General features: G+C 58.9%; 212 protein-coding genes and 5 tRNA genes (1 of these 217 running past the window's edge). 123 read left to right on the plus strand and 94 right to left on the minus strand.

All coding sequences use genetic code 11. From position 1 onward, the window contains the following. Positions 1 to 30: 30 nt before the first annotated feature. Complete coding sequence (locus tag Z945_RS0113455) at positions 31 to 681, plus strand: recombinase family protein (RefSeq protein ID WP_025052630.1); 651 nt, start codon at positions 31 to 33, stop codon at positions 679 to 681. A gap of 54 nt (positions 682 to 735) precedes the next feature. Then, on the plus strand, positions 736 to 2097 hold the full coding sequence (locus Z945_RS0113460; protein ID WP_152541129.1) for a hypothetical protein: 1362 nt from the start codon (positions 736 to 738) through the stop codon (positions 2095 to 2097). 87 nt (positions 2098 to 2184) lie between these two features. Here Z945_RS0113460 and Z945_RS0113465 read toward each other — a convergent pair whose 3' ends face one another. After that, complete coding sequence (locus Z945_RS0113465; RefSeq protein WP_081781004.1) at positions 2185 to 3273, minus strand: restriction endonuclease, SacI family; 1089 nt, start codon at positions 3271 to 3273, stop codon at positions 2185 to 2187. Positions 3274 to 3503: 230 nt separating this feature from the next. Here Z945_RS0113465 and Z945_RS0113470 point away from each other — a divergent pair, with 230 nt between their 5' ends. Then, positions 3504 to 4619 carry a DNA cytosine methyltransferase gene (locus Z945_RS0113470; RefSeq protein ID WP_152541130.1) on the plus strand — a complete coding sequence of 372 codons (1116 nt, stop codon included), beginning with the start codon at positions 3504 to 3506 and terminating at the stop codon, positions 4617 to 4619. Between the two features lie 130 nt (positions 4620 to 4749). Here Z945_RS0113470 and Z945_RS0113475 read toward each other — a convergent pair. Continuing rightward, positions 4750 to 4825, minus strand: a tRNA-Thr gene (locus Z945_RS0113475). A 219-nt stretch (positions 4826 to 5044) separates the two neighbouring features. Here Z945_RS0113475 and Z945_RS0113480 point away from each other — a divergent pair. Continuing rightward, on the plus strand, positions 5045 to 5920 hold the full coding sequence (locus Z945_RS0113480; protein WP_025052634.1) for a hypothetical protein: 876 nt from the start codon (positions 5045 to 5047) through the stop codon (positions 5918 to 5920). Between the two features lie 22 nt (positions 5921 to 5942). Here the strand turns inward: Z945_RS0113480 and Z945_RS0113485 are convergent, their stop codons facing one another. The 3 genes from Z945_RS0113485 to Z945_RS0113495 form a co-directional block, all read right to left on the minus strand. Further along, positions 5943 to 7355, minus strand: coding sequence for a pyridoxal phosphate-dependent decarboxylase family protein (locus Z945_RS0113485; RefSeq protein WP_025052635.1), 1413 nt, complete (start codon positions 7353 to 7355; stop codon positions 5943 to 5945). Between the two features lie 74 nt (positions 7356 to 7429). Continuing rightward, positions 7430 to 8290 (minus strand): SMP-30/gluconolactonase/LRE family protein, encoded by an 861-nt coding sequence (locus tag Z945_RS0113490; RefSeq protein ID WP_025052636.1) that lies wholly within the window; start codon positions 8288 to 8290, stop codon positions 7430 to 7432. A 25-nt stretch (positions 8291 to 8315) separates the two neighbouring features. After that, positions 8316 to 9197, minus strand: coding sequence for a 2-dehydro-3-deoxygalactonokinase (locus tag Z945_RS0113495; protein WP_025052637.1), 882 nt, complete (start codon positions 9195 to 9197; stop codon positions 8316 to 8318). A 219-nt stretch (positions 9198 to 9416) separates the two neighbouring features. On the opposite strand from Z945_RS0113495, the gene Z945_RS0113500 reads away from it, so the two are divergent. The 8 genes from Z945_RS0113500 (at position 9417) to kynU (ending at position 18548) form a co-directional block, all read left to right on the plus strand. Continuing rightward, positions 9417 to 11705, plus strand: a complete 2289-nt coding sequence (locus Z945_RS0113500) for a bifunctional salicylyl-CoA 5-hydroxylase/oxidoreductase (protein WP_025052638.1) — start codon at positions 9417 to 9419, stop codon at positions 11703 to 11705. After that, entirely contained in the window at positions 11702 to 12421 is a 720-nt protein-coding gene (locus Z945_RS0113505; protein ID WP_025052639.1) for an SDR family NAD(P)-dependent oxidoreductase, read from the plus strand. The genes Z945_RS0113500 and Z945_RS0113505 overlap by 4 nt, the downstream gene beginning before the upstream one ends. Beyond that, on the plus strand, positions 12418 to 12888 hold the full coding sequence (locus Z945_RS0113510) for a MarR family winged helix-turn-helix transcriptional regulator (protein ID WP_025052640.1): 471 nt from the start codon (positions 12418 to 12420) through the stop codon (positions 12886 to 12888). The genes Z945_RS0113505 and Z945_RS0113510 overlap by 4 nt, the downstream gene beginning before the upstream one ends. Beyond that, the gene (locus Z945_RS0113515) at positions 12878 to 13678 is read left to right on the plus strand and encodes an enoyl-CoA hydratase family protein (protein WP_025052641.1); all 801 of its coding nucleotides are present in this window, start codon (positions 12878 to 12880) and stop codon (positions 13676 to 13678) included. The genes Z945_RS0113510 and Z945_RS0113515 overlap by 11 nt, the downstream gene beginning before the upstream one ends. A gap of 86 nt (positions 13679 to 13764) precedes the next feature. Beyond that, complete coding sequence (locus Z945_RS0113520) at positions 13765 to 14913, plus strand: acyl-CoA dehydrogenase family protein (protein WP_025052642.1); 1149 nt, start codon at positions 13765 to 13767, stop codon at positions 14911 to 14913. After that, positions 14914 to 16533 carry an AMP-binding protein gene (locus tag Z945_RS0113525; RefSeq protein WP_025052643.1) on the plus strand — a complete coding sequence of 540 codons (1620 nt, stop codon included), beginning with the start codon at positions 14914 to 14916 and terminating at the stop codon, positions 16531 to 16533. It abuts the gene before it with no gap. Then, positions 16530 to 17357 (plus strand): tryptophan 2,3-dioxygenase, encoded by an 828-nt coding sequence (locus Z945_RS0113530; RefSeq protein ID WP_025052644.1) that lies wholly within the window; start codon positions 16530 to 16532, stop codon positions 17355 to 17357. The genes Z945_RS0113525 and Z945_RS0113530 overlap by 4 nt, the downstream gene beginning before the upstream one ends. Further along, positions 17358 to 18548 (plus strand): kynureninase, encoded by a 1191-nt coding sequence (gene kynU, locus Z945_RS0113535; protein WP_025052645.1) that lies wholly within the window; start codon positions 17358 to 17360, stop codon positions 18546 to 18548. 50 nt (positions 18549 to 18598) lie between these two features. On the opposite strand, the gene Z945_RS0113540 is transcribed toward kynU, so the two are convergent. Together Z945_RS0113540 and Z945_RS0113545 are read right to left on the minus strand one after the other, a co-directional pair. Further along, positions 18599 to 20623 carry a PhoX family protein gene (locus tag Z945_RS0113540; RefSeq protein WP_025052646.1) on the minus strand — a complete coding sequence of 675 codons (2025 nt, stop codon included), beginning with the start codon at positions 20621 to 20623 and terminating at the stop codon, positions 18599 to 18601. Positions 20624 to 20746: 123 nt separating this feature from the next. Beyond that, positions 20747 to 21961 (minus strand): FAD-binding domain-containing protein, encoded by a 1215-nt coding sequence (locus tag Z945_RS0113545; RefSeq protein WP_025052647.1) that lies wholly within the window; start codon positions 21959 to 21961, stop codon positions 20747 to 20749. A 132-nt stretch (positions 21962 to 22093) separates the two neighbouring features. Here Z945_RS0113545 and Z945_RS0113550 point away from each other — a divergent pair, with 132 nt between their 5' ends. From Z945_RS0113550 to Z945_RS0113560, 3 genes are all read left to right on the plus strand, one after another. Beyond that, entirely contained in the window at positions 22094 to 22759 is a 666-nt protein-coding gene (locus Z945_RS0113550; RefSeq protein WP_025052648.1) for an ATP-dependent Clp protease proteolytic subunit, read from the plus strand. Positions 22760 to 22879: 120 nt separating this feature from the next. Beyond that, positions 22880 to 24148, plus strand: coding sequence for an ATP-dependent Clp protease ATP-binding subunit ClpX (gene clpX, locus Z945_RS0113555; RefSeq protein ID WP_025052649.1), 1269 nt, complete (start codon positions 22880 to 22882; stop codon positions 24146 to 24148). 287 nt (positions 24149 to 24435) lie between these two features. Then, positions 24436 to 24798, plus strand: coding sequence for a RidA family protein (locus Z945_RS0113560; protein WP_025052650.1), 363 nt, complete (start codon positions 24436 to 24438; stop codon positions 24796 to 24798). Here the strand turns inward: Z945_RS0113560 and Z945_RS19705 are convergent. Beyond that, entirely contained in the window at positions 24795 to 26561 is a 1767-nt protein-coding gene (locus tag Z945_RS19705; protein ID WP_037971064.1) for an FkbM family methyltransferase, read from the minus strand. The genes Z945_RS0113560 and Z945_RS19705 overlap by 4 nt on opposite strands. Before the next feature lie 172 nt (positions 26562 to 26733). Here Z945_RS19705 and Z945_RS0113575 point away from each other — a divergent pair, with 172 nt between their 5' ends. Next, on the plus strand, positions 26734 to 27117 hold the full coding sequence (locus Z945_RS0113575) for an NADH:ubiquinone oxidoreductase subunit NDUFA12 (RefSeq protein ID WP_025052651.1): 384 nt from the start codon (positions 26734 to 26736) through the stop codon (positions 27115 to 27117). Positions 27118 to 27199: 82 nt separating this feature from the next. Then, positions 27200 to 27496 (plus strand): DUF2155 domain-containing protein, encoded by a 297-nt coding sequence (locus Z945_RS0113580; RefSeq protein WP_338152106.1) that lies wholly within the window; start codon positions 27200 to 27202, stop codon positions 27494 to 27496. On the opposite strand, the gene aat is transcribed toward Z945_RS0113580, so the two are convergent. Genes aat through accB form a run of 3 tightly spaced genes read right to left on the minus strand, consistent with a single transcriptional unit; the run spans position 27460 to position 29970 of the window. Further along, on the minus strand, positions 27460 to 28095 hold the full coding sequence (gene aat, locus Z945_RS0113585; RefSeq protein WP_025052653.1) for a leucyl/phenylalanyl-tRNA--protein transferase: 636 nt from the start codon (positions 28093 to 28095) through the stop codon (positions 27460 to 27462). The two genes, Z945_RS0113580 and aat, sit on opposite strands and share 37 nt — an antisense overlap. 6 nt (positions 28096 to 28101) lie before the next feature. After that, complete coding sequence (gene accC, locus Z945_RS0113590) at positions 28102 to 29454, minus strand: acetyl-CoA carboxylase biotin carboxylase subunit (RefSeq protein ID WP_025052654.1); 1353 nt, start codon at positions 29452 to 29454, stop codon at positions 28102 to 28104. Positions 29455 to 29466: 12 nt separating this feature from the next. After that, on the minus strand, positions 29467 to 29970 hold the full coding sequence (accB, locus tag Z945_RS0113595) for an acetyl-CoA carboxylase biotin carboxyl carrier protein (protein ID WP_025052655.1): 504 nt from the start codon (positions 29968 to 29970) through the stop codon (positions 29467 to 29469). 157 nt (positions 29971 to 30127) lie between these two features. On the opposite strand from accB, the gene Z945_RS0113600 reads away from it, so the two are divergent. Beyond that, positions 30128 to 31612: a class I adenylate-forming enzyme family protein gene (locus tag Z945_RS0113600; RefSeq protein WP_025052656.1), complete on the plus strand. Its 1485-nt coding sequence runs from the start codon at positions 30128 to 30130 to the stop codon at positions 31610 to 31612. Positions 31613 to 31712: 100 nt separating this feature from the next. Here the strand turns inward: Z945_RS0113600 and Z945_RS0113605 are convergent, their stop codons facing one another. From Z945_RS0113605 to Z945_RS0113625, 5 genes are all read right to left on the minus strand, one after another. Next, complete coding sequence (locus tag Z945_RS0113605) at positions 31713 to 32465, minus strand: ABC transporter ATP-binding protein (protein WP_025052657.1); 753 nt, start codon at positions 32463 to 32465, stop codon at positions 31713 to 31715. 43 nt (positions 32466 to 32508) lie between these two features. Further along, complete coding sequence (locus Z945_RS0113610) at positions 32509 to 33273, minus strand: ABC transporter ATP-binding protein (RefSeq protein WP_025052658.1); 765 nt, start codon at positions 33271 to 33273, stop codon at positions 32509 to 32511. 11 nt (positions 33274 to 33284) lie between these two features. After that, positions 33285 to 34499, minus strand: coding sequence for a branched-chain amino acid ABC transporter permease (locus Z945_RS0113615; protein ID WP_025052659.1), 1215 nt, complete (start codon positions 34497 to 34499; stop codon positions 33285 to 33287). 4 nt (positions 34500 to 34503) lie between these two features. Further along, on the minus strand, positions 34504 to 35535 hold the full coding sequence (locus Z945_RS0113620) for a branched-chain amino acid ABC transporter permease (protein WP_025052660.1): 1032 nt from the start codon (positions 35533 to 35535) through the stop codon (positions 34504 to 34506). Between the two features lie 90 nt (positions 35536 to 35625). After that, on the minus strand, positions 35626 to 36990 hold the full coding sequence (locus tag Z945_RS0113625) for a substrate-binding protein (RefSeq protein WP_025052661.1): 1365 nt from the start codon (positions 36988 to 36990) through the stop codon (positions 35626 to 35628). Positions 36991 to 37212: 222 nt separating this feature from the next. Between Z945_RS0113625 and Z945_RS0113630 the strand changes: the two genes are divergently transcribed. The 5 genes from Z945_RS0113630 to Z945_RS0113650 all read left to right on the plus strand — a co-directional run bounded on the left by Z945_RS0113630 (position 37213) and on the right by Z945_RS0113650 (position 43369). Continuing rightward, a complete protein-coding gene (locus Z945_RS0113630; RefSeq protein ID WP_025052662.1) occupies positions 37213 to 38508 on the plus strand; it encodes a helix-turn-helix transcriptional regulator in 1296 nt (431 codons plus the stop codon). Between the two features lie 117 nt (positions 38509 to 38625). Next, positions 38626 to 38991 carry a response regulator transcription factor gene (locus Z945_RS19710; protein ID WP_037971313.1) on the plus strand — a complete coding sequence of 122 codons (366 nt, stop codon included), beginning with the start codon at positions 38626 to 38628 and terminating at the stop codon, positions 38989 to 38991. 30 nt (positions 38992 to 39021) lie between these two features. After that, positions 39022 to 39324 (plus strand): hypothetical protein, encoded by a 303-nt coding sequence (locus Z945_RS19715; RefSeq protein ID WP_037971065.1) that lies wholly within the window; start codon positions 39022 to 39024, stop codon positions 39322 to 39324. Then, positions 39324 to 42065 carry a sensor histidine kinase gene (locus Z945_RS0113645; protein ID WP_025052663.1) on the plus strand — a complete coding sequence of 914 codons (2742 nt, stop codon included), beginning with the start codon at positions 39324 to 39326 and terminating at the stop codon, positions 42063 to 42065. Before Z945_RS19715 ends, Z945_RS0113645 begins: the two co-directional genes overlap by 1 nt. Before the next feature lie 95 nt (positions 42066 to 42160). Beyond that, positions 42161 to 43369, plus strand: a complete 1209-nt coding sequence (locus Z945_RS0113650; RefSeq protein WP_025052664.1) for a FliM/FliN family flagellar motor C-terminal domain-containing protein — start codon at positions 42161 to 42163, stop codon at positions 43367 to 43369. A 27-nt stretch (positions 43370 to 43396) separates the two neighbouring features. On the opposite strand, the gene Z945_RS0113655 is transcribed toward Z945_RS0113650, so the two are convergent. Both Z945_RS0113655 and Z945_RS0113660 read right to left on the minus strand, forming a co-directional pair. Beyond that, positions 43397 to 43819: a protein tyrosine phosphatase family protein gene (locus tag Z945_RS0113655; protein ID WP_025052665.1), complete on the minus strand. Its 423-nt coding sequence runs from the start codon at positions 43817 to 43819 to the stop codon at positions 43397 to 43399. Between the two features lie 58 nt (positions 43820 to 43877). Beyond that, positions 43878 to 44117, minus strand: a complete 240-nt coding sequence (locus Z945_RS0113660) for a hypothetical protein (protein WP_025052666.1) — start codon at positions 44115 to 44117, stop codon at positions 43878 to 43880. A 106-nt stretch (positions 44118 to 44223) separates the two neighbouring features. On the opposite strand from Z945_RS0113660, the gene Z945_RS0113665 reads away from it, so the two are divergent. After that, positions 44224 to 44508: a DUF2312 domain-containing protein gene (locus Z945_RS0113665; protein WP_025052667.1), complete on the plus strand. Its 285-nt coding sequence runs from the start codon at positions 44224 to 44226 to the stop codon at positions 44506 to 44508. A 145-nt stretch (positions 44509 to 44653) separates the two neighbouring features. Then, positions 44654 to 45988 (plus strand): trigger factor, encoded by a 1335-nt coding sequence (gene tig, locus Z945_RS0113670; protein WP_025052668.1) that lies wholly within the window; start codon positions 44654 to 44656, stop codon positions 45986 to 45988. A gap of 118 nt (positions 45989 to 46106) precedes the next feature. On the opposite strand, the gene Z945_RS0113675 is transcribed toward tig, so the two are convergent. Beyond that, positions 46107 to 46586: a lytic transglycosylase domain-containing protein gene (locus Z945_RS0113675; RefSeq protein WP_025052669.1), complete on the minus strand. Its 480-nt coding sequence runs from the start codon at positions 46584 to 46586 to the stop codon at positions 46107 to 46109. A 210-nt stretch (positions 46587 to 46796) separates the two neighbouring features. On the opposite strand from Z945_RS0113675, the gene Z945_RS0113680 reads away from it, so the two are divergent. Continuing rightward, positions 46797 to 47156 (plus strand): hypothetical protein, encoded by a 360-nt coding sequence (locus Z945_RS0113680; protein WP_025052670.1) that lies wholly within the window; start codon positions 46797 to 46799, stop codon positions 47154 to 47156. A 96-nt stretch (positions 47157 to 47252) separates the two neighbouring features. Here Z945_RS0113680 and rplI read toward each other — a convergent pair whose 3' ends face one another. The 3 genes from rplI to rpsF are packed head-to-tail and all read right to left on the minus strand — an operon-like array spanning position 47253 to position 48516. Continuing rightward, the gene (gene rplI / locus Z945_RS0113685) at positions 47253 to 47894 is read right to left on the minus strand and encodes a 50S ribosomal protein L9 (RefSeq protein WP_025052671.1); all 642 of its coding nucleotides are present in this window, start codon (positions 47892 to 47894) and stop codon (positions 47253 to 47255) included. Between the two features lie 11 nt (positions 47895 to 47905). After that, positions 47906 to 48133: a 30S ribosomal protein S18 gene (gene rpsR / locus Z945_RS0113690; protein ID WP_005852865.1), complete on the minus strand. Its 228-nt coding sequence runs from the start codon at positions 48131 to 48133 to the stop codon at positions 47906 to 47908. A 29-nt stretch (positions 48134 to 48162) separates the two neighbouring features. After that, entirely contained in the window at positions 48163 to 48516 is a 354-nt protein-coding gene (gene rpsF, locus Z945_RS0113695) for a 30S ribosomal protein S6 (protein ID WP_025052672.1), read from the minus strand. Positions 48517 to 48822: 306 nt separating this feature from the next. Between rpsF and Z945_RS0113700 the strand changes: the two genes are divergently transcribed. Both Z945_RS0113700 and Z945_RS0113705 read left to right on the plus strand, forming a co-directional pair. Beyond that, positions 48823 to 49317, plus strand: coding sequence for a hypothetical protein (locus Z945_RS0113700; protein WP_025052673.1), 495 nt, complete (start codon positions 48823 to 48825; stop codon positions 49315 to 49317). A 179-nt stretch (positions 49318 to 49496) separates the two neighbouring features. Then, the gene (locus Z945_RS0113705) at positions 49497 to 50066 is read left to right on the plus strand and encodes a YceI family protein (protein ID WP_025052674.1); all 570 of its coding nucleotides are present in this window, start codon (positions 49497 to 49499) and stop codon (positions 50064 to 50066) included. A gap of 85 nt (positions 50067 to 50151) precedes the next feature. Here the strand turns inward: Z945_RS0113705 and Z945_RS0113710 are convergent, their stop codons facing one another. Continuing rightward, complete coding sequence (locus tag Z945_RS0113710; protein WP_025052675.1) at positions 50152 to 51351, minus strand: cytochrome b/b6 domain-containing protein; 1200 nt, start codon at positions 51349 to 51351, stop codon at positions 50152 to 50154. A gap of 144 nt (positions 51352 to 51495) precedes the next feature. Here Z945_RS0113710 and fabD point away from each other — a divergent pair, with 144 nt between their 5' ends. From fabD to cysE, 24 genes are all read left to right on the plus strand, one after another. After that, entirely contained in the window at positions 51496 to 52428 is a 933-nt protein-coding gene (gene fabD, locus Z945_RS0113715) for an ACP S-malonyltransferase (RefSeq protein WP_025052676.1), read from the plus strand. 44 nt (positions 52429 to 52472) lie between these two features. Next, a complete protein-coding gene (gene fabG, locus Z945_RS0113720; RefSeq protein ID WP_025052677.1) occupies positions 52473 to 53210 on the plus strand; it encodes a 3-oxoacyl-[acyl-carrier-protein] reductase in 738 nt (245 codons plus the stop codon). 195 nt (positions 53211 to 53405) lie between these two features. Next, positions 53406 to 53639, plus strand: coding sequence for an acyl carrier protein (locus tag Z945_RS0113725; RefSeq protein WP_025052678.1), 234 nt, complete (start codon positions 53406 to 53408; stop codon positions 53637 to 53639). Between the two features lie 162 nt (positions 53640 to 53801). After that, on the plus strand, positions 53802 to 54335 hold the full coding sequence (locus Z945_RS0113730) for a GNAT family N-acetyltransferase (RefSeq protein ID WP_025052679.1): 534 nt from the start codon (positions 53802 to 53804) through the stop codon (positions 54333 to 54335). Between the two features lie 248 nt (positions 54336 to 54583). After that, positions 54584 to 55840, plus strand: a complete 1257-nt coding sequence (fabF, locus tag Z945_RS0113735; RefSeq protein WP_025052680.1) for a beta-ketoacyl-ACP synthase II — start codon at positions 54584 to 54586, stop codon at positions 55838 to 55840. Between the two features lie 3 nt (positions 55841 to 55843). Then, entirely contained in the window at positions 55844 to 57031 is a 1188-nt protein-coding gene (gene mltG, locus Z945_RS0113740; protein ID WP_025052681.1) for an endolytic transglycosylase MltG, read from the plus strand. A gap of 524 nt (positions 57032 to 57555) precedes the next feature. Then, entirely contained in the window at positions 57556 to 58899 is a 1344-nt protein-coding gene (locus Z945_RS0113745; protein ID WP_479665253.1) for a DNA-packaging protein, read from the plus strand. 184 nt (positions 58900 to 59083) lie between these two features. Then, positions 59084 to 60256 (plus strand): phage portal protein, encoded by a 1173-nt coding sequence (locus Z945_RS0113750; protein ID WP_025052683.1) that lies wholly within the window; start codon positions 59084 to 59086, stop codon positions 60254 to 60256. Next, positions 60249 to 60473, plus strand: coding sequence for a GTA head formation protein, RCAP_rcc01685 family (locus Z945_RS0113755; protein WP_025052684.1), 225 nt, complete (start codon positions 60249 to 60251; stop codon positions 60471 to 60473). Before Z945_RS0113750 ends, Z945_RS0113755 begins: the two co-directional genes overlap by 8 nt. Positions 60474 to 60562: 89 nt before the next feature. Beyond that, positions 60563 to 61126 carry an HK97 family phage prohead protease gene (locus Z945_RS0113760; protein ID WP_037971315.1) on the plus strand — a complete coding sequence of 188 codons (564 nt, stop codon included), beginning with the start codon at positions 60563 to 60565 and terminating at the stop codon, positions 61124 to 61126. A 23-nt stretch (positions 61127 to 61149) separates the two neighbouring features. Then, positions 61150 to 62313, plus strand: a complete 1164-nt coding sequence (locus Z945_RS0113765; RefSeq protein ID WP_025052686.1) for a phage major capsid protein — start codon at positions 61150 to 61152, stop codon at positions 62311 to 62313. Between the two features lie 158 nt (positions 62314 to 62471). After that, positions 62472 to 63071 (plus strand): head-tail connector protein, encoded by a 600-nt coding sequence (locus Z945_RS0113770; protein WP_025052687.1) that lies wholly within the window; start codon positions 62472 to 62474, stop codon positions 63069 to 63071. Continuing rightward, a complete protein-coding gene (locus Z945_RS0113775) occupies positions 63068 to 63406 on the plus strand; it encodes a phage head closure protein (RefSeq protein ID WP_025052688.1) in 339 nt (112 codons plus the stop codon). The genes Z945_RS0113770 and Z945_RS0113775 overlap by 4 nt, the downstream gene beginning before the upstream one ends. Further along, positions 63403 to 63813, plus strand: a complete 411-nt coding sequence (locus tag Z945_RS0113780; protein ID WP_025052689.1) for a DUF3168 domain-containing protein — start codon at positions 63403 to 63405, stop codon at positions 63811 to 63813. Before Z945_RS0113775 ends, Z945_RS0113780 begins: the two co-directional genes overlap by 4 nt. A gap of 27 nt (positions 63814 to 63840) precedes the next feature. Further along, the gene (locus Z945_RS0113785) at positions 63841 to 64263 is read left to right on the plus strand and encodes a phage major tail protein, TP901-1 family (RefSeq protein WP_025052690.1); all 423 of its coding nucleotides are present in this window, start codon (positions 63841 to 63843) and stop codon (positions 64261 to 64263) included. 2 nt (positions 64264 to 64265) lie between these two features. After that, positions 64266 to 64580 (plus strand): gene transfer agent family protein, encoded by a 315-nt coding sequence (locus Z945_RS0113790; RefSeq protein ID WP_025052691.1) that lies wholly within the window; start codon positions 64266 to 64268, stop codon positions 64578 to 64580. Continuing rightward, positions 64577 to 64780 carry a rcc01693 family protein gene (locus Z945_RS0113795; protein WP_025052692.1) on the plus strand — a complete coding sequence of 68 codons (204 nt, stop codon included), beginning with the start codon at positions 64577 to 64579 and terminating at the stop codon, positions 64778 to 64780. Before Z945_RS0113790 ends, Z945_RS0113795 begins: the two co-directional genes overlap by 4 nt. After that, positions 64773 to 65435, plus strand: a complete 663-nt coding sequence (locus tag Z945_RS0113800; RefSeq protein WP_025052693.1) for a phage tail tape measure protein — start codon at positions 64773 to 64775, stop codon at positions 65433 to 65435. Before Z945_RS0113795 ends, Z945_RS0113800 begins: the two co-directional genes overlap by 8 nt. Before the next feature lie 27 nt (positions 65436 to 65462). Continuing rightward, positions 65463 to 66095, plus strand: coding sequence for a DUF2460 domain-containing protein (locus Z945_RS0113805; protein WP_025052694.1), 633 nt, complete (start codon positions 65463 to 65465; stop codon positions 66093 to 66095). Then, positions 66095 to 66982 (plus strand): DUF2163 domain-containing protein, encoded by an 888-nt coding sequence (locus Z945_RS0113810; protein ID WP_025052695.1) that lies wholly within the window; start codon positions 66095 to 66097, stop codon positions 66980 to 66982. The genes Z945_RS0113805 and Z945_RS0113810 overlap by 1 nt, the downstream gene beginning before the upstream one ends. Next, on the plus strand, positions 66979 to 67416 hold the full coding sequence (locus tag Z945_RS0113815) for an NlpC/P60 family protein (protein ID WP_152541132.1): 438 nt from the start codon (positions 66979 to 66981) through the stop codon (positions 67414 to 67416). Before Z945_RS0113810 ends, Z945_RS0113815 begins: the two co-directional genes overlap by 4 nt. A 3-nt stretch (positions 67417 to 67419) precedes the next feature. Next, positions 67420 to 71466 carry a baseplate multidomain protein megatron gene (locus Z945_RS20880; RefSeq protein ID WP_025052697.1) on the plus strand — a complete coding sequence of 1349 codons (4047 nt, stop codon included), beginning with the start codon at positions 67420 to 67422 and terminating at the stop codon, positions 71464 to 71466. Then, positions 71466 to 71756 carry a DUF7742 family protein gene (locus tag Z945_RS0113825; protein ID WP_025052698.1) on the plus strand — a complete coding sequence of 97 codons (291 nt, stop codon included), beginning with the start codon at positions 71466 to 71468 and terminating at the stop codon, positions 71754 to 71756. The genes Z945_RS20880 and Z945_RS0113825 overlap by 1 nt, the downstream gene beginning before the upstream one ends. A gap of 101 nt (positions 71757 to 71857) precedes the next feature. Next, positions 71858 to 72673, plus strand: coding sequence for a serine O-acetyltransferase (cysE, locus tag Z945_RS0113830; protein ID WP_025052699.1), 816 nt, complete (start codon positions 71858 to 71860; stop codon positions 72671 to 72673). 66 nt (positions 72674 to 72739) lie between these two features. Here the strand turns inward: cysE and Z945_RS0113835 are convergent, their stop codons facing one another. The 5 genes from Z945_RS0113835 to Z945_RS0113855 form a co-directional block, all read right to left on the minus strand. After that, complete coding sequence (locus tag Z945_RS0113835) at positions 72740 to 74080, minus strand: pyruvate dehydrogenase complex dihydrolipoamide acetyltransferase (protein WP_025052700.1); 1341 nt, start codon at positions 74078 to 74080, stop codon at positions 72740 to 72742. Positions 74081 to 74092: 12 nt separating this feature from the next. Then, positions 74093 to 75466 (minus strand): pyruvate dehydrogenase complex E1 component subunit beta, encoded by a 1374-nt coding sequence (locus tag Z945_RS0113840; protein WP_025052701.1) that lies wholly within the window; start codon positions 75464 to 75466, stop codon positions 74093 to 74095. Positions 75467 to 75469: 3 nt separating this feature from the next. Continuing rightward, a complete protein-coding gene (gene pdhA / locus Z945_RS0113845; RefSeq protein ID WP_025052702.1) occupies positions 75470 to 76480 on the minus strand; it encodes a pyruvate dehydrogenase (acetyl-transferring) E1 component subunit alpha in 1011 nt (336 codons plus the stop codon). A 301-nt stretch (positions 76481 to 76781) separates the two neighbouring features. Beyond that, a complete protein-coding gene (locus tag Z945_RS0113850; RefSeq protein WP_025052703.1) occupies positions 76782 to 77075 on the minus strand; it encodes an FtsB family cell division protein in 294 nt (97 codons plus the stop codon). 120 nt (positions 77076 to 77195) lie between these two features. Next, positions 77196 to 78398 (minus strand): phosphoglycerate kinase, encoded by a 1203-nt coding sequence (locus tag Z945_RS0113855; protein WP_025052704.1) that lies wholly within the window; start codon positions 78396 to 78398, stop codon positions 77196 to 77198. A gap of 123 nt (positions 78399 to 78521) precedes the next feature. Between Z945_RS0113855 and Z945_RS0113860 the strand changes: the two genes are divergently transcribed. Together Z945_RS0113860 and Z945_RS0113865 are read left to right on the plus strand one after the other, a co-directional pair. Beyond that, positions 78522 to 79028, plus strand: a complete 507-nt coding sequence (locus tag Z945_RS0113860; RefSeq protein WP_025052705.1) for a peptidylprolyl isomerase — start codon at positions 78522 to 78524, stop codon at positions 79026 to 79028. Continuing rightward, complete coding sequence (locus tag Z945_RS0113865; protein WP_025052706.1) at positions 79021 to 79578, plus strand: peptidylprolyl isomerase; 558 nt, start codon at positions 79021 to 79023, stop codon at positions 79576 to 79578. Before Z945_RS0113860 ends, Z945_RS0113865 begins: the two co-directional genes overlap by 8 nt. 156 nt (positions 79579 to 79734) lie before the next feature. Here Z945_RS0113865 and Z945_RS0113870 read toward each other — a convergent pair whose 3' ends face one another. The 4 genes from Z945_RS0113870 to Z945_RS0113885 all read right to left on the minus strand — a co-directional run bounded on the left by Z945_RS0113870 (position 79735) and on the right by Z945_RS0113885 (position 83038). After that, the gene (locus Z945_RS0113870) at positions 79735 to 80253 is read right to left on the minus strand and encodes a bactofilin family protein (RefSeq protein WP_025052707.1); all 519 of its coding nucleotides are present in this window, start codon (positions 80251 to 80253) and stop codon (positions 79735 to 79737) included. Beyond that, on the minus strand, positions 80243 to 81571 hold the full coding sequence (locus tag Z945_RS0113875) for a M23 family metallopeptidase (protein WP_025052708.1): 1329 nt from the start codon (positions 81569 to 81571) through the stop codon (positions 80243 to 80245). Before Z945_RS0113875 ends, Z945_RS0113870 begins: the two co-directional genes overlap by 11 nt. A 205-nt stretch (positions 81572 to 81776) precedes the next feature. Next, on the minus strand, positions 81777 to 82580 hold the full coding sequence (locus Z945_RS0113880; protein WP_025052709.1) for a ferritin-like domain-containing protein: 804 nt from the start codon (positions 82578 to 82580) through the stop codon (positions 81777 to 81779). Next, positions 82577 to 83038, minus strand: coding sequence for a peroxiredoxin (locus tag Z945_RS0113885; RefSeq protein WP_025052710.1), 462 nt, complete (start codon positions 83036 to 83038; stop codon positions 82577 to 82579). Before Z945_RS0113885 ends, Z945_RS0113880 begins: the two co-directional genes overlap by 4 nt. A gap of 93 nt (positions 83039 to 83131) precedes the next feature. Between Z945_RS0113885 and Z945_RS0113890 the strand changes: the two genes are divergently transcribed. The 8 genes from Z945_RS0113890 to uvrA all read left to right on the plus strand — a co-directional run bounded on the left by Z945_RS0113890 (position 83132) and on the right by uvrA (position 96122). Next, positions 83132 to 86515, plus strand: a complete 3384-nt coding sequence (locus tag Z945_RS0113890) for a YhdP family protein (protein ID WP_161634098.1) — start codon at positions 83132 to 83134, stop codon at positions 86513 to 86515. A 9-nt stretch (positions 86516 to 86524) separates the two neighbouring features. Then, positions 86525 to 87589: a tRNA preQ1(34) S-adenosylmethionine ribosyltransferase-isomerase QueA gene (gene queA, locus Z945_RS0113895; RefSeq protein WP_025052712.1), complete on the plus strand. Its 1065-nt coding sequence runs from the start codon at positions 86525 to 86527 to the stop codon at positions 87587 to 87589. Positions 87590 to 87669: 80 nt separating this feature from the next. Further along, a complete protein-coding gene (locus tag Z945_RS0113900) occupies positions 87670 to 88959 on the plus strand; it encodes an MFS transporter (RefSeq protein WP_025052713.1) in 1290 nt (429 codons plus the stop codon). An 88-nt stretch (positions 88960 to 89047) separates the two neighbouring features. Beyond that, positions 89048 to 89635, plus strand: a complete 588-nt coding sequence (locus Z945_RS0113905) for a DUF924 family protein (RefSeq protein ID WP_025052714.1) — start codon at positions 89048 to 89050, stop codon at positions 89633 to 89635. Positions 89636 to 89754: 119 nt separating this feature from the next. Further along, positions 89755 to 91149: a dihydrolipoyl dehydrogenase gene (gene lpdA, locus Z945_RS0113910; RefSeq protein ID WP_025052715.1), complete on the plus strand. Its 1395-nt coding sequence runs from the start codon at positions 89755 to 89757 to the stop codon at positions 91147 to 91149. Positions 91150 to 91446: 297 nt separating this feature from the next. Beyond that, positions 91447 to 92010 (plus strand): methyltransferase, encoded by a 564-nt coding sequence (locus Z945_RS0113915; RefSeq protein ID WP_025052716.1) that lies wholly within the window; start codon positions 91447 to 91449, stop codon positions 92008 to 92010. A 5-nt stretch (positions 92011 to 92015) separates the two neighbouring features. Then, entirely contained in the window at positions 92016 to 93164 is a 1149-nt protein-coding gene (locus Z945_RS19720; RefSeq protein ID WP_037971075.1) for an MFS transporter, read from the plus strand. An 84-nt stretch (positions 93165 to 93248) separates the two neighbouring features. Next, on the plus strand, positions 93249 to 96122 hold the full coding sequence (uvrA, locus tag Z945_RS0113925) for an excinuclease ABC subunit UvrA (protein ID WP_025053694.1): 2874 nt from the start codon (positions 93249 to 93251) through the stop codon (positions 96120 to 96122). A gap of 11 nt (positions 96123 to 96133) precedes the next feature. Here the strand turns inward: uvrA and Z945_RS0113930 are convergent, their stop codons facing one another. From Z945_RS0113930 to Z945_RS0113950, 5 genes are all read right to left on the minus strand, one after another. Further along, positions 96134 to 97471: an MmgE/PrpD family protein gene (locus Z945_RS0113930; RefSeq protein WP_025052717.1), complete on the minus strand. Its 1338-nt coding sequence runs from the start codon at positions 97469 to 97471 to the stop codon at positions 96134 to 96136. 69 nt (positions 97472 to 97540) lie between these two features. Beyond that, on the minus strand, positions 97541 to 99469 hold the full coding sequence (gene mmsB / locus Z945_RS0113935) for a 3-hydroxyisobutyrate dehydrogenase (RefSeq protein WP_025052718.1): 1929 nt from the start codon (positions 99467 to 99469) through the stop codon (positions 97541 to 97543). Then, entirely contained in the window at positions 99466 to 100608 is a 1143-nt protein-coding gene (locus Z945_RS0113940) for an acyl-CoA dehydrogenase family protein (protein ID WP_025052719.1), read from the minus strand. The genes mmsB and Z945_RS0113940 overlap by 4 nt, the downstream gene beginning before the upstream one ends. Positions 100609 to 100685: 77 nt before the next feature. After that, positions 100686 to 101783 (minus strand): carboxylate-amine ligase, encoded by a 1098-nt coding sequence (locus tag Z945_RS0113945; protein WP_025052720.1) that lies wholly within the window; start codon positions 101781 to 101783, stop codon positions 100686 to 100688. Positions 101784 to 101834: 51 nt separating this feature from the next. Beyond that, positions 101835 to 103334, minus strand: a complete 1500-nt coding sequence (locus Z945_RS0113950) for a CoA-acylating methylmalonate-semialdehyde dehydrogenase (RefSeq protein WP_025052721.1) — start codon at positions 103332 to 103334, stop codon at positions 101835 to 101837. 135 nt (positions 103335 to 103469) lie between these two features. Here Z945_RS0113950 and Z945_RS0113955 point away from each other — a divergent pair, with 135 nt between their 5' ends. The 3 genes from Z945_RS0113955 (at position 103470) to coaD (ending at position 105433) form a co-directional block, all read left to right on the plus strand. Continuing rightward, positions 103470 to 104366: a LysR family transcriptional regulator gene (locus tag Z945_RS0113955; RefSeq protein WP_025052722.1), complete on the plus strand. Its 897-nt coding sequence runs from the start codon at positions 103470 to 103472 to the stop codon at positions 104364 to 104366. A 63-nt stretch (positions 104367 to 104429) separates the two neighbouring features. After that, positions 104430 to 104864: a CBS domain-containing protein gene (locus Z945_RS0113960; RefSeq protein WP_025052723.1), complete on the plus strand. Its 435-nt coding sequence runs from the start codon at positions 104430 to 104432 to the stop codon at positions 104862 to 104864. A gap of 74 nt (positions 104865 to 104938) precedes the next feature. Then, positions 104939 to 105433, plus strand: coding sequence for a pantetheine-phosphate adenylyltransferase (gene coaD / locus Z945_RS0113965; protein WP_025052724.1), 495 nt, complete (start codon positions 104939 to 104941; stop codon positions 105431 to 105433). Here coaD and gap (Z945_RS0113970) read toward each other — a convergent pair. From gap (Z945_RS0113970) to gap (Z945_RS0113980), 3 genes are all read right to left on the minus strand, one after another. Next, positions 105430 to 106434, minus strand: coding sequence for a type I glyceraldehyde-3-phosphate dehydrogenase (gene gap / locus Z945_RS0113970; protein ID WP_025052725.1), 1005 nt, complete (start codon positions 106432 to 106434; stop codon positions 105430 to 105432). The two genes, coaD and gap (Z945_RS0113970), sit on opposite strands and share 4 nt — an antisense overlap. A 133-nt stretch (positions 106435 to 106567) precedes the next feature. Further along, positions 106568 to 106711: a hypothetical protein gene (locus tag Z945_RS20705; protein WP_025052726.1), complete on the minus strand. Its 144-nt coding sequence runs from the start codon at positions 106709 to 106711 to the stop codon at positions 106568 to 106570. A gap of 87 nt (positions 106712 to 106798) precedes the next feature. Then, complete coding sequence (gap, locus tag Z945_RS0113980; protein WP_025052727.1) at positions 106799 to 107800, minus strand: type I glyceraldehyde-3-phosphate dehydrogenase; 1002 nt, start codon at positions 107798 to 107800, stop codon at positions 106799 to 106801. 187 nt (positions 107801 to 107987) lie between these two features. Between gap (Z945_RS0113980) and Z945_RS0113985 the strand changes: the two genes are divergently transcribed. Continuing rightward, positions 107988 to 108968, plus strand: coding sequence for a DUF808 domain-containing protein (locus tag Z945_RS0113985; RefSeq protein WP_025052728.1), 981 nt, complete (start codon positions 107988 to 107990; stop codon positions 108966 to 108968). 186 nt (positions 108969 to 109154) lie between these two features. Here Z945_RS0113985 and Z945_RS0113990 read toward each other — a convergent pair whose 3' ends face one another. After that, entirely contained in the window at positions 109155 to 109343 is a 189-nt protein-coding gene (locus tag Z945_RS0113990; RefSeq protein ID WP_025052729.1) for a hypothetical protein, read from the minus strand. Positions 109344 to 109578: 235 nt separating this feature from the next. Next, positions 109579 to 111594 (minus strand): transketolase, encoded by a 2016-nt coding sequence (gene tkt / locus Z945_RS0113995; protein ID WP_025052730.1) that lies wholly within the window; start codon positions 111592 to 111594, stop codon positions 109579 to 109581. 299 nt (positions 111595 to 111893) lie between these two features. On the opposite strand from tkt, the gene Z945_RS0114000 reads away from it, so the two are divergent. Together Z945_RS0114000 and Z945_RS0114005 are read left to right on the plus strand one after the other, a co-directional pair. After that, a complete protein-coding gene (locus tag Z945_RS0114000; RefSeq protein ID WP_025052731.1) occupies positions 111894 to 112391 on the plus strand; it encodes a hypothetical protein in 498 nt (165 codons plus the stop codon). After that, complete coding sequence (locus Z945_RS0114005; RefSeq protein ID WP_025052732.1) at positions 112391 to 112780, plus strand: cell division protein ZapA; 390 nt, start codon at positions 112391 to 112393, stop codon at positions 112778 to 112780. The genes Z945_RS0114000 and Z945_RS0114005 overlap by 1 nt, the downstream gene beginning before the upstream one ends. 504 nt (positions 112781 to 113284) lie before the next feature. Here the strand turns inward: Z945_RS0114005 and grxD are convergent. Genes grxD through Z945_RS0114025 form a run of 3 tightly spaced genes read right to left on the minus strand, consistent with a single transcriptional unit; the run spans position 113285 to position 114224 of the window. Then, entirely contained in the window at positions 113285 to 113647 is a 363-nt protein-coding gene (grxD, locus tag Z945_RS0114015; RefSeq protein WP_025052733.1) for a Grx4 family monothiol glutaredoxin, read from the minus strand. Positions 113648 to 113651: 4 nt separating this feature from the next. Further along, positions 113652 to 113984 carry a hypothetical protein gene (locus Z945_RS0114020; protein WP_025052734.1) on the minus strand — a complete coding sequence of 111 codons (333 nt, stop codon included), beginning with the start codon at positions 113982 to 113984 and terminating at the stop codon, positions 113652 to 113654. 3 nt (positions 113985 to 113987) lie between these two features. Further along, on the minus strand, positions 113988 to 114224 hold the full coding sequence (locus tag Z945_RS0114025; protein ID WP_025052735.1) for a BolA family protein: 237 nt from the start codon (positions 114222 to 114224) through the stop codon (positions 113988 to 113990). A gap of 201 nt (positions 114225 to 114425) precedes the next feature. Here Z945_RS0114025 and Z945_RS0114030 point away from each other — a divergent pair, with 201 nt between their 5' ends. The 6 genes from Z945_RS0114030 to Z945_RS0114055 all read left to right on the plus strand — a co-directional run bounded on the left by Z945_RS0114030 (position 114426) and on the right by Z945_RS0114055 (position 122370). Continuing rightward, on the plus strand, positions 114426 to 115394 hold the full coding sequence (locus Z945_RS0114030) for an XdhC family protein (RefSeq protein WP_025052736.1): 969 nt from the start codon (positions 114426 to 114428) through the stop codon (positions 115392 to 115394). Next, on the plus strand, positions 115391 to 116392 hold the full coding sequence (locus tag Z945_RS0114035; RefSeq protein WP_025052737.1) for a molybdopterin-binding protein: 1002 nt from the start codon (positions 115391 to 115393) through the stop codon (positions 116390 to 116392). The genes Z945_RS0114030 and Z945_RS0114035 overlap by 4 nt, the downstream gene beginning before the upstream one ends. Positions 116393 to 116621: 229 nt before the next feature. Next, entirely contained in the window at positions 116622 to 117107 is a 486-nt protein-coding gene (locus Z945_RS0114040) for a (2Fe-2S)-binding protein (RefSeq protein ID WP_025052738.1), read from the plus strand. A 104-nt stretch (positions 117108 to 117211) separates the two neighbouring features. Beyond that, positions 117212 to 119632, plus strand: coding sequence for a xanthine dehydrogenase family protein molybdopterin-binding subunit (locus Z945_RS0114045; RefSeq protein ID WP_025052739.1), 2421 nt, complete (start codon positions 117212 to 117214; stop codon positions 119630 to 119632). 16 nt (positions 119633 to 119648) lie between these two features. Next, a complete protein-coding gene (locus Z945_RS0114050; RefSeq protein WP_025052740.1) occupies positions 119649 to 120440 on the plus strand; it encodes an FAD binding domain-containing protein in 792 nt (263 codons plus the stop codon). Positions 120441 to 120597: 157 nt separating this feature from the next. Continuing rightward, positions 120598 to 122370, plus strand: a complete 1773-nt coding sequence (locus tag Z945_RS0114055; RefSeq protein WP_241434508.1) for an OmpA family protein — start codon at positions 120598 to 120600, stop codon at positions 122368 to 122370. Positions 122371 to 122432: 62 nt separating this feature from the next. Here Z945_RS0114055 and infC read toward each other — a convergent pair whose 3' ends face one another. Further along, a complete protein-coding gene (infC, locus tag Z945_RS0114060; protein WP_081781005.1) occupies positions 122433 to 123005 on the minus strand; it encodes a translation initiation factor IF-3 in 573 nt (190 codons plus the stop codon). Between the two features lie 182 nt (positions 123006 to 123187). Here infC and Z945_RS20630 point away from each other — a divergent pair, with 182 nt between their 5' ends. Further along, entirely contained in the window at positions 123188 to 124327 is a 1140-nt protein-coding gene (locus Z945_RS20630; protein ID WP_025052743.1) for a hypothetical protein, read from the plus strand. Between the two features lie 73 nt (positions 124328 to 124400). On the opposite strand, the gene Z945_RS0114070 is transcribed toward Z945_RS20630, so the two are convergent. From Z945_RS0114070 to cysG, 6 genes are all read right to left on the minus strand, one after another. Then, complete coding sequence (locus Z945_RS0114070; protein WP_025052744.1) at positions 124401 to 125249, minus strand: ferredoxin--NADP reductase; 849 nt, start codon at positions 125247 to 125249, stop codon at positions 124401 to 124403. Positions 125250 to 125323: 74 nt separating this feature from the next. Then, complete coding sequence (locus Z945_RS0114075) at positions 125324 to 125737, minus strand: DUF934 domain-containing protein (protein WP_025052745.1); 414 nt, start codon at positions 125735 to 125737, stop codon at positions 125324 to 125326. After that, positions 125734 to 126525, minus strand: a complete 792-nt coding sequence (locus Z945_RS0114080; protein WP_025052746.1) for a phosphoadenylyl-sulfate reductase — start codon at positions 126523 to 126525, stop codon at positions 125734 to 125736. Before Z945_RS0114080 ends, Z945_RS0114075 begins: the two co-directional genes overlap by 4 nt. Further along, complete coding sequence (locus tag Z945_RS0114085; RefSeq protein ID WP_025052747.1) at positions 126515 to 128179, minus strand: nitrite/sulfite reductase; 1665 nt, start codon at positions 128177 to 128179, stop codon at positions 126515 to 126517. Before Z945_RS0114085 ends, Z945_RS0114080 begins: the two co-directional genes overlap by 11 nt. Beyond that, positions 128179 to 128490 (minus strand): DUF2849 domain-containing protein, encoded by a 312-nt coding sequence (locus Z945_RS0114090; protein ID WP_025052748.1) that lies wholly within the window; start codon positions 128488 to 128490, stop codon positions 128179 to 128181. Before Z945_RS0114090 ends, Z945_RS0114085 begins: the two co-directional genes overlap by 1 nt. Beyond that, positions 128490 to 129884 (minus strand): siroheme synthase CysG, encoded by a 1395-nt coding sequence (cysG, locus tag Z945_RS0114095; RefSeq protein WP_025052749.1) that lies wholly within the window; start codon positions 129882 to 129884, stop codon positions 128490 to 128492. Before cysG ends, Z945_RS0114090 begins: the two co-directional genes overlap by 1 nt. Positions 129885 to 130025: 141 nt before the next feature. Here cysG and Z945_RS0114100 point away from each other — a divergent pair, with 141 nt between their 5' ends. Continuing rightward, entirely contained in the window at positions 130026 to 130487 is a 462-nt protein-coding gene (locus Z945_RS0114100; protein WP_025052750.1) for an Lrp/AsnC family transcriptional regulator, read from the plus strand. 20 nt (positions 130488 to 130507) lie between these two features. Here Z945_RS0114100 and Z945_RS0114105 read toward each other — a convergent pair whose 3' ends face one another. Next, positions 130508 to 131701 carry a cytochrome P450 gene (locus Z945_RS0114105; protein WP_025052751.1) on the minus strand — a complete coding sequence of 398 codons (1194 nt, stop codon included), beginning with the start codon at positions 131699 to 131701 and terminating at the stop codon, positions 130508 to 130510. 28 nt (positions 131702 to 131729) lie between these two features. Between Z945_RS0114105 and Z945_RS0114110 the strand changes: the two genes are divergently transcribed. The 5 genes from Z945_RS0114110 to Z945_RS0114130 all read left to right on the plus strand — a co-directional run bounded on the left by Z945_RS0114110 (position 131730) and on the right by Z945_RS0114130 (position 138171). Beyond that, a complete protein-coding gene (locus tag Z945_RS0114110) occupies positions 131730 to 133526 on the plus strand; it encodes a sensor histidine kinase (protein WP_174412341.1) in 1797 nt (598 codons plus the stop codon). Beyond that, complete coding sequence (locus Z945_RS0114115; RefSeq protein ID WP_025052753.1) at positions 133523 to 134749, plus strand: sigma-54-dependent transcriptional regulator; 1227 nt, start codon at positions 133523 to 133525, stop codon at positions 134747 to 134749. Before Z945_RS0114110 ends, Z945_RS0114115 begins: the two co-directional genes overlap by 4 nt. A gap of 271 nt (positions 134750 to 135020) precedes the next feature. Further along, positions 135021 to 136016, plus strand: coding sequence for a DctP family TRAP transporter solute-binding subunit (locus tag Z945_RS0114120; protein ID WP_025052754.1), 996 nt, complete (start codon positions 135021 to 135023; stop codon positions 136014 to 136016). 93 nt (positions 136017 to 136109) lie between these two features. Beyond that, a complete protein-coding gene (locus Z945_RS0114125) occupies positions 136110 to 136790 on the plus strand; it encodes a TRAP transporter small permease (RefSeq protein ID WP_025052755.1) in 681 nt (226 codons plus the stop codon). Between the two features lie 4 nt (positions 136791 to 136794). Next, a complete protein-coding gene (locus tag Z945_RS0114130; protein ID WP_025052756.1) occupies positions 136795 to 138171 on the plus strand; it encodes a TRAP transporter large permease in 1377 nt (458 codons plus the stop codon). Between the two features lie 104 nt (positions 138172 to 138275). Here the strand turns inward: Z945_RS0114130 and tpiA are convergent, their stop codons facing one another. The 7 genes from tpiA to Z945_RS0114165 form a co-directional block, all read right to left on the minus strand. Further along, the gene (tpiA, locus tag Z945_RS0114135) at positions 138276 to 139028 is read right to left on the minus strand and encodes a triose-phosphate isomerase (protein ID WP_025052757.1); all 753 of its coding nucleotides are present in this window, start codon (positions 139026 to 139028) and stop codon (positions 138276 to 138278) included. Between the two features lie 165 nt (positions 139029 to 139193). Beyond that, positions 139194 to 139556: a HesB/IscA family protein gene (locus Z945_RS0114140; protein WP_025052758.1), complete on the minus strand. Its 363-nt coding sequence runs from the start codon at positions 139554 to 139556 to the stop codon at positions 139194 to 139196. 135 nt (positions 139557 to 139691) lie between these two features. Next, positions 139692 to 140924 carry a glycerophosphodiester phosphodiesterase family protein gene (locus Z945_RS0114145; RefSeq protein ID WP_025052759.1) on the minus strand — a complete coding sequence of 411 codons (1233 nt, stop codon included), beginning with the start codon at positions 140922 to 140924 and terminating at the stop codon, positions 139692 to 139694. A 124-nt stretch (positions 140925 to 141048) separates the two neighbouring features. Then, on the minus strand, positions 141049 to 141411 hold the full coding sequence (locus tag Z945_RS0114150) for an SUF system Fe-S cluster assembly protein (protein ID WP_025052760.1): 363 nt from the start codon (positions 141409 to 141411) through the stop codon (positions 141049 to 141051). Positions 141412 to 141517: 106 nt separating this feature from the next. Next, entirely contained in the window at positions 141518 to 142897 is a 1380-nt protein-coding gene (gene rimK / locus Z945_RS0114155; protein WP_025052761.1) for a 30S ribosomal protein S6--L-glutamate ligase, read from the minus strand. A gap of 89 nt (positions 142898 to 142986) precedes the next feature. Further along, complete coding sequence (locus Z945_RS0114160; protein WP_025052762.1) at positions 142987 to 143262, minus strand: NfeD family protein; 276 nt, start codon at positions 143260 to 143262, stop codon at positions 142987 to 142989. Continuing rightward, on the minus strand, positions 143262 to 144155 hold the full coding sequence (locus Z945_RS0114165) for an SPFH domain-containing protein (RefSeq protein WP_025052763.1): 894 nt from the start codon (positions 144153 to 144155) through the stop codon (positions 143262 to 143264). The genes Z945_RS0114160 and Z945_RS0114165 overlap by 1 nt, the downstream gene beginning before the upstream one ends. Before the next feature lie 112 nt (positions 144156 to 144267). On the opposite strand from Z945_RS0114165, the gene tgt reads away from it, so the two are divergent. The 3 genes from tgt to lon all read left to right on the plus strand — a co-directional run bounded on the left by tgt (position 144268) and on the right by lon (position 149393). Next, the gene (gene tgt, locus Z945_RS0114170) at positions 144268 to 145395 is read left to right on the plus strand and encodes a tRNA guanosine(34) transglycosylase Tgt (RefSeq protein WP_025052764.1); all 1128 of its coding nucleotides are present in this window, start codon (positions 144268 to 144270) and stop codon (positions 145393 to 145395) included. 268 nt (positions 145396 to 145663) lie between these two features. Further along, complete coding sequence (locus Z945_RS0114175; RefSeq protein WP_025052765.1) at positions 145664 to 146749, plus strand: alkene reductase; 1086 nt, start codon at positions 145664 to 145666, stop codon at positions 146747 to 146749. Between the two features lie 232 nt (positions 146750 to 146981). Then, on the plus strand, positions 146982 to 149393 hold the full coding sequence (lon, locus tag Z945_RS0114180) for an endopeptidase La (protein ID WP_025052766.1): 2412 nt from the start codon (positions 146982 to 146984) through the stop codon (positions 149391 to 149393). Positions 149394 to 149417: 24 nt separating this feature from the next. On the opposite strand, the gene Z945_RS20530 is transcribed toward lon, so the two are convergent. Beyond that, positions 149418 to 149687: a hypothetical protein gene (locus tag Z945_RS20530; protein ID WP_152541133.1), complete on the minus strand. Its 270-nt coding sequence runs from the start codon at positions 149685 to 149687 to the stop codon at positions 149418 to 149420. Here Z945_RS20530 and Z945_RS0114190 point away from each other — a divergent pair. From Z945_RS0114190 to Z945_RS19730, 6 genes are all read left to right on the plus strand, one after another. Further along, positions 149680 to 150081: an HU family DNA-binding protein gene (locus Z945_RS0114190; protein WP_081781035.1), complete on the plus strand. Its 402-nt coding sequence runs from the start codon at positions 149680 to 149682 to the stop codon at positions 150079 to 150081. The two genes, Z945_RS20530 and Z945_RS0114190, sit on opposite strands and share 8 nt — an antisense overlap. A 70-nt stretch (positions 150082 to 150151) precedes the next feature. After that, positions 150152 to 150226: transfer RNA gene (locus tag Z945_RS0114195), tRNA-Val, on the plus strand. 159 nt (positions 150227 to 150385) lie between these two features. Beyond that, positions 150386 to 150958 carry a histidine phosphatase family protein gene (locus Z945_RS0114200; protein ID WP_025052769.1) on the plus strand — a complete coding sequence of 191 codons (573 nt, stop codon included), beginning with the start codon at positions 150386 to 150388 and terminating at the stop codon, positions 150956 to 150958. 36 nt (positions 150959 to 150994) lie between these two features. After that, positions 150995 to 151070 (plus strand) — tRNA-Val (locus Z945_RS0114205). 284 nt (positions 151071 to 151354) lie between these two features. Next, a tRNA-Asp gene (locus Z945_RS0114210) sits at positions 151355 to 151431 on the plus strand. A 292-nt stretch (positions 151432 to 151723) separates the two neighbouring features. Then, entirely contained in the window at positions 151724 to 152674 is a 951-nt protein-coding gene (locus Z945_RS19730) for a DMT family transporter (RefSeq protein WP_037971087.1), read from the plus strand. Here Z945_RS19730 and Z945_RS19735 read toward each other — a convergent pair. Genes Z945_RS19735 through Z945_RS0114230 form a run of 3 tightly spaced genes read right to left on the minus strand, consistent with a single transcriptional unit; the run spans position 152671 to position 155268 of the window. Continuing rightward, on the minus strand, positions 152671 to 153405 hold the full coding sequence (locus Z945_RS19735) for a gamma-glutamylcyclotransferase (protein WP_037971088.1): 735 nt from the start codon (positions 153403 to 153405) through the stop codon (positions 152671 to 152673). The genes Z945_RS19730 and Z945_RS19735 overlap by 4 nt on opposite strands. Before the next feature lie 53 nt (positions 153406 to 153458). Continuing rightward, complete coding sequence (locus Z945_RS0114225; protein WP_025052770.1) at positions 153459 to 153875, minus strand: VOC family protein; 417 nt, start codon at positions 153873 to 153875, stop codon at positions 153459 to 153461. Positions 153876 to 153897: 22 nt separating this feature from the next. Next, entirely contained in the window at positions 153898 to 155268 is a 1371-nt protein-coding gene (locus Z945_RS0114230; protein ID WP_025052771.1) for a M20/M25/M40 family metallo-hydrolase, read from the minus strand. A gap of 265 nt (positions 155269 to 155533) precedes the next feature. On the opposite strand from Z945_RS0114230, the gene hemA reads away from it, so the two are divergent. From hemA to Z945_RS0114255, 5 genes are all read left to right on the plus strand, one after another. Further along, positions 155534 to 156757: a 5-aminolevulinate synthase gene (hemA, locus tag Z945_RS0114235; protein ID WP_025052772.1), complete on the plus strand. Its 1224-nt coding sequence runs from the start codon at positions 155534 to 155536 to the stop codon at positions 156755 to 156757. Positions 156758 to 156877: 120 nt separating this feature from the next. Next, positions 156878 to 158131 carry a helix-turn-helix domain-containing protein gene (locus Z945_RS0114240; RefSeq protein WP_025052773.1) on the plus strand — a complete coding sequence of 418 codons (1254 nt, stop codon included), beginning with the start codon at positions 156878 to 156880 and terminating at the stop codon, positions 158129 to 158131. 68 nt (positions 158132 to 158199) lie between these two features. Then, positions 158200 to 159345: a flavodoxin-dependent (E)-4-hydroxy-3-methylbut-2-enyl-diphosphate synthase gene (gene ispG, locus Z945_RS0114245; protein ID WP_025052774.1), complete on the plus strand. Its 1146-nt coding sequence runs from the start codon at positions 158200 to 158202 to the stop codon at positions 159343 to 159345. A 51-nt stretch (positions 159346 to 159396) separates the two neighbouring features. Next, positions 159397 to 160551, plus strand: coding sequence for a DNA cytosine methyltransferase (locus Z945_RS0114250; RefSeq protein ID WP_025052775.1), 1155 nt, complete (start codon positions 159397 to 159399; stop codon positions 160549 to 160551). Continuing rightward, positions 160548 to 161087 (plus strand): GIY-YIG nuclease family protein, encoded by a 540-nt coding sequence (locus Z945_RS0114255; protein ID WP_025052776.1) that lies wholly within the window; start codon positions 160548 to 160550, stop codon positions 161085 to 161087. Before Z945_RS0114250 ends, Z945_RS0114255 begins: the two co-directional genes overlap by 4 nt. 2 nt (positions 161088 to 161089) lie before the next feature. Here Z945_RS0114255 and Z945_RS0114260 read toward each other — a convergent pair whose 3' ends face one another. After that, positions 161090 to 161833, minus strand: a complete 744-nt coding sequence (locus Z945_RS0114260; protein ID WP_025052777.1) for a DsbA family protein — start codon at positions 161831 to 161833, stop codon at positions 161090 to 161092. An 86-nt stretch (positions 161834 to 161919) separates the two neighbouring features. On the opposite strand from Z945_RS0114260, the gene Z945_RS0114265 reads away from it, so the two are divergent. The 5 genes from Z945_RS0114265 to Z945_RS0114285 all read left to right on the plus strand — a co-directional run bounded on the left by Z945_RS0114265 (position 161920) and on the right by Z945_RS0114285 (position 169726). Further along, positions 161920 to 163062 (plus strand): pyridoxal phosphate-dependent aminotransferase, encoded by a 1143-nt coding sequence (locus Z945_RS0114265; protein ID WP_025052778.1) that lies wholly within the window; start codon positions 161920 to 161922, stop codon positions 163060 to 163062. A gap of 63 nt (positions 163063 to 163125) precedes the next feature. Then, positions 163126 to 164346: an N-acetylmuramoyl-L-alanine amidase gene (locus Z945_RS0114270; RefSeq protein ID WP_025052779.1), complete on the plus strand. Its 1221-nt coding sequence runs from the start codon at positions 163126 to 163128 to the stop codon at positions 164344 to 164346. A 122-nt stretch (positions 164347 to 164468) separates the two neighbouring features. Continuing rightward, positions 164469 to 167021, plus strand: a complete 2553-nt coding sequence (locus tag Z945_RS0114275; protein WP_025052780.1) for a penicillin-binding protein 1A — start codon at positions 164469 to 164471, stop codon at positions 167019 to 167021. Positions 167022 to 167116: 95 nt separating this feature from the next. Then, the gene (prfB, locus tag Z945_RS0114280; protein WP_025052781.1) at positions 167117 to 168241 is read left to right on the plus strand and encodes a peptide chain release factor 2; all 1125 of its coding nucleotides are present in this window, start codon (positions 167117 to 167119) and stop codon (positions 168239 to 168241) included. Positions 168242 to 168316: 75 nt separating this feature from the next. Next, the gene (locus tag Z945_RS0114285) at positions 168317 to 169726 is read left to right on the plus strand and encodes an amidase (RefSeq protein WP_025052782.1); all 1410 of its coding nucleotides are present in this window, start codon (positions 168317 to 168319) and stop codon (positions 169724 to 169726) included. 3 nt (positions 169727 to 169729) lie between these two features. Here the strand turns inward: Z945_RS0114285 and Z945_RS0114290 are convergent, their stop codons facing one another. From Z945_RS0114290 to Z945_RS0114300, 3 genes are all read right to left on the minus strand, one after another. Next, positions 169730 to 169969 (minus strand): hypothetical protein, encoded by a 240-nt coding sequence (locus Z945_RS0114290; protein ID WP_025052783.1) that lies wholly within the window; start codon positions 169967 to 169969, stop codon positions 169730 to 169732. Continuing rightward, positions 169966 to 171126: an aromatic ring-hydroxylating oxygenase subunit alpha gene (locus Z945_RS0114295; RefSeq protein ID WP_025052784.1), complete on the minus strand. Its 1161-nt coding sequence runs from the start codon at positions 171124 to 171126 to the stop codon at positions 169966 to 169968. Before Z945_RS0114295 ends, Z945_RS0114290 begins: the two co-directional genes overlap by 4 nt. 121 nt (positions 171127 to 171247) lie before the next feature. Next, positions 171248 to 172039 carry a helix-turn-helix domain-containing protein gene (locus tag Z945_RS0114300; RefSeq protein WP_241434510.1) on the minus strand — a complete coding sequence of 264 codons (792 nt, stop codon included), beginning with the start codon at positions 172037 to 172039 and terminating at the stop codon, positions 171248 to 171250. 198 nt (positions 172040 to 172237) lie between these two features. On the opposite strand from Z945_RS0114300, the gene Z945_RS0114305 reads away from it, so the two are divergent. Continuing rightward, positions 172238 to 172588: a hypothetical protein gene (locus tag Z945_RS0114305; protein ID WP_025052786.1), complete on the plus strand. Its 351-nt coding sequence runs from the start codon at positions 172238 to 172240 to the stop codon at positions 172586 to 172588. A gap of 52 nt (positions 172589 to 172640) precedes the next feature. On the opposite strand, the gene ilvN is transcribed toward Z945_RS0114305, so the two are convergent. After that, positions 172641 to 173201 (minus strand): acetolactate synthase small subunit, encoded by a 561-nt coding sequence (gene ilvN, locus Z945_RS0114310; RefSeq protein ID WP_025052787.1) that lies wholly within the window; start codon positions 173199 to 173201, stop codon positions 172641 to 172643. A gap of 69 nt (positions 173202 to 173270) precedes the next feature. Then, on the minus strand, positions 173271 to 175025 hold the full coding sequence (locus tag Z945_RS0114315; RefSeq protein ID WP_025052788.1) for an acetolactate synthase 3 large subunit: 1755 nt from the start codon (positions 175023 to 175025) through the stop codon (positions 173271 to 173273). A 604-nt stretch (positions 175026 to 175629) separates the two neighbouring features. On the opposite strand from Z945_RS0114315, the gene Z945_RS0114320 reads away from it, so the two are divergent. Continuing rightward, complete coding sequence (locus Z945_RS0114320; RefSeq protein ID WP_081781008.1) at positions 175630 to 176136, plus strand: nuclear transport factor 2 family protein; 507 nt, start codon at positions 175630 to 175632, stop codon at positions 176134 to 176136. After that, positions 176118 to 176489, plus strand: a complete 372-nt coding sequence (locus Z945_RS0114325) for an adenylate/guanylate cyclase domain-containing protein (protein ID WP_025052790.1) — start codon at positions 176118 to 176120, stop codon at positions 176487 to 176489. The genes Z945_RS0114320 and Z945_RS0114325 overlap by 19 nt, the downstream gene beginning before the upstream one ends. A 176-nt stretch (positions 176490 to 176665) precedes the next feature. Here the strand turns inward: Z945_RS0114325 and Z945_RS0114330 are convergent, their stop codons facing one another. Both Z945_RS0114330 and Z945_RS0114335 read right to left on the minus strand, forming a co-directional pair. Then, on the minus strand, positions 176666 to 177310 hold the full coding sequence (locus Z945_RS0114330; RefSeq protein WP_025052791.1) for a response regulator transcription factor: 645 nt from the start codon (positions 177308 to 177310) through the stop codon (positions 176666 to 176668). After that, the gene (locus Z945_RS0114335) at positions 177307 to 178728 is read right to left on the minus strand and encodes a cache domain-containing protein (RefSeq protein WP_025052792.1); all 1422 of its coding nucleotides are present in this window, start codon (positions 178726 to 178728) and stop codon (positions 177307 to 177309) included. Before Z945_RS0114335 ends, Z945_RS0114330 begins: the two co-directional genes overlap by 4 nt. A 252-nt stretch (positions 178729 to 178980) precedes the next feature. On the opposite strand from Z945_RS0114335, the gene Z945_RS0114340 reads away from it, so the two are divergent. The 3 genes from Z945_RS0114340 (at position 178981) to Z945_RS0114350 (ending at position 183525) form a co-directional block, all read left to right on the plus strand. Beyond that, entirely contained in the window at positions 178981 to 180069 is a 1089-nt protein-coding gene (locus Z945_RS0114340) for a TRAP transporter substrate-binding protein (RefSeq protein ID WP_025052793.1), read from the plus strand. Between the two features lie 133 nt (positions 180070 to 180202). Further along, positions 180203 to 181171 (plus strand): TRAP transporter small permease subunit, encoded by a 969-nt coding sequence (locus tag Z945_RS0114345; RefSeq protein WP_025052794.1) that lies wholly within the window; start codon positions 180203 to 180205, stop codon positions 181169 to 181171. Continuing rightward, a complete protein-coding gene (locus tag Z945_RS0114350) occupies positions 181171 to 183525 on the plus strand; it encodes a TRAP transporter large permease subunit (RefSeq protein WP_025052795.1) in 2355 nt (784 codons plus the stop codon). Before Z945_RS0114345 ends, Z945_RS0114350 begins: the two co-directional genes overlap by 1 nt. A gap of 154 nt (positions 183526 to 183679) precedes the next feature. Here the strand turns inward: Z945_RS0114350 and Z945_RS0114355 are convergent, their stop codons facing one another. The 4 genes from Z945_RS0114355 to Z945_RS0114370 all read right to left on the minus strand — a co-directional run bounded on the left by Z945_RS0114355 (position 183680) and on the right by Z945_RS0114370 (position 186104). Beyond that, entirely contained in the window at positions 183680 to 184501 is an 822-nt protein-coding gene (locus Z945_RS0114355; RefSeq protein ID WP_025052796.1) for an arginyltransferase, read from the minus strand. Between the two features lie 96 nt (positions 184502 to 184597). Beyond that, the gene (locus Z945_RS0114360; protein WP_025052797.1) at positions 184598 to 185023 is read right to left on the minus strand and encodes an RDD family protein; all 426 of its coding nucleotides are present in this window, start codon (positions 185021 to 185023) and stop codon (positions 184598 to 184600) included. Between the two features lie 61 nt (positions 185024 to 185084). Then, complete coding sequence (locus Z945_RS0114365; RefSeq protein ID WP_025052798.1) at positions 185085 to 185495, minus strand: DUF2852 domain-containing protein; 411 nt, start codon at positions 185493 to 185495, stop codon at positions 185085 to 185087. Between the two features lie 126 nt (positions 185496 to 185621). Continuing rightward, positions 185622 to 186104, minus strand: a complete 483-nt coding sequence (locus Z945_RS0114370) for a YbaK/EbsC family protein (protein ID WP_025052799.1) — start codon at positions 186102 to 186104, stop codon at positions 185622 to 185624. Between the two features lie 28 nt (positions 186105 to 186132). On the opposite strand from Z945_RS0114370, the gene Z945_RS0114375 reads away from it, so the two are divergent. The 5 genes from Z945_RS0114375 (at position 186133) to Z945_RS0114395 (ending at position 191783) form a co-directional block, all read left to right on the plus strand. Further along, positions 186133 to 188931 carry a bifunctional [glutamine synthetase] adenylyltransferase/[glutamine synthetase]-adenylyl-L-tyrosine phosphorylase gene (locus Z945_RS0114375; protein WP_025052800.1) on the plus strand — a complete coding sequence of 933 codons (2799 nt, stop codon included), beginning with the start codon at positions 186133 to 186135 and terminating at the stop codon, positions 188929 to 188931. Further along, complete coding sequence (locus tag Z945_RS0114380) at positions 188928 to 189197, plus strand: hypothetical protein (protein ID WP_025052801.1); 270 nt, start codon at positions 188928 to 188930, stop codon at positions 189195 to 189197. The genes Z945_RS0114375 and Z945_RS0114380 overlap by 4 nt, the downstream gene beginning before the upstream one ends. A 120-nt stretch (positions 189198 to 189317) precedes the next feature. Continuing rightward, on the plus strand, positions 189318 to 189962 hold the full coding sequence (locus Z945_RS0114385; RefSeq protein ID WP_025052802.1) for a DUF6778 family protein: 645 nt from the start codon (positions 189318 to 189320) through the stop codon (positions 189960 to 189962). A 58-nt stretch (positions 189963 to 190020) separates the two neighbouring features. Next, complete coding sequence (locus Z945_RS0114390; protein ID WP_025052803.1) at positions 190021 to 191238, plus strand: RSP_2647 family RNA methyltransferase; 1218 nt, start codon at positions 190021 to 190023, stop codon at positions 191236 to 191238. Continuing rightward, positions 191238 to 191783, plus strand: a complete 546-nt coding sequence (locus Z945_RS0114395; protein WP_025052804.1) for an RSP_2648 family PIN domain-containing protein — start codon at positions 191238 to 191240, stop codon at positions 191781 to 191783. The genes Z945_RS0114390 and Z945_RS0114395 overlap by 1 nt, the downstream gene beginning before the upstream one ends. Positions 191784 to 191791: 8 nt before the next feature. Here Z945_RS0114395 and Z945_RS0114400 read toward each other — a convergent pair whose 3' ends face one another. From Z945_RS0114400 to Z945_RS0114420, 5 genes are all read right to left on the minus strand, one after another. Beyond that, positions 191792 to 192481: a M48 family metalloprotease gene (locus Z945_RS0114400; RefSeq protein ID WP_025052805.1), complete on the minus strand. Its 690-nt coding sequence runs from the start codon at positions 192479 to 192481 to the stop codon at positions 191792 to 191794. 208 nt (positions 192482 to 192689) lie between these two features. Continuing rightward, positions 192690 to 193877 (minus strand): vWA domain-containing protein, encoded by a 1188-nt coding sequence (locus tag Z945_RS0114405; RefSeq protein WP_025052806.1) that lies wholly within the window; start codon positions 193875 to 193877, stop codon positions 192690 to 192692. Positions 193878 to 193886: 9 nt separating this feature from the next. Then, positions 193887 to 194060, minus strand: a complete 174-nt coding sequence (locus Z945_RS0114410; RefSeq protein WP_025052807.1) for a hypothetical protein — start codon at positions 194058 to 194060, stop codon at positions 193887 to 193889. A 20-nt stretch (positions 194061 to 194080) separates the two neighbouring features. Then, positions 194081 to 195439 carry a DUF2927 domain-containing protein gene (locus Z945_RS0114415; protein ID WP_025052808.1) on the minus strand — a complete coding sequence of 453 codons (1359 nt, stop codon included), beginning with the start codon at positions 195437 to 195439 and terminating at the stop codon, positions 194081 to 194083. A 404-nt stretch (positions 195440 to 195843) separates the two neighbouring features. Beyond that, positions 195844 to 196683 carry an AAA family ATPase gene (locus tag Z945_RS0114420; RefSeq protein WP_025052809.1) on the minus strand — a complete coding sequence of 280 codons (840 nt, stop codon included), beginning with the start codon at positions 196681 to 196683 and terminating at the stop codon, positions 195844 to 195846. 145 nt (positions 196684 to 196828) lie between these two features. Between Z945_RS0114420 and dksA the strand changes: the two genes are divergently transcribed. Next, entirely contained in the window at positions 196829 to 197284 is a 456-nt protein-coding gene (gene dksA, locus Z945_RS0114425) for an RNA polymerase-binding protein DksA (RefSeq protein ID WP_025052810.1), read from the plus strand. Positions 197285 to 197361: 77 nt separating this feature from the next. Further along, the gene (locus tag Z945_RS0114430) at positions 197362 to 198546 is read left to right on the plus strand and encodes an FAD-dependent monooxygenase (RefSeq protein WP_025052811.1); all 1185 of its coding nucleotides are present in this window, start codon (positions 197362 to 197364) and stop codon (positions 198544 to 198546) included. 27 nt (positions 198547 to 198573) lie between these two features. On the opposite strand, the gene Z945_RS0114435 is transcribed toward Z945_RS0114430, so the two are convergent. Together Z945_RS0114435 and rocF are read right to left on the minus strand one after the other, a co-directional pair. After that, positions 198574 to 199626 (minus strand): ornithine cyclodeaminase, encoded by a 1053-nt coding sequence (locus tag Z945_RS0114435; RefSeq protein ID WP_025052812.1) that lies wholly within the window; start codon positions 199624 to 199626, stop codon positions 198574 to 198576. 12 nt (positions 199627 to 199638) lie between these two features. Then, positions 199639 to 200574 (minus strand): arginase, encoded by a 936-nt coding sequence (rocF, locus tag Z945_RS0114440; RefSeq protein WP_025052813.1) that lies wholly within the window; start codon positions 200572 to 200574, stop codon positions 199639 to 199641. A 110-nt stretch (positions 200575 to 200684) separates the two neighbouring features. Here rocF and Z945_RS0114445 point away from each other — a divergent pair, with 110 nt between their 5' ends. Then, the gene (locus Z945_RS0114445; protein ID WP_025052814.1) at positions 200685 to 201110 is read left to right on the plus strand and encodes an Lrp/AsnC family transcriptional regulator; all 426 of its coding nucleotides are present in this window, start codon (positions 200685 to 200687) and stop codon (positions 201108 to 201110) included. 10 nt (positions 201111 to 201120) lie between these two features. Here the strand turns inward: Z945_RS0114445 and Z945_RS0114450 are convergent, their stop codons facing one another. Next, positions 201121 to 201585 carry a disulfide bond formation protein B gene (locus tag Z945_RS0114450; protein WP_025052815.1) on the minus strand — a complete coding sequence of 155 codons (465 nt, stop codon included), beginning with the start codon at positions 201583 to 201585 and terminating at the stop codon, positions 201121 to 201123. Then, on the minus strand, positions 201582 to 202160 hold the full coding sequence (locus tag Z945_RS0114455) for a YqaA family protein (protein WP_025052816.1): 579 nt from the start codon (positions 202158 to 202160) through the stop codon (positions 201582 to 201584). Before Z945_RS0114455 ends, Z945_RS0114450 begins: the two co-directional genes overlap by 4 nt. A 143-nt stretch (positions 202161 to 202303) precedes the next feature. On the opposite strand from Z945_RS0114455, the gene Z945_RS0114460 reads away from it, so the two are divergent. The 3 genes from Z945_RS0114460 (at position 202304) to Z945_RS0114475 (ending at position 209054) form a co-directional block, all read left to right on the plus strand. Next, positions 202304 to 202387: transfer RNA gene (locus Z945_RS0114460), tRNA-Leu, on the plus strand. A 914-nt stretch (positions 202388 to 203301) separates the two neighbouring features. Further along, complete coding sequence (locus Z945_RS20365; RefSeq protein ID WP_025052817.1) at positions 203302 to 206838, plus strand: cadherin-like domain-containing protein; 3537 nt, start codon at positions 203302 to 203304, stop codon at positions 206836 to 206838. A 314-nt stretch (positions 206839 to 207152) separates the two neighbouring features. Continuing rightward, a complete protein-coding gene (locus tag Z945_RS0114475) occupies positions 207153 to 209054 on the plus strand; it encodes a Hint domain-containing protein (RefSeq protein ID WP_241434511.1) in 1902 nt (633 codons plus the stop codon). 24 nt (positions 209055 to 209078) lie between these two features. On the opposite strand, the gene Z945_RS0114480 is transcribed toward Z945_RS0114475, so the two are convergent. Together Z945_RS0114480 and Z945_RS0114485 are read right to left on the minus strand one after the other, a co-directional pair. Continuing rightward, positions 209079 to 209690: a nucleotidyltransferase family protein gene (locus Z945_RS0114480; protein WP_025052820.1), complete on the minus strand. Its 612-nt coding sequence runs from the start codon at positions 209688 to 209690 to the stop codon at positions 209079 to 209081. A gap of 40 nt (positions 209691 to 209730) precedes the next feature. Then, positions 209731 to 212148 carry a GcvT family protein gene (locus Z945_RS0114485; RefSeq protein WP_025052821.1) on the minus strand — a complete coding sequence of 806 codons (2418 nt, stop codon included), beginning with the start codon at positions 212146 to 212148 and terminating at the stop codon, positions 209731 to 209733. A 166-nt stretch (positions 212149 to 212314) separates the two neighbouring features. On the opposite strand from Z945_RS0114485, the gene Z945_RS0114490 reads away from it, so the two are divergent. Then, on the plus strand, positions 212315 to 213733 hold the full coding sequence (locus Z945_RS0114490; protein WP_241434512.1) for a DUF2254 domain-containing protein: 1419 nt from the start codon (positions 212315 to 212317) through the stop codon (positions 213731 to 213733). Between the two features lie 125 nt (positions 213734 to 213858). Beyond that, positions 213859 to 216282 (plus strand): GcvT family protein, encoded by a 2424-nt coding sequence (locus tag Z945_RS0114495; protein WP_025052823.1) that lies wholly within the window; start codon positions 213859 to 213861, stop codon positions 216280 to 216282. Between the two features lie 3 nt (positions 216283 to 216285). Here the strand turns inward: Z945_RS0114495 and Z945_RS0114500 are convergent, their stop codons facing one another. The 4 genes from Z945_RS0114500 to Z945_RS0114515 form a co-directional block, all read right to left on the minus strand. Further along, positions 216286 to 217245: a hypothetical protein gene (locus tag Z945_RS0114500; protein WP_025052824.1), complete on the minus strand. Its 960-nt coding sequence runs from the start codon at positions 217243 to 217245 to the stop codon at positions 216286 to 216288. A gap of 167 nt (positions 217246 to 217412) precedes the next feature. Then, positions 217413 to 218720 carry an HlyC/CorC family transporter gene (locus Z945_RS0114505; protein WP_025052825.1) on the minus strand — a complete coding sequence of 436 codons (1308 nt, stop codon included), beginning with the start codon at positions 218718 to 218720 and terminating at the stop codon, positions 217413 to 217415. 163 nt (positions 218721 to 218883) lie between these two features. Next, a complete protein-coding gene (locus Z945_RS0114510; protein ID WP_025052826.1) occupies positions 218884 to 219858 on the minus strand; it encodes a site-specific tyrosine recombinase XerD in 975 nt (324 codons plus the stop codon). Then, entirely contained in the window at positions 219858 to 221408 is a 1551-nt protein-coding gene (locus Z945_RS0114515; protein ID WP_025052827.1) for a hypothetical protein, read from the minus strand. The genes Z945_RS0114510 and Z945_RS0114515 overlap by 1 nt, the downstream gene beginning before the upstream one ends. A 230-nt stretch (positions 221409 to 221638) precedes the next feature. On the opposite strand from Z945_RS0114515, the gene Z945_RS0114525 reads away from it, so the two are divergent. Together Z945_RS0114525 and aroB are read left to right on the plus strand one after the other, a co-directional pair. Continuing rightward, positions 221639 to 222235 (plus strand): shikimate kinase, encoded by a 597-nt coding sequence (locus Z945_RS0114525; RefSeq protein WP_025052828.1) that lies wholly within the window; start codon positions 221639 to 221641, stop codon positions 222233 to 222235. Next, positions 222210 to 223340, plus strand: a complete 1131-nt coding sequence (gene aroB / locus Z945_RS0114530) for a 3-dehydroquinate synthase (RefSeq protein WP_420911461.1) — start codon at positions 222210 to 222212, stop codon at positions 223338 to 223340. Before Z945_RS0114525 ends, aroB begins: the two co-directional genes overlap by 26 nt. Before the next feature lie 31 nt (positions 223341 to 223371). Here the strand turns inward: aroB and Z945_RS0114535 are convergent, their stop codons facing one another. Both Z945_RS0114535 and ssb read right to left on the minus strand, forming a co-directional pair. Then, positions 223372 to 223806, minus strand: a complete 435-nt coding sequence (locus Z945_RS0114535; protein ID WP_025052830.1) for a GNAT family N-acetyltransferase — start codon at positions 223804 to 223806, stop codon at positions 223372 to 223374. Further along, positions 223806 to 224321 (minus strand): single-stranded DNA-binding protein, encoded by a 516-nt coding sequence (gene ssb / locus Z945_RS0114540; RefSeq protein WP_025052831.1) that lies wholly within the window; start codon positions 224319 to 224321, stop codon positions 223806 to 223808. The genes Z945_RS0114535 and ssb overlap by 1 nt, the downstream gene beginning before the upstream one ends. A gap of 225 nt (positions 224322 to 224546) precedes the next feature. On the opposite strand from ssb, the gene Z945_RS0114545 reads away from it, so the two are divergent. Both Z945_RS0114545 and Z945_RS0114550 read left to right on the plus strand, forming a co-directional pair. Further along, positions 224547 to 225143, plus strand: a complete 597-nt coding sequence (locus tag Z945_RS0114545; RefSeq protein WP_025052832.1) for a lytic transglycosylase domain-containing protein — start codon at positions 224547 to 224549, stop codon at positions 225141 to 225143. A gap of 167 nt (positions 225144 to 225310) precedes the next feature. Further along, positions 225311 to 225835 carry a hypothetical protein gene (locus Z945_RS0114550; protein WP_025052833.1) on the plus strand — a complete coding sequence of 175 codons (525 nt, stop codon included), beginning with the start codon at positions 225311 to 225313 and terminating at the stop codon, positions 225833 to 225835. Between the two features lie 52 nt (positions 225836 to 225887). Here the strand turns inward: Z945_RS0114550 and Z945_RS0114555 are convergent, their stop codons facing one another. Then, a protein-coding gene (locus tag Z945_RS0114555; RefSeq protein ID WP_025052834.1) for a dipeptide ABC transporter ATP-binding protein crosses the window boundary here: on the minus strand, positions 225888 to 227590 show its 3' portion. It continues 388 nt past the right edge of the window; only the last 1703 of its 2091 coding nucleotides appear in the window; its start codon lies off the right edge, out of view; it ends in the stop codon at positions 225888 to 225890.

Here is a 227590-nt window from a genome sequence, read left to right on the forward strand (position 1 = left end):
CGACGTTACTTGTGAAGGGAACCAAAAAGTATGGGCAAAGACTTCGTAACTTATTTTCGTGTTTCGACTGCACGACAGGGAGAAAGCAAATTAGGGTTAGACGCTCAAAAATCCGCGACAGATCGGTTTGTGGCTCGTTCAAACGGCAAGGTTGTCCGCGAATTCATTGAAGTTGAGAGTGGAAAGAGAAATCACAGGCCAAAACTTGAGGAAGCACTATCACTCTGCATCGAAAGTGGTGCCACACTTCTCATCGCGAAACTCGACCGGTTGGCACGAAATGTACATTTTATTTCGGGCCTTCTTGAAAGCAAGGTTCGCTTTGTTGCGGTAGACATGCCAAATGCAGACCGGTTTATGCTCCACGTATATGCTGCGATGGCCGAGGAAGAGGCGCGACGCATTAGCGAGAGGACTATTTCTGCTCTTCAAGCCGCAAAGGCGCGGGGAGTAAGGCTTGGAGAAAATGCAAAAAGCGTCGAGAAAAGAAACTCAAGCTTTGCAAATGATTTCTCCCTTCAAGTCGGGCCTTTGATCGAAGATCTTCGGAACGAGAAAGGACTGAGTTTTCGAGAAGTTGCCGAAGAACTTAACCGACGGGGTATCCGGGCGTTCAGAGGTGGGGATTGGCATCCGACGACCACACATAGGACATACAAAAGATTTATTCACCGAGTTTAGCTAGGTGGGGGAGTTACGTATCCCTAGTATAGACCGTATTAGGGAACATAACAGATGAGCCTGCGTCTGCGATTTGCCCCAACAATCTCCTCGGGACAACGCGTTTCAACCGAAAATGTGATGATTGATCGATTTCAGCTCACTGTGGGTGAGTGGCGTGCCGAAGGTACAAGGAACTCAATCTCTGTAGCCTTAAGCAACATGTCAGAGTTTTCCGTTGGCTCGACAACGAGACGTACAATCAATCTGTTCAATCGACGGGATGCTTCTCCTGAAAGAAGCAAAGTCTATCTCACAATGAGGAAATCCGGCCAAGGTCCAAGTCAGCTGACGTTGAAACCACTTATTTCGGGTCAATTGGTAGCCACATTTCTAGGGGCTGGTGGTAGCTACAGTCCTGACGCGCCCACAAGGTGCCAAATCACGTTAGATTGTAACTGGAACTTGACGAGGTTTTTGCAAGCCCACGAATTTCAACCGAGAACAAACGTCTATCGCCCACAAGTAAGATACGGCTTCCCGATGACAATAGCGCCGCAAAGAGACTGGTGGCGGAGTGAATTGCCACTCATCGGCGATGACAACGTTATTATTGGAAAAAGGGCAAGGTTTGGTTTTGCATTGAGCCGCAGCATCGAGGAACACTTTAGAAATTATGTGGCGGGAACACTCACAATTATTTCTGATGCGATGATCGAATATGGGGTTTTAGCTCCGCCCGAACTGAATTCTGAAGAAGCACTTCTCGCAGTTGATCCAGAGGAGTATAGGCTAGGAGACATTGAGTTTTATTGGGAGTTTGACCATAGCTGCCCTGTCGCTTTTGTGGACACTCTGACCCACTATTTGCCTCGCGTGGCTAAAAAGATGCGGGTTACCAAAAAGAAACTTGATATGTTTGAAAGGGTGGTTTCCCGGCAAAGCCAGAGTGCAACGGTTTACCTAACAAGAAAGCGCCAGCTTAGGGTATATGCGAAGACTACTAGACGAATAAGACTAGAAGTAACATTCGTGGATGGTTATCGCAGTGGATCACATACAACTAGCACTTTTCCAAGCCTCGCGGAAGTTGTTGACGCGGTTTCTGGACTAAAGCAAGAGGCAGCCAATACCGTTAACGAAGTGCTAGCTCACTTGAGCAGGTGGGTGGAACCTCACTTCACTGATCCTACGCCAGAGCAGTTACGTGCTGCAGTGGTCGCAGCAGCGGAAGACCCCTTCGTCGCTACCACCATAATCTACAATCTAGCAAGGCATGGTAGGATCGTATTGCAGGCTGGCGATCCCATGCTTGCGACAGTTCGGAGGCTGTCTACCGGAAGCTTCCCCGTCTTAAGGACGAAGCGGCAAAATCGTCAAATCTACGAAGTAGAACCGCGATACGAGTATGCCCGCCGTAACCTTCGACAAGTGTGAAGTGCCGCAGCCGATTGCGTGGGCGCAGAACTCACCTCAGCTTTGAAGTCTTGCCTAATTCAAGGCGGAACATTGCCGGGGAGAGTATCAAAGTTCTCTAAGAGTATTTGCTAACGCAACTCTGTCCGCTAGCTCTCCGTGCTGGTCCAACTCTTTCGTCAAGCTTGAGAGGAAATCAGGTAAACTCTCATCATCAGTATCAAGCAAAGCTAACCAGTAAATCAAAGCTTCGTCGACACTGACAATCTCAATCCGCAATCCAAGAACTGCCCTGTCTTGAATATACTTTTCGATTTCCTTCCGGTCTTGGGCTTCTGGTAGCCATCGCGCCCGTGTAAGCAACATACCTCTACTGGCCCCTGCCTCAACCATCTGGTCAGCCAAGTTGGTAACAAAATCTTTCGTTAGAGGTTGGTCCTTCACTTCGACCAGCGTATGCGCTTTGCTCTTTCGCATACACATAGCGTCGTATGGAGTTGGATCATTGACGTGATGGCTTATCACCTCGCTCCACTTGTCGCCGAGGGTTGTACCAACGTACCTCAACAGAGCCACAGAGGCACTCTCAAGGCGCTTACCGCCGGTACCGTCATTCAGCCACGCTGATAACATCCTTCCGAGTACCGGGACGGTGAGTTTGGGTGGAATTCTATATGTGATTTTTGCCGACTGTAGTCGCTTGATTTCTAGACCAAACAGCTCAATCAGCACGGCAAATGCAAGGTCTGGCTCCCGCCTTACCGAACTGACTATTTGATGCAGAGAGTTAGCGCCGGGCAACTTGTTGCCTCGCCTTGCGACCCAATCTTCATCGATCTGGTGTTCTCGATATGGATTAGAGACGTATGGATCAGCCGAAGGCGTCCATTTCACCTCGGCCTTTTCCGCTAGGTCGATGAGTGTTGGACGCGTGGATTTTTTGTACAGTGATCTAAAGTCAACTCCACCAGCCTGAGCTTGCAGCAAGTCTGGCCGAATTTCTGGATTAACCGAACATCCGGCCACATTCGTGATCGCCACAAGTCTTGCTGTCTCCTTGCCGCCGCTGACTAGCTCCTCGCAGGCAGTGCGAAGTGAGACTGGCAGATTGTACTCCTTTGATGAGGATGGGCTTAACCGAGACAACGCGTTTTTCATATGCTCGGTCATTTTCGCGGCAAGTGCTTGTGGCGTCATTTGAGAGTACTAATCCAACCTGATTTTGAGTTTTCGCCTTCGTCATATTAAAACTCAAATCTAAACTCAAGCCCCTTACGCTTGCCAATATCCACGCAATTAGGAAACTGTTGATCAGCGGCAACTATGGTGTCTACGTCGACGTTTGGCATTTACTGGAACGCCGAACCGGCCTAGATTTAGGTGGGTACCCGCTAGATGGTACCATTTCTTGTTGGCTAGGGTGTATGATGGCAGCGAACAGTCTTTCTGCGGTTTCTCTCTTCTCGGGCGCGGGCGGTATGGACGTCGGTTTTCAAGCTGCTGGATTTCGAGTTGAAATAGCGAACGACATAGACCCAGACGCGTGCGAGACATACCGTCGGAACCACGGGTCGCGGATTGTCGAGGGAGACTTGCGGGAACACTGGGGGGAGTTAAAGCACTTTGAAGGCGTAGATATTCTCTTTGGAGGGCCTCCATGCCAAGGTTTTTCAGTTGCAGGAAAAATGGACCCGCAGGATGCGAGGAGTGAGCTGCTTGGCTCCTTTTTTGATGCGGTAGAAGCGCTTAGGCCAAGAGCGTTTGTTTGTGAGAATGTTAAGGCGCTTGCTGTGCTCCAAAAATGGGAGGGCGTTAGGGAAGGGATTATTGCCCGGATTGCGAAGGACTATCTCGTTTCTATGGTAGTGCTGGATGCAAGCGACTTTGGAGTACCTCAAAGGCGAGAGCGTGTCTTTATCATTGGGATGCGAAAGGCCGGAAATTCACTCACTGATGGGCAGTTCCAGCGGATCGTCGAAGAGTTGCTTAAATCGCAGTATTGCGATGCGCCTACAGTAAAGTCTGTTGTCACAAAGCTGGGTAGAGCTGGGAGCATAGCGAACCCGCGTGAATGCAAGGCGCGCATAACCTTTGCGCGAGCGCCAGTGCTTAGAAAGTCTCCATACGCGGGCATGCTCTTTAACGGTGCTGGAAGGCCTCTCAAAAGCGACGGATTTGCTTCTACCCTTCCTGCATCAATGGGGGGGAACAAGACGCCAATAGTTGATGAGGCGGAGATTTTTGAGGGCGCTCCAAGTTTCGTTGAGGCTTATCACAAGCGACTTTTGGAAGGTAAGGACCCAAGGATTGGCCAAGCACCGAAGAGACTGCGTCGTCTCACCATCGACGAGTGCCTAGTGTTCCAGACCTTTCCGTCCAACTACTGTCTCGCCGGACGGAGCAGCTCCATCTTCAGGCAGATAGGCAATGCGGTGCCATGTAATTTGGCTCAAGCTGTTGGTAACGTTGTGAGAAAACTGCTGGCGGAAAGCGACTTAAGCCTGCTGTACACAGACGTTTCTCGGTTTGATCGCGCTGCCTAACGCTGAAAATCAATTAGGAAAAACCGACTAGATGGTCAAAATTACGTGCGTCCTATGCGCGTCCTAGCTGCTCGCTACAATCGATTGCAAGCCTTGCCGCCATCTAAGTGTTTGATTTTTATCGAAAAAATGGTGCCCCCACACGGACTTGAACCGCGGACCTACTGATTACAAATCAGTTGCTCTACCAGCTGAGCTATAGGGGCAGGCACCCGAGGGTGACTTTCGCTGAGCAGGCGATACCAAGCTGCAGCGTGGGCGTTCTTTAGTAGATGCAGATTGAGGATGCAAGCACTGTCGGCGCAGAATTTGCATGATTTTTGCTGTCTTCCGATCCGCTGCCACATTGCCATGTTTTTGGCGTTTTACACGAGGTCCGCTTGCCTATATCCAATGGCCCATCCGCAATCTATCGAGTATCCCTCATGCAACTGGTTCTGCACACTGGCGTCCATTACACAGAGCAAGAGCGTTTGATCAAATCGGTCCTACGCAACAAAGATGATTTTGCCCAGCGCGGGATCATCGTGCCGGGGCCGAACAGTTACCGGGGGCTGATGCGCGATACGTTGAACGCGATGAGCCGTGCGGCGGCTTCGCCTGATGCGCGTGACGTGCTTTTGGACGTGATCCTTGACGGCAGCCCGGCGGATCGGGTGATCCTGTCTGATGCGAATTTCTTTCGTACCGCAGGGACGGCCGTTCAACGAGGTATACTCTATCCTGCAGCAGCGCAGCGGATGGCCTCGATGGTATCTCTTTTCCCCGATGACGAGATCGAAATCTTCATGGGTATCCGTAATCCCGCTACGCTGGTGCCGTTGCTTTATGCCACGTCAATCGACCAGTCACCCGAAGCCTTCTGGGAAGGCCGCCGCCCGCAGGACCTGCTGTGGTCCGAGCTGATTGCAGGTATCCGCGAAGCTGCACCCAGCGTGCCCATCACGGTTTGGTGCAACGAGGATACGCCTGTGATCTGGTCGCAGGTCATCCGGGACATGGCAGGGATCGAGCATCACGAAAAGATCGTTGGCGGTTTTGATCTTCTCAGCAGCATCATGTCGAAAGAGGGGATGGAGCGGCTGCGCAGCTATATGCATTCGCATCAGGAAATGACCGAGATCCAAAAGCGCCGGGTCATTGCGGCTTTCCTCGACAAATTTGCCCTTGAGGACGAGATTGAAGAAGAACTCGACATGCCTGGCTGGACCGAAGAACTGGTCGAAGAGCTGACCGATATTTACGACGAAGACCTGTTGCAGGTGCAGCGCATTCAGGGCGTGACGGTCATCACGCCCTGAAATCCGCTCCTGTAAGGGGGGACTAGGCCAGCGTACCAGCCACTTCGCAGATCACGTCATAGGCCATGTCCACGTCTTCTGCCGTGCACGTAAAGGCACCTGCCTGGAACCGGATCACGAAATCGCCGTCGATGCGGGTTTGCGTCAGGTAGATGCGGCCATCGTCGTTGATCGCTTGCACCAACCGCTGGTTCAGCGATTCAAGATCGCCTGCGCCATCCGGGACAAAGCGGAACGTGAACAGGGACAGCATGGGCGGTGTGACCACCTCGAACCCCGGCGCGTCGTCCAGGCGGGTCGCGAGGTTTTCGGCCCAGTTCACATGGTTGCGGATCATCTGGCGCAGGCCGTCCAGCCCGTGTGCGCGCAACAGGAACCATAGCTTCAGTGCGCGGAACCGGCGGCCAAGGGGCACGGACCATTCGGAATAGTTCACGATTCCATCCGCGCCTTCGGTCTTGAGGTATTCGGGCTGGATGGCGAGCGTTTTGACCAAGGTCGCGGGATCGCGCAGAAAATGTGTGGTGCAGTCAAACTGTGCGCCCAGCCACTTGTGCGGATTCAGCACCATACTGTCGGCGCGTTCCACACCGCGCCAAATCGTCTGATACTCTGGACAGATCATCGCCGCCCCGGCCCAGGCCGCATCGACATGGGTATAAAGCCCCTCGGCCTCTGCCACGTCCATCACTGCGTTCAGATCGTCAGAGGCACCCGCGCTGGTGCCTCCGATACAGGCAATGATACCCGCAGGCGCGTAACCTGCCGCCCGGTCCGCGGCGATGGCGTCGCGCAACGCGTCTGCGTCCATTGCGCGGCTCTCACCGGAGGTGGGTATCCGCACGAGGTTCTCTTCACCTATGCCCGCGATCCAGATGGCGCGGTCGATCGAGGTATGCACCTCTGCACTGCAATAGATGCGCAGGCGCGGCTGGCCGCTGAGACCCTCGCGGTTGCCCGCCCAGTCCAGCGTCCGTTCGCGCATCGACAAAACAGCGCAAAGCGTTGCGGTGCTGGCGCTGTCCTGAATGACCCCGGTGAAGCCGTCGGGCAGGCCCACCGCCTGACGCATCCAATCGCAGACCCGCGTTTCAAGCTCGGTCGCGGCAGGGGAGGTTTGCCACAACATGCATTGGGCGGCGATGGCCGAAACATAGGTCTCCGCCAGCACGGAAACGGGGGCGGCGTTCGCGGGGAAATAGGCAAAGAACCGGGGGTGCTGCCAATGGGTCATACCGGGCATAATCTTGTGTTCAAGATCGCTCAGGATATCGTCCAGTGGTTCAGCGCCTTCGGGGGCGCTGGCGGGCAGGGTAGCGATGACCTCGCCCGGTTGGGTCTGCGCCCGCACAGGGCGATCCCGCAGGCCCGCGTGATAGTCAGCCGCCCATTCCGCCGCATCCGCGCCGCGCTTTCTGAAGTCTTCCCATTCCATGCGCTGTCCTTTGTCGTGTTCCGCAGCTACGGCTGCATTCTTCCATGATATCCGTGCCTTGCAAGGCGTTCCTGTCACAGTGTCACCCGAGGCTCGGGTCGTCCTTGTGCCACGTCCCGCTGCACAAAAGTTGCGCCGTTCATCGGGCGTTTGGTCAGTTCCTCTTCCCGTACACCCGTGGTGGCCGATGTGACATAGAGATCGCGCAGATCCGGCCCGCCAAAGGCCGGGCAACTGGGCTGGCGGGCGGGGACGGCAATGCGGTCAACCTCGCGGCCCGTGGGATCAAAGCACACCACACAATACCCGCCCCACATGGCGACCCATAAGTTGCCCGCCGCATCCGTCACCGCGCCGTCGGGATATAGCCGTGCTTCCGTCAGATCGACAAAGACCTCCGCCGGTCCCTCCGGCCAGCCATCAGCCGCAGTCAGGGGTTGCCGCATGATCCGGTGCGTTGGCGTATCGGTGTAATAGGCACAGTTTTGGTCGGGGGCAAAGGAGATGGTATTGCTGACCGTGACGCCCTCAACAAGCTGACGCAATTCGCCTTTGTAATAGCGGTAGATCGCCGCGATGCCCGGCTCGGTCTCTTTCCCCATGGTCCCGACCCAGAACCCGCCCCAAGGGTCAGCGCGGCCATCGTTGGACCGCGTGAGCGGGTTCTCTGCATCAAAGGCACAGAGCCGCTCGCGTTCGCCATTGCCAATGTCAAAGGTCCAGAAGGCGGTTTCAGACGTGAGGAAAAGCCGCTCTGCGTCGATAATGCCAGCGGCCGAGAAACTTTCATCGAACTGCCATTCCTGCGTCTGCCCGTCTTCGCCCTGCGCCAACATGCGTTGGCCCAGAATGTCGAACCAGTAGAGTGTTTGGCGGTCTGGATGCCACAACGGCCCCTCGCCCAAGCTGCATAGGCGTGTGTCGAATGGGGTCATCGGTCTGTCCTGTTTTGCAAAAGGGTCATTGGGCTTTGGTCGGTTCTTGCAACAGACGGTAGGCGGCAGTCAGTCCGGCAATCAACATGCGGTCCGCATCTGCGAGGGTGGCCGGTGCCCCTTGGGTCTGCAAAGCGCGCACATAGGGGGCAACGGCGCTTTGCGCCCCAATCAGGGCAATATTCATGCCCAACCAGTAGGGCCGTGCGGCTGCCATTTCTGCACCAATCAGCAAGCCCTTCAGGCGGGCTTTGCCTAGGGCCGGCGCGGTCTCCTCCAACAGATGATCGGCATGGATGGCAAAGAGCCGCGCTGCGAGCTTTTCCGGGCGGCTCAGCGCGTCCTCGACCGTGCGGTCAAAAGTGGCCTTGTCCCAGTCGGACCCTGTCAGCGCCGTTTGATAAAGCGGATGCCCGGTGATCAGTTCAGCCAGCGTGCCGCTGAGATAGGTCTGGAAGCTGACCACTTCGCCCGCTGAAATCTGCACCCAGAGGGTTGTATCACCGGGCAGACAAATCACGCCGTCCCAGCCGGGGTTCAGTGCCTGAAATCCCGCAATTGCCGCCGGGGCGGACTGAGTGACATCCGATGGCGTGCTTTGCCGCAAACCGGGAAGGATATGGAGGGTGCGACCGGCCATATGCACCGGGATCAACTTGTCGGGCAGGGGCGTGCAGGGCACGGCCCGCAATGCAGGCTCAAACCATGCACCGCAGGCGATGATCGCAGTGGTGGGAAGGGCCTCGAGAGCATTCAGAAGGGATGATACCGTGGCGTCCGGCTCCGATGTGTCATCAAGTTCGATCTGTGTTGAGGCCTTCACGGTGCCACCGCTGATCGACCAGCCTCGCAAGGTACCGCTGTCCGCCGATAGGCCGATCCAGTCTGGCGCTGCTTGGTTGGTCATCTCAACCCCACCGCGTCTTGCGTTGCATCGGTCAAAAGCATGGTCCGCCCTTTCGTGTGAATCCTGTGAAGGCCAGATTAACACTTCGTCCCAAGATAACGATAGGCGATGGGCGTGTTTTTATTTTATACATAAAATGTTTTGACCTGAAGGATAATCTGATTACATTTGGCCGCAAGACATCGACTCGATGACAACAACCTGAGATTTGGGGGCGACATGCGTGCAATTTGTCTGGGCGGCGGGCCGGCTGGCCTATACTTCGGCATCTCTTTGAAACTGCGTGATCCGCAAGCTGAAGTGACTGTGCTGGAACGTAACCGCCCCGACGACACCTTTGGATGGGGCGTGGTTCTCTCGGACGAGACGCTGTCGAATCTCGAAGCCAACGATCCCGTCTCAGCCGCAGAGATTCGCAAGAATTTTGCCTATTGGGACGACATGGCGCTGGTCTATAAAGGCCAGAAGACGGTCAGCTCCGGCCACGGGTTCTGCGGGATCGGACGGATGCGTTTGTTGCAAATTTTGCAGAACCGCGCCCGCGATCTGGGCGTCGATCTGCAATTCGAGACCGAGGTCAAATCAGCATCGGCCTATATGGACGACTACGACATGGTGGTGGCCTGCGACGGGCTGAACTCCAAAACGCGTATGGAATTTCAGGACACCTTTCAGCCCGATGTAGATGTGCGCAAATGCCAGTTTGTCTGGCTCGGCACGCACCAGAAATTCGACGACGCCTTCACCTTTATCTTCGAGAAGACAGATAAGGGGTGGCTTTGGGTCCATGCCTATCAATTTGATGAGGATACGGCGACTTTCATTGTGGAATGTTCGCAGCAGACCTTTGACAACTACGGCTTTGGCGAGATGTCGCAGCAGGACACCATTGCGATCTGCGAAGAGGTGTTCGAGAAGCATCTGGGCGGTCATGCGCTGATGACCAATGCCAACCACATTCGCGGGTCGGCCTGGATCAGATTCCCCCGTGTGCTCTGCGAAAAATGGCATCACGAGAATGTCGTGCTGCTGGGCGATGCGGCGGCGACGGCGCATTTCTCCATCGGGTCGGGGACCAAGCTAGCGCTGGAATCCGCCATTTCGCTGGCCGATCATGTCCATGCCGAAGGCGAGATCGACGTGGCCTTCGCGAAATACGAGGACGCGCGGCGGCTTGAAGTGCTGCGCTTGCAGTCGGCGGCGCGTAACTCACTGGAATGGTTCGAGGATGTGGAGCGGTATCTTGATCTTGATCCGGTGCAGCTGAACTACTCGATGCTGACCCGCTCGCAACGGATAAGCCATGAAAACCTGCGCGCCCGCGACCCTGAATGGCTGGCGGGTGCCGAGAAGTGGTTCATGGAACAGGCCGGTGCCGGGTCCAATGGCCCCGCACGCGCGCCCATGTTTGCGCCGTTCCAAATGCGCGATCTGAAGCTCGAGAACCGCGTCGTCGTCTCGCCGATGGCGCAGTACAAAGCGGTCGATGGCTGTCCGACCGACTGGCACCTCATTCACTACGGTGAACGGGCCAAGGGCGGGGCAGGGTTGGTCTATACCGAGATGACCTGCGTGAGTGCTGATGGGCGGATTACGCCTGGCTGTCCGGGGCTTTACGCGCCTGAACACGAGGCTGCATGGAAGCGGCTGACTGATTTCGTACACACCGAAACCGACGCAAAAATCTGTTGCCAGATCGGCCACGCGGGGCGCAAGGGGGCGACACGGATCGGTTGGGAAGGGATGGACAAGCCGCTATCCGAGGGGGCGTGGGACATTTATTCGGCCTCCGCGATCCCGTGGTCAGAGGAAAACGCCACTCCAATCGAAGCCAGCCGCGCCGACATGGACCGGATCCGCAATGATTTTGTGGCGGCGGCCCAGATGGCAGAGCGTGCGGGCTTTGACATGATCGAGCTACACGCCGCCCACGGGTATTTCATTTCGTCCTTTATCTCGCCGCTGTCCAACACACGCAGCGATGAATACGGCGGCTCGCTTGAGAACCGCATGCGCTATCCTTTGGAAGTCTTCGAGGCCATGCGCGTGGTCTGGCCCAAGGGCAAGCCGATGTCCGTGCGTATTTCGGCCAATGACTGGCACGCAGACGGCGTGACGCCCGAAGAGGCAGTGCAAATTGCCGGCATGTTCGAGGCGGCAGGCGCTGACATCATCGACGTCTCCGCCGGTCAGACCTCGACAGAGGCGCAACCGGTCTATGGCCGCATGTTCCAGACGCCATTCTCGGACCGCATTCGCAACGAAGGCGGGATCAAGACGATGGCCGTGGGCAACATATTCGAGGCGGATCATGTCAATTCGATTTTGATGGCGGGACGGGCGGATCTGGTCTGCCTTGCACGGCCCCATCTGACCGATCCCTATTGGACGTTACGTGAAGGGGCGGCAATCGGCGACCGGCACGCCAAGTGGCCCTTGCCCTACGAAGCAGGGCGCGATCAGATGTGGCGGCTGGCCGACAAGGCCGCGGAAATGGAGAAAGTATGAGACAGATTTTGGTAACAGGCGGCGGATCGGGCATTGGCCGCGACGTGGCGCAGGACTTTTTGGCGCGCGGCGACGAGGTGACCATCGCAGGGCGCCGCATGGACGCGCTTGAGGAAACCTCAGGCGGCAAGATGCGCTGTGTGCAGGTGGACATCACCGATGAGGACGGGGTCAAATCCATGTTCGATCGTCCCTATGATGTGGTCGTTGCCAACGCAGGCTATGGCCACGGAATGCCGGTCAAGGACATGCCGCTGCAGCTTTTCAATGATACATTGGCCGTGAACCTCACCGGCACCTTTCTGACCTTCCGCGAAACATTGCAGGCCGGAATGCAGCCCGGTGGGCGATTGATCGCCATGGCGTCGATTGCCAGCCTCAAGGGCGGTGGCGGTCTGGCGGCCTATGCGGCGGCCAAGCATGGTGTGCTGGGGCTGGTGCGGTCCCTTGCTATCGAGGTGGCCAAATCGGGCATCACCTGCAACGCGGTCTGCCCCGGTTTCGTGGACACCGACATGGCAGCGGGTGCGGTCAAGAACGTCATGAAACGCATGGAAGTCGACCAAGCGGCCGCCGAGAAAATGCTGGTGACCAATAACCCGATGCGCCGGATGATCACAGTGGATGAAGTCACCGCCGCTGTGCGGTTCCTGGCATCGCCAGAAGCTTCGATGATCAACGGTCATGATCTGGTGGTCTCGGGCGGCGAAATATGACAGCGGCCAAAGACCGCGTGCGACTGTGGCTTCGGCTGCTGAAAGTCGTGCGCGGCATTGAGCACGAGTTGCGCGATAACCTGCGGCGGGGTCACAACACGACCCTGCCGCGATTTGATGTGATGTCGGCTCTGTCGCGCCACCCCGAGGGGCTGAAAATGAGCCAGTTGTCCGGCGTGTTGCGCGTCTCGAACGGTAATGTGACAGGCATCGCCGACCGGCTGGGCGAAGAGGGGCTGGTTGAACGGATCGCCGTCCCCGACGACCGCCGCGCCATCTTGCTGAAATTAACACCTGCGGGAGAGCGGGAATTTGCGGTCCAGGCCCGCGCCCATGAGAATTGGATCAACGAGATGTTGAGCGGCGTCAGCCCCGAAGATGCCCGCGCGATGGCGGAACGCTTGCAGGCCTTTGCGGCCGCCGCAGACGCCGATACCCAAAAGAAGGAAAGCGTACATGCGCAGTGATGTGAAACATTTTATTTGTGAAATCGAGAACGGGATCGCCACTGTCCGGCTGGATCGGCCTGATCGTAAAAACCCGCTCACATTCGACAGCTATGCCGAGATGCGCGACTGGTTCCGCGATCTGGTCTATGCCGATGACGTTGATGTGGTGGTCTTTGGATCCAATGGGGGCAACTTTAGCTCTGGCGGCGATGTGCATGATATCATTGGGCCTTTGACCCGGATGAACATGAAAGAACTGCTGCGGTTCACCCGCATGACCGGCGATTTGGTCAAGGCGATTGTGAACTGCGGCAAGCCTGTGGTTGCGGCTGTGGACGGCATCTGCGTGGGCGCGGGGGCGATCATTGCGATGGCATCGGACCTGCGGGTTGCAACACCCGAGGCGAAAACCGCATTTTTGTTCACCCGCGTCGGGCTGGCGGGCTGCGACATGGGGGCCTGTGCAATCCTGCCGCGTGTGATTGGCCAGACCCGCGCGGCAGAACTGCTTTACACGGGCCGGTCGATGTCGGCGGAGGAAGGCGAACGCTGGGGCTTCTTCAATCGCTTGGTTTCATCAGATGCACTGGACGCGGAGGCTTTGGCGCTGGCGCAGCAAATACAGGCCGGGCCGAACTTTGCGCATATGATGACCAAGACCATGCTGGCGCAGGAATGGTCGATGTCGATCGAGCAAGCGATCGAGGCCGAAGCGCAGGCGCAGGCAATTTGCATGCAAACGGGCGATTTCGAGCGGGCGTATAAAGCGTTCGTGGCCAAGGAGCGCCCTGTTTTCGAGGGGGACTGACGTGGGGCCGTCGACTGGGGCTCTGCCCCAGACCCCGCGGGATATAAGGCCAAAAAGAGAAAGCAAGAAAGAAGGGATGTGGCGCGATGAGTGACCGGAGTTTTCTGACCTGGCCGTTTTTTGAAGAGCGGCATCGGGAGTTGGCGGATGCGCTGGACGGTTGGGCCACGCAGCATTTGAGTGCTGTGGATCACAGCGATACCGATGCGGCCTGCCGGTCGATTGTCACCTTGCTGGGCGAGGGGGGATGGTTGCGCCATTCAGGCGCTCAGGCGGGGGAGCGCCTTGACGTGCGCAGCCTGTGTCTGATCCGGGAAACTCTGGCGCGGCATGATGGCCTGGCTGACTTTGCCTTTGCCATGCAGGGATTGGGGACTGGCGCGATATCGCTTTTCGGGACAGAGGAGCAGCAGAGCGAATGGCTGCCGAAAACCCGCAGCGGTGCCGCGATTTCCGCCTTTGCGCTGACAGAACCGCAGTCGGGGTCTGATGTGGCAAGCTCGACCATGACGGCAACGGCTGACGGAAATGGTTTTGTGCTGGATGGGCGCAAGACCTGGATTTCCAATGGAGGGATTGCAGATGTCTACACCGTCTTTGCTAGGACGGGTGAGGCACCGGGGGCAAAGGGCCTGTCGGCTTTTGTCGTGCCTGCCGACACCCCCGGATTGAAGGTGGAAGAGCGGCTTGAGGTGATCGCACCGCATCCGCTGGCCACGTTGCATTTTGATGGGGTGAAAGTGCCCGGATCGGCTTTGATCGGCGAGAGTGGCCGCGGTTTCGGCATCGCCATGTCGGTGCTGGATGTGTTCCGCTCTACCGTGGCGGCGGCCGCATTGGGCTTTGCCCGGCGTGCGCTGGATGAGGCGATCGAGCGGGTCACCAGCCGCAAGGTGCAGGGTGCGCCGCTATCGGATTTGCAAATAGTGCAAGGGCATATCGCGGATATGGCGGTGGATGTGGATGCTTCCGCTTTGTTGATCTACCGTGCTGCCTGGGCCAAGGACAGTGGTGCGCCACGGGTCACGCGCGAGGCGGCGATGGCCAAATTGTTCGCCACGGATCATGCGCAGACCGTTATCGACAAGGCCGTGCAATTGCACGGGGGCGACGGTGTGCGTCACGGTCAAATGGTTGAAAGTCTGTACCGCGAAATCCGCGCTCTGCGCATTTACGAAGGGGCATCCGATGTGCAGCGTGTGGTGATTGCCCGCCAAACTCTGGGGAGCAGATAGATGCTGGGACCGTCAGCGCATAGTGACACCTTCACCCGCGACAACCTGCCGGATATGGGGCAGTGGCCTGACCTGCTGCTGGAGGCTTTCGACTATCCCGATCAACTGAACGTCGGCGTGGAACTGACGGATGAGATGGTCGAAAAAGGATTTGGCGATCATACCGCGCTGATCGGCAACGGGCGCAGACGCACCTACAAGGAACTGACGGATTGGACCAACAAGCTGGCCAATGCGATGGTGGATCATCTGGGGCTGAAGCCGGGCAACCGGGTGCTGATCCGGTCTGCGAATAACCCCGCGATGGTGGCGTGTTGGTTGGCTGCGACCAAGGCAGGGGCGGTTGTGGTCAATACCATGCCGATGTTGCGGGCGGGTGAACTGGCCGCGATCGTGGACAAGGCCCAGATCTCACATGCGCTTTGTGACACGCGGTTGATGGACGAGATGACGGCCTGTGCGAAAACCTCTGACTTTCTGACCAGTGTTGTGGGTTTCGACGGGACCAGCAATCATGACGCCGAACTGGACCGACTGGCACTGGAAAAACCTGTACAGTTTCAGGCTGTGGAAACGGCGCAGGATGATGTGGCGCTGCTGGGCTTTACCTCGGGCACTACGGGCGAGCCGAAGGCGACGATGCATTTTCACCGCGATCTGCTGATCATCGCGGATGGGTATGCCCGCGAAGTCTTGCAAGTGACCCCTGATGACGTCTTTGTCGGCTCGCCGCCTTTGGCCTTTACCTTCGGGCTGGGGGGGCTGGCGGTTTTCCCGTTGCGTTTTGGTGCGGCAGCGACACTGCTGGAGACAGCAAGCCCGCCCAATATGATCGAGATCATCGAGAAATTTAAAGCGACGGTGTGTTTTACCGCGCCCACTGCTTACCGCGCCATGTTGCAGGCGATGGAAGAGGGGGCGGACCTGTCCTCGCTGCGGGCGGCCGTCAGCGCGGGGGAGACCTTGCCCGCACCCGTCTATCATGACTGGAAAGAAAAGACCGGCAAGCCGATGCTGGACGGGATCGGCGCGACCGAAATGCTGCATATCTTTATCTCGAACCGCTTTGATGATCACAGGGCGGCTTGTACCGGTAAACCTGTCACCGGCTATGAGGCCAGGATCATTGATGAGAACGGCGATGAAGTGCCGCGCGGAGAGGTCGGGCGTCTGGCCGTGCGCGGGCCTACGGGGTGCCGTTATCTCGCGGATGCGCGGCAGCAGGCCTATGTGAAGGACGGATGGAACATCACCGGTGACAGTTTCAGCATGGATGCGGACGGTTATCTGCATTTTGCGGCCCGCAACGACGATATGATCATCAGCGCAGGCTATAACATCGCCGGCCCGGAAGTGGAGGCCGCCTTGCTGTCGCATCCTGCGGTCAGCGAATGTGGCGTTGTGGCCGCCGCAGACGAAACGCGAGGTGCCATCGTGCAGGCGCATATCGTGCTGGTGGCCGGCGTCAAAGGAGATGATGCGCTGATTAAGGAACTGCAGAACCATGTGAAAAGCACCATCGCCCCTTACAAGTACCCGCGTGATATCCGGTTCATCGACGCGCTGCCCAAGACGGCTACGGGCAAGATCCAGCGCTTCGCGTTGAGAGAGCAGTCATGAGCGATTTCGACGATGCCTCGACGGGGGCGAAAATGGATTTTGCCAAGGATATGTCCTATGGCGACTATCTGGGCCTTGATGCGATCCTGACTGCGCAACACCCGTTGTCTGATGCCCATGACGAGATGCTGTTCATCGTGCAGCATCAGACATCCGAGCTTTGGATGCGGCTGGCCATTCACGAGCTTCAGGCGGCGCGAGCGGTGATGATGGAAGGCAAGCTGAAACCGGCGTTCAAGATGTTGACCCGCGTGGCACGCATATTTGAGCAGCTGAACTCGGCCTGGGACGTGTTGCGCACCATGACGCCCAGTGAATACACGGCGTTTCGCCCTTCACTGGGAAATTCATCTGGGTTCCAGTCGCATCAATACCGCTTGGTTGAATATCTGCTGGGCAACCGCATCGGGGCGCTGATGAAGCTCCACGCGCACAAGCCGGATGCCTATGAAGCGCTGAGCGCGGAACTGGCGTTGCCGAGCCTGTATCAGGTGGCCATCGACGTCACCTGCTCGCGGATGGGGGTGGCCTCCTTGGCCGGACAACCCAGCACCGAAGACTGGAAGGCCGACCCGGCCATTCAGGAACTGTGGCAGAAGGTGTACGAAGACCCCGGCACCTATTGGGAGCTGTACGAATTGGCCGAGAAACTGGTCGATCTTGAGGATTATTTCCGCCGTTGGCGGTTCAACCATGTCACCACCGTTGAGCGGATCATCGGCTTCAAACGCGGCACCGGCGGCACCAGTGGTGTGGCCTATCTGCGCAAGATGCTAGAGGTCGAGCTGTTTCCGGAGTTATGGCATGTCAGAGGAGCATTATAAGTGGCGAACGTGTTGAACAAAGAGGCTTTTATCATCCCCGAAGGTGTCGTCTATCTGGATGGCAACTCGCTGGGACCGATGCCCAAAACTGTGCCTGAACGGGTGGCAGGCACGATGAATGACGAATGGGCCCAAATGCTGATCGGCGGCTGGAACAAGGCAGGCTGGATGGCTATGCCATCGGATGTGGGCGATGCGGTGGGCCAATTGATAGGCGCGGCATCGGGGTCTGTGGTGATGGGCGACACGTTGTCGGTCAAGGTTTATCAGGCACTGGCCGCAGGATTGAAAATGCGCCCGGACCGGCGGGTGATCCTGTCTGATACCGGCAATTTCCCGAGCGATCTCTATATGGCTGAAGGGTTGGTCGGGCTGCTACAGCAGGGTTATGAGCTGCGCACCGTTGCGCCTGACGAAGTGGCGGATGCCATCGGTGATGATGTCGCCGTCGTGATGCTGACAGAGGTCGATTACCGCACCGGCCGCATGCACGACATGAAGACGATCACCGAAATGACCCATGCAGCGGGCGCGGTGATGGTCTGGGATCTGGCCCATTCTGCGGGTGCCATCCCTGTCGATCTGGCCGCAGCAAACTGCGAATTTGCGGTGGGCTGCACCTATAAATATCTTAATGGCGGGCCGGGTGCCCCTGCGTTCATCTATGTGCGCCCCGATCTGGCCGATAGTGCTGAGCCGGCGCTTAGCGGATGGTTGGGCCATCACAGCCCGTTCGATTTCGATCTGCACTACAAACCCGCCAAAGGGATCGAGCGGATGCGCGTGGGCACGCCGCCGGTGCTGCAACTGGCGGCACTTCAGTCAGCGATGGCAGTCTGGGAAGGCGTGTCGATGCAGGATGTCCGCGCAGCTTCCATCGAACTGCAAGAGCAATTTATCGAGGAAGTCGAGCGGGACGTGCCGCAGCTGACCCTTGCCAGCCCCCGTGACAGCACCGTGCGCGGCTCGCAAGTCTCGTTCCGGTTCGAGCATGGCTATGCTGCGATGCAGGCGCTCATCGACCGGGGGGTGATCGGCGATTTCCGTGCGCCTGAAATCATGCGCTTTGGCTTTACGCCGCTTTATCTGGATGCGGGCGATGTGAGTGCTGCGGTGCGGGTGATCAAGGATGTGATGGAGAACGCCTTGTGGGACGATGAAAACTACAAGGTTCGCAGCCGCGTGACCTAGTCCCGCCGGTTAAACGGCGGGGCCACATCGGCGGTCAACCAATCTGATAATCAGACGGCGATTTTGCCGCCACCTTTTTTGGTCACCACAACCACCGAAGGGCGCGGCGGCATGGCGGGGTCAAAGTCTGGCCAGCGCGTCGCGGGGTCTTCGAAGGTCGAGGCGCGTTCAAACCCTTTGAGGTCTTTTGTGCCGTCGGTACCGGGATGCTGGACCGCCAGAAACAAAGTCTTTCCGTCGTCGGTGAAATAGGGGCCGCACATCTCGCCGCCGACGGGACACCGGAAAAACAGCTTTGAAGTGCCGCGCGCGGTGCCTTCAGTCTCCACCGCATAAAGCCCGTCAGATTTGCCGGTCCTTCCCCAGTTCGATCCCTGATCGGTAGACACCCACAACCGCCCGTCCGCGTCGATGGCGCAATTGTCGGGCGATCCGAACCAGCCGTTCTCGGATGTTTCCGGGTTCCATTGGGCACCGACTTCGGCCAGTGATGGATCGCCACATTTCACGAGGATCGACCATGTGCCGAAGGTCGCCGCGTGGTTGCCGCCATCTTCCTTGATCTCGATGATATGGCCAAAACGGCTTTTGGAACGGGGGTTTGCGGGGTTTACTTCATCCGGTTCTCTGCGTGAGTTGTTGGTCAGCATGATATAGGCGGTGCCGTCGCCGCGCGGCTGCGCATCCTCGGGACGGTCCATCGGCGTGGCCCCCAGCGCGTCGGCGGCGAGGCGCGTGTCAATCAGCACATCGGCCTGAGAGGCAAAGCCGTTCACGGTCGTCAGTGGCCCGGTCCCATGCACCAGTGGCATCCATGTGACGGTGCCATCGGCGTCAAACCGCGCCACATAAAGCGTGCCTTCGTCCAAGAGCTTGCCGTTCTCGGAGGCGACATCGGAAACTGTACCGTCGGAGACATATTTATACTGATAATCAAAGCGGTTGTCGTCGCCCATATAGACCACGAGCTTGCCATCGCTGCTGACTGTGGTCTCGGCCCCCTCATGACGAAACCGGCCCAAAGCGGTGCGCTTGATCGGGGTTGAGGTCGGGTCCATCGGATCCACTTCGACCACCCAGCCGAATTTGTTGGGCGCGTTTGGTTCGCGGTCGATGTTAAAGCGGTCGTGCCGGGTTCCCCAGTTGTACCACATGCCCGGCACGCCATAACGTTTCTTGGAGGCTGCATCGCTGTGCGCGGAAAGATCGGGCTTTCCCTCGGCATCCAGCACATCGGTCCAGTAGTAGCCGTGAAAGTTTTCCTCGGCCATCAACCAAGTGCCCCAGGGGGTCATGCCGCCTGCACAATTGTTCAGCGTGCCGATGACGTTGACACCATCGGGATCGTCGCTCGTTTTCATGCGCTCGTGACCCGCGGCAGGTCCGCTCAACACCATGGCGGTATCAAGCGGCGTGATGCGGCGGTTCATCTTCCCATCCCGCACGACCTGCCATGTGCCTGCATTGTCCTTGGTGATCTCGACAATAGACCCGCCGTGGGCGGCCATCTCGATGTCGATCAGCTCTGGCGTCATACCGGCAAAGCCATCGCGGTCCTGACGGCCCAGACCGGGGAACATCACCTCTTCGTTGGTGTATTCGTGGTTCACACAAAGCAACCCACGCGTGCCAGCCTCATTCAGCGGCACAAATCCGATATAGTCGTTGTTATAGCCGAATTGCTTCAACTGGGCCGCAGCGGTCTGGTCCATCACGTCGAATTCCGGCGCATCGGCGGTGATCGGATCGCCCCAGCGCAGGAGCACCTTGGCGTCATACCCGTCGGCTACGTGGTGCATCTCATCATTGCCGGCGATCAATTCTTCGAACCTGTACCGGCTCGCAGTGCCTGCCTGTGCCGGGGCAGGGGCAACGAGGGCGGAGGTGCTGAAAAGCGCAGTTGAGGCCGACACGCCAAGCATACCGCGCAAGACATCGCGGCGGCCATAGCGGGTGTTGATCACATCCCCGATGGTACGGCCGAGATTGGGGTTGGTCGGGATGTCGTCAAAGGCCTCATAGGCTTCGGACTTGTTGCCGATAGAGGGGTCGTTGATGATGTCACTGCGTTTCATGGCGTCGCTCTCACGATTGAATTCACTCTGCGGTGATTTGCCCCGCGTTTGTTTCTGCAATGTGACAGCTTTGAAGGTATTCTGCCACGCCCGCGTCGGGGCGGGACAGTTTCTTGTCCCCGATCAATCCCGCGCAAAGCGGGCGATCAGATCAGGTATATGTTTGCGAAACGGGAAGAACCCCTTGGTAGCAAGCGGCCAAGCCGTGCTGTCCAACGGACGCCGCATCAGGTTGATAGGGGGCACACCGTCGATGGCGCGGTAGGCGGCGAACATCTGCTGTACGGGACCAACGGGAGCATAGCCTGCGACGATCTGCTCCAAGGCATTTTCTCGCGCCCAATCTGCTATGGCCTGCGCCGTTGCGAGTGTATCCATCTGCTGACCCTCGGGCAGGGTGCTTTGCGCGGTGGCCTGCCTGAAAGCCGCGACATGAGGGGCAATATGCCACGGGCTGTGTCCTTCGCTGGCATCGGCATAGGCGACTGCGACAGCGTCGGGGGCTGCCGCGCGCATCCGTTCCGCGTTCACATCATCGTCATGCAGCAGAAGGCCATAGCGTGATGCGAGCGGCACCGTGTCGCAGGGCGGCAGGGCCATCGGATCGGGGTTCGGCGGTGCCTCTTGGGGATGGGCCGTACTGACCAGACCGCGCACACCGACAAACCTGCCACCGGTGAACCGCGCGATGTTGCCGGGATCCGCAAGATAGCTCTTGCCCCGCGTCTGGATGCCCGCGACCCAGCGCCAGCTGAGCGTATTGACCGCTGCATCGCCATCCAGCAAATGCCGGAGGAAGAAATCTGCGCCCAATTGCCACGGCAATTCCAGCGTAAAGATCCAGATCGATGCGAACCACATTCGTGCGTGATTGTGCAGATAGCCGGTTTGCACCAGTTCCTGCGCCCAAGCGTCAAAAGGCGCAATCCCGGTCTGGCCGCTGCAGGCGTCTTCCCAACGGGCGCGCAAGCCCGACTGGGTCTGAACGTCGTCGCGCAACTGATTGAGATCGCTTAGGTATTGCTCCCAGACGCCCGGACGCATCTCCATCCAGCCTTTCCAATAGGTACGCCAGAACACCTCTGTCAGGTACTTGTCTGCAGCCTCTGCGCTATGATGGGCGAGCACGGCGCGGGTCACGTCGATTTCGTCCAAGGCACGCAGTTTCAGATAGGGCGAGAGGGTCGAGACAGCATCATGCCGCCCCGGCCCGTGATCGAAATTGCGCCCTTCCGCATAGGCGCTGCCGGCATGGGGCGCGAAGCCGGCCAATCGGGCGCGGGCGTCCGTAAGGCCGGGGGCTGCGATCAGATCGTCATGTGCTGTTTCTTGGGTCATGTGCGGCACCTAGGGCGCGCTTGCGCAAGGGCAACATGCCCGGCCCCCCTTGAAGGTCCGTCTGCCCGCGACTAATCTGATGCTAACGGTTTGGCAGGTATGGTCCTGCGAACACAAATACAGGCAGACATTATGAACCATCCCCATGAAACTTACAGCAACCTCGTCCCGATGGTGGTCGAGCAGACCAGCCGGGGCGAACGCGCCTACGACATTTTCTCGCGTCTGCTGAAAGAACGGATCATTTTCATCAACGGCCCGATCCACAGCGGTATGAGCCATCTTGTGGTGGCGCAGCTTTTGCATCTTGAGGCGGAAAACCCCTCCAAGGAAATTTCAATGTACATCAACTCGCCCGGTGGCGAGGTGTCGGCCGGTCTGTCGATCTATGACACGATGCAGTACATCCGCCCCAAAGTGTCCACGTTGATCTGCGGCATGGCGGCTTCGATGGGCTCTGTCATTGCGATCGGCGGCGAGAAGGGCATGCGCTTTGCGCTGCCCAATGCCGAAGTCATGATTCACCAGCCCTCCGGCGGCAGTCAGGGCGTTGCCGAAGATATCCTGATTTCTGCACGTCACATCGAACGCACCCGCGAGCGGATGTACCAACTTTATATGCATCACTCCGGTCAGGACTATGAGACTGTGCAAAAGGCACTGGACCGTGATCTGTGGATGACGCCGGATGAAGCGCTGGAATGGGGTCACATCGACGAAATCGTTGCCAACCGTGGCAAGGAAGACGACAGCGATGCGCCCAAGGCCAAGGCGAAAAAGCCCAAAGGCGACAAGTAACCAAGACCTCAGGTGCTGCGATTTTACGATTGTAGCGCCTGTGGCACTGCCCTAGTGTTTGGGCAAGGACCGCACCCTGTTCGGGGGTGCAAAATTCACGACAGACCTGAAAGGGCTGACATGGCGAATACTTCTGGCGGTGATAGCAAAAACACATTGTACTGCAGCTTCTGCGGCAAGAGCCAGCATGAGGTGCGTAAGCTGATTGCGGGACCGACCGTTTTCATCTGCGACGAATGTGTCGAACTTTGCATGGATATCATCCGCGAAGAGACAAAGGCGAGTGGCCTGAAGGCGACGGACGGCGTACCCACGCCGAAAGACATCTGTGAGGTTCTGGACGATTATGTAATCGGTCAGGCGATGGCCAAACGTGTGCTGTCGGTGGCGGTGCACAACCATTACAAGCGATTGAATCACGCCCAGAAGGGCGGCGACATCGAACTGGCGAAATCCAACATTCTGCTGATTGGCCCCACCGGTTGCGGCAAGACGTTGCTGGCGCAAACACTGGCCCGCATCCTTGATGTACCATTCACGATGGCCGATGCAACGACGTTGACCGAAGCTGGCTATGTGGGTGAGGACGTCGAAAACATCATCCTCAAGCTGCTGCAATCGTCAGAGTACAACGTAGAGCGTGCACAGCGTGGTATTGTCTATATCGATGAAGTCGATAAAATTACGCGAAAGTCGGAAAATCCTTCGATCACACGCGATGTATCGGGTGAGGGGGTGCAGCAGGCGCTTCTGAAGCTGATGGAAGGCACTGTGGCTTCCGTACCGCCGCAGGGCGGGCGCAAGCATCCGCAACAGGAATTCCTGCAAGTGGACACCACGAATATCCTCTTCATCTGCGGCGGTGCTTTCGCTGGTCTCGACAAGATCATCGCGGCACGGGGCAAAGGCTCAGCCATGGGCTTCGGCGCGGATGTGCGCGACAACGATGCGCGCGGCATCGGCGAGATTTTCACCGATCTGGAGCCGGAAGACCTGTTGAAGTTCGGTCTGATCCCGGAATTCGTCGGTCGTTTGCCGGTTCTGGCCACGCTGGAAGATCTGGACGAAGATGCTTTGGTCACCATCCTGACACAGCCCAAGAATGCGCTTGTGAAGCAATACCAGCGCCTGTTCGAGTTGGAAGACACGCAGCTGACCTTCACCGATGATGCGTTGTCAGCTATCGCCAAGCGCGCGATCGAGCGCAAGACAGGTGCCCGTGGTTTGCGGTCGATCCTTGAGGATATTCTGCTGGATACCATGTTCGATCTGCCTGGGTTGGAAACCGTCAGTGAAGTTGTGGTGAACGAAGAGGCGGTGAACACCGATGCCACTCCGTTGATGATCCACGGCGAGACGGAAAAGAAAGAGCCTGCAACAGCGGGTTAAGAGCGGGGCGACCTGCGGGTTGCACGAGTTTAGTGGCTAAAAAGGGCGCGTTTCAGGACGCGCCCCTTTTTCTTTTTCGTGGGGGGAAAGGCTGCGGGTCTCACCAAAACCAGCAGGTCTCGCACCCGCCCTTGATTGATCTCTGCCTGCCGGATCGTGGTGCCGTCCTCAAGACAATTGGCCGTCTCCCGCAAGCGGTCCCTCGGCAATTTATCTTGACGCCGTCCCCCCGATCAGGCCGTCTGTGCTCAAGCAAGGGCGGCTCCGAAACCAGCGGGAGGATTGACATGAACATACGACGGATATCATCGGGCGGCGCATTCGAGCAGAAGGTCGGCTATTGCCGTGCAGTTGTCGCGGGCGGATTTGTCCATGTTGCAGGCACCGTGGGACAGGGCAATGATGTGGTCAGTCAATGCCGGTCTGCATTGGAAATCATCGCAGCGGCACTGGATGAAGCAGGCGCTTCTTTTGCGGATGTGGTGCGGGTGACCTACATGCTGCCGGATCGCGCCGAGTTCGAGCCGTGTTGGCCCGTGCTGGTGGCCGCATTTGGTGAGAACCCGCCCGCGGCAACCATGATCGAATGTGGGCTGATCGACCCGAAGTACCGGATCGAGATCGAAGTGACAGCGCTGTTGCCGGCCTAGGCGACTTCCTCGAAGCGGTCGCCAAGGCGCTCCTGTACCTCTTTCGGGTCAAGCGGATCCCAGCGGGCGCTCCCCTTCGCGATGAAGCCTGCCTGGGCCAAGGCGGTTTGCACTGCGGGCATGTCCAACTCGCCCATCCACATGCGCGGCTTGGCGGCCCCCAGAGGTTTCCATGATCGCTTGAGGTGGGTGATGGTCACAGGCGCGGTTCCGGTGAAAGACCGGACGTGCGTTTCAAGGTTGGCTGTGGCACCGGACGGGCGGCGTACGATCATCGCAATGTCGGTTTTCGGATCCGCGACCATTGCCAGCATATGCAGGGCTGATCCTTCTGCGGCAATCACTTGCCTGGCGGCCTTATAGGTCGCGATCTGGTGGAATATGTCATGCTTTTCAGGGTGATAGATGCTGTAGTCTTCGGCAGCCAACTTGGCCTCAAGCTCTGACTCTCCGATCAGGTTGCCACGTCCGGCGGGCAGCTTGCTGCGGCTGATATAGAGCTTCTCGGCGCCGTCTGCCTTAACGTCCTTGCCAAAGCGGTTGGCGATGGCGGCGCGGTATTCTTGGGTGCCTTCGATCATGCGGCCCAGACCGAAGCCTTGGCCAGGGACGATCAGCTTTTCCACACGCTCGGGGGCTGCCGCGCACACCACGGGGGCATCTGTGCCAAGTAGGGCAACCAGATCACGTTGGAACTGAAGCACGTCTTCGCCATTGCGCGGTCGTTTGGGAATGAAGAGAATGCCGTCGATCTTGTCTTTGAGGTGATCAAGTGCCCAGAGCCGTGCCGTGCTCTCCACCAGAAAATGTCCGAAGTGCATCCAAAGCACACCACCCCATAGCCAGGTTCCCTTGCGCAGCGGCAGCTCACCTTCCGGCATCGGCGGTTTTATCGTCAAAGAGCGCCCGTTCCGCCACAACGCGCCGGAGCTGTGATAGCTGCCGTCGCTGCGCAGCAGGCCGGCCTTTTGGACAAAGTTCTGTTCCGTCGGAGGGACGACGACGGCCTTTTCCAGCGTTTCGATCTGGGTGGTCCATCCGCCTTCGGGCACGGGGGGCTGCAAGGCTTTGTCGAAGGTGCAGGTCCAGACATGGCGGGTGGAATGGCCGGCCACTTTGGCGAAACCGGCACGTTCAAGGATGGATTTACATTCAATCATGCCTTCCACGCCATAGGCTTCGGGGTGGAATTCAATCACGATGGCCCGGATCCCATCGAGTGAGGCATGGCGCAAAAAGTCGAGCTCGCCGCCCTCAATGTCCATCAAAAGGATGTCCGGAGCGAATTCTGCATGGACGGTTTTGTAGTCCGCTGTCGGGACTTCGACTGCTGTGGTCGCACGGCTGTCGGTATCGATCAACGATGAGCCGAGATAGGAGTTGCGGATATGGAAGGTCATGGTTTTGGGCGCGTCGGGTGCCGAGATCAGCACCTCGTTGCGGACTTCGATCTTGGTTTCGAGCCGGTTCAGCTCGTAGAGCGCAGTGATATGCTCAATCAGGTTCGGATTGGCCTCGAACGACAGCACTTTGGCCGGTTCGGCGTTTTTTGCGACAATTGCACCGACCAAGCCGATGCCCGCGCCCAATTCCAACACCTTATCGCCACGGCGCACCACCTTCAAAGCGCCCGCAATTTCCTGTCCCTCATAACGTGCACCATTGATTCGCTCGATACGGGTGGGGGTGAGCAGGGGGCTGTCCGGCACTTTGACACCATGACATTCTGCGGCATGGGTCGGTTCGGTGCTTTTGGTTGCCATGGGATTGTCTCCGTTTCAAAAACACTACCTTGCGGGGGCATCTGGGCCAATGGTTTTGCCAAAGAGGCTTAATCCTCGGCAAAGGTCCGAGTCTTTGTCGCAACACCGTCCTGCCGCTGGACGCGCCGCGCGCAGTGGTGCATAACCGCTTTAATCGAGCGCGGAGAGCATCATGGGCCTTTTGAATACAATCTTTCGGGCATTGACCTGGTGGGATGGCAACACCCTGAACACCCAGTTCTGGAGCTGGCGCAAGGGCGTCAAAGTGGGGGAAGACGAGCAGGGAAATATTTATTTCCGCAATGCCGACAACACCCGGCGCTGGGTCATGTTCAATGGTGAAATGGAAGCGACACGGGTCAGTCCGGACTGGCACGGCTGGTTGCACCATACATGGGACGAGCCGCCGACAGATCGGCCCTTGGCGCATAAGACCTGGGAAAAGCCGCATATCGAGAACCTGACAGGGACCGCAATGGCCTATGCGCCGGCCGGGTCGATCCGGCAGGAAAAGCCTGCGGACCGTTCCGATTACGAGGCATGGACGCCGGAGTGATCGCGTGAAACACGCTTTCAGGCAGATGTTCAAGTCACTGGCATTGCTGAGTTTATTGGCAAGTCCTGTAGCGGGACAGAGCGTGACAAGCGGCCCCGGTGCCGTGTTGCGATCGCTTGACAAGACTTCTGGTCAGACGAGGGATTTCGAACTGCGTGTCGGCCAAATACAGGCGATTGGCCCGGTGCAAGTGGTGCTGAACGACTGTCGCTACCCTGAGGGTAATCCTTCGGGCAATGCCTTCGCTTCCCTTGAGATTTCCGAACAGGGGCGCGCGGGCGTTCTGTTTTCGGGTTGGATGATTTCATCCTCTCCCGCTTTGTCAGCGCTAGAACATCCGCGCTACGATGTTTGGGTCATCCGCTGCATCACCTCATAAAGGGTCAGCGGTTCTGGACCCGTGAAGTCTGCCGTGCGGGTTTGGGCATGTTCCAGTAGTGTGTGATATGCTTTGCGCGTTATTTCCTGCGCCCCAAGGGACGCAAGATGTGTGGTCAGGAACTGCGTGTCAAACAGGGTGAAACCAGCGCGGTTCAATCTGTCGATCAATGCGGCCAGCGCCATCTTCGACGCATTACTGCGCCGTGAAAACATGCTTTCGCCAAAGAATGCGGTGCCCAGCGTCACTCCGTAAACGCCACCAACCAGGCTGCCCGCATCCCGAATTTCTAGCGAATGAGCGTGCCCCCTAAGGTGCAGCGCGCTGTAAAGACTGGATATTTCAGCGTTGATCCATGTGTCGGCACGGTCCGCGCAGGCCGCGACCACGGCGTCGAAATCGCGGTTGATCGCCACCTCAAATGTGCTGCGCCGCATGGCTTTGGCCAGCGACCGGGACATGTGAAAGCCGTCCAGCGGCAGCACCCCGCGCCGTTCGGGATCGACCCAAAAGATCTCTGTGTCGTCGCGGTGTTCTGCCATCGGAAAAATCCCGATAGCATAGCCGTGCAGCAAAAGCTCCGGTGTCAGGTCGGGCATCGCGCGTCAGGCATCGCCCAAAGTGGTTTCCAGCCATTGTTCAAGCCAGTGGATGTTATAGTCACCGGTATGAATCGCCTTTTCCTGAAGAAGGGCATGAAACAGCGGCACCGTCGTATCGACACCGTCCACAATCAGTTCTCCGAGTGCGCGGTCCAGACGGGCCAGCGCCTCTGGCCGGTCGCGGCCGTGGACAATAAGCTTGCCGATCAGGCTGTCGTAAAATGGCGGGATTGAGTAGCCATCGTAAAGGGCGCTGTCCATCCGCACACCGAGGCCACCCGGCGCATGGTACTGCGTGATCCGTCCGGGGCAGGGCGTGAAATTCGGCAGCTTCTCGGCGTTGATCCGCACCTCGATGGCGTGCCCATTGATCGTCAGATCGTCCTGCTGAAAAGACATATCAAGACCAGAGGCCACACGAATCTGTTCGCGCACCAGATCGACGCCAAAGATCGCTTCGGTGACCGGGTGTTCGACCTGAAGGCGGGTGTTCATCTCGATGAAGTAGAACTCGCCGTTCTCATAGAGAAACTCGATCGTGCCTGCGCCGATGTAGTTGATATTGGCCATGGCATCCGCACAGACCTTGCCGATGCGCGCGCGCTCTTCGGGGGTGATGGCGGGACCGGGGGCTTCCTCGAACACCTTCTGGTGGCGGCGCTGAAGCGAGCAATCGCGTTCGCCCAGATGCACGGCGCGGCCTTTGCCATCGCCGAAAACCTGAATTTCGATATGGCGTGGCGTGGTCAGGTATTTTTCGATGTAAACTTCGTCATTGCCGAAGTTCGACTTGCCCTCGGCCCGCGCGGTCTGGAACGCGCGCTCCATATCCTTGGCGGTTTGGGCGACCTTCATGCCTTTGCCACCGCCACCTGCCGTGGCCTTGATGATCACAGGATAGCCCATTTCTTCGCCAAGCGCCTTGGCGTCTTCTAGTGTGGCGACGCCGCCATCCGAGCCGGGCACACAAGGCACACCCAGTTTCTTCATGGTATCCTTGGCGGTGATCTTATCACCCATTACGCGGATATGTTCGGCAGTGGGGCCGATAAAGGTGAGCCCGTGATCCTGTACCACCTGCACAAAAGCGGCGTTTTCCGACAGAAATCCATAGCCAGGGTGAATCGCTTCGGCTCCCGTGATTTCGCATGCGGCGATGATTGACGGAATTGACAGGTAAGACTGCGCCGAAGACGGCGGCCCAACGCAGACGGATTCGTCGGCCATACGCACATGCATCGCGTCGCTGTCTGCGGTCGAATGCACTGCAACGGAGCCGATGCCCATCTCGCGCGCGGCCCGGATCACGCGCAAGGCAATTTCGCCCCGGTTGGCGATCAGAATTTTATTGAACATCCTGCGGCAGCCTTATTCAAGGATCACAAGAGGTGCGCCAAACTCGACGGCATCACCGTCCCCGACCATGATGCGCTTGACCGTACCTGCGCGCGGCGCGGGGATGTGGTTCATGGTTTTCATCGCCTCGACGATCAACAGTGTGTCGCCTTCGGCCACCGAAGCCCCCACAGTGATAAAGGCAGGTGCGCCCGGTTCGGCCTGCATATAGATCGTGCCGACCATGGGAGAGGTCACAGCACCCGGCAGGCTGGCGGGGTCTGCCGCGCCATCACCCCCCGCGGAAGGGGAAGACATCGCAGCCGGAGCAGGAGAGGCCATCGCCGGCGGAGCAGCCTGCATTTGGGGGGCGGCAGCCATGATTTGCTGCGGAGGTTTGCGGCTGACGCGCACGTTCAGACTGTCGTCCTCGGCATAGTCCCGCTTGACCTGAAGCTCGGTCAGGTCGTTTTCGTTCAAAAGCTCGGCAAGTGCGCGGATGAAAGCGACATCCGCGTCATGGGTGTTTTTTGTCATATAATCCTCGACATGTGCCTGTCCGGCGACGCCATGCGCCGCTACGTCACCGGTTCTTATAGGCCATGGGACTGTCAGTGAAAACCCATCCCGTGCCAGTGGCGTTGTCATGCGGCGAGCCTGCGGGCATTGTGCCGAAGAAAAGGGAGGGGGCGCTATGAACATGGCCTGTTGGCTTGTCGAAACACAGAGGGCTTTTCCGGATCGCCCGGCTTTGTTTCTGGGGACCGAACTTGTGGCGGACTACGCGGGTTTCGCGGATCGGGCCAAGCGTGTCGCAGCACTGTTGCACCGGCAGGGCGTCCAACCCGCTGACCGCGTGGCGATCTATATGGCCAATCGGCCGGACTATCTGGTGATCCTCTATGGGATATGGATCGCCGGTGCGGCGGCAGTACCGATTAACGCCAAGCTGCATCCCCGCGAGGTGATGTGGATATTGACCGATGCGGACTGCGATACGATCTTTGTGGCCGGGCAAAGTGATGACTTGCGAGCTGAACACTCTATCGACGTGGCCACCGCCGGTTTTGAAAACGACTTGGCGCAGCAGGTGCCGCTGGAAGCGGTTGCAGAGCGCAGCGCGGATGATCTGGCCTGGCTTTTCTACACATCGGGCACCACAGGCCAGCCCAAGGGTGTGATCATCACCCACGGCATGCTGATGTCGATGGCGCTGTGCTACAACACCGATGTGGAGCCTGTGCGCGCAGAGGATGCCACGCTTTACGCGGCTCCGATGAGCCATGGCGCGGGGCTTTATGCGGTGATGCATGTGCGTGCGGGGGCGCGGCACGTCTGTCCGGCCTCAGGCGGGTTCGAGGCAGGAGAGATTCTGTCTCTGGCTGCCCATTTTGGTGATGTGCAGATGTTTGCTGCCCCCACGATGGTCAAGCGCCTGACCGACGGTGCCCGTGCGGCAGACGACAGGGGTGAGGGGCTGCGCACAATCGTTTACGCGGGCGGGCCGATGTATAATGCTGACATCATAGATGCGGTGGATTGGTTCGGGCCAAAGTTCTTGCAAATCTACGGGCAGGGCGAATGCCCGATGGGGATTACGGCCCTGTCGCGTCACGATGTGTCTGACCGCAGCCAAACCGATTGGGAGGCGCGTCTGGCGTCGGTTGGCAGGGTGCAGGCGGCGGTTGAGCTGCGGATCGGCGGGCCGGAGGGTGAGAGCCTACCGGTCGGAGAGACCGGCGAAATCATGGTACGCGGTGCTACCGTGATGCCCGGCTATTGGCGCAACCCCGAGGCGACAGCCCGGACGCTGCGCAACGGCTGGCTGATGACGGGGGATATGGGAAGCCTTGATGCAGCGGGATATCTGACGCTACGGGACCGGAGCAAGGATGTGATTATCACCGGCGGTTCAAACGTCTATCCGCGCGAAGTGGAGGAGGTCTTGCTGGCACATCCTGATCTAAAAGAAGTTTCGGTCGTCGGCCGCGAACACCCGGAATGGGGTGAGGAGGTCGTCGCCTTTATCGTTGGTGATGTAGCGGAAGAGGCGTTGGACCAGCTATGTCTGGACCGGATCGCCCGGTTCAAACGGCCCAAAGCCTATGTCCGTTTGGCGCAATTGCCCAAAAACAATTACGGCAAGGTACTGAAGACTGCCTTGCGGGATCTTCTGTAGTCAGGGGCGCGATGTTGAGGGTGGCTTTGTAACGAGAAAGCGCGCCGGATGTGACGGCGCGCTTTGGTATTTTTGAAAGGGTGAAGCAGGGGCGGGGTGCTTAGATTGCGAGGTATTCCGCCCGCAGTTCCGCATTCTCCAGCACTTCTTGCGCGGTGCCGTCAAAGACGATGCCGCCGGTATCGAGGATCACGGCACGGTCTGCCAGTTTGAGCGCCCGGACGGCGTTCTGTTCGACCAGAATGGTTGTGATGCCCTGTTCTTTGATTATGCCAAGTGTTTTTTCGATCTCGTCGACGATCACGGGGGCGAGGCCCTCGTATGGCTCATCCAGCAGCAGCACCTTGATGTCGCGGGCCAGCGCACGGGCGATGGCCAGCATTTGCTGTTCGCCGCCGGAAAGGGTGGTGCCCTCTTGGCTTTTGCGTTCGCCCAGGCGGGGGAACAGGGTGTAGAGCCGTTCCAGTGACCAGCCGATGGGCGGCGCGATCTGGGCCAGTTTCAGATTTTCCTCTACCGTGAGGCCGGGAATAATCCGGCGGTCTTCGGGCACCAGACCCAAACCCGCCTGTGAGGCCTGGAAGGCTTGCATCTTGTGCAGAGGCTGATGGTCCAGCCAGATTTCACCGGATCGTGCTTCGGGCGAGGCAAGCCGCGCGATGGCCCGCAAAGTCGAGGTTTTGCCCGCCCCGTTTCGACCCAGAAGCGCGAGGATCTCGCCTTCGTGGACGTTAAAGCTGACGCCCTGCACGATATAGCTCTCGCCGTAATAGGCGTGCAGATCCCAGACCGACAGGAAGGCGGGTGCGGTGGCCGCGTGGTTGGCGTTTTTCTCAAGCGTTTGTGTGGTCATGTCTTTTATCCTTTGGGGCCGGGGGAGCGGGGGTGATTCCGCCCTATGCGGCGTCCTGCGTCTCGCCCAGATAGGCTTCGCGCACCTTAGGGTGGCCTTTGATCTTGTCAGGCGTGTCTTCGACAAGAGGTGTGCCCTGCGCGAGCACGGTGATCCGATCCGCGAGCGAGAATACCACATGCATGTCGTGCTCGATGATGGCGATGGTGATGTCGCGCTCTTCCTTGATCTGCTTGAGCAGGTCGATGGTGTTGTTGGTATCGGCCCGTGCCATACCGGCGGTGGGCTCATCCAGCAGCAGCAACCGCGGTTCTTGCGCAAGGCACATCGCGATCTCAAGACGGCGCTTGTCTCCGCGTGACATCGAAGAGGCCGTCATGTGGCGCTTCTCGATCAGCTTCATTTCTTCCAGCATACCTTCGGCTTTGCCGATGATATCAGTCTCATGCTTGATGCTTTCGATGGCGTGCATGCGAAAAGCACCGTCGCGTTTTGCGAAGCAGGGGATCAGCATGTTTTCCATTACTGTAAGATCACCAAAGATCTCGGGCGTCTGGAACACGCGGCTGATGCCCATCTGGTTGATCTCATAAGGTTTGCGACCCAGCACGGAATGGCCATCAAACATGACCGATCCGGTATCGGGGATCAGCTTGCCTACCAGACAGTTCAGCAGCGTCGACTTGCCCGCGCCATTCGGCCCGATGATCGCGTGGCACGAATTTTCCGCCACATTAAGGTTCACGTCACCCAGCGCCTGAAGGCCGCCAAACCGTTTGCCCACGTTCTTTACTTCAAGAATAGCCATATCGGATTTCCTTATTCAGCCGCAGGTTTGCGTTGTTCGGCGGCGTCCGCCTCGATGCTGTTTGCGTTGGCGTCGCGGCGCCGGAACATCTTACCGATCCGCTGTCCGCCTTCGACCAGACCACCCGGCAGAAAGATCACCACCAGCATGAACAAGAGACCGAGCGTGAGGTGCCAGCCCTTGCCGACGAAGGGATAGATGATTGCGACCAATACATCCTCGATGCCGTCCGGCATGAAGGCAAACCATTGCTCCAGCACGGATTTGTTGATCTTGGAGACGATGTTTTCCATGTATTTGATGAAACCGGCACCAAGCACGGGGCCTATCAATGTGCCTGCACCGCCGAGGATGGTCATCAAGACCACCTCACCCGAAGCAGTCCAGAACATCCGTTCCGCGCCCACTTGCGTATCCATCGCCACCAACAAACCACCCGCCAGACCGGCATACATACCGGAGATCACGAAGGCCGCAAGCGTGTAGGGTTTGGAGTTCAAGCCAGTGTAGTTCATCCGCTGCTGGTTCGATTTCACCGCCCGCAGCATCATACCGAAAGGTGAGCGGAAGATGCGGATCGACAGGTAGAAGGCGACCAGCATCACCACAGCCGCGATGTAATAGCCTGCGTTAAAGGTGAAGACCCAGTTGCCCATCTCAAGCTGGAAGCCCTGGTTCATTTCGAGGCCAAAGAGATTGGCGCGGGGCTGCTGGCCCGCCTCCAGCGCTTTGTCGAGCACACGGGGGTCGGTGTATTTCGGCTGAAGGCCTGTTTCACCGCCAGTGATCGGCGTCAGCACCGAATAGGCCAGTGCGTAGGACATCTGGGCAAAGGCCAGCGTCAGGATGGAGAAGTAGATCCCCGAGCGCCGCAGGGAAATAAACCCGACCAGCAAAGAGAACAGACCGGCAATGATAATCGAGACAACGATCGCAGGGATCACGTTCATCGTCAGCAGTTTCATCATCCAGATTGCCGCGTAGGAACCGACACCCAGAAAGGCCGCGTGGCCGAAGCTGAGATAGCCTGTCAGGCCGAAGAGGATGTTAAAGCCGATGGCGAAGATGCCAAAGATCACCAGACGCTGCATCAGGTCGGGGTAGCCCGCGTTGAATTGCGCCATCGCCGAGCCTTCAGGGAAGGGGTTCAGGATGAAGGGAGCGGCGAGTGCCAGGATTGCGACGACAATCAACAAGCCCGCGTCTTTTTTGTTAAGTCCAAACATGTTCTTAGTCCTCCATCACGCCTTTGCGCCCCATCAGGCCGCGTGGTCGCGTCAGCAGAATGATGATCGCCACAAGGTAGATGATGATCTGGTTGATGCCGGGCAGGGTCTCAAGCACGACGGACATTGAGGCAAAGCTTTCGAGGATGCCGAGCAGAAAGCCCGCCAGCACCGCACCGGGCAACGAGCCCATGCCGCCGACAACCACAACCACAAAGCTGAGCACCAGAAAGTCCATACCCATGTTATAGTTGGGCGAGTTGATCGGCGCGTACATCGCACCCGCCACCCCTGCGACCGCAGCCGCGATGCCGAACATGATGGTAAAGCGTTTGTCGATGTTGATGCCCAACAGACCCACGGTTTCGCGGTCGGCCATCCCGGCGCGCACAACCATGCCGAAGGTGGTGAACTGCAAGAAAGCAAAGACACCGCCGATGATCACTGCCGCAAAGGCAAAGTAGACCAGCCGCCAGTAGGGGTAGATGATGGTATTGGGGTCAAAACCCAGCATTGCACCGAAATCGAACGATCCGGCAAAGGCGGAAGGTGCAGGTGTCGGGATCGGGTTGGCCCCGTAGAAATACTTGACGATCTCGGCCAGCACGATGGCCAGACCAAAGGTCACGAGGATCTGATCGGCATGGGGACGCTTGTAGAAATGCTTGATCAGGCCGCGTTCCATGGCAAATCCGATGGCGATCATGACCGGTACCGTAAAGAGCAGGGACAGCGGGACAGCCCAGTCAATGATCACATCGCCTGTTGCTTGTCCGAACATATCATAGATGTAGGGCACCTCGACTTTCAGCGGGTTGCCCAGAAAATCCTTCTGGCTTTCGTCAATCACGACATGGCTCAGCGACAGGATCTTGCTGAATGTCACAGCGCAGAAAGCACCGATCAAAAACAGCGCGCCGTGGGCAAAGTTGACCACGCCAAGTGTTCCGAAGATCAACGTGAGGCCCAAGGCAATCAGCGCATAGGCCGACCCTTTGTCCATACCGTTGAGAATTTGCAGAAGAATTGCGTCCATGGTCTTCCCCCCTCCAATCGCGCGGCCTGCTCGGGCCATAAGTGTCAGGGCGGAACGATATCCGCCCTGACGAAAGACTGTATGGCTGGCTTATGCGCCTGCGTTACATGTACCCAGTGAACCGCCAGCGAACTGCGGGTGATCGGGGGCGTATGTCACCTGCTCGGCAGGGGTGACTTCCACGATTTCCACCAGGTCGTATTCGTTCTCGGGCGTTTCCTTGCCGCGCACGACAACAACGTCCTTGAAGCACTGGTGATCGTCGGCACGGTAGAGGGTCGGACCGTTACCCAGGCCGTCAAATTCAAAGCCCGCGAGGGCTTCGACAACCGCACATGGGTTGAACGACCCGGCGCGTGTGACCGCATCCGCATAGAGCAGCGTTTGAACATAGCAGGTGTGCGCCGCCTGGCTGGGTGGGAAGCCGTACTTGGTGCCGAAGGATTGAACAAAGGCGTTGGTACCGGCGTAGCGGCTGCCCAATTCGTTCTCAAGCTTCCAGTCCCAGTTCTGCGAACCAAGGATACCCTTGATGTTCTGGCCAGCACCGCGGGCCATCAGCTCGGAATAAAGCGGCACGACGATCTCGAACTTCTTGCCGTTCACTTCCTTGTCACGCAGGCCGAACTGGACCGCGTTTGTCAGGGAGTTGACCATGTTGCCGCCGTAGTGGTTCAGAACCAGCACGTCTGCGCCGGACTGCAGAACAGGGGCGATATAGGCCGAGAAGTCGGTTTGTGTCAGAGGTGTTTTCACCGCGTTCACAGTTTCCCAACCCAGTGCTTCGGTCGAAGAGCGCACGGCTTCTTCCGTGGTGTAGCCCCAGTTGTAGTCCGCCGTCAGGTGATAGGCCTTGCGGTCCGCGCCGTATTCGTTGGAAAGGATGGGCGCAAGGGCGGCACCGGACATGTAGGAGTTGAAGAAGTGGCGGAAGCCATTGGCCCGCTTGTCCTTGCCGGTTGTGTCGTTGGCGTGTGTCAGACCCGCCATAAAGATAACCCCGGCCTCCTGGCAAAGCGCCTGCACAGCCACGGCCACACCGGAGCTGGAACCGCCGGAAATCATCACAGCGCCGTCTTTTTCGATCATCGACTTCGCCGACGCGCGCGCGGCGTCAGATTTCGTCTGGGTGTCGCCGGTCACGAAGTTGACCTTCTTGCCCATGATGCCGTTCCCTTCCAGCACTTTGGAGCTGAAAGTCTGCATCATGCCGCCGTCACCTTCACCGTTCAGGTGCTCGACCGCCAGCTCAAACGCGCGCAGCTCGTCTGCGCCTTCATCGGCATAGGGGCCGGATTGTGGGACGTTAAAGCCCAGCGTTACCGTGTCGCCCTGTGGCGCGTTGGTAAAGCCGCTGTGGCCGTCGGCACGCAAATATGTTGGCAATGCAAGACCGGCGCTTGCGACAGCGCCCGTCTTGATCAGTCCACGACGCGTCAGTTTTGAAAATGACATGAATTCCTCCCGTTGGGTAAAAGCATCGCCGCATGTTACGCGGTCGAATGGCACAGGTGTGCAAAGAAAAGTACATCATGGCAGTCAAATCCGTTCAATAAGCCCCTTGTTAAACACATTTTTTTTGTAAACATCTTCGCATTGGATTTGTGTATTCTGTAAAGAGTATGATGTTGCAGCGCAGAAACGCGTTGAAATTGCGCTATAATCGGATGGGGATCTATGGCACGTGAAGCACTGACTGGCAGTCGGATCCGCGAACGGCGGGTGATGGCAGGATTGAAGCAAGCCGATCTGGCCCGCCAGATCGGGATCTCGGCCAGCTATTTGAATTTGATCGAACACAACCGCCGCAGAATCGGCGGAAAACTATTGCTCAACATCGCGGGTGCGCTTGCGGTTGAACCCCAAAGCCTGACCGAAGGGGCAGAAGCCGCATTGATCGCCACTCTGCGTGAGGCTGCGGATGATGTGGGCCTGAACCAACAAGACGCGGACCGCGCCGATGAATTTGCGGGCCGGTTTCCGGGCTGGGCCGATGTGCTGGCCGGCACACGAAAGCGCGTCGCCGCACTGGAGCAAACGGTTGAAGCGCTAAGCGACCGGTTGGCCCATGATCCACTGTTGGCCGCTTCCATGCATGAATTGCTCAGCACCGCCGCGGCGATCCGGTCGACCGCTGCCATTCTAGCAGAGACAGAGACCCTGCAACCCGAGTGGCGGGATCGTTTTCATGCCAACATTCACGAGGACAGCCGCCGGTTGTCTGACAGTGCGGAGTCCATCGTGACCTATCTGGATGCCGAACCAGGGGCAGCTGACCCTGCCAGTTCGCCACAAGAGGAGGTGGAGAAATATCTTAACGCTCATGACTTCAACTTTCCTTCGCTGGAGAGTGGAGCCGTGGCACCCGCGCAGATAGACGCGATGATTGCCGAGGCACCTGAGCTGACGTCTCAGGCGGGGCAATTCGGGGCTGCGACCGTGTTGCGGCAGGTTGCAGAGGATGCCGCGGTGCTGAAACTGGCAGCGCTGCGCGATGCGGTGGCGCAGGACGGTGCTGATCCGCTGGCTGTGGCGCGCAGGCTGCGGGTTTCGGTGCCTTGCGTGCTTCGGCGCATGGCTGCGCTGCCTGAATTGGGTGCGGGATTGGTGGTATGTGACCGGTCCGGCACCGTAATTTTTCGCAAATCCATCGAAGGGTTCACCATCCCGCGTCATGGGTCGTGTTGCCCACTTTGGCCACTTTTTGGTGCGTTGGGCCAGCCCGGCAGTGTTATCCGAGAGCGGATTGACCAATTGGGCCGGGCCGATGCCTCCTTTGACAGTTTTGCGGTCAGCGAGCCGGTGGGCGTGCCGCTCTACAACGCGCCCCCGCTGCTACGGGCGGTCATGTTGTTATTGCCGGTGCCACCCGGAAGCGGACGCGGCGCACCGGTTGGGTCTACCTGCCGCATTTGCCCGCATGAAGCCTGCCGCGCCCGGCGCGAACCTTCGGTCATGAAAGCAGGTGTCTGAACGCTGCGGCATATGATCTTTTGACAGGCCCCCAGTTCCGGTGCATCTTCCTGTGAAAGGTGGTGACGGAATGCGCAAGACAGTCCGCTCTGCCAGATGAGGGAGGGGCTGACGCACATGGGCAAACATGTTGTGCTGGTTGAGGATGAACAAAACATCGCAGAGGCGATCCGCTTTCTGCTGTCCAACGAGGGATGGCGGGTTGAGATGCTGGCCAACGGGTCGTCGGCGGTGGAGGTGATCCGCAAGGCGACACCCGATCTGGTGATGCTGGATGTGATGCTGCCCGGCAAAAGCGGGTTCGAGATTTTGCACGAATTACGTGCTGATCCTGCTTCCGCAGAATTGCCTGTGCTGATGCTGACCGCGCGCGGGCAGGCGCGCGACCGTGAAATGGCTGAAAAGGCGGGGGTCAGCCGCTTTATGACCAAACCCTTTTCCAACGCCGAGATGCTGGATGCGGTGCGCGCGCTGACCTGCTGATCGGCGTCACCTGCCGCAAGAGGTCTGCGCATGTCCAACCGTCCTGTCTTTCTCGCCCGTCAAAGCTATCGCCAACGGCGCATCATGGATGCGGTGCGGTTGCTGCCGTTTCTGGGAGCGGCCTTGTGGATGGTGCCTCTGGTCTGGCCGACCTCTGCAATACCTGTCGAGACTGCAACGGGTTCTGCCGGGCCAGTCCGCATGAGCACGGCATTGCTTTATATCTTTTGCATATGGGGGGGGCTGGTTTGCGCAGCCTTCGGCCTGTGGTTGCGCAGCCGGGGCACCGCCGTCGTTGACCCGCTTGCCGCATCGCCGGGCTCTTTGGACTGATGGTGGGGCTGAACCAACTGGTTCTGGTCTGTCTGACCTATGTGGTGTTCTTGTTCGGCATCGCGTTTCTGGCAGAGCGTGCCGCGATGAGCGGCCGCTGGTCTGCAGTCCTGCGGGCACCGGTGATCTATACGCTGTCGCTGTCGATCTATTGCACGGCATGGACCTTCTATGGCGCTGTCGGCTATGCCGCGCGGTCGGGGCTGGAATATGTGACCATCTACCTTGGTCCTTCGCTGGTCATAATCGGATGGTGGTGGGTCTTGCGCCGTCTGGTCAGCATCGGACGCAGCCATCGCGTCACCTCGATTGCGGATCTGATTTCGTCGCGTTACGGCAAATCCAACGGTTTGGCCATTGTGGTCACCCTAATGGCTGTCATCGGTGTGACGCCCTATATTGCGTTGCAATTGCAATCGGTTGTGCTGTCGATCTCTATCTTTTCCATACCCGAGATCGGAGGGGACGGCGCAGATGCTGCCAGTTCGTTCAACCCTACGCAGGCGGCATTCTGGGTGGCGATGGGCCTTGCGCTTTTCACCGTGCTGTTTGGCACCCGCACGCTGAACGTGAACGAACGCCAGCACGGCATTGTCATCGCTGTTGCTGTCGAGTCGGTCGTCAAGCTTGTCGCTCTTCTTGCGGTGGGCATCTTTGTCGTCTGGGGATTGGCAGGCGGACCGTCAGAGACACTTGCGCGTATCGACGCCTCGGCCATCGGAACATGGGAGGTGCAAAGCAGCCGTTGGGCCACCCTGACGCTGCTCTCGGCGGCGGCTTTCATCTGCCTGCCGCGCATGTTTCAGGTCATGGTGGTCGAGAATGACGACGAGCGATATCTACAGATCGCCTCATGGGCCTTTCCCACCTATCTTTTGCTGATGAGCCTTTTTGTTGTGCCGATCGCCGTTGTCGGCCTCGATCTGCTGCCTGCGGGGTCCAACCCGGATCTTTTTGTCTTGTCGCTGCCGCTAAGCCAGAACCAGAACGGGCTGGCGATGCTCTCCTTTCTGGGTGGGTTCTCTTCGGCCACGTCGATGGTGATCGTGGCCACGCTGGCGCTGAGCACGATGGTCAGCAACCATATTGTGATGCCGGTTTGGTTGGCGCTTCGGCAAGGCGGGGCATCGCAGTCAGGCGACGTGCGTAGTGTGGTGATCCGGGCGCGGCGGCTGTCGATCCTGATGATTATCGCGTTGGGTTTTTCTTATTATCGCGCCTCGGGCGGCGGTGGGGCACTGGCGGCTATCGGCACGATCAGCTTTTGTGGTGTAGCACAGTTCCTTCCTGTCCTGATGGGCGGGATCTTCTGGCGCGGAGCGACGCACAGCGGCGCTTTTGCCGGATTGTTTGTGGGGTTCGGACTTTGGATATTCACACTACTGTTGCCCAGTTTCGGACGAGACGCCGTTCTGCCCTCCGAGATTTTTGAGCAGGAGCTCTTTGGGCTTAGCATCCTGCGCCCCGAAGCGCTGTTCGGGATTGAGGGCATTGACCCGCTGGTCCACGCCGCGTTCTGGAGCCTGTCTCTCAATACGCTGGTATTTGTTGTGGTTTCTCTCATAACCTTCCCGGACCCGATTGAACGCCTTCAGGGTGCCCAATTTGTCAATGTGCTGGAACACGCCGGCCCCTCACGGGTGTGGACCACCTCGGCCGCGGCGGCGGAAGACCTGATGATCATGACCCAACGCATATTGGGTGCCCCAGATGCGCAGCGGTTTTTCAAAGCGGAGGCCAAGCGTCAGGGAGTAGGCGGGCAATTGCCAGAACCCACGCCTTCTTTTGTTCAGGCTCTTGAGAGGGAATTGGCAGGATCTGTCGGGGCGGCAACCGCCCATGCGATGATTTCGCAGATCGTGGGCGGCACATCGGTATCGGTGCAGGATTTGCTGGCGGTTGCGGACGAATCTGCGCAAATGCTGGAATATTCAAACCAGCTTGAACAGAAATCCCGCGAGTTATCCGTGACCGCGGCACAGCTGCGGTCTGCCAATGAAAAGCTGACCCAGCTCAGCCTGCAAAAGGATGCGTTTCTGAGCCAGATCAGCCATGAGCTGCGCACGCCTATGACCTCGATCCGGTCGTTCTCGGAGATTTTGCGCGACGGTTCGACGATGACAGAGCAGGACAAGACACGCTATGTGTCCATCATTCACACAGAAACCATCCGTCTGACCCGTTTGCTGGATGACCTGCTGGATCTGTCGGTGCTTGAGAATGGTCAGGTTTCCCTGCATCTGGCGCGCGCGTCACTGGCCGACGTGATGGAACGGGCCGTCACTGCCGCCCTTGCTGGCTCGGATCAGCCGCTTGAGGTGAAGATCGGTACGATTGAGCCGCCGGTGGATCTTTATAGTGATCTGGACCGGCTTGTGCAGGTCTTCATCAATCTAATCCGAAATGCGCAGAAATACTGCGAAGCGGAAAGCCCGCAGCTGGACATTAGTGCACAACGGGACGGCGGTGATCTGGTGATTGACTTCGCTGACAATGGTGCTGGCATCGCAGCGGACGCGCAGGCGGTCATCTTTGAGAAGTTCTACCGGGTACCTGGTGCGCAGGGCGAGGGGGCAGGTCTGGGCCTTGCCATTTGCCACGAGATCATGATCCGTTTGGGGGGGAGCATCAGCTGTCTGTCCGGGCAATCATCGCAGAGGGGCGGCACCACCTTTCGCGTGCGTCTGCCCGCAACGGCACTGGCCGAGGGGACAGCACGAACAGCGGCTTCGGCGGGATGAAAGCGCAAACGTAAAGGCTCTGGTAACGACTTTTGCGTTAAGCATCAGGTCTAACACCGTCCTTGCGGACGCAGATATTTGGATCAGAGCAGCCTATGACAGCGCCCGAGCCGTCAGCCCAACCGGGCGCGGATTCCCCTGGCACGATCGTTCATCGCAAGGCCCGCGCGGGCCGGGCGGACCACCAGTCGCGGGCGATGTCGCTTTCAAAAGCGCTTCGTCTGACGCTGGCCAAGGTTGCTGACGACCTGTTTGATATGTCGATGTCTGCGATAGCGGTGCGCAGTGAAAGCTGTGAGGGTGAAAGTCTGCAGCAAAAGCTGGCCGGGGCGGGGTTGCTGATGCTGCTCGACGGGCCGAATCGCAGCCGGGGTGCCGCGATCCTTGATGTGCCGCTTGTGACCGGACTGATCCAGCAGCAAACCATGGGAAAGGTTTTGCCGGGGGAGAGTGATCCGGCCCGCGTGATGACGCCCACGGATGCTGCCATCACCGCACCGTTTCTGGATCGGCTACTGCTGCGTGCTACTCCGTTACCGGATGACAGCAAGGATCAAGCGCTGATCTCAGGCTACCATTTTGGCGCATGGATCGAAGACCCGCGTGTGCTGTGCATGGCGCTTGAGGCGCATAGCTATGAGATCATCTACATGTCGCTCGATATCGCGGGCGGCGTCCAGCAAGGCAACCTGACGCTGTGCCTTCCCCATGCGGATGCAGATGCCTGTCCGGAGGGGCGCGAACCTGGCGCAACGGGGGGCGATGTCAGTCCAATAGTTGAAGCGCCGACTGCGACCCTATCAGAAACGGTCCAGAACCTCAGGGCGGATTTGCGCATCGCCTTGGCAAACCTGCGCATGCCATTGCGCACGCTCAGCCAGCTAGAGATTGGCGCAGTGATCGATCTGGGCCGCGCCGACTTTCAAGATGTGCGTATCCAAAGCCTTGACGGCGCACCCGTGGGCCGCGGTGTGTTGGGGCAGGTCGACGGTTTGCGTGCGGTACAGGCGTCCGATGTGCTGGCCAAGCCGAAGCAGCAGATGCTGGATGACACAGCCGGTTCTATGGTGGGGCTAAATGGTCCTGTCGCACCGGACCTTGGTGGTCTGAACGGATCTAGGCATGATCCGGAGCAGATGCCAGAGTTGCCGGAGATGCCTGATGTTGGTGAATTGCCCGCATTGGGGGAAAGCGAAACGGCACCGGAACTGCCGGATTTGCCCGAGTTGCCAGACCTACCGGATATGTCGGACCTGCCCGATTTCGACGATATGCCGTCGCTCACAACTATGCAGGCGGGCTAGGCCAGCGCGGTCCGCCCGTAGAACGCTTTAAACAAAGGGCTCCGCAAGCACACCGCGCATGTGGCTCAGATCGTATCCCGCATCTCGCGCTGTATTGATAATCTGATCCGCATCGCGTGTTCCTGCCTCACCCAAAGCCCACGCGATGGTCGAGCGGGTGCCAGAGGCGCAATAGGCCAGCGTCACGGCTTCAGTCCCAGCCCCCAGACTGCGGTTTTGTGCAATCACATCCGGCACCATGCTTTGATGCGTCAGTGGTTGCTCGGCAAACGTCAGACCTGCCGCTTCGGCCGCCGTGCGGATGGCTGCGGCGGTATGGCTTGGTGGCACCTCGGCATCGGGGCGATTACACAGAATGTGGGTGATACCAGCAGCGCGCAATTCGGCCATATCGGCGGGATCAATCTGCGGACTGACGTAGAAGGTCGGGGTAAGCTGTCGAATATCCATGCGACTGATCTACGCAAGCGCCGGGGCGCTGTCCAGCCTTTGGCGCAAAGGCCCGACGTCAGGCCAGAAAAATACCCACGATTACCATCATCAGGCCGATCACAGACAAAAACAGCGCGCCAAGGTTCAACGGCAGCGCCGATTGCAGGACCTTGCGCATCGCCTCGTCATCCAGCTTGGCGCGTTTGGCGCGGCTGACGCGCAGGATGCACCATATCAATCCGATCAGCCCCAGGAGCGAAATCGCCGCGCCGGACCAGATGATGATGTCAAAAACGGATGTGCTCTGGGTCTCCATGGACGATTGGCTACGCCAAGTCGCCGGCAGTGGCAAGGGTGCCTTGCGGGGCGCGGGCGTCGCGGGTACTCAGGCGCAAATTATTCCCAACCGCAGGACAGGCCAGATGAGCGATCAATCCACCAACCCCGAAGTCGTCGAAAGCGCCGGCGACGCGACCTACCGCGTCACAGCCAATGAATTGCGCCAGTTTGTCGAGCGGATCGAGCGGCTGGATGCCGAGAAAAAGGATCTGGCCGAGCAGCAAAAGGAAGTCATGGCTGAAGCCAAGTCCCGCGGCTATGACACCAAGGTGCTGCGCAAGGTGATCGCCCTGCGCAAACGCGATGCAGATGATATTGCCGAAGAAGAAGCGGTGATGGAGATGTACAAGGAAGCGCTGGGCATGTGAGCCTGGCCACGCCTTCGACGGGCATCCGGGGACTGCGTAAAACAGGCCACACAAAGGCCTCTTGCACCTTGTCACCCAGCCCAATAGAAGGATGCAAATTTTCCCCCGCGCGGACCCCCGCGCGGCTTATTTCTATGGAGCACACATGCAGGTCAACGAGACGCTGAACGAAGGTCTGAAACGCGGCTACGCCATCACGGTTACAGCCGCCGAGCTGGACGCGAAGGTCAACGAAAAACTGGCCGAGGCACAGCCAGAAGTCGAAATGAAGGGCTTTCGCAAAGGCAAGGTCCCGATGGCATTGCTGAAAAAGCAGTTCGGCCAGCGGATCATGGGCGAAGCGATGCAGGAAAGCATCGATGGCGCGATGTCCGAGCATTTCGAAAAATCAGGCGACCGCCCCGCGATGCAGCCTGACGTCAAGATGACCAACGAAGACTGGAAAGAAGGCGACGATGTCGAGGTCACAATGACCTATGAAGCGCTGCCCGAGATCCCTGAGATCGATATGTCCAAGATCGAGCTTGAGCGCATGGTCGTTAAAGCCGAGGACGAAGCCGTTGAAGAGGCGCTCGCCAATCTGGCCGAAACCGCACAGGACTTTAAAGCCCGCAAGAAAGGCTCCAAGGCCAAGGACGGCGATCAGGTCACGATGGATTTTGTCGGCAAGGTGGACGGTGAAGCGTTTGAAGGCGGCTCTGCCGAAGATTTCCCGCTGGTTCTGGGGTCGGGTAACTTTATCCCCGGTTTTGAAGAGCAGTTGGTCGGTGTGAAAGCGGGCGAGGAAAAGTCTGTTACGGTGACGTTCCCCGAGGAATATCAGGCCGAGCATCTAGCCGGCAAAGAAGCCGTGTTTGACTGCACGATCAAAGAAGTGTCCGAGCCTGTGGCCGCCGAGATCAACGATGAGTTGGCGACCAAGTTCGGCGCAGAAGACCTTGCCGGTCTGAAAGCCCAGATCGCCGAGCGTCTGGAAGCCGAATATGCGGGTGCGTCCCGTGCTGTCATGAAGCGTGGTCTGCTCGACGCGCTGGACAAGATGGTGGATTTCGATCTGCCACCTTCACTGCTGGATGCAGAAGCGGGTCAGATCGCGCATCAGCTGTGGCACGAGGACAACCCTGACGTCGAAGGCCATGATCACCCCGAGATCGAGACAACCGAAGAGCACAAAAAGCTGGCCACACGCCGCGTGCGTTTGGGTCTTTTGCTGGCCGAGATCGGTCAGAAGGCAGAGGTTGAAGTCTCTGACGCGGAGATGACGCAGGCGATCATGGCGCAGGCGCGTCAGTATCCCGGTCAGGAGCGTCAGTTCTTTGAATTCGTGCAGCAGAACCAGCAGATGCAGCAGCAGCTGCGTGCGCCTTTGTTCGAAGACAAGGTGATCGACCATATCGCAGAGAATGCGAAAGTGTCCGAGAAAGAAGTCTCGAAGGACGATCTGCAGAAAGCCGTTGAGGCGCTTGAAGACGCTGAGTAAATTCTCAGTAATGTGATTTAGAAAAGCCCCGCAGTTTTGCGGGGCTTTTTTCTTGGGATCGGCCTTCTGTTTTGATCGGCCAGTTCCGGGGCAGGGACGATGCACCGCGTGCGTCGGGCTAGCCGGGCCGCAGACCTGTCTCCACCAACATGCCGTGCCGCTTGGCCTCGTAATAATAACCGCGGGCGTACCATTTGATCGCGGTGGCATGGTCTCCGTTCGACAAAAGCCAGGCTCCGCGCAGGTATTTAAGCGCGTATTGCAGGTTGGTATCGGCATCGAGCAAATCGCCGGGTTTGCCGCGAAACCCCATCGAACGGGCTGTGGCAGGCAAGATCTGCAGCAGGCCGTAGTAGGGACCGTTGCGTGCTTTGGGTTGATGCGTGCTTTCGCGAATGGCAAGCCGGTGCACCAGAGCGCGGGGCAGGTCGTAGTGATCTGACCACTGGTTGATCTTGGCACGGAGTTGCGGGGTCTCGTTCGGATAGAGAGGGGGCTCGTGGCGTTCTGGTACGCTGTCGGGAGCATCTTTGACCGTGCAGGCGCTCAGCGCCGCGCAGCCTAGCACAACAAAGGTACGGCGTGAGAGATGGGACATGACCGTGGCATTCTATCTAGGAACAGCTATCGCCCGAGCGATGCAGCGACTGCCGTGAACGTGCAAGCGAGATATGCGCGGGGGTGGAAAGTGGCGCGAAATCGCCCATAGCCCTGCATATTGCTGCCATAAACCAAGGTTAAACTGTCTCCTACCTCAGAGCGTCGCATGTATTTCCGCGACAGCACCAATTTATTGGAGACGTGAGACATGGAGTACGGGAAGAAGAAGCCAATTCAGGGCAAGAACGGCTATGAAAAGACGGCTTTGACGATGAAGACCATCTCGGAATTACTGGCCGATGAAGGCACGAGTATGGAAGAATTGACCAAGTCTCAAACGCCAGCGGAGCAAAACGCGGACACCTGGGAAACCCCCTGCGCGACTGTGGTGCCGAAACGGCCTGTTCTCCAACAACCGCCGCATATGCAGGCGACGTCTGCGCCGCAGCACGCCGTCCCGTCTAAAGCAGCGACACTGCCTCCTATCGCCCCTACCGGAGCAGAGGCGGGCAAAGCGACTTATATTGAGAAACCACGGTCTTTGCTTAGCCGGTTAATCGGAAAATAGGCAGGGAACACCGTTGGCCAGCAGGCCTTGTAAACGGAAAACGCCGCGCTGAACCAGCGCGGCGTTTCTGTATTTGCGGTAAAGGCGGGGTCGCGATTAGTCGCGTGCGCCTTCAACGATGTTGTCGGGTGTGTCGTCGGGCGAAACGCCTGCAGAATCTGCAAGGCTATCGTCGTCGGACGCAGCAGCGCCAATATCGTCAAACAGTTCTGCGATTTCGAAGTCTGCAGCGGCTTCTTCTTCGGCAGCCATCTCCTGGATGGACTTACCGGAGGCCTGAAGTTCTGCTTCTTCAGGTGAACGGGCGACGTTCAGCTGAATGGTTGCTTCGACTTCGGGGTGCAGAACGACCGTTACGTCGTGCAGACCAAGTTCCTTGATCGGCGCGGACAGAACGACCTGCTTGCGGTCAACGGTAAAGCCAGCTTCGGTCGCGGCTTCGGCAGCGTCACGGGTGGTGACAGAGCCGTACAGCGCACCAGCGTCAGACGCAGAGCGAATCACGATGAACTGCTGACCGTTCAGGCTTTCGGACATCTTCTCGGCTTCTTTTTTGGTCTCGAGGTTTTGTGCCTCAAGCTGGGACTTGCGTCCCTCGAAAGCTTCGATGTTGGCTTTGGATGCGCTCAACGCTTTGCCCTGGGGCAGAAGGTAGTTGCGTGCATAACCCGGCTTTACGTCAACGACTTCGCCCATCTGGCCAAGCTTCGCGACGCGCTCAAGTAGGATAACGTGCATGATGGTTCTCCTTACTTAACGGCGTAGGGCAGCAGGGCGAGGAAGCGGGCGCGTTTAATGGCACGGGCCAGTTCACGCTGCTTTTTCGCAGAGACTGCGGTGATACGGGAAGGAACGATTTTGCCACGCTCAGAGATGTAGCGCTGCAGCAGACGTGTGTCTTTGTAATCGATCGCAGGTGCATTGTCGCCCGAGAAGGGGCAGACTTTGCGACGGCGGAAAAATGGTTTTGCGGCCATGGTTTAGGTCCTTTCTCTCAAGCTATGGGTTAGCGGCGTTCACGGCGCTCTGGGCGCTCGTCACGTTTTTGCATCTGAACGGAAGGCAGCTCTTTGTGCTCGTCCATCTTGATGGTCAGAACGCGCATCACGTCGTCGTGCAAACGCATCAGACGTTCCATCTCCTGCACGGCTGTGGCCGGTGCATCGGAGCGCAGAAAGGCGTAGTGGCCCTTGCGGTTCTTGTTGATTTTGTAAGCCATCGTTTTAACGCCCCAATACTCGCTATCCACGAGTTTGCCGCCGTTGTCGGCGAGGACGGTGCCAAAATGTTCGATAAGGCCTTCAGCTTGCGTGTTGGACAGGTCCTGACGCGCAATCATAACATGCTCATACAGCGGCATGGTATCTCCATTTATATCAAGGCGCATTTCATAGGCAGGGCATGATCCTTTGCGGCCCCACCACGAGAGACTGCGCGGTTCAACGTGTTTGCAAAGGAAGTGTCCATATACACGGTTATGCGGTCCGGGCAAGGCGCATTGTCAACGTGGCACGCTGGGAAAGCTGGCGGATCGGCCAGCGGCCTGTGATTACCATGATATGGCCTGTCTCCCGTCACGCCGCCGCCCAGTTTTGGTCGTTTTTGTCGGTAAGGTCGTAATTAACGCAAAATGATGCAGAAAACTGCAAGTCGAGGGAACAAGACGATGACCGCAACATCAGATTTCATGACAAACCCCGCGTTGACGGCTCTGCCCATTCGCATGGCTGATGGGGGCCGAATGATCATCCGGGGCAGTCAGCGGCTTTTGGGTGCTGCCCTTATCCTGTCAGCCTTTGGCCTTTGGCTCGCACCTGGTGCGGCATGGGAAAGCGATGTCATGCTGTTTAAGCTAATATTGTCAGTTACGGCTGTGATTGCAGGTGTTGCCATGATGCAAACCAGTGCCACGCCTCCCCCCCCGGAAATCGAGATTGATACGATCCGCCGCGAAGTGCGTCTGGTGCGGTATGTTCGCGGGCAATCGCCTGTTGTGCTGCAGTCTTCCGGCTTTGCCACGTTGGCGCAGGTTGAGCATGATGGCACGAACATCCGGCTATGGGACGCAGCCGGTGTATTTCTGGCCGAAGTGAACCTGAGTGACCGCGCCGCACGCAACAGCCTGCTGGCGGGGCTGCGTGATGCGGGCAAGCTGGACTGAGCTGTAGGCGACATACCTATTCTAATTCAGAACGCACCGGACCTCCTCAAGGCCAGTGCGTTTTTGCGTGCACATCGCGCTGTTCATAAATGCGCAGGCACTGTTGAGGGCTGCCGGATTGAATTGGTCCCGTGAAACCCCAATTAACCTAGTATCTTAGTTCAACAGGAGCCTTCTTCATGAAATCACTGATCCTCGCCACTGCCCTTGGGCTTGCTTCAACAGCAGCAATGGCCGCAGAGAAATACACACTGGATTCCAGCCACAGCCAGGTGGTCTTCAACTACAGCCACCTCGGGTTCTCCACGACATACGGCATGTTCTCCGGCATTGAAGGTGAAATCATGTTTGACGAAGAAGCGCCCGAAGCGTCCAGCGTCAATGTATCCATGCCCGTGATGTCCATGTTCACCGGTTGGGAACAACGCGATGACCACTTCATGTCCGGCGATTTTTTCGGTGCCGAAGAGGGTGATATGGTGACTTTCACCTCCACCGGTATCGAGGTGACTGGCGAAGACACTGCGCTGATCACGGGCGATCTGACCATGAACGACACGACGAAGTCCGTGGTTCTGGACGCCAAGCTGAACCAGAAAGGCGACCACCCGATGGCCGGCAAAGCCTGGATGGGGTTTGACGCGACCACAAACATCACACGGTCCGACTTTGGTGTGGGTGCCTTTGCCCCGGCAATCAGCGATGATGTGAATATCATGATCTCGGTCGAGGCGATGAAGGCTGAATAAGCTGCTGCGCAACTTCCGAACAGACAAGGAAAAGCCCGCCATCGTCGATGGCGGGCTTTTTTGTTTTAAGCGAGTGGTTTGTGGATCAGTCTACTGATCTAGTCGCTTTCAACGCGATGTTTACCAACACATCAAAGGCAAGTGTCGCTTCTTCCGCAACGGTTGCGCCGATGCCGTAGTCCTGCCGGTTCAGGGTCAGGTCCGCCCGCATCTCAGCTTCGCCACCGTTCAGCGACAGGTTGAAGGGCAGGGTCAGAGGTTGGCTTTGATCCTTAATTGTCAGCGTCCCCACGGCTTCGTACCCATCCACGGCGCGCTTGATAATGCCGTCATAGGTCGCTGTCTCATAGGTGTCTGCGTCAAAGAAATCAGCACCAAGCGCCTGTTGGGTCACCGAGCCCAATTCAAGCGAGTTTATCGCGATGGTGGTTGTCACGGTGCCAACGTCCGGCCCCGGCGCGTTTTCATCAAAGCTGATCGCAGAGGTCCAATTGGCGAAGCTGCCTGTTACCTCGTTGCCAAACTGTGTGACGGTGATGTTGATGTTGCCTTCCTGTACGGTCCAGTCGGAGGAGACTTCTGCCAGATCCACTTGCTGGGTCTGTTTTTCTTGGCCCATTGAGCCGAATGTGCCGCCAAGCAACAGGGCCACAGCCCAGATTGCCACGGCTGCGATCACCGGGGCTTTGCTTTTGTGTTCAGGCGGCAAAGGGCCGATAACAGGCTCGCCCGGTAGCATCCGGCGCAATGTGGCATCGCGGTCGACAAAATGGTGTTTGAGGGCACCTGCGATATGCAGCAAGAGCGAAGCTGCGAGCACTTTGGTGCCGACCTGATGTATAGCGCTAAAGACATGCTCCACCCCGGTGGATTTGGGCACCAGCGGCAGGTTCTGGCCAAGCGGCCACCAGATTGGCGCAAAGCCTGCAGCGGCGGCATGGGCGATCCAGCCCGCCAGCGGCACGATGACCAAGGATGCGTAAAGCAGCCAATGCACGGTCTCGGCCAGAAAGCTTTCAAGCTTTTTGTCGCCGTTCAACAGACCGGGCTTGGGTTGGCTCAGCGCCCATGCGATGCGCAGCACGGCCACGAAAAACATAGTTACGCCCAGCGTCTTGTGCAGCGAAAAGAACCACGCCTTGCGGGTGAGCTCTGCGTCTGTCTGATAGGGCAGATCATTGGCGTAAAGGCCCAAGGGGATCAGCGTCAGGATCAGCAAGGCCGTCAGCCAGTGAAAGGTTTTGGTCACGCCGCCATAGCGGATGTCGGTATTGGAAAAGGCCATGATATGCTCCTGCGTTCGCGTGTTGCCTACTTATAGCGTTGTACGGCGTCGGCAATCTTCGTTTTGGCACAGAGGGTCTGCGCTCTTGTTCACCTTCGGGTCGCAGGCTAGACCAAGAGTAAGAACAAAGCAGGGAGGGCCAGTATGAGCATCGCATTCGTATTTCCGGGACAGGGCGCACAAGCCATAGGAATGGGACAGGCCTTGGCCGAAGCCTATCCGGCGGCGCAGCAGGTGTTTGACGAAGTGGACGACGCGCTTGGTGAAAAGCTGTCGACATTGATCTGGACGGGCGAGATCGAAGCGCTGACGCTGACGGAAAACGCGCAGCCCGCGCTGATGGCCACGTCGATGGCCGCACTTGCGGCGATGCAGGCCGAAGGTATCGGTCTGGACCGTGCCTCCTTTGTGGCGGGTCATTCGTTGGGCGAATATGCAGCGCTGTGCGCGGCGGGGGCAGTGTCGCTTGGTGATACCTCGCGGCTGTTGCGCATCCGGGGTCGGGCGATGCAGGCCGCTGTTCCGGTGGGACAGGGCGCAATGGCCGCTGTGTTGGGGTTGGACGCGGATGCTGTAGACCGTGTGGCGCAAGAGGCCGCCCAAGGCGATGTGTGTCAGTTGGCCAACGAAAACGATCCGACGCAGAATGTGATCTCAGGCAGTGCCGCAGCGGTCGAGCGGGCCATTGTGCTGGCCAAGGAAGCGGGGGCCAAGCGGGCCTTGCCATTGCCGGTTTCGGCGCCGTTCCACTGTGCATTGATGCAGCCCGCCGCAGATGAGATGGCGCGTGCGCTGGAAGATGTGCAGTTCAATGATCCTTCCGTTCCGTTGGTGGCCAATGTGCTGGCTGATGCGGTCAGCGATGCCACAAGGATCAAGGCGCTTTTGGTCGAACAGGTCACAGGTCGCGTGCGCTGGCGCTCTTCGGTGGAATATATGGTCGCGCAGGGCGTGACCGAATTCTGGGAGATCGGCGCAGGTAAAGCTCTGTCTGGTATGATCCGGCGCATTGCTAAAGAGACCACTTGTCGCGCGGTTGGCACGCCGGCAGATGTGGCGGCCTTGCAGGACGTTTGAACGCCGCAGGATCGGCATGTATTGAGAATAAGAAGGAAATCGAGATGTTTGATCTGACAGGGAAATCCGCACTGATCACTGGTGCGTCCGGCGGGATCGGGGCGGATATCGCTCGCGCTTTGCACGCCCAGGGGGCGACCGTAGGGCTTTCGGGCACGCGCACCGAGCCGCTTGAGGCGTTGCAATCGGAATTGGGCGACCGCGCTCATGTGCTGCCCTGCAACCTGAGTGACATGACGGCGGTCGACGCGCTGCCGAAACAGGCCATTGAAGCGATGGGCGCAGTGGACATTCTGGTCAACAACGCCGGTATCACACGCGACAATCTGTTTATGCGGATGTCGGACGAGGAATGGCAGTCGGTGCTGGATGTGAACCTGACGTCCACCTTCAAACTGTGCAAAGGCGTCATGCGCGGCATGATGAAAGCGCGGTGGGGCCGGATCGTGAATATTTCCAGCATCGTGGGGGCCACCGGCAACCCCGGTCAGGCAAATTACGCAGCATCGAAGGCAGGGATGATCGGCATGTCGAAATCGCTTGCTTACGAAGTGGCGAGCCGGGGCATTACTGTGAACGCTGTGGCGCCGGGCTTTATTGCGACGGCCATGACAGACAAGCTGACGGATGAACAAAAGTCTGGAATCATGGGACAAATTCCGGCGGGACGCATGGGCGAGCCGTCCGAGATTGCGGGCGCCGTGGTATACCTTGCGAGTTCCGAGGCGGCCTATGTGACCGGCGCGACCTTGCACGTCAACGGTGGTATGTCCATGTTGTAGTGCGGATCGCTAACCCGTTTGCGCAGGGGCTGTCCTGTGCTAAAGGACATGCAGATTCGTAATCTGGGGTGCTTGATTGCATCCTTTCCCTGTGCAAACAGGGGCAGAGCCGCCCCACACCGGGGCATCCTCCAACCGCCCCTGGGGCGCGCGGATATATAATGGGGCAAGTGCCCTGAAGAGTGAGGACTTAATATGAGCGACGTCGCAGAACGCGTGAAGAAGATCGTTGTGGAACACCTCGGTGTGGAAGAAGACAAAGTGACCGAGAATGCGTCGTTCATCGACGATCTGGGCGCAGACAGCCTCGACACAGTCGAGCTGGTCATGGCTTTTGAGGAAGAATTCGGTATCGAGATTCCCGATGACGCCGCCGAGAACATCCAGACCTTCGGTGATGCTGTAAAGTTCATCAAAGAAGCCTCCTGATCCGGCAGGGCCTTGGCCCTTCGGCGAGAACCATCCTGAAACGGCGTCATTCCAAGCGGAATGACGCCGTTTTGATTCCGGTGATTTTTGCGGGGCTTGCGAAAGGCCTCGCGGATTCGCAATTTGGCGCTCATCCCCCGACCGTGTGAAGGCCCTGCTTTAATGTCCCGTACGATTCCGACCATCAACACTGCCCGTCTGACGCTGCGCGCCATGCGGGCAGAGGATTTTACGCGCTTTGCGACGATCTGGGCTATGCCAGAGGTGGTGACGCATATTTCCGGCAAACCGCGCAGCAAGGCGCAGTCCTGGGACGCGTTTCTGCGCAATGCGGGGCATTGGCAGATCAGCGGGTTTGGCCAGTGGGCCATTCAGCCCCGTGGTGCCGCCGAAATGGAGGGGCAGTGCGGCTTTTTCTTTGGCTCGCGGAAGTTGGGCGCAGATTTTGATCCCTATCCCGAGGCGGGGTGGTTGCTGGCGTCCGATGCGCAGGGCAAGGGATTGGGGTTGGAAGCGGTGCAGGCGGCCCACGACTGGTTTGACCGGGTGATCGCGGGCCGGACTGTTTGCATGATTGCGCCGGAAAACACCGGGTCTCTTAGGATCGCCGAGGCTGTGGGCTATCAATCCCTGCGGCAAGCCCAGATCGACGGTGAGACGGTTGATCTGATGACCCGCAAGGGGCCACCGGTCTGACGGTTTGCAGGAATGGTCGTTCCTACACCCTTTGTTTGCTGCAAATCCTTCGGGCGGGACAGCGGGGAGTTGCTGGCAACAACACGAGAAACGCCGACAAAGAATGCCGCAAGCAGGCATTTGTGTAATCCGGTCAAACCGGAGCGCTTGCCAAGTGGCTTGGTTCCGCCCCTCGGAGTGCTCTGCCCCTTGAACCCGGCACCCGCAGCGCGGTATAGCCTTGATAAAGCGACAAAAGGGGCATTCGGATGCGCAGAGTAGTGGTGACAGGTTTGGGTTTGGTGACGCCATTGGCTGATGGTGTCGAGAAAAGCTGGAGCCGTATTCTGGACGGTCAGTCCGGCGCAGGACCAATTACAGGGTTCGATCCCAGTGCGCTGATCACGCAGTACGCCTGCGAAGTGCCATTGGGGGACGGTAGCGATGGCACGTTCAACGCCGACACCTACATGGCTCCGAAAGAACAGCGCAAGGTCGATACTTTCATCATGTTCGGTTTGGCCGCTGCCCAGCAGGCGGTGGAGGATGCAGGGTGGATGCCGGAAGACACCGAGAGCCTTGAGCGCACTGGTGTGCTGATCGGTTCAGGCATAGGCGGGCTGAATTCCATCGCCAACACTGCCATCATGATGAAAGAAAAAGGGCCGCGCCGTGTCAGCCCATTCTTTGTCCCCGGTGCATTGATCAACCTGATCTCGGGCCAAGTGTCGATCCGTTATGGATTTAAAGGGCCGAACCATTCGGTGGTAACGGCCTGTTCGACGGGTGCGCACGCGATTGGTGATGCCTCGCGGCTTATTATGCACGGTGATGCCGACGTGATGATCGCGGGCGGGGCAGAGGCCGCGATTTGCGAGATTGGCATTGCTGGCTTCAACGCCTGTAAAGCGCTGAGCACCAAGCGTGGGGATGATCCGCAAAAGGCTAGCCGACCCTATGATGCGGACCGCGATGGGTTTGTCATGGGCGAAGGTGCCGGTATTGTGGTGCTTGAAGAATACGAGCACGCCAAGGCACGCGGTGCCAAGATCTATGCCGAGGTTCTGGGCTATGGTTTGTCGGGGGATGCATATCACATCACTGCACCTTCCGAGACCGGTGAAGGGGCAGAGCGTTCCATGCGCAACGCCTTGCGGAACGCGGGCAAAGAGCCCAAAGACATCGATTACATCAACGCGCATGGCACCTCGACCATGGCTGACACCATTGAATTGGGCGCAGTAGAGCGGATGATGGGCGACGATGCGGGTAAGGTTACCATGTCATCGACAAAATCCGCCACGGGTCACCTTCTGGGGGCCGCAGGCGCGATCGAGGCGATATTCTCGATCCTTGCAATCCGCGATCAGGTGGCACCGCCCACGATCAACCTGGACAACCCAGCTGTGGAAACAGTTATTGATCTGGCCCCGAACAAGGCCGTTAAACGCGAGATCAATGTGGCGCTGTCCAATTCATTCGGGTTCGGTGGCACCAACGCCAGCGTCTTGTTCGGAAAGGTCTGAGCCATGTGGCGCAACATCGCGTCGAATGCGATCAGTTTTCTGGTCGTTGCGTTGTTCATGGTGGGCGGCGTGATCATTTGGGGTCGGTCTGAGTATACCTCTGCCGGGCCGTTGGATCAGGCCATTTGTTTGCAGGTGAAGCCTGGATCGACCATGCGCCGCGTGTCGGGTGATCTGGCTGAGCAGGGGGCCGTTAGCTCGGCCGCAATTTTTCGCATGGGTGCAGATTATGAGGAAAAGACCAGCCTGTTGAAGGCGGGTAGTTTTCTGGTCGAGCCGGGCAGTTCTATGTCGCAGATCGTCGAGACGGTGACCAAGGGCGGCGCGAGCACTTGTGGCACCGAGGTTGTCTACCGGATCGGTGTGAACCGCGTGTCAGTACAGGTGCGTGAGCTTGACCCAGCGACAGGGCGCTTTGTTGAGCGGGCGGAGTTCAATCCGCAGGCTGATGAGGCGCCGGAAGTCTATACACAGACCTTAGCACAGGCAGACACGCGTTTTCGAATTGCATTGGCCGAGGGTGTGACCAGCTGGCAGATCATTGATGCGATGAAGTCGATGGATCTGCTGGAAGGAGAAGCCGGTGAGGTGCCCGCAGAAGGCACGCTTGCGCCTGACAGCTATGAAGTGCGACCCGGCGATGACCGCGCCGCTGTGATCGCGCGGATGCTGGCAGCACAGGAAGCGCGTTTGGCCGAAGCCTGGGAAGCGCGTGATCCGGATCTGCCCATCGCCAGCCCTGAGGAATTGCTGACGCTAGCCTCGATCATCGAGAAGGAAACCGGCGTTGCGGAAGAGCGGCGTCAGGTGTCCAGCGTTTTTGTGAACCGCTTGAACCAAGGCATGCGATTGCAGACAGACCCGACAGTGATCTACGGGATCACTCGAGGCGAGGGTGTGCTGGGCCGCGGGCTGCGGCGGTCTGAGCTCCGGGCCGAGACGCCCTGGAATACCTATGTCATTGATGGTCTACCACCCACACCCATTGCCAACCCCGGACGTGCCAGCCTGATGGCAGCAGCACAGCCGGACGAGAGCGAATACATCTTTTTCGTTGCGGACGGCACAGGCGGCCACGCTTTTGCGGTGACCCTTGCAGAGCATAACGCCAATGTGGCGCGCTGGCGGCAGATCGAAGCGGAGCGTGGCGCCGCAGCTGCAGGAAATGCATCTACCGGCGGCACGGATTGACACCCGTCACATGATGCCCTCCTGTCCCCGCGGGGACGGGGTGGCACCCTTATTTACCTTTGATTTGTGAATGATCGCACGGTCCTACAGGGTTTTGTTAACTCTCTTTTTCTTGACTTTGCGCACGGTCTAACGTATAGATTTTGACATGCTAGAGGACATGGGCGAGCGGCTTTGGGACATTCCCGAAAGTCGTTTTTTTGTGTCTGTTCGGTTGGGGACCATACAAGAGGTATGAGCCACCATGACGACTGTTACCCAAGATCAAGAAGTCAGAAACGCATCAGACGTACTGGACACCTTGCGGGGTGCGATAACCGATCTCAGACGAGAGATCGAAGGGCTGACTCAGGACGCCCAGTCTGACGGAACCATGAATGAAACGGCGGCGAAGCAATCCTTGGGCAAGCTCAAGGAGTTGGTCACGCAGTGCGCCAAAGCAGAGGTTTATCTCAATGAGTGCAGAAGCAAGCAAGCTGGTATTGCAAAGGGAGGCTACGCCTTCGATCTGGACAGAGCCCGGGTTGAAATCGGGTGCAAGCTGGATCGCCTCCGCAGATGCGGATCTGCAAGACGAGTTCTTGAATGAGTTGAGCGAGGAGGAGCTTCTGGCGCTGCCTTATCTCTTTGAGTTCTGGGCGATGGAGCATCAACTGCCGCCCGAGGGTGCCTGGCGAACCTGGGTCATCCTCGGCGGCCGGGGGGCAGGCAAGACCCGCGCCGGTGCTGAATGGGTGCGTTCGGTGGTAGAAGGGTCGAGGCCGCTGGACGCGGGCAAATGTCGGCGCATTGCACTGGTGGGCGAGACAATAGATCAGGTGCGCGAAGTGATGATCTTTGGCGACAGCGGCATCCTTGCGTGTTCTCCAGAAGACCGTCGTCCGACATGGGAGGCTGGGCGCAAGCGGCTGGTCTGGCCCAATGGCGCGATTGCGACGGTACATACCGCCCACGATCCCGAAGGACTGCGCGGGCCACAGTTTGATGCGGCCTGGGTGGATGAATTGGCCAAGTGGAAACGTGGACAGGAAACCTGGGACCAGTTGCAATTTGCGCTGCGGCTGGGGGATGATCCGCGCGTCTGTGTGACAACGACCCCGCGCAACTTGGATGTGCTGAAACGGTTGATGGCGTCGCCGTCCACGGTGAAGACCCATGCGCCGACACAAGCGAATGCGGCCAATCTGGCGACATCCTTTCTGGAGGAGGTCAAGGCCCGGTACAAAGGCACGCGGCTGGGGCGTCAGGAGTTGGACGGCGTGCTTTTGGCCGATGCGGAAGGGGCGCTGTGGACGTCCGAGGCATTGGAAGCCGGGCGGCTGGATATTGCCCCCTCGTTTGACAGGATTGTCGTAGGATTGGACCCTGCGGCATCTTCGGGGGCATCGGCGGACGAATGTGGCATCGTGGTCGTGGGTGCTGTGACACAGGGGCCGGTACAGGATTGGCGCGCGGTGGTGCTGGCAGATTGTACGGTGCAGGGCGCAACTCCTTCGGGATGGGCCAAGGCAGCGATTGTAGCGATGGAGCACTACGGCGGGGACAAGCTTGTGGCGGAGGTCAATCAAGGGGGTGCCATGGTGGGTGAAGTCCTGCGGCAGGTTGATCCACTGGTGCCGCTCAAATCGGTCCACGCCTCACGCGGGAAGGTCGCACGGGCGGAGCCTGTGGCGGCGCTTTATGAGCAGGGGCGCGTGTCGCATATGCGCGGGCTTGATGCGTTGGAGGACCAGATGTGCCGGATGACTGCACGTGGGTTCGAGGGGGGCGGATCACCCGACCGGGTCGATGCGCTGGTCTGGGCGCTGCATGAGCTGATGATTGAGCCGGCAGCACATTGGCGGCGGCCTGCGGTGCGGTCCTTGTGAGGGGCCATTTTCTTTGAAGAGATTGAGGCGCGCGGGTTTCGATCCGCGCGCCTCTTTTTTACGGGGTGTTGCATCCCCCTGCGCACGGTGGGGTCACCGAGAATTAAACTCTTTGAGGCAATTTGTTTTCAAGCCGGACAACACAGGGTGTCGACCGGGGGATGGGCAAAAGGAGTTGGGGCATATGTTTGATTTTCTGCGACGTGGCACGGCGGCGGCATCTGTGCCAGAGCAGAAGGCGTCGGCGACGGGTCCGGTTGTGGCCTATGCCACGTCTGGTCGCGTGGCCTGGAGCCCGCGGGATGCGGTGAGCCTTACCAAGGTTGGGTTTTGCGGCAACCCTGTCGGGTTTCGGTCCGTCAAGCTGATCGCAGAGGCCGCAGCGGCGCTGCCATTGGTCGTGCAGGACGCCGAGCGGCGCTATGACACGCATCCCATCGTGTCACTGCTGGCGCGGCCCAACGCGGCGCAGGGGCGGGCGGAATTGCTTGAGGCGCTCTACGCGCAGCTGCTGTTGTCAGGCAGCGGATATGTCGAGGCGGTGGGCGAGGGCATGCCGCAGGAGTTGCATGTACTGCGCTCTGACCGGATGTCGGTGGTGCCGGGGGCCGATGGCTGGCCGGTGGCCTATGAATACGCGGTGGGCGGGCGCAAGCACCGCTTTGGCGTGGCCGAGGGGGCCTCACCGATCTGTCATATCAAGGCGTTCCATCCGCAGGATGACCACTATGGGTTTGCGCCGATGCAGGCAGCGGCAATGGCGCTGGATGTACACAACGCAGCCTCGCGTTGGTCCAAGGCGCTACTGGACAATGCGGCGCGGCCATCGGGTGCGATTGTCTACAAGGGTGCAGAGGGTCAGGGGCATCTGAACTCCGATCAATACGACCGCCTGGTGGCTGAGATGGAGAGCCATCATCAGGGGGCACGCAATGCGGGTCGGCCCATGTTGCTGGAGGGTGGGCTGGACTGGAAGCCGATGGGGTTCTCGCCCTCGGACATGGAGTTCCAGAAGACCAAGGAGGCGGCGGCGCGGGAGATTGCGCTGGCCTACGGGGTGCCGCCAATGTTGCTGGGTATTCAAGGGGATGCCACCTATGCCAATTATCAAGAGGCCCACCGTGCGTTTTATCGTCTGACAGTCTTACCGCTGGCAACACGGGTGACGGCGGCGCTGGCAAACTGGCTTGACGGCTTCACCGGCGCACCCATCGAGATCAAACCGGATTTGGATCAGGTGCCTGCCCTGTCGGCAGAGCGGGATGCGCAATGGGCGCGGGTGGCGGCGGCTGATTTCCTGACAGAGGCTGAAAAGCGCAATCTGTTGGGGCTGCCAGCGGTGGCGAATGATGGCTGATCCAGGGGTATATGAGCGGTTCGATTGTGCGCCGGGGCTAAGGTTGGAAGCACATGAGCGGGTGAGTGCGATCCATCATGCCAACATGCTGGAGCGGCTGGACCGGCTGGAGGCCATGATGGAACGGATGGAAAAGCGCTTGTGGCTGACGGTTTACGGGGTCGTCGCGGTGATCCTGGCGCAGGCGGTACAGGGCGTGCTGGTGGTGGCCCCCTGAGGGCGCGGAATTTCAAGGAGGACGTCATGGGATATGACGTGAGGGACTTCGGCTTTGGGCCGGAGAACGGGAAAGATGTGTCGGGCGTGATGCCAGCGCTGGAGCGCAAGTTCATGGCGTTTGAAGAGGTCGCAGAGGTCGAGGGCGGCACCGAGATCAGCGGCTACGCCAGCCTGTTCGGCGCGGTGGATCAGGGCGGCGATCTGGTCGAGGCAGGCGCCTATGGTGTGTCGCTGAAGGCTGTGAAGGCCGCCGGGCGCAAAATCAAGATGCTGTGGCAGCATGATCCCACACAGCCCATCGGGGTTTGGGATGAAGTGCGCGAGGATGCAAAGGGCCTGTTCGTGAAGGGACGCATCCTGTCTTCGGTCGAGAAGGGTCGCGAGGCGGCGGCGCTGATCGCGGCGGGGGCGATTGATGGGTTGTCGATCGGCTACCGCACGGTGAAGGCCAGCAAGAACACCAAGGGCCAGCGGCTCTTGTCGGAACTGGAGCTTTGGGAGGTGTCGTTGGTGACCTTTCCGATGCTGCCCAGTGCGCGGGTGGCGGGCAAGGGCGATTTTGCCCATGTCGGCGAAATTCTGCGGGAGATGGCAGCGACCTTTGAGGGGGCGCGGGCCGAGATGGCGGAGCGGGGGCTCGCGTCGGAGTAACGCGACAAATTCGGGAGTGACGGATGAGCAAGACGACAAACGGGGAGATTTCCCCGGCTGAGGAAGTGCGCGCGGCGGTGACGGGATTTGTCACTGACTTCAAGGGCTTTCAGGCTGAAATCGAGACAAAACTTCAACAAACAGAAGAGCGGATGACCATGCTGGATCGAAAAATGACTATGCCTGCACGAACACCTCTGGGCGGTGCCACGGATGCGGGCGCACCGCATCAGAAGGCGTTCAACATGTATCTGCGCAACGGCGATGATGACGGGTTGCGCGGTTTGGAGCTCGAGGGAAAATCGCTGTCTACGGCGGTGAATTCGGATGGCGGCTATCTGGTCGATCCACAGACCAGCGCGACTGTACAGTCGGTGCTGAATGCCACCGCGTCGATCCGTGCGATTGCAAGCGTCGTTCAGGTCGAGGCGACCTCTTATGACGTGCTGGTGGATCACACGGAGGTGGGTGCCGGTTGGGCCACGGAGAATAGCTCTGTCACGGAGACGGACACGCCGCAAATTGACCGTATCACCATTGGCCTGCATGAGTTGAGTGCTTTGCCGAAGGCATCGCAGCGTCTGCTGGATGACAGTGCATTTGACATCGAGGGTTGGCTGGCGGCCCGTATTGCGGACAAGTTTGCCCGCGCAGAGGCCGCCGCGTTCGTAAGCGGTGACGGGATCGACAAGCCCAAGGGGTTCCTGACCCACACAGCGGTCGACAATGACGTCTGGACCTGGGGCAACCTTGGTTATGTGCCGACGGAAATTGACGGTGAAGTCACACCCGATGCGATCATTGAGCTGGTTTACGCACTGGGAGCGCAGTACCGCGCCAATGGTGCTTTCGTCATGAACTCAAAGACAGCAGGCCGCGTGCGCAAGCTGACGGATGCGGATGGGCGGTTCCTTTGGTCTGACGGTCTGGCAGCGGGTGAGCCTGCGATGCTGATGGGCTATCCGGTGCTGGTGGCCGAGGACATGCCGGATGCGGGCAGCGACAGCTTTGCAATCGCGTTTGGTGATTTCCGTGCAGGTTATACCGTGGCCGAGCGTCCCGATCTGCGCATCCTGCGCGATCCCTTTAGCGCCAAACCGCATGTGCTGTTCTATGCGACCAAACGCGTGGGTGGTGATGTGAGCGACTTTGCCGCGATCAAACTGTTGAAATTCGGCGTCGCATAAGCGGTAGCGGATACCGGGGCCGGGGTAACTTGACCCCGGTCCGGGCGCGCGACCGCGATACCTGCTTTGCCTAGCTGCTCCCCTCTGACCGAGCAGGGCAGGAGGCCGCGCGTCCGGGTTTTCCTGACCCGGACGGGGAAAGAAATTTGGAGACTTCCATGATGTTGATTGAACAGACACCAATCTTAGACGCGGCGGTGCCGGTCGAAGCATTCAAGGCGCATCTGCGGTTGGGCAGTGGCTTTGGCCCTGATGACACGCAGGACGCGGTGTTGAATTCCTTTCTGCGGGCGGCAATCGCGGCGGTCGAGGCGCGGACGGGCAAGGTGCTGTTGCAGCGCGAGTTTTCGACCACAGTCACGAAATGGCGCAATTCCGAAGCCTTCACGCTGCCCGCAGCGCCGATTGTGGAGGTTGCAAGCGTGGAGCGGGTGACGCGGGATGGTCAGCGCAGCTTGGTCAGTGCAGCGGTTTGGTGGTTGGAGAAAGACAACCTGACGCCGATGCTGCGCGCCACGGGCAATTCCTTGCCACCAGTGCCAATGAGTGGCTCCGTGGTAATCACCTTTGCTGCGGGGTTTGCATCTGTTTGGGAAGATGTCCCTGCGGATCTGCGCCAGGCGGTGCTGATGCTGGCGGCGCATTACTATGAGTACCGTCATGACACGGGCCTGAGCAAAGGCTGCATGCCCTTTGGCGTCTCAAGCCTGATCGAGCGCTACAAGCATATTCGGATCGGCACCGGAGCAAGTGCATGAGTTTGCCGCGTCTCAATCAGGCGCTGGTGTTGGAAGCGCCCGAGCGGGTCAGTGATGGCTCTGGTGGATTTATCGAAGGCTGGATCGTGTTGGGCACGCTGTGGGCCGAGATCAAAGCCGGGAGCGGGCGGGAGACGGCCAACATCGGCGCACCGACGAGCCGTGTTGGGTACAAGATCACGGTGCGCGGCGCCCCTTTTGGCACCCCCGAGCGGCCCAAGCCGCAGCAGCGCCTGCGCCACGGTACACGCATTTTCACCATTGAAGCAGTGGCAGAGCGACACCCCGAGGGCCGCTATCTGACCTGCTTTGCGCAAGAGGAGGTCGCGGTATGAGTTTTGCCATGTCAGGGCCGTTGCAAGCAGCAGTTTACGATGCGCTGGTGGGGGACGCTGTCCTTGGGGCAATCGTGGGGTCAGCGGTGTATGACGCCATGCCGAGTGGAAGCTTACCGCCCATTTATGTGCGGCTGGGCAGTGAGGAAGTCCGCGATGCGTCGGACGGCAGTGGCGCAGGTGCTGTGCACCGGCTGACCGTGTCGGTCATCACGTCGAGGCCCGGATTTTCGCAGGCTAAGGCCGCTGCGGGGGCGATCAGCGATGTATTGCATGAAGCGGCATTGAGCCTTGCGCGTGGCCGGCTGGTATCGATGCGGTTCGATCGCGCGCGGGTGGCGCGGGTGGAAAGTGCCGCAACCCGGCAGATTGATCTGCGCTTTACTGCGCGGGTTCAGGACGACTGATTTTTTGTATTCTCAAGGAGAACTATGATGGCTGTTCAGGCAGGTAAGGACCTTTTGGTCAAAGTGGATATGACCAGTGATGGTCAGTTTGAAACCATCGCCGGGCTGCGTGCCACGCGGGTCAGCTTCAACGCCGAGACCGTGGATGTGACCACGCTGGACAGCGAAGGGGGCTGGCGTGAGTTGCTGGCGGGGGCCGGTGTACGATCTGCTGCAATTAGCGGATCGGGCGTGTTCCGGGACGAGGGCACCGACGAACGGGCGCGGCAGTTGTTCTTTGACGGGCTGACGCCCGATTTCCAGATCATCATTCCCGAGTTTGGCGTGGTGCAGGGGCCGTTTCAGGTGACCTCTCTTGAATATGCGGGCCAGTTGAACGGCGAGGCGACCTATGAGCTGAGCCTGCAGTCGGCGGGCATTCTGGTTTTTACGCCTGATCTGGTGGTCTGAGCATGGCGAACCGGTGGCGGGGAGACGTGGCGTTGGTGCTGGATGGCAAACGTTGTGTAGCGCGGTTGACGCTGGGCGCTTTGGCAGAGCTGGAAGAGGGTTTGGGTGAGGCATCGCTTGTCGGGCTGGTGGAGCGCTTTGAGGCCAGCCGGTTCAAAAGCCGGGACGTTGTGGCGCTCTTGGGGGCAGGTTTGCGCGGGGGTGGGTTGGATATGACCGACGCAGAGATCGCGGCAGCCCGGATCGAGGGTGGTCCTATGGCAGCGGCGAAAGCGGCGGCGGAGTTGCTGGCACGGGCTTTTGTGGTGCCGGAGTGAAGGGCCTGGACTGGCCCGCCCTGGTGCGGGTGGGCCTGCATGGTCTGGGTCTGAAACCCGATGAATTTTGGGCGCTGACGCCGGTGGAGTTGCAAGTGATGCTGGGTGCGGCGGGCACGGACAAGCCGATGTTAAGCGATGGATTGGCGGCGTTGATGGCCGCGTATCCCGACAAAACGAAAGGGTCTGAGAATGGCTAATTTTGATGACTATGGCGGACTTGAGGGTCATGCGGAAGACCTGAACGCGACGCTCTCGCAAACAGGCGCACTGGTCGCAGGGTTTGATGGCGAGTTGCGCCGAATGTCTGCATCGCTGGCGGCGACAGGCAAGGATGTGCAGACGCTTGAGAAGGGTCTGAGCCGGGGGCTGCGCAAGGCGTTTGACGGGGTGGTTTTCGACGGCATGAAGATGTCGGATGCGCTGAAGTCCGTGGCCCAGTCATTGGCAAACACCACGTACAACGCTGCAATGAAGCCTGTCACCGACCATTTCGGTGGGCTGATCAGTCAGGGTTTCGGATCGCTGATGCAGGGTATCCTGCCCTTTGCCGACGGGGCCGCATTTTCGCAGGGCAAGGTGATGCCCTTCGCTCAGGGCGGCTTGGTGAGCGGTGCGACGACCTTTCCGATGCGCGGTGGCACGGGGCTTATGGGCGAAGCTGGGCCGGAGGCAATCATGCCGCTGGCGCGCGGACCCGATGGCAAGCTGGGCGTGCGCGGAGGGGGAAGCAGCGGCGGTCCATCGGTCGTGATGCATATCACCACACCGGATGTGCAGGGGTTCCAGCGGTCCCAATCGCAGATCGCAGCACAGATGAGCCGGGCGTTGTCGTCGGGCAATCGCAATCGCTGAAAAAGTATAGATGACAGGAGCAGGTTGATGGCGTTTCACGAGGTAAGATTTCCCCCCACGCTGAGTTTTGGATCGCTGGGTGGACCGCAGCGGCGCACCGATGTGGTCACGCTGGCCAACGGGTTCGAGGAGCGCAACACGCCCTGGGCTCATTCACGGCGGAGCTATGATGCAGGGCTTGGAATGCGGTCCATTGATGATTTGCAGGTCTTGATCGGGTTTTTTGAAGCGCGGATGGGCCAGATGCACGCCTTTCGCTGGAAAGACTGGGCTGATTACAAGTCGGGTCGCGCGACGCTGGCACCTGTCTTTGACGACCAAAGCATTGGCTATGGCAACGGTGTCGACCGGGATTTCCAGATCATGAAAACCTACCGGTCCGGTGATCAGTTTTACCGCCGTCCGATCAGCAAGCCTGTTGCCGGATCGGTTAAGGTCGGCGTGGAGCAGGATGAATTGCAGGAGGGGCTGGATTACGAAGTTGATCCGACCACGGGCATCATCACATTTGCCCATCCGCCAGATCCGGATATGGAAATCTATGCGGGGTATGAATTTGATGTGCCGGTGCGCTTTGATACCGACCGCATCTTGACGAGCGTCGAGAGCTTTCAAGCGGGACAGGTGCCATCGGTGCCGGTGATCGAGGTGCGGATCTGATGGCTGGTATTGATCCTGCGCTGCAGGCGCATCTTGAGGGGGGGCTGACAACCGTTTGCCATGCGTGGCAGATCACCCGGAGCGACGGTGTAGCCTTTGCTTTTACGGACCACGATTTGCCGCTCGTGTTCAACGGCGCGACCTTTCGCGCGGATGCGGGGCTGAGCGCCAAGGCGATTGCGCAGACCACGGGGCTGGCGGTGGACAATACGGAAGCCATCGGCGCGCTCAGCGATGCATCGATCCGTGAAGACGAGATCGAGCAGGGACGGTTTGATGGCGCCGAGGTGGTGGCTTGGCTGGTCAACTGGGCAGACGTGAGCCAGCGCTGGCTTCAGTTTCGGGGCACAATTGGTGAGATACGCCGTGCCGACGGGGCGTTCAGGGCCGAATTACGGGGGTTGACGGAAGCGCTGAACCGAACGTTGGGGCGCGTGTACCAAAAGCCGTGCACGGCTGTGCTTGGGGACGCCCAGTGCCGGTTTGATACGACGCTGCCGGGCTATACGCTAACCCTGCCTGTCGATGTGCAGGAAGAAGGTCGACGGTTTATCTGGGACAGTCTGCCGGGGTTCGACGAGGAATTCTTTATCCGCGGGCGGGTCAACGTGCTGGAAGGGCCGGCAAAGGGTCTTTTCGGCTTGATCAAACACGACCGGGTGCGCGGCAAAACACGCACCATTGAGTTGTGGGAGCCTATCAAGGGCGATGTCAGCAGCGGGACACAGATCAAGCTGATTGCAGGGTGCAACAAACAGATGGAGACCTGTCGGCTGAAGTTTAACAACTTGCTGAATTTTCAGGGTTTCCCGGACATTCCGGGCGAAGACTGGGTGATTGCGGTGCCGAAAGTCACAGGAACCAACTCAGGCGGGTCATTGCGATGAGCGGTGATGACATCGTACGGGCAGCAAGGCAGTGGATCGGGACACCTTATGTGCATCAAAGTTCCGCTTTAGGCGCGGGATGCGATTGTTTGGGGCTACTGCGTGGCATTTGGCGCGAGCGGTTCGGTGCGGAGCCAGAGGTGATTCCGGCGTACACTATGGATTGGTCTGAGCCGCAGGGTGACGAGCGGCTGTGGGCGGCAGCAGGCCGGCACTTAAGCGCGAAGCCGCGCGTTGAGGCGGCGGTCGGTGATGTGCTGCTATTTAGGATGCGCGGCCAGAGTGTGGCCAAACACCTGGGCGTCCAGAGTGCAGTCGGCGCAGCCCCCAGCTTTATCCATGCATATACCGGCCATGGCGTGGTCGAAAGCCCGCTCAGCCTGCCTTGGCAGCGGCGCATTGTGGCGCGATTTGAATTTCCTCAAGGAGAGTAACTGATGGCAACAGTCCTTTTTTCTGTGGCAGGTGCTGCAATCGGCGGCTCTGTCGGTGGCACACTTGCGGGTCTTTCATCGGTTGCCATTGGCCGCGCGGTGGGGGCCACGTTGGGCCGCGTCATCGATCAGCGCCTGCTGGGGCAGGGTGGTCAGGCGATTGAGACCGGCAAGGTAGATCGCATTCGGCTTACCAGTGCAGGAGAGGGCGACCCGATTGCGCAGACCTATGGCAGGATGCGATTGGGCGGGCATATCATCTGGGCGTCCGATTTTCAGGAAACAACCACCACGAGCGGCGGCGGTAAGGGCAGCAGATCGCAGCCGACAACCACCGAATACAGCTATTCAGTCAGCCTCGCCGTGGCTTTATGTGAGGGCGAAATTCTGCGAGTGGGTCGGGTTTGGGCCGATGGACAGGAAGTGGCCACAGATGACCTGAACATGCGGGTCTATCACGGCACAGCAGATCAATTGCCTGATCCAGTAATGGAAGCCATCGAAGGGGCGGGCAGAGTGCCAGCCTATCGAGGTACTGCCTATGTGGTGATGGAAGACATCGGGCTTGCTGCCTTTGGTAACCGCGTGCCGCAATTCTCGTTCGAGGTTTTGAGAGCGGAGCAGCCCGGTGTCGCAGGACAGGAGCACACTCCCGCTTTTGGCATTGAGGGTGTCGCGCTGATCCCTGGAACGGGGGAATACGCGCTGGCCACGACCCCGGTTAATTTTCAGCAATCAACTGGTGCTTTCACCAGCGCCAATATTTCGACCCCGCAGGGTAAGCCCGATTTCACCGTAGCCACGGAAGCGATGACAGAAGAGTTGCCGAACCTCAAAGCGGCATCGCTTGTGGTGTCGTGGTTCGGAGATGACCTAAGATGTGGGGAATGTAGCATTAGACCGAAGGTCGAGAACCCGTTTTTCGATTCTGCAGACATGCCGTGGAATGTCTCTGGTCTGGTCCGTGAAGAGGCGCAAGCCATCGTTCAGGAAGAAGGTCGCCCGATCTACGGGGGCACGCCGACGGACGCCTCGGTGATCGAAGCGATTAAAGCGCTTAGGACTGCTGGACAAGAGGTGATGTTCTATCCCTTCATTCTTATGGATCCCTACAAAGGCAACGATCTGCCTGACCCCTACAGCGACAATGAGTTTCAGCCCAATCTGCCGTGGCGCGGGCGTATCACCTTGTCCAAAGCCCCGGGACAGCCGGGAAGTCCTGATCAGACACCTTTGGCGAATGACGAAATAGATGCGTTCTTTGGCGGCGCGGTGGCGGAAGACTTTGAAGTGGAGGACGGCGTGATCCGTTATCTTCCCGAATGGGAAGAAGAAGAGGAAGGGGACACCATTGGCGAGGGCGAGGGAGGCGGCGAGGCCGAGGGTGAGACAGAAGCTGAAAGCGAGGGCGAGGACGACGAAACCGAAGAAGACACGCGTCTCCACTGGACCTTCTCCCGATTTATTCTTCACAATGCCATGTTGTGTGCAGAGGCCGGTGGGGTAGAGGCGTTCTGCATCGGATCCGAAATGCGCGGCATGACACAGCTGCGTGGCGGCGGCGGGGCTTTTGTGTTTGTGCAAAAGCTAAGGGCAATTGCGGCGCAGGTGCGGCTGATCCTTGGGCCGAATACCAAGATCAGCTATGCCGCTGACTGGTCTGAATATTTTGGCTATCAGCCGCAGGATGGAACTGGCGACAGGTACTTTCACCTTGACCCGCTTTGGGCTGACCCCAACATCGATTTCATCGGTATTGATAACTATATGCCGCTGGCCGATTGGCGCGACACCGAGGAGCATTTGGACGGTCAGACATGGGATTCAATTTACAATCTGGAGTACCTCAAAGCCAATATTGAAGGCGGCGAGGGGTTTGATTGGTACTACCATTCTACCGAAGCGCGGCAGGCGCAAATCCGGACGGAGATCACGGACGAGGCTTACTTCGAGCCCTGGATCTACCGGTACAAGGACGTGCGCAGCTGGTGGGAAAACACCCATCACGAGCGTGTAAACGGACAACGTCGTGCATCCCCAACAGCTTGGCTGCCGCAATCCAAGCCGATCTGGTTCACGGAATATGGCTGTGCTGCGATCGATAAAGGCGCAAACCAACCGAACAAGTTTCTGGATCGCAAAAGCTCTGAAGGGAAACTACCTTATTTCTCGACGGGCGCGCGGGATGAATTGATGCAGATGCAGTATCTGCGCGCGATGTCAGAGCATTGGAATGATCCGAATAACAATCCGCTGTCGACAGAATACGAGGGCAGGATGTTGGACATGAGCCGTGCTTTCGTTTGGGCGTTTGATACGCGGCCCTATCCGTTTTTCCCAAACAATGTCGACAAATGGAGTGACGGAGAGAACTATACGCGGGGTCATTGGATCAACGGGCGTACTGCGGGGCGCACACTGGCGTCTGTCGTCGCCGAGATTTGCACCCGCGCTGGGCTTAAGGCGTTCAGCACAGCAGGTCTGTATGGCTATGTGCGCGGCTATGCGGTGGATCAGGTCAGCGACGCGAGGGCCGCTTTGCAGCCTTTGATGATCCGTTACGGGTTTGATGCAATTGAACGCGATGGGCTGCTGCAATTTCGCATGCGCGACGGTCTGGATCCGGTGCCGCTTGAGCAAGGTTCACTTGCGGTAAGTGCAGAGCTGGATGGCACGGTTGAGCAGACCCGGGAAGCAGATGCCGAAGTCTCGGGCCGGATGCGACTGCGTTTCGTCCAGGCGGATGCTGATTTTGACGTCATCGCGGAGGAAGCGGTTCTCGCGGATGAAGCGACGCATTCTGTTTCCGGATCGGAAATCAATCTTGCCCTGACACGGGGAGAGGGGCGTCAGGTGGTCGAACGTTGGCTAACGGAGGCGCGGGTGGCGCGCGATACCGTTCGGCTCGCTCTGCCGCCGTCCCAGATGAACCTCGGTGCGGGCGATGTGTTTGAACTGTCTGCGGACGGTTCGGAGCGCCCTGCGCTCTACCGGATTGACCGAGTAGAGCAGTCTAATCTGCAGCTGATCGAAGGTGTGCGGATCGAGCCGCAAGTCTACGATATGGCCGATATATTTGACGAGGTGGTACAGGCCCGTGCCTTTGTCGCACCAACACCAATTCTGTCTCATTTCCTTGATCTGCCGTTGATCCGTGGTGATGAGGTGCCGCATGCCCCTCATATCGCGGCAACAGCGCAGCCCTGGCCTGGACCGGCAGCGCTGTACTCTTCCAGCACGGATGCGAATTATCAATTGAACAAGATCATTCCGACGCGGTCGATCATGGGTGTAACGCGCACCGCATTGCCGTTTGCCTGTTCTGGGGTGGTGGACCGGGGGGATGTGCTTGAAGTCGAATTGGTCAGCGGAACCTTGTCTTCAGTCACCGAAGACGCGCTGTTGGCGGGGGCGAACACAGCTGCGATCGGCGACGGAAGCTTTGATCAATGGGAAGTGTTCCAGTTCGCTGAAGCACAATTGGTGGCCCCACGTACCTATTGGTTGAGGAAACGTCTGAGGGGGCAGGCGGGCTCGGATGGGTTGATGCCGGGAAGCTGGCCTGCGGGATCGAATTTCGTCCTGCTCGATGGCACTCCTTCGCAGATTGAGCTAAGCCCCAACCTGCGGCGTGTTGCGCAGAATTTCCGGATCGGGCCAGCGCGGCGCGGGCTGGATGATCCTTCGTATCGCCACATCGTTCAAGCTTTTGATGGTAACGGGCTACGCCCCTATAGCCCGTGTCACCTCCAAGCCGTCAGGCAGGGCGATAGGTCATACACGGTCAATTGGATCAGGCGCACGCGCATCAATGGCGATAGTTGGGAGGCACCGGAGGTGCCGCTGGGCGAAGAGACAGAAAGCTATCTGCTGCGGATCATCCAGGGGACAGAAGTGCTGAGGGAGACCATGACTTCAAGTCCGGAGTGGACCTATACGGCTATGATGCAGGCCGCTGACGGGTCTGTGGCACCCTTTGATATTACAGTGGCGCAGGTTTCGGCCATATATGGCGCCGGGCTGGTCCAGCGTTTGCGTGTTGTGGGCTGATGCGACGGGTCTATTATAGCGATGTCTCTGGCGCAGCGCGGGTTTTGCTGAAAGTGCCGCGTGAAAGCCGGAGTGCGCTTTGCGCGCAAATGTTTGCGGAAGCGGAAACGGCGGACCGATTTCTTCGCAAATTAGGCAAGCTACATCCGGTCTATGGCAACGGCACGCTGCGTGGAGCGGCCTTCAGGCATGTGCCGGAACCTGAACCAAGCTTTGACAATCCCGATTATCGCGCCTGTTTTATGGAGGTCTTGCAGCGACTGGAACAGAAGGCTTGCGAAGTAGTGTAAGTTTCTTTGACATATCGTGATCAGAAAAATGCTGCGCCCGCGCTTTGCCTTTGGTAGGAACAAACTAAGTGCTGTCTAGGAACGCGACAAAGGATACCCTTATGGTCAACCCGCGCAGGAATATTGCCGCCGTCGATCCGGTCTGGGACCGTATCCAGACCGAAGCCCAGCAGGCCGCGCAAGATGAACCGCTGATTGGCGGATTTGTGCATGCTTGTATCCTGCATCATAAGACCATCGATAAAGCGTTATCCTACCGCATAGCAGCCAAACTGGCATCAAACGAGATGTCGATGGTCGTGGTGCGCGAGATTGTCGAAGAAGCCTATGCCGACGATCCGGGATTGGTTGAGGCCGCGCGCGCCGACTTGGTGGCGATTTACGAACGCGATCCGGCATGCCATCGTTTGTCCCAGCCAATTCTTTACTTCAAAGGATTTCAGGCCGTACAAGCCTATCGCGTGGGACATCATCTTTGGTCGAAAGGGCATCGTGATCTAGCCTATTTCATTCAGATGCGCGTGAGCGAGATTTTTGGCGTGGATATTCATCCGGGCGCACGTATCGGCCGTGGTATCATGATCGATCACGCCCACTCCATTGTCATAGGCGAAACCGCAATCGTCGGCGATAATGTCTCGATGCTTCATTCCGTGACATTGGGCGGCACTGGTAAGGAAGAAGAAGACCGTCACCCCAAGATCGCAGACGGTGTTTTGATTGGTGCCGGGGCAAAGGTGCTAGGCAACATCAAGATCGGCCATTGCAGCCGGATCGCAGCAGGGTCGGTGGTGCTGGAAGACGTACCACCGTGCAAGACTGTCGCGGGAATACCCGCGCGGATCGTGGGCGAAGCGGGCTGTGAGCAGCCTGCGATTTCGATGAACCACATGTTGGGCCCTTGGGACGAAGGCTAGAACGCTGTTGTAAAAGCAAAAAGGCCGGAGAAAACCTCCGGCCTTTTTGTTTTTCGGATGCTGCGGTTACGCCAGCATCGTCATCGGTGCCTCAAGGTTGTCCTTGATCGCATTCAGCAATTCGGCCCCCACTGCGCCATCAATCACGCGGTGATCGACAGAAAGCGTGACGGACATCACGGTTGCAACAGAAAGTTCGCCATCCTTGCCGACGATTGGCTTTTTGACCCCGGCACCCACCGCCAGGATGGCGCCGTGCGGCGGATTGATCACGGCATCAAAGTTGTCGATCCCGAACATCCCCAGATTGGAGATGGCAAAGCTGCCGCCCTGATACTCGTGCGGCGCGAGCTTGCGATCACGTGCGCGGGTGGCGAGGTCTTTCATCTCGGCGGAGAGGGCCGACAACGATTTCATCTCCGCATCTTTCAGTACGGGCGTGAACAATCCGCCCTCAATGGCAACAGCCACGGCCACATCCGATGGCTTGAGCTTCAACGTACGGTCTCCGGCCCAGACAGAATTGGCATCGGGCACCTGTTGGAGCGCCAAGGCGCAGGCTTTGATGATGAAGTCATTGACCGACAATTTCACACCACGCGGCTCAAGCTGTTTGTTCAACTGCGAACGGAAAGCCATCAGCGCGTCGAGTTGAATATCGCGGCGCAGATAGAAATGGGGCACGGTCTGTTTTGCTTCGGTCAGGCGCGCAGCGATGGTCTTGCGCATCCCGTCGAGCTTGATTTCCTCGTACTCGCGGCCTTCGTACATCTTGACAATGGTGTCTGTTGCCGGACCGGCTGGCGCAGCAGCCTTGGCCGCATCGCTGGCCGGTGCCGCCGCAGTAGCGCTTTTCTTTGGCGCGTCCGTCTTGGACAGCCCTTCCACGTCAGCCTTGATAATACGCCCATGCGGGCCTGAACCCTTGACCTGTGACAGATCAAGACCCTTGTCCGCTGCAATCCGCCTTGCGAGCGGGGTGGCGAAGATCCGCGACCCGTCAGCGGCAGACGGAGCAGCGGGTGCCGGCGTCGCATCTGTTTCGCCGCGTCCATAGCCCGACGCTGGCGCGGTCTGATCAGATGCTTCCGCCGGAGCCGCATTCGAGGGTGCCTCGGCCTTACCGTCAGATTCAGCCGTCTCTCCGATATCATCGGCGCTTTCGCCTTCTTCCAGCAGCACGGCGATGGCAGCGTTTACTTTCACGCCTTCGGTCCCTTCGGCGACGAGGATCTTGCCGATCACACCTTCGTCCACGGCCTCGAACTCCATCGTGGCCTTATCGGTTTCGATCTCGCACATCACATCGCCGGAGCTGACGGTATCGCCTTCCTTGACCAACCATTTGGCCAAAGTGCCTTCTTCCATCGTGGGCGAGAGGGCGGGCATGAGGATTTCTGTAGGCATTCTGTCCGCTCCTTATTTGTAGGTGACTTTTTTCACAGCTTCGATCACTTCATCGACCGTCAGCAGCGCGTGTTTTTCAAGGTTCGCCGCATAGGGCATCGGCACATCCTTGCCCGTGATATTGATCACCGGCGCGTCCAGATAGTCGAACGCCTCCTGCATCACCACGCTTGAGATATAGTTGCCTACCGACCCTTGTGGCCAGCCTTCCTCGACGGTGATCAGACGGTTGGTCTTTTTGACCGACTTGATGAAAGCGGGTGTGTCCATCGGGCGCAAAGTGCGCAGATCGATGACTTCGGCGTTGATCCCGTCTTCGGCCAACTTCTCTGCGGCTTGCAAGGCATAGCTCATCCCGATGCCGAAGCTGACGATGGTGACATCATCGCCTTCGCGCCAAATGCGCGCCTTGCCAAACGGCACCGTATAGTCATCAAGTTCCGGCACATCGAAACTGCGACCATAGAGAATTTCATTCTCAAGGAAGATCACCGGATTGGGATCGCGGATCGCTGTTTTCATCAGGCCTTTATAGTCAGAAGCGGAGTAGGGCATTGCGACCTTCAGACCCGGTATCTGCATGTACCATGCAGCGTAGTCCTGAGAATGCTGCGCGCCCACGCGGGCGGCGGCACCGTTGGGACCCCGGAATACCATGGGCGCACCCATCTGACCCCCAGACATATAAAGCGTCTTGGCCGCAGAGTTGATGATATGGTCAATCGCCTGCATGGCGAAGTTGAAGGTCATGAATTCCACGATAGGGCGCAAGCCGCCAAAAGCCGCACCCACACCGATGCCGGCAAATCCGTGTTCGGTGATCGGCGTGTCAATCACCCGCTTGGGGCCGAACTCATCCAGCATCCCTTGGGAGATCTTGTAGGCTCCTTGATACTCGGCCACTTCTTCGCCCATCAAGAACACGCTTTCGTCGCGGCGCATTTCTTCCGACATCCCGTCGCGCAACGCCTCGCGGACCGTTTGTTGCTTCAGAGTTGTCCCTTCGGGCCAATCGGGGCTTACGTCAGGCTCCGGATGGCTCATTCCGGCGGCGGGGGCTGTCTCGGACGACTGCTCCTTGTCGGCAGGGACGGGGGCAGAGGCGGGTTCCGACTTGGCCGTGTCGATATCATCGGCACTTTCGCCTTCTTCAAGCAGCACCGCGATGGCGGTGTTTACTTTGACGCCTTCGGTGCCTTCAGCGATCAGGATCTTGCCCATCACACCTTCGTCCACGGCTTCGAACTCCATCGTCGCCTTGTCTGTTTCAATCTCGGCCATGATGTCACCGGAGGACACGGTATCGCCCTCCTTGACCAGCCATTTGGCCAGCGTGCCTTCTTCCATCGTGGGGCTCAGGGCGGGCATGAGAATTTCAGTAGCCATTGTTCAAGCCTCCTGCGGAACTTCGGTTGCGTAGATATCGGTCCACAATTCGTCGAGATGCGGCTCGGGGCTTTCCTTGGCGAATTCGGCGCTGTCGTTGACGACCTTCTTGATCTCTTTGTCGATGGCTTTCAGATCATCCTCAGTCGCGTGTTTGCCGGTCAGCAACATGTTGCGCACAGCCTCGATCGGGTCACGCTCGTCGCGCATCTTCTGCACCTCCTCGCGGGTCCGGTACTTGGCCGGGTCCGACATCGAATGCCCTCGATAGCGATATGTTTTGATCTCCAGAATATAGGGACCGTTGCCCGCACGACAGTGGGCCACGGCCTTTTCGCCCGCTTCCTTGACGGCCAGCACATCCATGCCGTCAACTTCTTCGCCTTCGATGCCGTAAGCCGCACCGCGCTCCCAATAGCTGGTCGAATGGGTGGAACGCTGGGTCGAGGTACCCATGGCGTACTGGTTGTTCTCAATCACAAAAATACAGGGCAGGTCCCAAATTTCTGCCATGTTGTAGGCCTCATAGACCTGACCCTGGTTCGCCGCGCCATCGCCGAAATAAGTGAAAGTCACATTGTCGTTGCCGTTGTACTTATCAGCAAACGCGAGGCCCGCACCCAGCGGCACCTGCGCCGCAACAATGCCGTGACCGCCATAGAAATGCTTCTCTTTCGAGAACATATGCATGGAGCCGCCCTTGCCCTTGGAGTATCCACCCTCGCGGCCCGTCAGCTCGGCCATGACCCCGTTGGGGTCCATGCCGCAGGCCAGCATGTGACCGTGATCGCGGTATGATGTGATGCGCTTGTCGCCTTCCTTCGCAGCGGCTTCGAGCCCGACGACAACGGCTTCCTGTCCGATGTAAAGGTGACAGAAACCGCCAATCAGACCCATGCCATAAAGCTGTCCTGCCTTCTCCTCGAACCGCCGGATCAGCAGCATGTCTTTGTAGTAGGCTTTCAGCTCATCTGCCGACACATTTGGCTTCTTGGTGGATTTCTTCGCCGCCATGTGGCGTCCCTCCCTCAGTGCATTGCACAAATAGTTTAGCGTTAAACTAATACCTACCGGATTCGCGCGAAGATTGGTAGGGGGCAAACGCTTGCGATTGTCTTGGCCCTTGTACCGGCGGCGCTTGACCGCCGCTTCCCACAACCTTGTGTGATCTAACGTTCTAAGTGAAGGCGTTGTATCGACAAAGCGCAAGAAGCCTTAGACATTTTGATTTGAAAACAACCGTCGAATACGAACGATCGTGGGGCAGAGATCGGTCCAAGTTGGCAGCTCGACTTTGCTGTTACCGTTCAGAGCTTTACCGAATGACGATCTCATCCGTGCGCACCATGCCAAGCACACTGCGGGCACGTTCGTCGAGCAGATCAAGATCAAGATAATCGTCTGACATGCGTTTGGTCAGGTTTTCCATCTCGGCCACCTCGGCCCGCACCTGTGCCAACTGGTTGCGAAGGTCTTGGCTCTCCGCCACGATCTCGGCCCGGCGGAACAGGCCAAAGTCACCCTGCACAGCGGCAAAAGTGAAATAGAGGCTCAACGCGAAAGCAATCGCGAAAAAGATCAATGTGCCGAAGGGCGGTGTGCGGGTCATCTGGTCTGCCTCGATCGTCTCTTGGTGGACGTAACACAACTATGACACAGGCGATTCGCGATGTGAATCCCCTACGTCCCAGAACCCGTAGTTTTTAATCGAATTGAGGCGGTCAGTGCCCTATAGAGGGCGCCCTTCAAGCGCAGCCACGCCGGGCAAGGTTTTGCCCTCCATCCATTCCAGAAATGCGCCGCCAGCGGTGGAGATATAGGTGAAGTCATCGGCAGCGCCCGCTTTGTTCAGCGCGGCTACCGTATCCCCGCCCCCTGCGACAGAGGTCAGCACACCGTCGCGGGTGCGCTCTGCGGCGATCTGCGCCGCCGCAACGGTGGCCGTATCAAAGGGAGAGATTTCAAACGCGCCAAGGGGGCCATTCCAGATCAGAGTCTTCAAACCTTGAAAGGCCGCGCGAACGGTTTCGACGCTTTTCGGCCCTGCATCCAACACCATCTGGTCGGCCTTCAGTCGGGCATCCGGGCCCAATTGCTGTACCTCATGCGCGGCCCCTTCCGCAAATTCACGCGCCACCAGCCCGTCTTCGGGCAGGATCACGCGGCAGCCGGATCGGTTTGCCTGAGCCAGAATGTCCTGCGCCGTTGTGTAATAATCCAGCTCTTGCAGCGAGGCACCCAGTTTGGCACCCATCGCGCCCAGAAAGGTATTCGCCATGCCGCCACCGATCACCAGAAGATCAAGCCGGGTCACGAGGTTTTCAAGGAGTGCGATCTTGGTCGATACCTTCGCACCACCCACCACGGCGCCGACAGGCCGCTCGGGTTTGGCCAAAGCGGCCTCAAGCGCGCGCAGTTCCGCTTGCATCAGGCGCCCTGCGCAGGCGGGCATCAGCCTTGCTATGGCCTCGGTTGAGGCATGCGCACGGTGTGCGGCAGAAAACGCATCGTTACAGTAGATATCACCAAGCGCTGCAAGTCTGCGGGCAAAATCGGCATCATTCGCCTCTTCCCCCGGATAAAACCGGATATTCTCCAAAAGCAGCACATCGGCATCGAGGGCCTCTTGCGTCAGGTTCTCGGCCCCCTCCAGCGTCTCGATCATCACAACATTGCAATCCAGCGCCGCAGTCAGCGCAGGCAACACCTGTCCAAGGCTCATCTCAAGGTTCACCTTGCCCTTGGGCCGCCCGAAATGGGCAATCAGCATCGGCTTGCCGCCTTTCTGCAGGATGTCGCGTACGGTTGGTACAATCCGTTCGATCCGCGTCGCGTCTGTCACGCGGCCATTTTCGACAGGCACATTGATGTCCACGCGGACCAGCACGCGTTTGCCTGCAAGATCCATATCATCCAGTGATTTCCAGCCCATCGCGCGTCTCCCGTAATTGTGTAGGTGGTGTTTTGCCTTTCTGGCGCTCTTGGTCAATGCACATGCTTGGCAATCTGGGTCAACGGGCCTAGGTAGAGGCAAATAAGTTAAAAGGAGCACGGCATGGCCGAGATCAAAGACCCCGAAAACACGATCCTGATGGAGCTGAAGGGTGGCACTGTGACCATCGAACTGCTGCCCGATGTGGCCCCCAAGCATACCGCCCGGATGAAAGAGCTCGCGCGTGCAGGTAAATACGACAACGTCTGTTTCCACCGCGTGATCGACGGTTTCATGGCCCAGACAGGCGATGTGGAGCATGGCAACATGGAAGGCGACTTCAATCTGCGTATGGCAGGCACGGGCGGCTCCGATCTGGGCAATGTGCCGGCCGAATTCTCCAAGGTGCCCCATGCGCGTGGTTCCTTGGGTGCGGCACGCTCGGCCAATCCGGATTCGGCCAACAGCCAGTTCTTCATCAACTTCAAAGATAATGATTTCCTGAACGGCCAATATACCGTTTACGGTCAGGTCACATCAGGCATGGAACATGTCGATGCCATCGCAAAAGGCGAGCCACCCGCCGAGCCGGATCGCATGATCAGCGTTAAGGTCGCCGCGGATGTTTAAGACATCAGTGACAACCGCGCTTTTCGCGGCACTTATCGGCACGCAGGCTTTGGCAGCCGGTCTTGAGATCAATGTCGAAGGCGAAGCCAACGGGACAATCAAGATCGACCTGTTGGAAGATGTCGCCCCTGCGCATGTCGAACAGATCACAACCTTGGCAGAGCAAGGGGCCTATGATGGCGTCGTGTTCCACCGGGTAATCGATGGTTTCATGGCTCAGACCGGCGATGTGCAGTTCGGCAAAATGGGCGACGATATGCGCCGCGCGGGTACGGGCGGTTCCGACCTTCCCGACCTCGCAGCGGAGTTCTCGGACATTCCTTACGAGCAAGGCGTTGTCGGCATGGCCCGCAGCCAGAACCCGAATTCTGCCAACAGCCAGTTCTTTATCATGTTCGGCCCGGCGGCTTCCCTGAACGGTCAGTACACCGTGGTAGGACGTGTGACCGAAGGACAGGACGTGGTTGACGCGATCAAGCGCGGAACCGGCGGCAACGGTGCCGTTATCGGTGCGCCAGACGTGATGACCTCGGTCACAGTGACGGAGTAGGGGATAACCCCAACCGACGGACGAGAACCAAAAGGGCGTGCCGCGGGGCGCGCCCTTTTTCTCTTGTCTGCAGGTGGCACGCGGCTGTAGCGCAAAGAAAAAGGCACTGCGCCATCCGGTGCAGTGCCTTCCTAATTAACGTCGTGCTGTCGGCTCTTACTCGGCAGCAGGGTTCGCTTTGGGCGCTGGCGAAGACTTTGCACCGGGGTTCAGCGGATCGTCCTGACGCTGTACGGAGCCTTCGAAATGCGCGCCGGATTCGATCGCGATTGTCTTGTGGATGATGTCGCCTTCAACACGCGCAGTCGAGGTCAGACGCACTTTCAAGCCACGCACACGACCTACGATGCGGCCATTGATCACGACATCATCGGCGATCACTTCACCCTTGGTGGTCGCCGTTTCGCCGATGGTCAGCAGATGGGCACGAATGTCGCCCTCGACAGTGCCTTCAACCTGAATATCGCCGGTTGTCTTCATATTACCGGTCACATGCAGATCAGCAGAGAGCAAAGAGGCGGGCGGCTTGGCCTTCGGCGCGGAAGCTTTGAACTCGCTCGGTTTGGACTGCTGGGCAGTCTGTGGCGCAGGAGAGCTCGAAGGTGTGGACGTCGTGGCACGTGCTTCGCCGTCCTTACTGGGTGCGGGATCGTTGATTTTGCTTTTAGAAAACATCGTTTGCTGCCTTGATATAGATCATCGGGTTTACAGCCTTACCACCTACACGCACTTCATAGTGCAGGTGAACGCCGGTTACTCGTCCAGAGGCTCCCATATCACCAATTTGCTGACCGCGCGAGACCCTTTGTCCGACTTTTACACGCAGCCGTGACATGTGCGCATATCGCGTTTCGATGCCGAATTCATGCTGTATTTTGACCAACCTACCATATCCGGACTGCCAGCCCGAATGGGTCACAACACCGTCCGCTGTGGCATAAAGCGGTGTGCCCAAACCGGCGGCAAAATCGACGCCAGAATGCATCCGGCGACCACCTGTTTTTGGGTCGCGACGAAAGCCGAACTTGGAGGTGAACCGGAAAGCAGATTTCACAGGGTTCGCAAAAGGCGCTTTCTGTGCCGCGATGCGGTAGAGGTTCAAACGGTCCATCTGGTTCAACAGGCGGTTGGCCCGCAGCGTATCGGCGCTTGGTGCTTCACCACGCGTGGTAAAGGACAGCGGTGCCAGTGGTCCGCCCTGACCAGAATAGCCACGGCGTACGGTTTCAAGGATACGGTCGGTCGGCATGCCAGCGCTGCGGAACATCTTGTCCAATGGCGCAACAGACACGGTCATCGCCTCTTCAAGCTGGCGGAAAATTGTATCGTTCTGATCCCGCATCAAAGCAATTTCCTGCGTCATGCGGTCTGCTTGCAACAGCGCTTCTTGTGCTTCGGCGACAACCTGGTCGCGCTCCTTGGCGGTCCGCTCAAGCGCTTGGGCCAGAAAATCAATCGGTGCGGAGTTTGCCGCGGTCTGCACGGTAGTAGCGCCGCCTTCTTCCAGCGACCCTTCAAGGCTTGCCAGCTGGTCACGTGCCGCCTCGCGGTCCTGCATCGTTTCGCGCAGCGTGCTTTGAATAACGTCGATCCCGGTTTCCAGCTCACGGCGATGTGTCTCGGACTGCAACAGCTCGGATTGCATGATCGAAATCTGCTTGAGCGCGACGTTGAACCGCTCCTGCGCCGCAAGCGCCTCGGACGCGCGGATGTCGCGCTGCGAGGACAGATCGTTCAACCGGGCCTGATAGGTGCGCTGGTCGCGTTTGGCTTGTTCGCGAAAGTTGCCGGACCCGATGCTGTCCATCAAGATCACGGCAGTGGCGATAATGGACCAGGCAACCAAAAGAGCGCTGCCTGCAAAAGCCACCAACTGGGTGCCGGGGCGCAAACGGATAAAGCGGGTGTCGTTGTCAGATTTCAGGAATACACGGCGTTCGGGAAAGTAAGTCTCCAATATAGAATGGATTTTTATACCGAGCCGTGTACGCATGTTGTCGATCCTTGGTCTGTCCCAACGTAGCCACGGTTTCCCCGCCGCCATTTTTCATTGATGGCTGTCTATCCAGTGGGGGCAGGTGGGGCAAGTCTGTTGACCCAAGCCGCTACGTCAAATCAGCGGAATGATGCAAACTGGCAAAAATCCGCCGATACCAGTGACTTGGGTTGCGTGCTTCACACTACAACCTGTGCGGAACTCAGGCTGTCAGGGGCCAGTAGAAGTCCGGCGGGATGCCCGCTTCGGCGCGTTTCTCTTCATTGAACGGCGGCTTCAACGCCCCGTGAAAGTACTGGCGCACCAGCGCGTGAAACCGCTCTTTGGGGTCTTGATCATGCCTGCCGCACAGAAAGTGGAACCATTTGCTGCCGTAGGCCACATGGGCCACTTCCTCCCCATAGATCGTTTCAAGCGCTTTCACCGCGCTGTCTTGCTTGGCCTGTTTGAACAGCTTGATCATGCCTGGTGTCACATCCAGCCCGCGGGCTTCAAGGACCATTGGCACCACGGCCAATCGCCCCATCAGATCGTCCACCGTATCTTCGGCAGCGCGCCACATGCCGGCATGGGCTGGCAGGGCACCGTAGTAACTGCCGCGTTCCTCAAGACAATCAGCCATCAGGTTGAAATGTTTGGATTCTTCATCCGCAGCCTTGACCCAGTCATCATAGAATCCCATCGGCATCGGGGTGTCGGTGAACCGTGCAACAACATCCCAATGCAGATCAACCGCATTCAATTCGATATGCGCGACAGCATGCAAAAGGGCGATGCGACCTTCCGGCGTGCCGGGCTTGCGACTGGGCACATCACGCGGGCTCAGCAGCTCCGGTTTTGCGGGGCGTGCGGGGTGTAGCGGCGGCGCGGCAGAGCCGATCTCTGGCGTTTCGCCCCCGGCGCGCGCCGCTTGCCACTCGGCTGCATAGCGGCGCGACAGGGCAGTCTTTTCCCGTCCGTCCGCACAGCGCAGCACCGCTTCCGCCATTTGCGCAAGCGGGATCATAGCCCACGTGCCGCTTCTAGTACCTCTTCCACATGGCCGGGCACTTTAACCTTGCGCCAGACCTGCGCGATGGTGCCATCCGCAGCGATCAGATAGGTCGCCCGCTCGATCCCCATGGACTTCTTGCCATACATATTCTTTTCGACCCAGACGCCGTAGTCCTCCGTCACGCTGCCTTCTTCATCCGACAACAGCGGCACGGTCAGATCATGCTTGGCCGTGAATTTATCGTGTTTGGCCATCGTGTCGCGGGATATGCCAAATACCTTCGCACCCGCCGCCTCGAATTCGGCCAAAGCACCGGAAAAGCCGATGCTCTCTTTCGTGCAGCCCGGCGTGTCGTCACGCGGATAGAAAAACAGCACCACGGGCGTGCCTTTCAGGGCGCTTAGCGTTACATCACCGCCGCCGGTGACAGGCAGGGTAAAATCGGGTGCGGTGTCGGAAACCTCGGGCATGTATCACATCTCTTTCACTTGGAAGCTGGTGTCAGGGCTGACATAGTAGTGTCGTATTGGCGCGTGCCAAGCCAGAAGCGAAACCGGATGGACATGAGCAAGGCCAAACCGCTGAAATCCAAAAAACAGAAGGTGCCGAAATCCAAGGCGCATCACGTCAGCCTCGGGGTGATGTGGCTGCTGAACCTTGGATTGGGGGCGGTCACAGTTGCGGTTCTGCTGCTGGGTGGGCTTGTGTTTTATCTCAAGAATTACGCTGTGACCGCGCCGGGCTGGGTCCAGACCCGGATCGAGGCCCGCATTGCAAAGGAATTGCCGCTGGCGCGGGTGTCCTTTGGCGAGATGGCTTTTGTGATGGAGGAGGGCTGGCGACCGCGCATCCGGCTGCGCGATGTCAACGTGGATACAGCGGCTGGCGCTGCCCTTTTGCGCGTCAACGAGTTCAAGGCGACGTTTGCCAATGCGCCCTTGATGCGGGGGCAGGTACAGCCCAGCCACATGTCCTTGTCCGGCATTACCGCAGTCTTGCGTCGCAAGGCTGATGGCAGCTTTGCGCTGCAAACCGGACTGGACGACCTGCGCGGTGGCGGGGCCAGTTTGCCCGAAATTATCACCCAGATGGATGCGGCCCTGCAAACCGACACGCTTTCCACGCTGACCACAGCCGAGATCAGGGCCCTTACGCTGCGCTATGAAGACGAATCTTCGGGGCGGGTTTGGACGGTCGATGGCGGGCGGCTGGTTCTGACCCGCGATGCCGGGCGGGTCGACGTGACCGCCGATCTGGCTGTGCTGGACGGTGGCGTCGGCGTTGCGACGCTTGCCGCTAACTATAGCAGTCAGATTGGTGAAACATCCGCCGAGTTCGGTGCCGCTCTCGACGGGTTTGCCGCGCAGGATATCGCGGCGCAGGGGCCGGCCTTTGCATGGCTCGGCGTGCTGCAGGCACCGATTGCGGGAAATGTGCGCGGCGGTTTGAACGCCGATGGTAGCTTTGCGCCGGTCGCTGCCACCTTGCAGATTGCGGCAGGTGCCGTGCGGCCCAACGATGGTACGCCACCTATCCCCTTTGATCAGGCCCGCAGCTATTTCAGCTATGACCCTGCCGCCAAGTTGCTGACATTCGACGAGCTTTCGGTGCGCAGCAAATGGATCACCGGACAGGCGACGGGCACAGCTGTGCTGGGTGTGGATGCGCAGGGCGGCAAATTGACCGATCTGGTCGGCCAGATCAGACTGACGGACCTCTCTGCCAACCCTGCTGGGCTTTACGATGCGCCTGTGCAAATGGCGGGCGCGAACCTTGATTTCCGGCTCGAACTTGATCCCTTTCGTGTGACGCTCGGGAATGCCCAGATCACTGATTTGGACAAGACCCTGCTGGTGTCAGGTGCCATCGGCGCGGACCCCGAAGGTTGGCGCGTGTCACTGGACGGACGCATGGATGCGCTTGATCGCTCCCGCCTGATGACCCTGTGGCCGGAACGCGCGGTGCCGCGCACACGGGCATGGTTGGCTGCCAATCTTCAGGCTGGGCGGATCCGCAACATCGACCTGGCCCTGCGCCGGAGCCCCGATGCTGCTCCGCAGACCTATCTGGCCTTCGATTTCGCCGAGACAGACGTCAAGTTTGCCCGAAACCTGCCGCCTGTCACCGACGGGCGTGGCCATTTCAGCCTGTCAGAAAACCGCCTGGTGATCGCGCTTGATACCGGCAAACTGAGCCCGCCCACCGGCGGCGATATCACCGTGACCGGTTCGTCTTTCATCATTCCCGATGTGACGGCGACGGAAGGCACCCCTTCGGTCGTGCGCCTGCGCACCCGCTCCAGCATCACGGCGGCACTGTCACTGCTGAACCTGCCGCCGCTGTCGGTCATGGACAAGGTCAAACAACCTGTCGCTCTGGCCGACGGCGAAGCCCTTCTGGAAGGCACACTGGCTTTGCCCCTGCGGCCCGGTCAGAAACCACAGGTCGACTATTTTGTGACCGGCGAGTTGGTGAACCTGCGCAGCGACCAACTGGTCAAAGGGCGCGAGATCAATGCGGATCGGCTGGACATCTCAGTCGATAACAGGTCCCTGCGCATCACGGGCCCCGGCACATTGGATGGTGTGCCCTTCGAGGCAGACTATCGCCAGCCCATCGGCGTGGGCGCAGGACCAGCCAAACTGACAGCGCAGGTGGCGCTAACGCCAAAAACCCTCACCGCTTTCAATGTGGCCCTGCCGCCCGGCTCTGTCTCAGGGCGGGCAACTGCCGATGTTCTGGTCACATTGGCAAAAGGCCGCGCCCCTGAATTGTCTCTTACCTCTGATTTGGTGGGGCTGCGGGTGGCCGTCCCCGCGGTCTCGTGGTCGAAGGCAGCAAACCGGGCAGGGCGGCTTGATCTGGGCATGACCCTGTCGCCGGTGCCGGTGGTGGACCGGTTGGCGCTGACAGCACCCGGATTGGAGGCTCAGGGAGATGTCAGCTTTAACGCCGACAAATCGCTGGAACGGGTGCGGTTCGACCGGCTGCGCGTGGGTGACTGGCTTGATGTGCCAGTTGACCTGCTGGGCCGGGGAGCGGGCCGCCCGCTACAACTTGCCCTGCGCGGCGGTACGCTTGACCTGCGACGGGCAGAGTTCGGGGCATCTGATCCAAATCCGGCTGCACCGGCAATGGACGTGCGGCTGGACAGCCTGCGCATCACCGACACGATCGCATTGACCGGCCTGCAAGGGCGGTTTGATACCAAGGCGGGTCTCGACGGCAGCTTTAAGGCGCAACTGAACGGTGCCGCCCCTGTGCAGGGGCGTGTCTTGCCACAGGGTGGACGCAGCGCGGTGCGTCTTGTCTCCGGTGACGCAGGGGCGGTGCTGCGGGCGGCCGGGTTGGTCAAACAGGTCGTTGGCGGAGACCTGTCGCTTGTGCTTTTACCTGTCGGGTCGGGCGGTGCTTTTGACGGGCGGTTGGAGGTCGGCGATGTCAGGATCAAGGACGCACCCGCTATCGCGGCGCTGCTCAACGCCGTATCTGTCGTCGGACTGGTCAATGAATTGAATGGAGACGGCATCTATTTCGATGATGTAGAAGCCAGCTTTCGCCTGACGCCAAATCGTTTGACCCTGACAGAGGGCAGCGCCGTGGGGGCCTCTATGGGGCTGTCGATGGATGGCACCTACGCGCTCGATCAAGGGACCATCGCGATGCAGGGTGTGATCAGCCCGGTCTATCTGCTGAATGGGATCGGATCTCTTTTCACCCGCAAGGGCGAAGGTCTGATCGGGTTCAACTACGCGCTTTCCGGGCCCGCCAAAGAACCCCGCGTTTCGGTTAATCCGCTTTCCGCGCTGACGCCTGCGATGTTCCGCGAGATATTCCGCAGCCCGCCGCCCGATCTGCCGCCCGTGGATGGCATCACAGAAAGCACTTTGCCTCAAGCCGCACGCCCGCCCAAAAGACCGGTTGCCGACAGCAATGTGGGGCGCTAAGGCGCGGATATGAAACTCTCGGACTTCGATTTTGATCTGCCTGAAGACCGCATCGCGACACGGCCCGCCGTGCCACGCTCTTCGGCACGTATGCTGGTGGCCGATGGGGCGCAGATCACCGATGCCCGGGTCACGGATCTGACCGATTGGCTGCGTCCGGGTGACCGGTTGGTGCTGAACGACACCCGCGTCATTCCGGCTCGCCTGACCGGCCATCGTACCCGCGATAGCGCACAGGGCAGGGTCAGCGCCAAGATCGAAGTCACACTTCTGGAACCGCGCGGCGACGGAACATGGGCGGCGCTGGTGAAACCCTTGCGCAAACTCGCGTCCGGCGAAATTGTTGTTTTCAGCGACGACCTCAACGCCACGATGGAGGGTGCCTCAGAGGGGCAGGCCCATTTGCGGTTCAACTGCACAGGTGATGACTTCGATGCGGCGCTGCACGCGGCCGGTGCCATGCCCCTGCCACCGTATATTGCGGCAAAACGCCCGGCGGATGCGCAGGATTTCACCGATTACCAAACCGTCTGGGCCAAAAACGCAGGCGCCGTTGCCGCCCCTACGGCATCGCTGCATTTCGATGACGCGCTGTTGGCGGCACTTAGAACTCGCGGTGTAACATTTTCATATGTGACGCTTCATGTGGGCGCGGGCACCTTTCTGCCGGTCAAGGTGGACGACATCGCGGATCACAAGATGCACGCCGAATGGGGGCAGGTCAGCGCCACGGCAGCACAGGAAATTGCCGCAACCAAAGCGGCAGGCGGGCGGGTGATCCCGGTAGGAACAACCGCCCTCAGGCTGATCGAAACCGCTGCCAAAGATGGCTCGATCCAAGCCTGGGAAGGCAACACGGATATTTTCATCACCCCCGGCTTTACGTTCAACGCGGCGGATGCGCTGATGACCAACTTCCACTTGCCCAAATCAACCTTGATGATGCTGGTGTCCGCCTTGATGGGCACCAATACAATTAAGAAGATCTATGCCCACGCCATCGCAGAGAACTACCGGTTTTTCTCTTATGGTGACGCCTCTTTATTAATCCCAAACGGCCAAATTCCGGAATAGTGGCACGGCGTGTCGCGGACGGGCTTGCCACTCTGCGCCAAAGCGTGCAGGGGCGCACTAACAATGCAAGGAACCTTACGATGATCCAGGTACTTTCCAGCGCATGGGCGCTGCTTTTGGGCATGGGGCTTTTGATGATTGGCAATGGTATGCAGGGCACATTGCTAGGCATCCGGGGCGCGATCGAGAATTTCTCGACCTTCGAGATGTCGATCGTGATGTCGGCCTATTTTGTCGGGTTCTTGGGCGGGTCGCGTATGGCACCCGGAATGATCCGCCGCGTGGGCCATGTCAGAGTCTTTGCGGCACTGGCGTCGCTGATCTCGGCCATCATGATCATCTATCCGACCTTTCCCAACATCATCGTGTGGTCTTTTGGTCGGGTGCTGATCGGTTTCTGTTTTTCGGCGGTCTACGTCACCGCAGAAAGCTGGCTGAACAATGCCGCCGATAACACCAACCGCGGACAGGCCTTGTCGCTCTATATGATCGTTCAGACATTGGGGATCGTGATCTCGCAGGCGCTGCTGCTTACTGCGGACCCTTCCGGCTTTGTGCTTTTTGTGATCCCGTCGGTTTTGGTTAGCGTGGCGGTCACGCCGATTTTGCTGTCGATCACCCCGACACCGGCATTCGACACCACAAAACCGATGAGCCTGCGCACATTGATCGACTTTTCCCCGCTGGGCGCGGTGGGCATGGCCATCGTGGGCGGCATCTTTGCCGCGCAGTTCGGCATGTCCTCGGTCTATGGCGCGCAGGCCGGGCTGAGCGTCGCGCAAATCTCGATCTTTGTGTCGTCCTTCTTTGTCGGTGCCATTGTGTTGCAATACCCGATCGGCTGGATGTCGGACCGGATGGACCGCCGCCGTCTTGTTATCGCGCTCTGTGCTGTTGGGGTTCTGTCATCGCTGCTGGGCATGTTCCTTGGCCATATCTTCAACTGGCTGCTGGTCTCGGCCTTCTTGCTGGGCGGGATGCTGAACCCGCTGTATTCGCTGTTGATCGCCCACACGAACGACTTTCTGGAGCACGAGGACATGGCCGCCGCCTCAAGCGGGCTGATCTTTATCAACGGGCTAGGTGCAGTGATGGGACCGATTGTCGTGGGCTGGCTGATGGGCACCCAAATTGGGCCGCCTGCCTTCTATCTCTACACCGCCATCCTCTTTGGCCTATTGATGGTCTACGCCGGCTACCGCGCGACACAGCGTGCTGCAGTGCCATCTGACGAGACCGGGGCCTATGTTGCGATCTATCCGACCGCGACAGTCACAGCGGTCGAATATGCGCAGGAATACGCCGTTGAGCAGGAAAATGCCGCTGAAACCGAGCTTGATAGCGAGAATACTGTGACAAACCCGCAATAATGACGGTTTTGATATAATTCGTGAGTGGTTTTGAACGGGAATAACCTCCTAGTGTCGAGGGGTTATACCAGTGGCGAAGGAACACGACATGGTGAGCCCCGAAGAGATTCTGGAATTCTGGATTGATGAGATTGGCCCGAAGGGCTGGTACGCGGTTGATGATGCGCTGGATGAGACTATCCGTTCGCGCTTTCTCAGCACGTGGGAAGCGGCATGCGAGGGCAAATTCTCGCTCTGGCTTACCTATCCGTCCGGGGCGCTGGCCTATATCATTCTGATGGATCAATTCCCGCGCAACATGTTCCGGGGTGAGGCAAAGGCTTTTGCCAGTGACCGTATCGCGCTGGCTGCGGCAAAATCGGCGGTGGACCGGGGCTGGGATATGCGCATCGACGTGCCGGTACGGCAGTTTTTCTACCTGCCGATGATGCATTCCGAGAACCTGATGGACCAGGACCGCTGCGTGCGGTTGATGTGTGGTCGCATGGGCGAAGAAGGCGCGAGCAACCTGCTGCATGCCCGGGCGCACCGCGAAGTCATCCGCCGCTTTGGCCGCTTTCCCTACCGCAACGCCGCTTTGGCACGCAGTTCAACACAGCTTGAGCAAAGCTATATGTCGGACGGGGGCTATGGCAGTACAGTGCGCGGGCTTGAGGCAGAGGCCGCCGCTGCCTAATACCTACCTCCGGTGCGAAGTTTGCGAAGCACGACATCGCTGCACAGTGCGGTTGTGATGGTTGCCCAGTTGGTTTAATGGTAAACTAATTTCACCATCAAACCCGTGAGGTGCTGACCATGGCTGCAAAATCCTTTGATCTGATTGTAATCGGGGCCGGGCCAGGCGGCTATGTCGCGGCCATTCGTGGCGCGCAATTGGGCATGAAGGTCGCCATTGTCGAGCGAGAAAATCTGGGCGGGATCTGTCTCAACTGGGGCTGCATCCCGACAAAGGCGATGCTGCGCTCTTCCGAAGTCTTTCATCTGATGCACCGGGCCAAGGAATTCGGCCTGAAAGCTGAAGGTATCGACTATGACTTGGATGCGGTGGTAAAGCGCAGCCGCCGTGTCGCGGGTCAGTTGTCAGGCGGCATCGGCCATCTGATGAAAAAGAACAAGATCACCGTGGTGATGGGCGAGGCGACAATGCGCGCCAAGGGCAAGGTCAGCGTCAAGACCGACAAAGGCACTGAAGAACTGACCGCCAAAAACATTGTGCTGGCCACCGGGGCACGCGCACGGGAACTCCCGGGGCTTGAAGCGGATGGCAAGCTGGTCTGGACCTACCGCCACGCATTGGAGCCAGTGCATATGCCGAAAAAGCTGTTGGTCATCGGATCTGGTGCCATCGGGATCGAGTTTGCGAGCTTCTACAACACTCTGGGTGCCGACACGACCGTGGTCGAAGTCATGGACCGTGTGTTGCCAGTAGAAGATGCCGAGATTTCGGCCTTCGCCAAGAAGGCGTTCGAGAAGCAGGGCATGAAGATCATGCAAAAGGCGATGGTCAAGAAGCTCGACCGCGCCAAGGACAAGGTCACGGCGCATATCGAAGTGGGTGGCAAGGTCGAGACGCACGAATTTGATACGGTCATCAGCGCCGTGGGCATCGTTGGCAATGTCGAAAACCTCGGGTTGGAAGAGCTGGGCGTCAAGATTGACCGCACGCACGTTGTGACCGACGAATGTTGCCGCACTGGGGTTGAAGGCCTGTATGCCATCGGGGATATCGCGGGCGCGCCATGGTTGGCACATAAAGCCAGCCACGAGGGTGTTATGGTCGCCGACCTGATCGCGGGCAAACACGCGCACCCGGTCAAGCCCGAAAGCATCGCGGGTTGTACTTATTGTCATCCGCAAGTGGCGAGCGTGGGGTATACCGAGGCAAAGGCCAAGGAATTGGGCTTTGACATCAAGGTCGGGCGCTTCCCTTTCATCGGCAACGGCAAAGCGATCGCCTTGGGCGAGGAGAGCGGCATGATTAAAACCATCTTTGATGCGAAGACCGGCGAATTGCTGGGTGCGCATATGGTGGGCGCGGAAGTGACCGAGTTGATCCAGGGCTACGTCGTGGGCCGCCAGTTGGAAACCACGGAAGAAGACCTGATGAACACCGTCTTCCCGCATCCGACCCTGTCTGAAATGATGCACGAAAGCGTGCTGGATGCTTACGACCGCGTCATCCATATGTGAGGTCCCGTTGCGGGCGTGAACCAAAGGAGGCGCAAAGCGCGACGTCATTTTTAGTGCGTGCAGGTCGGCGGGGGGCCGTCATCTGGCGTCGTGTTTGGTGAGGTGTTCATCCCGATGTTGAGAAACGGTTCAGGGGCAGGTCTGCCCTGAACGCGCCAGTCCGAGGGTTAAGCGAGTCGTGCCTGCGTCAAGGACAGGCCGGGCAAGCCCGGTGCTGCGCATCCTTGACCCAGCCTCGAATCGCGGTAGCTGCCAGATGGGTCTGGACCGTTTGGCAGGGGGGTGGCATACAGGGCTATGGTCAGTCTCAACCGCGTTGTCATGCAGCCCTCAAGCCGCCGAATGATCAAGGCCCTTGGTCCACAAGGGCTTGATACGGCAGAGATTTCAGGCAAATGGGGACAACGCTTTGAGTTTAAAAGCTATCGCCAGTTCCGCTATCCCGAGTATGATGTCTGCGGTGATCCGTTTTCCGACCCTGCGTCCGGCGCGCCGCTGTCTTTTGATCTGATCCTTGCCAATCAGGTGTGGGAGCATCTGGACCGGCCCTACGCAGCGACGCGCAATGTTTATGCGATGTTGCGGCCGGGGGGGTATTTCTGGGTCGCGGTGCCGTTCTTTGCGCCGCTACATGCCGCGCCGCAGGACTGTTCACGCTGGAACGCGCGGGGGTTGAAGAACCTGCTGATCGAAGGCGGCTTTGCCGAAGATGCAATCCATGCCGAACAATGGGGCAACCGCCATGTGGCGCGTCGCAACCTCGAAGAGATCTGGCCGCCCGTCTATGACGAGGCCACGGACGATATCAGGAATGACCCGGAAATGCCGATTTGTGCCTGGGCGCTGGCCCAAAAGGTCTGAGGGATATGCGTACGCCCTGGGGTCTGATCCTGTTGCTTTGGGGGGCCGGGCTTGGGGCGGCAGCGCAATATGGCAAGATGTCCGTTATCTTTGATTTGCTCCCGCAAGCCTATCCGCAGGCCGGTCCCGCGCTGGGGTGGATTGTATCTCTGGTGGGGTTTGTCGGGATCCTGTTCGGTGTGGTCGCAGGGCTTGTGGTGGCCCGCATCCGCTATCGTCGGGCGTTGCTCGTCGCGCTCTGGGTGGGGGCAGCAATGTCGCTGGTGCAGGCCGCACTGCCGCCATTGCCCTGGATGCTCCTGACCCGCATCGTCGAGGGGGCGTCGCATCTGGCAATTGTCGTTGCAGTCCCGACACTTATTGCCCAGTTGAGCGCGCCCAAGGACCGGGGGCTTACCTTGACGATCTGGGGCACATTCTTTGGCGTGTCCTTTGCCATTCTGGCATTCGCAGGCCGTCCGTTGGCGCTAAATCTTGGACTGTCCGCTCTCTTTTTGGCGCATGCGGTCTATTTGGTGGCCATCGCTTTGACCCTAGGCACGCGGTTGCGGGCCTTGCCGGTGGAGGGGGCGCAACCGGTGTTGTCCTTGCCGCAAATCCTGCGCGACCATATTGTGATCTATCGTTCGGCCTATATCTCTGCTCCCGCTATCGGCTGGCTGTTCTACACCTTCAGCTTTGTGTCGATCCTGACGGTTCTGCCGCCCTATCTGGACCCGGCAGATCGCGCTGCAGTCATGACTGCCATGCCATTGACCAGCATCGCGGTCTCGATGACCATCGGCGTTTTGCTATTGCGCCATCTGACTGCGGTCCGGGTGGTCGAGATGGGGTTTGCCCTGTCGGCTTTGGCGATGGTCTGGCTTTTGCTGACACCAGCGGCACCGCTGGCCTGTCTGGCACTTGCCGCGGCGATGGGCCTGATCCAGGGGGCAAGTTTTGCCGCCGTGCCGCAATTGAATGACCAACCGGCACAACAAGCGCGGGCCAATGGCGCGATGGCGCAAATGGGCAATATCGGCAATACCCTGGGCACGCCTGTAATGGCCTATGCGCTGGTCGCAAAGGGCTACACTGCGCTGCCGCTCCTGGGCGGAGGGGCCTTCCTGTTAGGTTTGGTGCTGCATCTGCTGCTGGGTCGTTTGCGGCGATAGGCGCGCGTTCATCTTTCGTTCTTCTTTTTCCATTGGAGAATCCGACCAGAGCCCCTATTTGTGAACAATGATAAGGGGTGTGTCATGGCAGAGCTGAAAAATATCGAAGTGCGCGGCGCGCGCGAACATAATCTCAAGAACATCGACGTGGATATTCCACGCGACCAACTTGTTGTTATCACTGGGCTTTCGGGCTCGGGTAAATCTTCTTTGGCCTTTGATACAATTTATGCCGAAGGTCAGCGCCGTTATGTCGAATCGCTCAGCGCATACGCGCGGCAGTTTCTGGACATGATGCAAAAGCCAGACGTCGATCACATCTCGGGCCTGTCTCCTGCCATTTCCATTGAGCAAAAGACGACGTCAAAGAACCCCCGGTCGACCGTCGGCACCGTGACGGAAATTTACGATTACATGCGCTTGCTCTTTGCGCGCGTTGGGACGCCTTATTCCCCCGCCACTGGCAAACCGATCGAGGCACAGCAGGTACAGGACATGGTCGACCGGATCATGGCGATGGAGGAGAGCACACGCGCCTATTTGCTGGCCCCGATTATCCGCGACCGCAAAGGCGAATACCGCAAGGAATTCATCGAGTTGCGCAAGCAAGGCTTTCAGCGTGTGAAAGTGAACGGCGAATTTTACGAGCTGGATGAGCCGCCGACACTGGATAAGAAGTTTCGCCACGACATTGACGTTGTGGTGGACCGGATCGTGGTCCGCGAAGGCCTTGAGACGCGGTTGGCAGATTCCTTGCGCACCGCGCTGGATCTTGCAGACGGCATTGCCATTCTAGAAACGGCCCCCAGTGAGGGCGAACCAGAACGCTATACGTTTTCCGAGAAATTTGCCTGTCCGGTCAGTGGCTTCACCATCCCCGAAATCGAACCGCGCCTGTTCTCCTTCAACGCGCCTTTCGGGGCGTGCCCTGATTGTGATGGTTTGGGGGTGGAGTTATTCTTTGACGAGCGGCTTGTGGTGCCGGATCAGAACCTGAAGGTTTACGATGGTGCACTGGCTCCGTGGCGGAAAGGTAAAAGCCCGTATTTCAAGCAAACCATCGAAGCGATTGCGAAGCATTTCGAGTTCAATCCGAACACCAAGTGGAAAGATCTGGACCCGAAGGTTCAAAAGGTATTTTTGCGCGGCTCCGGCAAAGAAGAGATCAAGTTCCGCTATGACGAGGGCGGACGTGTCTATGAGGTAAGCCGCGTTTTTGAAGGCGTGATCCCGAATATGGAGCGCCGCTACCGCGAGACGGACAGCAACTGGATCCGCGAAGAGTTTGAACGGTATCAGAACAACCGTCCTTGCGGCACTTGCGAAGGATACCGCCTGCGTCCGGAGGCTTTGGCGGTCAAGATCGGCACAGAGAACGACCTGCGCCATGCTGGACAGGTTGTGCAAATGTCGATCCGCGAGGCTTTTGACTGGTGCAACACGGTGCCGGAGGCTTTGACGCCGCAGAAGAACGAGATCGCAAAGGCCATTTTGAAAGAGATCAGGGAGCGTTTGGGATTCTTGAATAATGTGGGATTAGAATACCTTACACTGGCTCGTTCAAGTGGTACTTTAAGTGGTGGGGAAAGCCAACGTATCCGATTGGCTTCCCAGATCGGCTCCGGCCTGACAGGCGTCCTCTATGTGTTGGACGAGCCTTCGATCGGGCTGCATCAACGTGACAACGACCGCCTCTTGCTGACGCTCAAGAACCTGCGAGATCAGGGCAATACGGTGATCGTGGTGGAGCACGATGAAGAAGCGATCCGCGAGGCGGATTACGTGTTCGATATTGGTCCAGGAGCGGGTGTGCATGGTGGTAAGGTCGTCAGCCACGGCGTGCCCTCCGCGATTGCGGCAGACCCAAATTCGATCACAGGTCAGTATCTGACGGGGGCGCGGGAAATATCGATCCCTGCCACCCGCCGCAAAGGCAATAAAAAGAAGCTGCAGGTGGTGAAGGCGACGGGCAACAACCTCCGGAATGTGACAGTTGATTTCCCATTGGGCCGATTTGTCTGCGTCACCGGTGTTTCTGGTGGTGGTAAGTCGACGCTGACCATTGAGACGCTGTTTAAAACTGCTTCGATGAACCTGAATGGCGCACGTCAGACACCCGCGCCCTGCGAGACGATTAAAGGGTTGGAGCATCTGGACAAGGTCATCGACATTGATCAACGCCCCATCGGTCGCACACCGCGTTCGAACCCGGCCACGTACACTGGCGCATTCACACCCATTCGCGATTGGTTTGCGGGGCTTCCCGAAGCGAAAGCAAGGGGTTACAAACCGGGTCGCTTCAGTTTCAACGTCAAGGGCGGGCGCTGCGAAGCCTGTCAAGGCGATGGTGTGATCAAGATCGAAATGCACTTCTTGCCGGACGTTTACGTGGAATGCGAAACCTGCAAGGGGGCTCGCTACAACCGCGAGACGCTGGAAATCAGATTCAAGGGCAAGTCGATTGCCGATGTTCTTGATATGACGGTTGAAGACGCGCAAACCTTCTTTCAGGCGGTCCCATCGATCCGCGAAAAGATGGATGCGCTGATGCGTGTGGGCCTTGGCTATATCAAGGTGGGCCAGCAGGCGACCACACTCTCGGGTGGTGAAGCGCAGCGCGTGAAGTTGAGCAAGGAACTCAGTAAACGCTCGACCGGTCGAACGCTTTATATCCTGGATGAACCGACCACCGGTCTCCACTTTGAAGACGTACGCAAGCTGTTGGAAGTGCTGCATGAATTGGTCGAACAGGGCAATTCGGTGATCGTGATTGAACACAATCTCGATGTGGTCAAAACCGCCGACTATATCATCGACATCGGCCCCGAAGGCGGCGACGGTGGCGGAAAGGTGGTGGCCACCGGCACGCCCGAAGCTGTGGCCGAGGTGAACGAGAGCTATACCGGGAGATACCTCAAGCCGATGTTGGAGAAGCAGCGCAAACTGGCCGCGGAGTAGCACGCTGCTTTTCAGGGAGCCGTAAGGCAGAGATCCAGAAGTCTGGCGAAATCCGCTGCATTCAGACTGTCGAAACGGGTGCTGAGGTGTTCAATCTCCGTGGCCCGTTCTTTGCCCAGTACCGGATCCGCGAACAGGTGAAACTTCGTCGAGATATCGGCATCTGACAGCGGCAGATCATTGTCACCTTTGGGGGTGCGTGGCTGGTCTTCAAAACTGCGCCCGTCCGTGGTGCGCAGCGTGACCTGAGCCCAGCGTTTGCCCTCAGAGATTTTCGTGAAATGCGGATCATCGATCAGTGTCACCGCCGCGCTGATCCGCTTGATAGCGGGATCCGAGAGGGTCTCAGCAGCCAGCTCCGGCACCCCGATCTGTCCGCGTACGATCATGGTCGCAACCGGGAAGGCGATGCCATAGGCGAACTCGTCTGGCGTGGCGGGGCTGTGGCCGGCAAGGCGCGTTGCATTGTGAAAGGTTTTGATCTCAACCGCTGCGATCTGCTCATGGGTCAATCCGTGGGTCCCCATCAAATGGGCCACGCTATCGATACTGGGGTGCGCCCAACGGCAGCAGGGGTAATCTTTGTAACTTGTATCCTCGACCGTGCGCCAGGCATCGCCCAAATCCTCCCAGAATTCAGGCGCTTGTTCGCAGGTGAGGGCAGGGGCACCGGTGAACCCTTCCTGTGCCAGATAGGCCGCAACAACGCCTGATGGCGCACCCCAGCCCACGCCATCGCGGACCATCGTCGGGTAATCGATGCACCGCATCATCTGGCTGCGCGGCCCGTGGTATTCGCCGATACCGGCGGCATGCCGCAAAACCTCTGCGTTGCAGCCCAGCATACGTGCGGATGCCACAGCCACGCCAATGGCGGTCCAGGCACCGGACGTGTGATAATCGGCGCAGGTCGCGTGCTGTGCCAATCCTGCGCGGCTGCTGACCTCGTAAGCGACAGCCAAATGGGCGGCAAAGTCCTGCCCTGTCAGGGGTTTGGGCATCACCTCGGCCATTGCGATCAACGCCGGGAACACCGCAGAGCCGACATGCCCCTTGCAGGGCGATGTCGTGTCATGGGCATCCACCGCATCGACGGTAAAGCCGCCCGCCATCGCAGCACCGGCGGGCGAAAGCGCAGTTCCATCCATCAACACGCGTGCCGCGCCTGCCTCGCCCACGCCAAGCATTGCACGCGCCCCACGCACGGCGATCCGGGCCATATCCGTGGTGGAGGCGACAGCAGCAACGCCCATCGTGTCCAAAAACGACCGCCGCAGGATCGAAAGCAAATCGTCAGGCAGGTCGCCATAGGTCAGATCGGCGGCGAAACGATGAAAGGGCAGGGACATAAGCACGCTCCGGCTTGATATGTCCCTAGCCTAGTGTAGGTTGCACCGCGCGATTGCCTAAATGCGACCTCAGTCGTCGCGCCCGCGTGCGGCCAGACGCGGCAGCATGGCGCTGAAATCCTTTCCGCGCCCGTCTTCATGTTCCACGAACTGCTCGTAGAGTTGCAGTGCAAGCTCTCCCATCGGTGTGTCGGCGTTTACGGCGGCGGCGGCCTGCTGGCTCAGGCCAAGGTCCTTGAGCATCAGTTCCGCCGCAAAACCGGGGGCATAGCCATTATCTGCGGGGGAAGTGGGGCCGATGCCTGGAGCAGGGCAGTAGGCGTTCATCGACCAGCTGTATCCCGATGACGTGCTGACGACGTCAAACATCTTTTGCCGCTCCAGTCCCAGCTTATCGGCCAGCGCAAAGGCTTCGCAGGTGGCGATCATCGTGGCCCCGAGGATCATGTTGTTACAGATTTTTGCGGCCTGCCCCGCACCGGCTTCGCCGCAGTGCACGGCTTTCTGGCCCATGATGTCAAACAGGGGTTCGGCTTTGGCAAAGGCATCTACGCGCCCGCCCGCCATGAAGGTCAGCGTGCCGGCTGAGGCACCGCCAATGCCACCGGACACAGGTGCGTCTACAGACAAAATACCTTTGTCTTCAGCAGCTTCCGATGTGTTTCTCGCGCTTTCTACGTCAACAGTCGAACAGTCGATCAACAGACTGCCCTTGGGCATATACCGGATCGCTTCTGCTGCGACCTGACGCAAGATAGAACCGTTGGGCAGCATGGTGATCACCACATCTGCCCCGTCCACGGCCTCTGGAATGCCTGAAACTTGTGTGACGTTCTCTGCCGTTGTCCCGGCTACATCATAGCCCTTCACGCTGTGTCCGGCTTTGGCGAGATTGGTGGCCATCGGTGCCCCCATGTTTCCCAGTCCGATAAATCCTATGGTCAGGGGCGTGGTCATATCATTCTCCTCAAAGGACAGGGCATTGCGCCCCAAAGGTTGCAACATTTTCGAAACAGCCGCCAGCGGTACATCCATGTCCCCGTATTGCCATTTCGGGGAACGGTCCTTGTCGATGATGGCCGCACGAATTCCTTCCAGGAAATCAGCATGTTCGCTTGCACGGTAGGTAAAGCGGTATTCAAGATCCAACGCCTTTTCCAGCGTAAGAGAAGGGCCGCGTAACCTGTGCAACATTTCAATTGTGCAAGCCATGGAAAGAGGCGAAGAGCGCGATAGTTTCTTTAGTGTGTCCTGCGCGAACTCTGATCCGTCAGCCTTCAGGTCAGTCAGAATATCGCCAAGTCGCTCTCCCGTCAGCAGCCTGTCGATCTGCGCTGTATTTGCTTTCAAGGTGCCCGCAGATGGGGACTGCGCAGCCTTTTCAACCACGCTCGCATCGCCAGAGGTTTCAAGGCGTCCGATCAGATCGGTCCACATGAGCTCGGGGACGTAATGATCTGCAAAGCCTGCATAAATTGCGTCTGCCGGTCCCATACGACTGGCGGTTATCCCCAGGTATTCCCCAAGCCGCCCGGGGGCCAGCGCCAGCATCAAAGAGCCGCCGACGTCCGGTACCAAACCGATGCCGCATTCTGGCATCGCAATTTGGCTGGTATCGCCCACGATGCGATGTGACCCATGACAGCCGATACCGACGCCGCCGCCCATCGTGAAACCTTGCAAAAAAGAAACGAAGGGCTTGGGGTAGTTGAAGATCTTGTAATTCAGACGGTATTCATCGGACCAGAATTTCTGGCCATAGGCATAATCGCCTTTGATGCCATTCGCGTAAAGATCGGCGATGTCGCCGCCGGAACAGAAGGCGCGGTCGCCTGCCGCGTTTATGACAACAAGATGGACTGCCTCATCCTCCCGCCACCGGTCCAAGGCTTTCTCAATTGCCAAGCACATCTCATAAGTCAGTGCGTTCAATGCGTTAGGACGGTTCAGCGTGATGCGTCCTGCGCGGCCCGTTATGCGGATGTCGATGTCGCTCATCGGTTTTTCAACATGTCGCGGGCCACGATCACGCGCATGACCTCGTTTGTGCCTTCAAGGATCTGGTGGACCCGTAGATCGCGCACGAGCTTTTCGATACCGTAGTCGGCCAGATAGCCATAGCCGCCGTGTAGCTGCAGGCATTGATCAACGATCTTGCTCCCTGCTTCGGTCACGAACTTCTTTGCCATGGCGCAGAACTTGGTGGCATCCGGTGCGCCCGTGTCGAGCTTCCATGCCGCATGTCTTAGGAAGGTACGGGCCGCTTGCAGCTCGATCTCCATGTCCGCAAGCCGCCACTGCAGGCCCTGGAACTGATCGATGGACTGCCCGAAGGCTTTGCGCTCGCCCATATAAGCGAGTGTATTGGTCAAAGCGACCTGAGCCGCGCCCAGGGAACAGGCCGCGATGTTCAATCTGCCGCCATCAAGACCAACCATCGCATATTTGAAACCCTTTCCCTCTTCGCCGACCAGGTTTGCCGCCGAAATGTTGCAATTGTCGAACTGGACTTGCGCTGTTGGTTGGCTGCGCCAGCCCATTTTGTCCTCCAATCCGCCGAAAGACAGCCCATCGGTGCCGTCTTCCACCAAGACCGTAGAGACACCCGCCGCGCCATCATCCGATGTGCGGACCATGCAGACATAAGCGTCGGAATAACCGCCGCCAGAAATGAAGGCCTTTGTGCCGTCCAGTGTGTACCCTTCGTTGGTGCGGGTCGCGCGCGTCTTGAGCGCGGCAGCATCAGAGCCGGAACCGGGTTCGGTCAAACAATAGCTGAGGACAGTGTTCATCGCGATCACGTCTTCCATGACGCGGGACTTCAGCTCGTCAGAGCCGAAGCTGTCGATCATCTTGGCGCACATGTTGTGGATGGAAAGAAAGGCCGCCACAGAAGGGCAGGCCATCGAAAGAGCCTCGAAAACCAGCGTAGCGTCGAGACGCCCCAGCCCCGTGCCGCCGCCGTCTTCGGACACATAGAGCCCGCCAAGGCCCAATTCGCCGACCTTGGGCCAAAGATCCTTGGGAATGGTGCCATCCCGCTCCCACTGCTGGGCAAAAGGTGCGATGTGTTCTTGGCCGAAACCATAGGCCATATCGAAGATAGCCGTTTGCTCTTCGCTGAGTGCGAAATCCATAAGTCCCCTCCCGGTCGATTAATTGACCATATGTTAAATTCTAATCTTTGCAGAAGTTTTGCAAGTCTTGTGGCCGCCTAGAGATCGGCGTGAAACTCCTCGATCAGATGGCGGACAACGGCCTCGGGCCCATCAGCCGCGCGGACCGCACGTTGACGCGTGCTGCTTGTGCCATTTGCCACCACATCGCGAAGCGTGGCGATTTCATCAAGACAACCAAGGGCTTCGGCGTCTTCCGCAAGCAAGGCGATCAGCTCGTCCAGCATCACATTAAAGGGCCGGATGGCGCGTTCGCCGAAGTCGATCAGCCCTTCGGTGACGCCGTAGCGCTGCGCACGCCAGCGGTTTTCCGAAATCAGGAATGCGTCATAGGCCCGCCAACGCAGATTGTTGTCGCGCAAACGCAAGAGCATACGGACCAGCGATTGTGTGAGGCCTGCCAGGGCCAGAGCATGCTCCATCCTCGGCTGCACGTCGCAAATGCGCGATTCCAGTGTGGGGTAATGGTCAGAGGGGCGCAGATCCCACCAGATTTGCGTGGTATCCTGGATTACGCCTAAGTCGATCAGTGTGCCAGTTGTGCGTTCATACTCGCCCCAGCTGGCAAAAACCGGTGGCAGCCCGGTGCGGGGCATATTGTCAAAAACTGACAACCGGTAAGAGGCAAGGCCGGTGTCTTCGCCTTGCCAAAACGGCGAGGAGGTGGACAGCGCCAGGAGATGCGGCAGGAAATATGCCAGTTGTGGCATCAGGTCGATGCGGCTGGGATTGTCCGCAATGCCGACATGGACGTGCATGCCTGAAATGAGCATGCGGCGGGCGACGCCCTCTAGCTCTTTTTCCAATTGGGCATAGCGGTCCTTGTCGGTGTGAACCTGCTGTTTGTAATCGGTAAACGGGTGGCAGGAGACAGCAATGGGGGCAAGATTGTGCTTGGCGGCCTCAGTAGCGATGGTGCGGCGCAGATGGCCCAGATCGCTGCGGGCCTCGGCCACATTGGTGCAGACCTTTGTGCCGACTTCGATCTGGCATTGCATGAATTCGGGGCTGACCTGATCCTGAAGAGCCGTCTTGCAACTGGTCATCAGGGCGTCGGGGGCCGCGGCCAGCGCGAAGCTGTCGCGGTCCACCAGTAGATATTCTTCTTCGATGCCAATGGTGAAACTGTCTTGCACGGGGGGCTCCATCGGCTGGGAGGGGTGGGCAGGACGCCCACCCCATTGTTGTTACTCCATCACGGGGATGGAGAATTCGCCACCTTCCTTGATGCCCGATGGCCAACGGGCAGTCACGGTTTTGGTGCGCGTGTAGAATTTGAACGCATCCGGCCCGTGCTGGTTCAAATCACCGAAGACAGATTTCTTCCAGCCGCCAAAGGTGTGGTACGCCAGCGGTACAGGGATCGGCACGTTGATGCCGACCATACCGATGTTGATGCGGTTGGCAAAATCACGCGCGGCGTCGCCATCGCGGGTAAAGATCGCGGTGCCGTTGCCGTATTCATGATCCATCGCCAGACCCAGTGCTTCTTCGTAGCTTTGGGCGCGGACACAGGTCAGGACAGGCCCGAAAATTTCCTGTTTGTAGATATCCATGTCCTTGGTGGCGCGGTCAAACAGGTGTGGCCCGATGAAATAGCCGTCCTCATAGCCTTGCAGTTTGAAATCACGTCCATCAACAACCAGTTCCGCGCCCTGATCGATGCCGGTTTGTACCAGGCGTTCGATATTGGCCTTTGCCTGTGCGGTGACAACGGGGCCATAGTCGACATCCTTGCCGGAGGTATAGGGGCCAACTTTGAGCTTTTCGATGCGCGGGACCAGCTCTTTGATCAGCCTGTCGGCCGTTTCATCGCCCACGGGAACGGCGACGGAAATCGCCATGCAGCGCTCGCCTGCCGCACCGTAGCCTGCACCCACAAGGGCGTCAGCCGCTTGGGCCATATCTGCGTCCGGCATAATGATCATATGGTTCTTGGCACCGCCAAAGCACTGCACACGTTTGCCGTTCGCACAGCCCGTCGCGTAGATATATTCCGCGATCGGCGTGGAGCCCACGAAGCCGACAGACTGGATGATTTCGTCGTGCAGGATGGCATCGACGGCTTCTTTGTCGCCGTTCACGACTTGCAAGATGCCTTTCGGCAGGCCCGCTTCCTCGGCCAGTTCCGCCAACATCAGCGGTACGGAAGGGTCACGCTCTGACGGTTTGAGGATAAAGGCGTTGCCGCAAGCAATAGCGGGCGCGAACATCCACATGGGGATCATGGCGGGGAAGTTGAAGGGTGTGATGCCAGCGGTCACGCCGAGGGCCTGCCGCATGGAATACATGTCGATGCCCGGGCCCGCACTGTCGGTATATTCGCCTTTCAGGAGTTGTGGCGCACCGATGCAGTATTCCACAACTTCCAGCCCGCGCTGCACGTCGCCTGCGGCGTCGGGCAGGGTTTTGCCATGCTCGCGGCTGAGTGCTTCGGCAAGCTTGTCCATGTCGCGGTTCAGCAGCGTGACCAGTTTCATCAGCACACGGGCCCGGCGTTGCGGATTGGTGGCGGCCCATGCGGGCTGGGCGGCTTGGGCATGTGCCACGGCTTGGGCCATCTCTTCTTTTGATGCCAGCGGGCATTTGGCCTGCACTTCGCCTGTGGCGGGGTTCATCACGTCCGCAAAGCGGCCCGAGGTGCCTTTTACATGGGCGCCGTTGATGTAGTGGGTGAGTTCTTGCATTGGGAATCCTCCTTATTTCTGCCGAGTGTAGTCTTGCAAAATGGCAAGGCAAAGAGGCAAGGTTGCAAATTGGTTTTGCGTTTTTGCCTGTATCTCGGGCTGTACCGGGTATTTGTAAAAGGGTGAATGGGGGGTGTGGTGCAGAATTGGGATGACCTGAGATTGTTTTTGGCGGTGGCACGCGCGCGCAGCCTGTCGGGGGCGGGTAAGGTCTTGCGGCTGGATCCTGCGACATTGGGACGCCGAGTTGCGCGGCTGGAAAAGACATTGAACGCGGCGCTTTTTGTGAAATCACCGCAGGGCTATGCGCTGACCGGGGTCGGGGAGCAATTGCTGGAGCGGGCCGAGGCGGCGGAGCAAGCGATGCGCCTTGCCACGGCTGGTGTGCGTGCGCCGAACGAAGAATTGAGTGGTCAGGTGCGGATCGGGGCGCCTGACGGGGCGGCGAATTTTCTATTGCCACAGGTCTCTGCTGCCTTGGCGCAGGATCATCCGGCGCTGGATATTCAGATTGTTGCCTTGCCGCGGGTGTTTAACCTGTCGCGGCGCGAGGCGGATATGGCCATTGCGGTGAGCGCGCCCGATACGGGTCGGCTGATGGTGCAGAAGGTGACCTCTTACAAGCTGCATCTGGCGGCGGCGGAAACCTATCTTGAGGGGCATCCCGAAGTGCAGGGCGTGGCTGATCTGAAAGAACACCGGATCGTAGGGTATATTCCGGATATGATTTTTGACCGGGAGTTGGACTACCTTGCCGATCTGGGGCTGGGACGGGTGGCTGTGGCGTCAAATTCCGTCTCTGTCCAAAGCCAGATGATCCGGCAGGGGGCGGGAATCGGTGTCGTGCATGATTTTGCCCTGCCATTCCTGCCCGGCGTGCGGCGCATTCTGTCGGACAACGTGCATCTGGAGCGGGCATTTTATCTCATTCGCCATGCGGATGATCGCACCAACCAGAGATTGAGCCAGTTTGCCGAACTTTTATCAGCGGCTTTGCGGTCCGAAGTCGCGCGGCTTGAGGCAAAAGCTTGACAGGACATGAGGTTGTGGCGGACGCTGGAAGGCAGAAGACAAACCTGAAAAGCGAGGGACGCCATGCTGGTTGCACAAATCTTGAAATCGAAGTCCGACGAAAGGGTTGTCACATCGCCGCCCAGCATGCTGATATCGGAGGCTGCGGCGGAACTGTCGGCCAAGCGGATCGGTACGCTGGTGATCTCGTCCGATGGCAAGACGCCGTTGGGCATTCTGTCCGAGCGGGACATCGTACGGGAGCTGGGCAAGCAAGGGGCAGGGTGCCTGACACAGACGGTGGACAAGTTGATGACATCCAAACTGGTCACTTGCGGGTTGGAAGATCGCGCCGATGCGATCCTTGAGCTGATGACCGAAGGGCGCTTCCGTCACATGCCGGTGCTGGAAGGCGGGGCCTTGGTCGGGCTGATTTCATTGGGCGACGTGGTCAAAGCGCGGTTGATGGAACTTGCGATGGAGAAAAATGCGCTTGAAGGGATGATCATGGGCCATTGATCCGGGATACTGGGTTGCACCCCAAGGCGCAGCATGCTTGCTTGCGCCGAAGATAGGATAGTCAGGATCGAACCATGCGTATTGGCCTTTACCCAGGCACTTTTGACCCCATCACTTTGGGTCATATCGACATCATCCGCCGTGCGGCCACTTTGGTCGACAAGTTGGTGATTGGCGTGGCGATCAACCGCGACAAGGGGCCGCTGTTCTCGCTTGAAGAGCGGGTGGCCATGATCGAGGCGGAATGTGAAATCCTCGCTGGGTCCACCGGCATCGAAATTGTGGTGCACCCTTTCGAAAATCTGTTGATCAATTGCGCCCGCGATGTTGGTGCGCAAATGATTGTGCGCGGTCTGCGGGCCGTGGCGGATTTTGAGTACGAATATCAGATGGTTGGCATGAACCGACAGCTTGATACCTCGGTCGAGACGGTTTTTCTGATGGCAGAGGCCCAGCATCAGGCGATTGCCAGCAAGCTGGTCAAAGAAATTGCGCGGCTGGAAGGCGACATCAGCAAATTCGTGACGCCCAATGTGGATAAGGCAGTGCGCGGCAAATTCGCGGACTAGAGTAGGCGGGCCATCACGCCGGCGGTGTCCAGCATCCGGTTGGAAAACGCCCATTCGTTGTCATACCACGCCAAGACACGCGCTTGAGTTCCCGCCTGAACCGATGTTTGATCGGTGGCGACAATGGCGCTGGCCGGGTCTCCTGCAAAATCCACAGACACAAGTTTGCGGTTGGTTGTATCCAATACGCCGCGCATGGGACCTGAGGCGGCTTTTCGCATCACTTCGTTGACCTCGTTCACGTCCGTCGCTCGGTCCAATTCGACAACCAAATCACAACAGGAGACATTTGGTGTCGGCACGCGGATCGCGGTGCCGGTGATGCATCCAGCCAGATCAGGAAGCACCAAGCCCAGCGTTTCTGCCGCGCCGGTGGTCGTGGGGATCATCGACAGCCCGGCCGCCCGCCCGCGGGAGAGGTCTGTGTGGGCTTGATCATGTAAAGGTTGGGCGCCGGTGTAACTGTGCACCGTGGTCATATGGCCCCGCTGGATGCCAAAGGCCTGTTGCAGTACTTGCACCACCGGCACCAGACAATTCGTGGTGCAAGATGCATTGCTGACAAGGACATCATCGGCCGTGATCAGATCGTGATTCACGCCGTAAACGATTGTTTTTATTGCCCCCTGCGCCGCGGGTGCAGAGAGCAGCACGCGCCGCGCACCGGCGGCGAGATGCAGGGCGGCGCGATCTTTTGTCAGGAAATAGCCGCTGCATTCCAGAACGATGTCCACGTCATCCCAGGGCAGTTCTTCCGGCGATGACGCCGCCGTCAGGCGGATGGGGCCTGCGCCCACGTCAAGGGTCTGGTCTTCTATGCGCATAGGGCCGCGATATCGACCGTGAAGGGAATCGAATTCGAACAGATGTGCCAAGGTCTTTGCTGGTACCGGATCGTTGATTGCGACGACCTGAAACTGCGTGGACTCTCGTGCCATCAGTGCGCGTAACACTGTGCGGCCAATCCGACCGAAGCCATTTATTGCAAGGGTAACCGTCATCACGCCGCCTTTTGATCAAATTTCTGAACGGAGGATGGCGGCAAGCCACCGCAAGTCAACGGCTGTAGATCGGGAAAAAAGTACCGATACAATTTAAGATAGGCCGTGACTTCGAAGAGAGGGCAGGACCGGATCAGCGCCAGAAGGCGATCCACTCGATCAGTTCAAACATCTTTTTGCCGAGAAAGATCATATGCTCTGTCCCATAGAACAGAACATCGACCACAACAGCAGAAACAAGCAACAGGGCAAGGATGGCTGCGATGGTGTTGGTCAAGTGAAAAGCTCCGGCAGGGGTGTGCCCGATATGACAGGGGCGACGGGGCCGCGCAAGTCGCGGGCGCGGCCCTGACCGGAAGGCTGGTTAATCCAACTGACCCATAGCAACGGCCACATCTGCCATACGAACAGAGAACGCCCATTCGTTGTCGTACCATGCCAAGACCCGCACCGTACGGCCTGCTACTACGATGGTCTGGTCCGGCGCAAAGATGCAGCTTTCCTCGGTGTGGTTAAAATCGACGCTGACCTTCTGCTCCGGGTCATAGCCCATTACGCCCTTCATATGCCCTTTGGCGGCGGCTTTGGCAGCGGCGTTAACCTCTTCGACGGTCACATCGCGCGAGGCGGTAAAGGTCAGGTCCACGGCAGAAACATTCGGCGTTGGCACGCGCATGGCAGTGCCGTCGAGCTTGCCCTTCATTGCCGGATATACATTGCCCAAGGCTTTGGCTGCCCCTGTTGACGTGGGGATCAGCGACATCGCAGCGGCCCGCGCGCGGTATAGATCAGCGTGGCGACGGTCCAGCGTGGGCTGGTCGCCCGTGTAGCTGTGAATGGTTGTCATCAGACCGCTCTCGATGCCGATGGCCTCGTGCATGACCTTGGCAAGCGGGGCAAGACAGTTCGTGGTGCAGGACCCGTTCGAGATCATTTTGTCAGTGGCGACCATCGTGTCATGGTTCACACCGTAAACGACTGTGCGATCGACGTTCTTGCCCGGAGCGGATAGCAGCACGCGCTTGGCTCCCTGCTTCAGGTGCACGTTTGCCTTGTTGCCATCGTTGAACTGGCCGGTGCATTCAAGAACCACATCGCAGCCGCTCCAGTCGAGCTCTTCCAAGCGATAGGACGACATGACGTCGATGTCATTCTGGCCGAGGTTCAGATACCCGTCTTCGATCCGGACTTCGCCGGGAAACCGCCCATGCACCGAATCGTATCTCAGCAAGTGGGCTGCGGTTTCCAGCGGGCCGGTTGCGTTCAGCTTGACCACTTCAATGTCTTTACGCCCCGATGCCGCGATATGGCTCAGTGTGCAGCGGCCAATGCGGCCAAATCCGTTGATGCCAACTTTAATGGTCATGTGTGAAGTCCCTTCGGGGTGGATGCTTGGCCGCTCTATAGCTGGGTGGCGGGCAAAGGTTAAAGGGCCAAAGGGGTTGGATAAGTCTCTGTTAGCGCTAAATATTCATGTTAGCGATAAAGTCGGGGGGTTGCTTGACCGGCAAGAGGCGCTAGGAAGAGTAGAACGGTGATAAGGAGCCTTCGAGATGAGCGGATTGATTGCATTGTTGGACGATGTGGCAGCAATTGCCAAAGTTGCGGCCTCTTCCATTGACGATGTCATCGGACAGGCTGCAAAGGCCGGGACCAAGGCCGCCGGTGCCGTAATCGACGATGCCGCCGTGACGCCGAAATACGTACAGGGGTTCGAGGCCAGCCGCGAATTGCCGGTGATCTGGCGGATCACCAAAGGCAGTCTCAAGAACAAACTGGTCTTCTTGCTGCCGGCTGGCCTGGCGCTGTCTGCCTTTGCGCCTTGGGCCATTGCACCGCTGCTTATGTTGGGCGGTGCCTATCTGTGCTTTGAAGGGGCCGAGAAGGTGGCCCACGCCTTGGGGTGGGCACACGGCCATGAAGATTTCGCACATAAGGAAGAGGTCATAGAAGACCCCGCGCATCTTGAAGAGCAAAAAGCGCAGGGTGCGATCAAAACGGATTTCATCCTGTCAGCAGAAATTATGACGATTGCCCTATCCGCCATCCCAACCAGCACATTCTGGATGGAGGCCGCAACGCTGGCTGCCGTGGCCGTTATGATCACTGTGGCGGTCTATGGATCGGTGGCGATCATTGTGAAGATGGATGATCTGGGGCTGGTCATGGCCAACAAGGGGCGATTGGGCCTCACGCGCACCTTGGGCCGAGCCATTGTGCGCGGGATGCCGGGGTTCCTGAAACTGCTGACAATTGTTGGCACGGCAGCGATGCTGTGGGTCGGTGGGTCGATCATCGTCCACGGGCTGGAAGAATTGGGGCTCGGCACGTTGGGTCATTGGATCCATGACGCAGCCTATGCCGTTGCCCACATGGTGCCGCCCGCGATTGAAGGCGCGACCGAGTGGGTCGCCAAAGCTGCAATGGACGGTGTCTTTGGTTTGGCGCTGGGGCTGCTGCTGATCCCGATCGGGGAAAAGATTGTCACCCCCGCGTGGCGCGCCATTTTTGCAAGAAAGCCAAAAAAGGCATAGTTTGCGAATGGCGCGCAGCCCGGTCTAAATAGGGGCAGGTATGTCGCGTGGACCCACTGCATCAAGGCAGGGTCTATTCATTGCTTTATTGGGTTGGGCGTACACTACCCACACGCAAGCGCACTCTCGCTCGTTTCCTCAACAGGTGATGATTACAACTGCTCGGTGGGATCCGCTGTCGAGCGCTTAGTTGCTGGAGACGGTTTTCCAGATAAACGGACGCAAAGCCGTACCTGCTATCACGATCATCATCGCGATATGACCTGAAAGAATATAGGCCACAAAAGCTTCCAAAAAGCTGCCACCCATCACCAGCCACACGGTAGCTGTCGTCAGACCTGCAAAGAATGCAGTGAATAAAAGTGCTACCGACATGCAATCCCTTTCCAAACTTAACGCCTGCTTACAATCTAGCAGTGGTCTCTCTAACGAAGCGTTAAGGAGATGTATTCAACTCTAGGTTGGCTTTACCAAAAGAGCGACACGTTTCAGAAGAAAAAGAGAGTTTCGGCAAGTATGTGCCTGTTTGGGCAACATAGATGCGCCGAATTATGCCTAAATCCTGCCCCGCTCCATTAACAAAGAGCGGGGCAGGTTAGTTATATTCGGTTTAAAGCAGGTCTTTGGCCGCTTGCGCGACACTTGCAGCCGTGATTCCAAACTTCTCAAACAGCTCCTCGGCGGGGGCTGAGGCACCAAAGCTGTCCATGCCGACAAAGGCGGCTTTGCCAAATTTGCCACGTTCGCCCAGAAGCCACTGGTCCCATCCCATGCGCACGCCTGCTTCGACGCCCACGCGTACGGCACCACCTGGCAGGATACGCTTGCGGTAGGCATCGTCCTGCGCCGCAAAAAGCTCCATGCAGGGCATGGAAACAACCCGTGTGCCGATGCCCTCGGCCTGCAGCATCTCGCGGGCCTCCATCGCCAGATGCACTTCGGAGCCGGTGGCAATCAAGATAACCTGACGCTTGCCTTCCGAGTCAGCCAGCACATAGGCACCTTTCTCGACAAGGTTGTTGTTTTTGTGCTCAAGCCGCACGGTGGGCAGACCCTGACGGGTCAGCGACAAAACCGATGGCGTCTGTTTTGTCGTCAGCGCAATTTCCCAAGCCTCTGCCGTCTCGACCGTGTCGGCGGGGCGGAAAACATAGGTGTTGGGCGTGGCACGGCTGATTGCCAGATGCTCGACCGGCTGGTGGGTTGGGCCGTCTTCGCCAAGACCGATGGAGTCGTGGGTCATCACATAGACTGTGGGGACCTTCATTAGCGCAGACAGACGCATCGCGGGGCGGGCGTAGTCGGTAAAACACATGAAAGTCCCGCCGTAGGGCCGGACGCCGCCATGCAGCGCCATGCCGTTCATCGCGCTGGCCATGCCGTGCTCGCGGATGCCCCAATAGATATAGCGGCCCGCCCGGTTATCGGTGTCGAAAACACCCAGATCAGCGGTTTTGGTGTTGTTTGATCCCGTCAGGTCAGCAGATCCGCCAACAGTCTCGGCCATGATCGGGTTGATCACTTCCAGCGTCTTCTCCGAGGAGGCACGGGTGGCCAGTTTGGGCGCGGTCTCGGACATCTGCTTTTTAAAGGCCTTGATGGTGGCGCTCAGCTTTTTCGGCGCGTCCATCGCCAGCGCACGGTTAAAGGTCTCGCGCTTGGCGCGCGGCATCTTGTCGAACCGCTCTTCCCAGGCTTCACGCTCGGCCACGCCGCGTTTGCCGATCTCTTCCCAGGCAGACTTCACATCTGCGGGAATCTCGAACGGGCCGGTGGTCCAGCCATATGCGGCTTTGGCGGCTGCCATCTGGTCTGTGTCGGTCAGCGCGCCGTGGCCCTTGGACGTGTCCTGTGCAGCATGGCCCAGAGCGATATGCGTTTTACAGGCAATCATCGTGGGTTTGTCAGAGGCACGAGCCTCTGTCAGCGCCGCGTCAATCTCATCAGGATTGTGGCCGTCGATTTCAATCGTATGCCAGTCCGCGGCGGCAAAACGCGCCACCTGATCGGTGCGATCGGACAGGGTAACGGGGCCATCAATGGTGATGTTGTTGTTGTCCCACATCACGATAAGCTTGCTCAGCTGATGCCGGCCTGCCAGCGTGATCGCTTCCTGGCTCACACCTTCCATCAGACAACCGTCGCCGGCGATGACATAGGTATGATGATCCACAACCTTGGCACCGTATGTGGCGCGCTGTATCTCTTCTGCCATCGCAAAGCCGACGGAGTTGGCGATGCCCTGGCCCAGCGGACCTGTGGTCGTCTCGATCGCGTCGGCAAGGAAGTTTTCCGGGTGTCCTGCGGTGCGTGCGCCAGCCTGGCGGAAGTTCTTGATCTCTTCGATGGGGAACTGCGCGTCACCGACCAGATGCAACAGCGAATAAATCAGCATGGAGCCGTGGCCCGCCGACAGGATGAACCGGTCCCGGTCAGGCCAAAGCGGATTGGCCGCGTCAAATTTCAGGTGCTTTTCAAACAACACCGTCGCCACATCCGCCATGCCCATCGGCATGCCCGAATGGCCGGAGTTGGCGGCAGCAACAGCGTCCAGTGTCAGCGCCCGGATGGCGGTGGCTTTGGACCAGTGGTCGGGGTTCGCAGTGCGCAGAGCGTTAAGATCCAAGGGAGGCTTCCTTACCTGTCAGAGGGCATGTTTCGTGCGTGCATACCAGCAGGTCGGCAAAGTTCAAGCCAAAGCGGGGTGCCTGAGCACGTAGCCTTACCGGATCGGTTCAACTTCGCCGTTCAAGTGGCTGTTCTGAAAGGGGGGCGCATTCGGTCAATTCTTTGGGTAGGATTGGCCAAAGCCTGCCGTTTTTGCGATTCGCCCCTTGAACCGGACCTTGTTGATCTGGAACATGGCATGCGGTACGCGCAGCGGCGCAGTGGCGCGAAAGACAGATTTGGGGGACGGACCTGGACATGAGTAACATAGACGAGCTGCAACGCCGCATCGCATCCGCGATGGACCGGGTGGCCGGTGGTCTGGACAAGATCGCGACCGCGCCCGCCGGCCCTGACCCCGAAACAGCACAGGCTTTGGAAGACGAGCGCACCGCCAACGCGCAGCTGACAGAACGTGTGCGCGCGCTGAAAACCAAATTCGATGCTGAAATGGCCAGCCTGCGTGCCCAGCTGGACGAGGGCGAAGCGCGGATGTCGCAGCTTGACGTCGAATTGCAGCGTCTGCGCCATGCCAATGCGCAGCTGGTCGAAACCTGTGATGCCCTGCGCGAGGCGAACCTTGAAGGCGTAGGCGACCCGCACCTGATCAACAAATCCATGCTGGCCGAACTTGAGGGCCTGCGGGCCGCACGAGCATCCGATGTGGCTGAAACAAGCGCCATTCTGGCAGCGCTCACACCGCTGCTGGACACTGCCGGACAGCCCTATGAGCCTACGAACGAGGAGAACACCTGATGCCCGAAGTACGGATCACAATTGGTGGCCGCCAGTTTGAGGTGGCCTGTCAGGAAGGCGAAGAGAGCTATCTGCATTCTGCCGCCAAAATGCTGGACGACGAAGCGCAGGTGCTGAGCGATCAGGTGGGCCGGATGCCGGAAGCGCGTATGCTCTTGATGGCGGGTCTGCTGCTGGCCGACAAGACCGCAAGCGTCGAGGACAAGATCAGCGAAGTCCGCGCCGAGCTGGCGGAGCGTGAAGCCGAATTGGCCGGTCTGCGCAATGCCACGGTCGAGCCGGAGCGCATTGAAGTGCCAGTCGTCCCGCAACAAGTGACCGAAACACTGGCCGAACTGGCCGCACAGGCCGAAGCGCTCGCCGCAGCGGTAGAAGAGAAGGCGGGCTAGGGTCAGTCCGCGGTCTTGGGCAAGACCCGAATAGGAAAGCTGACCGCGAGTTGGCTTGCGACATCGCAGTTCAGCAGGACCGACTCGGCATTGTCCAAGGACACTTAGGGGGACACTGACCGATGCAGCGCCCCAACCTCCCGGACGACGTAACGGCATGCGAGGCAGGCGATCATCGGCAGATTGGCTAGCCGAACCAGACAGCTAAAGAATATCCCTCAGCGGGCTGTCTGAGATAGACTAATAGGAGAGCACCTAGAACGTGCTACCCATCATTAGAAAGCTGCTCAACACAAGCTCTTCGCGGATCGACAGGCGGACAATAGAGCACGCGACTGCAAGGTTAACAGAACGCGCCGCTGAGATAAGAAAACGCGCCGCTGAGATAAGATAGTTTTCGATCGCGGGTATAAGAAACCGTTCCATCCAATGGAGGGAACGGTACGCAGCTAGAATAGCTTGCAACCGCCGCTCTGTGCGGCAGCAGTGTGTTGGGTCGCGGCTTTAGCCGTTGGCTTCGCGGATCTTGTCAGCGGCTTCCTTGTCGTAGGTCAGACCGTTTTCTTCGAACAAAGTATCCAATTCGCCCGACAGCGTCATCTCGGTGATGATGTCACAACCGCCGACGAATTCGCCTTTGACATAGAGCTGCGGGATGGTGGGCCAGTCGGAGAAATCCTTGATCCCCTGACGCAGGTCTTCATCGGCCAGTACATTCACGTCGGAATATTCCACGCCCATATAGTTCAGCACGCCTGCAACGCGGCTGGAAAAGCCGCATTGCGGCATCGACTTCGTGCCTTTCATAAACAGCACAACATCGCTGTTGGTGATGGTCTCTTTGATCCGTGTGGCGGCATCGCTCATGGGGTCAATCCTTTGTCTTGGTTTTCTGGAACGCGTCATAGTAACGCGCGGCATATGTTTCATCGTCGGCCAGCGGGGCCACATCTGTGTCGGCCCGTCCGAAAAAGCCGTTGCGGCCAAGCCAGTTTGTCTGGCCCCGCTCAAGGCTCTCGTTGCGCCGGTTGGTACGGCTGACCTCGGTCAGGTCCATCGCTTCCATGCCCAGCGGCACGGTGACTTCGCGCCGTTCCGGCTGCCGGCTGGCAAGCGGGCGGTGCTGAGCGTTGGCCGCGCGGTATTGCGACAGGCAAATGCCCGCCACTACAACCACGACTGCAGCCAACGCCCAGATCCACATGGTTTAGTCCGGTGCCTTTGTGGTCAGCGCCAGCGCATGCAACTCCCCGCTGGGGCCGTCCATTTTGCCCTTCAGCGCGGCATAGACGGCGCGCTGCTGCTGCACCCGGTTCATGCCCTTGAACGAAGGGTCCACCACCATCGCTGCCATATGCACCCCGTCATTGCCTTGCACGGTGATCTCGGCCTCAGGAAAGGCGGCGCGGATCAGGTCTTCGATCTCTTGGGCTTGCATTGGCATCGGGCGCTCCGGCGTGTGTTTCGTGGTACCCAAGATGTAGTGGGGGCAGGGGCGGTGTGCAAGCGATGGTCCTGCTTTATGTCCCGATGCTATATCTGCCCGATGCTTTATCTGATTGAGGAGCGGACGGGGGCGCCCTACGATCCGTGCCAAAGCCGCAAGGCGCACCCTGCCTTGGTGCGGCGGCAAGCGGAGGATCACATGCTACACAGCGAGAATGCACCGGAACAGGCGCTGGAATGGGCCGAGGCGGGCAAGGGTGCTGCACTGGCCACCGTGGTCGAGACGTGGGGTTCTGCGCCGCGCCGGGTCGGTGCGCAACTGGTCGTCGCGGGCGACGGCGCGATGGAAGGCTCTGTTTCCGGCGGCTGTGTCGAAGGGGCTGTGGTGCTCGAAGCGCTTGAGGTGTTGGAGCGCGGCGGCACGCGAATGCTTGAATACGGGGTCAGCGATGGTGATGCCTTTGCGGTGGGGCTGGCCTGCGGCGGCAACATCCGGGTGCTGGTCGAACCCATCGGCGACGGCGGAATGCCACTGGATATGCTGCGCGAACTGGTCGAGGCGCGGGCGGCCCGCAAGCAAGTCGCCTACGAGGTCGCTTTGGACGGATTGGAGCGGGCCTTGGTCTATGACGGCCACGCAGACCGCTTTCGCATGGACCGCTCCGGCGTCAGCGAGGACGGCCAGACGTTCGTCGCCATTCACAATCCGCCCTTGCGCCTGATCATCGTGGGCGGCGTGCATATCGCACAGACGCTGGCAGGCATGGCGCAGGCAACAGGCTTTGACGCGATCATCGTGGACCCGCGCGAGGCCTTCGGCTCGGCTGCGCGTTTTCCGCAAGCCCGCGTGATCAACGATTGGCCGGACGAGGCGCTGGCAGAGATCGGCGTAGATGCCCGCTGTGCGGTGGTGCTGTTGACCCATGATCCCAAGCTGGACGATCCTGCGCTCAACGTCGCCCTGCGCTCGGTTGCTTTCTACATCGGCGCATTGGGCAGCAAACGCACCCATGCATCGCGGGTCGAGCGGTTGACGGAGGCAGGTTTTACCCCCGACCAGATTGGCCGGATCGCAGGGCCCGTCGGGCTGAACATCGGGGCGGCAGGCCCGGCCGAGATTGCCGTGTCCATCCTCGCGCAGATGATCCAGACCCTGAGACAGTCGTGAAATTCGGCCCTGTCCCGCTGGAGCAAGCCGAAGGTGCCGTGCTGGCCCATTCAGTTGCGCTGACCAAGGGGCGGCTGCGCAAGGGTCGCGTTCTGTCGGCGCAAGACGTGGCAGACTTGCATGCCGCCGGGGCCGATAGCGTGATCGTCGCCCGGCTTGAACCCGGTGATCTGGGCGAGAACCCGGCCGCTGCCGCTTTGGCCGCAGCGGTGGTTTCTGCGCAATCAGGATTGACCGTAACAGAGCCGTTCACAGGCCGTGTGAACCTGCTGGCAGCGGGACCCGGCGTGGTACAGCTTGATGTGGCAGCACTCGAGGCGATCAACCGCATCGATCCGATGATCACAATCGCCACGGTGCCTGCTTTCCAACAGATGGCAGCGGGCGGCATGGTGGCCACGATCAAAATCATCTCTTACGCTGTTACATCGGACGCCTTGGCGCAGGCGATTGCAGCCGCGGGGCCGAACGGTGCCATCGCGCTGGCAGCGCCAGTCCTGAAAACCGCCAGCCTGATCATTTCGGAAATCCCCGGTGGCGCCGGCGAAAAGGGACGTCAGGCGATCGAGGATCGCTTGACCGCTTTGGGCGTGCAACTGCTAGACGTGGTCACGGTCCCCCATACCCGCGCAGACCTGACCGCCGCTTTGCGCGTGGCACCGGGTGATCTGGTGTTGATTCTCACCGGCTCCGCAACGTCTGATCCCTATGACGTGGCACCCTCGGCGCTGCGCCATGCGGGCGGGCAGGTGGCGCGGTTCGGGATGCCCGTCGATCCGGGCAATTTGTTGTTTCTGGGCGATCTCGCGGGGCGACCTGTCATCGGACTGCCGGGATGCGCGCGGGCACCTGCGCTGAACGGGGCGGACTGGGTGCTGAGCCGGGTCATTTGCGGCGTGCCGGTCAGCGCGGATGACATCGCGGGCATGGGCGTGGGCGGCTTGCTCAAGGAGATACCCACACGCCCGCAGCCGCGGCGCAAGCCACCAAAGGACTGATACGGCCCGCCAGCCGTCGCGGGATTCGCACCTTTACGTGCAACAGGGGCATCTTGGGCGAAAAATGGGACCGCTGCTTTGCGACCAAGGTCGTAAGAAACCCAGTCAAAGCCGGATGGATCGAAACATTCTCTGCTTAAGTTGTGGGCTGCGGCCAATTTTCCGGTTCTCATGGGGCGTGGCCCGTGCTTAACTCCGATCAAACAAGAAATATCTCAGGGAGGATGAAATGACTCAGGTCAAAATGACAGTGAACGGCAAAACCATGTCCGGTGACGTGGAAGGCCGCACGCTATTGGCTCAATTTCTGCGTGACGATCAGGGCCTGACCGGCACTCACATCGGCTGTGACACCAGCCAGTGCGGCGCATGCGTGGTGCATGTGAACGGCGAAGCAGTAAAGTCCTGCACCATGTTCGCGATTGAGGCCGATGGCGCAGAGGTTGCCACCATCGAGGGGCAGGCAAACGCGGACGGGTCGCTCAACGTCATCCAGCAGGCGTTTCAGGATCACCACGGGCTTCAGTGCGGGTTCTGCACACCCGGCATGGTGATGTCCGCGGCGGCATTGCTCAAGGACAACCCCAAACCGACAGAGGCAGAGGTGCGCCACTATCTGGACGGCAACATCTGCCGCTGCACGGGGTACCACAACATCGTCAAGGCGATCATGGCCGCATCCGGTCAGGATGTCAGCGCGATCGCAGCTGAATAAGACAGACCAAGACAAGCGGGCCGGGGGATGCGCCAGATGTGCATCTGCCACGCGACCCGCATAGGTAAGGTGCATAAAACGCACCATTTCAGGGAGGAATTAATATGCCTAAGGACGGCGGAATTGGTGCCAGCAGCAAGCGGCGCGAAGACGTCCGGTTTTTGACCGGCAATGGAAATTACACCGACGACATCAACATGCGCGGGCAGGCTTATGTGCACTTTCTGCGCTCTGATGTGGCGCATGGCACACTGACCAATGTGGATGTCTCCGCAGCGGCGGATATGCCCGGCGTTGTGCAAATCTTTACCGGCGCGGATTTCGAGGCCGTGGGTGGCATGCCTTGCGGCTGGCAGGTGACCGACAAACACGGCGAGGCGATGCAAGAGCCCAAGCACCCGGTGCTGGCCCATGGCAAGGTGCGCCACGTGGGCGAACCGATTGCCGCTATTGTCGCCGACACGCTGGCCCAGGCGCGCGACGCGGCCGAGGCGATTGTTGTCGAGATCGACGAACTGCCCGCCGTGATCAACATGAAGGATGCGGTCAAGGAAGGTGCACCCAAGGTGCATGACGAACTGACCTCGAACCTGTGCTACGACTGGGGTTTTGTTGAGGAAAACAAAGGTGCGGTAGACGAAGCATTCAAGAATGCGGCACATGTCACGACGCTTGAATTGACCAACAACCGTCTGGTCGCCAACCCAATGGAGCCGCGTGTCGCGATTGGTGATTACAACCGTTCGGACGGTGAGCACACGCTCTATACCACGTCGCAGAACCCGCATGTGATCCGTCTGTTGATGGGTGCATTCGTGCTGGGCATCCCGGAGCACAAACTGCGCGTAGTCGCTCCCGACGTGGGCGGTGGTTTTGGTACAAAAATCTTCCACTATCAGGAAGAAGCCTTTTGTACCTTTGCCGCCAAAGCGATCAACCGCCCGGTCAAATGGACATCGACCCGCTCAGAGGCGTTCATCTCGGATGCACACGGGCGTGACCATGTCACCAAGATCCAGATGGCACTGGACGCAGACAACAACTTTACCGCTTTGCGCACAGACACTTACGCGAACATGGGTGCCTACCTTAGCACCTTCGCTCCGTCGGTTCCGACATGGCTGCACGGCACGCTGATGGCGGGCAACTACAAGACGCCGCTCATCTATGTGAACGTCAAAGCGGTCTTTACCAACACGGTACCTGTTGACGCCTACCGCGGCGCGGGCCGGCCCGAGGCGACTTACCAGCTAGAGCGGTTGGTGGATAAATGCGCGCATGAGCTTGGCGTCGATCCGATTGCCTTGCGGCGTCAGAACTTTATCACCGAATTCCCATACGCCACGCCTGTGGCGGTGGAATACGACACCGGTGACTACGTTGCCACGATGGACAAGCTGGAAGAGATGGCCGACATGGCCGGCTTTGCGGCGCGTCGTGCCGAGAGTGAAGCCAAGGGCAAACTGCGTGGCTTTGGCGTCAACTGCTACATCGAGGCTTGCGGCATCGCGCCCAGCAACCTTGTGGGCCAGCTTGGTGCCCGTGCGGGTCTTTACGAATCCGCAACCGTTCGCGTGAACGCCACCGGCGGCTTGGTCGTAATGACCGGATCACATAGCCACGGGCAGGGACACGAGACATCCTTTGCCCAGGTCGTGGCTGAGATGATCGGCATCGACGAAAGTATGATCGACATCGTGCACGGCGATACCTCCAAAGTGCCGATGGGCATGGGCACCTACGGTTCGCGCTCCATCGCGGTGGGCGGCTCTGCTATGGTGCGGGCAACCGAGAAAATCATCGCCAAGGCCAAGAAGATCGCCAGCCACCTGCTGGAAGCCTCGGAAGGGGATATCGAGCTGAAGGATGGTGCGTTCAGCGTCGCGGGTACGGATAAATCTGTGGCCTGGGGCGATGTAACACTGGCGGCTTACGTCCCGCACAACTATCCGCTGGATGATATCGAACCGGGTCTGGAAGAGACGGCCTTCTACGATCCGTCAAACTTTACCTATCCGTCCGGTGCTTATTCCTGCGAGGTGGAATTGGACCCCGACACGGGCCATGTCACCATCGAACGGTTCGCGGCGGCGGATGATTTCGGCAACGTCATCAACCCGATGATCGTCACCGGACAGGTCCACGGCGGTCTGGCCCAGGGGATCGGACAGGCGCTGATGGAAAACTGCGCCTATGATGATGAAGGCCAGTTGCTGAGCGCGTCCTACATGGACTACGCAATGCCACGCGCTTCTGATCTGCCGATGTATGATGTCGATCACTCTTGCCAGACCCCATGCACGCACAATCCATTGGGCGTGAAAGGTTGTGGGGAGGCGGGTGCCATCGGATCACCTCCATCAGTTGTGAACGCGGTGCTGGACGCGATGCGGTCCGGCGGATTTGACGTGCCGCACATGGATATGCCAGTCAGCCCACAGCGGGTCTGGGCGGCAATGCACGGCGGCGCGGAAGCGGCGGCGAAGGTCGGTGTTACCGCATCCAACGCAAAACCAAACGCCTGAACGGAAAGGAAAACGCATGTATAATTTTGATATCGCGAAACCCACGACCATAGCGGATGCCGTTCAGGCGCTGACGGCAGACGAGGCGCAGCCGCTGAGCGGGGGGCAGACATTGATCCCCACGCTCAAGGCGCGGCTTGCCATGCCCTCGACGCTGGTGTCGCTGCACGCCATCGACGAGATGAAGGGCGTCTGCATGGACGACGAGGGTCGACTTTGCATCGGCGGCGCGACCACCCATGCCACGGTCATGAAAGAGGCCGAAGCGCATTATCCCGGACTGGCCTCTCTTGCCGCGCGCATCGGAGACCCGGCGGTGCGCAACCGTGGTACCATCGGTGGCTCAATTGCCAACAACGATCCCTCTGCCTGTTATCCGGCAGGGGCGCTTGGCAGCGGCGCGACCATCTGCACCAACAGCCGCGAGATTGCAGCGGATGACTACTTCTTGGGCATGTTCGAGACGGCGCTGGAAGAAGGCGAGATCGTGACTGAAGTGAAATTCCCGGTGCCGGAGAAGGCGCATTACGAGAAGTTCATCCAGCCAGCATCACGCTTCCCACTGGTCGCGGTTTTCGTTGCGAAATTCGCGGACGGTGTGCGGGTTGCAGTGACGGGCGCCTCTAATAATGGCGTGTTCCGCTGGACCGAGGCCGAGACGGCGCTTTCGTCGAACTTTTCTGCCGACGCAGTTTCGAATCTCAAGGCCAGCGCGGACGACATGATCAGCGATTTGCATGGCAGTGCCGAGTATCGCGCGCATCTGATCGGGGTGATGACCAAGCGGGCGGTTGCTGCGATGAGCTAGGCTCTCTCAAACCGAATTTAAGGGAAAGCCGCGAGCCGAAAGGTGCGCGGCTTTTCGCTTTTCATAAGGCCCGGTGGAACGGGCAGCGCGCATAAGCGTTAACCCACAACCGCCCGCGTGGCGCCGATATGGGAGAAGAACGCAAATGAGAAACCTTATGAAATCCACAACCGCTCTGGGCATGAGCCTTGCCTTGGCGATACCGATGCCCGTCGTGGCGCAAGATGCGGAAACCTGTGCACTGGACGGAACGCAAGTGGTCTTCCCCTGTGTGGTAGACGATCAGGTGATCAACACATCCGAAGAGATCGCGCCACTGCTGGAAGAGGCTTTACCAGAAGAAGCCTCGGATCAAGCGGCCACAGATGACGCGGCAGCCGATCAGGCCGCAGCGGACCAAGCAGCGGCAGATCAAGCAGCAGCCGACCAAGCAGCAGCCGACCAAGCGGCGGCGGATCAAGCGGCGGCAGATCAAGCGGCGGCCGACCAGGCAGCAGCCGACCAAGCGGCGGCGGATCAAGCGGCGGCAGACCAAGCGGCGGCCGACCAGGCAGCAGCCGATCAAGCAGCAGCCGACCAAGCAGCGGCCGATGAAGCGGCGGCCGATCAAGCAGCGGCAGACCAAGCAGCGGCGGATCAAGCAGCGGCGGATCAGGCAGCAGCTGATCAGGCAGCAGCCGACCAAGCAGCAGCCGACCAAGCTGAGGCAAATCAAGCAGCAGCCGATCAAGCGGCGGCCGACAAGACTGCAGCGGATGAAACCGCGGCAGAACAAGCCGCTACTGACAGCCCAGCGACTGAGAAAACGGCAGAGGATCTTGCTGCAGCAGAGGCTCAGGCGGAGATCGACCGTGAAGCTCTGCGTCAGCAGCGGGCAGCCGAACGTCAGGCCGAGCTTGATGCTGCCGCCGCTGCCGCTGCCGAAGCCCCCTCGGAAGAGGTTGTGACCGAAGATATCACCGAAGAGGACGTGCGCACATCCAGCGAGGAATTTGAAACAGCGGTAACCGGTGATCAAGCTGCAGCGACCGAGCAAACCGACGAAGACGATGGGTTGAGCAAGTTCGAGAAAGCGTTGCTGTTGGGGCTTGGTGCGGTGGTCGTCGGATCGGTTTTGAAAAACGGAGACAAGATCGTCAGCCGGTCCGGTGATCGTGTGGTTGTCGAAGATCCAAATGGCGACCTGCGCGTGCTGAAGGACGAAGATGCGCTGATCCGCCGCCCAGGTGATCAGGTCTCGACCGAAACATTCAACGATGGCTCGTCGCGCAACATCGTAACCAAGCCCGATGGATCGCAGATCGTGACTATTCAGGGCCGCGATGGCTCTGTCCTGCGCCGCATCAACATTGACGCGCAAGGGAATGAATATGTGCTGTTCGACGATCTCGCGCAGGAAGAAGAGGTGGTCGTGAGTGAATTGCCGCAGGTTCGGGAAACTGCTGCGGCCGTTGGCGTGCAGAACGAAGATGCGCTGCGGGCCGCGCTGGAGGCACAGCTTCGGGCAGATAACATGCAGCGTTTCTCCTTGCGTCAGGTGCGGGACATCCGGCAGGTTCGCGCTTTGGCACCTGAACTGGAACTGGACGCTGTCCGCTTTGAAACCGGATCGGCGGCAATTCGCCCCGAACAAGCCCGCAGTCTCGCCAACATCGGCAGCACACTTGCGCGTCTGGTGGCAGAAGACCCCCGTACCGTTATTCTGGTTGAAGGCCACACCGATGCAGTGGGCAATGCGACTTACAACTTGGCTCTGTCCGACCGCCGCGCTGAAACGGTAGCGCTGGCATTGACCGAATATTTCGACGTGCCCGCGGCAAACATGATCACTCAGGGCTACGGTGAAAGCGCGCTCAAGGTTCTGACAGAAACATCCGAGCAAGCGAACAGACGCGCCGTTGTCCGCAACATCACATCGCTCCTGCGCTAAAACGCAAAAGCCCCCGCAGCGATCTGCGGGGGCTTTTCATGTACTCTATTAATTCAGCCGGATTACTTGTTGGGGAGCGGCCCGATCAGCATCACCATCTGGCGACCCTCCATTTTCGGAAAGTTTTCTACGCGGCCGTGTTCCTTGGTGTCTTCGGCAACACGCTCCAACAGCTCGCGCCCTAGGTTCTGGTGCGCCATCTCGCGGCCCCGGAAACGCAGTGTGATCTTGACCTTGTCGCCGTTCTCAAGAAATTTGAAAACATTGCGCATTTTGACGTCATAATCGTTCGTATCCGTGTTCGGACGAAACTTGACCTCTTTGATCTCGATGATCTTCTGCTTCTTGCGCGCTTCGGCTTCGCGCTTTTGCGTCTCATACTTGAATTTGCCAAAATCCATGATCTTGCAGACCGGAGGATTTGCGTTTGGCGAAATCTCAACCAGATCCAGGCCGGCTTCTTCTGCCATCTCCAACGCGCGGGACGGGGTGACAACACCTACGTTCTCGCCGTCGGCGCCGATTAGGCGAATTTCATTTGAGCGAATATTCTCATTGACGCGCGGGCCAGTGTCTCTTTGGGGCGGCGCATTATGTGGTCTGCGAGCGATGGTGATCGTCCTTTGATTGTTCACGACATGTTCGAGACAGCAAAGTAGCTTCCGCGCAGGGAGTCTTCAAGCCGCTAATTGCGCGCTAGGGGGAGGTTAAAATGGAAATTACCCTTGAACCTTTTGATGCACCCGCGCATTTGGTCCACAATAGCCTTTTAGTGCGGTTTTTTTGCACGGGGGGCCACTAGCAAGGGGACTTAACAATGAGAAATCTGGTTTGGATCATAGTTGCGGGCATCATCGCGGCTGGCGGATATATGCTGTATTCCGGCAAAACGCCGAATGAAGTCGTGACGGAGACTGCCGAAGCCGTCAACGCGCCCGAAGCCCTGGAGGCTGCCACCGAAGCGGCGGGCGAGGCTGCGGACGTGGCCGCGCAAAGCGTGAGTGATGCTGTCGAGGCCACACAAGAGGCTGCCAGCGATGCTGCGACCGCCGTGAGCGAGGCAACAACCGACGCTGTGGCTGCCGTGTCAGAAACCGCAAATGACGCCGCCAATGCTGTGTCCGAAACGGCAAGTGATGCCGTGGACGCCGTATCCGAAGGTGCAGCGGCCGCGACGGAAAGCGCGCAGAGCCTGCTGGAGCAGGGCGACGATGCGGCTAACTCAGCCGCTGATGCGACGACCGAAGCCGCAAACGATGCAGCTACAGCGACCGAAGAGACTGCGGCAGAAGCAACCGAAACCGCTCAGGATGCGGCAGAGGCCACAACCGAGACTGCAAGCGATGCGGCGACTGCAGCAGAAGAGACAGCTGCCGAGGCATCTGAAGCGGCAAGCGAAACCGCCCAGGATGCGACAGAGGCCACAACCGAGATGGCAAGCGATGCCGCCACCGCGGCAGAAGAGACTGCTGCCGAAGCGTCCGAAGCCGCAACTGAAACCGCGCAGGACGCGGCAGAAGCCACAAGCGATACGGCCAGCGATCTAGCCACTGCTACAGAAGAAACCGCCGCAGCAGCATCTGACGCCGCAAGCGATACCGCTCAGGACTCGACCGAAGAGATGGCGACTGAGCCAGCGGCAACTGCTGACGACGCAGCGACAACCGAAACGTCCGGTGCCGAAACGCAGGCAGCAGATACGGCCACTACAGAAGAAGCCGTGGATGCCGCACAGGCGCTCGCAGAAGGCACCCAGACTGCGGAAGACACCACGTTGATCCAGCAATTGCTGAGCGTTGAGGGCTTCGACATGGAGAAGGTCTCTGCAATGGTTGAACAGTCCGAATTGGGCACGATCGAGAAAACGCTGCTGACCAAAGGTCTGGAGCAAGCGCAGAACAACCCTGAATTGCTGCAGGTTACCTTGGAAAAAATCCGCGAAGCGCTTGGCCTGTAAGCCATTCGCCATACACAAAAAAAGGCCGCGTCCGAGGTATCGGGCGCGGCCTTCGCTTTGCGAGCGGGTCGGTTTAGCCGACGAACGCCTTTTCGATGACAAAGTGCTTGGGGTCGGAATTCGCCCCTTCCTCAAGGCCGAAGCCTTCGAGAACGGCCAGAATGTCCTTGTTGAAATCCAGACTGCCGCAGACCATTGCCCGGTCCGTATCCACGTTAATGCCCTCTATGCCCAGATCGCGGAACACGGTTCCGTCCTGCAACAACGTGGTGATGCGCCCCATCTTCGGGCTCTGTTCGCGCGTCGTTGTCGGGTAGTAGCGGATCTTGGCCAGATTCTCGGCTCCGATCAATTCCTGCATCATTTCATCTGCTTGCAGATCTTCGATCAGCTTGCGGCCATACTCCAGCTCCGCCACATCGCGGCAGGTATGGGTGACGACGACCTCGTCGAATTTCTCGTATGTTTCGGGTTCGCGCAGCAACGACGCAAAAGGTGCAAACCCGGTGCCCGTGGCGAAAAGCCACAGCCGGTCACCCGGCAGCAGCGCGTCATGGACCAGCGTGCCGACGGGCTTGGGCCGCAGGATTATCTCGTCTCCCGGCTGGATGTGCTGCAGTTTCGAGGTCAGCGGGCCGTCTTGCACCTTGATGGAATAGAACTCCAGTTCATCATCCCAGGCGGGTGAGGCAATGGAATAGGCGCGCAACAGCGGCTTTTGCTTCCCCGTCTCGGGGTTCGGATCCCCCATCAGGCCGATCATTACAAATTCACCCGACCGAAAGCGCAAGGACGCAGGCCGCGTGACGCGGAAGGAAAAGAGCCGGTCCGTCCAGTGTGTGACGGATGTAACGGTCTGCGCGTCAGGCAGGGTCGGCACGGGTTTGGCGGCGGTCTGGTTCACGGCGGTCTGCTTTGTCATTAGTTTCACTCACGCAAGCGGAAGGGCTTGCGCCCTTACTGTTAGAAGAGGGGAGGGGTTTGTGCAATCGGCCCCTAGGGCGCAGGTGTGCCGCGCAGCCGGGACTGATAGTCGTGCGCCTGCCAATCGGCGCGGGCCAGCCATTGGGGCGCAGGCTGGCGGGCGGCGATCTCGTCGGTCACTTCAACCTCGTCAAACCCCGAGCGGCGGGCCATTGCGTATTGATCGGCAATGACATGGCCATGAGCGCGCAGACGGCCCGCATAGCCGCGCAGGCGCAGCGCTTTGGCAATGCTGAAGCCACGACCGTCCGCAGCCGACGGAAAATCAATGCGGATCATTGCGATGCTGGGTTGCAGCTCGATCTGGTCGGGCTGTGTGTCCGAGGCCAGATGCAGCGCACGACAGTCGTTGGCCGCGCCAGTGGAGCAAAAGCCGTCCGCCCAGTCGTCGGGGACAAAGCCGGTGTCATTGATTACTTGGGTCATGAGGATGCTCCTTTGCGGACGGCCTTGCCATCTATGAAATGGATGCCGCATTCGTCTTTGGATTGATCGCGCCAGCGGCCCGCTCGGGGGTCTTCGCCGGGTGCTACTTTTGATGTGCAGGGCGCGCAGCCGATGGAGGGGTAGCCCTGCGCGACCAGCGGATGGCGCGGCAGGTTGTTCTCGGCGATGTAGTCGGCCACGTCTTCGGCCTGCCAGAAGGCCAGCGGATTGACCTTGATGCGCGTGCCTGCCTCATCGCTGCGCTCTTCGGTCTCGAAATGCGGCAGTTGCGCCCGTGTGCCGGACTGAAAGCGCTTGCGCCCGGTGATCCAGCCGTCAAACGGCTGAAGCGCGGCATTTAGGGGCGCGGTTTTGCGCAGGGCACAGCAGGCGTCCGGGTCCGTTTTGTGCAACGTCCCATCAGGGTCCTGTGCCGCAATATCAGCCCCGCGGATCACGGTGATCTTGGTCAGGCCAAGCTTGCGTGCGACATCGCGCTGATAGGCCAGCGTTTCGGGAAAAAGCATTTCCGTGTCGATGAACAGGATCGGCAGATCCTTTTTCACCCGCGAAGCCAAATGCAGCAGCGCCACGGATTCAGCCCCGAAGCTGGAGACCAGCGCCAGATTTGGCACCGCGTTGATGGCTGCGCGCATCACATCAGGCGCCGCGTGGTGGCGCATCTGAACGTTGAGACGTGCCACCGTCGCCGAGGGCTGGATGAGCGCGTCATCTGTCTGCGCTGTGGTATTTTCAAAGGGGTGAAGGGGGGGCGTGTCAAGCGGCATCAGCCCGCGCCTCCGGATAGAGAGCGGCTTTGAAGGGGGCCAGACCGAGACGGCGGTAGGTTTGCAGGAAGGTCTCGGAGGCCTCGTTGCGCAGGTCGAGATAGGCCATCACGATACGCTCCACCGCCGGAATAACCTGGTCGGCCGAGAAACCGGGGCCCGCGCGCTCACCGATATGGGCGTCTTCGGTGCCGTCACCGCCCAGTGTGATCTGGTAGTTTTCCACGCCAGCGCGGTCGAGACCGAGGATGCCGATATGGCCCACATGGTGGTGGCCGCAGGCATTGATGCACCCCGAGATCTTGATCTTGAGCGGACCGACTTCATGCTCGAGCTTTAGTGCGTCGAAATGGGTGGCGATTTCCTGGGCGATTGGGATCGAGCGGGCTGTCGCAAGCGCGCAGTAATCCATGCCGGGGCAGGCGATGATGTCGCTGATCAACCCGATGTTGGCGGTGCCGAGCCCCTCGGCCTTGAGCGCGTAATAGACCGACGGCAGGTCGCCGCGGTGCACATGCGGCAGGATCACGTTCTGCTCGTGGCTGATGCGCAGCTCGTCGTGGCCGTAACGCTTGGCCAGTCCTGCCATCAAGCGCATTTGGCGTGAGGATGCATCCCCCGGCGTTTTGCCATGCGCCTTGAGCGAGATCGAAACAATGGCGTAGTCGGGATTTTTGTGGGCTGCGATGTTGGTATCGGCCCAACTGCGGAACAGCGGGTCGTGCTGGTATGCGGTGTGGTAAGGGGTGTCGTCCCCTTTGCGAAACTCGGGTGCGGCAAAGTCGGATTCGATCCGCGAAAGCATCTGCTGGTCGACACCGGTGAACTCGTCGCGGATGAGCGCATAGCGGGCGTCCACGCGGCTGCGGATGTCCTCGATGCCGTTCTCGTGGACGGTGATCTTGATCCGCGCCTTGTACTTGTTGTCGCGGCGTCCCAACAGGTTGTAGACGCTGACGATGGCCTCGATAGTGGGCAGCAGGTCCGCCTGTGCGACAAAATCATAGAGCACTTTGCCGATCATGGGCGTGCGGCCAAGGCCACCACCGATAATGACCTTGAACCCGATCTCGCCATTCTGCGACACAATCTGCAAGCCGATGTCATGGGCCTTGATTACCGCACGGTCGGCTTGCGCGCCTGTGACGGCGACCTTGAACTTGCGTGGCAGGAACTGGAATTCGGGATGATCTGTGGACCACTGGCGAATAAGCTCGGCCACCGGGCGCGGATCGGCGACTTCGTCAGCGGCGGCACCGGCAAAATGGTCGGCGGTCACATTGCGGATCGTGTTGCCGGAGGTCTGGATGGCGTGCATGTTCACCTCGGCCAGCGCGTCGAGCATATCGGGTACATCGCGCAGCTGCGGCCAGTTGTACTGGATGTTCTGGCGGGTGGTGAAATGGCCGTAGCCCTTGTCCCACTTGTCCGCGATATCGGCAAGTTTCTCCATCTGGCGGCTGTTCAGCGTGCCATAGGGGATCGCCACCCGCAGCATATAGGCATGCAGTTGCAGATACAGGCCATTCATCAGGCGCAGCGGTTTGAACTCATCTTCTGTCAACGAGCCGTCGATGCGGCGTTCAACCTGGGCGCGGAACTGGGCGTTGCGTTCTGCAAGGAAGGCGGCGTCAAAATCGGTGTAGTGGTACATCAGAACTGCTCCTGTTGCCGTGTGGCCTGCTTGCCATGGGCGTAATTGGACGGGCCGGTCGCGCGGAAGTCTTCGCGGAAATGCACGGGGGTCGGAATGCCGTCGATGACGGTCACATTGGCGAGATATGCGCCGACAACGTGATCCACCTGTGCGGAGGCTTCGATCAGTCGAAGGTCGGCATCCGCTTCATCGGTCAGCACTTCGGCAAGCGCCAGATCGCGGGTCCAGCCGGTCGCGGTAAGATAGATCACATCGCCCTCCAAGAGCGCGTTGGCTGTGACAACTTTTGGGGTGAAAGCTTTGGGCATTATGCTGTTTCCTCGATTGGAAGGTCTGTCAGGGCCAGCGCTGCCGCGCGGGGCGCAAGACCGTAGAAGGTAAGGGCAGGGCCGCTCATGCTGGCGGCTGTGATATCGTCAGCCATTGTGGCGAGCGTCGTTTCAAGCACGCGCTGATCGGGGCGCGAGGCGTTTTCGACCACCGTCACGGGCGTTGCGCGGTCGGCACCATGCATCAAGAGCCGACCCTGGACAAAACGGGCGGACTTCTTGCCCATGTAAATTGCGGCGACCTGATCCGGCTTGGCCAATGCGGCCCAGTCGTGATCGGCAAAGCCCTTCATATCGTGGCCCGTCAACAGTCGCACGGATGCGTTGCGGCCCCGGCGCGTCAGCGACTGACCGATGGAAGCCACGGCGGCAGAGGCGGCGGTGATGCCGGGCACGATGTGCCAGCCGATGCCATAGGCGTCGATGGCGTCGATCTCCTCATCCAAGCGGCCAAAGATTGTAGCATCGCCGGATTTAAGCCGAACAATCTGTGCACCTTCGCGGGCATGCTCGACCAGCAGGGCATTGATCGTCTCTTGCGAGGTGGAGGGGCCGAAGCCTTCCTTGCCAACGTCGATCATCACAGCTTCACGCCGTGCGAGCTCAAGAATCTCGGGCGAGATCAGGCGGTCATAAATCACCACGTCAGCTTCGTCCAAAGCGCGGCGGGCTTTGAGCGTCAGCAGTTCAGGATCGCCCGGCCCGCCGCCGACAAAGGCCACATGGCCGCTGCGGGCGGTTTTGTTCAGGTGGGTCTCAAGAAGCGCGTCAAGCGCTGGCTGCACTTGCTGTTCGCTCTCGCGCATCGCTTTGGGTCCAGCGTTGAAATAATAATCGCGCCAAAAGTCGCGCCGCGCACGGCCAAAGGGCAGGGCGTAAGACGCGTTGCGAAAGGCTTTGCCAATACGGGCAAGGGTGCCAAGACCCGTGGGCAACCGCTCCTCAAGGTCCGCCTTGATGGCGCGGGCCAGCACAGGCGCAGCCCCTTCGGTGCCGATGGCCACGGTTACCGGATCGCGGTCCACGATGGCGGGGGTGATGAACTGGCTATCGCCAAGGTTGTCGACGATATTGATCAACGCACCTTCGGCACGCGCAATGGCGGCGGTGCGCTTGTCTTCGGCGGAATCCTCGTTGGCCGCATAAAAGAGTGCCGCGCAGATGGTGTCACCATGGTCAAAGCGGCGCGGTGTGAGCGTCAGCTTGCCGGTGGCAGCCCACTGCACGATCTCGGGCGCGGGGTTGGCCGCAAAAACTGTGATGCGCGCCGTGGTTTTCAGCAGCAAGCGCAGTTTGGCCAATGCCGCATCACCACCCCCAGAGACGACAATGCGGCGTCCTTCGGTTGCAAGGAAGATCGGAAAATGGTCCATACGTGGTGCGCTCCTGTAGTTGTGGTGTTGAATATAGAATAGTTTCCCGATATTTCGCCACATGACCTTTGATATAAGAACAGTGTTTCGCGAGTAACCTAATGCCGGAATGAATTGCCTTCGAAAGGCAGAGGAGATGAAATGACAATCCGCATAGACGACACAGATCGGAAAATTCTGGCGGCCCTGCAGCGCGACGCCAGCCAGTCTCTGGACGAAATCGCCAAGCAGGTAGGCTCTTCCAAGACGCCGGTGTGGAACAGGATTCGCAAATTGCGCGAGGCCGGAGTGATCGGTCAGCAGACCGTCATGCTGGATGCGGAGGCACTGGGGTTCGAGGCGTGTTTCTTTGTGCTGATCCGCACCTCAGAGCATGAAGCGGACTGGCAGGCGCGGTTTCTCAAGGCGCTTCAGGACCGGCCCGAAGTACAGGAAGCGCACCGGCTGGCCGGCGACATTGATTATATCCTGAAAGTGCGGGTCGAGAATGCGCGCGCCTACGACGCCTTCTACCAGGCGCTGATCTCGGAAGTGCGGGTGCACAACGTGACAGCGCTGTTGTCGATGGAAGAGATCAAATCGACGGTGGCTTTGCCGTTGTAAGCAAAGGGCAGCCTTTCGGGTCAGAGCCCGGACTGCGGGTCGATCATCAGCCGGTCCAGTTTATGAAAATGATAGCTCATCGCATAGGTGGGCGCTGCGGCAAGACGCATCTTTGGCATATGTCGAAACAGCGCCGGTAGGGCGATCTGCATTTCCAGACGGGCCAATGGCGCACCGACGCAAAAGTGTAACCCGCCGCCAAAAGCGGCATGAGGTTTGGCTGGACGAAACGGATCAAATTGATTTGGCTGGTCATAGAGCGCCGGGTCGCGTCCTGCTGCGCCAAGGATCAGCGCGATCTCGGCATCTTTGGGCAGGGTGAGTCTGCCAAGGTCGATGTCTTCATAAGCGAACCGCGTGAACATATGCAGGGGCGGATCATACCGGATCAGCTCTTCGACCGTGGCCGCGATGGCATCGGGGCCAAGCGCCTCTAAGGGGGTCTGATGTTCCAGTAGACATTTGACGGCATTGCCAAGGCTGTGCACCGTCGCCTCATGCCCGGCGTTCAAAAGCAGGATACAGGTTCCGATTAACTCGTCTGTAGACAGGCGCTGGCCTTCCGCTTCGGCAGCGATCAGTTCGGTGATCAGATCGTCATGCGGGGCGCGCCGACGCTGGTCAATATAATCGCGTAGGAAGGCTGTGAAGGCGGCGCTCGCGCTCTCGGCAGCGTCTTCGGTCGCGCGATCACGTCCGGCTTGGTACATGGCGACCATCGCGTTCGACCATATGAGAAGGTCATCCGACATCTCTTCAGGCACGCCAAGCAGCCGCGCGATGATGCGCACAGGCAGTTGCGTGCAAAAGGCCGGGATCAGATCGAACTGGGTGTCCGGCAGAGCGGTGAGCAGATCCTGCGTGACCGCCTCAATTTCGGGGCGCAGGGCTGCGATGCGCCGCGAGGTAAACGCCCGCAGCACCAGTCCGCGCAACCGGGTGTGGTCGGGCGGCTCCATATCCAGCATCGAAGTCGCCTCCACCCCGGACCAAACGCGCAGGTGATCGGGCGAGGGGTGTGCCAAACCGGCGGGCTTGGCCCGACCCAAACGGCGGTCGCGCAACAGCGCCTGCACGGTGGCCGCATCAAACGCTGCCGGCATCTTATAGTCCTCCCACCAGACCACCGGACCTGCGCTTCTTGCGCGGGCGTAGGCGGGGTAGGGGTTCTGGACGAAGTCGGAATTAAGCGGGGATTGGGTAAAGCGAAACATGCGCCATGCAACCTGCCGGGGCTGGTCAATGCAAGGGGGCATGTGCAATCTGGGGTGTATGAAATCGGGGGTGCAACAACGGCTGGCTCTGGTGCTGGCGTTTCTGGGGGTCGTGACGCTGCTGACAGGTGTTGTCTGGCGCTATGCCTATACGCAGGGACTGGACCAGTTGGCCGCGCGCGGCGAGGCGGATTTGGCGCTGGCCAGCGACCGGTTGGTGGGGCAATTGCAACGCTACCGCGATCTGGCCGTGTTGATGGCCAATCACCCGACAGTGGTGCAGACCTCGGGGGCGACAGATTTTTCAGGGGTCAGCGATCTGCTGCGCGAAGTCGCGGATAAATCTGCTGCGCTTGATGTGCTGGTGGTCAATCGCACGGGCCGGGTGACAACCTCTGCCAGCGGGGCGGCACCGGCTGATCTAAGGCGCTATCCACATGTGCAGCGTGCGCTGCGCGGTGCGCTGGGGTGGGGCCACGGCCCCGCGGAACCCCTGACGCAACGCGCCTATTACCACGCGGCTCCGGTCTTTGATGGGGCAGGCAAGGTGCAGGGGGCGGTGGTGGTGATCACCGATCTGAACGGGATCGACTACAACTGGCGCGGCACCAATCCGGCGGCGTTTTTCACCGATGCGCGAGGTGAGGTCTATATCTCCAATCGTTCAGAGCTTTTGTTCTGGCGCAGACCTGCCGACAGCGCCGGGCTGATCCCGCCTGCGGGCGAGGCCCCGCCGTTCGCTGCCATGATGGAAGGACCACATGAGATCTGGCAGTTGGGCTGGGGCCCCTATCTGCCGCAGGAGGCCCTGCATCTGACCCGCGACTTGCCGGTGATCGGGATGACGGGCGAGGTGCTGCTGGATGTCCGGCAACCGCGCGCACTGGCGTTCGCGCAGGCGGCGGCGGTCGCGGCGCTTTGCTTGGCCTTCGGATCGCTGCTGTTTTTGGCGGCAGAGCGGCGGCGCACCTTGGCAGCGGCGAACGTAACGCTGGAACGGCGCGTGGCCGACCGCACACAGGCGCTGCGCGAAACCAATGCAAAACTGGTGGCCGAAGCCGAAGAGCGCGAGGAGGCGCAGGCGGCTTTGCGTCGCGCACAGGATGATCTGGTGCAGGCTGGCAAGCTGAGTGCCCTAGGCCAGATGTCGGCAGGCATCAGCCATGAATTGAACCAACCGCTGATGGCGATACGGTCCTATGCAGATAACGCCGCACAATTTCTGGAGCGCGACCGTCCGGGCAGGGCAGGTGAAAATCTTAGTCGAATATCGCAAATGACCCAGCGTATGGGGCGCATCATTCAGAACCTGCGAGCCTTTGCACGCCAGGAGAACCTCGCCGCAACATCTGTTGAACTCGGCGCGGTTCTTGGGACCGCGATCGAGCTGACCCGCACCGCACGCAAAGCCGCAGATGTAACGCTGGACTTTGAGCCCGCGGACCAGAACATCTGGGTGAACGGGGGCGAGGTCCGCCTTGGACAGGTGTTCATCAATCTGATCACCAATGCCGTTGATGCGATGGCCGACAGGCCGGAACGCGTGCTGCGCATCGAGATAGAAACCGAGAAGCAAATCACCGTGCGGTTCAGCGACACCGGACCGGGGATCGAGATGCCGGACAAGGTGTTCGATCCGTTCTACACGACCAAGGACGTGGGCCAGAACAGCGGCATGGGACTGGGGCTGTCGATCAGCTATGGCATTGTGCAAAGCTGTGGCGGTCAGATCAAAGGCAGCAATCTGGCCAGTGGCGGTGCGGTATTTACTGTAACGCTGGAGCCTGCGATGGCACCTAATACGACACAGGAGGCGGCGGAATGAGCGGCGGCAGTGTTTTGCTGGTGGATGATGACGCAGCGGTGCGGGATGCGCTGGCGCAAACGCTGGAACTGGCCGATCTGCAGGCGATCCCCGCCAATTCCTTTGTCGCGGCCAAGGACCAGATTTGCGCCGATTTCGAAGGTGTCATACTGTCCGACATCCGTATGCCGGGGCGTGACGGGTTTCATCTGCTGGATTATGCGCAGGGCCAGGACCCTGATTTGCCAGTGATCCTGCTGACCGGAGAGGGGGATATCCCGATGGCAGTGGCGGCAATGGGGCGTGGGGCGTTCGGGTTTCTGGAAAAACCCTGCGCGCCCGCTGATCTGATTGCTGTTCTGGAACGCGCTTTGCGTACGCGGGCCATGGTGATCGACAATCGCTGGCTGCGGCAGTTGGTCGAAACCGGCGACCCCGCGGCACGGATGCTGTTCGGCACCTCGGACGCGGCCGAGACTTTGCGCCGTCAGGTGCGGCTGGTCGCACAGGCCGAGGGTGATGTGCTGGTCACCGGCGCGCCCGGGTCCGGTATCTCTAAAGTGGCGGAAGTCATCCATCTCAGCTCGCCCCGCTCTAAAGCGCCCTTTGTCAAACGCGCGGCCGCGGGGCTGGCCCAAGAGGCACTGATGCAGGCCGTGGCCGAGGCGACAGGCGGCAGTCTGTTCATCGACGAGATGTCTCATCTGCCCGCACAGGTGCAGCTGGCACTCAGCGACAGCGCCCTTGAGGGTGTCTGCCTGCTTGCGGGCAACACCCGCGATTTGGTCGCGGATATCGATGCGGGACGGTTCAACGCCGACCTGTATTACCGGCTTGGAGTGTTGACCGTGCGCATACCGTCACTGGCCGAACGACCAGAGGATATTCCGGTGATGTTCCGTCGCTATGTCGCACAGGCGGCAGAGCAGAGCGGGTTGCGGGCCCCTGAAGTCACGCCAGATGTGGTGGCCAACCTCATGGCACGGGACTGGCCGGGCAATGCGCGGTCCTTGATGTCTGTAGCGATGCGTTTTGTCATGGGCGTATCCGAAGATATCACCCCCGATGCCGCCCTTGGGCTGGCCGAGCAAATGGCTGTGATTGAACAGTCCCTGCTGGAAGCGGCGTTGCGACGGGCGCAGGGGCAGGCATCTGCGGCGGCAGAGGCGCTGAAGCTGCCGCGCAAGACCTTCTACGACAAACTGTCGAAATACAGCATTCGCGCCGAGGATTTCCGGCCGTAGATTTATGGAAGCCCCATGCGGCTGGAGGTCAAGCTGTGCGGAATTCCGCACAAGCCGTCCTTTCCATGTGCGGATTTCCGCACAGCGTGAAAACCCGCAGAAAGGCTTGGTTGAGCGTGCGTAAACGCAAAGCGCTATTTTTCATGCGCTTACGTCCAAAATTCAGGCAATCTGAACATGGACTTGTGACAGGCCATTTTGCATCGTTTCATACCGTCAGCGCAGGCCAAGACCTGCCAACTTATGATTCTGTACTCTGGGAGGAGAAACCATGAAGACGTTTTTCGCGGCCGCATTGGCCATGACCGTATCCGCAGGGGCCGTTGCAGCGGCCTGTGACGACGGGGAAGTCGTTATCAAACTCAGCCACGTTACGAACACCGACAAGCACCCGAAGGGGATCGCGGCCTCCTTGCTGGAGCAGCGCGTGAACGACGAGATGAACGGCAAGGCCTGCATGGAAGTGTTCCCGCAGTCCACGCTCTATAACGACGATCAGGTGCTGGAAGCGCTGTTGCAGGGTGACGTGCAGATGGCGGCCCCATCGCTGTCGAAGTTCGAGCAGTTCACCAAGCAGTTCCGTATTTTCGATCTGCCCTTCATGTTCAAGAACATCAACGCTGTGGACGAGTTCCAGAATTCCGAGACCGGTCAAGCGATGAAGGAATCCATGACCCGCCGCGGCCTGCTGGGTCTGGCGTTCTGGCACAACGGTATGAAGCAAATGTCGGCCAACAAGCCGCTCAACACGCCCGCCGATGCCGATGGTCTGAAGTTCCGCGTACAAAACTCCGACGTGCTGAAGGCGCAGATGGCGGCAATGGGCGGCTCACCCCAGCCGATGGCATTTTCCGAAGTCTATGGCGCGCTGCAAACCGGCGTTGTCGACGGACAAGAGAACACATGGTCCAATATCTACGGCCAGAAGTTCTTTGAGGTTCAGGACGGCATCACCGAAACCAACCACGGTATCATCGACTATATGTTGGTGACTTCGGTGGACTGGATCGACAGCCTTGACGCGGATGTGCGCGACCAGTTGATGACCATCGTCGACGAAGTCACCGCAGCACGCAACGCCGAGTCCACCAAGGTGAACGCAGATGCCAAACAGGCCATCCTGGATGCCGGTGGTGTGGTGCGCGAGTTGGATGCAGCAGGCCGCGAAGCCTGGGTGACCGCGATGAAGCCCGTCTGGGAGGAGTTCACCGGCGACGTTGGTCAGGAAAACATCGACGCGGCGCAAGCGATCAACGCCAAACACTAATCCACCGATCAAGCTACACCCCGTCTGATCCGTCAGCCGGGGTGTATCCCTTCGCGCAGGGTGCCTGCGTAGACCCTTCGCTGGAGTGACCTTATGGCACATGCCTATGAAGCAAAGACGGCCCTTGGCCGCATCGTCAATGAAATCGAAGAAACCGCGATTGCCCTGATTTTGGGCCTCATGACAATCATCACCTTTATCAATGTTGTGCTGCGCTACGGGTTCAACACCGGCTTGATCTGGGGGTTGGAAGCCGTAACTTTTCTGTTTGCCTGGCTGGTCCTCTTCGGGGTCAGCTATACCGTCAAGGTTACGGCACAACTGGGTGTGGACGCGGTGATAAACCTGTTCTCAACGCCGGTGCGGCGTGTTCTGGCGCTGGTCGCTGGCGCGGTGTGCATCATGTATGCCGCATTGGTTCTGAAAGGGGCATGGGACTATTGGGCACCTTTTGCCGGGCTTGATGCCACGTCAGGGCGCTGGTTCCCGACCGGGTTCGAGAACAGCCGCGATCAGGCATGGTACGAGGTGATCGACCTGCCGTTCCCCGAATGGCTGCGCTGGATCGAGCCGATTATGAATGAAGGGGAATCCTACGAAAAACTGCCGCGCTTTATTCCCTACGCGATGCTGCCCTTTGGCATGGCGCTTTTGTTGTTCCGGTTTGTGCAGGCCTTTCTGCGGGTCTGGAGCGGGGCGGCGAGCAGCCTGATTGTGAGCCATGAAGCCGAAGACGACATCAAGGATGTCCAGCATATGAACGCGGGGAATTAAAAACATGGAAGTTGTCGTTCTATTTACCATGGTGATTGGCCTGATGCTGATCGGCGTGCCGATTGCGGTGGCGCTTGGCACCTCGTCGATCCTGTTTTTGCTGGTGTTGTCGGATACCTCACTGGCCTCTATCGCGCAGACGCTGTTTCAGGCGATGGCGGGGCATTATACGCTGCTGGCGATCCCGTTCTTCATTCTCGCATCCAGCTTTATGTCCACGGGCGGCGTGGCGCGAAGGATTATCCGGTTCTCGATCGCGCTGGTCGGGCATCTGCCTGGCGGTTTGGCGATTGCGGGTGTCTTTGCCTGTATGCTCTTCGCCGCCCTCAGCGGCTCATCGCCCGCGACGGTTGTGGCCATCGGGTCCATCGTGATCGTCGGAATGCGCGAGGTGGGCTATACCAAGGATTTCGCCGCAGGCGTCATCGCCGTGGCCGGTACGTTGGGCATTCTTATTCCCCCCTCTATTGTGATGGTGGTATATGCATCGGCCACAGACGTATCCGTTGGACGGATGTTTTTGGCAGGTGTGATCCCCGGCCTTCTTGCTGGCTTCATGCTGATGCTGACTATCTACATCATCGCGAAGGTACGCGATTTGCCGCGTGGCGAATGGCAGGGCTGGGCCGAAGTGCGTCGCAGCGGGATCGAAGCCGGTTGGGGGCTGTTCCTGATCGTGATCATTCTGGGCGGCATCTATGGCGGGGTCTTCACGCCCACGGAAGCGGCGGCGGTTGCGGCGGTCTATGCGTTCTTTATTGCCACCTTTGTTTATCGCGACATGGGGCCGTTGCATGTGGAAGGCGAAGGGCAGAACATCTCCTTGCTCGCCAAACCGATGGCGCTGGTGACGGTGTTCTTTCATCGCGACACGCGAGACACGCTGTTTGAGGCGGGCAAGTTGACGGTGACGCTGATGTTCATCATCGCTAATGCGCTGATCCTCAAACATGTGCTGACCGACGAGCAAATCCCGCAGCAGATCTCGGCGGCGATGCTGAATGCGGGCTTTGGCCCTGTGGTGTTCCTCATTATCGTCAACGTGATCTTGCTGATCGGCGGGCAGTTCATGGAGCCGTCGGGGCTGTTGGTGATTGTGGCACCGCTGGTGTTCCCGATTGCGATTGAGCTTGGCATCAACCCCATTCACCTTGGTATCATCATGGTGGTGAACATGGAGATCGGAATGATCACGCCGCCTGTGGGTCTGAACCTCTTCGTAACCTCGGGCGTGGCGAACATGCCGATGATGAATGTGGTCAAGGCGGCGCTGCCATTTCTGGCCGTGCTTTTCGTCTTCCTGATCATGGTGACCTACATCCCGATCCTCAGCACCTGGTTGCCGACGATGATGATGGGGCCCGAGATCATCACGCGGTAGGATATGCTGCGTGGGCACAAGTTGCATGCAGACATGGCGCGCGTCCGATCCGGGCGCGCGCTGTTTGTTTGGCGGTGTGTCGGGTATTTGGGAAAGGGTGAACCCTAGGACGCTGCCAAGGCCGCAATGATGGGCGCGAAATCGCTGGCTTTGAGGGACGCACCGCCCACGAGCGCACCGTCCACATTTTCAGCCTCGAATATGGTTGCAGCGTTGTCGGGTTTTACGGAACCGCCGTAGAGCAGGGGGATGCTGTTGCCTGTTGCCTCGCCAAAACGGGTGGTGAGTTGGCCCCGGATGAAGTCATGCACTTCGGTGATCTGAGGCAGGGTTGCGACTTCGCCCGTGCCGATGGCCCAGATGGGTTCGTAGGCGATTATAAGCGAGTCTGCGGTCACATCATCGGGCAGGGAACCGGCAAGCTGATCTGCGATGATTTCGAGGGTCCGGTTGGCTTGACGATGCGCCAGGGTTTCGCCGATACAGAGGATCGCAGTCAGGCCTGCAGCTTGGGCGCTTTGCGTTTTGGCCCGTACGTCAGCGTCGGCTTCATGGTGCGCTGCGCGGCGTTCGGAGTGGCCGGTGATCACATAAGTGGCACCCGTGTCCGCAATCATGGGGGCAGAGATGTCGCCGGTAAATGCACCGGCAGTCTGCATATGACAGTCCTGTGCGCCGATGTGGATACTATGTGGCTTGGCGGTGCTTACCGCTTGAGACAAGAGCTGTGCGGGCGGACAGATCACCACGTCAGCATGTCGCTCGGTGGGGAGTAACCGTGCCAGCGCGTCAAGCTCGGACAGAGCGGCGCTTGATCCGTTCATCTTCCAGTTTCCGGCAGCGATCTTGCGGCGCATGGGGCGATCTTTCCTTAGGTGCCGGAGGGTCGTAACATTGTGCTGACTTTATAGCAACGCAACCCCTTGGATAGGGTGCAGTATCGCGGTGCGCGGTCCAAGTCGCCTGCTGCGTCACCACGACGGGCTGTGATGTGTTTGACCGGACAGGCGACGGATGCGGTCTTACTTGGCTGACAGAGCCTCGTCGAATTTGATCGACTCGCCGCAACCGCAGGCTTCGGTCACGTTTGGATTGTTGAATTTGAAACCGGATTCGAGCAGCGTGGTTTCATAGTCGATTTCGGTACCAAATAGGAACATTTGCGCCATCGGCGCGATCATCACGCAGGCACCGTCCTGTTCCACAACTTCATCGTTGGGGTCAGCGTTATCGACATATTCCATTGTATATTCCATGCCCGCGCAACCGCCCTTCTTGATGCCGATGCGCAGACCTGCGTGGCCCGCAGAGGTCATCAACTTGGTGATTTGCGTGGCTGCCTTGGGCGTGATGGTAACGGCTTGTTTGCCGGGAATTCCAAACATTCGGGTTCTCCTATACCACTTCAAGATAAGACGGTCAGACGCGGTTCTCAAGACGGGGCGGAAAATTCTGTTTCCAAACGTAAAAAGGGCCGCGCCAACACAGCGCGACCCCAAATTGTTGATGGATGTGATCCGTCAGAGGCCCATGCAATTGGCGTAGAAGGTCACGGTTGCGGGCCAGTCCGAGAAGACACCCTTTACCTTCACATCCTGCGCCAGCACGTCCAGCAGCTCGTAAGCGACGGCGTCGTTGTCGGTGACATCCGCGATAGACTGGTAGTACCAGCCGCCGCCCGTGGTCAGCGGGCCGGACCGTTCCATTGTCCAAGCGATGATATTCAAACCGGCATCTTGTGCTTCGGTCGCATAGACCGATGGCACGATTTCGCCGTCTTGTGTCGTCACCAGCATCCAGAGCGGGGGGGCGATATAGTTCACGCCCATCCCGGCCAGCTCAGCCATCGTGGGTTTGAAAGTTGCTGCATCCATCGGGTCGATCAGCCCCTCGTCATCGTCAGAGGCTTCGTAACGGTCGTCAAGATAGACAGCTTGCGCGCCAAATTCTGGCTCGTTTTCAATCCAGTAAAGCACATCGCTCAGATCGAAAGACTGGACCCAGACGTCCGACGCGGGGATGTTTGCAGCTTTGTATTCATCGACCATCTTTTGCGCATAGTCTGCTTGGGAAAAGCCGTTGTGCGGCATCTCGACAGAGGCCGACTTGAGCTCAGGGGTGAATTTTGTCCCGAGCGATTTGAACAGTTCAATCGATTCTGCGTGGGTCATTGTGCGGGCACCGTTGGTATAAAGATCGGTGCGATAACCTGCCGTGCCGCCCTGATACGCCTCGGGGGTGGTGGCTGTCTTGTCAGCCGCATCCATCTTGGGCGATAGCGTGCGGAATTCTGCAAGGGTCAGATCAGACGTGCGGCACTCGGCGCTGGCCCCGGTATCGCCAGCGGCGGGGGTAAAGCCCGTGGTGCATTTGTCCGCCAGGTCGGTCACCAGAATGTTCGTTGTGGTGTGCAGATCGTTCTGGGCATGACGGCAAACCAGCTCGTGATCGCCAGTGAAGGTCACATCGCATTCCAGAATGCCGGCGCCCATGCGCGCTGCGGCCACGTTCGCTTCGACCGTATGTTCGGGGAACATCAGGGGCGCGCCCCGGTGGCCGATTGAAAAGTCGCTGCGGGCGGGGGTCTGCCCGATGCAGGACGACAGTTTTTCCTTCAGCGGGCCGTCGGCAAGTTTGTCGATCAGATAGGCAGGGCGTGGGCCGTAATCAATCTGACCGGAAGCCGCGTGGCCGTCTGACAAAGCTGCAGTGGCGGTCAGGATAAAACCGCAGGCGGGTGTTAGAATGCGCATGACATCTCCAAGTTAAAGTCTTCGGAGACTACCATGATCAGGGTTTTGTAACAATCCCGCTACGGTTGTATTGCAATCTGATGACATTGAAGCCCGGATAAGCCGTGCCATCAAGGCTGAAGACTTACATAAATCCCAATTCAAGCCGGGCTTCATCAGACATCATATCCATGCCCCATGGCGGCTCCCATACCAGTTCGACATTCACCTGTTTCACACCGGCGAGAGGCTCGACAGCATCTGCGACCCACCCGGGCATTTCGCCTGCCACAGGGCAGCCCGGCGCGGTCAGCGACATCTTGATGTCGACCGCATTATCCGAGGTGATGTCGATGGTGTAGATCAGTCCCAGTTCGTAGATATTCACTGGAATTTCAGGATCATAGACCGTGCGGCAGGCCTCGACCACATTCTCGTACAGCGGATGGTCTGTCGAGGAGGGCGCGATCAGCGGCGTGCCTTCCATTGGTTGGGGCTGGTCGGTCATGGGAACCTCATTTATTTCTTGACTGTTTATATAGGAATAGGACCGCTGTGTGTAAAGGTGCCGGGCATGCAGACCACTTGCACGCCATACATCTTTTCGGATTGAATCAGGCTTTGCGCTTGCGCACCGGCTGCGGTTTTACCTTTGCTTCGATCTCGTCATAAAGCTTGCCCACGATGTCTTTGCCCGTGGCCTTTTCGATCCCCTCGAACCCGGGAGAGGAATTGACCTCAAGCACCTTAGGTCCGGTGGAGGAGCGCAAGAGATCAACGCCCGCCTTACCCAGACCAAAGGCGCGGGCGGCGCGCAGGGCGGTGTCGCGCTCTTGCTTGCTGATCCGCACCACCTTGGCCGACCCGCCGCGGTGCAGGTTCGAGCGGAAATCACCATCGGCACCGGTGCGTTTCATGGCGGCCACGACTTTGCCCGCGACGACAAGACACCGGATGTCCTCGCCCGCGGCTTCCTTGACGAAATCCTGCACCAGAAAGTTCGCCTTTAGCCCGCGGAATGCGTCGATCACGCTTTCGGCGGCTTTTTTGGTTTCGGCCAGCACCACGCCTTTGCCTTGCGTCGATTCCAGCAGCTTCACAATTAATGGCGCTGTGCCCACAAGACCCATTAGATTGCTTGTGTCTTTGGGCGAGGCGGCAAAGGCGGTGGTCGGCATTCCGATCTTTTTAGAGGCCAACACCTGATGGGCGTGCAGCTTGTCGCGGCTGGCCAGAATGCCTGCTGATCCGTTCACGCAATAGGTGCCGATGGTTTCGAACTGCCGAATGACCGCGCAGCCGTAGGGCGTGACCGATGCGCCGATGCGCGGGATCACCGCGTCATAGCGAGGCAGGCGTTTGCCGTCGTAATGCACTTCGGGCGCCATTGCGTTGATCGCCATATAACAGCGGGTGGTGTCGATCACCTCGACCGTGTGACCGCGTGCTTCGCCCACTTCGACCAGACGGCGGGTAGAGTAATTGTCTTCGCGGCTCAGCACGGCGATACGCAGGGCCCGCTGCGGTGCGATTTTGCGCACGGCGGCGGAGTGGTAGACGTCATAGTTCAGATCAGGCTGCAGGCGGCGTTCGGTGGCCGAGATGGTGATGTGGTCGTTCAGCGCCTGACGGCCCAGCAACATGCGGCTGGACAGGCCCGCGCGGTTGGTCAGCGTGACTTCGATGGGCCAGTTTTGGCCGCCGACAGACAACGTGGTCTCGATCACATAACGCTGTTCGGATTCGCCGTTGGACGAGGTCACTTCGCGCCGGTCGACCAAAGGCGCGGAACAGGTGATCACAATGTCTTCGCGCCCCGCGATGGGATGTACGTTGAACCGTACCTTGGGCGTGGCGCTGCTGCCGAAAGTCTCGATATCATGGGCATGCAGGGCCGATGTACGTGCCCCCGTATCGACTTTCGCCTTGATGGCGGGCAGTCCAAGATCGGGCAAAGCGATCCATTCTTCCCAGCCGAAATTAAGCTTATCCATCTACCGCACCCCTTGTTTGTGCCGGAGGTATCAGGGGCACCCAGCAACCTCAACAGGGTGATGGTATTATGGGCGGCTGGGACGGGCGATCAGTTTTCGTTGATGTCCCGTGTGACGATCCGCGCCCCGCTGGACTGGTTGCGAAAGGCCACCCTCAGGGCAACCCACGCCACCAAGGACAGGATCGCAAAAAGCGCAAGCAAGGCGGGCACATTGGTGAAGGCGATGATCGAGACAACCGCCGCGATGGCCAAGGCACCGATGGCAAAGCCCAGAAAGATGAAACCGGGGGCCAGCAATTCTACGACCCCCAGCACCAAGGCGATGCTGATCCAGACCCACCAAAGCGTGAGATACCCCGCCATTACGATTGGCCCTTCAACAGCTTGAACGCATCACCAAAAGCGGCCAGCGCCTCTGCAGGAACAATCACGGTCTGGTTGCCATCGCCGCTGCTCATGGCCCCCAAGGCTTCGACCTGTTTCAAGGCGATCTGGTATTGCGCGGCTTCGAGCCCGTTTTCGTTGATCGCCGTGGCCACGACCTGCGTGGCGTATGCTTCGGCATCGGCCAGCACACGGCGCGCCTTGGCAGTCTGCTCGGATGCGTAAAGCTCTGCATCGGCGGCCAGCTCAACCGCACGCTTGGAGCCTTCGGCCTCTGTCACCTGCGCGCGGCGGGCGCGTTCGGCATTCAACTGCTGCATCATCGCGGCACGAGTGGCGGCATCAAGGTTCACATCCAAGATTTCGGCGCGGGTTACTTCGATGCCCCAGTTGTCCACGGCGTCTTCCACGGTAGCTTTGATAGTGGTGATCAGCGCATTGCGGTTGGCCTGCACCTCGTCCAGATCCATCTTGCCGATTTCGGCGCGCACGATGCCCGCGACGGTGGTCGAGATGGCGCTGTCTACATCGCGAATGCGGTAGACTGTCTTTTCCGGTTCGGTGATGCGATAGAACACCGATGTGTCTACCTGCGTCAGCACGTTATCGCGGGTGATGGCGTCCTGGGATGCGGTGGGCAGCTGCCGTTCAAGGATCGAGATCTTGTGCGCGATGCGGTCTATGAAAGGCACAATCAGGTTGATCCCCGGCCCAAGCACGGAGCGGAGCCTGCCAAAGCGTTCGACCACATGCTGTTCGGACTGCGGCACGATCTTGACCGCTTTGACAATCAGGATCACCACCAGCACGGCCAAAATCAGCCAAGCAAGGTTGTTTTCCAGAATGCCGATAATCAGCGCTTCGATATCCACAATCACTATCCTTTGAAATCTTTATACCCCTACATCTGGGCCTTATCGCCTGCGATTGCAAGTTTTCCTGCGGTGGTTTAGGCCCATGCGGACCGAGTGACAGGAGCCTTAGATGTCCCGTATTACCTTTGAAAAACATGGCCAGGACGGCGCGGCCCGGACAGGGGTGATCCACACCACACGCGGCGACATCCAGACACCTGCCTTCATGCCTGTTGGCACGGCCGCCACGGTCAAGGCAATGCTGCCCGAAAGCGTCAAGGCGACGGGGGCGGACATTCTGCTTGGCAACACCTATCACCTGATGCTGCGCCCGACTGCAGAGCGGATTGCGCGGCTGGGTGGATTGCACAAGTTCATGAACTGGGAGGGTCCGATCCTTACCGACTCTGGCGGGTTTCAGGTGATGAGCCTTGCCGATCTGCGCAAGCTGACCGAACGCGGTGTGACGTTCAAAAGCCATATCGACGGCTCGAAGCACGAGATTACGCCGGAACGCTCGATGGAGATACAGGCCTTGCTGGAGTCTGATATTGTTATGTGCTTCGATGAATGCCCTGCCTTGCCCGCAGATCGCGACCGCATTGCCACCAGCATGGAGCTGTCAATGCGGTGGGCGAAACGGTCCAAAGAGGCCTTTGGCGACCGCCCCGGTCACGCGCTGTTCGGCATTCAGCAGGGTGGGCTTGAGCAAGACCTGCGCGGCCAATCGGCAGAGGCGCTGCGCGAGATCGGCTTTGATGGCTATGCGGTCGGTGGTCTGGCTGTGGGCGAGGGGCAGGAGGCGATGTTCGGTTGTCTTGACTACGCCGCAGGTCAATTGCCCGAAGACAAGCCGCGCTATCTGATGGGCGTTGGCAAACCTGATGACATCGTGGGTGCCGTGAAACGCGGCATCGACATGATGGATTGCGTGCTGCCCTCCCGTTCCGGCCGCACGGGGCAGGTGTTCACCCGGCGCGGTGTGCTGAATATCAAGAATGCCCGCCATCAGGACGACCCGCGCCCTTTGGATGAAAACTGCGGCTGTCCGGCCTGCACTAGCTATTCGCGGGCCTATCTGCACCATGTGTTCCGCAGCCAGGAAATGATCTCGGGGATGTTATTGACCTGGCACAATCTGCGGTATTTTCAGGATATCATGGCCGGAATGCGGGTTGCGATTGCGTCAGGAACATTCGCGGCGTGGGAAGCGGATTTCCATGCCGGCCGTGCAGAGGGCGATATAGAGCCGATCTAATCTCGGCATATTTCCCGATCTCAGCGGATGCATCGCAAAAAAAGAACGTAGACAACAGTCGACGCCGTTAGCGCTGGATCAAGCGGCGCATTTCGGCCGCGGGTTCAGAACAATCATCCTGATCATACGCAAGAATTGGGCCAAAGCGGGGCTAGGTGCGGGCAGTGAAGGACAGCTTTTGTGGCGTGACCATAGGGCAGGGGGCTTGCTCAAAGCGCAGTGCCGCTTAGGTGAGCGGTAACACTTTAGTAATACAGTAAGGCAAGACATGACCGAAACACTCTTTACCCCCGTTTCCTTTGGCGCAATCACTGCGGCCAACCGCTTGGCGATGGCGCCGCTGACGCGCAACCGTGCAGATAACGACACCGGCGAAGTCAGCGAGATGCACGTTGACTATTACCGTCAGCGTGCGGGCGCGGGGCTGATCATCACCGAAGCCGCGCAAATCAGCGCTGAAGCCAAAGGCTATCTGCAAACGCCGGGTATTCATACCGAAGGGCAGGTCGCCGCATGGCGCAAGGTGACCGATGCGGTGCATGATGCGGGTGGCAAAATCGTCATACAGCTGTGGCATGTGGGGCGTATCAGTCACACGTCCTTGCTGCCGGACGGTCAGGCTCCGGTCGCGCCTTCCGCGATCAACGCCGGGGTCAAAACCTTTACGGCCAACGGGTTTGAGGAAACCTCGGACCCCCGTGCTCTGGATGCGGACGAATTGCCCCGCGTTGTGCAGGACTATGTCCATGCTGCCGAAATGGCGATCAAGGCCGGGTTCGACGGCGTCGAAGTGCATGCTGCAAATGGCTACCTGATCGACCAGTTCCTAAAAACCGGCAGCAACACGCGGACCGATGCCTACGGCGGCAGTGTCGAGAACCGTGCACGCCTGCTGATGGAGGTGATGGAAGCAGTGACCGCGGCCATCGGCGGCGCACGCACCGGCATCCGCTTGTCGCCCTTCTCTCCAGCAAACGGCATCAGTGATGCGAACCCACAAGAGACATTCGAGCATGTCATCAAAGGGTTGAACAAGTTCGATCTGGCGTATTTGCACATGGTCGAGGGATCCACTGGCGGCAGTCGCGATCTGGCCGAGGGCGAAAGCATCGACGGGCTGCGTGCCCTTTTCGACGGCATCTATATGGCTAACAACGGGTATGACCGCGACATGGCTTTACAAGCTACAGAAAGCGGCCACGCCGAGATGATCGCCATCGGCAGACCCTTCATCGCAAACCCCGATCTGGTCGAACGTTACAAGCAAAACGCCGAGTTGAACGAAGGTGACAAGAGCACCTATTACGGCGGGGGACGTAAAGGGCTGACGGATTATCCGACGCTGAAAGGTTAAGACCACGTCGGGAATATACAATGATCCCGCGTGCGCCCTATTGTCGTTTTTTCATTCAAAGGCGAAGAAAAGTCTGGTTGCCTCTGACTGAAGGTCAAGCGATGATAGGGCAACTCCCGGTTACAAGGGATTGAAACATAGGGGTTGGGTGCACATATCCACCCCTGAACAGGAGACGGCATTGGCTGCCTAATAGGGGCCGGAACTGTCTTGCTAACTTAAGGAATTGAGCATGTTAGAGCCTTTGAACGCGTCTTATCCGGTGTTGCCGTTGCGCGATATTGTGGTGTTTCCACATATGATCGTCCCGCTTTTTGTGGGTCGCGAGAAGTCTGTTCGCGCTTTGGAAGAGGTGATGGCGGACGACAAACAGATCCTTTTGTCCAGCCAGATCGACCCCGGCGAAGATGATCCAGCCGCAGATGGTATCTTTAAGGCCGGTGTGTTGGCCAATGTCCTGCAACTGCTTAAGCTGCCCGATGGTACTGTCAAAGTGCTTGTCGAAGGTCAGGCGCGTGTGCGGATCACCGAATACCTCGAGAATGATAACTTCTTTGAAGCGCGTGCCGAATATCTGACCGAGATGCCCGGCGACGCGGCCACGACCGAAGCGCTTCTGCGCTCTGTCGGTGATGAATTCGAACGCTATGCCAAAGTGAAAAAGAACGTGCCCGACGAGGCGCTGACAGCTGTTGGCGAGACAACCGAAGCTGCGCGGCTGGCCGATCTGGTCGCTGGGCACCTTGGCATTGAGGTCGAGCAGAAGCAGGATCTGCTTGAGACACTGAGCGTGTCCGAGCGGCTTGAAAAGGTCTACGGTCTGATGCAGGGCGAGATGTCTGTTCTGCAGGTCGAGAAAAAGATCAAGACCCGCGTGAAGTCGCAGATGGAGCGGACCCAGCGCGAATATTATCTGAACGAACAGATGAAAGCCATCCAGCAAGAGCTGGGCGATGGCGAAGACGGCAAGAACGAAGTTGCCGAACTTGAAGAGAAAATCGCCGCGACCAAGCTGAGCAAGGAAGCCCGCGAGAAAGCCGATGCGGAGCTGAAGAAGCTCAAGAATATGAGCCCGATGTCAGCTGAAGCGACCGTGGTACGCAACTATCTGGACTGGATGCTATCGATCCCGTGGGGCGTCAAATCGCGCACCAAAAAAAACCTCGGCAAAGCTCAGGAAGTGCTCGATAACGATCATTACGGTCTTGAGAAAGTCAAAGAGCGGATCGTCGAATATCTCGCGGTGCAGCAGCGTTCGAGCAAGCTGAAAGGCCCGATCATGTGCTTGGTTGGCCCTCCAGGTGTGGGTAAAACCTCGCTGGGTAAATCTGTGGCCAAGGCAACGGGGCGCGAGTTCATCCGCATCTCGCTGGGTGGCGTGCGTGATGAAAGCGAAATTCGCGGTCACCGCCGGACCTATATCGGCTCCATGCCCGGTAAGATCATTCAGGCACTCAAGAAAGCGAAGACAACAAATCCGCTGATCTTGTTGGATGAAATCGACAAGATGGGTCAGGATTTCCGGGGCGACCCAGCGTCTGCAATGCTCGAAGTGCTAGACCCGGAACAGAACTCCACCTTTGTGGATCACTATTTGGAGGTTGAATATGACCTCTCGAACGTGATGTTCCTGACCACCTCGAACAGCTACAACATGCCTGGCCCGCTCTTGGACCGGATGGAGATCATCCCGCTGTCCGGCTACACCGAGGACGAAAAGCTGGAGATCGCCAAGCAGCATCTGGTGGCCAAGCAGGTCAAGAACCACGGTCTGAAAGCCAAGGAATTCTCGATTGAGGACTCGGCTATTCAGGGCATGATCCGCTACTACACACGCGAAGCCGGGGTTCGGAACCTTGAGCGCGAAATCGCCAAGGTGGCGCGGAAGTCGCTGACCAAGATCGTCAAGAAAGAAGCCGATAGCGTGACCGTGACTGGCGACAACCTTGATGAATTCCTCGGCGTGCGCAAGCACCGCTACGGTTTGGCGGAACAGGAGCATCAAATCGGTGTTGTGACCGGCTTGGCTTATACGTCGGTCGGGGGCGAATTGCTTCACATTGAAGCGCTGCGTCTGCCTGGTAAGGGACGGATGAAGACCACCGGTACCTTGGGCGATGTAATGAAAGAAAGCATCGACGCGGCAAGTTCTTATGTCCGGTCGATCAGCCCGAAGATCGGGGTGAAGCCGCCAAAATTCGACACGCTGGATATCCACGTCCACGTGCCCGATGGCGCGACGCCCAAAGATGGTCCTTCGGCTGGCCTCGCGATGGTCACGTCCATTGTGTCTGTGCTGACGCAGATCCCCGTGCGCAAAGATATCGCCATGACGGGTGAAGTATCTCTGCGCGGGAACGCCATGCCCATCGGCGGATTGAAGGAGAAGCTTTTGGCCGCGCTGCGCGGGGGTATCACAACTGTGTTGATCCCTGAGGACAACGTCAAAGACCTGCCGGATATTCCCGACAACGTCAAAGATGGCCTGACCATTATTCCGGTGAAGCATGTCTCTGAGGTGTTGGAACACGCCCTGGTGTCAAAGCCTGAGCCGATCGAGTGGGACCAGGAGGCCGAAGATGCTGCAGCTGCGGCCGCGCTCGCGTCCAAAGGATCGGGTGGAGACAGCGCCACAGCGCATTAAGCCTCTTCCACCGGCTATCAATACTCAAACGCCCCGTTCCTCGAACGGGGCGTTTTCTGTTTGGCGCATCGCAATCTGAAAAGGAGCGGTGCGTTGCCGGCAGCACGGCCCAATCCCCAAACTGGAAGCAAAGCTGGATATTTTAAGCCCTTTGCCGTAAACTGTTTCCAGGCAGGAAATAATAACAAGAGAGACTCTCGTGAGCACGTCAACTTCGAAATCTACGAAAACCACCGCGAAATCAGGCACCGCACCGAAATCCAAAAAATTAAGCGAAGCCAGCAGCGTGTCCAAGGCGACCACCGCCAAAAAGCCTGCCGCGCCTACCGCCGCGCCTTCGGTTCCGGTGGCGAAACGGGTGGAGCCCACAGTGGTCGACGCGCCGCAGCCCGTGATCGTAGGGCCCATGTTGCGCAAGAAAGAGCTTGTTGATCTGGTCGTGGCCCGCGCCGGAATGAAGAAGAAAGATGTCAAACCAGTGGTCGAATCCGTTCTGGCGGTGCTGGGTGAAGCCTTGCATGACAATCGTGAACTGAACCTGCAACCGCTGGGCCGCATCAAAGTGCGCCGCGAAAAGCAACTGGCAAACGGGCGCATGGTGGTAGCCAAGATCCGTCAGCCTTTGGCAGCCGATCCAACTGCTGCGACGGATGCACCTGCCGCGAAACCTCTCAAACCGACCAGCTGAACCCCTTTGACCACGGAAATATGCAGCCCCTCTTGCACGGGGCTGCAACTGGCGTTAATCGGTGCGCCAAGGGTGATTAGCTCAGTGGTAGAGCGCTTCGTTCACATCGAAGATGTCAGGAGTTCAAATCTCTTATCACCCACCATTCCCAATGGTACCGGCGCGGGTTTCCCCTGCTAAATGGCCCATTAAAACCTTGCGGTCATGGTAAATTCGGGTGCATCCCGCAATTTATTAGCGTGTTCAACAAATGCCCCCATGGCAGTAAGATGCGGATAGCCGCGCCGAGACTGGAACACGCCTTATGACTGCTTTCCCACCCTGTTATATTCTGCGCCACGGCGAAACAGAATGGAATGCCTCGGGGCGTCTGCAAGGTCGGTTCGATTCGCCGCTGACCCCCAAAGGCATGGCTCAGGCCCGACAACAGCGCTTGATCCTCGGGCAGTGCGACCTGGGCGGGTTCTTGGCCATCAGCAGCCCCCAGGGTCGCGCCTTTGAGACAGCCAAGATTGCTGTGAACGGGCTGATTGCTCCTATCACCACGGACAAAGTGCTTAGCGAAATCGGGTTGGGGGAGTGGGCCGGGAAGACCCGCGCTGATGTCATCGCGCAAAGTGGCGCGTCAGACGGATTCGCTTTGTACGATTTGGCACCGGGCGGGGAGGGATTTACCGCTTTGCACACCCGTTGCCTGGAATTTCTGCGCCGTCTCAACAAACCCTCTGTCATTGTCACACATGGTATCACTTCGCGCATGCTGCGCCTGATTCTGACGGGACAGCCCGCGGGTGCCGTACGCACAATCGGAGGCGGGCAGGGTGTGGTGTTCTATCTTTCTGAAGGCAAGCAGCAAAGGCTCACTTTAGGGGCTTGATGCCCGGCGCAACCTTGATTATGACACCGCCACGGCGGGTCGTTAGCTCAGTTGGTAGAGCGCTTCGTTTACACCGAAGATGTCGGGAGTTCGAGCCTCTCACGACCCACCATTCTCCACCGTTACGCGCGAAGCATCAGGCACCTCTGTCCGGTGTCGCTTGCTGTTCGACTAAAGAATCTTACTCCATAATTTCTTACGCGTGTTGGCGCAGCTCTGCGGCCTGCGAAAAACCACGCCGGACCATGTTCGCACGGCGATTTCCGGACTTCGCAGCAAGAAAATTGGAGCGCGGCAAACTTTTCGACATTTCTGACAGGTTTCCGTCTTGACGCCTCCGCGTCCCACCCATATGACGTCCAAACGCTTCGAGGGTAACTGAGAAGCTTGCAGCGGGCGGTTGTAGCTCAGTTGGTTAGAGTGCCGGCCTGTCACGCCGGAGGTCGCGGGTTCGAGCCCCGTCAACCGCGCCACCGCTGTCTGAAAAGGCCACCTTCGGGTGGTCTTTTTTCGTTTCAGGGGTTGGAGTTAGGACGTTCACGAAGCCAGCCGCGATTCGGAGTGCACAAGCGTCTTGGTGGGCCGCGAAGGCAAAATTTCGCCCGCTGCCGAGAAGCCTTGGGTGACCGTACAGACAGCAGCGGGAAGCGAGCATCGTACAGCGCCAACACTGCTTTCTGAAGCGCTAAGGGCAGGTATCATGCCCGCCCACCTCCTGCGCAATTCCGGCCTTACAGCGTCGCGCAGCCTCGTGTACGAGAAAGCATGAGCGCCGCATCCCTTAACACCACCCGCCTGGGGATATTCTGCATGCTGGCGGGGATGTTTTTTATCTCGCTCAATGACATGCTGATCAAATCCCTGTCGGGGAATTATCCGCTGCACCAGCTTGTGGGGTTGCGGTCGGGCATCGGGATCCTGATCGCACTCGCGATTCTGCAATATGAAGGCGGGCTCAAGCTGTTACGCACAGGAAAGCCACTTCTGCACATCGCGCGGGGGCTGCTGATCGTTTTCGCCAACTCAGCCATCTATGCGGCCATTGTGGTGATGCCGTTGGCCACGGCAAATGCGCTCTATTTCGTGGCCCCTTTATTTGTGACGCTGCTGTCGATTCCGATTCTGGGGGAACAGGTTGGCCCCCGACGGTTCATCGCCATCGGCGTGGGCTTTGTCGGTGTGCTGTTGATGATGGTGCCCGAGTTGAACGGCAGCGGGGGCGGCGGTTACGGCTGGCTGGTTGTGCTGCCTGTGCTGGCCGCCGCAGGCTATGCGATGATGTCCGTCCTGACCCGCAAACTGGGTGCCACAAGCCGCGCGTCGGCGCTGGCGATCCACATGCAGGTCGCTTTCATTTCTGTTTCGCTACTGATGTATCTGGTTGCGGGCGACGGGCGGTTCGTGGATGCCGACACCTCCGCCTCTGCGCGGTTTCTGCTACGGGCCTGGGTCTGGCCAGAGGTGGGCGATTGGTGGCCTATAGCGGGTCTGGGTGTGTTGTCTGGCTTTGTCGGGTACCTGATGTCTCAGGCCTACCGGCTCAGCAGCGCATCGGTCGTGGCCCCGTTCGAATATACGCTGCTGATCTATGCGCTGTTCTGGGGCTGGACGGTCTTTGGCGAATGGCCGCAGACCATCGTGTTGGTCGGCGCTGTGGTGGTCATCGGCTCAGGCATTTTTGTGTTCCTGCGCGAAGGTCAGATACGCAAGGTTTAATCCGTTGCCGCGATCATCCGCGCGCGTGCGTGCAAGGCCTGCATCGCCTCGTCCACGATGCCGAGGTCGGCAAGGTTGTGTATCAGCGAATCGAGATAGGCAAAGTTGGTGCCGAGCGTGCCTTCCGCAGTGCCGATCATTTCGGCAGATACATCCAACGGTAAGTCAGGCGTGTAGCGGCGGTTGGTGGGATCAATGACAAAAACCAGCGCCTCGACCGGGCCTTGCGGTGTGGCGACCTGCATGAATTCGGGCCGGTATGTGCCCGCAAACATCTCGCGCCGCCACATGTATTGGGTTTCTTCATCAACTACCGGTGCGGCAATCCGAAACGCCAGTCCAGCGCAACTGCCACCCTGATCCAGCGCCGCCATCAATCCCGGACACTCATGCGTACCGCGCCCGCTTTCCAGCCGCATGCAAAAGCTGCGGTGCCAGCCGGGCAGGGTGGCATAGCGGTACTCTTCGACGGTGACCGCAGGGTCCCAAATCAGGGAGCCATAGGCAAAGACCCACAGATCGCTATCCATCCGTCCGGCCAGAACCTTCTGGCGGTTTTCCTCGCGGGCATCGTGGTCCATGCGCCAGCCGTCAGGCCAGCCTTCGGCCAAGGCTCGCTGGTCCAGTTCATCGAAACGGTCATAGCCAAAACGCATCTCGGAGGCATCAGGCGGCGTGAGCCTGTCACGCAAGGTAGGGGTGTGGCGGAAAACGTGATCGGGAAAGGGCATGCTATAATGGTGTCGCAGTTTGCGGGCCTTGGCCAGCGGGTTTTCAAAGATCGTCAGTCATCGCGTCCGGGATCAGCCGGGTTGTAGGAGCAGAGCGCGATTTTGTTGCCCTGCGGATCGCGCAAGTAGCCAACAAAGAACTGTGGCCCGTAGTCCGCGCGAAACCCCGGCGCGCCCTCGTCGCTGCCGCCTGCAGCAAGGGCCGCAGCGTGCAGGCGGCGCACCTGGGATTGGTTTTGCGCTTCAAAGGCGACCATCGCCCCGTTCCCGGCGGATGCGGGCTGTCCGTTGAAGGTCGGTTTGACATAGAAGTCCGGCAGCACCGGTACCGTACCTTCAGGCACCGGCAACACAAAGCTTAGCCCCTCCCGCCCCTCGCGCAGCCCGTAGCCAAGGGCGGGCAGGAAGGCCGTGTAGAACTGTTTAGCCAGTGCCAAATCATCGGCACCGACGGTCACATAGGGGATCATCGCTGTGGTCCGGTGCCGCGCTTCATATCAGGGCATCCAGCACCCGCGCCCAGGACCGGATGCCTTTGTGAAAGCTCTCCATATCGTATTTCTCGTTCGGAGAATGCAGTGCATCGTCGTCCTTGCCAAAGCCGATCAACATGGGTTCCGTGCCTAGTACCTGCTGGAAATGCCCCGCAATCGGAATCGAGCCGCCGCAGCCGACATAGGCCGCCGGGATCTGCCATTCGTCTGACAATGCCTTGCGTGCCGCTTCGAACATCGGGTCGGAAAAATCCGCAGCGGAGGCCTGTGATGCACCGTGAGGCGTGAAGTCGACCTCGCAATCAGGGGGCAGCATCTCTTTCACCATCGCGCGAAAGTTCTCGCGAATTGCCAGTGGATCCTGCGTGCCGACAAGGCGGAAGCTGATCTTTGCGCTGGCTTTTGAAGGCAGCACGGTTTTGAACCCGTCGCCCGTGTAGCCGCCCCAGATGCCGTTGACTTCGCAGGTCGGGCGCGACCAGATCATCTCGATCGGGGTGCGGTCCTGCTCGCCCGCAGGCGTGCTGAGGCCCACATCGCTTAGAAACTGCTGGTGGTCGAAAGCCAGCCCTTGCCATTGCGCTTCGATCTCGTCGGACAGTTCGGGTACGCCATCATAGAAACCGGGGACCGTGATGCGGCCTGTGTCGTCGTGCAGCGCGGCAATCACCTTGGACAAGACGCGCACCGGGTTCATCGCGATACCGCCATACATGCCAGAATGCAGGTCTTTGTCAGGCGCTGTGATGGTCAGTTCCTCGCCCAGCAGACCGCGCAGCATGGTCACGATAGCGGGCGTTTTGGATTCAAACAAACCGGTGTCGCAGATCAGCGCGATATCGGTTTTCAACTCTTCGGCGTTCTCTTTCATAAAGGGCACCAGCGAAGGCGAACCTGATTCCTCTTCTCCTTCCAGAAAGAAGGTGATTCGGCAGGGCCATTCCCCTTTGACCGCCTTCCATGCGCGCAGGGCCTCGATAAAGGTCATCAACTGGCCCTTGTCGTCCGACGATCCGCGCCCGCGGATCACTGTACCTTTGGGCGTTTCCTCGACCTGCGGATCAAACGGGTCGTTGTCCCAAAGCTCAAGCGGATCGACAGGCTGCACATCGTAGTGGCCGTAGAACAACAGATGGGGCCCGCTGTCGCCCAGATGACCGACCACCATCGGGTGCCCAGGGGTGGGGCGCTTGGACACATCGACCCCAAGTGCGGCCAGATCAGCGACCAGCCAGTCGGCGGCGCGGTCACAATCCGCCTTATAGGCCGGATCGGTTGAGATGGACGGGATGCGCAGCAGATCCAGCAGCCGTTCCGTGGCGGCAGGCAGATCGGCATCGATACGGGCAAGAACATCGTCGAGGGACATGTGGGGGTCTCCATTCCTATGATTTCGCCGGACCGTATCAGCCAGCGGGGCAGTGTCCAGAGCGGTCCGCCTCGCAAAGAGGGGCCCGGCCGAGGTTGCCGAAAGGAAACAACTTTCCCGCAATATACTCTATTTGGATCATCACTGCGACAAGTCGCAGCGGCCTATGACATTGAAGCTCCGAATGAGTTTCTATATTCATTCTAAGAACAGAATTATCCGGGGTACCTTATGACTGCCCCGCCGCCGCTGATCGGAGACGCGCATGGACTATACAGAAAAGCTGGATCAGGCGATTGCGCGCTTGCACAACGAAGGCCGCTACCGGACCTTTATCGACATTGAGCGGCGCAATGGCCAGTTTCCCCACGCGGTCTGGACCAAGCCTGACGGGACGGAGCAGGACATCACCGTTTGGTGCGGCAACGACTATCTGGGTATGGGGCAAAACCCTGTTGTGCTCACCGCGATGAAAGAGGCGCTGGAGGCCACCGGTGCCGGTTCGGGCGGAACGCGCAACATTTCCGGCACCACCGTTTATCATAAGCGGTTGGAAGAGGAGCTTTCCGATCTGCATGGCAAGGAAGCGGCGTTGCTGTTTACGTCTGCCTATATTGCGAACGATGCCACGTTATCGACGCTGCCAAAGCTGTTTCCTGGCCTCATCATCTATTCCGACGCCCTGAACCATGCGTCGATGATCGAGGGCGTGCGCCGTAATGGCGGCGCCAAGCGCATCTTCCGCCATAATGATGTGGAGCATCTGCGCGAGCTGATGGCGGCGGATGATCCTGACGCGCCCAAGTTAATTGCCTTTGAATCGATCTATTCGATGGATGGCGACTTTGGCCCGATTGAGGCGATCTGCGATTTGGCTGACGAATTCGGGGCGCTGACCTATATCGACGAAGTCCACGCCGTGGGCATGTACGGCCCGCGCGGGGCAGGGGTTGCAGAACGCGACGGGCTGATGGACCGGCTTGATATCATCAATGGGACGCTGGCCAAAGCATATGGTGTGATGGGCGGCTACATCGCGGCCTCGGCGAAGATGTGCGACGCCATCAGATCCTACGCGCCGGGCTTCATCTTCACCACGTCACTGCCGCCCGCTGTTGCCGCAGGTGCGGCAGCCTCGGTGGCGTTTCTCAAGACAGCTCCCCAGTTGCGCGACAAGCATCAGCAGCAAGCGAAAATCCTGAAGATGCGCCTGAAAGGGATGGGTCTGCCGATCATCGACCATGGGTCACATATTGTGCCTGTGATCGTCGGAAACCCGGTCCACACCAAGATGTTGTCGGACATGCTCCTAGAAGATCATGGCATTTATGTCCAACCCATTAATTTCCCCACTGTGCCACGCGGCACCGAACGCCTGCGCTTTACGCCCTCTCCGGTCCATGAATTTCGTGAATTGGACGCTTTGGTCAAAGCAATGGACGGTCTGTGGTCACATTGTGCGCTGAATCGCGCCGAAGAGGCGGGATAGTCAGGTAAAATTCGTAATTCCCGTTGCACTGTGCTAGCGTAAACGAAAGAAAAGGCCAGAACCGAATCGAACTTTGATTTAGGTAACTGGTTACAGGCACGTTAATAACGGGGCGATGGGATGATCGGGCGTTGGGCCTCTAAGGCGAAAGAATTAGACGTGTCAGAACCGAAAGGTTTTGATGCTTTCGACCTTCGTTTAGGCGATGTTATGCGGGGCGAACGTGCCACTTTGGGCAAATCGTTGCTCGACGTGCAGCGAGAATTACGGATCAAAGCCTCTTATATCGCGGCGATCGAAAATGCAGATCCCGATGCTTTTGATACCCCCGGCTTTATCGCAGGATACGTACGATCCTATGCACGCTATCTGGGCATGGACCCGGACAAGGCGTTCGCGACCTTCTGTACAGAATCCGGTTTCGAAGTTGCGCATGGTATGTCCGCGCAGGCTTCCGTGGTCAAAAAGCCTGCCTTTGAAGACCGCAAGAAACGCCCGTCCGAAGCCGATCTGTTTGCCCGTCCGAACACGCCTTTCACGCCTGCTGGTGACAGCTTTCTCAGCCGGATCGAACCGGGTGCTGTCGGGTCCATGCTGGTGCTCGTTACACTGATCGGTGCCATCGGCTTTGGCGGCTATACCGTTTTGCAAGAAGTGCAGCGCGTTCAGGTTGCGCCGGTCGATCAAACCCCGGTTGTCCTGTCCGATCTGGACCCTGTTGAAGGTGCCTTGGGTACTGCGGGTGAAACCGACACTGCTTCCGCCGCACCGCGTGCCATAGAAGCCCCACGGGTCGAGGCGTTGGACCGGCTTTATCGCCCGCAAGCGCTGGACGTGCCGGTGATGGTCGCACGCGACGCGCCAATCGCCACCATTGATCCCCGCGCCTTTGGCAACTTTGCCTCCCCTGATCCGGTGTCAGCCGCACCGGCGGTGGTGACAACGGCGGCCTTGTCCGACACAGATATGCTGCCTGGCATGCCGCAGGTGGTTGAAACCGCGGCTGCTGGTGTCCGTATGGTTGCGGCTTACCCGTCATGGGTCCGTGTCCGTGCCGCTGATGGTACCGTGATTTTTGAAGGCGTGATGGACAAAGGTGACACATGGGATGTGCCCGCCACCGAAGAGCCACCCACGCTGCGCACCGGCGAATCCGGCGCGCTCTATTTCGCGATGGGCACGGGATGTTACGGGCCGGTTGGCGCACGCGGTAGCATCACATCGAACCTGCCGCTGAACCAGCAAGCCTTGGCAGAGCTGTATACACCGGTCGATCCGACCGCTGACCAGTCCCTCAGCCGGATGTTTGCCGATCTGTCCAGCACCGATATCGACCCTGCTGTGCTGGCTGCGATCCCCTGTCAGACAAACTAGACAGCCTTGCGAAAAGGCCGTCGGAACACTAGGTACTGGGCAGTGCTCTTTGCCTGAAAGCTGATCCTATGTCGCTGAACCACATCCGTCCTTGGCGCAATATTTACCGCCGGGAATCCCGCCAGATTATGGTGGGAAACGTGCCTGTGGGGGGGGATGCGCCGATCACGGTTCAGACCATGACGAACACGCTGACCACCGACATCAGAGGCACCATCGCACAGGTACAGGCCGCAGCCGACGCAGGCGCTGACATCGTGCGCATCTCTGTTCCGGATGAGGATTCTTCAAAAGCGCTTAAGGAAATCGTGCGCGAGGTGTCCGTCCCTATCGTTGCCGACATCCACTTCCACTACAAACGCGGGATCGAAGCGGCAGAGGCAGGGGCCGCCTGTCTGCGGATCAATCCGGGCAACATCGGTGACGAGAAGCGCGTGAAGGAAGTGATCAAGGCCGCACGCGACCACAATTGTTCCATCCGCATCGGCGTGAATGCCGGATCCCTAGAAAAACACCTGCTGGATAAATACGGCGAACCATGCCCCGACGCGATGGTGGAATCCGGTCTCGATCACATCAAGATCCTGCAAGACAACGACTTTCACGAGTTCAAGATCAGCTGCAAGGCGTCCGATGTTTTCATGGCTGCTGCCGCCTATCAGCAATTGGCCGAAGCCACGGATGCGCCCATTCATCTGGGTATCACCGAAGCGGGCGGCCTGACATCCGGCACGATCAAGTCGGCCATCGGGCTGGGCAATTTGCTGTGGATGGGCATCGGCGACACGATCCGCGTATCCCTATCCGCCGACCCGGTGGAAGAGGTCAAAGTCGGCTATGAGATCCTCAAATCGCTCGGCCTGCGCCACCGCGGCGTGAATATCATTTCCTGCCCCTCCTGTGCGCGGCAGGGGTTCGACGTGATCAAGACGGTCGAAGCGCTGGAACAGCGGTTGGAGCATATCAAAACCCCGATGAGCCTGAGCATCATCGGCTGTGTGGTGAACGGCCCCGGTGAGGCGCTAATGACGGATGTAGGCTTTACCGGCGGCGGTGCGGGGTCCGGCATGGTCTATCTTGCGGGCAAACAAAGCCACAAGCAGGACAACGCCAGCATGATCGACCACATTGTCGAGCAGGTCGAAAAGAAAGCCGCGCAGATCGAAGCGGAGACAGCCGAAGGCGAAGGCAGCAGCACCGCCGCCGCAGGCTAATCCCAGCCTTTTTCCTGTCGACAGTTTTTGGGTCCGGTATTAGACATAGATATGGTGTCGGAGCTGAATAAAAGCCCCAGATTTGCGGAGTTTTTCTGCGGCGGCGGGATGGTGCGCGCGGGCTTGGGCGCGGGCTGGACTTGCGCCTATGCCAACGACATTGATCCCATGAAATGTGCCACCTACCGTGATAATTGGGGGGGCGAGGCGCTGGTCGAGGGCGATATCGCCAGCATTGATCCGGCCCCTTTGATGGAACACATCGACCTTTATTGGGCCTCCAGCCCCTGTCAGGATTTCTCGCTCGCGGGCAAGGGGCAGGGGTTGCGCGGCAAACGCAGCGGTGTCTTCACCGAATGGGCGCGGCACATTGGCAACGCGGTAGAGCAAGGCTTTGCGCCGCGCATCATCGCTTTCGAAAATGTCACCGGCTTGATGACCCGCAACGCGGGCAGCGATCTGAACGCGGTGCTGCGTCAATTGGTCAAACTCGGCTACCGTGTCGGCGCGCTCGAGATTGATGCTGCGCATTTCCTGCCACAAAGCCGCCCGCGTCTGTTTATCGTCGGCGTGCGGCAGGACTTGCCGCTAACGGGTTTGAGTCAGAGCGCCGCAAGCGGTCCTTTTCACACCCCAAAAATTCAGGCCTACGCGCGGCGCTTGCCGAAAGATCTCGTTCGAAACTGGGTCTGGTGGCATCACACAGCACCCGACGCAGCGCCGCCCGCGCTGGAGCAGATGATCGACAGCAAACCCGACACTCAATGGCTGAACGAAGCAGAGGTGGATCGCCTGTTCAACATGATGTCCGAACCCAGCGAGAACCGTATGGCAAAGGCGCGCAAGGGGCGAAAGACGCAGATCGGCATGCTCTACAAGCGGGGCCGTCCCGACGCGGAGGGCCAGATGCGGCAGCGGGCCGAGGTGCGCTTTGACGGGTTGGCTGGCTGCTTGCGCACGCCCGGCGGTGGATCGTCCCGCCAGACAGTTGTCTTTGTGCGCGGCAACCAGACGCGTGCGCGGCTTTTGTCCAGCAAGGAGGTCGCGCGGCTGATGGGGTTGCCCGACAGCTACCGGATGCCCGCGCGCTATAATCAGGCCTATCAGGTGGCGGGGGACGGGGTGGCCGTGCCGATCGTCAGCTACCTTGACCAAATGTTGTTCCAGAAAATGTTGGCCGCCGCTGCCGCCCGGCAGGTGGCATGAGCAACGCACAGGTTTTCCGCTCTAACGCCCTATCCGAGCTTACGAGCTCAATCGGGGTCTACGCGCTTTGCGATCTGGATGAACAACCCATCTATGTTGGCCAGTCCGTCGATGGCATCCGCAGCCGCGTACGTCGCCACCTGACGTCCGCCCGGTCTGATGTGATTGCCAACCGTCAGATTGATGTATGGGAGATTGCCTACGTCTGGGCATGGCCGGTTCAGGATATGGCACAGGTCGAACCGTTGGAGGCGGCAATTTTTAACCACTACGATGCCGAACAGGCGTTGATGAACGGCAAAAGTATGCACCCGTCGCTTTATGCGTCGGATTGGCCGGAAAAGCAGGTGGTGCAGGTGATTGAAGAGACCGACCGTTGCCTGCGGCTGGACCCGTCACAGCGCCTGCCGCGTCAGATCCAGCAGTACAACCTGCTTGTCGACTATATCCTGACGGTCAAGGACGCAGCGCACCTCAAACGGTCGCTTGAGGCGCATTTCCAGCGCCTCGTCAAATATCACCAGACGTTTCTGTAAGGTTAGCCGCGTTTATCGGCGACCAAGGCCTTCATCTGGTCCGCGGGCAAATAGCCGCGCAGCAGTTCATCTTTCAACACAAATGTCGGCGTGCCGCTGATCTGCAGACGCTGCGCCAGCGCGCGCGTCTCAGCAATCTCGCGGGTCACTTCGTCGCTGTCCATCTTGGCCACGATGGTATCGGCATCCAGACCGAAGGTACTGGCCAGACGGCTCAGCGCAGGCACGGTCACATCCCCGTTGAACGCCATCAGCGCATCATGTAGCGCCTTATAGCTGTCATCACCCGCCACCTGCTTCACCGCGATGGCAAAGCGCGAAGCCAGCACGGATTGGTCGCCCAGAATGGGGAACTCTTTGACAATCAGACGGATATTGCCATCGGCGCTCAGCAATTCGCTCACTTCGTCATGGGCGCGTTTGCAGTATCCGCAGCGGTAATCCAGAAACTCCACCAGCGTGATATCGCCATCGGGGTTGCCGCCGACCCATGAAAAACCATCGTCAAAGATCGCATTCGCATTGGTCGAGACCAGTGAGAAATCTGCCTGTTCCTGCGCCTGCGCTTCACGCGCCTGCAGGGCTTCGACCGCTTCCATGATCACTTCGGGGTTTTCCATCAGATAGGCGCGCACCTCAGTCCGGAACTGCGCGCGTTCGGCGTCCGTGAACGCTTTGATATCTTCCGCCGCCACAGGCAGGGCAAGCGTGGCGGCAAGAACGGGGGCGATGAAACGCTGAAGCATGAAAAGAACCTTGTACCTTAGGGACGGAGCGGGTTGACGCCCGCGCGCGGGAGAGTGAAACACGCCCCAGTGATAGGAGCAAGCCCATGCGCAGATCAACCCGGTCCAACGTCGATCCCTTTATTGTGATGGATGTCATGCAAGCCGCCGCTCAAGCCGAGGCTGCGGGTCGCCATATCATCCATATGGAGGTGGGCCAGCCCGGCACCGGTGCGCCGCGTGCAGCGGTTCAGGCACTGACGGCCGCGATGGACGTGGGGGCGTTGGGCTATACCGTGGCACTGGGGTTGCCGGCGCTTCGGGCACGGATCGCGCAGATGTATGGCGAATGGTACAATGTTGATTTGAATCCGGACCGTGTGGTGATCACACCCGGCTCTTCGGGCGGGTTTATTCTGGCCTTCACCGCGCTTTTCGACAGCGGCGACCGTGTGGGCATCGGTGCCCCCGGCTATCCCAGCTACCGCCAGATCATCCGCGCCCTGGGCATGCAGGCTATTGATATCCAGACCAGTGCCGCCAACCGCTTCCAGCCGGTGCCGGAAGATTTCGCCAGCCTTGATCTTGCAGGGTTGATGGTTGCATCGCCCGCCAATCCCACAGGCACCATGCTGGACCGTGAGGCGCTGTCGGCATTGATCGACGGCTGCGCCGCGTCCGACACCAGCATTATTTCGGACGAGATTTATCACGGCATCGAATACGAGCGTAAAGCCGTCAGCGCGCTTGAGATCACCGACGAATGCTATGTGATCAACTCCTTCTCTAAATACTTCTCGATGACCGGCTGGCGCGTGGGTTGGATGGTGGTGCCCGAAGACCATGTGCGTGTGGTCGAACGCATAGCCCAGAACATGTTCATCTGTGCGCCCCATGCCAGCCAGGTCGCGGCCTTGGCTGCGATGGACAGCACAGAAGAACTGGAACACAATATGGTGTCCTACCGCGCCAACCGTCAGCTGATGCTGGACGGGTTGGCGGACGCAGGGTTCACCAGTTTCGCGCCGCCCGACGGGGCCTTCTATGTCTATGCAGATGTGTCGGACCTGACCAAAGACAGCTTGAGCTTCGCTGCAGAAATTCTTGATAAGGCAGGCGTTTCCGTGACTCCGGGGTTGGATTTTGATCCGGTGCGCGGGGCCACTACGCTGCGGTTCTCCTACGCCCGCAGCACGGCGGACATCACCGAAGGGTTGGCACGGCTCAAAGCCTTCATGGCGGCGCGTTGAAGCGCTGGATCGGGCGAAAAACAAGTGGTAGCCTCTGCACCAGCAGCAGACACACGCGGTGATATGATACGGACTTTCATTTTGGCATTGGGGCTGTTGACGGGTTTGTCGGTGCAGCCTGCACAAGCGCAAGACCTCAGCGTGCTGGCGCGTGTCGATCCTGAGCGAAGCCAGGTGAGTGAAGGGTGGTTTGGTGCCACGACCCTCAACATCGGCCTCAGCCAAGGCGTGCCCTTTCGTGTTTTCCTACTGGATGATCCGGCGCGGCTTGTCGTGGATTTCAAAGAGGCGGACTGGACCGGTATCCGTCCAGAGATGATCCTTGCCGAGCCGGGACGTATCAATGCGGTACGCTTCGGGGCGTTCCGTACAGGGTGGTCGCGCCTTGTGGCTGATCTGACAGAGCCGATGATCCCCGAAGAGATCGCGATGCCGATTGATGAGGCGAGCGGCACCGCCCAGCTTGAGATTGTGTTGCAGAAGGCAGATGCCGCGACCTTTGCTGCCGCCGCGGGTGCCCCTGTTGATCCGACATGGGCCGCGGCGTTGACAAGCGCGCCACAGGCCACGATGCCCGAGGATGACCGCTTTGTCGTGGCCCTCGACCCCGGGCATGGCGGGATCGATCCGGGTGCGGAACGCGATGAGGTTGCCGAGAAGGACCTGATGCTTTCTTTTGCCCGTAGTCTGCGGGATATGCTTTTGCGCAACGATGTGGACGTTGTCATGACTCGCGACGAGGATGTCTTTGTCGCTTTGGAAACCCGTGTGGCATTGGCCCATCAGGCGCGTGCTGACATTTTTATCTCGATTCACGCTGACAGTCTGAGCCAAGGTGGTGCCCGCGGGGCCACGGTCTATACCTTGTCGAAAGAAGCCAGCGATGCGGCCACGGCGCATCTGGCCGCCCGCCACAACCGCGCTGATATTATCGCGGGGGCGGACCTTACCGGTTCCGATGACGAAGTAGCCGGTGTGCTGTTGGATCTTGCACGCCAAGAGACCGAGCCACGCTCCAAATCACTGGCCCGCATTTTGATCGAAGGCATGGCAGAGGTGGGCGGCCCGATGAACGCACGGCCCAAGCGGCAGGCTGGGTTCTCGGTTCTCAAATCGGCCGATATCCCATCTGTATTGGTCGAAGTGGGATTTCTGAGCTCGGACCGCGACCTGAAAAACCTGCGCGATCCGGTCTGGCGGTCGGTGATGGTGGGGGCAATGGCCGATGCGATTCTGCGATGGCGCGATCAAGACGCGACGCGTGCCCCTCTCGTGCGACAATAGCGGCGGCAAGCCTATTGATTTTATAAGCAAAATCCAGCCGACATGGGGTTTGGCGGGGTTTTGACCATTGCTTCGTCTACAGCTATACTCATTCCAAACGAAAACCATAAAGGTGCGTGCCGGTGTTCCGATTTATCCTGTCATTTTTTGGCGGTATCTTTACGACTTTGACCATGAGCATTGGCATGGTGGCGCTGACCATTGGTGCCATTTTCTGGATGTATGGCCGCGACCTGCCCAGCCACGAAAGCCTCGCGCAATATACGCCGCCCACGATCAGCCGGATCTATTCGGGGCAGGGACGTCTGATTGATGAATTTGCCAAGGAACGGCGCCTTTTTGCGCCTGCCGATACGATCCCGCCACTGATCAAACAGGCGTTCATCTCGGCCGAGGACAAGAATTTTTACGAGCACGACGGCTATGACCTGCGCGGCATTGGTGCCGCCGCGGTTGATGCTGTGAAATCGCGCGGACGCGATGTGCGCGGTGCCTCGACAATCACCCAGCAGGTGATGAAGAACTTCCTGCTGTCGGGCGACCGTCGCGCCGAGCGCAAGATCAAGGAAATCATCCTCGCTTCACGGGTGGAAGAGGCGCTCGATAAGGAAAAGATCCTCGAACTCTATCTGAACGAAATTTTCCTTGGTCAGAATTCCTATGGCGTAGCCGCCGCCGCACAAACTTATTTCAACAAGACACTGGGCGACCTGGCCCCGCATGAAGCGGCCTTTCTCGCGTCGCTGCCCAAGGCCCCCTCAGACTATCATCCCGTGCGCCGCAAAGACCGCCTTTTGCAGCGTCGCAACTTCGTTCTGCGCGAGATGAACGAAAACGGGTACATCGCCGATGATGTTTACCAGCGCGAGCGCGAAGCGCCGCTGCGGTCGGTACAGAATGGTGACTTTGAAAGCTTCAAGGCCGAACTGCCACCGCGTGACTACTTCACCGATGAGATCCGCCGTCAACTGTCCGAAAACTTTGGCGAAGGCGAATTTTTCACCGGCGGTTTGACCGTCCGCGCCACCATCGACAACGAGATGCAGCCGATTGCTGCAAACGCCTTGCGCCGTGAGTTGGAGCAATATGACAGGGGCAGGGGCGTCTGGCGTGGCACTGGCCTGAAACTGCCCGCCGAGGCACTGGTGGACGAGCAAACATGGCGCGATGCGCTGGCTGATGTCCGCGTCCCCCGTGATGTTGATCTGGAGAACCAATGGTATCCCGCCGTTGTCCTGAGCCTTGGTGACAGTGATGCGCGCATCGGGATCGAAGATGTCGAAGAAGACGCGGATGGTCATTTCATTCCCGCCAAGGACGTCCAATGGGCGCGCAAGCGGCTGGAAGATGGCAAGCTGGGCCGCAAAGCCCGCGTGGCCGCCGATCTAGTCGAGGTGGGTGATGTTGTGCTCGTGCGCCGCATGACAGCCGACGCCGATGGCAGTTTCATCCGCTGGACCCTGCGGCAGGTGCCCGAAGTGCAAGGCGCATTCGTGGCGATGGATGTGGACACAGGCCGGGTGATTGCCATGCAGGGCGGCTTTTCCTATCAGGCGTCGGTCTTTAATCGCGCTACGCAGGCACAGCGCCAGCCCGGTTCCAGCTTCAAACCTTTTGTCTATGCTTCGGCGCTCGACAGCGGCTATTCCCCCGCCACTATTGTTGTGGACGCTCCGATTGAGATCAACACGCCGCAGGGTGTCTGGCGGCCCAAGAACGCGTCCAACCGCTATTACGGCCCGACCCCCCTGCGCACCGGCATCGAACAGTCGCGGAACCTGATGACCATCCGCCTGGCCCAAGAGGTCGGCATGGACGTGGTCGGCAGCTATGCAGAGCGGTTTGGCGTCTATGATGATTTGTCGCCGGTGCTGGCCAATGCACTGGGATCGCAGGAAACCACGCTCTACCAGATGGTTAGCGCCTATGCGATGTTTGCCAATGGTGGCGAGCGGGTGCAACCCACACTGGTGGACCGTGTGCAGGACCGCTATGGCCGTACCGTCTATAAACATGACGAACGTATTTGTAACGACTGCCAGTTGGCCAGCCTTGATACCGGCGTTGCGCCGCGGGTGATTTCGAACCGCGAGCGGGTGATGGACCCGGTGACCGCCTATCAGCTGACCTCGATGATGCGCGGCGTGGTCGAGCGCGGGACGGCCCGCAAAACTGTCAGCCTTGGCGTGCCAACAGCAGGTAAGACCGGCACCACCAACGATGCCAAGGATGTCTGGTTCGTCGGCTTCACCTCCAACATCGTGGCGGGATGCTATATCGGTTATGACCAACCGCGCCCGATGGGTCGTGGCGCATCCGGCGGCGGCATGTGTGGCCCAGTCTTTCAGCGCTTCATGACGCAGGCTGTCAAGAAATACGGCGGCGGTGAGTTCAGCGTGCCTCAGGCCTGCGAATTCATCAAAATCGACCGTTTCACCGGCGCCCGCCTGAGCGGCGGTGCCTCGGGCCCCAACGTTGTGTCGGAATGTTTCCGCACGGGAGAGGAGCCGATTTTCGGCATCACCTTCGACGGTGGTTTCGCGATGGGATCGGATCTGCCGCTGGTCGAGGAAGTGAATCGCGTGTCCAAGCAGGTCACCACATCCTCCGGCAAAAAGGCGGTCGTGGGGCCAAAGGCAAGCTTTGGTACATTGTCCTCTGGTGGTCTGTACTAAGCACGGATGTCGGGCGGGGTGAAACCTGCCCAACGGCTTGATGATGGTGCATGGCTGGTCTATGTGGAACAGGCATAGAACAGGGGCATCGACCAATGCGCGCAGAGGCACAAAATACGGCTGATCAGATTGCCAAGTCCTTGGAGTTATTGGGCCAGCGGCTTGGTGTGGAAACCGCCACCCACCGGCTTGAGGAATTTAACGCCCGCGTCGAAGATCCCAACCTGTGGGATGATGCCGCTGCCGCACAAAAGCTGATGCGTGACCGTCAGGCGCTGGTCGATGCCATCGGCACCTACGAGGGCATCAAGCAAGAACTGGCCGACAACATCGAACTCATTGAACTGGGCGAGATGGAGGAAGACGAGGAAGTCATTTCGGACGCCGAAGCCGCGCTGAAAGCACTGGCGGAGACCGCTGCTCAGAAAGAGCTGGAGGCGCTGCTGGACGGAGAAGCCGACGGCAACGATACCTTCCTCGAAATCAACTCCGGCGCAGGCGGCACCGAGAGCTGCGACTGGGCCTCAATGCTGGCGCGGATGTATGTTCGCTGGGCCGAGAAAAAAGGCTATAAGGTCGAGCTTCAGTCTGAAAGCGCGGGCGAAGAGGCGGGGATCAAGTCCGCCACCTACAAGATCGCGGGCCACAATGCCTATGGCTGGATGAAGTCCGAGAGTGGCGTGCACCGGCTGGTCCGCATTTCGCCTTTCGATTCAGCGGCCAAACGGCACACGTCCTTCACGTCTGTCAAAGTCTTCCCCGTGGTCGACGACAACATCGAGATTGAGGTGAACCCCTCTGACATCCGTATCGACACCTATCGGTCTTCCGGCGCGGGCGGGCAGCACGTCAACACCACCGATTCAGCGGTGCGGATCACCCACCATCCTACCGGAATCGTCGTCACGTCGTCCGAGAAATCACAGCACCAGAACCGCGATATTGCGATGAAAGCATTGAAGAGCCGTCTTTATCAGATGGAGCTCGACAAACGCTCTGCATTGGTCAACGAGGTCCACGAGAACGCGGGCGATGCGGGCTGGGGCAATCAGATTCGCTCCTATGTTCTCCAGCCCTATCAAATGGTCAAAGACCTGCGCACCAATTACGAGACATCGGACACCAAAGGCGTCCTTGATGGCGATCTTGACGGGCTGATGGGGGCCACGCTGGCGCTGGCCGTGAGCGGCAAAAGCCGGGCCGAAGCGCAAGGCGACTGAGCAACAGGCAAAAGTTAATGCTTGCTGCGTGATTAATCGTTTGATTTTTTGCGTCATGGCCGGTTGTGTCCCTGCATGGATATTATCGAACAAGAAGCACTGACCCTGTCCCATCTGCTTGAGCGCGGGAAACTGAGTGCAGCAGAGCTGATGCACGCCACGCTTGCGCGGATTGAAGCGGTCAATGGCCGCGTGAACGCCATCGTGTCCCTGCGCGACCCCGACACCCTGATGGCCGAGGCGCGTGCAGCGGACGCCGAACCGCGCAAGGGCTGGCTGCATGGTATCCCGATTGCGGTCAAAGACTTGGCCAATGTGGCAGGGCTGCCTACCTCGATGGGCTCGCCGATTTTTGCGGGGCAGATTGCCCCGAAGGACGATCTGATGGTTGCCCGCCTGCGGGCAGCTGGCGCGATTTTTATTGGCAAGACCAACACACCCGAATTCGGGCTAGGCAGTCACACCTACAATCCGGTGCACGGCGCCACCCATAACCCCTATGCGCGGGACCGTTCGGCGGGGGGGTCGTCCGGCGGCGCTGCGGCGGCGCTGGCCTCGCGGATGCTCTCGGTGGCAGATGGGTCTGACATGATGGGTTCGCTGCGCAATCCGGCAGGCTGGAACAACGTCTACGGGATGCGGCCCACCTGGGGCAGTGTGCCTGCGGAACCGGCGGCGGATTTGTTTTTGCACCAGCTGGCCACGTCCGGACCGATGGCCCGGACACCCGGCGATCTGGCAGCGCTGAACGACACGATGACAGGTCGCGATCCGCGACAACCGTTGTCGTGCGATCTGGCTCCGGGCCTGCCCTTCACTGCACAGAACGGCCCGCGCCAGCGCATCGGCTGGCTGGGTGATTGGGGCGGTGCCTTGCCCTATGAGGGCGGCATTGATGATTTGAGCACCGCCGCATTGCGGCAATTGGAGGACATGGGCCACAGTGTCGAAAACGTGCCAGCCCCCTTTGACATGGACCTCATCTGGGACAGCTGGATTACCCTACGCTCTTTTGCGGTGGCGGGCGGATCGGCGGCCCTGCACGCGAACCCCGAAACGCGCAAGCTGTTGAAACCCGCCGCGATCTGGGAGATCGAGCGTGGCCTTGCCATGAGCACGTCGGATATATATCGGGCCTCTGCGACCCGCTCTGATTGGTTCCGCGCGGTAATGGCCTTGTTTGAAGACTATGATGTGCTGGTCCTGCCATCCGCGCAATGCTGGCCCTTTGACGTGACCCTCGACCACCCGACCGAAATCGCAGGCGTTGCGATGGATACCTATCACCGCTGGATGCAGGTGGTCATTCCGGCCGGATTGATCGGCCTGCCGGTGGTCAACATCCCCGCCGGTTTTGGCGCGAATGGTCTTCCGGGCGGTCTTCAATTGATCGGGCCACGCGGCAGCGACGGTCCTTTGCTGCAACTGGCACAGGAATGGCATGGCGTGACGGATTGGCCGAACACGCGACCGCCGGCGCTTTAGCACTCACATCCGCAGCGGGTCAGACCCCAAGGGCGCATCCCTTCCCGCTGTGACAAGCCGGCGGTGCAGGGTAGGGGCGTCTGAATGCCCCGCCTCCAGAGCGAAGACATAGGCTTGCGTGAGGAAGAATGCGGCGGCATCGGCGTTTTCAGCCACATCCGCAGCCTGCGTATAAAGCGTGATTAGCGCAGCGCAGTCATCCGCAAGATGCGCCTCCAGCAATGCCGCATCCAAATCCCTCATTCAGCGGCGATGTTACTTTGACGGTGGCGCTGCATCTGCGCGGCCACCCAGTCGTGGAACAGATGCGTTGGTCCGTCCATCGCCGGAGAAAACCGCCCGCCGTCGAAACCCACCGCATGCCGCCCGCGCTGCATGCCCTCGACCACAAATATGTCTTCGGCAAAGACTTCGCGCCATTGCTCGGTGTTCCGCGCCCTCAGGCTTTCGGCGGTCGCGGGCTGCGCATAGTAAAGATGAACATGCTCGATCGTGCGTTCCGGTCCCTGTGGGATCAGCACGATGGCGAAGGTATGGTCGCGGTGCACGCCGAACAACACATTGGGGTAGGCGGTGATATACTCCGCGCCCTCATTCCATTGCGCGGACAGGTCCTCAAAATCGGGAAAGACCTCGCCCGCTTCGCCTTTGAGCTGGCGATAGACCAGAGTGCCCTGGCCCGAGAATTTGCCGGGTGCCTCAATGTGATAGTGATCCTCCAGTCGCGAATAGCTGTTCAGCCCCGGATGCACCCAAGGCAGATGATAGCTTTCGCAGTAGTTCTCGACCGCAAGTTTCCAGTTGCAGTTGACGTCAAGCATCCAACGGCTGTCGGCCCCGCCGTGGTAGAGCGGTTTGTCGAATTCCGCCCAGCGGGCCATCAGATCGGCGTTTGCCTTTTCAAAAGGCGGGGCGGTGCCGGAAACATTGACAAAGACCACATCCATCCAGACCGTGCTGCGCACTTCAACAAGGCCCAGCAAGCTGCGATCCAGCCCGGCGTGCGTGTTATGCCCCGGTCCGCCCACATGGGGCGTGCTGACCAATTGCCCGTCCGTACTGTAGCACCAGCTGTGATAGGGACAGCGGATCGCCCCCTCGATCTTGCGCGGCGCATCGACAAGGATCATGCCCCGGTGGCGGCAGATGTTGTGAAAGACCCGCACCTGTCCCGCGCGGTCACGCACCATCAGCAAGGGCATTTCCAGAAACTCGATGGGTACCGCATCCCCGATCTCGGGCACATCCGCGCCCACGCCAAGCCCCGCCCAATTGTCGAAAAGGACTGCTTGGCGTTCTTCGGCAAAGAGGGTGGGATCAATGTAGTGGGCATTGGGTAGGCCGTTCGCTTCTGCGATGGGGCGGCGCACGCGGCTTAGATCAGTGGGGGTAGGTGCCATAAACGCTCTCCTGTCTGATACAGAAAGCCTAGGCCCAAGTCTTGCGCGGTTCGGTCCTGTCTGCGACCCGTTTGTAGCTCAGGGGCGACATGCAGCGGCAGTGAGGTCGATGGCAGTGGTATCAGCCGAAGGGCACATCTGGCTGCAACAAACGCCTATGGAACGGGGGCAGTTCATCTGCGGTGTGAAAGCCGCTTTTGCGTGCGACGGGTAAGGCGTCGGCGACGTTTGGCCCTAGGTATTCATAGACCATCCGGGTGGCCCGCAAACCGCCGACCGTCTCTGGGATCGTGCGGGTCACGTAGCCCACCCAGAAGTTGTTGTCGAAAGAAGGCACCGGACTGAGGTAGTTGAACGATGAGGTCATGGCGTTCTTGCGCGACACCAGGATCACAATGCCGTTCTCCTGGCGCATTACCATGCCGCGAAATTCCCTTGCACTGGTCGCAGTTGGCAGGTCTTGCACGGACATGGCCTGAACAGACTCAAATCCACGCACGACCGTAAAATCCTCATCGCGCCTGACCATGACCACACTCAGGATGAACACATCCTGCGTGGTAAAGCTGCGCCGCGAGAACCGGTAGAAACCATTCGGGAATAGCTCTGTCGGAACACCCGCAACACCGCTTGTTACATAGTCGCGCAGATACGGGCTGGACGGCATTCCGGTGCCGGCCATGATTTGGTCCACCGGCTCAAGTAAAACCCGCGCATCGACGTCAAAAAATGCGCAGATTCGTGCCAAGACATCCGGCCGCGGAAAGCTTTCTCCCGACAGGTAGCGGTTAAATTGGGTACGGTTTATGCCGAGCTGACGTGATAAATATGAAACAGATGTGTAAGAAGCGGCTAGTTGCCGGAGGTTGGCACCAAATACATTCCGCAGTTCGGATGGTGATTTCGTGCTCAAAGCGGGATCCATTCTCCGTATTTGGGGGCTACCTGCCTGCCTGCATACTAAAACAATCAGTGTGCAAAACCATGTGACGCTACTCAGCGTCAGTTATGCTTCAAAACGGACACAAATACAATCGTGCGTTGACGCATGGGGTTCAGCTAAAAGTTAACGGGTCATACCGGGTTTTAGCGAAGGGAACAGAGCAAAGACATGATTGGTGTTGTACTTTGGAGCGATCTCACAGAACGAAAAGCGGTTTTCTGGTGTGAAGATCAGGGTGATTTGGCCTACTACGGCGGTTCTCTAAGCAATATGGACCGATTTGACGACATGAAAGCCGGCGATATGGTCAGTTTCGATCTCACCTTCGAGCATAAGATGCGCATCGCGCATAATGCGAAACTAGTTGAAACGAAGGCGTGCAAAAACTTGGCGGACCGTTTGCGCGATACGTCCAGAACGGAAGAGACCTTGCCTGCGTCCGGCGACATCTCAATCGTCGTGCCTTTTCCACAAAGAACCGTTCATGCCGGACCTGAACGACGGATCAGCAACGCATAACAGCGTCGGCGTGCAGCTTCACCACGCCGCACGCCTCCGGTAGGGCGGGCGGTCAGCCGCCGCGAGAAAGTGCCGCGACGCCAGTGCGCGCAACTTCTGCGAGCCCCAGAGGGCGCATCAGGTCCGCGAAGGCGTCGATTTTATCCGGCGCGCCGGTGATTTCGAAAACAAAGCTTTCAAGCGTGCTGTCGACCACATTTGCCCGAAAGATATCGGCCAGTCGCAGCGCTTCGACCCGCTGTTCGCCCTTGCCGGACACCTTGAACATCGCCAGCTCCCGCTCGACACTGGCACCCTCAACGGTCAGATCATGCACTTCAACCACTGAAACGATGCGGCCCAGTTGCGCCTTGATCTGCTCGATCACCTGCGGCGTGCCCGACGTGACGATGGTGATCCGGCTGAGGTGGCCGGTGTGGTCCACCTCGGCCACAGTCAGGCTGTCGATGTTGTAGCCGCGACCGGAAAACAGACCGATGACACGCGCCAGAACCCCGGGTTCGTTTTCGACCAGAACGGCCAGGGTGTGGCGTTCGACCACATCCGAGAAATTAGGCCGTAGGTTGTAGGCGGAATGGCTGGTGGCGCCTTTTTTGATTTTTAGAGCTGACATCTTTGGTTCCTTCATTCTTGCATCGGAAACTTTCAAAGTTTCCGTCCGTTTTCTTTGAAAGAAAACGATCTACACCAACACCGCACCGTCCTTGTCGATGACCATTTGTGTATCGACATTCTCGCCCATAATCATCTCGTTGTGCGCTTTCCCTGACGGGATCATCGGATAGCAGTTCTCGTGCTTTTCAACGAGGCAATCAAAGATGACCGGACCATCATGGTTCAACATCTCCATGATCGCATCATCCAGATCATCCGGGTCGGAGCACAGGATGCCCTTGGCGCCAAACGCTTCGGCCAGTTTCACGAAATCAGGCAGGCTCTCGGACCAGCTGGACGAATAGCGTTCGCCATGCAGCAATTCCTGCCACTGGCGCACCATGCCAAGCCGTTCGTTGTTCAGGATGAATTGTTTGACGGGCAGATTGTACTGCATCGCCGTGCCCATCTCCTGCATGTTCATCAGCCACGATGCTTCGCCCGCCACGTTGATCACAGTGGCCTCCGGATGTGCCATCTGCACGCCGATTGACGCAGGGAAGCCATATCCCATGGTGCCAAGGCCACCCGAAGTCATCCAGCGGTTGGGATCTTCAAACCCCAGATACTGCGCAGCCCACATCTGGTGTTGGCCCACTTCGGTACAGATATAGCGGTCGTGACCCTTGGTCAGTGCTTCAAGCCGCGCCAGCGCGTGCTGTGGCTTGATCGTGCCGCCCTTCTGATTGAACTTCAGGCAATCCACCGCGCGCCATTCCTCGATCTGTTTCCACCATTTCGCCACAGCTTCGGAGTTGGTCTTGCGGCCACGCGACTTCCAGATCTTGAGCAGATCTTCCAGTACATGGCCCACATCGCCCATGATCGGGATGTCGACACGGATGACCTTGTTGATCGACGAAGGATCAATGTCGATATGTGCCTTTTTGGACTTCGGGCTGAACAGGTCGACCACACCGGTGATCCGGTCGTCAAAGCGCGCCCCGATGTTAATCATCAGATCGCAGCCGTGCATTGCCATGTTCGCTTCATAAAGCCCGTGCATCCCCAGCATACCGAGCCATTTGTCACCGGACGCCGGATAACAGCCGAGACCCATGAGGGTAGAGGTGATGGGAAAGCCAGTGGCCTCGACCAGTTCGCGCAACAATTGGCTGGCCCCGGGACCGGAGTTGATCACGCCGCCACCGGTGTAGAACACAGGGCGCTTGGCTTTCTCGATGGCGGCGACCAATTCGGTGATTGCCTCCAGATCGCCTTTCAACTGCGGTTGGTACCGCGAGGTCGAGGGCGCCTTGGGCGTATAGGTGCCGGTGGCAAACTGCACGTCTTTCGGGATGTCGATCAGCACCGGACCGGGACGGCCCGAGGTTGCGACATGAAACGCCTCATGCACAACCCCGGACAGTTTATCGGTCTCTTTCACCAGCCAGTTGTGTTTGGTGCAGGGGCGGGTGATGCCAACGGTGTCGGCTTCCTGAAATGCATCCGATCCGATCATGAATGTTGGTACCTGTCCGGTCAGCACCACCAGCGGAATGGAGTCCATCAAGGCGTCTGTCAAACCGGTCACCGCATTTGTCGCACCGGGACCAGAGGTCACCAACACAACACCGGGCTTTCCGGTCGAGCGCGCGTACCCTTCGGCGGCATGCACCGCACCCTGTTCGTGGCGCACCAGAATATGCTTGATCGAATTTTGCTGAAATACCTCGTCATAGATCGGTAGGACCGCGCCGCCGGGATATCCGAATACGGTGTCGACACCTTGATCAATCAAGGCTTGGACGATCATTTTGGCTCCGGTCATTTTGCGTGTCATGGTCTTGCTCCGTGAGGCGTTCAGTTTCTGTGGCGCATAAAAAAGCCCCCGAGGATGTCGGGGGCGCATGGGATCGAATATGGTTAACCGTTACCGGCCCATGCGCGTGTGTCCTACGATGACGACTAGTTCTGTCATGCCTAAAGGCTCCTTACTGCGTTTGCGGACATTATGAAGGCTGATCGGAGGCGTCAACAGGGAATTTCGTGAAAATATGTCGCAGCGGTCGATTTTTGCGACATTATATTTCGTTTGGCGGGTCTCTGGTGAAATAACACGGGTTTGCGCGGCGCGTTTCAAGGGTTAGCCGCTAAAAAGGGAAAGAAATCCGGGCGAACAGGGATACCCGAGGCTGGCTTCTGGCCGGTCAGTGCAGATGTGAAGAAACCGGCGAGCTTGCCCTGTATCTCGCTAATCGCAATGTAGAAATCCGGTATGCCGGTTGCTGCGCAAGGAGCGCCGGACGACCTCGATGGGTTTGCCAGAGCTTGAACCCAGGCAGCGCCATGCTTTTCCACCCATCCAATGACCGATTGCTGTAGACCTGCTATGCAGGCGACTTGCGTCGCGGATATGACCACACTGATTTTCGGAGTGCGCCAGGATGACACGGAACTCGCCAGAACTCCTATCGGTATGCCGGCGATGGCTTGATGCGGTTCAAGACGGGCGCGGGAATGAAATCGAGAATATACTCACGGACCGGGATCATATGCTGTTCATCGGCACTGGACAGGATGAACTGTGGTCTGGTGTCGCTGTGCAGTCCGCAATTGCTGAGTTTTTCGGCTCAATTCCAACAATTATCAAACAGGAAGAGACCTTTGGCGAAGCCTACGAAAACGGTCGTGTGGGGTGGGTCTGTTTCGCGCACAATGTGACTTTGGCGCATGAGCCGGACAAAGTGGTCGCTGTTCGAAACACCCTGATCTTTGCGCTTGAAGACGGGATCTGGAAGATGGTGCACCGGCATGGCTCCGTTCCTCTTGCGAACGAAAAGTTTGTCGGCTTCAAACAAACAGCAATTGCGGATCTGGTTGCTGCAACTGCAGAGGGTTTAACGATTGACCAGCAAGACGGCAAGCGTCTGTCATGTTCACCGCCATTGTGAATTCGTCAGGGCTGGCGTCGGTCATGGGCGACCGTTTGTGGACATCGGAGGTGTCGCAGCACTTCAGTCAACTCAAACAGATCATCGAAGAAGAGAAGGGGCAGTTCGTAAAATCCTTGGGAGACGGGACACTCTCCAGCTTCCCGAAACCTGCTTTGGCGCTTGAGGCGGCGCGGCGTATTCACGAGGCAATCAAAGTGTCAGACGGCCCCGCAATCTCGTTGCGCATCGGGATCCACACCGGAAAGGGTGTTCGGAAGGATGATGATTTCTTTGAATCGGTCGTCAACAAGGCCGCACGGATCGCGACAATTGCGAAGCCAGATGAAACCTGGGTGTCAAATGTCACATAAGATCTGATTGATCAGGACGCAGGCTACACTCTGGCCAAGGCCGGTCGTTTCGAATTGGATGGGCTGGAGGGCATGCATGCGATCTGGTCATCGACCTAAAGCTTCGTGCCCAGCCGGTTTGGGAATGATCTTCGGATGCCATTTGCCCGATAGCTTTTTTCTTCTAAGCAAGCCTATCACAGCCGCACGCCGGTCCCCTGCAATACACCATGTTCCAGCGCATAGCGGGTCAGGCCAGCGGTGCTGGAGATACCAAGCTTGCGTTTGATGTTCTTACGGTGCGTCTCTACCGTGCGAACCGAAATATCCAGCACGCCTGCGACTTCTTTGTTTGAACGGCCCGAAGCCAGCTGCAACAGGATGGTCTGCTCGCGCTCTGTCAATGCCTCGCGGGCGCCGTTCATCTTGGGCGCGATGGAGCCTTGCGCGCCCGTGCATAGATACCGCTCGCCTCCCATCACCACATCAATCGCTTTCCGGATCTCTTCTGTCGGCACATCTTTCAGCAGATAACCCATCGCGCCGTGGCTAAGCGCCGAGGCGATGTATTCCGGATTGTCATGCATCGACAGAATAACAATGCGCGTGCCGGGACGGCGCTCCAGCACCATTTCCGTTGCAGTCAGTCCGCCAATATCAGGCATATTCAAATCCATAAGGATCACATCGGGGTTCAGCTCCTCGAGCTGGTCAATGACAGCACGCCCGTTGCTGAGCGTGCCGATCACGGTGATATCGTCATAGCTTTCAAGAATGGATTGAATGCCCTCGGCGACCATCGGGTGATCATCGACAATAACAACGCGAATTGACTGACTCATTCAGCGGCTTCCTTGGGTTGATCGGTGCTTTCCGGCGGCAGCATATGGCTGAGCGGGACGGTAGCTTCAATAGTGGTGCCACTCCCCTTGGTCGCCTGGATCTCCAATGTGCCGCGCAACTGCTCCATCCGTTCTTGCATGTTGCGCAGGCCCAGCCCGGCCGAGGCTGCGGATCGGTTATCGCCAAGTCCGCGTCCGTTGTCACTGATGCGCAGGGTCGCACCCCGCCGGTGGCCGCGCAATTTGACCTCTATGCGCGTTGCACCGGCGTGCCGTTCGATGTTGGTCAAGGCCTCTTGGGCTATGCGGTAGAGTGCGATCTTTGCTTCATTGTCCAGACGGTTGCGAAACACCACCGTATGGAATTCACAGATGATGCCGGTGCGGGCCTCGAATTCTTCTGTCAGCGTCTTTAACGCCGGACCAAGGCCCAGATCATCCAGCACACCGGGGCGCAAATCGCGGCTGATGCGGCGGACTTCCGTGATCGCCTCGCTCAGCGACCCGATGCCTTTGCCCAAAGGCTCATCCGCGCTTGCATCGCCGCGTTCCAGCTTGCGCCGCGCATTTTCCAAGGCATAGCGCACACCGACCAAAATCTGGCTGATGCCATCGTGCAATTCCCGCGCCACACGGCCACGCTCCTCTTCCTGAGCGTCAAAAACCCGTTGGGCGAGCTTTTTCAACTTGGCATCCGCAAGACGGCGTTCCCGCAGATTGATCAGCATGCCGGTGCCAAAAACAATCAGTAGGGCCACAAGTGTGATCCCGCCGATATGCACAAAGGTCCGCTGCACGCGCCGCTCCACATCCGCCCGTGCCGTGGCGATGGACCCTAACACATCGTCGATAAACACACCTGTCCCCACTGCCCACCGCCAGGAGGGAAAAGAGGTGACATAGGTGATCATCCGCGCCTCCTGTCCGGTTTCAGTCTTGGGCCAGAGATAGCTGTGATAGCCGGCGCCGTCGCGGGCTATGCGGATCAACTCATCCACCACGGGTGTGCCTTCGCTGTCGGTCTCGCCCGACCAATTCACGTTGATCCGGTCCGTCTGGCGCGGGCTGACCAATTGGGTGCCGTCATAATCATAGACAAAGAACTGTCCCTCTTCGCCATAGATCATTGCCGACAGGATCTGGGCCACGCTTTCTTTGGCAAGGTCATCGTCGGGGGCGGCATTGCCATAGATAAAGTAGAACCCGTTGCGGGCCTGCGTAACGTAATTGCGTAGCTCGGCCTTCTTGGCATCAATGAGCTGGGTTTCGAGCGTAAAGATCTCGCGTTCGGCCAGCGCGCGCGCTTGCAACGCCACCAGCACGGCAATGGCGGCCACCGCAAAGATCAGGGGGATCGTCGCCAGCAGCGTCAGCTTTTGGGCATAGCTGAAGGTGTATCGGGGCAGAAACCAGTGCATGTGCGATTCGATACGCCGAATCGACGGCAATTCAAAGAGCCGCAGGATTTGCAGGTCTGCGCAGAGTTGGGATCAAACCATGTTAACGGCAAAAAGTTCATTGATTTCAAATCGGTATGCCGAAATTACTGTCTCTCTCCGTAATACTAGGTATTTTACTTTCCGAACGCCACGTTACGGTACGCCCACTTGAAACGACCCGCAGCCGCAAAAAGACGGTATGCGGGCATCCTACTCGGGAGGAGTAACCCTATGGACCGTCGTTCATTTCTGAAGACATCCGCGCTTGGCGGCACAGCCGCCGCCGCAACCACACTCGCCGCACCTGCCTATGCGCAAGGCAAGCGAACGCTGACAATGGTCACATCATGGCCACGCGGTTTTGCCGTTCTGGACGATGCGGCAACGTATCTGAACAACATGGTCAACGAGATGTCTGACGGCACTCTGACAATCGACAAAAAAGCCCCCGGCGAACTGGTTGGCGCTTTTGAAGTGTTTGACGCTGTTTCATCCGGTCAGGCCGACATGTACCACGCTGCTGACTATTATTTCATAGGTCAGCACCCGGCATATGCCTATTACACGGCTGTTCCTTTCGGCGGCACGGCGCAAGAGCTGACCAATTGGTACCACCACGGCGGCGGTCACGAGCTGCACAACGAGCTGGGCGAGATCTTTAACCTCAAGTCCTTCCTCGCAGGCAACTCCGGCTCGCAGTCCGGTGGCTGGTTCCGGAACGAAATCAAATCTGCTGCAGACTTCAACGGTCTCAAGTTCCGCATGCCCGGCCTTGGCGGCAAGGTTCTGGGTGAGCTGGGCGCATCCGTTCAGAACATTCCGGGCGGCGAACTTTACCAGGCGCTGTCTTCGGGTGCTCTGGATGGTCTGGAATGGGTTGGACCCTTCGCAGACGAGCGCGCGGGCTTCCAGGAAGTTGCCAAAGTCTATTACACAGCGGGCTTCCACGAGCCAGGTTCCGGCCTGACCGCGGCGGTGAACCTTGATGTGTTCAACGAACTGTCCCCAGCGCACCAGAAGATCATCGAATACGCAGCGATGGCGACAACGCACACGCAGCTGGCTGAAACACTGGCCAACAACGGCGCGGCCCTTGCGCGCCTGCAGCAGCAGGGTGTGAAAACCATGCAGTTCTCCGACGATGTCTGGGATGCATTTGGTGCCGCATCTGCCAAGGTGATGGACGAAAACATGGGCGACGAGTTGTTCGCACGGACCCGCGAAAGCTTTGAAGCCTCACTCACGTCTTCTGCTGAATGGCTGTCGAAATCAGACGCCTTCTACGTCGAGCAGCGCGAGCGTGTACGCGCGAACATGTAAGCGACACCGCTTTTTACGAATTCAAGGGCCGCGCTTTTCGCGGCCCTTGATGCACATTAAGAACAATGCGCGGCAATGACCGCATCTGCACGCAGAAGGGACACCTCCCGGACGCAAGCGGGGAGGGGAGTTTATGGAAAACGACGTAGTATGCGAGGGATTTTTCCGCGCAGCTGAGGGCGCAAAGATCAGCTGCCTTGATAAATTCCAGGACGGTGGATTGATCCAGTTCATCTTAGGCAATTTTCTGGAAGCCTTTTACAACTTTTTCGCCGCCGTCTTGCAGCCACAGCTTTGGCTGGACTGGTCCAATTCCGAAGCGCTGATGCGGTTCATCTATTATGGCGCATCGGTCGAATTCTTCTTTGTCTGTTTTGTGGGTCTGCTGGTGCTGACCGCGTTTGCCATGTGGCACCGCCCGTTGATGTGGGCTGTCGTACGGGGGCTGGAATGGTTCGGCAACGGCATAGGGCGCCTGTTTGCCTGGGCCGGTCTGATCATGGTGATCCAGCAGATTATCATCGTCTTCATGCAACGCATTTTCACACGCCCCGATATCTCGGTCGGGTTTGGCATCCCGCTGCAATTCGACATTTCGTGGTTCGCCGAAGAGTTGAAGCTTTTCAACGCGTTGGTGGTCTGTCTTTGTGTCAGCTACACCTTTATCCAAGGCGGCCATGTGCGGGTTGACCTGTTCTATGCCGGCGCAAAATTCCGCACCAAAAAGATCGTCGATATGTTTGGTGCGGTGTTCTTCATGCTGCCTTTCGCTGTGGTAACATGGCTTTACGGCTGGTTCTTCATGTGGCGTCATCTGGTCACGCCGAACCCGTCCGCCTCTGACTCGCTAGAGCTTTTGCTACGCAAATCGCGGGTTCTGAAGTGGAACGTTGAAACCATCGGGTTCTCGCCCAATGGGTTCAACGGTTACTTCATCTTCAAAGTCCTGCTGTGCCTATTCTGCGTGATGGTGATGTTGCAAGCCATTGCCATCTTCTACCGCAGTTATTGCGAGTTCATGGAAGGCCCGGAGTCTGAAAATAAATACCTCGACAAGGACACCCTTGGCGAAGGCGAAGAAGCATACGAGGGAACACACTGATGTTTTTCGGGTTGGACGGGGTCGAAGTTGGCCTGATCATTGTATTCATCTGCCTTTTTGGTGGCATCCTGTCAGGCTTTCCGGTGGCTTTTGCCATCGGTGGTGCGGGCATCATCTCTTTCGGGATCATTGCGGCGCTCGATAGTGCGGGGCTGCTGATCCATCAGGCGATCGACACCTCATCGGATGCATATCGCGCGCTGATCAATTCGGGGATCCGCGAGGATACCGTATCGGTCTTCCGATACCCTGACCTGCCGCGCATTGGGGAGCCGGTGTTCCCCTCGGGCTGGGAAGTTGCCCTAGACCGCAATGTATCTTTCATCGTGAACCGCATGAACGAGCGCGTTTTGGCGGGCCAGTCGATCGAGACGCTGCTGGCGGTGTTGATGTTCGTTCTGATGGGCATCACGCTGGAGCGCTCCAAGATTGCCGACGATCTGCTGACCACAATGGCCAAGGTGTTCGGACCTTTGCCCGGTGGTCTGGCGGTTTCGGTTGTGGTTGTGGGCGCATTCCTTGCCGCATCAACTGGGATTGTCGGCGCGACCGTGGTGACCATGGGTCTGCTGGCGTTGCCCACCATGTTGCGCAACGGCTATTCGCCTGAAATTGCTACGGGTGTGATTGCCGCATCGGGCACGTTGGGGCAGATCATTCCGCCCTCGATCGTGATCGTCCTGCTGGGCACACTGGCGGGCGATCTTTACTCTGCGGCGCAAGAGGCCCGCGCGCAATCGGCGGGCTGTACCGACGCGCTGACGCTTTTGGGTGAACCTGCTGTTGTCTCTGTCGGGACGCTCTTTCAGGCCGCTCTGCTGCCTGGCATCCTGCTGGCGCTGCTCTATGCGCTTTATGCTTTTGGCTATGCCTTGCTGAACCCCGAACACGCACCTGCGGTCGAGATGGGGTCCACCAATTCCGAAGCAATCACCCGCAACGAGGCCTTTACCTGGTTCCTTGGCGTACCTGCATTGCTGATCGTGGGTACGATTGTTCTGGGGAACCTCGGGATCGTCGGCAGCCAGTCGACAACCGTCTCAAGCTTTTCCGACATTGGCGAAGCCGCAAGCCTGCGCACGAATGTAGGGGAGGAATGTAAGGCCTCGATGATCGAATTGCACGGGCAGGACGCTTGGGACCGCGCGGTGCAAGAGCAACAGGTCATCGAAGAAGCAGGTGGTCTGACACAGTCAGAGCGGCTGAGCGAGGAGGCATTGGCAGAGAGCCAGGCCGCCAAGATCGCCAATGCAGCCCCCATCGGGACCGGTGTTGCGATCCTGCTGGTGATCTTGTCCCTGTTCCTGACAATCGGACGCGGTGTATCGCCCTCGGCTCAGACCCGTCCGTTGATCATCGGCGCGGTGGGTGCGGTACTGGCAGTGCTGGTTGATATCATGTTGATTGGCCCCACCACATCAGCGGGACTGACCGTGGTCCTCATGGCCCTTCCATTCGCGCTTTTGATCTACGGTGTGGTCTATGCGACCAAGCTTTGTGCGCGCAACGAGTTGATCCGCGTGGTGTTCCCACCCCTGATGCTTATCGTGGCGGTGCTTGGTTCGATCCTTGGGGGGATCACCAACCCGACACCGGCAGCGGCCCTCGGGGCAGGCGGCGCGATCATGTTGGCGGCCTACCGCAAACTCAAGGATGAGGACCGCTCGCCCAAGGTGATCATCTGGTCCACGCTGGCGATTGTGGTCTGCATTCTTGTGGGCGTGAACTTTGATCTGCGGATTAATCAGGAAGGTGTGAGCGCGGAAAGCTGGATCGCTTTCTTTGTGGCTTATGGTGCGTACCTTTATGCGATCTTCGGCTTGCTGTTCTCTTGCTGGGTCCTGTTCACCTCGGGCGTTCTGACCCCGGTTGTGCGCGAAACGGCCAAGGTGACGTCGATGGTGTTCACCATCCTGATCGGTTCGCAATTGCTGAACCTTGTGGTGATCAGCTTTGGCGGGGAGCATTATATCCAGCAGTTCCTGAAGTCCTTCGACAACGAGTTGACCGTGTTCCTGCTGGTCATGCTGGTCTTGTTTGTTCTGGGCTTTGTGCTGGATTTCCTGGAGATCATCTACATCGTGGTGCCCATCGTTGGCCCTGTGATCTACGGCGGCACGTTCGATCCTAAGTGGGTGACGATCATGATCGCCGTGAACTTGCAGACGTCCTTCCTGACGCCCCCCTTCGGCTTTGCGCTTTTCTATCTGCGCGGGGTGGCTCCGGCGAGCGTGACGACCCGGCATATCTACCGCGGGATCATCCCCTTTGTGCTGATCCAGGTGGCGGGGCTTGCGATCCTTTGGTTCTTCCCCGCGATCGTGACCATTGTACCGGACCTGATTCCGAACTGATCACCGGTTGCTGGTTTTGATCCAAAAGAGAGGCCGCCCAAGGGCGGCCTCACGTCATTCTGGATGGATGGTAGAGAGCTCCGGGACGGACGCGATGTTGCACGCGTGGCAGAGGTGCCAAGCGGTATATAAGGCCAAAAAGAGAAAGGGGCGTTTAGCGGCGGCTGCGCGCCATATCGGGCAGGGCGATATTTGCGACCTGTTCGGCAATAGGATCATTGCTGAGCGGGTGCTGCTCCGGTTCGAACGCATCGGGGTTGCGCATCTTTTGCCATGCGCCGCCCATGTAGACTTCCAACCCTGAGAATTTCGCCTTGTAGCCCATCTTTTGGCTGCCGGGCACCCAGTAGCCAAGATAGACATAAGGCAGGCCTGCGGCGCGGGCGATTTCGATGTGGTCCAGAATGATGTAGTTGCCCAAACCGTCGCGGGGGCGGTCGGGGGTGTAGAAGGAATAGACCATGCTGACACCGTCGCTCAGCACGTCTGTCAGGCAGACGCCGATCAGGTCGCGGGTTTCGTCGTCGGTGTATTCGATGACGCGGCTGCGGATCGGGGTTTCCTCGATCATCGCGGCGAATTCGAACACATCCATATCGGCCATGCCCCCATCCGCATGGCGGCTGTCCAGGTACCGGCGAAAGAGCGCGTATTGGTCTTCGGTGGCCCAGGGCGACGTCGCGCGGCGGGTCAGGCCGCTGTTGCGGTTGATTGTGCGGCGCTGGCTGCGACTGGGTTTGAAAGCCGAGACATCGATGCGCGCTGAAAGGCAAGAGGCGCAATCGGCACAGGAGGGCCGGTAGAGCACATTCTGTGAGCGCCGGAAGCCTTGCGTTGACAGGCTGTCGTTAAGATCGGTGGCCGCCTCGCCCTGCAGGGCGGTGAACAGTTTCCGCTCCATCCGGCCCTCGAGATAAGGGCAGGGTTGCGGGGCAGTCACATAGAACTGCGGTGTCAGGGGAAGGGTGTGGCGCATAAATTCCGTTCTCTCGTCGCCCAAAAGTGTAGCGCCCGAGGTACGGGTCGCCAAGCCCGTGTTTTAATAAAATGCCCGCTGACTTGGGGGAAATGGTTAACGCCGCCGGTTCAACGCCACGGTGCCCAGCACCATATCCGTCAGCCCCTGCTTGCGTTCCGACGCCAGCATCAGCACGATCGAGATCAGCTGGAGCGGGGCCATCGCGAGTGAAACCGAATAGCCCAGCGTATGCAGGACGGCCATGCCGCCATCGAGGGGCCGGTCGTCTGACTGGCGTAATTCCATCGAGAAGAGCCGCATGCCCCATGTGGCAGAGCCGCTTGCTAGCGTTGCGACACGGTAGAGGAACCCCACCACCAGAAACAGGAAGGGGAAAAAGAAAATGCCGGTGAAGAAGGTAAACGGCAGGATGACAAGACAGAGCACGACGATCACCAGCAGGTCGATACACCACGCCAGCAAACGTTTGGTCGGGATGCCTTGGTAGAACTCGGGCTGGCTATGTGGATCGGGTGTCATGAGTATCCTCGAAAATCTGTCAGAAGGGTAGGCCCCCGATGAAACCGGGAGCCTGAGGTGTTCAGGCTTCAGCAGCCGTGTCGTTGCGCTTGGCCCGGTCATTCATGAATTCATCGAATTCAGCCTTGTCCTTGGCATCGCGCAACCGCTCGAGGAAGGCCTCGAAATTCGTCTGCTCTTCTTCAAGGCGGCGCAGGGTGTCGGCCTTGTAGGCGTCGAATGCGCTGTTGCCGGTAGAGCGGGTGGATAGGGTGCTGCGGGTACGGCGGGCGGTACAAGATTTTCCAGTAAACATACGTTTGCTCCAGATCATATAGGCAAGAAGGGCCAGGCCGACGGGCCAGAAGAAGATAAAGCCAAGAACTATCACGGCAATCCAGGCGCCTTTGCCTTTATCATCCAGCCACATTTCGCTGCGGGCAAACCAGTTTGGCCGGCGGGCATAGTCTTGGGTTTGGGTCATCGTTGTCATGGGTCGCGCCTTTCTGCGTAAGGGCCAGACTGCGGCCCGATGTCTCAAAGGTCTTATGTGAATGCCTTTTACATCAACCAAAATGGGTATTCTGTCGGCGTGTGCAAGGGTCAATGTGAAAGATGTTTACATTTTTTTGAGAAGGTCAGTAAATTCAGCAACTTGTGCGCCGGAAAGCTGCCTCATATCTGATGGAGCCATGCCAAAAACGTGGTGCGGCGTGCCTGCGGCTGCCCATATTTGGTCGAATTGAAGCAAGGTAGCATCGAACCATTTACGGCAGGGCGTGACGTGACCAATCGGTGAAACGCCTCCGATGGCAAAGCCGGTCTGGCTGCGAATCAAAGCGGCATCGGCTTTGCCCAGGGCCTCCCCGGCCAAACAGGCAGCAGCGGCAAGATCGACCTTTTGTCCGCCAGCTGTAATGAACAGTACGGCCTCGCCCGAGGTTTCACCGCGCAGGACGATGGATTTGGCGATTTGATCTACTTCGCACCCCAAGGCCGCAGCAGCATCGGCCGCTGTCCGCGAAAGGGCCGTCTCCGTGATCTCGACGGTAACACCGGCGCTGTCCAATGCAGCGCGTACGCGTTTCAGGCTCTTGCTCATGGCGCGACAGTCGCGCAAAGCTGCGGACATGACAAGCAACCTCGCCTCACTATTGACCCGAACCCCGCGTGTATTTGACAACGACCGTGCGCAGGACGCAGCCCGTCTGGTCCCGGACGTCCCACCGGAGGTACGTGCGTTGATCAGCGGAGCAGCGTCCTGTGCGCCCTATTTGATGTCTCTGGTAGAGAAAGAAGCGGCCTGGCTTGCGCAAGCGGTGCATAATCCGCAGGCGGCGGTGGCCCAGGTGATTGCCGAGGCGGCTGCCTGCGAGGGCGCAGATGTTGCGCACCATTTGCGGCAGGCCAAGCGCCGCGTGGCACTGATGACAGCGCTGGCCGATCTAGGTGGGGCATGGTCGCTGGAGCAGGTGACGGGTGCGTTGAGCGATTTGGCTGATGCAGCCTGCACAGCGGCCCTGCGGGCGGGACTGGCACCGCTGATCAAGCGTGGCAAACTGCCGGGAATGACCGAAGACGATCTGGAGGACGCGGGCGGCATGGTTGTGCTGGCCATGGGCAAGATGGGCGCGGGGGAGTTGAACTACTCATCCGACATCGACCTGATTTGCCTTTTCGACGAAAGCCGCTTTGACCCGGACGACTTTCATCAGGCCCGGACCACCTTTGTCAAAGCGACCCGCGCCATGAGCGGGACGCTGAGCGAGCTGACCGCCGAGGGCTATGTCTTTCGCACCGATTTGCGTCTGCGCCCCGATCCGTCGGTGACGCCCGTGTGTTTGGCGATGGAGGCGGCCGAGAATTACTACGAAAGTCTGGGCCGGACATGGGAACGTGCGGCCTATATCAAGGCGCGGCCCGCGGCGGGGGATCTGGCGGCGGGGTCGGATTTCATCGACCGGCTGCGGCCTTTCATCTGGCGCAGACATCTGGATTTCGCGGCCATTCAGGACGCGCATGACATGCGGCTGGCGATCCGGGCGCATAAGGGTCTGGGCGGCCCGATTACACTCCCAGGGCACAACATGAAGCTGGGGCGTGGCGGCATCCGCGAGATCGAATTCTTCACCCAGACGCGCCAGTTGATTGCGGGCGGGCGGGATGCGGAGTTGCGACTCCGCGGCACATGCGAAGGCCTCGCGATGTTGGGACAGAAGGGCTGGGTGCCATCGGATGCTGTTGATGTCCTGACCGAACACTACCGCGCGCACCGCACGGTCGAGCATCGTTTGCAGATGGTGCGCGATGCGCAGACCCATGATCTGCCGAAGACGCCCCATGGGTTCGAGCGGTTGGCGGCGATGATGGATGTGGATGTGCCTGCATTAGAGGCCGACCTGACGGCACGTCTGTCCGCCGTTCATGATGTAACTGAAGGCTTCTTTGCGGCGTCCCGCGCGCCTGGGGCTGAGGAGACAATCGAAGAAGAGCATGTGTTTGACGCAGAGACGCTGGGGCGCTGGCACAGTTACCCGGCCCTGCGCTCGGCCAGAGGGGCGGAAATTTTCGAGCGGTTGAAGCCCGACCTATTAGCGCGTCTGGCGCAGGCTGCCAAACCGGATGAAGCCCTACGGGCCTTTGATGGATTTCTGGCGGGGCTTCCTGCAGGAGTACAGTTGTTTTCACTGCTCAAAGCCAACCCACAGCTGGCTGATCTGCTCATTGACGTGGTCAGCACCTCGCCTGCGCTGGCGGGCCATCTGTCGCGCAATGCGGCTGTCTTTGACGCCGTCATCGGTGGCGATTTCTTCAGCGACTGGCCGGGCGAGGCGGGGTTGAAAGAGATGCTGGACGCAGTGCTGGCAGGGGAGCCTTCTTACGAAGCACAGCTAGACAACACCCGGCGGTGGGCGCGGGAGTGGCATTTCCGTATTGGCGTGCATTTGCTGCGCGGCCTGAGCGATGCAGATGTGGCGGGGCAGCAATACGCCGATCTGGCCCGTGCCGTCCTGGCCAGCCTCTGGCCTTCGGTCATCGCGCAATTCTCTACGCGGCATGGGCCGCCCCCGGGGCGCGGTGCGGTTATCCTTGGTATGGGCTCGTTGGGGGCAGGGCGGCTGACAGCGACCTCCGACCTTGATCTGATGGTGATCTATGATCCTGCCGGCGAAGAGACATCAGAGGGCAAGCGACCGCTCGCAGCGCGGACCTATTATGCGCGGCTGACGCAAGCGATGATTACGGCGATGACCGCGCCGATGGCACAGGGGAAGCTCTACGATGTGGACATGCGCCTGCGCCCCTCCGGCAATCAGGGGCCGGTTGCGACCAGCCTGGCGAGCTTCGAGAGCTACCAGAAAGCCGATGCCTGGGTCTGGGAACATCTGGCGCTGACGCGGGCCACGGTTGTAGCAGGTCCTCAGGCCATAAACGAAGAAGTCACCGCTTTGATCGCCGAAATCCTGCACCAACCCCGTGATGCGGAGCAGATCCTGAGCGAAGTGGCGCAGATGCGTAGCCGGATTGCGGCAGCAAAAGCCCCCGTCGGGCCTTGGGATGTCAAATTGGGACCGGGCCGGATGCAGGACATCGAACTGCTGGCGCAGGCGGGTGCCCTGATTACCAAAGGGGCCGCACATGACACGGGCCGCGCCCTGCAATCGGCGCAGGCGGCAGGTCTGTGGGACGGGGAAACGACCGCTGCTCTGGCGCGTGCCTATGACCTGTGCTGGCAATTGCAATGCGCGGGGCGATTGCTCTCTGCCAAGCCGTTGGGCGAAGCTGATCTGGCGCAGGCAGGTGCCAGTTTTCTGCTCCGGTCGCTCGGCTGCGACACGGTAGAGCAGGCGGCGGCACATTTGGCGCAGACCTGCGGCGCAGCAGCCGCTTTGATTGACAAGGTTGTGGCACCGGGGGACCCTTCATGAAAGGCGACGCAGAAGACCCCAAAGGCCTGATCCTGGAGGCTTACAGGATTGTGGAGATCACAAAACCGGAATGTCGCACGATCTTTCTGGATTGGGCACTCAGCTTGCCGCTAGAGCAAGAGACCGGGTCGACCCTGCGCATTCTATTAACGCGCTATGCAGCGGAGCATCCGGACCACCCGATGACCGAAGTCATGAACGAAGGGTTGACCGCTATGACCGCGCCGCGCCGCCGCGGCGGATGGCGGGCACGGCCGCGAAACTGACGTGTGAAGTGCCGGAAACACCAGCAAATTTGCAATAATTACGCCCTAATACTGCCCCAATCCTCATGTAGGTTTGACTGAACAAAAGCGCCCGTCTAATGCGCCAGTCTTGAGGTAAATATGCGTATATTGAAACTGATCGCCGCAATTCCCGTTGTCGCAAGCCTTGCCGCCTGTGCGGCCATGCCAGACATCGCCAGCCGTAATGCGCCGTTTGAGGCCGCAACCCCTACGGGTTCTGCACCGGCCACAAATATTGTGCACCCGGCCGCGCTGACGACCCAGCCCGATGCCTTGCCGGTCAGTGTGAGCGACATTCGCATTGTCGTACCGCGTGCGCTGAGCGTCTCGGAAACGAATACCTATTACCCAAAAGGCGATATCGTCTGGCGTGGTGATCCCATCGGCGACCGCCATGCGCAGGTGAAATCACTATTTGAGAATGGCTTTGCCGCAGGCACAGCCGACATGAACGGCCAAACCCCTGTGACTGCGGAGGTCGAGGTGGTGCGCTTTCATTCGGTGACAGAAAAGACCCGCTATACCGTGGGGGGCGTGCACAATATCGTCTTCGACATTACTGTACGCCGCGCCTCGACGGGTCAGGCACTCGCCCCCACGCGTCGGGTCGAGGCCAATCTGCCCGCATTGGGTGGTCGTTCCGCCATCGAAGCAGACCGCGCCGGACAAACACAACGTGTCCGTGTGACTGATCATTTGGCACAAGTGATCCGGCATGAACTGGCCCGCTTTGTGCAAGGCTAGCCACGCTGCCCGCAAAACAATGCTTTCGCAATGGCTGCGAAGGCTCTAAAGGGGCGCTATGACAGAGCCCCTTTCCCCCACCGCTTCATCCACCCTGCCGACCGTACGCCTGATGCCCAAGGCCAATGCCCGCGCCATCCGGCACGGTGCCCCTTGGGTTTATGCCAACGAAATGGTCGTGGATCGGCGCACCAAGAACCTCGCCCCCGGCACGCTGGCGCGGCTGGAGGATGCGGAGCGGTTGCCGCTGGGTTTGGTCAGTGTGAACCCTGCGTCCAAGATCATTGCACGGATGCTCGACAGCGATCCCGAAGCCGTCATTGATCAAAAGTGGTTCGAGGCGCGGATCGCCCGTGCGCTGGACCTGCGTCAGAAGTTTTACAGCGACCCCTATTACCGCCTGATCCATGCCGAGGCCGATGGCCTGCCGGGCGTGGTGATCGACCGCTTTGGCGATACATTTGTGGTGCAGCCGAATGCGGCCTGGGCTGATGTTCTCCTCGCGCCGCTTTGCGCCGCACTCGTGGCGGTGACCGGGGCGGTGAACGTGCTGAAGAACGCGGGCGGGCGTACGCGTGCGCTTGAAGGGTTGGACGATATATCCTCCGTCTTGGTAGGCGAAGCCCCAACCGAAGCGCTGCCGGTGCCAATGAACGGCGCAACTTATATGGCCGACCTCACGGGCGGGCAGAAAACCGGCCTGTTCTTTGACCAGCGGCCCAACCACGCCTTCACTGCCTCCTTTGCCAAGGGCGCACGGGTACTTGATGTCTTTGCGCATGTCGGCGGGTTCTCTCTTGCGGCGCTGGCCGCAGGGGCGGATCACGCGCTGGCTGTGGATGGCTCGGCACCGGCGCTTGCGCTGGCCGAACAGGGTGCTGCGGCGATGGGCATGCAGGACCGGTTTGCCATCCGTCAAGGCGATGCCTTTGACACGCTGGCCGCCCTGCGGGCTGAAGGTGCCGAGTTTGACGTGGTGATCTGTGATCCACCTGCTTTTGCCCCATCGCGCAATGCGCTTGAGGCAGGTTTGCGGGCTTATGAGCGGATTGCACGGCTTGCCGCACCCTTGGTGGCAGAGAATGGTATTCTGGGTCTGTGCTCCTGTTCCCACGCAGCCGATCTGTCGCAGTTCCGCAACGCTTCCGTGCGCGGGATCGGGCGGGGCGGGCGTAAAGGTGTGCTTTTGCATACCGGCTTTGCCGGACCGGACCATCCGCAACTGCCACAACTGGCCGAAAGCGGCTATCTGAAGTCGCTGTTCTTCCGGCTCTGATGGCACCACGCATCCTGATCGACGCTTGCGTGTTGTATCCGACAGTGATGCGCGAGATGGTGCTGGGGGTTGCCCGTCAGGGCCTGTTCGAGCCGATCTGGTCTGAACGGATACTTGAAGAATGGGCCCGCGCTGCGATCAAGCTCGGACCGACTGGGGAGGCGCAGGCCCGCGGCGAAATTGCACTGCTCCGCGCAAATTGGCCCAAAGCAGAGCGCCCCGCCGCGCCGCAGATTGCTGCCCGTCTTTACCTGCCTGATGCAGATGATGTGCATGTGCTGGCCGTTGCAGTGGATTCCAGTGCCGACAGCATCATGACCCTAAACGCAAAGGATTTTCCCAAAGGAACCCTAGCCGAGGAAGGGCTGGGCCGTGTCGATCCCGACGGCTATCTGATGCAGATCTGGATGGATCACCCCGAAGCTGTAGCGCAAGTGGGATCAGACGTGCTGGGCGTGGCGTGGCAGATGTCAGGCACCGATTGGGACATGCGGGCCCTTTTAAAGAAAGCACGTCTACCCCGGCTCGCGAAAGCCTTGGGCTAGCGCCCTATTCAGTCCGACTGGTGCCAGCGCATTTGCAGCTTTTGCAGCGCGTTGATCCGTTCGTCCGTTTTGGGGTGGCTCAGCAACCAAGCAGGGGCAGTGCCGCCGCCGGATTGGGTAAGCGCCTCGAGCTTTTTAAAAAGCGAGATTTGAGGGGCGACGCCAATACCTGCCTTTGTGAGCAGGGCGGCGGCATAGGCGTCTGCCTCATACTCATCGCCGCGTGACAACCGAGCGGCCAAAAGAGTGGTCAGCATATTGGCGATCCAGATGCCAATGAAGAGGATGAACCGGCCCAACACCATCACAAGCACGGTGCGCATGGCATTCTGACCAGAAAAGTCTATCATCCGTCGGCGCGAATGGCCCAAAGCCACATGACCGAGCTCATGCGCAATCACGCTGGCCAGTTCTTCCGCACTCACTTCGCCCGCGCGGAATTTGTTGTAAAACCCGCGTGTTATGAAAATGCGCCCGTCAGGCGCGGCAAGACCGTTCACAGGATCAATCTCGTAAATATGCACCTTGATCCGCTCCAGATCGAGCGCCTTTGCCAGACGGTCGCTCATGTCTTTCAGGGTGGGATCGACCAGTTCGCTCGATTTCGCGTCTAGCTCCTTTGCAGTGCGCCATGCCGAAAAGCGGTACATCACAAGAGCGTAGCCGATTGCCAGCAAAATGGGAAAGACGCGTATCATAGGCTCAATATGGGGGAAGTTCGGCGCGTAGCAACCCGTGCGCTATGGTATTTAAAAAAGGGTGAAGGGGAGGGACATCCTGTCACAGGCACGGAGGTGAGGACCGAACGGCCAGTGCGATGGATGAGGCAATCCGGCAGATCTGGGACCGTGCGACGGGGGGAGAGGGATACGGGAAAGAGACCTCCGCTGCACCGTACCGCAAGGATCAGCGGGTCAGCTCTTTGATCCCGCGGCTTAGACCCTCGAGTGTCATAGGCACCATCGCCTCCGGCCCGAATATCTCGCGGATCATGGCGATGGACTGGGTGTAGGGCCAGTATTTCTCTGGCACCGGATTGATCCACAGGCTGCTGGTCCACTGCTCGCGGGCACGGTTCAGCCAGACGGAGCCTGCCTCGGCATTCCAATGCTCGTTTGCGCCGCCGGGGTAGGCGACTTCGTAAGGTGACATGGAGGCGTCACCCACGAAAATGCATTTGTAATCAGGCCCATAGGTGCGCAGCACTTCATGCGTCGGGATTTGCGCATCCCAGCGGCGGCGGTTGTCTTTCCAGACGCCTTCATACAGGCAGTTGTGGAAATAGAAGTATTCCATGTGTTTGAATTCGGCTTTGGCGGCCGAAAACAACTCTTCAACCACCTTCACATGCGGATCCATTGAGCCGCCGACGTCGAGGAAAAGTAGTACCTTTACCGCGTTGCGCCGCTCGGGACGGGTTTTCACGTCGAGGTAGCCGTGCTCTGCTGTGGCGCGGATGGTGCCGTTCAGGTCCAGCTCTTCGGTTGCGCCATCCCGCGCCCAACGGCGCAGACGTTTCAGGGCCACCTTGATGTTGCGGGTGCCCAGCTCGACCGTATCGTCGAGGTTCTTGAACTCGCGTTTATCCCAGACCTTGACCGCACGCTGATGGCGCGATTCCTTCTGGCCTGCGCGGACGCCTTCGGGGTTGTAGCCATAAGCACCGAAAGGCGATGTCCCCGCCGTGCCCATCCATTTGTTGCCGCCCTGATGCCGGCCTTTCTGTTCTTCAAGGCGCTTCTTCAGCGTCTCCATCAGTTTCTCGAACCCACCCAGCGCTTCAATCTCGGCTTTTTCGGCATCGCTGAGATGCTTCTCAGCCATCTTCTCGAGCCACTCGTGGGGAATTTCAACAGCTTCAAGAACGTCGTCCAAGCTAATGTTTTCCAAGCCTGAAAAGGCAGCGGCGAAAGCCTGATCGAACTTGTCGATGTTGCGCTCGTCTTTGACCATCGACACCCGTGCGAGGTAATAGAAGGCCTCGACATCATAGGTGGCGATCCCGGCGGACATACCGTCGAGAAAGGCAAGAAACTCCCGCATTGAAACGGGGACTTTGTGGGCGCGAAGCTGATCGAAGAAGGGCAGGAACATAAGGCTACGTTAGGCCGCTGTCAGCCAACGGTCCAGCAAGACCGTGATGACCACACCCAGAAGTGCAAAGGCAATGCCGAAACTGGCGGCGTATTGCGCGATATCCATCCGGTTGCCGCCCCGCTTGCGGGCTGTCAAACCGCCGATGATGGCACCGATAATGCCGAGAACCGTATAGATCATAAGCGCTTGCGCCCCCGCGTTTAACCTTTGAGCGGGTTGAGCGATGCGATCTCGCGCAGCTTGGCACGCACGGCCCAATCCGGACCAAATCCGTACCGCGCCCAGCCGATGCTGTCCAGTCTGACGCTACGCGCTTCGGCATGGCGGTTCTCAAGCTCCAGCGCTTCAGAGCGCAGCAAAAGAAGGGTCGACAACAGGGCGGCGTTCTCGCTTTGGCGGGCGGTTTGCAGGTGCGGAGCAATCAGCCGCAGTGCCTCTGCGCCGGCACCACGGGTGATCGCATAGGCCGATAATTGCGTGGCCACATAGGCGCGGTGCAAGTCGGTGCCAGGCGTGTTCACATAATAACGTTTCGCGGCCAGATAATGTTTATGCGCGGCCCGGGGGTCCGAGGTTTGCAACACCCGGCCCATGGCATAATGCGCAAAGGCGCGGCGGTGGTCGGTCCATCCCATTGCGGTGGCAATGCGGATCGCCTCGTTCGCGGCGGTCTGCCGTCCGGTAAAGCTGATCGAGCGGCCAAGGGCTGTCTGAACAGCTTTGCTCCATTCGCGCGGCGTGCGGGTGGCAAAACGGGCGGGGCGTGCGATGCCGGCGGGATTGGTCCGGGCAAGAACAGCCGGAAGGGCAGCGGCGACCTGGCCTCGGGTCATCCCGGAACGCAACGCGGGATCATAGTAGGTGCGCAGGATCAGCATGTCGAACCCGGTCAGCACCGTGTGCACATTGTCATCATTGAAGACGGAATCGGGCAAACGGTAGAGATCGTTCAGCGGACCAAGCGCCTGCGCCAGTTCTTCATGCAGGCAATCGCGGACTTCTTGCGGGCTGGAATCGTTCGGCAAGAAGATCGCCAACCGTTCGCGTTTCTGCATCAACGTCCAGTTTGTCTGGGGCTGGCGGCGGGCCTTTTGATATTCGCCAAGCGAGGACACGTTCGGAGCGACAAAACAGGCTGCCTGAGGCAACACCGACCGGATGTCGGCGCGGGTCACAGCCTGAATGGTGATATTGGCCTGCGGTGCATTGCTTTGACGAATGTCAATCTTGGCTTCGTTGCGCAAACGCGACACCAGCCGGGCCAGATCCGGGCCAAGCGATGCAGGCGGGCTGCCGGTGACGCGGACCGTAATCGGGGTCTCGAAACGGGTCAGGACCGGCAGGCGGCGACCGCTTTCCATCTGGAATGACAGTTCAATGAAATCGAGGGCCAGATCGTTGTTCGACCGGATCGTGGCCTTTGGCGCACTCGATTGGAACATCTTCATCGGGGGCAGGGTGCTGATTGACGTGCTGGCGCGGGTGGCCACGTCATGCTGGGACGCAGGAACGCAGGCGTTCAGCAGCAGAACGAGCGGAAGAACCGACCGCGCTCTCATGTAACGGCCCCGAAGTTCTGTCGGGATTTTGCTGCACAAAACCGGGCACAGCGCACAGCCTCTGTGCGCACGAACTGTGCGAAATGATCATTCATAATTGCCTGCCTGCCCTTTTTGAGCCTTGGATTTCAGGGTTTTTCGCCTTCCATCCCGATCTTTCTAGGGAGCAATTAAGGCAAATTTGGGGCAAATAGGGCAGATTGAGGCAGGGTACATTCAATTTTAACGGGAATTTCAGATGGTGACAAAAAAGTGTCACATTTAGCGTGGTTTAGTCCATTTAGCTAACGTAACGTTAACTAAATGGAGTAAACTTGAGCAATCGCTGGCGAGCCCCAAAAGAAAACACCCCGCCAAGATGGCAGGGTGCATCACTTAACCGATAGTATCGCAGTGTTGGCGGTTTAACGTCCGCCCCGCGCCATGAAGGCAAGCCGCTCAAACAAATGTACGTCCTGTTCGTTTTTCAGCAGGGCACCGTGCAGCTTTGGCAACGCAGATGTACCGTCGCCTTTAAGGTCAGCGGCATCCATGTCTTCCGCCAGCAGCAACTTGAGCCAATCCAGCACTTCAGAAGTGGAAGGCTTCTTCTTCAGACCCTGCTGTTCGCGGATCTCGTAGAATTGCGTCAGGGCCGTGGTCAGCAGCTTTTCCTTGATGCCGGGGTGATGCACCTCGACGATCTTGCGCAAAGTATCCATCTCGGGAAACCGGATATAGTGAAAGAAACAGCGGCGCAGGAAGGCGTCGGGGAGTTCTTTCTCGTTGTTCGATGTAATGATGACGATCGGACGGTTTTCGGCCCTGACAGTCTCGCCTGTCTCGTAGACGTAGAATTCCATCTTATCGAGTTCTTGCAGCAAATCGTTCGGAAATTCGATGTCAGCCTTGTCAATCTCGTCAATCAGCAAGACCACCTTTTCGCCGGCCTCGAAAGCCTCCCAGAGCTTGCCCTTGCGGATGTAGTTTTTCACATCATGAACCCGCTCTTCGCCCAACTGGCTGTCGCGCAGACGGCTGACCGCATCATATTCATAGAGACCCTGTTGGGCGCGGGTGGTGGATTTGATGTTCCATTCGATCATCCGCAATCCCAGCGCGGTTGAGACCTGTTTGGCCAGCTCGGTCTTGCCCGTACCAGGTTCTCCTTTGACGAGAAGCGGCCGCTCGAGCGTGACCGCAGCATTCACGGCAATGGTAAGGTCGTCGGTTGCGACGTAATCGGCTGTGCCTTCGAATTTCATATGCTTTTCAATCCTGTGTCCGGGCATGCGGGTTCATCATTCGCCTATGCTTTAACCAAAAATCAAAGGGATTGTGTAGTGACAATTCCCAGATGCTAGGTTAGACGCGGCGTCACGGGGGCGATCTCGGGGAGAGGGGTCTCAAATGTCAGGGCTAAAAACTGTTGAGGGACAAAAGATGAAACAGGAAGTTTTTCTGCCGGATGATTATTCACCGGCTGAGGACGAACCGTTCATGAATGACCGTCAGGTGGAGTATTTCCGCCGGAAGTTGTTGAACTGGAAGTCCGAATTGATTGAGGGCAGCCGCGACACCATCGAGGCATTGCAGGACGGCACCCGCAATATACCCGATGTGACGGACCGGGCCTCGGAAGAAACCGACCGCGCGCTTGAACTGCGCACCCGTGACCGCGCGCGCAAGCTGGTCTCCAAGATCGACGGCGCATTGCGGCGGATCGAAGAAGGCGAATTCGGCTATTGCTCGGTCACCGGCGATCCGATTTCGCTCAAGCGTCTGGATGCGCGTCCCATCGCGACCATGAGCCTTGAGGCACAAGAGAAGCATGAGCGTCGCGAGAAAGTGCACCGCGACGATTGATCCGGTCACAGCCGTGACAGTTTGGTAGCAAAGAACGCCGGGGCCCGTCTCCGGCGTTTTGGTGCGAGGGCGGGAATATGGGCATTTCAAACGCAATTGTTGTGGGCGGTGGTATCGGTGGCCTGGCGGCCGCCGCTGCACTGGCGCGACGTGGCGTGGCAGTAACGCTGTTGGAACAAGCCAATGCGCTGCGCGAAGTGGGCGCGGGACTACAGATCAGCCCCAACGGGCTGGCCGTGATCAAGGCGCTTGGTGTCGAGACGCAATTGCGGAGCAAGGGTGCTGTAGAGGCGCAAGCAGTGGTCTTGCGCGACTATGCGCAGGGACGTCCGGTGGCGCGGCTTGATCTGGCGCGACTGCGGCCTGCGCAAAAGTACCTCTTTACCCATCGTGCGGATTTGATCGATACGCTGGCTGGTGCGGCCAAGCGGGCCAATGTGACGTTTGAATTGGGCGTGGCAGTGGCCAGCATCCGTCCCGGTCCGGTGCCCGCGGTCCAGATGTCGGATGGCAGCACGCGCCGCGCGGAACTGGTGGTGGCCGCCGATGGTATCCACTCAGTCGCACGACCCGTGTTGAACGGACCCGACAAGGCCGTGTACTCCGGACAGGTTGCGTGGCGCGCTGTGATCCCGAATGTGGTGGACCATCCCGCCGAAGCGCGGGTGCATATGGGGCCGGGCCGGCATTTGGTCAGCTATCCCTTGCGGGGGGCCGAGTTGATCAATCTGGTTGCGGTTGAGGAACGCAGTGCGTGGGCCGCCGAAGGCTGGCAGCACTGCGACAAGCCGGACAATGTGCGCAAAGCCTTTGCGGGCTTCGGGGGTGATGTGCCCGCGATGATCGCGGCCTTGGATGAGGTGACACTTTGGGGCCTGCATTTGCATCCGGTCGCGGCCAATTGGCATCAGGACGGCGTGGTTTTGCTTGGCGATGCTGCCCATCCAACACTGCCGTTTTTGGCGCAGGGGGCCAATATGGCGCTGGAAGATGCATGGGTGTTGGCCCAAGCGGTCACGCAGGCGGGGTCGGATGACCTCTCGGCATCCACAGCAGCCTATCAAAACCAGCGGATCAAGCGGGTGCGCCGGGTGATCGACGCCGCTGCCGGCAATGCAGCACGCTATCATCTCCGCCCCGGACCGATGCGCAGCCTCGCGCATCTTGGTTTACGCACAGCAAGCCGTCTGGCACCGGGCCGGATGCTTGGCGCGTTCGACTGGCTTTATGGTCATGACGTGACACGCCGCGATAAGGCTTGATGGGCCTGACCGCGGCGGCTGTTTTCATCACCCTTTGGCGCGATCCAGCATGCCGAAGAGGTCACGTGGATCATCGGGATCGGCCAATAGATCCAGTGGATGAAAGAGCTGTGTGTCCGCGAGCTGGTCGCGCACATAGCGCAGTGCCGAGAAATCCTCGATCGCAAAGCCCACACTGTCGAACAGCGTGATCTGGTCCGGGGCGCTGCGGCCCGTCTTCGCACCCGTCAGCACCTCCCAAAATTCGGTAACCGGATGATCCGGGCCCATTTGCTGGATCTCGCCTTCGATCCGAGTCTGTTCGGGGTATTCCACAAAGATCTCTGCTCGGTTCAGGATGGCGGGGGCCAATTCGGTCTTGCCGGGGCAATCGCCGCCGATGGCGTTGATGTGGACACCTGTGCCCACCATGTTGTCCGTCAGGATCGTCGCATACTGCTTGTCTGCCGTGCAGGTGGTGATAATCTGCGCACCCTCGATCGCTTCTTCTGCTGAGGTGCAGGTCACCACGCGCAACCCGCTCTTAGCCAGATTGGCCGCGCATTTCGCGGTTGCAGCCGGATCGATGTCGAATAGGCGTACCTCTTCGATCCCCACGATGCACTTCATCGCAAGCGTCTGGAACTCTGACTGCGTACCATTGCCGATCATTGCCATTACGCGGCTGTTCTTGGGGGCCAGCACGCGCGCCACGAGCGCCGATGTTGCCGCTGTGCGCAGGGCGGTCAGCACAGTCATCTCGCTTAGCAGCACGGGATAGCCGGTGGCCACGTCCGCCAGCAGGCCGAAAGCCGTCACAGTCTGCAACCCGCCTGCGGTGTTTGACGGATGGCCGTTCACATATTTAAAGCCATAGACATCACCATCAGAGGTCGGCATCAGCTCAATCACGCCAGTATCGGAATGGCTGGCCACGCGAGGGGTTTTGTCGAACAGTTCCCAGCGCTTGAAATCAGCTTCAATATAGTCAGCAATGCCCTGCATCATCGGTTCCAGCCCGATGTGGTGGATCAGCTTCATCATATGATCGACGGAGACGAAGGGCACGAGCGCCTTGGCGGAGGGGGTAAGGGTGGTCAACGGAGAGCTCCTTTAATAAGCGCGGGTCGGGCGGTCGAACACACGGCGGCCAAAAGCGGAGGCTGTGAGGTCCACCATCAGCGATGCGGTGCGGCCGCGTTCATCGAGAAAGGGGTTCAGCTCGACCAGATCGAGGGAGGTCATCAGCCCGCTGTCGTGCAGCATTTCCATAACGAGATGGCCTTCACGAACGGTCGCGCCACCGGGAACGGTGGTGCCCACGGCGGGGGCCACGGACGGGTCGAGGAAATCGACATCCAGCGAGACGTGCAGCAATCCGTTGGCGGCTGCCACCCGGTCAAGGAAAGCCGTCAGGGGCCGTGCGATCCCGGTCTCGTCAATCTCGCGCATATCGACATAAGTCACATCGCTTTGTTGTAGCGCATCACGCTCCGCTGCATCGACAGAGCGCAACCCGATGATGGCGACTTGTGCATGGGGTAACGGATCGGCAATCGCCGGGAAGCCGTCAAACCCGTCGCGCCCGGTGACATAGCCCAGCGGCGTGCCATGCAGATTGCCGCTGTCGGTGGTGTGCGGCGTATGAAAATCCGTATGGGCGTCCAGCCACAGCACAAACAGCGGGCGGTTTTGGGTTTCCGCATGACGCATTGCACCCAAGACCGTGCCAAGCGACAGCGCATGATCGCCGCCCATGAAAATTGGCAGACCATCGTTCAAAGCGGCTTGCGACGCGTCGGCAAGGCTCTCGGTCCAGGCGATGTTTTCCTCCAGCGCCACCAGCTTGGGGTGATCGCGCGGCGTAAACGGGGCAGGGGCAACGTTGCCCCGGTCCTCGACGCTGTGACCCAGACTGCCCAGCGCATTGGCCAGCCCTGCGGTGCGGTAAGCGTCAGGCCCCATCAAACAGCCTTTGCGGGTTTTACCACAGTCCAGCGGGACGCCGACAAGGATGCATTTTGGTTTGTCAGAGAGAGATGAAGACATGGCAGAGACCTTTCATTGCGGGTTGCGAAGGATATAGGCGGCGCAAATGTTCATCGACAATCCACAAATTTGACCGTATCGAGCCTCTACTGATCATAATGGACGTACAAATGGACAAAATGGACAGCCGTATCATTGCCGCCCTGCAACGGGATGCCCGCGCACCGCTGTCTGATCTGGCGGCCATGTTAAACGTCTCGCGCACGACCCTGCGGGCGCGGATCGCCAAACTACAGGACTCCGGCGAGATCGTGGGCTTTACGGTGCGCACCCGGGCCGACGTGATGCAAGATCCGGTGCGCGGTCTGATGATGATCGGGATCGAGGGTCGCGGGACCGAGCGGATCACCCGTCAGCTGGGCAACTTTGCCGAGGTGCGTGCGGTGCATTCGACCAATGGCCGCTGGGATGTGATCATCGAGATCGGGACCGAAACGCTTGAACAATTCGATGCGGTGCTGACGCAGATCAGGCGCCTGGATGGTATCGTGGCGAGTGAAACGAACCTGCTGCTGAAAACCCGAAAATCCGGCTAGGCCAACACTTTCAGGTGCGGCGTGCTGCGATGATCCAGATTGCGGCTAGGCCGAAAGAAATCACCGCGTTCCAGCCTGCCATCGACAGACCCAACATCTGCCAAACCACCTCGTCGCACATGACAACACCTGTGGGCGTATCGAGCGACAGAAGCGCGCCACCGTCCATCGCCGATAGATCCGCACCTCCGCCGCTGCACGAGCTGGGACCGGGCCACCAGCCCCATTCCACACCTGCATGATAGGTGCCGATGGCGCCCGTAGCCGCCGCCGCCACTGCGCCCAGCCAGGCCAGAGCTCTTGGTCCGCCTGCCAGCACAACAGCACCGATGATCACCGCCGCCGCATGGGGCCAGCGTTGCCACAGGCACAGTTTGCAGGGCGCCAGCCCGCCCAGATGTTGAAAGCCAAAAGCCCCCGCCAATACCGCAAAGGACCCGATGGTCCCCAAAAGGATAAGATGTTTTTGTGTCATAGGAGCTTAAGCACCGCAAAGCCGCCGATCAAAAGAGCCACAAGCAAGGTGAACATCAAGCCCAGACGCTTTTCAATGAAATCCCGGATGGGCGCGCCGAATTTCCACAAAAGCAAGGCGACGAGGAAGAACCGCAAGCCCCGCGCGAGGATTGACGTCACAATGAAGGTGCTCATCGGCATGGCTGTCCAGCCTGACATGATGGTGATCACCTTGTAGGGGAAGGGGGTGACCCCTGCGACCAGCACGGCCCAGAAGCCGACGCCGTTGAAGCGATCGGCAAAGGCCGCCATCGCTTCTTCCTTGCCAAGGCTGGCAAGGATGGGTGCGCCAATGCTTTCGTATGCGAAAGCGCCGATGGCATAGCCCAAGAGCCCCCCGAGGACCGAAGCGACCAAAGCCACCCCCGCGATCACAAATGCGCGATTGGGCCGGGCGATGATCATCGGAATCATGATGATGTCTGGCGGAATCGGAAAGACCGAGCTTTCGATAAAGGCGATGAACGCCAATGCCCACAGGGCGCGTGGGTGCTCCGCCAATGCGAGGGTCCAGTCATAAAGGCGTTGCAGCATGGCTTGATACTTCTGATCTATGGAAAATCGGTACAATTGCGCAGGGAACACCACGTTGGCTGCCACAGGTCAAGTGCGGGCAAAGCACGGCATCATAAATTACCCTTGATGCGCCGAAAAATGCAGGCTAGACCCCGCGGCGTGCCCAAGTGGCGGAATGGTAGACGCAGGGGATTCAAAATCCCCCGCCGCGAGGCGTGCCGGTTCGAGTCCGGCCTTGGGTACCAACGGTTTTCTGAATCGTCCGCAGTCTGATTTGAAGTGTGGTGAACGTTTGTGCGCCAGATTGGACACCGGATCGGGCCCGTGAATGCACTGCTTCCCGGACGGCGCATACGTCGCCTCACCAGCTATCGCCCATTTAGTTTTGATTCGGCATAAATGTGGCAAGTCGTTCTGCCTGCCGGCACCAGTACTGGCAATTTTTCGGTATTGGTTCCAACTCAGAGACAAGACAGACGCAACCAAGGCGGGAAGTGGGCACGGGCACTCGAGATGGTGACCGGGGGGTATTGTTTCCAAATTTGCATGTAATCAACGGTAGGCTTGCGGCGCAGAGCCAAGCTGTGCAGTAGAAAACATACCTATTTTTATGGTTCAAACCGGATTTGAGCGAATTGCTTATGGAAACAATCGTTTAACTTCCGCTCTTCACAAACAAGGTTAACGGCGTTTTTTACGGCCTGGTCGCGCCCGATCAGGGACACTTTTCAAACATTTTTCCCTTTGTTCGAACGATCCGGATGGGTATCTATGGTCTTGCCCAACTGGGGGGCATTGTTTGTAGGTCAGGGGGCGGCCGCACTTTTTCGCATCGCTCGAGATGCGGGGGACGTGTGTACGCCGCACAGTTTGCGACCGTATATACGAAAGTCCGAGGTCCGATGGACCACGCGCTTGCTGCAGTTCTGCAGCTCTCCCCATTTGTATGTGTAAGTGTGCGCCGCCCCGATCTGCAGGTTTGCCTGAGGGGCAAGAGTTAAGATGGAGAGAACAATATGACCCGTGCGCTGATGCCACCACCGACCCAGCCGATCCGTTACCGGTCGATGTCGTTCGCTCGTTTCAACACCACTTTTGCACCAACACTTCAAACGGCCGCGTTGCGCGCCGCGCGTAACACAGCTCAGGAGACTTCATAATGATCCGCACACTTGATTTTAACGCATTTCCCGCCGGTACCGTCATTGATGACGAATATTTGGAATCAGACGGCGTAACCGTTTCCGCTGTCAGCAATGGCGCGCCTGTTGACCAGGCGATGACCTTTGACAGCAACAATCCGACCGGCGACGACACTGATCTCGCGTCCGACACGCTTGACGGTTTGTTGATCATCTCCGGTGATGGCGATAGCGATGATCCTGACGATTTTGACGGCGGCGGCAGCATCTTCTTTGATTTCGATGATGTTGTGCAGATCAAATCCCTGACATTCAAAGACATCGAAGAAACCTCCGGCGATGGTGTGCGGATGATCTTTTACGGTGAGGATGGCAGCGTCATCTCCAACCAGTTCGTGCCGCCAACCGGTGACGGTGGCGAGACCACAGTCCAGCTGTTCGTGCCCGGCACTTCGCGGATGGAAGTTGTATTGCCCGGTTCCGGTGCGATCGACAATCTGGTTTTCGATGACGAACTTCCCGTAGACGAAAGCCCGACAGCCGTAGATGATTCCGGTGAAACCGACGAATCCACCGCCGTTACCATCGACCTGCGTGGCAACGATACAGACCCTAACGATCCGATTGAAACGCTGACCATCGGCGATTTCGTCAGCCCGAATGGCACGGTCGAGGACAATGGTGACGGTACTGTTACCTTCACACCTGAGGATGGCTTCACGGGCGAGGCGACATTTACGTATGTCCTGCGCGATCCTAATGGCAATTCAGATATCGGCGAAATCACCGTGCAGGTGAACGAAGCCGGTGTGGTTAACACGCCGCCAGATGCGGTTGACGACAGCGACGAGACCGACGCCGGGACACCGATCACGGTTGATCTGCTCGCCAACGACACAGACGCTGAAACCCCGACTGCCGACCTGACAGTGACAGAGGCCACCGTACCAGCAGCTGAGGGTTCGCTGGTCAACAACGGTGACGGCACCGTGACCTTTACACCAGCCGCCGATTTCACAGGCGTTGCGACCATTTCCTACACAATCGCCGACCCGCAAGGTGCGACCGACAGCGCCGTGCACACCATCGCAGTGGTCGATCCAGTAGACCCCAGCCCGGTTGCCGTGGACGACACAGCCGAGACACCTGAGGATACGGCGATCACCATCGACGTGCTGGAAAACGACACCGATCCGGACACCCCGGCGGAAGATCTGACAGTCACTTCAGCCGATGTTCCTGAAGAGCAGGGCACTGTTGTGGTGAACCCGGACAACACGGTGACCTTCACCCCGGCCGACGACTACAACGGTCCGGCGACGATCACCTATGTGGTATCTGATCCCGAGGGTAATACTGACGAAGGATCTGTTGCGGTCACCGTAACCCCCGTCAACGATGCACCTGATGCGGTCGATGATGCGGATGCGACGCCCTATAACACACCTGTCACAGTTGATCTGCTGGCGAATGACACCGACGTCGACAACACGCGCGCCGAACTGACTGTGACCGAAGCAACTGTTCCGGCAGAGCAGGGCACGTTGGACGACAATGGCGACGGCACGGTGACCTTTACGCCTGTTGATGGGTTTACCGGCGAAGCAACAATCAGCTACACAATCGCCGATCCTGATGGTCTGACCGACAGCGCCGTGCACACAATTACGGTCCAGGACGGCATGCGCGACGGGATCGTCGACGGCACCGATGGCGATGATCTGATCGACACCGAGTATGCTGGCGACCCGGATGGCGACTTCATCGACAATGAAGATGCGCTGATCCCCGGACAGGAGCCGAACGATGATATCGTGCGTGCCGGTGATGGCGATGACACCGTACAGGCTGGTGAGGGCGACGACAGCGTCACTGGTGGCGAAGGCAACGACAGCATTTTTGGCGAAGACGGAAGCGACACCGTTGACGGCGGCACGGGCGATGATTTCATCGACACCTCCGGTCCCGATCTTGCACCTGACGATGGCTATCCCTTCGCAGATGGCGACTCGCTTGGATTTGACGGCGATGTTGATCCCGAAAACGACCGCGACTCAGTCGATGGTGGTGTCGGGAATGACACCATCCGCACGGGGGACGACAACGATACCATCACCGGCGGCGACGGCGACGATGTGATCGACGGTGGCATCGATGACGATGACATTCAGGGCAACGATGGTGCCGACCGCATCGTCGGTGGCGAGGGCGATGACACCATTCTGGGCGGCGGCGGCGATGACACCATCTATGCCGGGAATGACCCAGATGGCGTTGGCGATCTGCTGGATATCACCGATGAAGACACCGGCGGCTTCTCACCGGATCGCAACCCCGACAATGGCCGTGACTTCGTTCAGGGTGGTGCGGGCAACGATCTTATCTTTGGTGCTGATGATGATGACACGCTTGAAGGCGGGTCGGGCAATGACACCATCGATGGCCAGATCGATGATGACCTGATCCGTGGCGGCTCTGGTGATGACTCGTTGATGGGTGGTCAGGGCAACGACAGCATCGACGGTGGCACCGGCGACGACTACCTTGAAGGGGGCACCGGCAACGATACGCTGCGCGGCAACCGTAACGAGGACACCATCATCGGCGGTAACGGCGACGATGTGCTGGACGGCGGCGGCGAAAACGACCTGCTTGAAGGGGGTGACGGCGACGACAACCTCCAGGGTGCCTTGGGCGACGACACCATGCGTGGCGGCGAGGGTGCCGATACGATGACAGGTGGCGGTGGCCAGGACGTCTTTGAGGACGTTGGCGCCGGAGACGATATCGACGGCGGCTCCGGTCCCATCGACTTTGACACGCTGGACCTGCGCGGCTCTACGCCCGAAGGTGGCAGCTTCTCGATCACCTATACGTCGGATGACCGTGAAGATGGTGTTGTGAACTACCTCGATGCCGATGGCGAAAATGCGGGCCAGCTGGTGTTCGAAGAGATCGAGAACATCATCCCCTGTTTCACCCCCGGCACCAAGATTGCCACGCCGAAAGGCGAGCGTCTGGTTGAGGAGCTTCAGGTCGGTGACCGTGTCATCACCCGTGACAACGGCATTCAGGAGATCCGTTGGGTCGGTGCCCGCGATATGTCCGGCGCAGAGCTGGAAAAAGCGGCCCATCTCAAGCCGGTCCTGATCCGTGAAGGTGCTTTGGGCAACGATCTGCCCGAGCGTGACATGATGGTCTCGCCCAACCACCGCGTTCTGGTAGCCAACGACAAAACCGCGCTCTACTTTGAAGAGCGTGAGGTTCTGGTCGCGGCCAAGCATCTGACCGGTCTGGAAGGCGTGGACATCGTGGATGTGTCGCACACGACCTACATCCACATCATGTTCGACCAGCACGAGGTTATCCTGTCAGACGGCACTTGGACCGAGAGCTTCCAGCCTGGTGACATGTCACTGGCCGGGATCGGCAACGCCCAGCGCCAGGAAATTCTGGAACTCTTCCCGGAATTGGCCACGCAGGACGGTATTGACGGTTACGCCTCTGCGCGCCGCTCGCTGAAAAAGCACGAAGCAAAGCTGATTACCAAGTAATCAGCAGCGGGGGCGTTCACTGAACAACAGCGCGCGGGACGATCCCGCGCGCCAGATATATGCAGCTGTTTTGCGCGGGGACGTATCATCGTCTGCAGCAAACGACACGGAGCGGGGCAGGAAACTGCCCCGCTTCTCTTTTGTGCGGCGTTTTTCGGATTGTCCCCCTAGCAGAAACAATATCCACGAGGAACAGGCGGTTGTTTCGCCTTTGGCCCGTATGCTGCGAAGCCAGCAACTTTCCCCCTTTAGCCTTGCTTCATATAGCTTAAGTGAGTGTTAAGGCCCTCTCCTGCCAGAGAGGTTTAATTGGAATGACCGCAATCAGGGGGGCTGATGCAATGGCCATTATCAACGGTACATCGAACAACGACACGCTGCAGGGCACAGCAGAGAACGATCAGATCGCCGCAGGGGCGGGACAGGATCTTGTCTCTGGCGAAGGTGCTGATGATCTGATCAACGGCGGCGCAGGCAATGATACGCTTTTCGGCGACGCAGGTGTTGGCACTGCGGCGGGCCAGGATGCCACACCGATCACTCTGAACTATGCCGATCGTGCGGCCAATACTGGGACCACCGCGGACGCGGGCGACAGTGTGATCTATCGCAACGTAGCGCAGCTTGAAGACGGCACACAAATTGACGGACGGCTGGTGTTGGTCAGCACCACCAACGATGACATGCGGATTGATCTGACCGGCGGTACAGGCTTTGAAATTCTGCTGAACACCGCAAGTCAAAGCCAATTCGCAGGCGAAACCGCAACCTTCCGGTTGGAGTTTTTCGACCCTGCTACGGGCGAGGCTGTAGCACTGAATTCTACAGGCACATTCAATGATCTGGACCGGAACAGCCCCGGCGATCAGGAATCAGTCACGATTGATGCAGGCAGCTTTACGGCGTTTGGCACGTCGGCGGATACCTCGCTGGCTGTGACAACATCGGGCGGCACGATCAATGCCGCCGGCACCGAAGCGAACAACCCCACCGATCAGGATGCCTGGTTCTCGGCCGAATTCGAAAACCGCGAATTCATTGAATTCACATTGGAAACGCGCTCCTCGCGCTCTGGCTTTACCCTGTCCGGCGACCTGATCGAAGACGGTGTTGTCACGCCCATCGAGGCGGGAAATGACACTCTGCTCGGCGGCGATGGGCAGGACGTACTGCTGGGCCAGGGCGGGGACGACAGTCTTGAGGGCGAAGCGGGCAACGATGAGCTAGACGGCGGCGAAGGGGCCGATACCCTGCTTGGCGGCAGTGGTCAGGACGCGCTTGACGGCGGCGCAGGTGCGGACAGCCTCGAGGGCGGAGAAGGTGACGACACCGTTTCGGGCGGCGCAGGAGAGGATACGATCACCTCCGGCCCCGGCAATGACCAGGCGCTCGGTGGTGCCGACAGCGACCTGTTCCTGTTTGCCGCAGGAGGCAACCATCAGATCCTGGGAGGCGAAGATGCAGACGGTCTGGACGTGGACCGCATCGATCTGACCGGGATCGATCGCAATAGCTACCGCCTGATTCAAGGCGAGCCCGAAGAGGGACGGATCGAATTTCTGGACAGCAATGGAAATGTCATTGGTCGCACCAACTACGCCGAGATTGAAGAGGTCGTCATCTGCTTTACGCCGGGCACCCGGATTGCCACCAAGCGGGGCGAAAAGCCGGTGCAGCAGCTGAAAGCCGGTGACATGGTGTTCACCCGCGACAACGGTCCGCAGCCGCTGCGCTGGATCGGGCGACGCAATCTGCAGCGTCAGGATCTGACCCAAATGCCGCAGTATTGCCCGATCCTGATCCGCGCGGGCGCATTAGGCAGGGGGATGCCTGTGCGCGATATGATGGTCAGCCCAAACCACCGGATGCTGATCACCTCGGAACTGGCCGAGATGATGTTCGGCGAAAGTGAAGTGCTGGTCGCCGCAAAGCATCTGACGGGCCTTGACGGTGTGGATGCCGCGCCGGTCAGCAAGGTCAGCTATATTCACATGATGTTCGACCGCCATGAGGTGATTTTGGCCGATGGCACATGGGCCGAGAGCTTTTTGCCCGGTGAACATGCGATGGCGGGTATTCAGAACGACCAGCGACAAGAAATCCTTGATCTGTTTCCTGAGCTGGTGGACGTGCAGGGGCTGAACAACTTCGAGGCTGCACGGCGTTTGTTGAAAGCACATGAGGCGCATCTACTGATGTTAGAGGCGGGGCAGTAAGATCCGGGGCCGGGTGACGACAGTTTAGCCTTCGCGCGTGGCACGCCATGCGGCCCAGTCTTCTGGCGTGTCCAGATCACGCCGCGCACGGTCACCGTGTAAAGGCACGAGCGTGATACGGCCATTCGCGGTCTGGATCACCGATTGACCCCCTTCGTCGCCTGTAAGCTGCTGAAAAGCATTAAATAATGTCGCGTCGAAAACGATGGGATGCCCCGGTGCCCCATCTGCAGTCACCCCGCGCCAGACAAGGCTTTTCGGGTACTCTGCGACTGCATTCGCCACGCGGTGCAGATCATCTGTGGTGATATCCGGTAGATCAGCGAGCAAAAGCATGGCTTGTGCCGCACCGATCGGCACGGCGGCAAAGGCGGCCCGCAAACTGGCATTCATACCTTCCTGCGCGTCGGCGACAGGGACCAGAGCAACCTCCAGACCGGCCAAAGCAGCATATCGTGCATGTGGCGCAGGCGGTAGGGCGACCAACACGGGACCCAGGTTTGCTTTTAACGCCTTGCACACCTGTGACCTCAACAATGGCACGCCATCCACGTCCTCGAGCAGTTTGTCCCTGCCTCGCATGCGCGAGGAGGTGCCCGCGGCGAGGATGATGATCGGTAGACAGCGCTTTGTCATGGCATCAGTCTAGCCTCTGCGCCGGGAAAGGACAGCTCTGCTACCCGCGCATCCGTGCACCATCCGCATCGAACAAAGGTGTGGTGATCAAACGGGCAGGGCGCATCTGCCCGAGGATTTCGATCTCGACCGCCAAGCCGTCGGAGGCCCTTTCGCGCGGCACAAACCCCATCGCAACCGACTTTTCTGCAAAGTGCGAATAGCCGCCCGAGGTGCAGAAGCCAACGACAGCGCCATCCAGCCAAATCGGTTCATAGCCCTGCACATCCGCATCTTCCGCCGCCACTTCGAAGGCGACCAACTGGCGGGCAGGCGGCGTGCTCCGCTCAGCTTCCGCCACAGCGCGACCAATGAAATCACTGTTCTTCTTGAAACTGATGAAACGGTCCAGCCCGGTTTCGGCAGCTGTGTAATCGGGCGAGAATTCAGCCATCCAGGAGCCGAAGAACTTGTCCAGCCGAAGCGACATCATGGCCCGCATTCCGAAAGGCGTCAAGTCATGCGGCTTGCCAGCCGCCCAAAGTACCTGCCACAGGCTGCGCTGGTCCATCGGATCGCAGTAAATCTCGAACCCCAGATCGCCGGTATAGCTGAGACGCTGCACGATGCAGGCGACCTGACCAACGGTGACGCGGCGCACGTCGAGGAATTTCATGTCGGATACTGTATCGAGGGTGCAGGCCTGCAATACGTCCCGCGCTTTTGGTCCTGCAATCTGGAAACCAGTGCGCCGGTCCGAGATGTTCTCAACTTTAACACCGCCCTGCAAGTGCCTGATAAACCATCGGTAATGATAGACCTGTGACCCGTAAGAGGCGGTCAGTTGAAACAGCTCATCCGAGAGACAAGAGATCGTGAAGTCACCCATCAGCTTGCCTTTCTCCGAAAGCATGGGCGTCAGGGATACGCGCCCATTTTGCGGCACACGGCCCGCCATCATCCGGTCCAGCCAGTCGCGGGCGTTGGGGCCTTTGACGAGGTATTTACCAAAGTTCTGGACCTCGTTGATGCCAACCCCATTGCGGACGGCAAGCACTTCGCGGCCCGTGGCGGCAAAGGCATCGGACCGGCGGAAGGAGGGCGTCTCGAACGCAGGCTCGTCGCCCTGTGCGAAGTAATTTGGCACCTCAAGCCCGAACTGCTGGCCCCAGACCGCCCCCATCTGGCTGAAAATATCATACATCGGTGTGGTGCGATGGGGCCGCGCAGCAGGTAGCTCTTCGTTCGGGTAAGATACTGAAAAGCGTTTTTGATAGTTTTCGATGACCTTGGGCAACGTGTAGCCTGGCGTGATCCAATCGCCAAAACGCGCCACATCCATCGCCATCACGTCACGCTCCGGCTCTCCTTGGATCATCCATTGCGCCAGCGTCAGCCCCACACCGCCGCCTTGGCTGAAGCCCGCCATCACACCGCAAGCAGACCAATAGTTGCGCAGGCCGGGCACCGGCCCCACCAGCGGATTGCCGTCAGGGGCAAAGGTAAACGGCCCGTGGATCACATTCTTGACGCCCGCGCGTTCCAGATCGGGGAAACGGCGGTAGGCAAAGTTGATACTGTCTTCGATCTTGTCGAAGTCATCCTGCAACAGGTCCTGGCCAAAATCCCAAGAGGTGCCACCCACCGCCCAGGGACGGCACTTTTGTTCGTAAAATCCGATGCATAGCCCGCGACCTTCCTGCCGCAAATAGCTTTCTCCTGCAGGGTCCATCACGTGAGGGTGCTCGTGCCCGTCCGCCATCATCTCGACGATCATAGGGACATCTTCGGTCACGATATACTGGTGTTCCATCGGGTGCAGCGGGAAATAGACACCCGCCATTGCGCCCACTTCACGCGCCCAGAGCCCGCCGGCATTCACCAGATGTTCGGCGTGGATCGTGCCCTTGTTCGTTACCACATCCCATGCGCCGTCAGGGCGTTGGGTGGTCTCGCGCACCATGCAATGCGTCTCGATCGTGGCGCCGCCCATCTTGGCGGCGCGGGCATAGGCGTGAGTGGTCCCCGAAGGGTCGAGATGCCCGTCGAGCGGATCGTAAAGTCCCCCAATGATGCCGTCGATGTTGGTGACGGGGGCAATCTTGCTGATTTCTTCCGGCCCGACGATTTCGGTATCAAGGCCCATAAAGCGGTGCTTGGCCCGTTCTGCAAGCAGCATGTCGAACCGATCCTGGTTATCGGCCAGCGTCACACCTCCGACATGGTGCAGACCGCAGGACATGCCGGTGATTTCTTCCAATTCCTTATACAACCGAATGGTGTAGCCCTGAAGGGCGGCCATATTTGTGTCGCCGTTCAGCGTGTGAAAGCCGCCCGCCGCATGCCATGTCGACCCTGATGTCAGTTCCGACCGCTCAACGAGCATGACATCGGACCAGCCCAGTTTGGTCAGGTGATAGAGCACGGAGGCCCCGACAACGCCGCCACCGATGACGCAGACGCGGGTAGATGTTTGCATGAAGAGGCTCCGGTCAACTAAGTGGGTTTTCGTGACATTGGCGCTCTGTCTGCGGCGGGGCAAGCGGGATTGCGACAAACGCCGGTCTGTCCGCGTCGGGGTGGTCTGTGTCAGATACCGTGCAGGCGCCCTTGGCGGAAGTATGGCAACGCGCTAGATGCACATCATGAGTAATATGAAAAAACGCGCATCGGCGCTGAAGGACAAGTTGGGCGACAAGCAGTCCGATCACTCCTATCTTAGCCGCTTTGGTGAACGGTTCGAGGATGTATGGCCCGCGCATCTGATGCCGCAAACCGTTTTGCGCAGGCTGGGTGAGTACTCGCGCAAGCTCTGGGTGCGCGTTTTAATCATGGGTTTTCTGAGCGTCGCAGCCCTCGGGCTGACACAGGTATTGGAACCGCTTGTGCCGGACGAACTGGCACGCACGCTGACGGGGGATGGGGCCGACAGGCTGCTGCAGATCATTGCCAATGCCATGCTTGCCGCGACTATTTTCTCGATCACCGTGATGGTCTCTGTGTTCCGCGCGTCCTCGCAACAATGGACACCACGGGTGCATCGCCTGATCATTCAGGACAAGACGACGCAAAACACCATTGCGGTTTTCATCGGTGCCTATGTTTATGCTTTGATCGCGATCATTCTGCGCGAACTGGGTGTCTATACGGACGAACGATCCTTTGTTCTGTTCATCACCACGGTCCTCGTTCTCGCTGTCATCGTGATCTATCTGATACGCTGGGTATTCCATTTGCAGGGTTTCGGCAGCCTCATCAACACCACCCGGCAGATTGAGCAGGTCACATCGGAAAACTTTCAGGAAAGGTTGCAGAACCCGTGTCTGGGGGCCAACCCCCTGATCGACGGTTTCCCGAAAAACGCTCGCAAAGTACTGGCGAAGGAAAGCGGATATATCCAGAAGATCTACCCTGAAACGCTGAATTCCGAAGCGCGGGCGCAGGGTGTGGATGTCTATATGTGTGAAACCATTGGCAATTTTATCTTTCTCAATGAGCCGCTTGCGATGGTCGTGCCGCATGGTGACGCCAATCCGGATGGGCAGGAATATGATGAGATCGATGATGCAATTTCTGCCAATGTCGTCATTGGCGATGTGCGTACGTTTGACCAAGATCCGCGCTTTGGTTTGATCGTGATGGGGGAGGTTGCCTCCAAAGCCCTGTCACCCGGCATAAATGATCCCGGTACGGCGATTGACGTCATCACGCGCGTCGGTCGTATTCTGTCTGACTACAAGGACGAAACCGCGACCGACCGGGATGAGGTTCTCGATAGGCTCTATGTCACGCCGTTAAGCGCCTCGGATCTGTTGGATGACGGGTTTGCCGCATTGGCACGGGACGGGGAAACCGTGGTCGAGGTGCAAGTCCGGCTGCAGGACACGCTCAGCGGTCTGCGGCGTCATCCGGACGAGGAACTTTCCCGACAGGCGAAAAAATTTGCCATCACAAGTCTGCACCGGGCATTGGTCGCTCTTGAATTTGCACCGGATCGGGAGCAACTGCGATCCGCTGCGGACAAAGATGTGGTCGAGGCGGTCGATAAGATGATGGAGGGCTGACGGGCCGGCGTCCGTCGCGGATCATGGTCTGACTGCGACGTTGCAGTGTCGGGAACGGGCAACTCTTGCGCTTTGCTGCGCCACAGGGTGGGCGATAAGGGAAACCAACGTCCGGAAAGCCGTCTATGCGCACCCATGCCCAAGCTGTTGTAATCGGAGGCGGCGTTATTGGCTGTTCGATCCTTTATCATCTGACAAAGATGGGTTGGATGGATGTTGTGCTGCTTGAGCGCTCCGAACTGACGTCCGGCTCTACCTGGCATGCTGCGGCCAATATTCACGGGCTGCACGACAACAACAACATCACCCGTATCCAGAATTACACGATGGACCTGTATAACAGTCTGGAGGCCGAGACGGGGCAAAGCTGCGGCGTGTTCCAGCCCGGCAGCCTGTATCTGGCCCAGACCGAAGCGCGGGAGCACCAATTGCGCCTACAAGCGGCCAAGGCAAAATACTACGGCCTGCCGTTTCGTGAAGTCAGCCGGGCCGAGGCCGAAGCGCTGCATCCGCTGGTCGATTACGATGGCATCCGCTGCATCATGTTTGAAGAGAATGGCGGCAATGTGGACCCCTCCGGTGTGACCAATGCCTATGCTGCGGGGGCGCGGCAAAACGGGGCCGAGATTATCCGGTTTTGCCCCGTCACCAGAACCGAACAACAGCCCGATGGCACTTGGATAGTGCGCACCGAAAAGGGTGATATCGCTTGCGACTGGGTTGTGAATGCCGCGGGCCTGTGGGGCCGTGAGGTTGCCGCGCTGGCGGGGCTGAAGCTGCCATTGCAACCCACCGAACACCAGTATTTCGTGACCGAAACGATTGCCGAGATAGACGGCATGGACCGGCGCTTGCCCTCCGTGGCGGACCGCGACGGCGAATATTACCTGCGGCAAGAGGGGAAAGGGCTCTTGGTCGGGGCCTATGAAAAGCAGCTCAAGTTCTGGGCCGAGGACGGCACACCGCAGGGCTTTGGCCATGAGCTTTTCGCCGATGATCTGGAGCGGATCGAGGACAATATGATGCGTGCCATCGACCGTGTGCCGGCGGTGGGCGCGGCGGGCATCAAGCGGGTGATCAACGGACCGATGATCTGGTCGCCGGATTCGAATGTTCTTTTTGGTCCGGTGCCGGAGTTGTCGAACTACTTTTGCTGCAACGGGATCATTCCGGGGTTTTCGCAATCGGGCGGCATGGGGTTGCTGGCCGCCGATTGGATCGTCACGGGGGAAAGCCGCTATGACATGTTCGCCTGGGATGTGGCGCGGTTCGGCGATTGGGCGGATGCGGCCTTTACCAAGGCTCGCGTCGGCGACCAATACGGCAACCGTTTCAAGATCAACTTCCCCAATGAAGAACGCAGCGCCGGACGCTCGATGCGCAAACGTCCTGCCTATGACGCCCAGCGCGATCTGGGCGCGGTCTTTGGTCTGAACTACGGTTGGGAACATCCGCTGTACTATGGCTTTCCAGTCGGATCAGAGGACGAAACACACGGCTTCACCCGTCAGGGCTGGTGGGACCAGGTGGGCGCGGAATGCAAGATGCTGCGTGAGGATGCGGGTATCATCGACATCTCGAACTTTGCCAAATACCGCTGTGCCGGACCGGGGGCAGAAGATTGGCTGAACGCGGTCTTCGCCAACCACATGCCCCGCGCCGTGGGGCGATCCTGCCTGACTCCTTTGATCGGCGTACGCGGCGGGATCGCAGGGGATTTCACTGTAACGCGGACGAGCGATGATGAGTTTTTCATCATCGGCTCAGGCATGGCCGAGCGCTATCACCAGCGGTTCTTCCGGGCTGTCCCGCTGCCCTCCGGTACCACGTTCGAGAGCAAGACAGAGAGCATGTGCGGCTTTAACGTAGCCGGGCCGAAATCGCGTAGCTTGTTGCAGGGCATGACCAATGCATCACTGGCCACGGCGGATTTTCCGTTCATGCGCTCGCAGTGGATCGAGATTGCAGGCGTGCGGTGTCTAGCACTGCGGGTCAGTTTCACGGGCGATCTGGGGTGGGAATTGCATTGCGCGGCAGAAGATCAAGCGCGGCTCTTCGCGGCGCTTATCGCGCAGGGCGCGCTGGTCGGGGCTGGTCCGGTAGGTGCCCGAGCGCTAATGTCGCTCAGGATCGAAAAGGGCTATGGCTCCTGGAGCCGCGAATACAGCCCCGAGTATTGGCCGCAGGAGGTGGGGCTGGAGCGTCTGTGCAAGATGGACAAGGATTTCCTGAACAAGGACGCCGTGACAACAACGCTCGCGAAAGACCCACGGGAGCATCTTGTGGTACTGGCGCTTGACCACGCACAGACCGAAGCATCGCATGCGGATGCAACCGGGGGAGAGCCAATATTCAAAGACGGCACCGGCATCGGGCGCGTCACTTCAGGGGCTTACGGTTATAGTGTGGGTAAATCCCTGGCACTCGGGTTTGTCGCCAATGGCGCTGCGGGAGATGAAGTTGAGGTCATGGTGCTGGGCCGACCGCACCGCGCTACAATTCTGGCAGAGCCGCCCTTTGATCCCGAAGGCTTACGCTTGCGGGCGTGATGTCTATGGTCCGCCGGTGGCGTAGTTCCTAAAGGCTCGGCGGTTGTCTTTGTCCGACGTCAGAACTGAAAAGTCCAAGCGGGGCCGTTCCTGCGATCCAGCGAGAAGTCTGTTGACCTGCGACCGTCTCAATGGGTCGATAAAGAGAATGCTCCACACGGCATCGCCCGATGACCCCAGTTTGATATCGAACGTATCGCGCCCGATCAAAATCTGTCCGTAGGTGCCCGTCGACAGCCCTTGGGGGAAGGCATCTTCTGTGCGGTTTTCGGGCGCAAATTTGAAACCATAACAGCCAAGCACAGTGATCTTCCCCGGTATGCTCTCGAACATACAGGTCAACTTGGCCGGAACGCTGCAAGTCTGACGCCCGCGCTGTGCAACCTGGATGAAGAGCAGGCCAAAGCGCAGCGCAAAGCTGAGCACGATGGATGACGCCAGCCCAAGCAGAACCGCTGCTAATACGCCGACACTTTGGTCTTTCTTGGCTGCCTGCAAAAGGCTCTCGATCTTATCCGGCGGTTGTGCGGCCCAGTCGGTCGACCTTTTTCCTGTCCGGTCTGCCACTGTTTCAAAGATGCCTTCGCCAGAGCTGTCGCTGTCAACGCCTGCCGGCGACATATTATCCGGTCCGGATGCTGCGTCGGCCGCTTGGCAAACCTCTGTGATGATCGAACGGGTCAACGCCAAACCGTCGCGCATGTCATCGGTCAGGACGGCACCTGCCTCAGGCGGGTTTTGCGACAGGAATGCAAGTTGGGTCAGAAAGTTACGCACATCGCCAAAGGACGCGGCCTTACCCCCGCCACGCAAAATACGAAGCATGGCGTCGTTGTTGATGTCATTGACCGTTGTCGTGATGGCTTGAAGCGTTTCAGGGTGGGCGGCGCGGTCTTCAGGGAAACCGGTTGTCGCGGTTTGAACGACCTGTGCCAGCGCTATGCAGGTCGCTTGCGCCTGCATGGCCAAAGGCAGAAAAGCAGGCAGATAAGCCTATATATCGTCCGTCCGGTCAAACCGCATTCCTTACCTCGTGATACGGCAGCGAAGCCTGCATCAATCAATAAGGCTGAAGCCCTTTCCCAAGGTTTAACACGTCTGCAAAAATCCGTCTTATCGCGGAAGCGCAGTTACAAAGGTTTGATTTTAATCTGGGTGATGCGGTTGCCATCCCGTGCCGTGACCTCGAACCGGAAGCCATGAAAGCTGAACACCTGACCCGGTGTCGGGATCATTTGGGCGTCATGGATGACCAGACCCGCCAATGTATTCGCCTCGTCATCGGGCAGGGACCATTCGGTCGCGCGGTTCAGATCGCGGATCGTCATCGCACCATCGACATAGTAATGCCCGTCCTCGCCCGGTGCCAGCGGGTGGTCCGCGTCGGGATCAAATTCATCGGTGATCTCGCCCACAATCTCCTCAAGAATATCCTCAAGCGTGATGAGCCCTTGCAGCGAGCCATATTCATCCACCACCAGCGCAAAATGAGTGCGTCGGCGCAGGAACTGGCGCATTTGTTCGTCCAGTGTCGAGGTTTCGGGCACGAAGTAGGGCTTCATCGCCACGGTGGCGACATCGAAGTTTTTGAGCGCTGCGGCATCGCCTTCGGGTCCGCCGATCAGCTTGTACATGGCGCGTAGGAGGTCTTTGGCGTGGATCACGCCGATGATATTTTCGGGGTCGTCGCGATAGACCGGCAGTCGTGTGTGATTGGATTGCAGGCATTGGTCCAGAATTTCCGATGGATCGCTGCCCGCGTCGATCATCTCGATGCCCGAACGGTGCAGCATGATTTCCTCGACCACACGTTCACGCAAATCAAGCGCACCGAGAATGCGGTCGCGGTCTTCTTTTTCGACGACACCTTCGGAATGGCCCAGTTGCAAAGCGCCGGCGATTTCCTCGCGGACGGCCAGAATGTTGCTGTCGGGGTCCACAGCCACGCCGAGCACACGCAGCACGCCGCGCACGAAGAACCGGACAGCGGATACGACTGGCGCAAAGACCAACACGACGATACTGATCGGACGCGAGACAAGTGCTGCGGCACGCTCCGAGTTGGTGATCGCATAGGTCTTGGGCAAAACCTCGGCAAAGACCAGCACGAGGCCCGTCATCACCAAGGTCGCCAAAGCCACGCCGCTTTCGCCGAACATCCGTGTGAAAAGGGCCGTGGCCAAAGATGTCGCCAGAATGTTCACGAGGTTGTTGCCCAACAGGACAGAACCGATCAGCCGCTCGTTGTCTTCGGTGATGTGCAACGCCCGCTCCGCGCCTTTGCTGCCTTTATCGGCTTGCGTGCGCAGTTTGCCCCGCGAAGCGGCAGTCAGTGCTGTTTCGGAGCCGGAGAAAAAGCCGGAGAGGATCAGCAGCAGCAGAATAGTGCCTGCGCTGAACCAGAATGCACTGTCGATCAGCGCGGTGGAGGGTTCCATCGGGTCTTGTGTCCATGTGTTAAGGTCTGAAGGTGGTTATGGGGGTGCAGCGGGCTGCGTCAAGGGTTCCTGCGGCAAGAACAGGGCGAGAAACGGGTGAAACAACATGATTTGGACGTGCGGATGGCGACTGCGAACCTTGAACGCACGGCCCTGCTTGCGGCTATTGATCGTCCGGTGAAGGCTCACCCGATGGTGCTTGCGAGCGTCCCTCGGCCAGCGGATGACGTTCTAACACCAGCTCAGACAAGCGTTCTTCTAGTACATGCGTGTAAATCTCGGTTGTGGCCACGTCCGCGTGGCCCAGCATCGTCTGGATCGCCCGCAGGTCAGCGCCGTTGGCCAGCAAATGTGTGGCGAAGGCGTGGCGCAGTGTATGTGGTGTGACCTTGCCGGGGTCGACACCCGCGGCCACGGCGAATTCCTTGATCAACAGATAGAACCTGTGTCGGGTCAAATGGCCCGCCGCACCACGGGACGGGAACAGGAACCGCGAAAGCGGCTTTTTCTTCAGCCGCGCCGCTTCGTCTTCAATGTCGCGCTGGGTCAACCAAGCGCTGAGTGCCTCGCGCGCTGGCGGTGACAGCGGCACCATACGCTCCTTGCCGCCTTTGCCCATGATCAACAGCAAGCGCGGATCGCCGCGCGTGGCAGATACAGGGAGGCTGACCAATTCGGTCACCCGCATGCCCGTGGCATAGAGCAACTCCATCAGACATCCGTTGCGCAGCTGGTCAGACAGGCTGCGGCCCGAGGCATGGGCAGCGTCCAACAGGCGGTCCACCTCGGTCTCGCTTAGTATCTTGGGCAGGCGTTTGTCCTGGCCGGGGCCGGAAATCTGGATGGCAGGATTGTCACTGCGCAATCCCTCTTCGAACGCAAAGCGGTAGAGCTGTTTGATCGCGGACAACCGCCGCGCGCGGGTGGATTTGGCCAGCCCCTGCGCATCGCAGTGGACCAGATAGTTCTCCACGTCAGAGCGGCCCGCATCGCCAAAATCGCGGCCTGCGCGGGCCAGATAGCTGTCGAAATCCTTAAGATCGCGGCCATAGGCAAGCTGGGTATTGGTTGCGGCCCCCAGTTCGGCAGCCTGCGCTTCCAGAAAGCGCGATATCCAGTGGAATGTAGCGGTCGGCATCAGCGGCGCTCCAGCAGCAGGATTTGCAAGGCGGCACGGCGCGCGCTGTCCTCGAGCCCGAGGGCCCGCAGGGTCGCCAGTCCTTCACTGAGCGCATTGGCGCTGCCGCCTGCGCCTTTGTGCAGCAAGATCAGGCTGTGCAGAATGCTTTCGCCCAGACGACCCTGTTTGACCATATCAAGCAAATCAGCGCGAGGGAGGGCATTGGTGAAACCGGCGTGAATCGCGGCTTCTGTTGGATCGGACGGTGCGACGCCGACGATGTCGCCCGCAGCAATCTGCACAGCGAAACTTTTGTTCTGGGTGCTTGAAGCGGCGGCTTCGTAGTTCGGGGACAACAGAGCAATGATGTGTTGGATACGCTTGGCGGAGCCGGTCAGATCAAAACCTGTAAGTCTGTCCGCGAAAAGCGTGGCAAACGTCACCTCTAGTCCCGCTTCGCCCATGGCGGTCCAAAGCGGCGGCAAAGTTTTCGCCACGGCCTCGGCGCTGCGGGTCTCCAGGGCCGTTTCAAACCGTTGCAACGCCGCGACGCGATCCCAGATCCCGCCGGATGCGGCAGCCCTGCGTTCGGTATACAGCCCCAGCAAGCGGTTGTCGGGCAATGCCCCCGCAAGCGTTAGCCGCTCGGCCGCCTCCAATTGTGCTTTCCATCCGGCCACATCACGCAGATCGGCCACCGCATATGCGCGGGGCAGGGTGCTGGTGGGGACGGGATCCCCGATTGCTTCAAACATCCGAAAACTTAGGGGATCCATCTGCCGCGGGGGCACCAAGGGCGGCAGCATATCGGAGGCCTCGGGGTCGAGAAACCGATCAAAAAGTGCTAGTTGCGCTTCGGGGAGAAGACCCAAGGCTCGTGCCGTGCCCAAGGTCAAAGTCGCATCAGGCCAATTCTGCGCCCGTGCATCGCAAAAGATGTCGTTGGCGTAATTGCGCGATAAATGCGGGGTCGCGGCGAGCACGGAGCAGGCGCGATCTTCGGTGCCCGACAGCAGGCTGATCTGCATCCATAACTCGAAATGCGCAGGCGACAACGTCACCCCAGCCTGTTCGATCAACGACTGCGCCGGGTCCAGCGCCCCTTGGGCCACCAGTTTTTCGACCCGCGCAAGGGCCAGCTGATTACCTGCATCTGTGCTGTTGCCGGGTGCAAAAGATTCGGCCAGAAGCACGGTGTAAAGCAACGATTGCGCAGCGGGCAGCTGCAAATCCGGGACTTTATCCAGCAAAGCGGTGACCGTGCTCAGGTCACTGCCCACCCATAAGTCAGCAGGCAGCCCGGTGATCCGAGACGGCACCAGGCCGATGACCCGTGGCCCCCCTTCAGAAAGCGGCTCGACATTCACAGCAGGTGCCACAGCGGTTTGCGCAACGGGTGGTTCTTTTGGGAGGGGCAGGGCAGCCGGCACCTGCTGAACGTTCGGCACCCGCGTGCCCAACCAATCGATCACGGAGAGGGGTGTCTGGTCTTGCGCCGATGACGCAATCGGCCAAAGTGCGCCTGCAAAAAGCAGACTTGCGCCGATATGCCGTCTAACGCTGCGCACTCAATCGGCGCCCAGGGTCACGGGCTGTCTTGTTTCTACCTGGGCGGGAGCAAACTGCACCCCGAAAAACGGACCTGCATAAGCGAAGGCAACAAGCGCAATAAACCCCAGAATTAGAAGTAAAAACAAAAACTTGATCAGTCGACCCATTCAATACGCCCGTTTCTTTATGCCCGATTTGTGCAATCTATATATGGCCTTTTGGTCAAGATCACGTCATTCAAATACAAATGAGCGGAATTAAGCAAAGCATGGCCGATGCCGGAACGTCATCCTCTGCCTTCAGATTGAAGAAGACGGTTGTCATGGTCGGGATGATGGGCGCGGGCAAAACGGCAGTTGGCCGTGCGGTTGCAGCGCGGTTGGGTGTGCCCTTTCTGGACAGCGACGCCGAGATCGAGGCTGCCGCCAACGCCAGCGTGCCAGAGATTTTTGAACGCGACGGAGAGACGTTTTTCCGCAAACGCGAAACCGAAGTGATCACGCGCCTGCTTAAATCAGAACGCGGCATATTATCGACGGGCGGCGGCGCTTTTCTGGCCGAGCAAAACCGCAAGGTCATCTCGCAGCAGGGCGTGTCGGTCTGGTTGAACGCCGATATTGAATTGCTGTGGAGCAGGGTCAGACATAAGGAAACCCGTCCCTTATTGCGCACCGCTGATCCTAAAGCAACGCTCACCGCGCTTTATGCGCAACGGGTACCCATGTACGAAAAGGCCGACCTCATGGTGCCTTGTGCCGCCACCCTAAGCATCGAAGGCATGGCGACACGGGTGATCGAGGCGTTGCTTGGCCGACAGGATGTATTGGAGCAGACCATTGATTGAAACGATTGCCGTCGATTTACCGGGCCGTGAGTACGAGGTGCGCATCGGACCTGGTCTTCTGGCCGACGCAGGCACACATATCGCGCCTTTCCTGAACCGTCCGAAGGTGACAGTGATCACCGATAGCACGGTGGCTGCTGAACATCTCGAAGCCTTAGGCGCGGGTTTGAGCGCTCAGGGCATCGCGATGACGGCACTGGAGCTGCCCCCCGGCGAAGCGACCAAAAGCTGGGCAGCACTGGAGCAATGTTGCAGCTGGTTGCTGGATCAGGAGGTCGAGCGCCGCGATATCGTCGTGGCCCTGGGGGGCGGTGTAATTGGCGACCTGGCAGGCTTTGCCGCCGCAATTCTGCGGCGTGGCGTCCGTTTTGTGCAGATGCCGACCTCTTTGCTGGCGCAGGTGGACAGTTCCGTTGGTGGCAAAACCGGCATCAATGTGGGTCAGGGCAAGAACCTGATCGGCGCTTTTCACCAGCCTGCGCTGGTGTTGGCCGATACCGAAGTGTTGGGCACCTTGGCCCCCCGCGATTTTCTGGCGGGCTACGGCGAAGTCGTGAAATACGGTCTGTTGGGCGATGCGGCATTTTTTGACTGGCTCGAAGAACAGGGACCGGCATTGGCGGCAGGTGACATGAGCGCCCGCATTGCCGCCGTGCGTCGGTCGGTCGAGATGAAGGCCGAGATTGTGATGCGCGACGAGACCGAGCAGGGCGACCGCGCCTTGCTTAATCTAGGCCACACCTTTTGTCACGCCTTGGAAACCGCGACCGGCTATTCCGACCGTCTGCTGCATGGGGAAGGGGTCGCCATCGGCTGTGCGCTGGCCTTTGAACTCTCGGCACGGTTGGGCCTTTGCGCCCAAGAAGACCCGAGCCGTGTGCGGGCGCACCTCAAGGCGATGGGCATGAAGACGGACTTGCGGGACATTGAAGGTGATCTGCCAAGCGCGGAGGCTCTGCTGGCTTTGATGGGGCAGGACAAGAAGGTAATGGACGGCAAGCTGCACTTTGTGCTGGCGCGCGGGATCGGTCAGGCCTTTGTCACTTCGGACGTATCAGCCGACACTGTGCTGGGATTGCTGGATGACGCCCTGTGCGACCGCTAATGGGGTAAGATGCCCCACGGGTTTTGCCCCGTCACTCCTGCCGTAACACCATCGCGAATTTGTCTTTGCCGCTAAAGCCTAACGCCTCGTAGAACCCTGTGGCACCGCGCGCGCGTCCGGTCATCAGCATAAGCTTATAGGCATTTTTCGCGCAGGCCGCCTCAATCGCCGCTTGCATCACGCGCCTGCCAAAACCCTGGCGCTGATACCGCTGACGGGTGACCACGTTTTCGATCAGACCATAGGGGCGGCCCTGCCACAGCACATTCGGCAGCAGATGCAGCGTGACCATCGCGGCCAGATCATCGCCCACAAAGGCCCCCAGGACCTGCGTGCCGGAATGGGCCAGTACCACGTCAAAGGCCGCCGGATCATCCGCCGGCGGCCCCACTGTTAGTTCATTGTAAAGCAACACCGCCTGAGACCAATCGGCCCCTGTGAGTAAGCGGGTCGTGCTTTGTGTCATCAGAACGGGATTTCGTCATCCAGGTCGCGTGACGATCCGCCGCCAGCACCACCACCACCTGATGGCCCGCTGTCATAGCCACCGCTGTCGCGGCCCTGATCATAGCCGCCACCGCCGCCATAATTGCCGCCGCCGCCGCCATAGTTACCGCCACCGCCGCTATCGCGTCCGTCCAGCATGGTCAGCGTGCCGCCATAGTTGCGCAGAACCACTTCCGTGGAATAGCGATCCTGTCCCGACTGGTCCTGCCACTTACGCGTCTCAAGCTGGCCCTCGATATACACTTTCGAGCCCTTCTTGAGGTATTGTTCCGCAATGCGCACCAGACCTTCGTTAAAGATGGCAACTGTGTGCCATTCTGTCTTTTCCTTCCGCTCGCCGGTGTTGCGGTCTTTCCAGGTTTCTGAGGTAGCGATGCGCAGGTTACACACCTTGCCGCCATTCTGAAACGACCGCACCTCTGGATCGCGCCCCAGATTGCCGATGATAATCACTTTGTTCACTGAGCCGGCCATTATATCCCCCGTCCATCTGTCAGTTCAGGCTGCGCGAATCCGGCGCAGCCGCTTGCTGGCCTTATATCTGTGGAAACAAGCATGACCAAGGCATGGTTAAAAGAAGATGAAGCATGCCGCGGCAATGGCGCAAAAAGACGCAAGGGCGGCCTGGAATCTATGACTGGATGAAATGGTGAACTTTGGTATAAGGCACCAAGACTGACGGGTAAGGGCGTGCGACTTATGCTGAGAACGGGTTTGATTGCGGGCTGCATGGCGCTGGCCGTGTTGTGTTTCGGCGGGGCGACCGCTCAAGCCGATATCCTCTCCTCCAAAAACCGCAAGGCGATCTTCAAATCTCAGGCCAAGCTTTTGGACAACCGCGCGTCCAAGCAATATTCCGCCTCGATCCGGTTGCAGCCACCCAAGGTCGACACGCCCACGAAATGGCGCACGCCTAAATTCAGCGGCACCTATAAAGGCAAGTTTTTGAATATGGCACGGTCTGCGGCCAAGCGTCATGGCGTGCCGGAAGACCTGTTCTTGCGTCTTGTTCAGCAGGAAAGCAACTGGAACCACACAGCCGTCAGCCATGCGGGCGCGATTGGTCTGGCGCAACTGATGCCCGGTACCGCGCGTCTGCTGCGGGTGGATCCGACCGATCCTGAGCAGAACCTCGAAGGTGGTGCGCGCTATCTCAAACAGCAGTACCGGACCTTCGGCACCTGGAAGCTGGCGCTGGCGGCCTATAACGCGGGTCCGGGTGCTGTGCAAAAGCATGGCGGCGTACCGCCATACAAAGAAACGCGCAACTATGTGCGGATCATTGCAGGGCAGTAAACCACTGCGCTGACCCCTTTCTCATTCAGGCCGGGCGGTTATGCGCCGATCTTTCTGCATCTCATTCCAAGATGTCTGGAACCTAATGCGATTGCTTTGAGTTGTCTTTTCAATCCAGGGGCGCGGATGATCCGCACCCGGTAAGACACAGAAAGACGGAGCATCACATGTTCAATACAACAAAAAAGATCACCCTCGCCGCCGCAGTCAGCCTGCTGGCTCTGAGCACCGCAAGCTTTGCAGCCGAGCCACCAACCCTGTCTGAGATCGACGTATCCGCATCCTACAACGCGGCTGAAGATACCAACGCAGCAGAGCTTTTCCCGGAGATCGCAGAGGATGTGCAGATTGCCATCGCCAAGCTGGTCCCCATGAGCGACAGCGCAGGTGACCCGACATTGCGCGTCGACATCCGCAAGGTTGCTCTGAATGGCGATACCATGCTGCCAGACTCAGCCGAATTCAACGAGTTGGAAGGCGTAGTATCGTTCCAGACACGCACCGGTGAGGAAGGTCAAAGCTTTCCGGTAAATATCAAAGCCGTAATGGACGATAGCGCAATTCCTGAAGGATATGCAGCTGTCCCACCATCTCTGGATGACTACTACCGTGCAATGGTCGATGGTTTTGCCATGAAAGTTGCCGAGCGCATCGGCAGTGTCGATATTGATGGCAATATGGTGACCAAGTAATCACGACCCAACGGACGAATATGAGCGCGGTCTTCAACAGGCCGCGCTTTTTTCATTCCGCGGCCACGCCGACCTCGATGACCGGTTCCATCTCCGCAAATTTCTCGTCCGACAGATGGCATTTTACCTGATGCCCGTTCGCCAGGACCCTGATGGGAGGCACCTCTGTCTCGCACAGGTTCCCCGGCACTTCAGACTTCCATCGGCACCGCGTCTGGAAGGGACACCCTGGCGGTGGGTTCATGGCAGAGGGAATATCGCCCTCAAGCACGATGTGCTTTTTCTTCACCGACGTATCCGCAATCGGCACAGCCGACAGCAAAGCTTCGGTATAGGGGTGATAGGGCGGCGAGAAGACCTGATCTGTTGTGCCAAGCTCCACCACATGGCCGAGATACATCACCATCACCCGATCGCTCAAATAGCGCACAATCGACAGATCATGGCTGATAAACAGCAACGTGGTCTTCTGTTCGCGCTGGATCTCCATCAACAGATCCGTCACCGCCGCCTGTACGGAAACATCCAAGGCAGAGACCGGCTCATCCGCCACCACGATCCGCGCATCGCCTGCAAAGGCCCGCGCAATACCAACCCGTTGCTTTTGGCCACCCGAAAGCTGTCGCGGCATTCGGCCCGCGAATTCACGCGGCAATTTCACCAGATCCAGCAGTTCCAGCATGCGCTGCTTCCGCTCGGCCTCGTTCTTGCCGATCTTGAAAATCTCTAGCGCCCGAATGATCTGGCGTCCCACGGTCATCGAGGGGTTCAGCGTGTCAAAGGGGTTCTGGAACACCATCTGCACATCCGCCACATTCTTGGTGCTGCGATCCTCGATGGGCACATCGCCGATGTCGTGGTTGTCGAGCAAGACCTGACCCTCGGTCGCTGTTTCCAGTCCCATCAGCACCTTGGCAAAGGTGGACTTGCCGCAGCCGGATTCACCGACGATGGCGAGTGTCTCGCTTTCGCGCGCCTCGAATGTCAGTTCCTCGTTGGCCTTGACCACCTTGGTACTGCCTCCACCAAACATCGCATTGGCGGCCACCTGATAATATTTCTTCAGTTTGTCGATCTTCAAAACAACATCGCCAACCTCGCCTTTCGTCTTCACCTCGGCCAGTTCCAGCGGCGCGTTCCAGTCGATCTCCTGATATCTCACACAGCGGGTGTGGTGCCGGTCGTCGCCGCCGATGGTAAACATGGGGATCGTCCCCTGATCACAGCGTCCCGCCTCGAAATAATCGCAACGCGGGCCGAAGTTACAGCCAGGCGGACGCTCGTGGGGCAGGGGGAAGTTGCCGGGAATTGCAATCAGGGGCCGCGCGTTCTTGTCCGCGCCGGGCAGGGGAATCGAGCGGAACAGTGCTTGCGTATAGGGGTGCTGCATCTCGTCGAAGACATCCTCGATGGTGCCGCGCTCCACCGCTTCGCCGGAATACATCACACAGATACGATCGCAGGTTTCCAGCACCAGCCCGAGGTTGTGCGAGATAAACAGCATCGAGGTGCCGTATTTCTTGCCCAGATCCTTGACCAGCTCGACCACCGCCGCCTCGACAGTCACATCAAGCGCCGTTGTCGGCTCATCCAGAATAAGCAAGGAAGGCTCGCTCATCAGGGCCATGGCGATCACGATTCGCTGCTGCTGGCCACCGGACAACTGATGCGGATAGGCATCCAGAATGCGCTTGGGATCGGGCAGCTTTACGTCTGTCACCACCATCAAGGCACGATCATAGGCGTCCTTCTCGC

It is taken from the genome of Sulfitobacter noctilucae (assembly GCF_000622365.1).
Lineage (GTDB): Bacteria > Pseudomonadota > Alphaproteobacteria > Rhodobacterales > Rhodobacteraceae > Sulfitobacter > Sulfitobacter noctilucae.

What these genes read in the sequence shown, in the direction of transcription:
- Z945_RS0113470 (WP_152541130.1), top strand. Translation starts at nt 3,504, where the DNA reads ATGGCAGCGAACAGTCTTTCTGCGGTTTCTCTCTTCTCGGGCGCGGGC.
- Z945_RS0114140 (WP_025052758.1), bottom strand. Translation starts at nt 139,556, where the DNA reads ATGTTTGGAATTCCCGGCAAACAAGCCGTTACCATCACGCCCAAGGCA.
- Z945_RS0114480 (WP_025052820.1), bottom strand. Translation starts at nt 209,690, where the DNA reads ATGACAAAGCGCTGTCTACCGATCATCATCCTCGCCGCGGGCACCTCC.
- Z945_RS19720 (WP_037971075.1), top strand. Translation starts at nt 92,016, where the DNA reads ATGCGTACGCCCTGGGGTCTGATCCTGTTGCTTTGGGGGGCCGGGCTT.
- Z945_RS0113890 (WP_161634098.1), top strand. Translation starts at nt 83,132, where the DNA reads ATGAGCAAGGCCAAACCGCTGAAATCCAAAAAACAGAAGGTGCCGAAA.
- Z945_RS0114330 (WP_025052791.1), bottom strand. Translation starts at nt 177,310, where the DNA reads ATGAGTCAGTCAATTCGCGTTGTTATTGTCGATGATCACCCGATGGTC.
- ssb (WP_025052831.1), bottom strand. Translation starts at nt 224,321, where the DNA reads ATGGCCGGCTCAGTGAACAAAGTGATTATCATCGGCAATCTGGGGCGC.
- Z945_RS0114200 (WP_025052769.1), top strand. Translation starts at nt 150,386, where the DNA reads ATGACTGCTTTCCCACCCTGTTATATTCTGCGCCACGGCGAAACAGAA.
- Z945_RS0114485 (WP_025052821.1), bottom strand. Translation starts at nt 212,148, where the DNA reads ATGCAAACATCTACCCGCGTCTGCGTCATCGGTGGCGGCGTTGTCGGG.
- Z945_RS0113615 (WP_025052659.1), bottom strand. Translation starts at nt 34,499, where the DNA reads ATGTTTGGACTTAACAAAAAAGACGCGGGCTTGTTGATTGTCGTCGCA.
- Z945_RS0113665 (WP_025052667.1), top strand. Translation starts at nt 44,224, where the DNA reads ATGAGCGATCAATCCACCAACCCCGAAGTCGTCGAAAGCGCCGGCGAC.
- Z945_RS0113985 (WP_025052728.1), top strand. Translation starts at nt 107,988, where the DNA reads ATGAGCGGATTGATTGCATTGTTGGACGATGTGGCAGCAATTGCCAAA.
- Z945_RS0114450 (WP_025052815.1), bottom strand. Translation starts at nt 201,585, where the DNA reads ATGACACAAAAACATCTTATCCTTTTGGGGACCATCGGGTCCTTTGCG.
- mmsB (WP_025052718.1), bottom strand. Translation starts at nt 99,469, where the DNA reads ATGAGCGACATCGACATCCGCATAACGGGCCGCGCAGGACGCATCACG.
- lpdA (WP_025052715.1), top strand. Translation starts at nt 89,755, where the DNA reads ATGGCTGCAAAATCCTTTGATCTGATTGTAATCGGGGCCGGGCCAGGC.
- Z945_RS0113540 (WP_025052646.1), bottom strand. Translation starts at nt 20,623, where the DNA reads ATGAAACGCAGTGACATCATCAACGACCCCTCTATCGGCAACAAGTCC.
- Z945_RS0114150 (WP_025052760.1), bottom strand. Translation starts at nt 141,411, where the DNA reads ATGACCGACCAGCCCCAACCAATGGAAGGCACGCCGCTGATCGCGCCC.
- coaD (WP_025052724.1), top strand. Translation starts at nt 104,939, where the DNA reads ATGCGTATTGGCCTTTACCCAGGCACTTTTGACCCCATCACTTTGGGT.
- Z945_RS0114025 (WP_025052735.1), bottom strand. Translation starts at nt 114,224, where the DNA reads ATGCCAATGCAAGCCCAAGAGATCGAAGACCTGATCCGCGCCGCCTTT.
- rplI (WP_025052671.1), bottom strand. Translation starts at nt 47,894, where the DNA reads ATGCACGTTATCCTACTTGAGCGCGTCGCGAAGCTTGGCCAGATGGGC.
- Z945_RS19735 (WP_037971088.1), bottom strand. Translation starts at nt 153,405, where the DNA reads ATGCCCTTTCCCGATCACGTTTTCCGCCACACCCCTACCTTGCGTGAC.
- Z945_RS0113960 (WP_025052723.1), top strand. Translation starts at nt 104,430, where the DNA reads ATGCTGGTTGCACAAATCTTGAAATCGAAGTCCGACGAAAGGGTTGTC.
- Z945_RS0113495 (WP_025052637.1), bottom strand. Translation starts at nt 9,197, where the DNA reads ATGACCAACCAAGCAGCGCCAGACTGGATCGGCCTATCGGCGGACAGC.
- Z945_RS0114420 (WP_025052809.1), bottom strand. Translation starts at nt 196,683, where the DNA reads ATGAAATTCGAAGGCACAGCCGATTACGTCGCAACCGACGACCTTACC.
- Z945_RS0113575 (WP_025052651.1), top strand. Translation starts at nt 26,734, where the DNA reads ATGGGCCTTTTGAATACAATCTTTCGGGCATTGACCTGGTGGGATGGC.
- Z945_RS0113460 (WP_152541129.1), top strand. Translation starts at nt 736, where the DNA reads ATGAGCCTGCGTCTGCGATTTGCCCCAACAATCTCCTCGGGACAACGC.
- accB (WP_025052655.1), bottom strand. Translation starts at nt 29,970, where the DNA reads ATGACAAAAAACACCCATGACGCGGATGTCGCTTTCATCCGCGCACTT.
- Z945_RS0113850 (WP_025052703.1), bottom strand. Translation starts at nt 77,075, where the DNA reads ATGACCCGCACACCGCCCTTCGGCACATTGATCTTTTTCGCGATTGCT.
- Z945_RS0114505 (WP_025052825.1), bottom strand. Translation starts at nt 218,720, where the DNA reads ATGGAACCCTCCACCGCGCTGATCGACAGTGCATTCTGGTTCAGCGCA.
- Z945_RS0113485 (WP_025052635.1), bottom strand. Translation starts at nt 7,355, where the DNA reads ATGGAATGGGAAGACTTCAGAAAGCGCGGCGCGGATGCGGCGGAATGG.
- Z945_RS0113770 (WP_025052687.1), top strand. Translation starts at nt 62,472, where the DNA reads ATGATGTTGATTGAACAGACACCAATCTTAGACGCGGCGGTGCCGGTC.
- Z945_RS0113750 (WP_025052683.1), top strand. Translation starts at nt 59,084, where the DNA reads ATGTTTGATTTTCTGCGACGTGGCACGGCGGCGGCATCTGTGCCAGAG.
- pdhA (WP_025052702.1), bottom strand. Translation starts at nt 76,480, where the DNA reads ATGGCGGCGAAGAAATCCACCAAGAAGCCAAATGTGTCGGCAGATGAG.
- Z945_RS0114395 (WP_025052804.1), top strand. Translation starts at nt 191,238, where the DNA reads ATGGCACCACGCATCCTGATCGACGCTTGCGTGTTGTATCCGACAGTG.
- Z945_RS0114255 (WP_025052776.1), top strand. Translation starts at nt 160,548, where the DNA reads ATGAGCAACGCACAGGTTTTCCGCTCTAACGCCCTATCCGAGCTTACG.
- Z945_RS0113900 (WP_025052713.1), top strand. Translation starts at nt 87,670, where the DNA reads ATGATCCAGGTACTTTCCAGCGCATGGGCGCTGCTTTTGGGCATGGGG.
- Z945_RS0113755 (WP_025052684.1), top strand. Translation starts at nt 60,249, where the DNA reads ATGGCTGATCCAGGGGTATATGAGCGGTTCGATTGTGCGCCGGGGCTA.
- Z945_RS0113620 (WP_025052660.1), bottom strand. Translation starts at nt 35,535, where the DNA reads ATGGACGCAATTCTTCTGCAAATTCTCAACGGTATGGACAAAGGGTCG.
- Z945_RS0113465 (WP_081781004.1), bottom strand. Translation starts at nt 3,273, where the DNA reads ATGACGCCACAAGCACTTGCCGCGAAAATGACCGAGCATATGAAAAAC.
- Z945_RS0114075 (WP_025052745.1), bottom strand. Translation starts at nt 125,737, where the DNA reads ATGACCCAAGTAATCAATGACACCGGCTTTGTCCCCGACGACTGGGCG.
- Z945_RS0113705 (WP_025052674.1), top strand. Translation starts at nt 49,497, where the DNA reads ATGAAATCACTGATCCTCGCCACTGCCCTTGGGCTTGCTTCAACAGCA.
- uvrA (WP_025053694.1), top strand. Translation starts at nt 93,249, where the DNA reads ATGGCAGAGCTGAAAAATATCGAAGTGCGCGGCGCGCGCGAACATAAT.
- fabG (WP_025052677.1), top strand. Translation starts at nt 52,473, where the DNA reads ATGTTTGATCTGACAGGGAAATCCGCACTGATCACTGGTGCGTCCGGC.
- Z945_RS0113865 (WP_025052706.1), top strand. Translation starts at nt 79,021, where the DNA reads ATGTTTAAGACATCAGTGACAACCGCGCTTTTCGCGGCACTTATCGGC.
- Z945_RS0113675 (WP_025052669.1), bottom strand. Translation starts at nt 46,586, where the DNA reads ATGTCCCATCTCTCACGCCGTACCTTTGTTGTGCTAGGCTGCGCGGCG.
- Z945_RS0114020 (WP_025052734.1), bottom strand. Translation starts at nt 113,984, where the DNA reads ATGTGGATCTGGGCGTTGGCTGCAGTCGTGGTTGTAGTGGCGGGCATT.
- Z945_RS0114050 (WP_025052740.1), top strand. Translation starts at nt 119,649, where the DNA reads ATGTATAATTTTGATATCGCGAAACCCACGACCATAGCGGATGCCGTT.
- dksA (WP_025052810.1), top strand. Translation starts at nt 196,829, where the DNA reads ATGTCAGGGCTAAAAACTGTTGAGGGACAAAAGATGAAACAGGAAGTT.
- mltG (WP_025052681.1), top strand. Translation starts at nt 55,844, where the DNA reads ATGTGGCGCAACATCGCGTCGAATGCGATCAGTTTTCTGGTCGTTGCG.
- Z945_RS0114230 (WP_025052771.1), bottom strand. Translation starts at nt 155,268, where the DNA reads ATGTCCCTCGACGATGTTCTTGCCCGTATCGATGCCGATCTGCCTGCC.
- Z945_RS0114500 (WP_025052824.1), bottom strand. Translation starts at nt 217,245, where the DNA reads ATGCAGGCGCAAGCGACCTGCATAGCGCTGGCACAGGTCGTTCAAACC.
- Z945_RS0113930 (WP_025052717.1), bottom strand. Translation starts at nt 97,471, where the DNA reads ATGTCCCTGCCCTTTCATCGTTTCGCCGCCGATCTGACCTATGGCGAC.
- Z945_RS0113730 (WP_025052679.1), top strand. Translation starts at nt 53,802, where the DNA reads ATGTCCCGTACGATTCCGACCATCAACACTGCCCGTCTGACGCTGCGC.
- Z945_RS0114490 (WP_241434512.1), top strand. Translation starts at nt 212,315, where the DNA reads ATGAGTAATATGAAAAAACGCGCATCGGCGCTGAAGGACAAGTTGGGC.
- Z945_RS0113905 (WP_025052714.1), top strand. Translation starts at nt 89,048, where the DNA reads ATGGTGAGCCCCGAAGAGATTCTGGAATTCTGGATTGATGAGATTGGC.
- Z945_RS0114390 (WP_025052803.1), top strand. Translation starts at nt 190,021, where the DNA reads ATGACAGAGCCCCTTTCCCCCACCGCTTCATCCACCCTGCCGACCGTA.
- Z945_RS0113775 (WP_025052688.1), top strand. Translation starts at nt 63,068, where the DNA reads ATGAGTTTGCCGCGTCTCAATCAGGCGCTGGTGTTGGAAGCGCCCGAG.
- Z945_RS0113810 (WP_025052695.1), top strand. Translation starts at nt 66,095, where the DNA reads ATGGCTGGTATTGATCCTGCGCTGCAGGCGCATCTTGAGGGGGGGCTG.
- Z945_RS0113710 (WP_025052675.1), bottom strand. Translation starts at nt 51,351, where the DNA reads ATGGCCTTTTCCAATACCGACATCCGCTATGGCGGCGTGACCAAAACC.
- clpX (WP_025052649.1), top strand. Translation starts at nt 22,880, where the DNA reads ATGGCGAATACTTCTGGCGGTGATAGCAAAAACACATTGTACTGCAGC.
- Z945_RS19715 (WP_037971065.1), top strand. Translation starts at nt 39,022, where the DNA reads ATGTCCAACCGTCCTGTCTTTCTCGCCCGTCAAAGCTATCGCCAACGG.
- Z945_RS0114510 (WP_025052826.1), bottom strand. Translation starts at nt 219,858, where the DNA reads ATGCCGACCGCTACATTCCACTGGATATCGCGCTTTCTGGAAGCGCAG.
- Z945_RS0113790 (WP_025052691.1), top strand. Translation starts at nt 64,266, where the DNA reads ATGGCGAACCGGTGGCGGGGAGACGTGGCGTTGGTGCTGGATGGCAAA.
- Z945_RS0114145 (WP_025052759.1), bottom strand. Translation starts at nt 140,924, where the DNA reads ATGCGCATTCTAACACCCGCCTGCGGTTTTATCCTGACCGCCACTGCA.
- tgt (WP_025052764.1), top strand. Translation starts at nt 144,268, where the DNA reads ATGTCCCGTATTACCTTTGAAAAACATGGCCAGGACGGCGCGGCCCGG.
- Z945_RS0114055 (WP_241434508.1), top strand. Translation starts at nt 120,598, where the DNA reads ATGAAATCCACAACCGCTCTGGGCATGAGCCTTGCCTTGGCGATACCG.
- Z945_RS0114385 (WP_025052802.1), top strand. Translation starts at nt 189,318, where the DNA reads ATGCGTATATTGAAACTGATCGCCGCAATTCCCGTTGTCGCAAGCCTT.
- tig (WP_025052668.1), top strand. Translation starts at nt 44,654, where the DNA reads ATGCAGGTCAACGAGACGCTGAACGAAGGTCTGAAACGCGGCTACGCC.
- Z945_RS19710 (WP_037971313.1), top strand. Translation starts at nt 38,626, where the DNA reads ATGGGCAAACATGTTGTGCTGGTTGAGGATGAACAAAACATCGCAGAG.
- Z945_RS0113885 (WP_025052710.1), bottom strand. Translation starts at nt 83,038, where the DNA reads ATGCCCGAGGTTTCCGACACCGCACCCGATTTTACCCTGCCTGTCACC.
- Z945_RS0114375 (WP_025052800.1), top strand. Translation starts at nt 186,133, where the DNA reads ATGACAAGCAACCTCGCCTCACTATTGACCCGAACCCCGCGTGTATTT.
- Z945_RS0113940 (WP_025052719.1), bottom strand. Translation starts at nt 100,608, where the DNA reads ATGGATTTCGCACTCAGCGAAGAGCAAACGGCTATCTTCGATATGGCC.
- Z945_RS0113760 (WP_037971315.1), top strand. Translation starts at nt 60,563, where the DNA reads ATGCCAGCGCTGGAGCGCAAGTTCATGGCGTTTGAAGAGGTCGCAGAG.
- Z945_RS0114360 (WP_025052797.1), bottom strand. Translation starts at nt 185,023, where the DNA reads ATGACACCCGATCCACATAGCCAGCCCGAGTTCTACCAAGGCATCCCG.
- Z945_RS0113530 (WP_025052644.1), top strand. Translation starts at nt 16,530, where the DNA reads ATGAGCGATTTCGACGATGCCTCGACGGGGGCGAAAATGGATTTTGCC.
- Z945_RS0113655 (WP_025052665.1), bottom strand. Translation starts at nt 43,819, where the DNA reads ATGGATATTCGACAGCTTACCCCGACCTTCTACGTCAGTCCGCAGATT.
- Z945_RS0113645 (WP_025052663.1), top strand. Translation starts at nt 39,324, where the DNA reads ATGGTGGGGCTGAACCAACTGGTTCTGGTCTGTCTGACCTATGTGGTG.
- Z945_RS0114085 (WP_025052747.1), bottom strand. Translation starts at nt 128,179, where the DNA reads ATGTACCACTACACCGATTTTGACGCCGCCTTCCTTGCAGAACGCAAC.
- Z945_RS0114045 (WP_025052739.1), top strand. Translation starts at nt 117,212, where the DNA reads ATGCCTAAGGACGGCGGAATTGGTGCCAGCAGCAAGCGGCGCGAAGAC.
- Z945_RS0113785 (WP_025052690.1), top strand. Translation starts at nt 63,841, where the DNA reads ATGGCTGTTCAGGCAGGTAAGGACCTTTTGGTCAAAGTGGATATGACC.
- Z945_RS0113800 (WP_025052693.1), top strand. Translation starts at nt 64,773, where the DNA reads ATGGCTAATTTTGATGACTATGGCGGACTTGAGGGTCATGCGGAAGAC.
- fabD (WP_025052676.1), top strand. Translation starts at nt 51,496, where the DNA reads ATGAGCATCGCATTCGTATTTCCGGGACAGGGCGCACAAGCCATAGGA.
- Z945_RS0113725 (WP_025052678.1), top strand. Translation starts at nt 53,406, where the DNA reads ATGAGCGACGTCGCAGAACGCGTGAAGAAGATCGTTGTGGAACACCTC.
- Z945_RS0113860 (WP_025052705.1), top strand. Translation starts at nt 78,522, where the DNA reads ATGGCCGAGATCAAAGACCCCGAAAACACGATCCTGATGGAGCTGAAG.
- aat (WP_025052653.1), bottom strand. Translation starts at nt 28,095, where the DNA reads ATGCCCGACCTGACACCGGAGCTTTTGCTGCACGGCTATGCTATCGGG.
- Z945_RS0114160 (WP_025052762.1), bottom strand. Translation starts at nt 143,262, where the DNA reads ATGGCGGGGTATCTCACGCTTTGGTGGGTCTGGATCAGCATCGCCTTG.
- aroB (WP_420911461.1), top strand. Translation starts at nt 222,210, where the DNA reads ATGTATTGGAGCAGACCATTGATTGAAACGATTGCCGTCGATTTACCG.
- grxD (WP_025052733.1), bottom strand. Translation starts at nt 113,647, where the DNA reads ATGAGCGATGCCGCCACACGGATCAAAGAGACCATCACCAACAGCGAT.
- Z945_RS0114345 (WP_025052794.1), top strand. Translation starts at nt 180,203, where the DNA reads ATGGAAAACGACGTAGTATGCGAGGGATTTTTCCGCGCAGCTGAGGGC.
- Z945_RS0113840 (WP_025052701.1), bottom strand. Translation starts at nt 75,466, where the DNA reads ATGGCTACTGAAATTCTCATGCCCGCCCTGAGCCCCACGATGGAAGAA.
- Z945_RS0113700 (WP_025052673.1), top strand. Translation starts at nt 48,823, where the DNA reads ATGACCGCAACATCAGATTTCATGACAAACCCCGCGTTGACGGCTCTG.
- Z945_RS0114545 (WP_025052832.1), top strand. Translation starts at nt 224,547, where the DNA reads ATGCTGAGAACGGGTTTGATTGCGGGCTGCATGGCGCTGGCCGTGTTG.
- Z945_RS0113660 (WP_025052666.1), bottom strand. Translation starts at nt 44,117, where the DNA reads ATGGAGACCCAGAGCACATCCGTTTTTGACATCATCATCTGGTCCGGC.
- tpiA (WP_025052757.1), bottom strand. Translation starts at nt 139,028, where the DNA reads ATGCGCCGCAAGATCGCTGCCGGAAACTGGAAGATGAACGGATCAAGC.
- Z945_RS0113915 (WP_025052716.1), top strand. Translation starts at nt 91,447, where the DNA reads ATGGTCAGTCTCAACCGCGTTGTCATGCAGCCCTCAAGCCGCCGAATG.
- Z945_RS0114355 (WP_025052796.1), bottom strand. Translation starts at nt 184,501, where the DNA reads ATGCGCCACACCCTTCCCCTGACACCGCAGTTCTATGTGACTGCCCCG.
- Z945_RS0114455 (WP_025052816.1), bottom strand. Translation starts at nt 202,160, where the DNA reads ATGCTGCAACGCCTTTATGACTGGACCCTCGCATTGGCGGAGCACCCA.
- Z945_RS0113545 (WP_025052647.1), bottom strand. Translation starts at nt 21,961, where the DNA reads ATGACCCAAGAAACAGCACATGACGATCTGATCGCAGCCCCCGGCCTT.
- Z945_RS0113625 (WP_025052661.1), bottom strand. Translation starts at nt 36,990, where the DNA reads ATGTCATTTTCAAAACTGACGCGTCGTGGACTGATCAAGACGGGCGCT.
- Z945_RS0114295 (WP_025052784.1), bottom strand. Translation starts at nt 171,126, where the DNA reads ATGGCACCTACCCCCACTGATCTAAGCCGCGTGCGCCGCCCCATCGCA.
- Z945_RS0114105 (WP_025052751.1), bottom strand. Translation starts at nt 131,701, where the DNA reads ATGTTTCGCTTTACCCAATCCCCGCTTAATTCCGACTTCGTCCAGAAC.
- ispG (WP_025052774.1), top strand. Translation starts at nt 158,200, where the DNA reads ATGTCGCTGAACCACATCCGTCCTTGGCGCAATATTTACCGCCGGGAA.
- Z945_RS0113990 (WP_025052729.1), bottom strand. Translation starts at nt 109,343, where the DNA reads ATGTCGGTAGCACTTTTATTCACTGCATTCTTTGCAGGTCTGACGACA.
- Z945_RS0114175 (WP_025052765.1), top strand. Translation starts at nt 145,664, where the DNA reads ATGACCGAAACACTCTTTACCCCCGTTTCCTTTGGCGCAATCACTGCG.
- Z945_RS0113950 (WP_025052721.1), bottom strand. Translation starts at nt 103,334, where the DNA reads ATGCAAGAACTCACCCACTACATCAACGGCGCCCATGTAAAAGGCACC.
- Z945_RS0114370 (WP_025052799.1), bottom strand. Translation starts at nt 186,104, where the DNA reads ATGAGCAAGAGCCTGAAACGCGTACGCGCTGCATTGGACAGCGCCGGT.
- Z945_RS0113780 (WP_025052689.1), top strand. Translation starts at nt 63,403, where the DNA reads ATGAGTTTTGCCATGTCAGGGCCGTTGCAAGCAGCAGTTTACGATGCG.
- hemA (WP_025052772.1), top strand. Translation starts at nt 155,534, where the DNA reads ATGGACTATACAGAAAAGCTGGATCAGGCGATTGCGCGCTTGCACAAC.
- Z945_RS0114260 (WP_025052777.1), bottom strand. Translation starts at nt 161,833, where the DNA reads ATGCTTCAGCGTTTCATCGCCCCCGTTCTTGCCGCCACGCTTGCCCTG.
- Z945_RS20365 (WP_025052817.1), top strand. Translation starts at nt 203,302, where the DNA reads ATGATCCGCACACTTGATTTTAACGCATTTCCCGCCGGTACCGTCATT.
- Z945_RS0113550 (WP_025052648.1), top strand. Translation starts at nt 22,094, where the DNA reads ATGAACCATCCCCATGAAACTTACAGCAACCTCGTCCCGATGGTGGTC.
- Z945_RS0113480 (WP_025052634.1), top strand. Translation starts at nt 5,045, where the DNA reads ATGCAACTGGTTCTGCACACTGGCGTCCATTACACAGAGCAAGAGCGT.
- Z945_RS0113500 (WP_025052638.1), top strand. Translation starts at nt 9,417, where the DNA reads ATGCGTGCAATTTGTCTGGGCGGCGGGCCGGCTGGCCTATACTTCGGC.
- rpsF (WP_025052672.1), bottom strand. Translation starts at nt 48,516, where the DNA reads ATGCCGCTGTATGAGCATGTTATGATTGCGCGTCAGGACCTGTCCAAC.
- Z945_RS0114415 (WP_025052808.1), bottom strand. Translation starts at nt 195,439, where the DNA reads ATGAGAGCGCGGTCGGTTCTTCCGCTCGTTCTGCTGCTGAACGCCTGC.
- accC (WP_025052654.1), bottom strand. Translation starts at nt 29,454, where the DNA reads ATGTTCAATAAAATTCTGATCGCCAACCGGGGCGAAATTGCCTTGCGC.
- Z945_RS0113650 (WP_025052664.1), top strand. Translation starts at nt 42,161, where the DNA reads ATGACAGCGCCCGAGCCGTCAGCCCAACCGGGCGCGGATTCCCCTGGC.
- Z945_RS0114535 (WP_025052830.1), bottom strand. Translation starts at nt 223,806, where the DNA reads ATGACACAAAGCACGACCCGCTTACTCACAGGGGCCGATTGGTCTCAG.
- Z945_RS0113600 (WP_025052656.1), top strand. Translation starts at nt 30,128, where the DNA reads ATGAACATGGCCTGTTGGCTTGTCGAAACACAGAGGGCTTTTCCGGAT.
- Z945_RS0114040 (WP_025052738.1), top strand. Translation starts at nt 116,622, where the DNA reads ATGACTCAGGTCAAAATGACAGTGAACGGCAAAACCATGTCCGGTGAC.
- Z945_RS0114115 (WP_025052753.1), top strand. Translation starts at nt 133,523, where the DNA reads ATGAGCGGCGGCAGTGTTTTGCTGGTGGATGATGACGCAGCGGTGCGG.
- Z945_RS0114325 (WP_025052790.1), top strand. Translation starts at nt 176,118, where the DNA reads ATGTTCACCGCCATTGTGAATTCGTCAGGGCTGGCGTCGGTCATGGGC.
- rocF (WP_025052813.1), bottom strand. Translation starts at nt 200,574, where the DNA reads ATGTCTTCATCTCTCTCTGACAAACCAAAATGCATCCTTGTCGGCGTC.
- Z945_RS0114000 (WP_025052731.1), top strand. Translation starts at nt 111,894, where the DNA reads ATGAGTAACATAGACGAGCTGCAACGCCGCATCGCATCCGCGATGGAC.
- Z945_RS0114430 (WP_025052811.1), top strand. Translation starts at nt 197,362, where the DNA reads ATGGGCATTTCAAACGCAATTGTTGTGGGCGGTGGTATCGGTGGCCTG.
- Z945_RS0113870 (WP_025052707.1), bottom strand. Translation starts at nt 80,253, where the DNA reads ATGTTTTCTAAAAGCAAAATCAACGATCCCGCACCCAGTAAGGACGGC.
- cysE (WP_025052699.1), top strand. Translation starts at nt 71,858, where the DNA reads ATGGTCAACCCGCGCAGGAATATTGCCGCCGTCGATCCGGTCTGGGAC.
- Z945_RS0114525 (WP_025052828.1), top strand. Translation starts at nt 221,639, where the DNA reads ATGAGCGGAATTAAGCAAAGCATGGCCGATGCCGGAACGTCATCCTCT.
- cysG (WP_025052749.1), bottom strand. Translation starts at nt 129,884, where the DNA reads ATGGACCATTTTCCGATCTTCCTTGCAACCGAAGGACGCCGCATTGTC.
- Z945_RS0114290 (WP_025052783.1), bottom strand. Translation starts at nt 169,969, where the DNA reads ATGAGGGATTTGGATGCGGCATTGCTGGAGGCGCATCTTGCGGATGAC.
- Z945_RS0113855 (WP_025052704.1), bottom strand. Translation starts at nt 78,398, where the DNA reads ATGGGCTGGAAATCACTGGATGATATGGATCTTGCAGGCAAACGCGTG.
- Z945_RS0114100 (WP_025052750.1), top strand. Translation starts at nt 130,026, where the DNA reads ATGACAATCCGCATAGACGACACAGATCGGAAAATTCTGGCGGCCCTG.
- Z945_RS0114030 (WP_025052736.1), top strand. Translation starts at nt 114,426, where the DNA reads ATGCTACACAGCGAGAATGCACCGGAACAGGCGCTGGAATGGGCCGAG.
- Z945_RS0113510 (WP_025052640.1), top strand. Translation starts at nt 12,418, where the DNA reads ATGACAGCGGCCAAAGACCGCGTGCGACTGTGGCTTCGGCTGCTGAAA.
- Z945_RS0114110 (WP_174412341.1), top strand. Translation starts at nt 131,730, where the DNA reads ATGCAAGGGGGCATGTGCAATCTGGGGTGTATGAAATCGGGGGTGCAA.
- Z945_RS19705 (WP_037971064.1), bottom strand. Translation starts at nt 26,561, where the DNA reads ATGGCAACCAAAAGCACCGAACCGACCCATGCCGCAGAATGTCATGGT.
- Z945_RS0114270 (WP_025052779.1), top strand. Translation starts at nt 163,126, where the DNA reads ATGATACGGACTTTCATTTTGGCATTGGGGCTGTTGACGGGTTTGTCG.
- Z945_RS19730 (WP_037971087.1), top strand. Translation starts at nt 151,724, where the DNA reads ATGAGCGCCGCATCCCTTAACACCACCCGCCTGGGGATATTCTGCATG.
- Z945_RS0113515 (WP_025052641.1), top strand. Translation starts at nt 12,878, where the DNA reads ATGCGCAGTGATGTGAAACATTTTATTTGTGAAATCGAGAACGGGATC.
- Z945_RS0114350 (WP_025052795.1), top strand. Translation starts at nt 181,171, where the DNA reads ATGTTTTTCGGGTTGGACGGGGTCGAAGTTGGCCTGATCATTGTATTC.
- Z945_RS0114410 (WP_025052807.1), bottom strand. Translation starts at nt 194,060, where the DNA reads ATGATCTATACGGTTCTCGGCATTATCGGTGCCATCATCGGCGGTTTG.
- Z945_RS0114250 (WP_025052775.1), top strand. Translation starts at nt 159,397, where the DNA reads ATGGTGTCGGAGCTGAATAAAAGCCCCAGATTTGCGGAGTTTTTCTGC.
- Z945_RS0114340 (WP_025052793.1), top strand. Translation starts at nt 178,981, where the DNA reads ATGGACCGTCGTTCATTTCTGAAGACATCCGCGCTTGGCGGCACAGCC.
- Z945_RS0113765 (WP_025052686.1), top strand. Translation starts at nt 61,150, where the DNA reads ATGAGCAAGACGACAAACGGGGAGATTTCCCCGGCTGAGGAAGTGCGC.
- prfB (WP_025052781.1), top strand. Translation starts at nt 167,117, where the DNA reads ATGCGCGCAGAGGCACAAAATACGGCTGATCAGATTGCCAAGTCCTTG.
- Z945_RS0114265 (WP_025052778.1), top strand. Translation starts at nt 161,920, where the DNA reads ATGCGCAGATCAACCCGGTCCAACGTCGATCCCTTTATTGTGATGGAT.
- Z945_RS0114320 (WP_081781008.1), top strand. Translation starts at nt 175,630, where the DNA reads ATGACACGGAACTCGCCAGAACTCCTATCGGTATGCCGGCGATGGCTT.
- Z945_RS0113525 (WP_025052643.1), top strand. Translation starts at nt 14,914, where the DNA reads ATGCTGGGACCGTCAGCGCATAGTGACACCTTCACCCGCGACAACCTG.
- Z945_RS0113815 (WP_152541132.1), top strand. Translation starts at nt 66,979, where the DNA reads ATGAGCGGTGATGACATCGTACGGGCAGCAAGGCAGTGGATCGGGACA.
- Z945_RS0114240 (WP_025052773.1), top strand. Translation starts at nt 156,878, where the DNA reads ATGATCGGGCGTTGGGCCTCTAAGGCGAAAGAATTAGACGTGTCAGAA.
- lon (WP_025052766.1), top strand. Translation starts at nt 146,982, where the DNA reads ATGTTAGAGCCTTTGAACGCGTCTTATCCGGTGTTGCCGTTGCGCGAT.
- Z945_RS0113805 (WP_025052694.1), top strand. Translation starts at nt 65,463, where the DNA reads ATGGCGTTTCACGAGGTAAGATTTCCCCCCACGCTGAGTTTTGGATCG.
- Z945_RS0114315 (WP_025052788.1), bottom strand. Translation starts at nt 175,025, where the DNA reads ATGACACGCAAAATGACCGGAGCCAAAATGATCGTCCAAGCCTTGATT.
- Z945_RS0113835 (WP_025052700.1), bottom strand. Translation starts at nt 74,080, where the DNA reads ATGCCTACAGAAATCCTCATGCCCGCCCTCTCGCCCACGATGGAAGAA.
- Z945_RS0114475 (WP_241434511.1), top strand. Translation starts at nt 207,153, where the DNA reads ATGACCGCAATCAGGGGGGCTGATGCAATGGCCATTATCAACGGTACA.
- Z945_RS0113630 (WP_025052662.1), top strand. Translation starts at nt 37,213, where the DNA reads ATGGCACGTGAAGCACTGACTGGCAGTCGGATCCGCGAACGGCGGGTG.
- Z945_RS0114335 (WP_025052792.1), bottom strand. Translation starts at nt 178,728, where the DNA reads ATGCACTGGTTTCTGCCCCGATACACCTTCAGCTATGCCCAAAAGCTG.
- Z945_RS0113875 (WP_025052708.1), bottom strand. Translation starts at nt 81,571, where the DNA reads ATGCGTACACGGCTCGGTATAAAAATCCATTCTATATTGGAGACTTAC.
- Z945_RS0113560 (WP_025052650.1), top strand. Translation starts at nt 24,436, where the DNA reads ATGAACATACGACGGATATCATCGGGCGGCGCATTCGAGCAGAAGGTC.
- Z945_RS0114445 (WP_025052814.1), top strand. Translation starts at nt 200,685, where the DNA reads ATGGACAAAATGGACAGCCGTATCATTGCCGCCCTGCAACGGGATGCC.
- fabF (WP_025052680.1), top strand. Translation starts at nt 54,584, where the DNA reads ATGCGCAGAGTAGTGGTGACAGGTTTGGGTTTGGTGACGCCATTGGCT.
- Z945_RS0113605 (WP_025052657.1), bottom strand. Translation starts at nt 32,465, where the DNA reads ATGACCACACAAACGCTTGAGAAAAACGCCAACCACGCGGCCACCGCA.
- Z945_RS20630 (WP_025052743.1), top strand. Translation starts at nt 123,188, where the DNA reads ATGAGAAATCTGGTTTGGATCATAGTTGCGGGCATCATCGCGGCTGGC.
- Z945_RS0114005 (WP_025052732.1), top strand. Translation starts at nt 112,391, where the DNA reads ATGCCCGAAGTACGGATCACAATTGGTGGCCGCCAGTTTGAGGTGGCC.
- Z945_RS0114125 (WP_025052755.1), top strand. Translation starts at nt 136,110, where the DNA reads ATGGCACATGCCTATGAAGCAAAGACGGCCCTTGGCCGCATCGTCAAT.
- Z945_RS0113610 (WP_025052658.1), bottom strand. Translation starts at nt 33,273, where the DNA reads ATGGCTATTCTTGAAGTAAAGAACGTGGGCAAACGGTTTGGCGGCCTT.
- Z945_RS0114365 (WP_025052798.1), bottom strand. Translation starts at nt 185,495, where the DNA reads ATGACAACGATGACCCAAACCCAAGACTATGCCCGCCGGCCAAACTGG.
- Z945_RS0113520 (WP_025052642.1), top strand. Translation starts at nt 13,765, where the DNA reads ATGAGTGACCGGAGTTTTCTGACCTGGCCGTTTTTTGAAGAGCGGCAT.
- Z945_RS0114400 (WP_025052805.1), bottom strand. Translation starts at nt 192,481, where the DNA reads ATGATACGCGTCTTTCCCATTTTGCTGGCAATCGGCTACGCTCTTGTG.
- Z945_RS0114130 (WP_025052756.1), top strand. Translation starts at nt 136,795, where the DNA reads ATGGAAGTTGTCGTTCTATTTACCATGGTGATTGGCCTGATGCTGATC.
- gap (WP_025052727.1), bottom strand. Translation starts at nt 107,800, where the DNA reads ATGACCATTAAAGTTGGCATCAACGGATTTGGCCGCATTGGCCGCTGC.
- Z945_RS0114550 (WP_025052833.1), top strand. Translation starts at nt 225,311, where the DNA reads ATGTTCAATACAACAAAAAAGATCACCCTCGCCGCCGCAGTCAGCCTG.
- Z945_RS0114380 (WP_025052801.1), top strand. Translation starts at nt 188,928, where the DNA reads ATGAAAGGCGACGCAGAAGACCCCAAAGGCCTGATCCTGGAGGCTTAC.
- Z945_RS0114120 (WP_025052754.1), top strand. Translation starts at nt 135,021, where the DNA reads ATGAAGACGTTTTTCGCGGCCGCATTGGCCATGACCGTATCCGCAGGG.
- Z945_RS0114070 (WP_025052744.1), bottom strand. Translation starts at nt 125,249, where the DNA reads ATGACAAAGCAGACCGCCGTGAACCAGACCGCCGCCAAACCCGTGCCG.
- Z945_RS0113880 (WP_025052709.1), bottom strand. Translation starts at nt 82,580, where the DNA reads ATGATCCCGCTTGCGCAAATGGCGGAAGCGGTGCTGCGCTGTGCGGAC.
- Z945_RS0113680 (WP_025052670.1), top strand. Translation starts at nt 46,797, where the DNA reads ATGGAGTACGGGAAGAAGAAGCCAATTCAGGGCAAGAACGGCTATGAA.
- Z945_RS0113825 (WP_025052698.1), top strand. Translation starts at nt 71,466, where the DNA reads ATGCGACGGGTCTATTATAGCGATGTCTCTGGCGCAGCGCGGGTTTTG.
- ilvN (WP_025052787.1), bottom strand. Translation starts at nt 173,201, where the DNA reads ATGTCAGCTCTAAAAATCAAAAAAGGCGCCACCAGCCATTCCGCCTAC.
- Z945_RS0114495 (WP_025052823.1), top strand. Translation starts at nt 213,859, where the DNA reads ATGCGCACCCATGCCCAAGCTGTTGTAATCGGAGGCGGCGTTATTGGC.
- Z945_RS0113505 (WP_025052639.1), top strand. Translation starts at nt 11,702, where the DNA reads ATGAGACAGATTTTGGTAACAGGCGGCGGATCGGGCATTGGCCGCGAC.
- Z945_RS0114285 (WP_025052782.1), top strand. Translation starts at nt 168,317, where the DNA reads ATGGATATTATCGAACAAGAAGCACTGACCCTGTCCCATCTGCTTGAG.
- Z945_RS0113490 (WP_025052636.1), bottom strand. Translation starts at nt 8,290, where the DNA reads ATGACCCCATTCGACACACGCCTATGCAGCTTGGGCGAGGGGCCGTTG.
- Z945_RS0114225 (WP_025052770.1), bottom strand. Translation starts at nt 153,875, where the DNA reads ATGATCCCCTATGTGACCGTCGGTGCCGATGATTTGGCACTGGCTAAA.
- Z945_RS0114405 (WP_025052806.1), bottom strand. Translation starts at nt 193,877, where the DNA reads ATGTTCCTGCCCTTCTTCGATCAGCTTCGCGCCCACAAAGTCCCCGTT.
- rpsR (WP_005852865.1), bottom strand. Translation starts at nt 48,133, where the DNA reads ATGGCCGCAAAACCATTTTTCCGCCGTCGCAAAGTCTGCCCCTTCTCG.
- Z945_RS20880 (WP_025052697.1), top strand. Translation starts at nt 67,420, where the DNA reads ATGGCAACAGTCCTTTTTTCTGTGGCAGGTGCTGCAATCGGCGGCTCT.
- Z945_RS0114090 (WP_025052748.1), bottom strand. Translation starts at nt 128,490, where the DNA reads ATGCCCAAAGCTTTCACCCCAAAAGTTGTCACAGCCAACGCGCTCTTG.
- Z945_RS0114305 (WP_025052786.1), top strand. Translation starts at nt 172,238, where the DNA reads ATGATTGGTGTTGTACTTTGGAGCGATCTCACAGAACGAAAAGCGGTT.
- gap (WP_025052725.1), bottom strand. Translation starts at nt 106,434, where the DNA reads ATGACGGTTACCCTTGCAATAAATGGCTTCGGTCGGATTGGCCGCACA.
- queA (WP_025052712.1), top strand. Translation starts at nt 86,525, where the DNA reads ATGAAACTCTCGGACTTCGATTTTGATCTGCCTGAAGACCGCATCGCG.
- rimK (WP_025052761.1), bottom strand. Translation starts at nt 142,897, where the DNA reads ATGGATAAGCTTAATTTCGGCTGGGAAGAATGGATCGCTTTGCCCGAT.
- Z945_RS0114080 (WP_025052746.1), bottom strand. Translation starts at nt 126,525, where the DNA reads ATGCCGCTTGACACGCCCCCCCTTCACCCCTTTGAAAATACCACAGCG.
- Z945_RS0113455 (WP_025052630.1), top strand. Translation starts at nt 31, where the DNA reads ATGGGCAAAGACTTCGTAACTTATTTTCGTGTTTCGACTGCACGACAG.